The organism is Paracoccus maritimus, from assembly GCF_025195095.1.
Classification (GTDB): Bacteria; Pseudomonadota; Alphaproteobacteria; order Rhodobacterales; family Rhodobacteraceae; genus Paracoccus; species Paracoccus maritimus.
In genome coordinates, this window is sequence record NZ_JANAVZ010000005.1 from 112,002 (window position 1) to 320,506 (window position 208,505).

The 208,505-nt window shown below is 63.1% G+C and carries 209 protein-coding genes, 4 tRNA genes, 1 other RNA gene and 3 pseudogenes (1 of these 217 only partly in view); 134 read left to right on the forward strand and 83 right to left on the reverse strand.

Annotated elements, in window-relative coordinates; genetic code table 11:
- Window positions 1–56, reverse strand: partial view of a FlgB family protein gene (locus MU516_RS10240; protein WP_260277129.1) — the 5' end (the start) only. The gene continues 337 nt to the left of window position 1, outside the view; only the first 56 of its 393 coding nucleotides appear in the window; it begins with the start codon at window positions 54–56; its stop codon lies off the left edge, out of view.
- Window positions 57–153: 97 nt separating this feature from the next.
- On the opposite strand from MU516_RS10240, the gene MU516_RS10245 reads away from it, so the two are divergent.
- On the forward strand, window positions 154–1,491 hold the full coding sequence (locus MU516_RS10245; RefSeq protein ID WP_260277130.1) for a FliI/YscN family ATPase: 1,338 nt from the start codon (window positions 154–156) through the stop codon (window positions 1,489–1,491).
- Between the two features lie 113 nt (window positions 1,492–1,604).
- Window positions 1,605–2,336: a Crp/Fnr family transcriptional regulator gene (locus MU516_RS10250; protein WP_260277131.1), complete on the forward strand. Its 732-nt coding sequence runs from the start codon at window positions 1,605–1,607 to the stop codon at window positions 2,334–2,336.
- A gap of 2 nt (window positions 2,337–2,338) precedes the next feature.
- On the opposite strand, the gene MU516_RS10255 is transcribed toward MU516_RS10250, so the two are convergent.
- Entirely contained in the window at window positions 2,339–3,181 is an 843-nt protein-coding gene (locus tag MU516_RS10255) for an extensin-like domain-containing protein (protein WP_260277132.1), read from the reverse strand.
- Window positions 3,178–4,512, reverse strand: coding sequence for a L,D-transpeptidase family protein (locus tag MU516_RS10260; RefSeq protein WP_260277133.1), 1,335 nt, complete (start codon window positions 4,510–4,512; stop codon window positions 3,178–3,180). The genes MU516_RS10255 and MU516_RS10260 overlap by 4 nt, the downstream gene beginning before the upstream one ends.
- Before the next feature lie 180 nt (window positions 4,513–4,692).
- Here MU516_RS10260 and MU516_RS10265 point away from each other — a divergent pair, with 180 nt between their 5' ends.
- The 4 genes from MU516_RS10265 to MU516_RS10280 are packed head-to-tail and all read left to right on the forward strand — an operon-like array spanning window position 4,693 to window position 10,122.
- Window positions 4,693–6,018 (forward strand): TRAP transporter large permease, encoded by a 1,326-nt coding sequence (locus tag MU516_RS10265; RefSeq protein WP_260277134.1) that lies wholly within the window; start codon window positions 4,693–4,695, stop codon window positions 6,016–6,018.
- A 2-nt stretch (window positions 6,019–6,020) separates the two neighbouring features.
- Window positions 6,021–6,863 carry an IclR family transcriptional regulator gene (locus tag MU516_RS10270; protein ID WP_260277135.1) on the forward strand — a complete coding sequence of 281 codons (843 nt, stop codon included), beginning with the start codon at window positions 6,021–6,023 and terminating at the stop codon, window positions 6,861–6,863.
- The gene (locus tag MU516_RS10275; protein WP_260277136.1) at window positions 6,860–8,950 is read left to right on the forward strand and encodes a 3-hydroxyacyl-CoA dehydrogenase NAD-binding domain-containing protein; all 2,091 of its coding nucleotides are present in this window, start codon (window positions 6,860–6,862) and stop codon (window positions 8,948–8,950) included. The genes MU516_RS10270 and MU516_RS10275 overlap by 4 nt, the downstream gene beginning before the upstream one ends.
- Window positions 8,947–10,122, forward strand: a complete 1,176-nt coding sequence (locus MU516_RS10280) for an acetyl-CoA C-acyltransferase (protein ID WP_260277137.1) — start codon at window positions 8,947–8,949, stop codon at window positions 10,120–10,122. The genes MU516_RS10275 and MU516_RS10280 overlap by 4 nt, the downstream gene beginning before the upstream one ends.
- Window positions 10,123–10,182: 60 nt before the next feature.
- On the opposite strand, the gene hutC is transcribed toward MU516_RS10280, so the two are convergent.
- The gene (gene hutC / locus MU516_RS10285; RefSeq protein ID WP_260277138.1) at window positions 10,183–10,869 is read right to left on the reverse strand and encodes a histidine utilization transcriptional repressor HutC; all 687 of its coding nucleotides are present in this window, start codon (window positions 10,867–10,869) and stop codon (window positions 10,183–10,185) included.
- Between the two features lie 284 nt (window positions 10,870–11,153).
- Between hutC and MU516_RS10290 the strand changes: the two genes are divergently transcribed.
- From MU516_RS10290 to MU516_RS10320, 7 genes are all read left to right on the forward strand, one after another.
- Window positions 11,154–12,383, forward strand: coding sequence for an MFS transporter (locus MU516_RS10290; RefSeq protein WP_260277139.1), 1,230 nt, complete (start codon window positions 11,154–11,156; stop codon window positions 12,381–12,383).
- Window positions 12,380–14,116, forward strand: a complete 1,737-nt coding sequence (locus MU516_RS10295) for a glycosyl transferase family 90 (RefSeq protein WP_260277140.1) — start codon at window positions 12,380–12,382, stop codon at window positions 14,114–14,116. The genes MU516_RS10290 and MU516_RS10295 overlap by 4 nt, the downstream gene beginning before the upstream one ends.
- Before the next feature lie 24 nt (window positions 14,117–14,140).
- Entirely contained in the window at window positions 14,141–14,620 is a 480-nt protein-coding gene (locus MU516_RS10300) for an ureidoglycolate lyase (RefSeq protein ID WP_260277141.1), read from the forward strand.
- Entirely contained in the window at window positions 14,617–15,249 is a 633-nt protein-coding gene (locus MU516_RS10305) for a ribonuclease HII (RefSeq protein ID WP_260277142.1), read from the forward strand. Before MU516_RS10300 ends, MU516_RS10305 begins: the two co-directional genes overlap by 4 nt.
- Before the next feature lie 89 nt (window positions 15,250–15,338).
- Complete coding sequence (locus MU516_RS10310) at window positions 15,339–16,469, forward strand: site-specific DNA-methyltransferase (protein ID WP_260277143.1); 1,131 nt, start codon at window positions 15,339–15,341, stop codon at window positions 16,467–16,469.
- 103 nt (window positions 16,470–16,572) lie between these two features.
- Window positions 16,573–17,625, forward strand: a complete 1,053-nt coding sequence (locus MU516_RS10315; RefSeq protein ID WP_260277144.1) for a GSCFA domain-containing protein — start codon at window positions 16,573–16,575, stop codon at window positions 17,623–17,625.
- Window positions 17,622–18,479, forward strand: a complete 858-nt coding sequence (locus MU516_RS10320) for a hypothetical protein (RefSeq protein ID WP_260277145.1) — start codon at window positions 17,622–17,624, stop codon at window positions 18,477–18,479. The genes MU516_RS10315 and MU516_RS10320 overlap by 4 nt, the downstream gene beginning before the upstream one ends.
- Here MU516_RS10320 and MU516_RS10325 read toward each other — a convergent pair whose 3' ends face one another.
- Window positions 18,480–19,619 carry an alkane 1-monooxygenase gene (locus tag MU516_RS10325; RefSeq protein WP_260277146.1) on the reverse strand — a complete coding sequence of 380 codons (1,140 nt, stop codon included), beginning with the start codon at window positions 19,617–19,619 and terminating at the stop codon, window positions 18,480–18,482.
- 9 nt (window positions 19,620–19,628) lie between these two features.
- Window positions 19,629–20,654, reverse strand: a complete 1,026-nt coding sequence (locus MU516_RS10330; protein ID WP_260277147.1) for an A/G-specific adenine glycosylase — start codon at window positions 20,652–20,654, stop codon at window positions 19,629–19,631.
- Window positions 20,655–20,739: 85 nt separating this feature from the next.
- Here MU516_RS10330 and MU516_RS10335 point away from each other — a divergent pair, with 85 nt between their 5' ends.
- The 3 genes from MU516_RS10335 to mscL all read left to right on the forward strand — a co-directional run bounded on the left by MU516_RS10335 (window position 20,740) and on the right by mscL (window position 22,562).
- Window positions 20,740–21,282 carry a DUF721 domain-containing protein gene (locus MU516_RS10335; RefSeq protein ID WP_425606843.1) on the forward strand — a complete coding sequence of 181 codons (543 nt, stop codon included), beginning with the start codon at window positions 20,740–20,742 and terminating at the stop codon, window positions 21,280–21,282.
- On the forward strand, window positions 21,276–21,929 hold the full coding sequence (locus tag MU516_RS10340; protein WP_260277149.1) for a DsbA family protein: 654 nt from the start codon (window positions 21,276–21,278) through the stop codon (window positions 21,927–21,929). Before MU516_RS10335 ends, MU516_RS10340 begins: the two co-directional genes overlap by 7 nt.
- A gap of 195 nt (window positions 21,930–22,124) precedes the next feature.
- Window positions 22,125–22,562, forward strand: a complete 438-nt coding sequence (mscL, locus tag MU516_RS10345; RefSeq protein ID WP_260277150.1) for a large conductance mechanosensitive channel protein MscL — start codon at window positions 22,125–22,127, stop codon at window positions 22,560–22,562.
- Window positions 22,563–22,646: 84 nt separating this feature from the next.
- Here mscL and ald read toward each other — a convergent pair whose 3' ends face one another.
- A complete protein-coding gene (gene ald, locus MU516_RS10350) occupies window positions 22,647–23,765 on the reverse strand; it encodes an alanine dehydrogenase (RefSeq protein WP_260277151.1) in 1,119 nt (372 codons plus the stop codon).
- Window positions 23,766–23,914: 149 nt separating this feature from the next.
- Here ald and MU516_RS10355 point away from each other — a divergent pair, with 149 nt between their 5' ends.
- Window positions 23,915–24,376 carry an Lrp/AsnC family transcriptional regulator gene (locus MU516_RS10355; protein WP_260277152.1) on the forward strand — a complete coding sequence of 154 codons (462 nt, stop codon included), beginning with the start codon at window positions 23,915–23,917 and terminating at the stop codon, window positions 24,374–24,376.
- A gap of 70 nt (window positions 24,377–24,446) precedes the next feature.
- Window positions 24,447–25,211 carry a hypothetical protein gene (locus tag MU516_RS10360; protein WP_260277153.1) on the forward strand — a complete coding sequence of 255 codons (765 nt, stop codon included), beginning with the start codon at window positions 24,447–24,449 and terminating at the stop codon, window positions 25,209–25,211.
- A gap of 88 nt (window positions 25,212–25,299) precedes the next feature.
- On the opposite strand, the gene rpsU is transcribed toward MU516_RS10360, so the two are convergent.
- Window positions 25,300–25,506, reverse strand: coding sequence for a 30S ribosomal protein S21 (rpsU, locus tag MU516_RS10365; RefSeq protein ID WP_022705914.1), 207 nt, complete (start codon window positions 25,504–25,506; stop codon window positions 25,300–25,302).
- A 93-nt stretch (window positions 25,507–25,599) separates the two neighbouring features.
- Here rpsU and MU516_RS10370 point away from each other — a divergent pair, with 93 nt between their 5' ends.
- The 3 genes from MU516_RS10370 to MU516_RS10380 all read left to right on the forward strand — a co-directional run bounded on the left by MU516_RS10370 (window position 25,600) and on the right by MU516_RS10380 (window position 29,641).
- The gene (locus tag MU516_RS10370) at window positions 25,600–26,256 is read left to right on the forward strand and encodes a COQ9 family protein (RefSeq protein WP_260277154.1); all 657 of its coding nucleotides are present in this window, start codon (window positions 25,600–25,602) and stop codon (window positions 26,254–26,256) included.
- A 13-nt stretch (window positions 26,257–26,269) separates the two neighbouring features.
- Complete coding sequence (locus tag MU516_RS10375; RefSeq protein WP_260277155.1) at window positions 26,270–27,259, forward strand: NAD(P)H-quinone oxidoreductase; 990 nt, start codon at window positions 26,270–26,272, stop codon at window positions 27,257–27,259.
- Between the two features lie 102 nt (window positions 27,260–27,361).
- A complete protein-coding gene (locus MU516_RS10380; protein ID WP_260277156.1) occupies window positions 27,362–29,641 on the forward strand; it encodes an NADP-dependent malic enzyme in 2,280 nt (759 codons plus the stop codon).
- 11 nt (window positions 29,642–29,652) lie between these two features.
- On the opposite strand, the gene MU516_RS10385 is transcribed toward MU516_RS10380, so the two are convergent.
- Window positions 29,653–30,495, reverse strand: a complete 843-nt coding sequence (locus MU516_RS10385) for a glycosyltransferase family 32 protein (protein WP_260277157.1) — start codon at window positions 30,493–30,495, stop codon at window positions 29,653–29,655.
- Between the two features lie 176 nt (window positions 30,496–30,671).
- Between MU516_RS10385 and MU516_RS10390 the strand changes: the two genes are divergently transcribed.
- A complete protein-coding gene (locus MU516_RS10390) occupies window positions 30,672–30,980 on the forward strand; it encodes a DUF2218 domain-containing protein (RefSeq protein ID WP_260277158.1) in 309 nt (102 codons plus the stop codon).
- A gap of 7 nt (window positions 30,981–30,987) precedes the next feature.
- Here the strand turns inward: MU516_RS10390 and MU516_RS10395 are convergent, their stop codons facing one another.
- Window positions 30,988–32,328, reverse strand: coding sequence for a condensation domain-containing protein (locus tag MU516_RS10395; protein ID WP_260277159.1), 1,341 nt, complete (start codon window positions 32,326–32,328; stop codon window positions 30,988–30,990).
- 138 nt (window positions 32,329–32,466) lie between these two features.
- On the opposite strand from MU516_RS10395, the gene MU516_RS10400 reads away from it, so the two are divergent.
- Both MU516_RS10400 and MU516_RS10405 read left to right on the forward strand, forming a co-directional pair.
- Window positions 32,467–34,092, forward strand: a complete 1,626-nt coding sequence (locus MU516_RS10400) for a (2,3-dihydroxybenzoyl)adenylate synthase (RefSeq protein WP_260277160.1) — start codon at window positions 32,467–32,469, stop codon at window positions 34,090–34,092.
- On the forward strand, window positions 34,089–34,337 hold the full coding sequence (locus MU516_RS10405; protein ID WP_260277161.1) for a phosphopantetheine-binding protein: 249 nt from the start codon (window positions 34,089–34,091) through the stop codon (window positions 34,335–34,337). The genes MU516_RS10400 and MU516_RS10405 overlap by 4 nt, the downstream gene beginning before the upstream one ends.
- Before the next feature lie 9 nt (window positions 34,338–34,346).
- Here the strand turns inward: MU516_RS10405 and MU516_RS10410 are convergent, their stop codons facing one another.
- From MU516_RS10410 to MU516_RS10420, 3 genes are read right to left on the reverse strand one after another with little or no spacing between them, the layout of a single operon-like run.
- Entirely contained in the window at window positions 34,347–35,117 is a 771-nt protein-coding gene (locus MU516_RS10410) for an SDR family oxidoreductase (RefSeq protein WP_260277162.1), read from the reverse strand.
- Window positions 35,117–35,755 carry an isochorismatase family protein gene (locus tag MU516_RS10415; protein WP_260277163.1) on the reverse strand — a complete coding sequence of 213 codons (639 nt, stop codon included), beginning with the start codon at window positions 35,753–35,755 and terminating at the stop codon, window positions 35,117–35,119. The genes MU516_RS10410 and MU516_RS10415 overlap by 1 nt, the downstream gene beginning before the upstream one ends.
- Before the next feature lie 25 nt (window positions 35,756–35,780).
- A complete protein-coding gene (locus MU516_RS10420; RefSeq protein WP_260277164.1) occupies window positions 35,781–36,965 on the reverse strand; it encodes an isochorismate synthase in 1,185 nt (394 codons plus the stop codon).
- A gap of 470 nt (window positions 36,966–37,435) precedes the next feature.
- On the opposite strand from MU516_RS10420, the gene MU516_RS19460 reads away from it, so the two are divergent.
- From MU516_RS19460 to MU516_RS10435, 4 genes are all read left to right on the forward strand, one after another.
- Window positions 37,436–37,948 carry a 4'-phosphopantetheinyl transferase family protein gene (locus MU516_RS19460; protein ID WP_425606848.1) on the forward strand — a complete coding sequence of 171 codons (513 nt, stop codon included), beginning with the start codon at window positions 37,436–37,438 and terminating at the stop codon, window positions 37,946–37,948.
- A 126-nt stretch (window positions 37,949–38,074) separates the two neighbouring features.
- Window positions 38,075–40,051 (forward strand): TonB-dependent receptor domain-containing protein, encoded by a 1,977-nt coding sequence (locus tag MU516_RS10425; protein WP_260277165.1) that lies wholly within the window; start codon window positions 38,075–38,077, stop codon window positions 40,049–40,051.
- Window positions 40,052–40,464: 413 nt separating this feature from the next.
- Window positions 40,465–40,541 (forward strand) — tRNA-Pro (locus MU516_RS10430).
- A 174-nt stretch (window positions 40,542–40,715) separates the two neighbouring features.
- Window positions 40,716–40,898 (forward strand): hypothetical protein, encoded by a 183-nt coding sequence (locus MU516_RS10435; protein WP_260277166.1) that lies wholly within the window; start codon window positions 40,716–40,718, stop codon window positions 40,896–40,898.
- Window positions 40,899–41,125: 227 nt separating this feature from the next.
- Here the strand turns inward: MU516_RS10435 and MU516_RS10440 are convergent, their stop codons facing one another.
- Together MU516_RS10440 and MU516_RS19465 are read right to left on the reverse strand one after the other, a co-directional pair.
- Window positions 41,126–41,938, reverse strand: a complete 813-nt coding sequence (locus MU516_RS10440) for a hypothetical protein (RefSeq protein ID WP_260277167.1) — start codon at window positions 41,936–41,938, stop codon at window positions 41,126–41,128.
- A gap of 81 nt (window positions 41,939–42,019) precedes the next feature.
- Entirely contained in the window at window positions 42,020–42,262 is a 243-nt protein-coding gene (locus MU516_RS19465; RefSeq protein WP_425606844.1) for an AbiTii domain-containing protein, read from the reverse strand.
- A 343-nt stretch (window positions 42,263–42,605) separates the two neighbouring features.
- Here MU516_RS19465 and MU516_RS10445 point away from each other — a divergent pair, with 343 nt between their 5' ends.
- A complete protein-coding gene (locus MU516_RS10445) occupies window positions 42,606–43,169 on the forward strand; it encodes a DUF429 domain-containing protein (RefSeq protein ID WP_260277168.1) in 564 nt (187 codons plus the stop codon).
- A gap of 228 nt (window positions 43,170–43,397) precedes the next feature.
- Here the strand turns inward: MU516_RS10445 and MU516_RS10450 are convergent, their stop codons facing one another.
- Complete coding sequence (locus tag MU516_RS10450) at window positions 43,398–43,859, reverse strand: hypothetical protein (RefSeq protein WP_260277169.1); 462 nt, start codon at window positions 43,857–43,859, stop codon at window positions 43,398–43,400.
- 78 nt (window positions 43,860–43,937) lie between these two features.
- Between MU516_RS10450 and MU516_RS10455 the strand changes: the two genes are divergently transcribed.
- Window positions 43,938–44,387 carry a MarR family winged helix-turn-helix transcriptional regulator gene (locus MU516_RS10455; RefSeq protein WP_260277170.1) on the forward strand — a complete coding sequence of 150 codons (450 nt, stop codon included), beginning with the start codon at window positions 43,938–43,940 and terminating at the stop codon, window positions 44,385–44,387.
- A gap of 360 nt (window positions 44,388–44,747) precedes the next feature.
- Here MU516_RS10455 and MU516_RS10460 read toward each other — a convergent pair whose 3' ends face one another.
- Entirely contained in the window at window positions 44,748–45,659 is a 912-nt protein-coding gene (locus tag MU516_RS10460) for a LysR family transcriptional regulator (RefSeq protein WP_260277171.1), read from the reverse strand.
- 111 nt (window positions 45,660–45,770) lie between these two features.
- Between MU516_RS10460 and MU516_RS10465 the strand changes: the two genes are divergently transcribed.
- The 5 genes and pseudogenes from MU516_RS10465 to MU516_RS10485 all read left to right on the forward strand — a co-directional run.
- Window positions 45,771–45,908, forward strand: a complete 138-nt coding sequence (locus tag MU516_RS10465) for a hypothetical protein (RefSeq protein WP_260277172.1) — start codon at window positions 45,771–45,773, stop codon at window positions 45,906–45,908.
- Between the two features lie 22 nt (window positions 45,909–45,930).
- A protein-coding gene (locus MU516_RS10470) for an IS3 family transposase (protein WP_260277173.1) occupies window positions 45,931–47,060 on the forward strand; the annotation gives its coding sequence in 2 pieces (ribosomal slippage) (window positions 45,931–46,174 and window positions 46,174–47,060; 1,131 coding nt in all).
- Between the two features lie 69 nt (window positions 47,061–47,129).
- The gene (locus tag MU516_RS10475) at window positions 47,130–47,555 is read left to right on the forward strand and encodes a hypothetical protein (RefSeq protein ID WP_260277174.1); all 426 of its coding nucleotides are present in this window, start codon (window positions 47,130–47,132) and stop codon (window positions 47,553–47,555) included.
- 18 nt (window positions 47,556–47,573) lie between these two features.
- Window positions 47,574–47,891: pseudogene (locus tag MU516_RS10480) on the forward strand (protein NO VEIN domain-containing protein); the annotation flags it as partial.
- 507 nt (window positions 47,892–48,398) lie between these two features.
- Window positions 48,399–48,704: pseudogene (locus MU516_RS10485) on the forward strand (transposase); the annotation flags it as partial.
- Here the strand turns inward: MU516_RS10485 and MU516_RS10490 are convergent.
- The 4 genes and pseudogenes from MU516_RS10490 to MU516_RS10505 form a co-directional block, all read right to left on the reverse strand.
- Window positions 48,674–48,757: pseudogene (locus tag MU516_RS10490) on the reverse strand (IS5/IS1182 family transposase); the annotation flags it as partial. The pseudogenes MU516_RS10485 and MU516_RS10490 overlap by 31 nt on opposite strands.
- Before the next feature lie 60 nt (window positions 48,758–48,817).
- Window positions 48,818–49,534 (reverse strand): site-specific integrase, encoded by a 717-nt coding sequence (locus MU516_RS10495; RefSeq protein WP_260277175.1) that lies wholly within the window; start codon window positions 49,532–49,534, stop codon window positions 48,818–48,820.
- A 337-nt stretch (window positions 49,535–49,871) separates the two neighbouring features.
- Window positions 49,872–50,252, reverse strand: a complete 381-nt coding sequence (locus MU516_RS10500; RefSeq protein ID WP_260277176.1) for a hypothetical protein — start codon at window positions 50,250–50,252, stop codon at window positions 49,872–49,874.
- Between the two features lie 227 nt (window positions 50,253–50,479).
- Window positions 50,480–50,554, reverse strand: a tRNA-Thr gene (locus MU516_RS10505).
- Window positions 50,555–50,685: 131 nt separating this feature from the next.
- Here MU516_RS10505 and MU516_RS10510 point away from each other — a divergent pair.
- From MU516_RS10510 to MU516_RS10535, 6 genes are all read left to right on the forward strand, one after another.
- Window positions 50,686–50,856 (forward strand): hypothetical protein, encoded by a 171-nt coding sequence (locus MU516_RS10510; protein WP_260277177.1) that lies wholly within the window; start codon window positions 50,686–50,688, stop codon window positions 50,854–50,856.
- A complete protein-coding gene (gene murA, locus MU516_RS10515) occupies window positions 50,857–52,134 on the forward strand; it encodes a UDP-N-acetylglucosamine 1-carboxyvinyltransferase (protein WP_260277178.1) in 1,278 nt (425 codons plus the stop codon).
- Complete coding sequence (locus MU516_RS10520; RefSeq protein WP_260277179.1) at window positions 52,131–52,607, forward strand: DUF2948 family protein; 477 nt, start codon at window positions 52,131–52,133, stop codon at window positions 52,605–52,607. The genes murA and MU516_RS10520 overlap by 4 nt, the downstream gene beginning before the upstream one ends.
- Window positions 52,608–52,765: 158 nt before the next feature.
- Window positions 52,766–54,079, forward strand: coding sequence for a histidinol dehydrogenase (gene hisD, locus MU516_RS10525; RefSeq protein ID WP_260277180.1), 1,314 nt, complete (start codon window positions 52,766–52,768; stop codon window positions 54,077–54,079).
- Entirely contained in the window at window positions 54,076–54,558 is a 483-nt protein-coding gene (locus MU516_RS10530; protein ID WP_209056645.1) for a UPF0262 family protein, read from the forward strand. The genes hisD and MU516_RS10530 overlap by 4 nt, the downstream gene beginning before the upstream one ends.
- Before the next feature lie 4 nt (window positions 54,559–54,562).
- Window positions 54,563–55,027 carry an arsenate-mycothiol transferase ArsC gene (locus tag MU516_RS10535; protein WP_260277181.1) on the forward strand — a complete coding sequence of 155 codons (465 nt, stop codon included), beginning with the start codon at window positions 54,563–54,565 and terminating at the stop codon, window positions 55,025–55,027.
- 44 nt (window positions 55,028–55,071) lie between these two features.
- Here MU516_RS10535 and MU516_RS10540 read toward each other — a convergent pair whose 3' ends face one another.
- Window positions 55,072–55,302, reverse strand: coding sequence for a DUF1127 domain-containing protein (locus tag MU516_RS10540; RefSeq protein ID WP_260277182.1), 231 nt, complete (start codon window positions 55,300–55,302; stop codon window positions 55,072–55,074).
- A gap of 137 nt (window positions 55,303–55,439) precedes the next feature.
- Between MU516_RS10540 and MU516_RS10545 the strand changes: the two genes are divergently transcribed.
- Together MU516_RS10545 and MU516_RS10550 are read left to right on the forward strand one after the other, a co-directional pair.
- On the forward strand, window positions 55,440–56,303 hold the full coding sequence (locus MU516_RS10545) for a LysR family transcriptional regulator (RefSeq protein ID WP_260277183.1): 864 nt from the start codon (window positions 55,440–55,442) through the stop codon (window positions 56,301–56,303).
- Between the two features lie 321 nt (window positions 56,304–56,624).
- Window positions 56,625–57,965 (forward strand): tetratricopeptide repeat protein, encoded by a 1,341-nt coding sequence (locus MU516_RS10550; RefSeq protein WP_260277184.1) that lies wholly within the window; start codon window positions 56,625–56,627, stop codon window positions 57,963–57,965.
- On the opposite strand, the gene edd is transcribed toward MU516_RS10550, so the two are convergent.
- Complete coding sequence (gene edd / locus MU516_RS10555; protein ID WP_260277185.1) at window positions 57,962–59,764, reverse strand: phosphogluconate dehydratase; 1,803 nt, start codon at window positions 59,762–59,764, stop codon at window positions 57,962–57,964. The two genes, MU516_RS10550 and edd, sit on opposite strands and share 4 nt — an antisense overlap.
- 163 nt (window positions 59,765–59,927) lie before the next feature.
- Here edd and MU516_RS10560 point away from each other — a divergent pair, with 163 nt between their 5' ends.
- The 6 genes from MU516_RS10560 (at window position 59,928) to ftsY (ending at window position 66,659) form a co-directional block, all read left to right on the forward strand.
- On the forward strand, window positions 59,928–61,124 hold the full coding sequence (locus tag MU516_RS10560; RefSeq protein WP_260277186.1) for an RSP_2647 family RNA methyltransferase: 1,197 nt from the start codon (window positions 59,928–59,930) through the stop codon (window positions 61,122–61,124).
- The gene (locus tag MU516_RS10565) at window positions 61,121–61,660 is read left to right on the forward strand and encodes an RSP_2648 family PIN domain-containing protein (protein WP_260277187.1); all 540 of its coding nucleotides are present in this window, start codon (window positions 61,121–61,123) and stop codon (window positions 61,658–61,660) included. Before MU516_RS10560 ends, MU516_RS10565 begins: the two co-directional genes overlap by 4 nt.
- 60 nt (window positions 61,661–61,720) lie before the next feature.
- Complete coding sequence (gene zwf, locus MU516_RS10570; RefSeq protein ID WP_260277188.1) at window positions 61,721–63,172, forward strand: glucose-6-phosphate dehydrogenase; 1,452 nt, start codon at window positions 61,721–61,723, stop codon at window positions 63,170–63,172.
- A 2-nt stretch (window positions 63,173–63,174) separates the two neighbouring features.
- Entirely contained in the window at window positions 63,175–63,846 is a 672-nt protein-coding gene (gene pgl, locus MU516_RS10575) for a 6-phosphogluconolactonase (protein ID WP_260277316.1), read from the forward strand.
- Window positions 63,847–63,856: 10 nt separating this feature from the next.
- Window positions 63,857–65,467 carry a glucose-6-phosphate isomerase gene (pgi, locus tag MU516_RS10580; RefSeq protein ID WP_260277189.1) on the forward strand — a complete coding sequence of 537 codons (1,611 nt, stop codon included), beginning with the start codon at window positions 63,857–63,859 and terminating at the stop codon, window positions 65,465–65,467.
- A 115-nt stretch (window positions 65,468–65,582) separates the two neighbouring features.
- Window positions 65,583–66,659, forward strand: a complete 1,077-nt coding sequence (gene ftsY / locus MU516_RS10585) for a signal recognition particle-docking protein FtsY (RefSeq protein ID WP_260277190.1) — start codon at window positions 65,583–65,585, stop codon at window positions 66,657–66,659.
- Window positions 66,660–66,772: 113 nt separating this feature from the next.
- On the opposite strand, the gene MU516_RS10590 is transcribed toward ftsY, so the two are convergent.
- Window positions 66,773–66,847: transfer RNA gene (locus MU516_RS10590), tRNA-Glu, on the reverse strand.
- Between the two features lie 124 nt (window positions 66,848–66,971).
- Window positions 66,972–67,919: an AEC family transporter gene (locus tag MU516_RS10595; RefSeq protein ID WP_260277191.1), complete on the reverse strand. Its 948-nt coding sequence runs from the start codon at window positions 67,917–67,919 to the stop codon at window positions 66,972–66,974.
- Window positions 67,920–67,998: 79 nt separating this feature from the next.
- On the opposite strand from MU516_RS10595, the gene gatC reads away from it, so the two are divergent.
- The 11 genes from gatC to MU516_RS10650 all read left to right on the forward strand — a co-directional run bounded on the left by gatC (window position 67,999) and on the right by MU516_RS10650 (window position 76,611).
- Complete coding sequence (gatC, locus tag MU516_RS10600) at window positions 67,999–68,286, forward strand: Asp-tRNA(Asn)/Glu-tRNA(Gln) amidotransferase subunit GatC (RefSeq protein ID WP_209056635.1); 288 nt, start codon at window positions 67,999–68,001, stop codon at window positions 68,284–68,286.
- Window positions 68,283–69,767, forward strand: coding sequence for an Asp-tRNA(Asn)/Glu-tRNA(Gln) amidotransferase subunit GatA (gene gatA, locus MU516_RS10605; protein WP_260277192.1), 1,485 nt, complete (start codon window positions 68,283–68,285; stop codon window positions 69,765–69,767). Before gatC ends, gatA begins: the two co-directional genes overlap by 4 nt.
- A 34-nt stretch (window positions 69,768–69,801) precedes the next feature.
- The gene (locus MU516_RS10610; RefSeq protein WP_260277193.1) at window positions 69,802–70,377 is read left to right on the forward strand and encodes a hypothetical protein; all 576 of its coding nucleotides are present in this window, start codon (window positions 69,802–69,804) and stop codon (window positions 70,375–70,377) included.
- The gene (locus MU516_RS10615; RefSeq protein WP_345780856.1) at window positions 70,374–71,012 is read left to right on the forward strand and encodes an N-acetylmuramoyl-L-alanine amidase; all 639 of its coding nucleotides are present in this window, start codon (window positions 70,374–70,376) and stop codon (window positions 71,010–71,012) included. Before MU516_RS10610 ends, MU516_RS10615 begins: the two co-directional genes overlap by 4 nt.
- 101 nt (window positions 71,013–71,113) lie before the next feature.
- Window positions 71,114–71,494: RNase P RNA component class A (gene rnpB, locus MU516_RS10620), an RNA gene on the forward strand.
- Between the two features lie 149 nt (window positions 71,495–71,643).
- Complete coding sequence (gene rpmG / locus MU516_RS10625) at window positions 71,644–71,811, forward strand: 50S ribosomal protein L33 (protein WP_022707377.1); 168 nt, start codon at window positions 71,644–71,646, stop codon at window positions 71,809–71,811.
- 121 nt (window positions 71,812–71,932) lie between these two features.
- Window positions 71,933–72,391, forward strand: a complete 459-nt coding sequence (locus MU516_RS10630; RefSeq protein ID WP_260277195.1) for a (2Fe-2S)-binding protein — start codon at window positions 71,933–71,935, stop codon at window positions 72,389–72,391.
- Window positions 72,391–74,628, forward strand: a complete 2,238-nt coding sequence (locus MU516_RS10635) for a xanthine dehydrogenase family protein molybdopterin-binding subunit (protein ID WP_260277196.1) — start codon at window positions 72,391–72,393, stop codon at window positions 74,626–74,628. The genes MU516_RS10630 and MU516_RS10635 overlap by 1 nt, the downstream gene beginning before the upstream one ends.
- Window positions 74,625–75,239: a hypothetical protein gene (locus MU516_RS10640; RefSeq protein WP_260277197.1), complete on the forward strand. Its 615-nt coding sequence runs from the start codon at window positions 74,625–74,627 to the stop codon at window positions 75,237–75,239. The genes MU516_RS10635 and MU516_RS10640 overlap by 4 nt, the downstream gene beginning before the upstream one ends.
- Window positions 75,227–76,060: an XdhC family protein gene (locus MU516_RS10645; protein WP_260277198.1), complete on the forward strand. Its 834-nt coding sequence runs from the start codon at window positions 75,227–75,229 to the stop codon at window positions 76,058–76,060. The genes MU516_RS10640 and MU516_RS10645 overlap by 13 nt, the downstream gene beginning before the upstream one ends.
- The gene (locus MU516_RS10650) at window positions 76,057–76,611 is read left to right on the forward strand and encodes a nucleotidyltransferase family protein (RefSeq protein ID WP_260277199.1); all 555 of its coding nucleotides are present in this window, start codon (window positions 76,057–76,059) and stop codon (window positions 76,609–76,611) included. Before MU516_RS10645 ends, MU516_RS10650 begins: the two co-directional genes overlap by 4 nt.
- Before the next feature lie 54 nt (window positions 76,612–76,665).
- Here MU516_RS10650 and MU516_RS10655 read toward each other — a convergent pair whose 3' ends face one another.
- The 3 genes from MU516_RS10655 to MU516_RS10665 all read right to left on the reverse strand — a co-directional run bounded on the left by MU516_RS10655 (window position 76,666) and on the right by MU516_RS10665 (window position 80,139).
- Window positions 76,666–78,036: an aspartate aminotransferase family protein gene (locus tag MU516_RS10655; RefSeq protein WP_260277200.1), complete on the reverse strand. Its 1,371-nt coding sequence runs from the start codon at window positions 78,034–78,036 to the stop codon at window positions 76,666–76,668.
- Between the two features lie 11 nt (window positions 78,037–78,047).
- Window positions 78,048–79,508, reverse strand: a complete 1,461-nt coding sequence (locus MU516_RS10660; RefSeq protein WP_260277201.1) for an NAD-dependent succinate-semialdehyde dehydrogenase — start codon at window positions 79,506–79,508, stop codon at window positions 78,048–78,050.
- A 151-nt stretch (window positions 79,509–79,659) separates the two neighbouring features.
- A complete protein-coding gene (locus MU516_RS10665; RefSeq protein WP_260277202.1) occupies window positions 79,660–80,139 on the reverse strand; it encodes an Lrp/AsnC family transcriptional regulator in 480 nt (159 codons plus the stop codon).
- A 72-nt stretch (window positions 80,140–80,211) separates the two neighbouring features.
- Here MU516_RS10665 and ehuR point away from each other — a divergent pair, with 72 nt between their 5' ends.
- The 12 genes from ehuR (at window position 80,212) to MU516_RS10725 (ending at window position 93,316) form a co-directional block, all read left to right on the forward strand.
- Window positions 80,212–81,612, forward strand: coding sequence for a MocR-like ectoine utilization transcription factor EhuR (gene ehuR / locus MU516_RS10670; RefSeq protein ID WP_260277203.1), 1,401 nt, complete (start codon window positions 80,212–80,214; stop codon window positions 81,610–81,612).
- A gap of 159 nt (window positions 81,613–81,771) precedes the next feature.
- On the forward strand, window positions 81,772–82,791 hold the full coding sequence (locus MU516_RS10675; protein WP_260277204.1) for a TRAP transporter substrate-binding protein: 1,020 nt from the start codon (window positions 81,772–81,774) through the stop codon (window positions 82,789–82,791).
- A 140-nt stretch (window positions 82,792–82,931) separates the two neighbouring features.
- Entirely contained in the window at window positions 82,932–83,585 is a 654-nt protein-coding gene (locus tag MU516_RS10680; RefSeq protein ID WP_260277205.1) for a TRAP transporter small permease, read from the forward strand.
- 6 nt (window positions 83,586–83,591) lie between these two features.
- Window positions 83,592–84,878 carry a TRAP transporter large permease gene (locus MU516_RS10685; protein ID WP_260277317.1) on the forward strand — a complete coding sequence of 429 codons (1,287 nt, stop codon included), beginning with the start codon at window positions 83,592–83,594 and terminating at the stop codon, window positions 84,876–84,878.
- A 9-nt stretch (window positions 84,879–84,887) separates the two neighbouring features.
- The gene (locus MU516_RS10690) at window positions 84,888–85,331 is read left to right on the forward strand and encodes a universal stress protein (protein WP_209056621.1); all 444 of its coding nucleotides are present in this window, start codon (window positions 84,888–84,890) and stop codon (window positions 85,329–85,331) included.
- Between the two features lie 18 nt (window positions 85,332–85,349).
- Window positions 85,350–86,054, forward strand: a complete 705-nt coding sequence (locus MU516_RS10695) for a maleate cis-trans isomerase family protein (protein WP_260277206.1) — start codon at window positions 85,350–85,352, stop codon at window positions 86,052–86,054.
- Complete coding sequence (gene eutB / locus MU516_RS10700) at window positions 86,048–87,004, forward strand: hydroxyectoine utilization dehydratase EutB (protein ID WP_260277207.1); 957 nt, start codon at window positions 86,048–86,050, stop codon at window positions 87,002–87,004. Before MU516_RS10695 ends, eutB begins: the two co-directional genes overlap by 7 nt.
- Window positions 87,001–87,972 carry an ectoine utilization protein EutC gene (gene eutC / locus MU516_RS10705; protein ID WP_260277208.1) on the forward strand — a complete coding sequence of 324 codons (972 nt, stop codon included), beginning with the start codon at window positions 87,001–87,003 and terminating at the stop codon, window positions 87,970–87,972. The genes eutB and eutC overlap by 4 nt, the downstream gene beginning before the upstream one ends.
- Complete coding sequence (doeA, locus tag MU516_RS10710; protein WP_260277209.1) at window positions 87,973–89,169, forward strand: ectoine hydrolase DoeA; 1,197 nt, start codon at window positions 87,973–87,975, stop codon at window positions 89,167–89,169.
- Window positions 89,166–90,155, forward strand: coding sequence for a N(2)-acetyl-L-2,4-diaminobutanoate deacetylase DoeB (gene doeB / locus MU516_RS10715; protein WP_260277210.1), 990 nt, complete (start codon window positions 89,166–89,168; stop codon window positions 90,153–90,155). The genes doeA and doeB overlap by 4 nt, the downstream gene beginning before the upstream one ends.
- 191 nt (window positions 90,156–90,346) lie before the next feature.
- Window positions 90,347–92,305 (forward strand): protein meaA, encoded by a 1,959-nt coding sequence (locus MU516_RS10720; protein ID WP_260277211.1) that lies wholly within the window; start codon window positions 90,347–90,349, stop codon window positions 92,303–92,305.
- 87 nt (window positions 92,306–92,392) lie between these two features.
- On the forward strand, window positions 92,393–93,316 hold the full coding sequence (locus MU516_RS10725) for an acyltransferase (RefSeq protein ID WP_260277212.1): 924 nt from the start codon (window positions 92,393–92,395) through the stop codon (window positions 93,314–93,316).
- Window positions 93,317–93,380: 64 nt separating this feature from the next.
- Here MU516_RS10725 and rpmE read toward each other — a convergent pair whose 3' ends face one another.
- The 10 genes from rpmE to MU516_RS10775 all read right to left on the reverse strand — a co-directional run bounded on the left by rpmE (window position 93,381) and on the right by MU516_RS10775 (window position 99,607).
- A complete protein-coding gene (gene rpmE / locus MU516_RS10730) occupies window positions 93,381–93,602 on the reverse strand; it encodes a 50S ribosomal protein L31 (RefSeq protein WP_209056613.1) in 222 nt (73 codons plus the stop codon).
- 11 nt (window positions 93,603–93,613) lie between these two features.
- Window positions 93,614–93,991: a 50S ribosomal protein L19 gene (rplS, locus tag MU516_RS10735; protein ID WP_209056612.1), complete on the reverse strand. Its 378-nt coding sequence runs from the start codon at window positions 93,989–93,991 to the stop codon at window positions 93,614–93,616.
- 2 nt (window positions 93,992–93,993) lie between these two features.
- Window positions 93,994–94,863 carry a tRNA (guanosine(37)-N1)-methyltransferase TrmD gene (trmD, locus tag MU516_RS10740; protein ID WP_260277213.1) on the reverse strand — a complete coding sequence of 290 codons (870 nt, stop codon included), beginning with the start codon at window positions 94,861–94,863 and terminating at the stop codon, window positions 93,994–93,996.
- Entirely contained in the window at window positions 94,860–95,360 is a 501-nt protein-coding gene (gene rimM / locus MU516_RS10745; RefSeq protein WP_260277214.1) for a ribosome maturation factor RimM, read from the reverse strand. The genes trmD and rimM overlap by 4 nt, the downstream gene beginning before the upstream one ends.
- Before the next feature lie 69 nt (window positions 95,361–95,429).
- Window positions 95,430–95,795 (reverse strand): 30S ribosomal protein S16, encoded by a 366-nt coding sequence (gene rpsP, locus MU516_RS10750; RefSeq protein WP_260277215.1) that lies wholly within the window; start codon window positions 95,793–95,795, stop codon window positions 95,430–95,432.
- A gap of 38 nt (window positions 95,796–95,833) precedes the next feature.
- The gene (locus tag MU516_RS10755) at window positions 95,834–96,142 is read right to left on the reverse strand and encodes a chorismate mutase (RefSeq protein ID WP_260277216.1); all 309 of its coding nucleotides are present in this window, start codon (window positions 96,140–96,142) and stop codon (window positions 95,834–95,836) included.
- Window positions 96,139–96,687, reverse strand: coding sequence for a GNAT family N-acetyltransferase (locus MU516_RS10760; RefSeq protein ID WP_260277217.1), 549 nt, complete (start codon window positions 96,685–96,687; stop codon window positions 96,139–96,141). Before MU516_RS10760 ends, MU516_RS10755 begins: the two co-directional genes overlap by 4 nt.
- Window positions 96,684–97,220 carry a GNAT family N-acetyltransferase gene (locus tag MU516_RS10765; RefSeq protein WP_260277218.1) on the reverse strand — a complete coding sequence of 179 codons (537 nt, stop codon included), beginning with the start codon at window positions 97,218–97,220 and terminating at the stop codon, window positions 96,684–96,686. The genes MU516_RS10760 and MU516_RS10765 overlap by 4 nt, the downstream gene beginning before the upstream one ends.
- A 3-nt stretch (window positions 97,221–97,223) precedes the next feature.
- Window positions 97,224–98,720, reverse strand: a complete 1,497-nt coding sequence (ffh, locus tag MU516_RS10770; RefSeq protein WP_260277219.1) for a signal recognition particle protein — start codon at window positions 98,718–98,720, stop codon at window positions 97,224–97,226.
- 299 nt (window positions 98,721–99,019) lie between these two features.
- Window positions 99,020–99,607 (reverse strand): FMN-dependent NADH-azoreductase, encoded by a 588-nt coding sequence (locus MU516_RS10775; protein ID WP_260277220.1) that lies wholly within the window; start codon window positions 99,605–99,607, stop codon window positions 99,020–99,022.
- 104 nt (window positions 99,608–99,711) lie between these two features.
- Here MU516_RS10775 and MU516_RS10780 point away from each other — a divergent pair, with 104 nt between their 5' ends.
- The 8 genes from MU516_RS10780 to MU516_RS10815 all read left to right on the forward strand — a co-directional run bounded on the left by MU516_RS10780 (window position 99,712) and on the right by MU516_RS10815 (window position 109,016).
- A complete protein-coding gene (locus MU516_RS10780; RefSeq protein ID WP_260277221.1) occupies window positions 99,712–100,572 on the forward strand; it encodes a LysR family transcriptional regulator in 861 nt (286 codons plus the stop codon).
- Window positions 100,573–100,701: 129 nt separating this feature from the next.
- Window positions 100,702–101,277 (forward strand): peroxidase-related enzyme, encoded by a 576-nt coding sequence (locus MU516_RS10785; RefSeq protein WP_260277222.1) that lies wholly within the window; start codon window positions 100,702–100,704, stop codon window positions 101,275–101,277.
- Window positions 101,274–102,203: a DMT family transporter gene (locus MU516_RS10790; protein ID WP_260277223.1), complete on the forward strand. Its 930-nt coding sequence runs from the start codon at window positions 101,274–101,276 to the stop codon at window positions 102,201–102,203. The genes MU516_RS10785 and MU516_RS10790 overlap by 4 nt, the downstream gene beginning before the upstream one ends.
- Window positions 102,200–103,099: a DMT family transporter gene (locus MU516_RS10795; protein WP_260277224.1), complete on the forward strand. Its 900-nt coding sequence runs from the start codon at window positions 102,200–102,202 to the stop codon at window positions 103,097–103,099. Before MU516_RS10790 ends, MU516_RS10795 begins: the two co-directional genes overlap by 4 nt.
- Before the next feature lie 97 nt (window positions 103,100–103,196).
- Window positions 103,197–103,967 carry a division plane positioning ATPase MipZ gene (locus tag MU516_RS10800; protein WP_260277225.1) on the forward strand — a complete coding sequence of 257 codons (771 nt, stop codon included), beginning with the start codon at window positions 103,197–103,199 and terminating at the stop codon, window positions 103,965–103,967.
- 182 nt (window positions 103,968–104,149) lie between these two features.
- Entirely contained in the window at window positions 104,150–105,379 is a 1,230-nt protein-coding gene (locus MU516_RS10805; RefSeq protein WP_260277226.1) for an efflux RND transporter periplasmic adaptor subunit, read from the forward strand.
- A complete protein-coding gene (locus tag MU516_RS10810) occupies window positions 105,376–108,432 on the forward strand; it encodes an efflux RND transporter permease subunit (protein WP_260277227.1) in 3,057 nt (1,018 codons plus the stop codon). The genes MU516_RS10805 and MU516_RS10810 overlap by 4 nt, the downstream gene beginning before the upstream one ends.
- Before the next feature lie 65 nt (window positions 108,433–108,497).
- The gene (locus tag MU516_RS10815) at window positions 108,498–109,016 is read left to right on the forward strand and encodes a type 1 glutamine amidotransferase domain-containing protein (protein WP_260277228.1); all 519 of its coding nucleotides are present in this window, start codon (window positions 108,498–108,500) and stop codon (window positions 109,014–109,016) included.
- A gap of 83 nt (window positions 109,017–109,099) precedes the next feature.
- Here the strand turns inward: MU516_RS10815 and MU516_RS10820 are convergent, their stop codons facing one another.
- The 6 genes from MU516_RS10820 to MU516_RS10845 all read right to left on the reverse strand — a co-directional run bounded on the left by MU516_RS10820 (window position 109,100) and on the right by MU516_RS10845 (window position 114,870).
- Complete coding sequence (locus MU516_RS10820; RefSeq protein ID WP_260277229.1) at window positions 109,100–110,404, reverse strand: pyruvate dehydrogenase complex dihydrolipoamide acetyltransferase; 1,305 nt, start codon at window positions 110,402–110,404, stop codon at window positions 109,100–109,102.
- Window positions 110,405–110,417: 13 nt separating this feature from the next.
- Window positions 110,418–111,800 carry a pyruvate dehydrogenase complex E1 component subunit beta gene (locus MU516_RS10825; protein ID WP_260277230.1) on the reverse strand — a complete coding sequence of 461 codons (1,383 nt, stop codon included), beginning with the start codon at window positions 111,798–111,800 and terminating at the stop codon, window positions 110,418–110,420.
- A 14-nt stretch (window positions 111,801–111,814) separates the two neighbouring features.
- A complete protein-coding gene (gene pdhA, locus MU516_RS10830) occupies window positions 111,815–112,849 on the reverse strand; it encodes a pyruvate dehydrogenase (acetyl-transferring) E1 component subunit alpha (protein WP_209056594.1) in 1,035 nt (344 codons plus the stop codon).
- Window positions 112,850–112,957: 108 nt separating this feature from the next.
- Complete coding sequence (locus MU516_RS10835; RefSeq protein ID WP_260277231.1) at window positions 112,958–113,251, reverse strand: FtsB family cell division protein; 294 nt, start codon at window positions 113,249–113,251, stop codon at window positions 112,958–112,960.
- Window positions 113,252–113,320: 69 nt separating this feature from the next.
- Complete coding sequence (gene rlmJ, locus MU516_RS10840; RefSeq protein ID WP_260277232.1) at window positions 113,321–114,100, reverse strand: 23S rRNA (adenine(2030)-N(6))-methyltransferase RlmJ; 780 nt, start codon at window positions 114,098–114,100, stop codon at window positions 113,321–113,323.
- Window positions 114,101–114,645: 545 nt separating this feature from the next.
- Entirely contained in the window at window positions 114,646–114,870 is a 225-nt protein-coding gene (locus MU516_RS10845) for a DUF1127 domain-containing protein (protein ID WP_247740323.1), read from the reverse strand.
- Between the two features lie 340 nt (window positions 114,871–115,210).
- Here MU516_RS10845 and MU516_RS10850 point away from each other — a divergent pair, with 340 nt between their 5' ends.
- The 10 genes from MU516_RS10850 (at window position 115,211) to murD (ending at window position 126,284) form a co-directional block, all read left to right on the forward strand.
- Window positions 115,211–116,302: an Mrp/NBP35 family ATP-binding protein gene (locus tag MU516_RS10850; protein WP_260277233.1), complete on the forward strand. Its 1,092-nt coding sequence runs from the start codon at window positions 115,211–115,213 to the stop codon at window positions 116,300–116,302.
- 630 nt (window positions 116,303–116,932) lie between these two features.
- Window positions 116,933–117,451: a division/cell wall cluster transcriptional repressor MraZ gene (locus MU516_RS10855; protein ID WP_260277234.1), complete on the forward strand. Its 519-nt coding sequence runs from the start codon at window positions 116,933–116,935 to the stop codon at window positions 117,449–117,451.
- 3 nt (window positions 117,452–117,454) lie between these two features.
- Entirely contained in the window at window positions 117,455–118,423 is a 969-nt protein-coding gene (rsmH, locus tag MU516_RS10860; RefSeq protein WP_260277235.1) for a 16S rRNA (cytosine(1402)-N(4))-methyltransferase RsmH, read from the forward strand.
- Window positions 118,423–118,764, forward strand: a complete 342-nt coding sequence (gene ftsL, locus MU516_RS10865) for a cell division protein FtsL (protein WP_260277236.1) — start codon at window positions 118,423–118,425, stop codon at window positions 118,762–118,764. Before rsmH ends, ftsL begins: the two co-directional genes overlap by 1 nt.
- Complete coding sequence (locus tag MU516_RS10870) at window positions 118,761–120,593, forward strand: peptidoglycan D,D-transpeptidase FtsI family protein (RefSeq protein ID WP_260277237.1); 1,833 nt, start codon at window positions 118,761–118,763, stop codon at window positions 120,591–120,593. The genes ftsL and MU516_RS10870 overlap by 4 nt, the downstream gene beginning before the upstream one ends.
- The gene (locus tag MU516_RS10875; protein ID WP_260277238.1) at window positions 120,590–122,089 is read left to right on the forward strand and encodes a UDP-N-acetylmuramoyl-L-alanyl-D-glutamate--2,6-diaminopimelate ligase; all 1,500 of its coding nucleotides are present in this window, start codon (window positions 120,590–120,592) and stop codon (window positions 122,087–122,089) included. Before MU516_RS10870 ends, MU516_RS10875 begins: the two co-directional genes overlap by 4 nt.
- Complete coding sequence (locus MU516_RS10880; RefSeq protein WP_260277239.1) at window positions 122,086–123,471, forward strand: UDP-N-acetylmuramoyl-tripeptide--D-alanyl-D-alanine ligase; 1,386 nt, start codon at window positions 122,086–122,088, stop codon at window positions 123,469–123,471. The genes MU516_RS10875 and MU516_RS10880 overlap by 4 nt, the downstream gene beginning before the upstream one ends.
- Window positions 123,456–124,538 carry a phospho-N-acetylmuramoyl-pentapeptide-transferase gene (gene mraY / locus MU516_RS10885; protein WP_260277240.1) on the forward strand — a complete coding sequence of 361 codons (1,083 nt, stop codon included), beginning with the start codon at window positions 123,456–123,458 and terminating at the stop codon, window positions 124,536–124,538. The genes MU516_RS10880 and mraY overlap by 16 nt, the downstream gene beginning before the upstream one ends.
- A gap of 25 nt (window positions 124,539–124,563) precedes the next feature.
- Entirely contained in the window at window positions 124,564–124,884 is a 321-nt protein-coding gene (locus MU516_RS10890; RefSeq protein ID WP_260277241.1) for a hypothetical protein, read from the forward strand.
- Window positions 124,881–126,284, forward strand: a complete 1,404-nt coding sequence (gene murD / locus MU516_RS10895) for a UDP-N-acetylmuramoyl-L-alanine--D-glutamate ligase (protein WP_260277242.1) — start codon at window positions 124,881–124,883, stop codon at window positions 126,282–126,284. The genes MU516_RS10890 and murD overlap by 4 nt, the downstream gene beginning before the upstream one ends.
- 6 nt (window positions 126,285–126,290) lie before the next feature.
- Here the strand turns inward: murD and MU516_RS10900 are convergent, their stop codons facing one another.
- The 3 genes from MU516_RS10900 to MU516_RS10910 form a co-directional block, all read right to left on the reverse strand.
- Window positions 126,291–127,382 carry an FAD-binding oxidoreductase gene (locus MU516_RS10900; protein ID WP_260277243.1) on the reverse strand — a complete coding sequence of 364 codons (1,092 nt, stop codon included), beginning with the start codon at window positions 127,380–127,382 and terminating at the stop codon, window positions 126,291–126,293.
- A gap of 7 nt (window positions 127,383–127,389) precedes the next feature.
- Window positions 127,390–128,622 (reverse strand): aromatic ring-hydroxylating oxygenase subunit alpha, encoded by a 1,233-nt coding sequence (locus tag MU516_RS10905; RefSeq protein WP_260277244.1) that lies wholly within the window; start codon window positions 128,620–128,622, stop codon window positions 127,390–127,392.
- Window positions 128,623–128,800: 178 nt separating this feature from the next.
- A complete protein-coding gene (locus tag MU516_RS10910; RefSeq protein WP_260277245.1) occupies window positions 128,801–129,493 on the reverse strand; it encodes a DUF1045 domain-containing protein in 693 nt (230 codons plus the stop codon).
- Window positions 129,494–129,534: 41 nt separating this feature from the next.
- Here MU516_RS10910 and MU516_RS10915 point away from each other — a divergent pair, with 41 nt between their 5' ends.
- Window positions 129,535–130,662 carry an alpha-D-ribose 1-methylphosphonate 5-triphosphate diphosphatase gene (locus tag MU516_RS10915; RefSeq protein WP_260277246.1) on the forward strand — a complete coding sequence of 376 codons (1,128 nt, stop codon included), beginning with the start codon at window positions 129,535–129,537 and terminating at the stop codon, window positions 130,660–130,662.
- A 51-nt stretch (window positions 130,663–130,713) separates the two neighbouring features.
- Here MU516_RS10915 and MU516_RS10920 read toward each other — a convergent pair whose 3' ends face one another.
- The 10 genes from MU516_RS10920 to MU516_RS10965 all read right to left on the reverse strand — a co-directional run bounded on the left by MU516_RS10920 (window position 130,714) and on the right by MU516_RS10965 (window position 139,673).
- A complete protein-coding gene (locus MU516_RS10920; protein WP_260277247.1) occupies window positions 130,714–131,001 on the reverse strand; it encodes a protealysin inhibitor emfourin in 288 nt (95 codons plus the stop codon).
- Window positions 131,002–131,127: 126 nt separating this feature from the next.
- Entirely contained in the window at window positions 131,128–132,228 is a 1,101-nt protein-coding gene (locus MU516_RS10925) for a M4 family metallopeptidase (RefSeq protein WP_260277248.1), read from the reverse strand.
- Window positions 132,229–132,317: 89 nt separating this feature from the next.
- Window positions 132,318–133,325 (reverse strand): sn-glycerol-3-phosphate import ATP-binding protein UgpC, encoded by a 1,008-nt coding sequence (locus tag MU516_RS10930; RefSeq protein ID WP_260277249.1) that lies wholly within the window; start codon window positions 133,323–133,325, stop codon window positions 132,318–132,320.
- Window position 133,326: 1 nt separating this feature from the next.
- Window positions 133,327–134,175 carry a sn-glycerol-3-phosphate ABC transporter permease UgpE gene (ugpE, locus tag MU516_RS10935; protein ID WP_260277250.1) on the reverse strand — a complete coding sequence of 283 codons (849 nt, stop codon included), beginning with the start codon at window positions 134,173–134,175 and terminating at the stop codon, window positions 133,327–133,329.
- On the reverse strand, window positions 134,175–135,053 hold the full coding sequence (gene ugpA, locus MU516_RS10940; RefSeq protein ID WP_209056575.1) for a sn-glycerol-3-phosphate ABC transporter permease UgpA: 879 nt from the start codon (window positions 135,051–135,053) through the stop codon (window positions 134,175–134,177). The genes ugpE and ugpA overlap by 1 nt, the downstream gene beginning before the upstream one ends.
- Window positions 135,054–135,112: 59 nt before the next feature.
- Window positions 135,113–136,426 carry a sn-glycerol-3-phosphate ABC transporter substrate-binding protein UgpB gene (gene ugpB / locus MU516_RS10945; RefSeq protein WP_260277251.1) on the reverse strand — a complete coding sequence of 438 codons (1,314 nt, stop codon included), beginning with the start codon at window positions 136,424–136,426 and terminating at the stop codon, window positions 135,113–135,115.
- A gap of 186 nt (window positions 136,427–136,612) precedes the next feature.
- Window positions 136,613–137,593 (reverse strand): DUF808 domain-containing protein, encoded by a 981-nt coding sequence (locus MU516_RS10950; RefSeq protein ID WP_260277252.1) that lies wholly within the window; start codon window positions 137,591–137,593, stop codon window positions 136,613–136,615.
- A 155-nt stretch (window positions 137,594–137,748) separates the two neighbouring features.
- The gene (locus MU516_RS10955; protein WP_209056665.1) at window positions 137,749–138,300 is read right to left on the reverse strand and encodes a fasciclin domain-containing protein; all 552 of its coding nucleotides are present in this window, start codon (window positions 138,298–138,300) and stop codon (window positions 137,749–137,751) included.
- Between the two features lie 108 nt (window positions 138,301–138,408).
- Window positions 138,409–139,122: an anti-sigma factor gene (locus MU516_RS10960; protein ID WP_260277253.1), complete on the reverse strand. Its 714-nt coding sequence runs from the start codon at window positions 139,120–139,122 to the stop codon at window positions 138,409–138,411.
- Window positions 139,119–139,673, reverse strand: a complete 555-nt coding sequence (locus MU516_RS10965; RefSeq protein WP_311319106.1) for a sigma-70 family RNA polymerase sigma factor — start codon at window positions 139,671–139,673, stop codon at window positions 139,119–139,121. Before MU516_RS10965 ends, MU516_RS10960 begins: the two co-directional genes overlap by 4 nt.
- Before the next feature lie 130 nt (window positions 139,674–139,803).
- Between MU516_RS10965 and cobS the strand changes: the two genes are divergently transcribed.
- On the forward strand, window positions 139,804–140,775 hold the full coding sequence (cobS, locus tag MU516_RS10970; RefSeq protein WP_260277254.1) for a cobaltochelatase subunit CobS: 972 nt from the start codon (window positions 139,804–139,806) through the stop codon (window positions 140,773–140,775).
- A 162-nt stretch (window positions 140,776–140,937) separates the two neighbouring features.
- On the opposite strand, the gene MU516_RS10975 is transcribed toward cobS, so the two are convergent.
- Complete coding sequence (locus tag MU516_RS10975; RefSeq protein WP_260277255.1) at window positions 140,938–141,519, reverse strand: NADPH-dependent FMN reductase; 582 nt, start codon at window positions 141,517–141,519, stop codon at window positions 140,938–140,940.
- A gap of 145 nt (window positions 141,520–141,664) precedes the next feature.
- On the opposite strand from MU516_RS10975, the gene cobT reads away from it, so the two are divergent.
- Window positions 141,665–143,533 carry a cobaltochelatase subunit CobT gene (gene cobT, locus MU516_RS10980; RefSeq protein WP_260277256.1) on the forward strand — a complete coding sequence of 623 codons (1,869 nt, stop codon included), beginning with the start codon at window positions 141,665–141,667 and terminating at the stop codon, window positions 143,531–143,533.
- Window positions 143,534–143,563: 30 nt separating this feature from the next.
- On the opposite strand, the gene MU516_RS10985 is transcribed toward cobT, so the two are convergent.
- A complete protein-coding gene (locus tag MU516_RS10985) occupies window positions 143,564–145,345 on the reverse strand; it encodes a chloride channel protein (RefSeq protein WP_260277257.1) in 1,782 nt (593 codons plus the stop codon).
- 162 nt (window positions 145,346–145,507) lie between these two features.
- Between MU516_RS10985 and MU516_RS10990 the strand changes: the two genes are divergently transcribed.
- A complete protein-coding gene (locus MU516_RS10990) occupies window positions 145,508–146,068 on the forward strand; it encodes a hypothetical protein (protein ID WP_260277258.1) in 561 nt (186 codons plus the stop codon).
- A gap of 10 nt (window positions 146,069–146,078) precedes the next feature.
- Here MU516_RS10990 and MU516_RS10995 read toward each other — a convergent pair whose 3' ends face one another.
- Together MU516_RS10995 and MU516_RS11000 are read right to left on the reverse strand one after the other, a co-directional pair.
- The gene (locus MU516_RS10995) at window positions 146,079–146,900 is read right to left on the reverse strand and encodes an NAD-dependent epimerase/dehydratase family protein (protein ID WP_260277259.1); all 822 of its coding nucleotides are present in this window, start codon (window positions 146,898–146,900) and stop codon (window positions 146,079–146,081) included.
- Complete coding sequence (locus tag MU516_RS11000) at window positions 146,900–147,793, reverse strand: glycosyltransferase (RefSeq protein ID WP_260277260.1); 894 nt, start codon at window positions 147,791–147,793, stop codon at window positions 146,900–146,902. Before MU516_RS11000 ends, MU516_RS10995 begins: the two co-directional genes overlap by 1 nt.
- A 159-nt stretch (window positions 147,794–147,952) precedes the next feature.
- Between MU516_RS11000 and MU516_RS11005 the strand changes: the two genes are divergently transcribed.
- The 8 genes from MU516_RS11005 (at window position 147,953) to MU516_RS11040 (ending at window position 156,464) form a co-directional block, all read left to right on the forward strand.
- Window positions 147,953–149,332 carry an FAD-binding oxidoreductase gene (locus MU516_RS11005; RefSeq protein ID WP_260277261.1) on the forward strand — a complete coding sequence of 460 codons (1,380 nt, stop codon included), beginning with the start codon at window positions 147,953–147,955 and terminating at the stop codon, window positions 149,330–149,332.
- A 49-nt stretch (window positions 149,333–149,381) separates the two neighbouring features.
- Window positions 149,382–149,660 carry a hypothetical protein gene (locus MU516_RS11010; protein WP_260277262.1) on the forward strand — a complete coding sequence of 93 codons (279 nt, stop codon included), beginning with the start codon at window positions 149,382–149,384 and terminating at the stop codon, window positions 149,658–149,660.
- Window positions 149,661–149,797: 137 nt separating this feature from the next.
- Complete coding sequence (locus tag MU516_RS11015) at window positions 149,798–150,592, forward strand: glycoside hydrolase family 25 protein (RefSeq protein WP_260277263.1); 795 nt, start codon at window positions 149,798–149,800, stop codon at window positions 150,590–150,592.
- On the forward strand, window positions 150,565–151,224 hold the full coding sequence (locus MU516_RS11020; RefSeq protein WP_260277264.1) for a CPBP family glutamic-type intramembrane protease: 660 nt from the start codon (window positions 150,565–150,567) through the stop codon (window positions 151,222–151,224). The genes MU516_RS11015 and MU516_RS11020 overlap by 28 nt, the downstream gene beginning before the upstream one ends.
- A 60-nt stretch (window positions 151,225–151,284) precedes the next feature.
- Entirely contained in the window at window positions 151,285–153,060 is a 1,776-nt protein-coding gene (gene aspS, locus MU516_RS11025) for an aspartate--tRNA ligase (RefSeq protein WP_260277265.1), read from the forward strand.
- Between the two features lie 75 nt (window positions 153,061–153,135).
- Complete coding sequence (locus MU516_RS11030) at window positions 153,136–154,506, forward strand: DUF1800 domain-containing protein (protein ID WP_260277266.1); 1,371 nt, start codon at window positions 153,136–153,138, stop codon at window positions 154,504–154,506.
- A gap of 4 nt (window positions 154,507–154,510) precedes the next feature.
- On the forward strand, window positions 154,511–155,689 hold the full coding sequence (locus tag MU516_RS11035; protein ID WP_260277267.1) for a DUF1501 domain-containing protein: 1,179 nt from the start codon (window positions 154,511–154,513) through the stop codon (window positions 155,687–155,689).
- A gap of 25 nt (window positions 155,690–155,714) precedes the next feature.
- Window positions 155,715–156,464 carry a GNAT family N-acetyltransferase gene (locus MU516_RS11040; protein WP_260277268.1) on the forward strand — a complete coding sequence of 250 codons (750 nt, stop codon included), beginning with the start codon at window positions 155,715–155,717 and terminating at the stop codon, window positions 156,462–156,464.
- A gap of 2 nt (window positions 156,465–156,466) precedes the next feature.
- Here the strand turns inward: MU516_RS11040 and MU516_RS11045 are convergent, their stop codons facing one another.
- Window positions 156,467–157,201: a response regulator gene (locus MU516_RS11045; RefSeq protein ID WP_425606845.1), complete on the reverse strand. Its 735-nt coding sequence runs from the start codon at window positions 157,199–157,201 to the stop codon at window positions 156,467–156,469.
- 131 nt (window positions 157,202–157,332) lie between these two features.
- Here MU516_RS11045 and mce point away from each other — a divergent pair, with 131 nt between their 5' ends.
- Window positions 157,333–157,740 carry a methylmalonyl-CoA epimerase gene (gene mce / locus MU516_RS11050; protein WP_260277269.1) on the forward strand — a complete coding sequence of 136 codons (408 nt, stop codon included), beginning with the start codon at window positions 157,333–157,335 and terminating at the stop codon, window positions 157,738–157,740.
- Entirely contained in the window at window positions 157,737–158,006 is a 270-nt protein-coding gene (locus MU516_RS11055; RefSeq protein WP_260277270.1) for a DUF1467 family protein, read from the forward strand. The genes mce and MU516_RS11055 overlap by 4 nt, the downstream gene beginning before the upstream one ends.
- Here the strand turns inward: MU516_RS11055 and MU516_RS11060 are convergent.
- The 3 genes from MU516_RS11060 to MU516_RS11070 all read right to left on the reverse strand — a co-directional run bounded on the left by MU516_RS11060 (window position 157,963) and on the right by MU516_RS11070 (window position 159,562).
- On the reverse strand, window positions 157,963–158,679 hold the full coding sequence (locus tag MU516_RS11060; RefSeq protein ID WP_260277271.1) for an EI24 domain-containing protein: 717 nt from the start codon (window positions 158,677–158,679) through the stop codon (window positions 157,963–157,965). The two genes, MU516_RS11055 and MU516_RS11060, sit on opposite strands and share 44 nt — an antisense overlap.
- Window positions 158,676–159,248 carry a nitroreductase family protein gene (locus MU516_RS11065; protein WP_260277272.1) on the reverse strand — a complete coding sequence of 191 codons (573 nt, stop codon included), beginning with the start codon at window positions 159,246–159,248 and terminating at the stop codon, window positions 158,676–158,678. Before MU516_RS11065 ends, MU516_RS11060 begins: the two co-directional genes overlap by 4 nt.
- 65 nt (window positions 159,249–159,313) lie before the next feature.
- Window positions 159,314–159,562 (reverse strand): hypothetical protein, encoded by a 249-nt coding sequence (locus MU516_RS11070; protein ID WP_260277273.1) that lies wholly within the window; start codon window positions 159,560–159,562, stop codon window positions 159,314–159,316.
- A 140-nt stretch (window positions 159,563–159,702) separates the two neighbouring features.
- Here MU516_RS11070 and MU516_RS11075 point away from each other — a divergent pair, with 140 nt between their 5' ends.
- The 3 genes from MU516_RS11075 to MU516_RS11085 all read left to right on the forward strand — a co-directional run bounded on the left by MU516_RS11075 (window position 159,703) and on the right by MU516_RS11085 (window position 162,275).
- Window positions 159,703–160,464 carry a M48 family metalloprotease gene (locus MU516_RS11075; RefSeq protein WP_260277274.1) on the forward strand — a complete coding sequence of 254 codons (762 nt, stop codon included), beginning with the start codon at window positions 159,703–159,705 and terminating at the stop codon, window positions 160,462–160,464.
- A gap of 4 nt (window positions 160,465–160,468) precedes the next feature.
- Window positions 160,469–161,761, forward strand: a complete 1,293-nt coding sequence (locus tag MU516_RS11080) for a DUF2254 domain-containing protein (RefSeq protein WP_260277275.1) — start codon at window positions 160,469–160,471, stop codon at window positions 161,759–161,761.
- A 160-nt stretch (window positions 161,762–161,921) separates the two neighbouring features.
- The gene (locus tag MU516_RS11085; protein WP_260277276.1) at window positions 161,922–162,275 is read left to right on the forward strand and encodes a hypothetical protein; all 354 of its coding nucleotides are present in this window, start codon (window positions 161,922–161,924) and stop codon (window positions 162,273–162,275) included.
- A 43-nt stretch (window positions 162,276–162,318) separates the two neighbouring features.
- Here the strand turns inward: MU516_RS11085 and ilvN are convergent, their stop codons facing one another.
- The 3 genes from ilvN to MU516_RS11100 all read right to left on the reverse strand — a co-directional run bounded on the left by ilvN (window position 162,319) and on the right by MU516_RS11100 (window position 165,697).
- Window positions 162,319–162,879 (reverse strand): acetolactate synthase small subunit, encoded by a 561-nt coding sequence (gene ilvN, locus MU516_RS11090; RefSeq protein WP_209056549.1) that lies wholly within the window; start codon window positions 162,877–162,879, stop codon window positions 162,319–162,321.
- 65 nt (window positions 162,880–162,944) lie between these two features.
- The gene (locus tag MU516_RS11095; RefSeq protein WP_260277277.1) at window positions 162,945–164,699 is read right to left on the reverse strand and encodes an acetolactate synthase 3 large subunit; all 1,755 of its coding nucleotides are present in this window, start codon (window positions 164,697–164,699) and stop codon (window positions 162,945–162,947) included.
- A gap of 158 nt (window positions 164,700–164,857) precedes the next feature.
- Window positions 164,858–165,697, reverse strand: coding sequence for an arginyltransferase (locus MU516_RS11100; protein ID WP_260277278.1), 840 nt, complete (start codon window positions 165,695–165,697; stop codon window positions 164,858–164,860).
- Between the two features lie 212 nt (window positions 165,698–165,909).
- Here MU516_RS11100 and MU516_RS11105 point away from each other — a divergent pair, with 212 nt between their 5' ends.
- Window positions 165,910–168,705 carry a [protein-PII] uridylyltransferase family protein gene (locus MU516_RS11105; RefSeq protein ID WP_260277279.1) on the forward strand — a complete coding sequence of 932 codons (2,796 nt, stop codon included), beginning with the start codon at window positions 165,910–165,912 and terminating at the stop codon, window positions 168,703–168,705.
- On the opposite strand, the gene MU516_RS11110 is transcribed toward MU516_RS11105, so the two are convergent.
- Together MU516_RS11110 and carA are read right to left on the reverse strand one after the other, a co-directional pair.
- Window positions 168,702–170,855, reverse strand: coding sequence for a glycosyltransferase (locus MU516_RS11110; protein ID WP_260277280.1), 2,154 nt, complete (start codon window positions 170,853–170,855; stop codon window positions 168,702–168,704). The genes MU516_RS11105 and MU516_RS11110 overlap by 4 nt on opposite strands.
- Window positions 170,856–170,926: 71 nt before the next feature.
- Entirely contained in the window at window positions 170,927–172,075 is a 1,149-nt protein-coding gene (gene carA, locus MU516_RS11115; RefSeq protein WP_260277281.1) for a glutamine-hydrolyzing carbamoyl-phosphate synthase small subunit, read from the reverse strand.
- 182 nt (window positions 172,076–172,257) lie between these two features.
- On the opposite strand from carA, the gene MU516_RS11120 reads away from it, so the two are divergent.
- The 4 genes from MU516_RS11120 (at window position 172,258) to MU516_RS11135 (ending at window position 176,453) form a co-directional block, all read left to right on the forward strand.
- Window positions 172,258–172,722, forward strand: a complete 465-nt coding sequence (locus MU516_RS11120; RefSeq protein WP_260277282.1) for a GatB/YqeY domain-containing protein — start codon at window positions 172,258–172,260, stop codon at window positions 172,720–172,722.
- 51 nt (window positions 172,723–172,773) lie between these two features.
- A complete protein-coding gene (locus tag MU516_RS11125) occupies window positions 172,774–172,965 on the forward strand; it encodes a DUF3008 family protein (protein WP_260277283.1) in 192 nt (63 codons plus the stop codon).
- 151 nt (window positions 172,966–173,116) lie between these two features.
- Window positions 173,117–174,271 (forward strand): RsmB/NOP family class I SAM-dependent RNA methyltransferase, encoded by a 1,155-nt coding sequence (locus tag MU516_RS11130; RefSeq protein ID WP_260277284.1) that lies wholly within the window; start codon window positions 173,117–173,119, stop codon window positions 174,269–174,271.
- An 82-nt stretch (window positions 174,272–174,353) separates the two neighbouring features.
- Complete coding sequence (locus tag MU516_RS11135; protein WP_260277285.1) at window positions 174,354–176,453, forward strand: hybrid sensor histidine kinase/response regulator; 2,100 nt, start codon at window positions 174,354–174,356, stop codon at window positions 176,451–176,453.
- Here MU516_RS11135 and MU516_RS11140 read toward each other — a convergent pair.
- Window positions 176,450–177,211 carry a sulfotransferase family protein gene (locus MU516_RS11140; protein ID WP_260277286.1) on the reverse strand — a complete coding sequence of 254 codons (762 nt, stop codon included), beginning with the start codon at window positions 177,209–177,211 and terminating at the stop codon, window positions 176,450–176,452. The genes MU516_RS11135 and MU516_RS11140 overlap by 4 nt on opposite strands.
- Window positions 177,212–177,314: 103 nt before the next feature.
- Here MU516_RS11140 and recA point away from each other — a divergent pair, with 103 nt between their 5' ends.
- From recA to MU516_RS11160, 4 genes are all read left to right on the forward strand, one after another.
- Window positions 177,315–178,385, forward strand: a complete 1,071-nt coding sequence (gene recA, locus MU516_RS11145; RefSeq protein WP_260277287.1) for a recombinase RecA — start codon at window positions 177,315–177,317, stop codon at window positions 178,383–178,385.
- Between the two features lie 206 nt (window positions 178,386–178,591).
- On the forward strand, window positions 178,592–181,249 hold the full coding sequence (gene alaS, locus MU516_RS11150) for an alanine--tRNA ligase (protein WP_260277288.1): 2,658 nt from the start codon (window positions 178,592–178,594) through the stop codon (window positions 181,247–181,249).
- Window positions 181,246–181,545 (forward strand): DUF1330 domain-containing protein, encoded by a 300-nt coding sequence (locus MU516_RS11155; RefSeq protein ID WP_260277289.1) that lies wholly within the window; start codon window positions 181,246–181,248, stop codon window positions 181,543–181,545. Before alaS ends, MU516_RS11155 begins: the two co-directional genes overlap by 4 nt.
- A 65-nt stretch (window positions 181,546–181,610) precedes the next feature.
- A complete protein-coding gene (locus MU516_RS11160) occupies window positions 181,611–182,405 on the forward strand; it encodes a class II glutamine amidotransferase (protein WP_260277290.1) in 795 nt (264 codons plus the stop codon).
- Between the two features lie 2 nt (window positions 182,406–182,407).
- Here MU516_RS11160 and MU516_RS11165 read toward each other — a convergent pair whose 3' ends face one another.
- Window positions 182,408–182,845 carry a DUF4177 domain-containing protein gene (locus MU516_RS11165; RefSeq protein WP_260277291.1) on the reverse strand — a complete coding sequence of 146 codons (438 nt, stop codon included), beginning with the start codon at window positions 182,843–182,845 and terminating at the stop codon, window positions 182,408–182,410.
- A gap of 257 nt (window positions 182,846–183,102) precedes the next feature.
- Between MU516_RS11165 and rplO the strand changes: the two genes are divergently transcribed.
- From rplO to MU516_RS11240, 15 genes are all read left to right on the forward strand, one after another.
- The gene (rplO, locus tag MU516_RS11170; RefSeq protein WP_209056534.1) at window positions 183,103–183,579 is read left to right on the forward strand and encodes a 50S ribosomal protein L15; all 477 of its coding nucleotides are present in this window, start codon (window positions 183,103–183,105) and stop codon (window positions 183,577–183,579) included.
- 109 nt (window positions 183,580–183,688) lie between these two features.
- Window positions 183,689–185,059 (forward strand): preprotein translocase subunit SecY, encoded by a 1,371-nt coding sequence (secY, locus tag MU516_RS11175; protein ID WP_209056533.1) that lies wholly within the window; start codon window positions 183,689–183,691, stop codon window positions 185,057–185,059.
- A 46-nt stretch (window positions 185,060–185,105) separates the two neighbouring features.
- Window positions 185,106–185,681, forward strand: coding sequence for an adenylate kinase (locus MU516_RS11180; protein ID WP_425606849.1), 576 nt, complete (start codon window positions 185,106–185,108; stop codon window positions 185,679–185,681).
- A gap of 213 nt (window positions 185,682–185,894) precedes the next feature.
- Entirely contained in the window at window positions 185,895–186,263 is a 369-nt protein-coding gene (gene rpsM, locus MU516_RS11185) for a 30S ribosomal protein S13 (protein WP_209056531.1), read from the forward strand.
- Between the two features lie 12 nt (window positions 186,264–186,275).
- Entirely contained in the window at window positions 186,276–186,665 is a 390-nt protein-coding gene (rpsK, locus tag MU516_RS11190) for a 30S ribosomal protein S11 (RefSeq protein WP_089344978.1), read from the forward strand.
- A gap of 115 nt (window positions 186,666–186,780) precedes the next feature.
- Window positions 186,781–187,797 (forward strand): DNA-directed RNA polymerase subunit alpha, encoded by a 1,017-nt coding sequence (locus tag MU516_RS11195; RefSeq protein WP_209056530.1) that lies wholly within the window; start codon window positions 186,781–186,783, stop codon window positions 187,795–187,797.
- 107 nt (window positions 187,798–187,904) lie between these two features.
- Window positions 187,905–188,321 (forward strand): 50S ribosomal protein L17, encoded by a 417-nt coding sequence (gene rplQ, locus MU516_RS11200; RefSeq protein ID WP_209056529.1) that lies wholly within the window; start codon window positions 187,905–187,907, stop codon window positions 188,319–188,321.
- Between the two features lie 341 nt (window positions 188,322–188,662).
- A complete protein-coding gene (locus MU516_RS11205; protein ID WP_260277293.1) occupies window positions 188,663–189,274 on the forward strand; it encodes a helix-turn-helix transcriptional regulator in 612 nt (203 codons plus the stop codon).
- A 63-nt stretch (window positions 189,275–189,337) separates the two neighbouring features.
- A complete protein-coding gene (locus MU516_RS11210; RefSeq protein WP_209056526.1) occupies window positions 189,338–189,928 on the forward strand; it encodes an acyl-homoserine-lactone synthase in 591 nt (196 codons plus the stop codon).
- 62 nt (window positions 189,929–189,990) lie between these two features.
- Window positions 189,991–191,307, forward strand: coding sequence for a replication-associated recombination protein A (locus tag MU516_RS11215; protein WP_260277294.1), 1,317 nt, complete (start codon window positions 189,991–189,993; stop codon window positions 191,305–191,307).
- A 32-nt stretch (window positions 191,308–191,339) separates the two neighbouring features.
- On the forward strand, window positions 191,340–191,714 hold the full coding sequence (crcB, locus tag MU516_RS11220; RefSeq protein WP_260277295.1) for a fluoride efflux transporter CrcB: 375 nt from the start codon (window positions 191,340–191,342) through the stop codon (window positions 191,712–191,714).
- Complete coding sequence (locus MU516_RS11225) at window positions 191,711–192,757, forward strand: RluA family pseudouridine synthase (RefSeq protein WP_260277296.1); 1,047 nt, start codon at window positions 191,711–191,713, stop codon at window positions 192,755–192,757. The genes crcB and MU516_RS11225 overlap by 4 nt, the downstream gene beginning before the upstream one ends.
- Window positions 192,754–193,410, forward strand: coding sequence for an HAD-IA family hydrolase (locus MU516_RS11230; protein WP_260277297.1), 657 nt, complete (start codon window positions 192,754–192,756; stop codon window positions 193,408–193,410). Before MU516_RS11225 ends, MU516_RS11230 begins: the two co-directional genes overlap by 4 nt.
- Window positions 193,407–194,123: an ATP12 family chaperone protein gene (locus MU516_RS11235; RefSeq protein ID WP_260277298.1), complete on the forward strand. Its 717-nt coding sequence runs from the start codon at window positions 193,407–193,409 to the stop codon at window positions 194,121–194,123. Before MU516_RS11230 ends, MU516_RS11235 begins: the two co-directional genes overlap by 4 nt.
- A 158-nt stretch (window positions 194,124–194,281) precedes the next feature.
- A complete protein-coding gene (locus MU516_RS11240; protein ID WP_260277299.1) occupies window positions 194,282–195,298 on the forward strand; it encodes an amino acid ABC transporter substrate-binding protein in 1,017 nt (338 codons plus the stop codon).
- A gap of 71 nt (window positions 195,299–195,369) precedes the next feature.
- Here the strand turns inward: MU516_RS11240 and MU516_RS11245 are convergent, their stop codons facing one another.
- From MU516_RS11245 to rpmH, 10 genes are all read right to left on the reverse strand, one after another.
- A complete protein-coding gene (locus MU516_RS11245) occupies window positions 195,370–195,888 on the reverse strand; it encodes a SixA phosphatase family protein (RefSeq protein ID WP_260277300.1) in 519 nt (172 codons plus the stop codon).
- A 183-nt stretch (window positions 195,889–196,071) separates the two neighbouring features.
- Window positions 196,072–196,971, reverse strand: coding sequence for an acetylglutamate kinase (gene argB / locus MU516_RS11250; protein WP_209056659.1), 900 nt, complete (start codon window positions 196,969–196,971; stop codon window positions 196,072–196,074).
- A gap of 64 nt (window positions 196,972–197,035) precedes the next feature.
- Window positions 197,036–197,686: a ribosome biogenesis GTP-binding protein YihA/YsxC gene (gene yihA, locus MU516_RS11255; protein WP_260277301.1), complete on the reverse strand. Its 651-nt coding sequence runs from the start codon at window positions 197,684–197,686 to the stop codon at window positions 197,036–197,038.
- Entirely contained in the window at window positions 197,683–198,444 is a 762-nt protein-coding gene (locus tag MU516_RS11260; RefSeq protein ID WP_260277302.1) for an MOSC domain-containing protein, read from the reverse strand. Before MU516_RS11260 ends, yihA begins: the two co-directional genes overlap by 4 nt.
- Entirely contained in the window at window positions 198,441–200,339 is a 1,899-nt protein-coding gene (gene yidC / locus MU516_RS11265; protein WP_260277303.1) for a membrane protein insertase YidC, read from the reverse strand. The genes MU516_RS11260 and yidC overlap by 4 nt, the downstream gene beginning before the upstream one ends.
- 184 nt (window positions 200,340–200,523) lie before the next feature.
- On the reverse strand, window positions 200,524–201,831 hold the full coding sequence (locus MU516_RS11270; RefSeq protein ID WP_260277304.1) for a GGDEF domain-containing phosphodiesterase: 1,308 nt from the start codon (window positions 201,829–201,831) through the stop codon (window positions 200,524–200,526).
- Window positions 201,832–201,917: 86 nt separating this feature from the next.
- A complete protein-coding gene (ttcA, locus tag MU516_RS11275) occupies window positions 201,918–202,763 on the reverse strand; it encodes a tRNA 2-thiocytidine(32) synthetase TtcA (RefSeq protein ID WP_260277305.1) in 846 nt (281 codons plus the stop codon).
- The gene (gene yidD, locus MU516_RS11280) at window positions 202,753–203,010 is read right to left on the reverse strand and encodes a membrane protein insertion efficiency factor YidD (protein ID WP_209056513.1); all 258 of its coding nucleotides are present in this window, start codon (window positions 203,008–203,010) and stop codon (window positions 202,753–202,755) included. Before yidD ends, ttcA begins: the two co-directional genes overlap by 11 nt.
- The gene (gene rnpA / locus MU516_RS11285) at window positions 203,007–203,372 is read right to left on the reverse strand and encodes a ribonuclease P protein component (protein WP_260277306.1); all 366 of its coding nucleotides are present in this window, start codon (window positions 203,370–203,372) and stop codon (window positions 203,007–203,009) included. The genes yidD and rnpA overlap by 4 nt, the downstream gene beginning before the upstream one ends.
- Before the next feature lie 92 nt (window positions 203,373–203,464).
- Window positions 203,465–203,599 carry a 50S ribosomal protein L34 gene (rpmH, locus tag MU516_RS11290; RefSeq protein WP_028725980.1) on the reverse strand — a complete coding sequence of 45 codons (135 nt, stop codon included), beginning with the start codon at window positions 203,597–203,599 and terminating at the stop codon, window positions 203,465–203,467.
- A 263-nt stretch (window positions 203,600–203,862) separates the two neighbouring features.
- On the opposite strand from rpmH, the gene MU516_RS11295 reads away from it, so the two are divergent.
- The 3 genes from MU516_RS11295 to MU516_RS11305 all read left to right on the forward strand — a co-directional run bounded on the left by MU516_RS11295 (window position 203,863) and on the right by MU516_RS11305 (window position 207,104).
- A complete protein-coding gene (locus MU516_RS11295) occupies window positions 203,863–205,293 on the forward strand; it encodes a sensor histidine kinase (protein ID WP_260277307.1) in 1,431 nt (476 codons plus the stop codon).
- 83 nt (window positions 205,294–205,376) lie between these two features.
- A tRNA-Arg gene (locus tag MU516_RS11300) sits at window positions 205,377–205,453 on the forward strand.
- A 631-nt stretch (window positions 205,454–206,084) separates the two neighbouring features.
- Entirely contained in the window at window positions 206,085–207,104 is a 1,020-nt protein-coding gene (locus MU516_RS11305; RefSeq protein ID WP_260277308.1) for a restriction endonuclease, read from the forward strand.
- A gap of 419 nt (window positions 207,105–207,523) precedes the next feature.
- Here MU516_RS11305 and MU516_RS11310 read toward each other — a convergent pair whose 3' ends face one another.
- Window positions 207,524–208,126, reverse strand: coding sequence for a hypothetical protein (locus MU516_RS11310; protein WP_260277309.1), 603 nt, complete (start codon window positions 208,124–208,126; stop codon window positions 207,524–207,526).
- Window positions 208,127–208,505: the final 379 nt, after the last annotated feature.

The window sequence follows — 208,505 nt, forward strand, 5'->3', positions numbered from 1 at the left end:
GTCACATGCTGACCCATTGCGCGGGCCATTCGCATCATCTCGATCTTCTCAAACATGAGGCTTCTCCTCATTGGCGATAACCGGGTCTTAACTCCGAATGGTTTAGAAACCGTTTCGGAAGCACGAGTTCGGCTCAGGCAGGAGAAGCGCGAAATGGATAAACTTGAATCGATCGCCCACCGCATAAGGCATTTGCGGCTGGCGCAGCATTTCGGCCGCGTGCAGTCCATTCGCGGCGGCCTGATCCGCGTCGAGGGCTTGAACGGTCGCGCGTCGATCGGCGACAGGGTGATGATTTCATTGCAGGAAAGCGGTGTGGCAGGCGAGATCGTGGGCCTTGCGCCGCGTCATGCCGAGGTGCTGCCCGAAGGCCATCTCGAAGGGTTGTCCGTGGGCGCCGAGGTCGAATTGCTGTTCGCGCCGACGATTTCGCCCTGCGACGCGTGGATCGGCCGAATCATCGATCCGTTGGGGCAGCCGCTGGACGGCCGGGCGTTGCCGCAAGGAATCGAGCCGCGTCCGTTCAGGTGCGAGGCACCGCCAGCCGTTGGGCGCAAGCGGCTTGGCGCGCGGCTGCCGACCGGGTTCGCGGTGTTCGACACACTGCTGCCGCTGGTCGCGGGGCAACGGATCGGCCTGTTCGCGGGATCCGGCGTGGGCAAATCGACGCTTCTGTCGGGCCTGGCGCGTGGGGTGCAGGCCGATGTGGTGGTCATCGCGATGATCGGAGAGCGGGGGCGCGAACTGCGCGAATTCGTTGACAAGACACTGGGCCCCGAGGGAATGGCGCGCGCGGTCATCGTCACCGCGACATCCGATCGCTCGCCCCTGATCCGGCGGCGCTGTGCCTGGGCGGCGATGGCCGTTGCCGAACATTTCCGCGATCAGGGCAAGCATGTGCTGCTGCTGGCCGATTCGATCACCCGCTTTGCCGAAGCGCACCGCGAGATCGCGCTGGCCGCGGGCGAGCCGCCCAGTTATCGCGGGTTTCCCCCGTCGGTCTCGAACCTTGTCATGGCGCTGGCCGAGCGTGCCGGTCCCGGTCTTGAGGGGGGCGGAGACATTACGGGGATCTTCAGCGTGCTTGTGGCAGGCTCTGACATGGAAGAACCCGTGGCCGACATTCTGCGGGGCACGCTGGATGGGCATGTCGTCTTGGAACGCAGCATCGCCGAACGCGGGCGCTTTCCCGCCATCGATGTCGTTCGATCGGTGTCGCGCTCGCTGCCCGATGCGGCAAGCGCGGACGAGAACGGTCTGCTCGCTCGCGCCCGCGCCGCCTTGGGGTCGTATGCCGAGTCGGAACTGATGATCCGCGCCGGCCTGTATGCGCCCGGATCCGATCCGCGCCTGGACGAGGCCGTGAAGCTGTATCCGCAACTGGACGATTTCGTGACGCGTCGCAGTGAATCTGTCCAGCAGAGCTTTATGGAACTGTCGGATGCCTTGCGTGTTCCGGCACGGACAAGGGCCGGCGTGCGCAGCGCGTGAAACTCATCAGCGCGAAGCCGTCGGGCTTAATGAATGTTAGAAGGGAGTTTCGGGCCATTGCGTCCGATTCGACGATTTGCAACTGTCTCGCAGCCAATGGAAAGGAGGGCGGGATGGCGATTACGGACTATTTTATCCGCTATCTTCAACGGCGTGATACGCTGTCCGAGGCTGACTTGTCCCGTCTTCGCAGCCTGCGCACCGAGCATGTTTCCTTCGCACCGGGCGAGGTGATCGTGCCGGTGGAACGCATCGCCGCAAGAAGCTGCATGATGTTGCGGGGATTGTCGGCCCGGTCCCATGAGCTTGTCGGTCGCCCCGAGGAACGGGTCATCACGGCGCTGCATGTGCCCGGCGATTTCGTGGATCTGCATGGTTTCGTGCTGGCCGGGCTTGAACATTCCGTCATTGCCGTCGGCCCCGCTGAGGTCGAGTTCGTCAGCCATGACCAACTGACCGAGATTACGGAAAATTTTCCTCATCTCACGCGCCTGATGTGGATGGCGACGTTGATTGATGCGGCCGTGCATCGGCAATGGCTGGTGGCGGCGGCATCCTTGCGATCCAGCGCGCATCTGGCGCATCTTCTGTGCGAGATCTACACCCGGCTGAACGCAGTCGGCGCGGCCGCCGACAATCGCTTTTCATTGCCGCTGCTGCAGCGCGAACTGGCGGATATCCTCGGCTACTCCCCGATACACGTGAACCGCGCGGTGCGTGATTTGCGTGACCGCGGCCTGATCCGATGGTCGGGTGCGGATGTGACCATTCTTGACTGGAAAGGGCTGGCAACGCTGTCGCGGTTCGATCCGACCTATCTGGACATGGAAAAGATGCGCCGCTGATCCTACTGGCACAGTCGCCAGCCGCTGCGCCGGGCCGCCAGATCAAGATGAAGATGGTTGGCATGTGCGGCATTCGCGCCCGGCCCAAGGACGGTGGTGAAGAACAGACAGGCAGCCCCCCGAACTGCACGCTGAAAGGCTTCTTCTGTGCCGCCACTGTCGCCGCGGGGCTCGACGTCCAGTGGATCGCGGTCGGCGAAGGTGAAACCCATGATGTCGATCGCGTTACCCAAGGCGTGTTCGGACAGTTTGGGGCGGTCCTTTCCGGTTCCGATCCGCGTGCGGCATGCATAGGTCGTGCCAAGCCGAAGGCCAGTGACGCGCGGCGCGCCCGGCAACGCGGCTGCGGCAGGGCGCAGGAAATCGCGCGCCCAGAACCCTAGGGCGCGTGCCGTGTCGCAGCGCATTTCGGCGTCGCCCTCCAGTTCCAAGTCAGGCAGGATGTGGGTCACCCGGATCGGGCGCGCGATGCCGCAATCGCGATCCTGCGGGTCAGTGATGGCCGGGCGGTCTTCGTATCGCGTTCCAAGCATCGCCAGTGCCAGCCGACAGGCCGCCTCTTCCCCGTCGCTTTCGCGCAGCATGAACCATCTTGGCGGAGGCGGTGGCCCGAAGACCTGCTCAGCTTTCGGACTGTCGGGTTCATCGCCGTCGTTTTCACCATCGCTTCTCGCGATTTCGTCAGGCCGCCCGCTACTGGCAGGTTTTTCGGGCGGACGCGTGTCGTCGGCCTTGTCGAGCGGAGATTCCGCATGGGGTTCGGGGGCTTCGGGCGGGCGGTCCTGCGCGATGGCCGCCGTGGAGATCAGGCAATAGGCGGCGATGGTCAGCAGGTATGTTCTCACTGCTGTTCATCCAGCGGCGGCACCACGAAACCGTCGGGCAGCGCACCCGACAATGCATCGCTTAGCGGGTCGGCAACGGATGGTTCGGCCAAGGCGTCGGCTTCCGCTTCCGAGGTGTTTTCGATGACGCGACCGTTGAGCGATTCCGCGGCGGGATCTGGAAAATCCAGAACCTCTGTCGCGGCTGCGTTGGCGGGGGTCGGGCTGGCGGACTGGGCCTCGCTGATGGGGGCGGATGCCGCCTGATCCAGCGGTTCAGAGGTGGTGACGGGCGCGGCGGGTCGCAACCCGGTCGCCTCGGCGATGGTCATGCCCGTCGGAAGAAATTCGACCGTCGTCACCCCGGCCTTCACCATTCCCGCCAGTTCGCGCGCATCCCAGTTGGTCAGCCGCACGCAGCCATGCGACTGGTTGTGGAACAGCCTTGACGGTGTCGCCGTGCCATGGATCCCGTAGCTGGGCTTGGACAGATCGATCCACACAGAACCCACCGGCCCGTTCGGACCGGGGGGCACGATCAACGCCTTGTCATTGTCGCCCTGCTTGAAATTGCGGGCGGGATTGTAGGTGTAGTTCGGGTTCAACGCGACTGTCACGACATGGTGGCTTCCAGATGGCGAGGGGGTCGCATCAGATCCGATCGTCGCCGGATAATCCACGATCATCCTGCCCTTGGCGTCATAGGCCGCCACGCGCCGCGTGGCCTTGTCCACGATGATGCGCGTCACCTGTCCCCGGGCGTCACTGGCCGGGTTGGTGACCTTGATCGTCGCGCCGGGTTCCAGCACGACCCCCGGGTTGAGAACGGCGATGAATTTCTCGTCCATGTGGAACCGTTCACCCAGTTTCTCGGCGATGCTGGTATAGCCCTGCGAAGACATCTTCGCCTTCTCGGCATAGTCGGACGGGATCGACGCGACCAGATCCTGTGCGTCCTCAGGGGTGATCGTGTAATCCATGGTGATCGGCTGATGCGCAAAGCTTTGCAGCAGGTTCCACACATGCGGGTCCATAATCCCGTCCATGGGCAGCCCGGAACGTCGTTCGAAGGCCATGATGGCGCTTTGGCTCATGCCGCCCTTGAAACCGTCGATCACCCCCGGTGACGTGCCGGACCGATCCAGAAGAACCTGGACCTTCGCCGTCAGGGCCGAGCGGCCGGATGGAAGATCGCCGCCGTCATAGCCCGCCGATTCCAGTTGTGCGGCGGTGATGATGGATGGCGACATCCCCGTCTGGCTTTGCGACAGCGCGATCTGCGCTGTCATCGGCAACGCAACCGCCCCCGCAAGGGAAAGAACAAGAAACAGGCGGGTCAGGCGGCGCGGCATCGGGTTCTCCGTCTTGGGTCGGGGCAGCATCGTGTGATCGAAGGGAAACCGCCAGATATCCTGCCGGTCACGATAGGGTCAATTCCCAGTTGAATTCCGCATAGCGGAATTTTAGCCTGCTGTGTGAAACAATAACGTGGAATGCCGCTGATCAGATGTGCATGCAGGAGGCGATCTGACATGGATCCAGCAAACATCGGCGTTGCCTTGCTGATCCTGACCCTTTCTCTGTTGGCGCTGCGCGTGCCTGTGGCGTTCGTCGTGGGGGGCGTCGGGGCGGTCGGTACGTTTCTGATACATGCGACAAGCGGTGATGGCGGAATCTTCGACCTGGCCATGAACCTGACTGGGCCGATCCTGCTGTCCACGGCGCTGGACCTGCCTCGCGCGGTTGATCTTGCGATCGTGCCGCTGATGATCCTGCTGGGAAATGTCGCCTTCTACGCCGGTATCGCCACGCGTATCTATGACGCCGCCGCGATCTGGCTGCGACCCCTGCGTGGCGGTTTGGCAATGGCGGCGGTCGTGGGATGCGGGGGATTTTCGGCGATCTCGGGGTCCTCGATCGCCTGCGCCTCGACGATGGGTCGCATCTGCGTACCCGAGATGTTGCGCCTGGGCTACGATCCAAGACTTGCAACCGCATCCGTCGCCGTGGGTGGTACGCTGGGATCGCTGATCCCGCCGTCAGTCCTGTTCATCCTGTTCGGCATCTTTACCGAAACGTCGATCGCCCGGCTGTTTCTGGCGGGCGTCCTGCCTGGCTTGCTGTCTTTGGCGGGGATGGTGGCGGTGGTCGCCTGGTGGGTCGGACAGAATCCCAAGGACGCGCCGGCCGGCACCGTGGACAAGGCCAGCCGGATCGACGCTGCTTTGGCAATCTGGCCGGCGCTGCTGCTGTTTGCAATGATTGTCGGTGGAATCCTTCTGGGATTTTCGGCGACGGCTGCCGTGACGGCCTGTGTCATGCTGACGCTGGTGATCGGGTTCATCCAAAGTCGCCTGACCGCCGACGTGCTGTGGCAGGCGATCCGGGAAAGCCTATTACAGAGCGCCGTGATCCTGCTGATCGTCGTCGCGGCAAAGGTGTTTTTCGGTTTCGTGATCCTGACGGGCCTGCCGGATGCCGCACTGGGCTGGGCCCAGGATGCCGCCCTGTCCTATTTCGTGATGATCGCCGTCGTGATCATCACCTATCTGATCCTGGGGATGTTTCTTGAACCGATCGCGATCCTGATCCTGACATTGCCGTTCCTGCTGCCGCTGGTCGAAGCGTATGGCATGGATCCGATCTGGTTCGGGGTGATCGTGGTCAAGCTTCTTGAGATCGGTCTGATCACCCCGCCGGTCGGCCTGAACGTGTTCGTCATCGGAAACGTGACGCGCGACGTGGGCATTGACCGGATATTCGCCGGTGTCTCGCGGTTCCTGGCCATCGATGTTCTTGTTCTGCTGATCCTGATCCTGTTTCCGATCATCTCGACCATTCTGGCGGGCGCGATGTGACCATGGCCAGCATGCATGGACCTGACGATGAACATGACCGGAACTTCGCCACCACGCTGGCGCGGGGTCTGTCGGTTCTGCGCGCATTCCGCGCCGGCGACGACGGCCTGACCAATGCCCAGATTGCCGAAAGGACCGGACTGCCGAAATCCACCGTGTCGCGCCTGACCTTCACACTTGGGCGCCTTGGTTATCTGACGCGGCCACAGCGGAACGAACGCTATCGCCCCGGTCCCACATTGCTGGCTTTGGGGCATGTCGCCGCGTCATCCCTGTCGTTTCTGGATGTGGCGCAGCCGATAATGCAGGCGTTGGCGGACGAGATCGGAACCCTGGTTCTGTTCGCCGTGCGTGATCGCGACAAGGTCGCGTTGGTCCGAACATGGCGGCCACGGCACGCGGCGTCGATCTGGCTGGAGGTGGGGCACAGGTTGCCGGTCGGAGGCTCGTCTTCGGGTCTTGCGATCTTGGCGGCGACGACGGGCGCGGAATTCGCGGCTTTGTTGCAGGATCGCCCGCCCGAGGTCGCGGATGGCACTGCGCTGGCGGATCTGCGGCGCGAGGGGCATCGGCAGTTGATGGCGAACGGCTATGCGGTCGTTCGCAGGGAATTGCGGCATACCTCGAATGTTTCGGCGGTATCGGTGCCGTTCAGATCATCGCGCCTTGCGGGGCCGGTGGCGTTTTCCTGCGGTGCGCTGGATGATGTTCTGCCGGAGGCAAGGATTCACGACCATGTGGGCCGCAGGCTGCGAGAAACCGTCCAGCAGTTGCAGGGCCTGATCGGGCAGAACGGTTCGCCCGCGTGGACCGGAACGCTGGACGACGAAGGAGGACTGGCATGATCGTCGACTATCAACGCGAGGGCGTCATCGGTGTCATCACCATCGACAACCCGCCGGTAAACGCGATATCGCAAGGGGTGCGTGCCGGATTGATGGACGCGCTTGCAGCACTGAATGCAGACGCCGGGGCGCAAGCGGCCGTGATCCTGTGCGCGGGGCGGACATGGGTCGCAGGGGCGGATATCGCCGAATTCGGCAAGCCGCCCATGATGCCGCATCTGCCCGATGTCATCGACCGGATAGAGGCCTCTGCAAAACCCGTTGTCGCCGCGATCCACGGCACCGCACTGGGCGGCGGGCTGGAAATCGCGCTGGGTGCGCATGCGCGCATCGCCGCGCATGACGCCAGGCTTGGCCTGCCCGAGGTGACGCTGGGTCTGATGCCGGGCGCGGGTGGCACGCAGCGGCTGCCGCGCCTGGTCGGCCTTGCTGCATCGCTGGACATGATTACTTCGGCACGGCAAGTCGGCGCTGCCGAGGCGTTGAAGATCGGACTGGTCGATCGGATCGTAACCGGGGATCTGACGCGGGCCGCGATGCAGTTCGCGCGTGAACTGGCCGGACAACAGCCGCGGCGCACAAGCGAGATTGCCGCCCCCACGGTCGATGCGGCGCTGGCGGACAGCATCAAGGCAAGTCTGACCGCAACAGCACCGGGGCAGGTGGCGCGGCCGCGCGCGGTTGATGCGGTGATCGAAGGTTTATCGCTTCCATTCGATCAGGGCATGGCGCAAGAGCGCGCAAAATTCATGGAACTGATGGACACACCGCAGCGCGCTGCGTTGATACATGCCTTCTTCGCCGAACGCGCCGTGACGAATCTGCCCGATCTGAAGGGTGTCCCTGCGCGCACCGTGGATCGGATCGGGGTGATTGGTGGCGGCACGATGGGTGCGGGCATCGCCGTGTCCGCGCTGCTGGCGGATCTGGATGTGACGCTGGTCGAACGCGATGCCGAGGCCGCAGAACGGGCTGCGGCCGGTATCGGCAGGATGCTGGAAGCTTCGGTCGGGCGCGGCAAGCTGACCCCCGACCGGCGCGATGCGATCCTGTCGGAAAGTTTCCGGGCCGTCGGCGACTATGAGGCATTGTCCGACGCGGATCTGATCGTCGAGGCGGTCTTCGAGAAGATGGAGGTCAAGGAACAGGTCTTCGCCCGCCTCGATGCCGTGGCCAGGCCGGGGGCGGTGCTGGCCACGAACACATCCTATCTGGACGTGAACCGCATCGCGCAGGCGACGGGTCGGCCGCAGGATGTGATCGGCCTGCATTTCTTTTCGCCCGCCCATGTCATGCGGTTGCTTGAGGTCGTGGTGGCCGACAGGACGGCACCCGATGTGGTGGCGACAGGGTTCGCGCTGGCCAGAAAGCTGAAGAAGATCGCCGTCCGCGCGGGTGTCTGCGACGGGTTCATCGGCAACCGAATGCTGGCCCACTATCGCGCGGCTGCCGACGCCATGGTGCTGGACGGGGCGTCACCTTATCAGATCGACCGGGCGCTGACCGAATTCGGATTCGCGATGGGCCCCTATGCGGTGTCGGATCTTGCCGGCCTGGATATCGGCTACCTTACCCGTCAGCGAATGGCCGCGGACCGGCATCCGCGCGACCGTGTGCCGGTCTTCGCGGACCGTCTCTACGAGTTGGGGCGTCTGGGCCGCAAGACCGGGCGCGGCTATTATATTTACGACGACAAAGACCCGAAGGGCCGCGAGGATCCTGAGCTTGCGGGCTTGCTGGATCAGGTTCGCGCGGATCTGGGGATCGCGCCGCGCGATTTCGACGACGCCGAGATCGTTGCCCGGTACATGGCGGCGATGGTGAACGAGGGCGCGCGCGTCGTTGGCGACGGGATTGCTGCCCGCCCTCTGGATGTCGATGTGGTGCTGCTGAACGGCTATGGATTTCCTCGATGGCGGGGCGGGCCGATGCACTGGGCGGATGCACAGGGACTGCCCGGCATCGCCGACGATATCGAGCGCTTTTCCAGACAGGACGACCATTTTTGGCGCATCGCGCCCTTGCTGCGCGATCTGGCCGCCAAGGGCGGCCGTTTCGGTGACCTGAACCAGCGGAGTGTCGCATGAAACAGCCGGTGATCATCTCGACCGCCCGCACTGCGATCGGCAAGGCCGGGCGCGGCGCCTTCAACATGACCCATGGCGCGGTGATGGCCGGGCATGTCGCGCGGGCGGTGGTGGATCGTGCGGGCATAGATCCGGCGCTGATCGAGGATAGCATTTGGGGATGTGGCTACCCGGAATATGTCACAGGCGGCAACATCGCCCGGCAAGCCGTGATCCGCGCGGGTCTTCCGGACAGTGTCGCGGCCACGACGGTCAACCGTTTTTGTGCCTCTGGGCTGCAGGCTTTGGCGATGGGCGCGCATATGGTTGCGTCTGAAGGTGCGGGCGCCGTGCTGGTCGGCGGTGTCGAAAGTATCTCGATGGTCCAGCCGCCGGTGCGCAATTCGCGCGAAGCCTGGATCGAGGAACATCGCCCCGATCTGTATATGCCGATGATTGAGACGGCGGACATCGTGGCCCATCGCTATGGCATCAGTCGGGCGGCGCAGGACGATTATGCCGTGCAGTCGCAGGCCCGGACCGCAGCTGCGCAGGCGGCAGGTTATTTCGATGACGAGATCGTGCCGATCACCGTGACGAAGATGGTAACAGACAAGCATTCGGGGACGACGCACCGGGAAGCTGTGACAGTCTGCGAAGATGAGGGCAACCGCCCCGGTACCACGTTGCAGGCGCTGTCGCGGTTGGAACCGGCGCGCGGCGAAGGCCAGTATGTCACAGCAGGCAATGCCTCGCAGCTTTCCGACGGCGCAGCCGCGCTGCTGGTCATGGATCAGGATCTGGCGGCGGCGCAGGGGCTGACACCCCTTGGTGCGTTTCGCGGCTTCGCCGTTGCCGGATGTGCGCCCGATGAAATGGGGATCGGCCCGGTCCTCGCGGTGCCGCGCCTGCTGAGGCGCGCCGGACTGCGGATCGACGATATCGACCTGTGGGAATTGAACGAGGCGTTCGCCAGCCAGTGCCTGTATTGCCGCGACAGTCTGGGAATCGATCCGGCAAGATGCAACGTCAATGGCGGGGCGATTTCGATCGGTCATCCCTTCGGCATGACCGGCGCACGGACCGCCGGCCACATCCTGCGGGAAGGTCGAAGACGGGCCGCGAGATGGGGCGTCGTGACGATGTGCGTGGGCGGCGGGCAGGGCGCCGCCGGGTTGCTGGAAATATTCTGACCGGCCGGGCGCTTGGTCGTCCCGGCCGGATCAGTGTCTGGCTCGGCGCCTGACAGTTGTTCAGTCTTCTGAGACCAGCCTGTGCCGCGGCGGATAGAACTGCCGCGAAAACGAAACCGGGGCCACATCGCTCCAGTTGATACGCTCGACCGCCAGAACGGGTGTGCCGTTCTCGACCCTCAGGTTGTGGGCGCAATCGCCCGAGGCCCCTTCGGCAAGGATCGAGAACCGTCCACGCGTCAGCGGAACGTTGCGGGCCAGCCATTCGTGAGCAGGCTGGTTCCTGACATCCTCGATCGTTATCGTCGGCAATGATCGCGGATTCAGCCAGATGGCCTCGCAGCAATGCGGGTGACCGTCAGCAAGATACTGGGCCTTGATCAGGATCAGATCTTCGCTTGCCGCAACCTGCAGGGCACGCATGGCGGCCTCGGTCGGCTTCGACTGGCCATAGCTGGTCATGCGATAATCGTATTCAGCGCCAAGGGCTTCGATCTCGTCTCGGACAACCGGCATTTCAAGCGTAGTTCGACGCGACGGGGTCGATGTGACGCGGGTGCCAACCTTCCGGCGCCGTTCGACGATGCCGCTGTCGGCAAGCTCGCGCAGCGCCCGATTGACGGTCGCGCGCGCGCAGCCAAGCTGAACGGCAAGCTGCTGTTCGGTGGGGATCAATTCGCCAGGCGCCCATTCCCGTGTCCGGATACGCTCCAGAACCTCGGAACGGACCGATTGCCAGGTATTCATGCGCTGTGATCCACGCTCGATGCCGGCGGGTCGCAGGGAACGAGCGACCGTACTGGGTATCTTTGTCATGATGGGTGCAAACTCGGAATCGTTATGTTCTTTATTAATCTTATTAAACTGCAGCAAGGAAACCTGTCGAAATAGGCATATTATGCCTAAAGGGCGAAAAATCTGCTCTTAAAGATATGAATTTAGCGTCATGGTTGTGAAGAGTGAATATTTTCAATCCTTTTTTGATCTGCTAATTGCATGATGTGCAAGGGCGTGGATCGAAGGGCGCTACAATGAAACAGGAACACCGGCTGACGCCGGATCGGCCGGCCCTCGTGACCCAGCCGCAGGGGGCAGTCGCCGGGCCGGTCTGGCCGATCCTTCTGGCGATCAGTCTTTGCCACATGGTCAACGATGTCATGCAATCGATGCTTGCAGCAATCTATCCCCTGCTTCGGGCCGAATTTTCGTTGAGCTATGCCCAGATTGGGGTAATGACCTTCGCCTTTCAGGCGACCGCATCGCTGTTGCAGCCGCTGATCGGGGCGGTCACCGACCGCCATCCGCAGCCGCGGTCTCTGCCCTTCGGCATGGCCTCGACCTTCTGCGGTGTGCTGCTATTGGCGTTCGCGCCGCAATATGGCTGGCTTCTGGCCGGAGCGATGCTGATCGGCATCGGGTCCGCGGTGTTCCATCCCGAAAGCTCTCGCGTTGCGCGGCTGGCCTCGGGCGGTCGATACGGCACCGCGCAATCGCTGTTCCAGCTTGGCGGCAATTTCGGGCAATCCATGGGTCCGTTGCTGGCGGCCTTCGTGGTTGTGCCGCTGGGACGTCCGGCCGTGGCCTGGTTCGCCGTCGCGGCGGCACTGGGGTCGGCGCTGCTGTGGCATGTCGGAGGCTGGGCCGAAGGGCGGCGGCGCGCGCACGCGGCGCGGCCCGATACGACGCTGAGGCTGCCGCGAGGGATCGTGAAGCGGTCGATCACGGTGTTGGCAGTCCTGACCTTCACCAAGAATATCTATGGCGCCGCCATGACCAGCTATTTCACGTTTTTCACCATCGAGAAGTTCGGTCTGGGTCCGCAGGGCGCGCAGATCATGCTGTTCCTGTTCCTGGGCGGGATGGCGGCCGGGGTGATGCTGGGCGGGCTGGTCGGGGACCGGATCGGACCCTTGCGGGTCATCTGGTTCTCGATCCTCGGCGTGCTGCCCTTCACGCTGGCGCTGCCGCATGTCGGATTGATTCCGACGGGGATCCTTTCGGTTGTCATCGGGCTGATCCTGGCGTCGGCGTTTCCGGCCATCGTGGTTTTCGCACAAGAATTGGTGCCAGGCCGCACCGGCACCATTGCCGGGCTGTTCTTCGGTTTTTCTTTCGGGATGGGGGGGATTGCGGCTGCGGCGCTGGGGGTTCTGGCTGATGCGCGCGGGATCGAGTCCGTGTTTATTCTTTGCTCGGTATTGCCCGCGCTTGGCGTGCTGACGGTATTCCTTCCGCGCATGGATCGCCGGTGGCCGGGATGACGCAAGCGCCACTGTTCTTTCACATCAGTCCCGACTGGTGCGGCGAGGTGCGGTTGGCGCAAATGTTCCAGTTGAACGGTCATGAGGCATTGGACGGAGAACGGGGCGCGCTGGCCAGCGAGATCCTGTTCTGCGAGGCGCGCGATCAGACCCCGCTGGCGCGTTGGCCGCAGGTGCGGCTGTTCACAGGTTTGTATCGCACCGCTCCGTTCTGGCGCCCGCCGCTGGAGGCATGGCGCAGCTTCGATTTCCTGCGGTCGCGGTTTCCGCAAGCCTATTTCATCCTGACGACACGCGAAATCGACGGCTGGCTGGTCGATCGGCTGACGCGCGCCAACCGGGCCGCCGCGCGCTGCTATGCCCATCACCGGGATGTGCCGGAAGGCGATCTGCCACAGATCTGGGAAGCTGATTGGCACGCGCATCTGCGCGCGGTCGAGGCAGTTTTCGGTGCCGATCCCCGACTGATCCGCATCGACCTGGAGACAGAAGATCCGCAATCGGTCTGCCGTAGCCTGTCGGCGCTGTTGCCGATGGATGTCGCGCCGCCGGACCGCGATTGGTTCCCCCCAGCCGATCCGTGGTCAGGAAAAGCCGTGATGGCGGCGTTCGAGACCGACGCGTCGGCCGCCGTGCCGGATCCCGACTATGTCGAGGATGTGGCGAGTTTCTGTCTGCGTGGGCTTTCGCCCGATGACGGTGGCCGCAATGGCGTGTCACGGCATTACTGCGAATGGGACGGAGAGGGGACGATTCTGGATCATCTGGACCAGCCCCGCCAGATCGCGATCCGATCTCTGCCGGGCGATCCCGGGCGGCGCAGTGCCGCGGTTTCGCGCCCCGATCAGCACTTCAAGCTGCTGCGCGCTGAAGGTGTGGTCAACGATGCTCTGCGACTTGGGCGTGCCACGCGGCTGCGGATCGACATGGAGGATTCGCGCTGGATGGGCTCGCCCCAGGGGCAGGCATTGGGGGTTCCGGTGCTGGGCCATTGCCGTCGCGAGGGGGCGCGCAACGTTGTGCTGTGGCCGCTGCCGGATCAGCACCAGATCGGCATGCCGGGGTTTGACCCTTCCGCTGCGCCCGACCGCCTTCCATTCGACGACAAGCTGGATCGGGTGGTGTGGCGCGGCATGATTTCCGGCAGCGAGATGCGTGACGGGGTCCGTCCGGGTGCCGGCTCGCATGTGCACCTTGCGCGACTGGCCCAAGCAGGACAGGATCCTGCGGCGCGCGACGCCGCCTGGCAGGATCTGTGCCGCACATCGCGCCTGAACTTCGTGCGGCGCTGGTTCGGCCATCCGGACTTCAATTTGGGTATTGTCATGGCCTGGAGCATGCGCGACATGGCCGAGGATCCGCTTCTTGCGCCTTATTGCGACACGCGGCGCGGTCCGGGATTTTTCCGGCAGTTCCGCTATCAGCTTTGCCTGACGGGTTTCGATCACGGGTCGAACTTCATTCCGATGATCGACAGCCAGTCGGTGCTTCTGGCCGAGCAGGATGGCTGGGAAGTGTTCTATTCCGGTCGCTTCAAACCGTGGAAACACTTTATTCCTGTAGCGCGGTATTGCGGCGATATCCTGGAGAAACTGGCATGGGCGCGCGAAAATCCCAACAAATGCAAAGAGATGTCGGCCGCTGCACGCGCCGAGGTCGCGATGCTGCGCGACGCGCCCACGCGCCGCGCGATCCTGTCACGCATTCTCGACGGACTGGCGGCGTCGCGCTAGGTTTCGTCAAGGGAGGATCCGTCCATGACAACCATTCGCGCGGTGCCGATCACGGCCGATGACTTCGCCCCGTTCGGCGAACTGCTGACGGTCCGGCCGATGCCTGACAAGATGATCAACGAGGGTCGCTGCGAACGGCATCATGCACTTGCCACGGTTCAGCGTGGCGGGGGCGAGGCGATCATCTCGATCTTCCGGTCGCAGCCGGTCAGCCTGCCTTATGAATGCGGGCTGCTGGAACGCCATCCGCTGGGATCGCAGGCATTCATGCCGCTGGGACCAGATGCCTGGCTGTCCGTGGTGGCACGGGACGACGCAGGCCGCCCCGGCCATCCCGTTGCCTTTCTTGTGCCGTCCGGGATGGGCATCAACCTTCATGCGGGCGTCTGGCATGGGGTTCTGACCCCGCTGGATCGCGCGGCGGATTTCCTTGTGGTGGATCGAGAGGGTGATGGCGTGAACCTTGAAGAGATCCGCATCCGGCCCATCACGATTACCGCATGAACCTTCCCGATGACAGTTTCGAAAGACTGGCCTGGGCACGCGGCGCGCGGATCGTGGCCGGCGTGGACGAGGTTGGCCGGGGTCCGCTTGCGGGTCCGGTGACCGCGGCGGCGGTGGTGCTGGACCCCGGTAATGTTCCCGAGGGGCTGAACGATTCCAAACAGCTGACCGGCAAGCGGCGCGAAGCCCTGGCTGCACGGATCATGGCGCAAAGTCATTGGTCCGTGGCCCATGTCGAAGTGGCCGATATCGACCGGCTCAATATCTATCATGCCAGTCATCTGGCGATGTGCCGCGCGGTCGCCGGGCTGCTCCATGTGCCTTGTCACGTCCTGGTGGACGGCAACCGGGTGCCCAAAGATCTGGGCCGCCCGGCCGAGGCCATCATCAAGGGCGACGCGCGCAGCATCAGCATCGCGGCGGCGTCTATCCTGGCCAAGGTGTTGCGCGATCGCATCATGGTGGATTTGGCGCAACAGCATCCCGGCTATGGCTGGGATGTGAATGCGGGCTATCCGACACCAGCCCACAAGCAGGCGCTGCTAGATCTGGGGGTGACCCCTCATCATAGGCGTTCGTTCCGGCCCATCCACAATATCTTGTGTAAAGATGGATCTGCAAGTGTTTGATTCAAAAAAGAAATTGACGCCGAATCGGGTCTGAATCATCTTTGTCCTCATACCAGACCGGCCAAAGTCGGCTTCCCCACGAGGCAGAGATGACGAAGATCAAAGAACAACGCGCGGCCACCGCGCGGCCCTTGCCGCTGAACCAGATTCTGGCGGGTGATTGCATCAAGATCATGAATTCGCTTCCCGAAGGAAGCGTGGACCTGATCTTCGCCGATCCTCCTTACAACCTGCAATTGCGGGGCGATCTGCTTCGCCCGGACAATTCGAAGGTTGATGCCTGCGACGACGAATGGGACCAGTTCGCGGGCTTCGCCGCTTATGACAGCTTTACCCGTGACTGGCTGGCCGCCGCGCGCCGTATCCTGAAGCCGCATGGCGCGATCTGGGTGATCGGCAGCTATCACAACATCTTCCGCGTCGGCGCGGAACTGCAGAACCAGGGTTACTGGATCATGAACGACGTGATCTGGCGCAAATCGAACCCGATGCCGAATTTCCGCGGCAAGCGCCTGACCAACGCTCATGAGACGATGATCTGGGCCGCGAAATCGGACGCCTCGAAATACACGTTCAACTACGAGGCGCTGAAATCCCTGAATGAAGGAGTTCAGATGCGGTCCGACTGGGTCATCCCGATCTGCAACGGCGGCGAACGGCTGAAGGACGGAAAAGGCGAAAAGGCCCATCCGACCCAGAAACCCGAGGCATTGTTGCACCGGGTTATCGTCGGCACCACCAATCCGGGCGATGTGATCCTTGATCCGTTCTTCGGCACTGGCACAACGGGCGCTGTCGCCAAGATGCTGGGCCGCGATTTCATCGGCATCGAACGCGAGGCCGCCTATCGTGAGGTGGCCGAGCAGCGTCTTGCGCGGATTCGCCGTTTCGATGCCGAGGCGATCGCCACCACCAAGGCAAAGCGCGCCGAGCCACGCGTTCCGTTCGGTCAGGTGATCGAACGCGGAATGCTGCGCCCGGGCGAGGAACTGTATTCCATCGGCAGCCGGCACAAGGCGAAGGTGCGCGCCGATGGCAGCCTGATCGGCAACGACGTCAAGGGCAGCATCCATCAGGTCGGTGCCGCGCTGGAAGGTGCGCCGTCCTGCAACGGCTGGACTTACTGGCATTTCCGGCGCGAGGGCAAGATGATCCCGATAGACATCCTGCGCCAGCAGATCCGCGCCGAGATGGAGGGCGAGGTCTCGCGCCCGAACTGATCCCGTTTCACGGTTTCGCCGCAGTCCCGCCGCCAACCGCGCGGCCGGGATCGCCTTGCCCCGCCATCGTCGTATGGCGGGGTCTTTTCATCCGCGATACCGCATGCATATCTCTGTTATCATGTTGCACCCGTATTCAGACCTGCCATCGAATGCCTTCTGGCGCCGTGCAGTGGCCGAAACCTCGGCCAGCGCCCCCGAGGCCATCAGCCGGCCCAAGTTCCCGCTGACCCGCAAGGACCGGATTGCGACCGCGGGCAGTTGTTTCGCGCAGCATATGGGCAGGGCGCTGCGCGCAGCCGGGCTGAAGGTGCTGGATGCCGAACCGTCGCCGCGCGGCATCGGTCAGGCGGTGCTTCAGCAGCATGGCTTCGGTCTGTATTCCGGGCGGTATGGCAACATCTACACGGCGCGACAGCTGATTCAGCTGCTGCAAGAGGTCGCAGATGGCCGACCCGATCCCGCGCAGATCTGGCGGCGCGGCGACCGATTTCATGACGCCCTGAGACCGGGGCTTGATCCCGAAGGGCTGGACAGCCCGGAAGAGGTGCTTGCAATCCGTCGCCAACACCTGTCGCGGCTGGCGCCGATGCTGGCTGGGGCCGATGTGTTCATCTTCACCCTTGGCTTGACCGAGGCGTGGCGTTGCCGGGAAACCGGACGTGTCTATCCGACGTGCCCGGGTGTCATCGCTGGCAGTTTCGACGCCGCTCGGCATGAGTTCGTGAACTTCACATATCCCGACGTCGTCGAGGATCTTCAGAAGTTGCGCGACGGGCTGCATGCGTTCAAGCCGGGGATGAAGCTGCTGCTGACCGTGTCGCCGGTGCCGCTGACCGCGACCGCATCGGGCAATCACGTGCTGCCCGCGACGCAATACTCCAAGGCCACGCTGCGCGCGGCGGCGGGCGATTTCGCCGCGCTGCATGATGACGTAGACTATTTTCCGTCCTACGAGATCGTCATCAATCCCGCCGCGCGCGGTCGGTTCTTCTCGGATGGCCTGCGCCAGGTCTCGCCCGAAGGCGTTGCCGCCGTGATGCAGACATTTCTGGCGACGCACGGACTGTCCGAGAACATGCCGCCTCTGTCGGCCGACCCGGATATGGACGATCCGATCTGTGAAGAGGCGATGCTGGAGGCGTATTCCCCATGATCGGCGACCTGCCTCGTGTCCTTTTCGTCGGCAACTCGCACAGCGGTTCCCTGCGGCTTGCCTACGCGGCCGAGGCCGATCGCTGGCCGGGCTGGGACGTATACTTTCTTGGGGTCTTGTCGGATCGTCTGGGCGAACTGGACCTGCGGGATGACAGGCTGGTGCCGATGACCGGGGCGGCGTCCCGTCAGATGCAGTATTATAATCACGTCAATTCGGTCGATGTCGGCGGGTTCGATGCGTTCGTGATCGTCGGCGGAGTGTCCTGGTTTCGCACGGCCGCAATTTGCGCCGAGCACCGCAGTCTGGATTTTCCCAGCGTGGTCGCGGGTGACGAGACGGCGCAGCTTGTCGGCGGGCGCGTGCTGGGCGCAATGCTGCGCGGGCGCATCGCCGGATCGGCGGTCGGGCAATTGCTGCCAAGGATCGAGCGGCTGCAAAAGCCTGTCGTTGTCGTGCCTGAGCCCGCGCTGTCCGAAGATGGCCGGGCGGACGACGCCCGCTATGGCGCCTATCACGCCCTTGTGCAGCGTGGGGACGCCACGCACTGGCTGGATATGTATCGCGCTGCGCGCATGCAGGTGCTGGGCGACAGCGCAACGATCCTTGACTGGCCCGAGGCTGCGTTGGTTGACGGTCCCTATACCGCGTCATCCTTGATGCGCGGCTCAAGAAGGCTTGGCCGGATCGACGCAGCCGCAATAGTGGCAGGCACCTCCGCCGCGAGGGCGCAGCGGGAAGTTGCGGAAGATGGCGAGGGCCCGACCCACCCAGATGATGACTATGAACACGCCAATGCGACCTACGGCGCAATGGTCATGGATCAGGTCATGTCGGTGCTTTCGACGCGCTGATTACAGCGCGTTGCGTGGCATCGGCAGGTCGCCGTTATCGTAGGGCGCCCAATCGCGGATCTGCGGGTAGAACTTCTGCCGCCAAGCCCGAACGCGCGGGTTCATCCGCTTTCGCCACCATGGCGGCACCATCGCCACGAAGGTCATGGCCGGATATCCAAGCGGCAGCTGTGGCGCGTCGTCGTCGCCATAGGTCTGCAGCAGCGGAAAGCGCCGGTCCGGCTTGTAATGGTGGTCGGAATGTCTTTGCAGGTTGATCAGCAACCAGTTCGACGCCGTGTGACTGGCGTTCCAGCTGTGGCGCGGCCTGATATGTTCATATCGTCCTTCGCCAAGATGTTCTCGGGTCAGGCCGTAATGTTCGACATAGTTGGTCAGCTCTAGCTGCCAGACTGCGATGAAGGCCTGAAAGACGAACAATGCGACACCAATCCACCCACCAAGGATCAGCGCCAGCACGATCATCGCCAGTTGCAGCGCGCCGTATCGCCAGAAAGGGTTGCGCGGGTCCAGCGGCCCGCGACCGGCCCGCGCCAGCCGTCGTTTCTCGGCCCGCCATGCGCTGGCCGGGCTTTCGCGCAGCACGCGCGCGAAAAAGCGATAGAATCCCTCGCCGTATCGCGCCGATACCGCGTCGCGCGGCGTGGCGACCCATGAATGGTGGACCAGCAGGTGTTCGGTGCGGAAATGCGAATACAGCACGCTGGCCAGCAGCAGATCGCCCATCCAGCGTTCCAGCGGCGATTTCTGGTGCAGCAGTTCATGGGCATAGACGATGCCGATCGTGCCGGACAAGACGCCGATGCCGAAGAAAAGCCCCAACTTTTCCAGCCCCGACAAGTGACCGCCATGCTGCGCATACCAGATCGACCCGAAGATCGCCGCGAGTTGCAGCGGGAACCAGATGATGGTGACCGCGCGATGCCAGAACAGCCGGTCGGCGGACGTGTCCGGGTCGGGGTTATCCGTGTTCAGGCCCAGCACGCCGTCGATCGCGGTGGTCAGATACCAGGCATAGCCCGGCAGAAGCAGCCACCACAGCCCACCCTTGATGGCCGCAAGGGCGACCAGGGGCAGCATGACCACCGACATCCAGAACGGTGCGGCGGCGGGCAGGCCGGTGGGGGAAGAGTCGCTCATGCGCGCAGTCTAGGCCGCGATTTCGGATCGTGCCATATCCCATACCTTTCGCATCAGGCCCGGCAGCGCATTTCGGTCGAATTGCCGCAGCGGGACCAGACGCCCGCGGTCTGCAGGACCGTCCAGATCGCCCAGCATCACGGTCAGCGTCAGGTTGAAATGCGTGAACACGTGCCGCACTTCGCCGATATCGCTCCATGCGGCGCGGCCCGGTGGTGGCAGATCACGTCCGTCCCAACCGGTCGAGGGGAACGCCAGTGTGCCTCCCAGAAGTCCCTTGGGCGGGCGTTCCTCCAGCAGCAGCGCATCGCCGCTGAGGGCGACCCAGGCGATGCCCGTCCGGGTGGGCTTGGCGGCCTTCGCGGCCTTGCGGGGCAGTTCGGCGGCGATGCCCTGTGCCCGCGCGTCGCAATCGTCGATCAGCGGGCATATCCCGCATGCCGGGCTGCGCGGGGTGCAGATCGTCGCGCCCAGATCCATCATGGCCTGCGCAAAGTCGCCCGGTCGTGACTGCGGGGTCAGTCCAGCAGCCAGTGCAGTCAGTTCCGGTTTCGCGGCGGGCAACGGGGTCGGCACGGCGAACAGGCGTGACACGACGCGTTCGACATTGCCATCGACCACCGTTTCGGGGGCATCATAGGCGATCGCCGCGATCGCAGCCGAAGTGTAGGGTCCGATACCCGGCAAGGCGCGCAGGCCGTCGCGGCTGGTCGGAAAGCCGCCCATCTGGCTGACCGCGCGGGCGCAGGCCAGCAGGTTACGGGCACGCGCATAATAGCCAAGCCCCGCCCATTCCGCCATCACCTGCGCATCGTCGGCCGCGGCCAGATCTTCCACCGTGGGCCACAGAGAGATGAATCGGATGAAATAGTTTTTCACGGCGGCGACGGTGGTCTGCTGCAACATCACCTCGGACAGCCACACGCGATAGGGATCGGCGCGTCCGCCCCGCGGCGGAATACGCCATGGCAGCACGCGGGCATGGCGGTCGTACCAGACCAGAAGCCGGGGGGCGATCACCTTGTCGTCACGCAATTTTCAGACCCTTCGCTGCGCAGCGCGCTTTCATCCCTGTGCCCTGCTGATTAAGGATGTGGGGGTGATAACCGATCAGGCGAAGATGGCACAGAGGCCCGCAAAGACGAACATGCCGCAGCGGCGCCGCAGGCGCGGCTTCGAGGCGGCGGCGTCGCTGCTGGCGGACCGGGTGCAGAAGGCGGCCGAGGGGCGCGGCTTTGCGGTCAGTCGTCTGCTGACCCATTGGCCCGAGATCGCGGGCGACAGGCTGGCCGCGATGACCCGCCCCGTTCGTATCAGCCACAGCCGGGGCGCGTTTGGCGCCACGTTGACCCTGCTGACGACCGGCCCGGTCGCGCCGATGGTCGAGATGCAATTGCCGCAGCTGCGCGACCGGGTGAATGCCTGTTATGGCTATAACGCCATCCAGAAGATCGTGCTGACGCAAACCTCTGCCAGCGGCTTCGCGGAAGGTCAGGCGCAGTTCGCGCCAGCGCCGCGCCGCGAGGTTCCGCCCGATTCCAAGGCGACGGCCCGCGCGAATGACGTGGCCGCGCAGTTCGACGATCCGACGCTGGCCGAGGCGATGGCCCGGCTGGCGTTGAACCTCTCATCCCGAAAGAACCGAAAGGATAATTCATGTTGATCCGCTCTGTCGCCACCGCGCTTGCCGTGGCGCTGGCCGTGCCCGCGCTGGCGCAGGATGCGCCCGCCGACGAGACCGCGACCGAGGCCGCCGATGTCCAGACGCTGCCCGACATCGCCCTTGGTGCCGATGATGCGCCTTTGACGGTCATCGAGTACGCAAGCTTTACCTGCGGACACTGCGCGAATTTCCATGATCAAAGCTGGCCAAAGCTGAAGTCGGAGTATGTCGATACCGGCAAGGTCAAGTTCATCCAGCGTGACGTGTATTTCGATCAGGTCGGATTGTGGGCCGGCATCCTTGCCCGCTGCGGCGGCGACGACAAGTATTATGCCGTCTCGGACATGCTGTTTGACGAACAGCAAAAATGGCTGTCGGGCGGCAATGGCGAGGAAATCGCCAACAATCTGCGCAAGATCGGCCTGAAGGCGGGAATGACCGAGGATCAGATGACCGCTTGCTGGGACGATAGCGCCAAGGCCGAGCAGTTGATCGCGACGTTCCAGCAGAATGCCACCGCCGACGAGATCGAGGCGACGCCGACCTTCATCATCGGTGGCGAGAAGGTGATGAACCAGCCTTGGGACGATTTGAAGGCGACCATCGATTCGAAACTGGCGGACGGCAATACGTCCGATCAGGAATAAGCAGCGCCGGTCGGGTGGGCGCGGTGCGCTTGCCCGCCCGGCCTCTTGCAGTCGGATTTCGTTGTCCGGTGCCGACTTGGCCGATTTCCCGGACACATCTTGCCGCCAGCGGGTGACGCTTGGCGTGCGAACAGAAGCGGGCTAGCATATGGCGCAACGCGCAACACGCGCCTTTGCAGAGGGACCGCAAGTTTCATGATCAAGGAATTCCGGGAATTTATTGCCCGCGGCAATGTCATGGACATGGCCGTTGGCATCATCATCGGTGCCGCCTTCACCGCCATCGTCAGTTCGATGGTTGATGATCTGATCAATCCGATCATCGGGCTGTTCACCGGAGGCATCGACTTTTCGAACATGTATCTGGTGATGTCGGGCAACGTGCCGGACGGCGCAAGCCTGCAGGCCGCGCGCGATTCCGGCGCTGCGGTTTTTGCGTATGGGTCATTCCTGATGGCGGTGCTGAATTTTCTGATCGTCGCCTGGGTGGTGTTCCTGTTGGTCAAGGCGGTGAATCGCGCCCGCGACATGGCCATCGCGAAGAAGGAAGAAGAAGCCCCTGCGCCGACCGGCCCATCGCAAGAGGAACTGTTGGCCCAGATTCGCGATTTGCTGGCCGCGCGCGCGGCCTGATCGCCCGACAACTGTCAGGACAAGCAAGAAGCGGCGCGACCCGGATGGGTCGCGCCGCAATCATTTGCGGGGGTGTGGTCGCTTCTAGCTGGCCAGAAGCTGATCGGGGGTCATCGCCTCGATCCCCAGCGCCTCGCCCACGGGCAGCGATGTCAGCTTGCCCTGATGGGTGGAAAGGCCGGCGCGCAGATGCGGGTCGTCCGTGATGGCCTGCCGCCAGCCCTTGCCGGCCAGCGCCAGCATGAAGGGCAGGGTGGCATTGCCAAGCGCCTGCGTCGATGTGCGCGCGACCGCGCCAGGCATGTTCGCCACGCAATAATGCACGACGCCATCGACCTCGTAGATCGGATCCTGATGCGTCGTGGCCTTCGATGTTTCGAAGCAGCCGCCCTGATCAATCGCAACATCGACCAGCACCGACCCCTGCGGCATGGTCGAAAGCTGTTCGCGGGTGACCAGCTTGGGTGCCGCGGCGCCGGGGATCAGGACCGCGCCGATCACCATGTCGGCGGTCTGGATCAGTTCGGCCGTTGCTGCGGCACTGGCATATTGCGTCGTCAGCTTGCCCATGAACACATCGTCAAGATAGCTGAGGCGCGGCACCGAACGGTCCATGACGGTCACGTTCGCGCCCATGCCGACCGCGACGCGCGCCGCCGCCGCACCGACCACGCCACCGCCGATGACCAGCACATTCGCGGGCCGCACGCCCGGAACGCCGCCCATCAGAACGCCGCGACCACCATTGGCTTTCTGCAGCGCCCAAGATCCGACCTGCGGCGCCAGCCGTCCCGCAACCTCGGACATGGGGGCCAGCAGCGGCAGGCCGCCGCGTGCGTCCGTGACCGTCTCGTAGGCGATCGAGGTGACGCCGGAATTCAGAAGATCCTCGGTCTGGGCACGGTCGGGGGCAAGGTGCAGATAGGTGAACAGCAGCTGCCCTTCGCGCAGCATCTTGCGTTCGGGGGCCTGCGGTTCCTTGACCTTGACGATCATTTCGGCCTGGTCGAAGACGCTTTTCGCATCCGGCGCGATCTCGGCGCCGATGGACATGTAATCTTCGTCGGTAAAGCCCGAACCCAGCCCGGCACCGGTTTCGACCAGTACGTTGTGGCCGCGCAGGATCGCCTCGGCGGCCGCCTCGGGTGTCAGGCCGACGCGAAACTCCTGCGGTTTGATTTCCTTTGGGCATCCGATCTTCATCGCGTTTTCCTCCCAGAATTTCTGCGATTCATTATGAAGTGCATTCTGTCACGCATGGCGTGAAAGGTGCTGCGAAGCTGTGCGCGGTTGCCTTCAGTTCTTCGAAGAAAGTTCTGGATTTTGCTAACTGAATCGAAGATTATTCGCAAATGACTAATCTTGACGCAATAGACCGCCGAATTCTGGGGCTACTTCAGAAGAAGGGGCGAATCAGCAACGCCGACCTGGCGCAGCAAGTGCATCTTTCACCATCGGCCTGTCATCGCCGCGTGCAGCGACTGGAAGAAGCCGGGGTCATCTCGGGCTATGTCGCGCTGCTGGATGCGCGGGCCCTGCGCCGCCAGACCACCGTCTTCGTCGAGATCACATTGTCGGGTCAGGCCGATGAATTGCTTGATGGATTCGAACGCGCGGTCAGCGCCATCCCAGATGTGCTGGAATGTCACCTGATGGCGGGAACTGCAGATTACCTGCTGAAGATCGTGGTCGAGGATACCGACGATTTCGCCCGCATCCATCGTCAGCATCTGGCCCGCCTGCCGGGCGTCGCGCAGATGCACTCCAGCTTTGCGTTGCGGACCGTGTTCAGGACTACCGCTATTCCGGTCTGAATCAACGGCGCGGAACCCGATGGTGCGGCAGCAGCGTTGTCACTGCCAGACAGACAGCAGGAGACGTGCGATGTTGAATACACCGTTCAAGGCCCTGGTCGTGGGAACGCAGTTGGCTGCGGCCAGCCTGATGGCGACGACAGCCATGGCCCAGACTTCGGATATCGAAACGCCGCAGGGCAATACCGTCGTGGTCCCCGAGGAGGCTTTGCAAGAGTCCCCTTCCGAGGGGTTCGTGAGTGAAAGCGACTATCCGCGCCTGGAAAACCTTGAGAACTATGACCGGATCGCCGAGACCCTCACCGCACAGGGGTATTCCGATATCTTCATTCAGCGTGAAGGCCCGATCCTGACCATCACGGCGCAACGTGCAGGCGTCCCGACCGAACTGGTCTACAGCACCGCCAATGGCCGTCTGGTGTCGGTCGATGGCGTCGAGACACGCGAAGCACCAGAGGGGTCCTCGGCGGGAGACGCGGCAGGCCTGACCGCGACACCCCAGTCCGGCGACGGCTCTGATTCGAGGGGCGGTGACGATGCTGACGGCGGCAGTGGTGATGGTGCCACTGATGGTGGCAGCGACACAGGCGGCGAAGCTGACGGCATGGGCGGCGATGCGGGTGCCGGAGACGACGGGGCAGACGCCGGCACGGATAGCGGCGACGGCGGAGAGTCCGGCAGCGAATCCGACAGCGGTTCTGATGGCGGCGGCGACGGCGGTTCCGGCGGCGATGGCGGCGGAGACTCGGACGGCGGTTCCGATGGCGGTTCCGATGGTGGTTCCGATGGTGGATCGGACGGTGGGTCGGACGGCGGGTCTGACAGCAATGGCTGATACTTTCCGCTTCCCGGCATGACCAAAAGAAAACCCCCGCGGCATGGTGCCACGGGGGTTTTCAAATGAATTAAAGGATCGCGTCGCCTTACAGCGCGCCTTCGCGCTGTGCCTTTTTACGGGCCAGCTTGCGGGCGCGGCGGACGGCCTCGGCCTTTTCACGGGCTTTCTTGACCGACGGCTTCTCGAAATGCTGCCGAAGCTTCATTTCGCGGAAGACCCCCTCGCGCTGAAGTTTCTTCTTCAGGGCGCGAAGTGCTTGTTCGACGTTGTTGTCGCGAACATTGACCTGCATGTGGTTGTCACCACCTTCCTAGGTTAGAGTTGCAAAGATTGCAGGAGGCGTCCCAATAACAAAGCCGGACGCCTTTGTCCAGAAGAGGCTATGATGACCCAGACCGAACGCGATGCGCTGCTGGATGCCGCGCTGATCCATGTGCCGTTTGACGGCATGAACGATCGCGCCCTGCTGGCGGGGGCGCGTGATCTTGGCATGTCCGACGCGCTTGCGCGGGTGTATTTCCCGCAAGGCGGTGCGGGGCTGGCTGCGGCTTATCATCGTCGTGCGGATGCGGAACTGCGCGACTGGCTGGCGGGCACGCCGCCGCAGGGCAGGTTTCGTGATCGGGTTGCTGCGGCGGTCTGGCATCGGCTGGAACTGTCGGATGTGGAACTGGTGCGCGCCGGTGCCGCGACGCTGACCCTGCCGCAGAATGCCGCCTTGGCCGCGCGTCTGGTCTGGGAAACCGCGGATGTGATCTGGACCGGGCTTGGCGACCGGTCCGATGATGTGAACTGGTATTCCAAGCGTGCGACGCTGTCGGCCGTGATCAGCTCGACCGTGCTGTTCTGGTTGGGCGACGATTCGGACTGTCGCGCCGACAGTCGGGACTTTCTTGATCGCCGGATCGACGGCGTGATGCGCTTTGAAGGCGTCAAGGCGCGTCTTGGCCGCCTGCCGGGCGCCGAGATGCTGGGCCGCGCGGCGTTCGGATGGATCCGTTCGCCAAAGCCGCGTGATCTTCCCGGCAAGACCCATTCCTGACGAAGGAGAGACGATGTTTCCCGATGCGATGAACGCGGTCGAGATTGCCGCCCCCGGCGATGCCGACCAGCTGCAGATGACCCGCCGCCCGGTGCCGGTTCCGCGCCACGACGAAATCCTGATCCGGGTGGCCTATGCCGGCGTGAACCGGCCGGATGTTCTGCAACGTCAGGGGTCATACGCGCCGCCTCCGGATGCTTCGGATCTGCCCGGCCTCGAGGCGTCGGGCGAGATCGTGGGGATGGGCGCGGGCGTGACCCGCTGGAAGAAGGGCGAGACGGTGTGCGCGCTGCTGCCCGGCGGCGGGTATGCCGAATATGTCGCCTGCCACGCAGATCACGCGCTGCGGGTTCCCGCGGGCCTGTCATTGCGCGAAGCGGCGTGCCTGCCCGAAACCGCATTCACCGTCTGGTCGAACGTCGTGACGCGCGGTGGCCTGCGCGGTGGCGAGCGGTTTCTGGTTCATGGCGGTACCTCGGGGATTGGCATGATGGCGATCCAGATCGCGCGGGCGCTGGGGGCGCGGGTTTTTGCCACCGCAGGCAGCGATCGGAAATGCGCGGCGATCGAGTCGCTTGGCGCGACCGCGATCAATTACCGCAACGAGGATTTCACCAAGCGGCTGGCCCCCGAGGGTGGCGCGGACCTGATCCTGGACATGGTCGGCGGCAGCTATATCCCGCGCAACATCAAGGCGCTGGCAAATGATGGCCGTCTGGTGATGATCGCCTTCCTCGAAGGCCCCAAGGTCGAGCTGAATTTCGCCCAGGTCATGGTCAAGCGTCTGACCGTGACCGGGTCGACGCTGCGGCCGCAATCGGACGTGGCCAAGGCCGAGATCGCCGAGGCGCTGCGCAAGCAACTATGGCCGCTGATCGTCGGCGGCGCCGTCAAGGTCAGCATCGATAGCGAGTTCGCGTTGGACGCCGCCGCCGAGGCGCATCGCCGGATGGAAAGCAGCGATCATATCGGCAAGATCGTTCTGAAGGTCGCGGGCGGCTGAGCTGCCAATTCAGACATCGAAAATCAGGAAATGCGATGGGGCGTTGAGCCCCGGATGGCGGCGCGGTAATCAGGCCGGACGCATGGGGAGGGACGACGACAGATGACCGACAAGACACGCCGCGGTGCCCGCATCACGCCCGAAGAGGCGCTGGCCTATCATATGGAGCCGCGGCCGGGAAAATACGACATCGTCGCCTCGACCCCGATGACGACGCAGCGCGACCTGTCACTGGCATACAGTCCCGGCGTGGCCGTGCCGGTGCAGGCGATCGCCGATCAGCCCGAGACGGCATATGACTATACCACCAAGGGCAACATGGTTGCAGTGATCTCGAACGGCACGGCGATCCTTGGGATGGGCAATCTGGGCGCACTGGCCTCGAAGCCGGTGATGGAGGGCAAGGCTGTCCTGTTCAAGCGATTCGCCGATGTGAACGCCATCGACATCGAACTGGACACCGAGGATGCCGACGAATTCGTCAACGCGGTCAGGCTGATGGGGCCGACCTTCGGTGGGATCAACCTGGAAGATATCAAGGCGCCCGAATGCTTCATCATCGAGCAGCGCCTGAAAGAGCTTATGGATATCCCCGTCTTCCATGACGATCAGCATGGCACGGCGGTGATCTGCGCGGCTGGCCTGATCAATGCGCTGGAACTGTCGGGAAAGAAGATCGAGGACGTGAGGATCGTCCTGAACGGCGCCGGTGCCGCCGGGATCGCCTGTCTGGAACTGCTGAAATCCATGGGCGCGCGCCACGACAACTGCATCATGTGCGACACCAAGGGCGTGATCTATCAAGGTCGCACCGAGGGCATGAACCAGTGGAAATCCGCCCATGCCGTCGTGACCGAGGCCCGCAGCCTGGAAGACGCGATGAAGGGCGCCGATGTGTTCCTGGGTGTGTCTGCCAAGGGCGCGGTGACGCAGGACATGGTGCAATCGATGGCCGACAATCCTGTCATCTTCGCCATGGCGAACCCCGATCCGGAAATCACCCCCGAAGATGCCCATGCCGTCCGCCCCGACGCCATCGTGGCCACCGGGCGCAGCGATTACCCGAACCAGGTGAACAACGTCCTTGGCTTTCCCTATCTGTTCCGCGGCGCGCTGGATATCCACGCCCGGGCGATCAATGACGACATGAAGATCGCCTGCGCCCAGGCCCTTGCACGTCTGGCGCGCGAGGATGTGCCAGACGAGGTTGCGGCTGCCTATGGCCGCAAGCTGCAGTTCGGGCGCGATTACATCATTCCGACGCCCTTCGATCCGCGCCTGATCCATGTCGTGCCGCCTGCCGTCGCGCGGGCCGGCATGGATACGGGCGTCGCCCGCCGCCCGATCATCGACATGGATGGGTATGTGCAATCGCTGAAGGCGCGGATGGACCCGACCGCAGCGATCTTGCGCGGCATTCACGTCCGTGCGCGGCAGAAACAGGCCCGGATGATCTTTGCGGAAGGCGACGATCCCCGCGTGCTGCGCGCGGCTGTCGCATGGCAACGGACCGGGATGGGACAGGCGCTTGTCGTCGGACGCGAAAATGACGTTCGCGAAAAGCTGGAGGCGGCGGGGCTTGCCGATGCCGCACGTGAGATCACCGTCGTGAATGCCGCCAATTCCCGGCATCTCGATGCCTATCACGAATTTCTCTATGCTCGCCTTCAGCGCAAGGGGGTTGACCGAGAGGACGCGCACAAGCTTGCCAATCGCGACCGCCATGTCTTTGCGGCGCTGATGCTGGCCCATGGCCATGGCGACGGGTTGGTGACAGGGGCCACGCGCAAGAATGCCCATGTTCTGGCGCAGATCGGGCAGGTTTTCGATCTGCGACCGCAGGACAGGGCGGTGGGCGTCACGGCGGTGCTGCACAAGGGGCGGATCGTCCTGATCGGCGATACGCTGGTTCATGAATGGCCCGAGGCCGAAGATCTGGCGGACATCGCGACCCGCGGTGCCGCGGTCGCCCGCGGCCTTGGGCTGGAGCCGCGCGTTGCCTTCCTGTCCTTCTCGAATTTCGGGTATCCGGTCAGCGAAAGGGCCACGAAGATGGCCGAGGCGCCCAAGGTGCTGGATGCGCGCGGCGTCGATTTCGAATACGAGGGCGAGATGACCGTGGATGTCGCCCTGAACGCCGATTCAGCTGCGCGCTATCCGTTCAGTCGGCTGACCGGCCCGGCGAATGTGCTGGTCGTGCCGGCACGGCATTCGGCGTCGATCTCGGTCAAGCTGATGCAGGAAATGGCGGGCGCGACGGTGATCGGCCCGATCCTGACCGGGGTGCCGCGGCCGATCCAGATCTGTTCGACGACCTCGACGGTCAGCGATATCCTGCATATGGCGGCGATTTCGGCCGGGGGGCTTGGCGCGGTCCGCTAGGTCCGGCCGCATCAGCCCTTGCTGGGCAGCGGCTCTGCCTTGGCGGGCGCGGCGACAGGATCTATTCCGTGCCGCCGTGCGGTTCGCGCAAGCCAGCTTTCGGGCGGCGGCACCCCCTGCCACCAGGTCCACAAGGCGCGCTTGGTGAAGCCGAAGATATGGACCGACGTGGTCCCGTCGCGCTGGATCAGCCTGTCCGGCGCCCCAGGCGTCCAAAGCAGCGGCAGAGAGTCGCGAAACAGCGGATAATAGATGTGCCGTGGGGCGGCGCGCCAGAACTGGCCTGTCTGCTGCAGCGCGTGCGTCAGAAGTCGCGGCCCGGTATCACCCCACGGCAGGTCGGCCGGTCCCAGCCGGTCCTGACCGCGGCGCCGATCAATCCAGCCGGGGTCTGCCCAGGGTGGTTCAAGCTGACGACGCTCGAGAAACCTTGCCATCAGCTGCAGTGCCGGGCAGCCCGGTGGCAGCGCCAGCACTCCGGACAGGACGCCGCCCCTGTCGTCCAGGCCAGCCGCATAGCCGTCATTCAGCGCGAACGGTCGCAGACAATAGGCGTCCAGATCTGCCCAGATCACCTGATGCCGTTGCAGCAGTTCGACCCGGAACAGATCCGACCAGACCGCCATTTCCTTGCGCGTGGGCGGATCGGACAGGAAGTCGGGCGGCGGCATGATGTCGACGGCGTTTGCTGTTCGCACGCCATCGGGAATACCGGCGACAGGATGCGCCAGATACAGCGTGAAGTCGCAGCCTTGTTCCTGATAGGAACGAATCACCATCTGTTCGATGAAGGAAAGCGGCTCGCCCGCCCAGAACGAGGCGACGGGTAGCGGCCAAGCGGTGTCTTTTGGCAAACCGGTCTCCGTTTCATGTTTGCGTAGAAGATGCGCCGCCTGCGGTTGTGGCGCAACCGGCTGGGGCCGCGATCCCTTCGCCGCGATGTGATTGTTTGACAGCAGGCCGGGCATTGACACACAGGGGTGGATCGGCGCATTTGACGTAAAGTTGACAAAACAAGTTGGAATTAACGATGACGGCGAGATTTCAGACGGTCGGGCAGTTTGCCACGCAGAACGCGCGGAAATACATGACGCAGCTTTGCAAGCATTTCGCCCACAAGGTGCCGGCCGAGGTCGAGGGCGTTCAGGGTCATGTCACCTTCGCCATGGGGACGGCAAAACTACACGCAGGCGATTCCGGTCTGACCGTGCAGCTATGTGCGGACAGCGAAACCGCGTTGGCGCGGATGCGTCCGATCATCGACGATCATCTGAAGCGCTTTGCCTTCCGCGAGGATTTTCAGACCATGGACTGGTCTGCGCCCGCAGTCGCCGACTGAGGCGTATTCAGGCCGGCGACAAGCGCAACAGTTCCTGCAGCGACGCGGCCCCGTCATCATCGCAAAGGCATTGCTGCAAGAAGCGCGGCAAGCCATCGGCGTGATGCCGGAACAGCGCGTCCGGGGTCAGCCGGGGGTCCGCCTCCAGATACAGCGTCAGCCCGTCGCCACAGCTGTCTGCCGCGAAGCCGATATTGAAACCATCGCCCGGTCCCGCCGCAAGCACCTCTTGCCCGATATCCGCGCCTGGCAGGCGGGGCGGGTCGAAGGGCATGACATTGATCAGCGGAGAAAAGAAATATCGCCGTCCCGCCGGGATGCCCTGGTCAAGCGTGATCTGTTCGATGCGATAGCGTCCGTGCCGCCTATGCTTGCGCAGATCGCGCGCCATGTTGCGCAGGGTTTCGGTCAAATCGTGCGTCGGATCTGCGGCGACGCGGAACGGCAGGATGTTGACGGCCATCGCCGGAATGCGCGAACCAACACTGCCCATGCGGCTTTGGAAGGGCAGCCAGACCACGCGGTCGGTGCAGGCTCGGCCCTGATCGCTTTCGGGATGGCCCCAAAGCCACAGCCCTGTCAGCAAGGTCAGCGCGTCGGGCCAGCCCATCCCGAAACGCTCGCCGGCGGTTCGCAGAGGGGCTGACAGATGGTGCAGGTCTGTCGCGGCGCAGCGCTGCGTCTGGGGATAATCCTCGGATCCCTTGTCCAGCACGGCAAGCCTGGGCGCGGCGGCGATCCGGTCCTGCCAGAACGCACCGTTGGATGCGTGGCGGTCACTGGCGCGATATTCGCTTTCTTCACGAAGATAGTCCGGGAAGGGCAGGAACGGGTCGCCGGGGTCGTCGCCCGTTGCGTGGTGCGCATACAGGCGCGCCACGCGCCGTTCGATCAGTGCCATGGAATATCCGTCAAGAAAGATGTGATGGCCGCGGCAATACCACATCCAGTCGTTGTCGTCCGTCCTGACCAGCCATTGCGCGGCCAGCGGACCCGTCAGAAGGTCAAGCGGGCGATCCAGGTCTTCCTGCATCATGCTGCGCGCCCGACTGTCAGGATCGGTTTCGCCGCGCAGATCCATCTCGCGCAGAACAGGGGCCAGCGCGGGATCGATCATCTGTTCCGGGATGCCGTCGCGTTCCCGGAACCGCAGGCACATGACATCAGATTCCGCGATGCAGTCGCGGATCGCGGCGGACAAAGCGGCGTGGTCCAGATCGCCGTGCAGGCGGGTCAGATGCGCGACGGTGGACACCGCCTTGCCCCGATGGGCGCGATATTCCTGCCAAAAATCAAGCTGACCCAGTGTCAGCGGAAGCCATTCAGTGCGCTGCCGGGGCCAAGCCATCTGGGCATCCTTTCACGTGTCGAGGCGCGGGGGAAATGGTCGGATTGCTATTTCCGACAAAAATACTTATGTATCCGGTGGCGTCAACCAGCCGTCCATGGCGCATCCAGATTTACCTGCCACAAGGGCCCGTCTGTCATGATCGAATTCGCACCCTGGCCAAAGGAACTAGGCCAGATCTATCGCCAGCGCGGATATTGGATCGGCCGTCCGCTTTGTGCGGGAATCGAGGCGCAGGCCAGCGCTAGGCCTGAAGCGGCCGCGATCATCTGCAAGGGACGGCATGTCAGCTATGCTGAACTTGATCGGGCTGCGACCAATCTTGCCGCGTATCTTTCCGGGCGCGGTTTGGGGCGCGGGGATACCGCGCTGGTACAATTGCCCAATGTCGCCGAATTCTACATCGTATTCCTTGCGCTGATGAAGCTGGGCGTTGCGCCCGTCAACGCGCTGTACAGCCATCGTCAGATCGAGCTGTCGTCCTATGCGGACCAGATTCAGCCCCGGCTTCTGATCGCGGACCGTGCCCACAGTCTTTTCGGGGATGACGCGTTTCTTGCGCAGTTGCAGGCTCTGATCCCGAACCTGTCCGAGGCGCTGTTCCTGGGTGATGAGCAGGCTTCGCGCAGCCTGACGCACTGGCTAAGCCGTGACGCAAGCCCACCGCCGGGCATGGCTCCGACGCCTGCGCACAGTGTTGCGTTCTTCCAATTGTCGGGCGGCAGCACCGGCACACCGAAGCTGATCCCGCGAACCCATGACGATTACGACTACAGCGTGCGCGAAAGCGTCCGTATCTGTGGCGTGACGCAGCAGACCAGGTTTCTGTGCGCGTTGCCCGCGCCGCACAATTTCCTGCTCAGCTCGCCGGGCGCGTTGGGGGTGTTTCATGCCGGCGGCACCGTGGTAATGGCCGACAGCCCAGACCCGCTGTCGTGCTTCGATCTGATCGCGCGACATTCGGTGACGATGGCAGCCCTTGTGCCATCGGCCGTAGGGCTGTGGATACAGGCGGCGGAAACGCGCGGTGCGCCCCCCGCGCCGCTGGACCATCTGCTGGTCGGCGGGGCCAGTTTCGCCGAAGCGCAGGCGCGGCAGGTGCCGGACAAGCTGGGATGCAGGCTGCAGCAGGTCTTCGGCATGGCCGAAGGGCTGGTGAACTACACGCGGCTGGACGACCCCGAGGATGTCGTTTTTACAACGCAGGGGCGGCCAATCAGTCCCGACGACGAAATCCGGATCCTGTCCGAAGACGGCAGCCCGGTTCCCGACGGCGAGACGGGTCAGCTTGCGGTGCGCGGCCCTTATACGTTTCGCGGCTACTACCTTGCGCCGGACCAGAACGCCCGCGCCTTCGATGCCGATGGCTTCTATTTCAGCGGTGATCTGGTCCGCCGGACGGCGGGTGGCAACCTGCGCGTCGTCGGTCGGGTCAAGGATCAGATCAATCGCGGCGGTGAAAAGATTGCCTCGGAAGAGGTCGAACATCTGCTGCTGCGGCACGCCGAGATACGACAGGTGGCGTTGGTGCCGATGCCCGACGCGGGTCTGGGCGAGAAAAGCTGCGCTTTCGTGGTCGCGCGCACCAACCTGCGCGGCGTCGATCTGCGACGCCACCTGACCGGGCTCGGGATTGCCGACTACAAGCTGCCGGACCGTTTCCGGTTCGTGGATGACCTGCCGCTGACGGCGGTCGGAAAGCCCGACAAGAGACAGCTTCGCGCGCAGCTGGAGCTTGCAGAAAAACCAGGAGCGACAGGATGACCCCGAACGATATGCCGACGCCGGATCGCGGCTGGCTGATGAACCGTGTTTCCGGCATGGTCGATGACGAGGGGCCGATTGATCCGGCCGAGGACCTGACCCTTTATGGTCTGGATTCGGTCGCGGTCATGCAGATGGTCGCGGAACTGGAGCGACGCGGGGTGCCGGTCACCTTCGAGGATCTGGCCCGCGAGGCGACGGTCGATGCATGGTGGGCCCTGATCGACCGGCGCGCGAGGGCATAGCCTGTGGGGTCATGCGCGCAGCGTGGCGCCGCCATCGACATACAGATCGGCCATGGTTACATGGCCCGCCTGATCCGACAGCAGGAACATCGCGGCCTGCGCGATATCCTGCGGGGTGGCCAGCTTGGCCAGGGGAATTCCGGTGCGGAAGCTGGCCGGGTCGCCCGCGATCACCAGTGCGGCACCCTGATCATCGGCCCACATGCCGGTCTGCATGGGTGTCAGGGTCGATCCGGGGGCGACGATGTTGCAGCGCACGCGATGCTGTGCAAGTTCCAGCCCGGCACAGCGAACCAGCAGGGCCGCCGCCGCCTTCGAGGCGGCATAGCTTGCCATGTTCTGCCGTGGCACACCGGCGGCATTCGATCCGATGACCACGATCGAGCCCGGTCGGTTCTGCGTGACCATATGCCTGCCGATCGCACGGGTGACGTGGAATGTACCGCCCGCATTTGTCGCCAGCACCCGCTGCCATTCCTGATCGGATGTGCCCAGGACCGACAGATTCGACAGGATCGCGGCGGCATGCACGGCCAGCGTGATCGGGCCCATCGCCTCTGCCGCAAGGGCGATTGCGGCTTCTACGGCGGGGCCGTCGGCGACATCCAGCCTGTGCCAGATCAGCCCGTCATTCGCAGGCAGATCGGGCGGGGCTGGCGCCAGATCGGTCGCGAAGACGCGTGCGCCCGCGTCGCGCAGCAGGGCGACCACCGCCTGTCCGATGCCCCCGGCGGCGCCGGTGACGAAAGCCGCGCGGTCCTGAAATCCGGTCAGTCGCATCACGCAGCCTCCGCCATCGCGGCCAGCGCCGCCTTGGTGTCGATCACGCCGCCGCAGCACGCGGCCACCCATCCCATCGCCATTTCGTGACGCGGCAGGTCGAAGTCGGCCTGCGCGTCGGTGATCGCAAAGGGTTGGATATCGCGCTGGAACGCCTCGGCTGCGGTGCACAGACAGCCGATATGCGCGTAGATCCCCGTCACCAGCAACTGATCGCGGCCGCGCGCGCGCATCAGCTCGGCCATGTTTGATCGCTGGAATGCGCTGTAGCGATGTTTGACCAGCACGAGGTCGCCGGATCGGGGCGCGATTCCGGGCAGGATCTCTTCGTGTTCAGGGGTCGCGCGCATGCCCGGGCCCCAAAGATCCGACTGCAACCCGCGATCCGCGCGAAGCTGGTCGCCGCGCTGCGCGGTGTAGAACACCGGAATGCCGGCTTGGCGCGCCGACGCCAGAAGTCGTGCGATATTTCCTGTGACGGATTCCAGCGGCTGTTGGTCAGGGCTGAATGCGGCGCAGAAATACCGCTGCATGTCATGGACCAGCAGGGCCGTCCGGTCGCGTTCGGGGCGCCAGTCCGCGCGCGGGCGTGGCAGGTCGGTCGGGGCCGCGTAGGGCATGATGCGGGGCAGGGCCATCGTCGGTCTTTCGATTCGGTTCGGGTCAGTTCGTGGCGGCCATGGCGGCCTCTGCGGGCAAACCCAGGGCGCGCAGCAGCGCGGCAAACTTGTTGCCGGTCTCGGCGGCCTCGGACGCGGGCTCCGAGCCTGGCACGATCCCGGCACCGGCATAAAGCCGGGCCTGATTGCCGGCGATCCGGGCGCAGCGGATCGCGACATGCCAGGCGCCATCACCCGTGGTGTCGCACCAGCCCACGGCGCCTGCATAGAAGTCGCGTGCGACCGGTTCGAGACGCTCGATCAATGCGGCGGCGCGATCGCAGGGCAGGCCGCACACCGCCGGGGTTGGGTGCAGCATCGTGGCCAGCAGGATTGACGGGGTGCTGTCGTCTTTCAGTTCGCCGGTAATGCGGGTTCCCAGATGCCACATGCTGCGCGTGCAGGTCAGGCCCGTGCCATCCGGGCAGCCAAGCTGGCGGCACCAGGGGGCAAGCGTGTCGAGGATATATTCCACAACCATCGCGTGTTCGCGACGATCCTTGGCAGATCCGGCCAATCCGGCGCAAGCCTCGGCATCCGCGATGGGGTCCGCGTGTCGCGGTGCAGACCCCGCGAGCGGGTTCGACATGATCCGACCCGCGCGCTTTTCCACCAGTATCTCGGGCGAGGCGCCGACCAGAACTGCGGGGCCGTCCCCGAAGGATGCATCGCGCAGCGTTACGCGAAAGGTTGTCACCATCGGGTCCTCGGACAATCTGGATTGCAGCATGTCGGGACTGATCGGGCGGCTGGCGTGCACGGTCAGGCTGCGTGCCAGCACGATCTTGCGCAGACGGTCCGGGCCGTCTGGGTCGGACGCCATGATGCGCAGCGCTTCGGCAACGGTTTCGGCGTATTTCGCCGCGGCGGGCTCCGCGCGCAGAGTGGGATCTGGCGCGCAGGCTTGCGCGGTTGTCACATGCAGCGGCTGGCGGTCGATGCCGGAGGCAAGCCACAGGCAGTCAACCCCGTCGCGCCGGAACGGCAGCGCACCTGCCAGAACCGAACCGGTGCCACCTCCCGCAAGGGCCTGCGACACCCGTGCCTGTCGCGTCGTGCCGATTCCGGAGGGGACCGGCGATGGCGTCCCTTTGGCGCGCAGGGTGCCGTTCGGTCCGCGGAAGACGAAATGCCCCACCGCGGCGTTGGTCCGCGCGCATCTGGCAGGATCGAGAAATGACATGTTCATGCTGTGCATCACTGGCTGCCCACTGGCGGTTGCCGGGGCGTTTCGGGACAGGGCCTGACCGGCCAAGGATGATGCCTGCCGGACGCGAAGCAGGGTTGGCTATGCGTCGGTGGGGTTTTCAAGGGTCGGGCCGCGCCATGACCGGGGCGGGACGCGATCCGAGGAGCGACAAGAGGGTTTATGTCGGATCCCGGCGCGAACCTGTCCAATCGCCGGGCTATAGTCAACTAAAAAAGTAAGGATTATGGAGGCGCGGCGAAACCCTGCCTTGGCGCGGTCTCGTGGTGCATATGAAAGGCAGAATGATGCAGGTTGCAAAAATTTCAGAGAAGCCGTTTTTTGCTGTGCCCGGCCTGTCTTGGGCACAGTTTGACCCGGCAGGGATCATGGACGATGCAGACCCCGACACCTTGTGCTGCGACGCCGGGAATCATGAAATTCTGCGGGTGGCCCTGCATCGTGATCTTCGCATGGCGCGACCGCGCAGACGGCGCGAGTGGCTTTCGGGGCGATTGTGCGCTGCGCTTGCGTTGCGCCGTCTGGGGGCTTCGGAATTCGTCGGAATGCAAGGGCGCGCACCTTGCTGGCCGGATCGATGTGCAGGGTCCATCAGCCATAGCCCTGCGCGCGTCGTTGCGGTTGCGGGTCGTGGGTTTTCAGGGCTGGGCGTGGATTGTGAGTTACGGCTTGACGCCGCCGCCGCGTCCCTGCTGGCACCCGCTGTTCTGTCGTCGGGCGATCTTCGTGCGCGCCCAGTTTGGCTGGGGGAAGCCGACGCCGTCTCGGTGATCTTTTCGGCCAAGGAGGCGCTGTTCAAGGCGTTGTCCCCGCGAGGCACTGGCTTGCCCGATTGCCGCGCGGTCAACGTGACCTGCTGGGATGCCTCCATGCTTGACCTGTGCATAGAGGGGCGTGCCTGGCCCGTTTTCTGGCGCTGCATGGGCCGTGAGGTGCACACACTGGCAGCTACGCATGAATCCTGACTATTTAACTATGTTATTTTTACAACACACCTGTCGCGTTCCCGATCCAATCCTTAGTAAAACAGTTGTGAATCCCGACGCGGCCGGACTAGGCGGACCGCATCGTCAATTCATCGAGGTTCCGTCATGAAGCTGCGCCGCGTCTTCCCGCTTGCGGGTGTTTCCATTCTTGCACTTGCGACGGCGTCCGCCGCGCAGGACGCAACGATCTCGCAAACGCCGGGAACCATCGTTCTAAGCCCGATCACTCTGGTTGCTGACGGGCAGGAAAGTGTCGAGGCGACGGGCGGTGTCGTCGTGACCAAACAGGATATCGAGGCGCTGCATCCGGCGGACGTGTCGGAACTGTTCGCGCGGGATTCCGCGGTCACAGTCGCTGCGGGGTCTGGCCAGTCGAAGCGCATCCATGTCTTTGGGCTTGAGCAGTCGAACCTTGCCGTGTCGGTGGACGGCGTGCCGCAATTCAAGGATGGCTGGCATCACAGCGGCTCGAACGTGATCGATCCGGCCTTCCTGAAGCGGGTCGAGGTGAATGCGGGCGCGGCGCCCGCCGACGCCGGTTTCGCTGCGGCAGCCGGTGCCGTGCGCTATGAAACGCTTGGCGCGCGCGACCTGCTGACCGCCGGCCGCACGCAGGGCGGACGCGTTGGCCTGTCCTATGGCACCAATGGGCGCGGCGTTTCGGCCAATCTTGCGGGCTATGGCGTTCACGAGGGCTTTGACTGGTTCGCGATGATCCATGCCGCACGCGGCGATAACTATGACGCTGGCAATGGCGACGAAATTCCAGGCAGCGAATCCGCTGTCACCGGCGGGCTTGTCAAACTGGGCTACGAGTTCGAAACCCACCGGATCGAATTGTCCTACGAGCACAGCAGGGACGATGCAGACCGTGTGGCGCGGATGAACATGGATCTGAGCGACGAGGTCTTCCCGCTGAAGATCACGCGCGACACGCTGAGCCTGCGATACAGCTCGACCGCGCCCACCGCGATGTGGGATCCCGAGATGCGGTTCTATATCAGCCGCAACAAATACACGCGCCCCGACTTCATTCCTGATAGGACCAGCGGTGACTTCGCCTTCGAGGCGCAGGCCGTGGGCGGCGTGATGCAGAACCGCTTTGCCATGGGGCCGGGCACCATCACCACCGGGATCGACTGGGCCTACAACGACTACAAGATCGACAATTTTGGCGACACGGATGTTCGCTTCCATACCACCGAGACGATGCAGGTCGGGGCGTTCGTGCAAGGGCGGTTCGAATTCCAGAACGGTATCGATCTGTCCACCGGCGCGCGCGTGGATCACCACCGCTATACCGATTGGAACGGCCTGCGAAAGGCGGATAGCGGCGTCAGCGTGAACGGCACCGTGGCCTATGAAGTCTCACCGGGATACGAGGTCTTCGCGGGGGCGTCGCGTACCTGGCTGGGATACGACATCGGCGAATACGGCTATCTGCACGCCCGCGACAGCAGCACCTTTACCTCGCCCGACTATGAACCGGCCACCGCCACCAACTACAAGCTTGGCGTGAATGCGAATCGGGGCAACTGGACAGGCAACCTGACCCTGTTCGACACCCGGCTGGACGGTCTGGCCAACGCGTATTTCCCGATCCTCGAGAACAGCGAGGAATATCGCAGCCGGGGCGTCACGCTGTCGGGCAACTACAGCTGGGGCAGCGGCCGGTTCGGCGCCAGCATCACCACAGCCAAGCTGACCTTCGACGGCGATGAACTGCCGCCCGCCGGCGGCGAAGCCACTCCGATTGGCACCGTCGCCTCGCTGTTCGTCGATCAGGAGATTCCGCAATACAACCTGACCGTGGGCGCGACGCTGGACATGGCGGACCGACTGTCCGGGGACTATATCGACGATAACGGGTTCGAGGATCACCCCGGTTATGGCGTTCTGAATGCCTATGCCGAATGGCGTCCGGCCAGCTATGAGAATGTCGTGGTCCGTCTTGGCGTCGATAACCTGCTGGACAAGGCCTACTATGAACGCTCGAGCTATGGCCGCAACACGGAGCGTGACGTGACCCCGCTCTACGCGCCGGGCCGGACTGTGACGCTGGGTCTGACGATGGATTTCTGATCGCCAGCAGCAGATCTTGATCAGCGGCGCCACCCGATTGGCGCCGCTTTTTGGTGCGCCGGGGCCACGTAGCGGATTTGCTGATCAGTGTTGTGCTGAGCGTCTGATCGTCAGAATTTGGCAAGATATTCATTCCTGAATTTGCAAATCCATGTCCGGCTCTCCTCATTTGGACTGTTCGACGGCACGCGGCGTGGTTTCGATACGAGGTTGCCGAATTTCGCGCCTCGCCGCCGTTCTGTGCATTGCGTTCGCGAACATGCCGATGGTTGGGGCCGGGCTTTGACAGCGTCACAATCGCGACTGGGAAGCAATTCGCATCGCCCGATCTGCCCACAGTCAAAGATTGTGTTCGTCCGAACTGATGGGACTTGCATTCACCGACATTGCGCGCTACCTGCCCGTCCTACGGTCGGAGCGTAGCGCAGCCTGGTAGCGCACCTGCTTCGGGAGCAGGGGGTCGGAGGTTCGAATCCTCTCGCTCCGACCAATTTTTGATTGATGTTGATTGCCACTGAAGTCTTCCTCAAGTGGCCAAAATTTTTCCGTTGCGGCAGCAAGGCTGACGTAAGGCTTGATGAGTTTTCGCTCACGCCTCCAACCAAAGTTTCTATCTGGGACAGCCGTCTGCTAATTTCGCCGCACCAATCGTGGGGCCAGTAGCATGGGAAGAAACGATCAGAAGCCTGAATACACGAACGCAGAGAACGAACAGCCGCTGGCAAAGCGCATCGCTTCCTTGCAGGAAAGGGCCAAACCGCGAAGCAGCGAGCAAACGCTCACATCGGCCGAGCTGAAGGCGTTCATGGATGATCAATGGGGCGAAGGTAAGGACGAGGAACGCTAACCCAAATCGCCTATCAGGTCATCAGCTTACAATTTCGGCCCTGAGCCGACCTTGGCCGGGATCACCGTTGCCGCAGCGCAGCTTCCCCATACCGGACCTTCATGCACCGCACAGCATCGCCCAGCACCACGAGGCCGGCAGTGCGGGACGAAGCGGCCAGTCGCCGCTGCATGTTTCCAGATTCATGGGAAATTGGGCGCCGTGCATTGGTATCACCGCCACATCTGTTACGCGCAAGGATTGCGTCGTTCACCATAACCCGCCGCGGGGGCCGCCTCGACCGCATCAGCGACCGGCGTTGGACTGTCGTCAGGCAGTTCAAGGTTGAGTTGGCCTGAAGCCTCGCAATGAAGTTCGAGAATATCTCCGACCACCAAGTAAGTGTGGATTACAAAGCGTTTGGCTTCGGATAGGTCGATATCCGAGTGAGATCCTTTTTGGGCGGCGTTAAAAACACTGTCCAACCGTTCGCCGATATATTTGAGGTCTGAACTGATTACCTTGGATGAGACCCCGGAGGCCATCGTGTTCTCGCAATACAGGACGAGCCGGTTGATGTAGTTATCTGGGCCGACCTTGATAGGCTTGCCGTTGCCCCCCACCGCCAGATCTTCGGTTGGAGGGTATAATACGTCCGCGACGGCCTGTAAAAGCCTACGGCAACTGTGACCTGCATTGGCCCAATCCTCAGGGTTTTCTGATTCCAGATTGGCGCGGATGGAATCGAGGCGACGCAATTCGTCTGGGATGAGGTTTCCGAGGCGGTCATCTACCCGCGACCTGTACTCGTCAAAGACATCTTCGGCGGCCGAAGACACCCGCATTTCGAAATGCTTGGCGAGGACGTAGTTGTATACAAACGAGCGCCTACCGGCCAGGGCGGCGACCTCGTCACGGTAGTTGGATGCTATTTGGGCTTCGGTCGCAATGTCGCGGAACGGAGGGTGCACGTATTGATTTGGGTTTGCCGACGAGATGTTGATTGGCTGAGGCTGGAAGAAGCTCAGTCGCTTTTTCAAGGTCGAGGCGTTTTCTTCCATGGTGGCGATGGACCTTGTATTCGCGCCCTCCACCAGATCCCCGGTCTCCTTGCCTTTTTCGTCGGTTTTTTTTGGTGAGCTTCACTCGCTCTGCGATTCTGCAAAGGCGGAACGCCTCAGCAGGCACCCCCCCGCTGGGCTGGACGGGTACCCAGATAACTCATACCTGAAGATCATGAGGTGGTCGTCGTCTCCCACAAGCCGAGCCAGCCGGGCGGCTTTCGTGACGCAACTCGACAACGCCAGCTGTCCGAGTTCGAGGTCCGCCAGAAGCTGGTTCGAGAGCTCATACGCCTCAGTTGCACTCGACTTCGAAACGGCCATAGACCATGTACCTCCCTAACATTGCTGACTGATTGATACTGTCGCTGTGTAGCTTGGCTAGTCAACTCGAGTGAAGCTCGTGAAAGATGCGGCGCATCAATGGTCGGTCTACCGAATCACGGCTTAGGGCTCAAACCGGACTTGTGGCGGCACGGCAGGGGTAAGCATCTGGTCGCCCCTCGCTCGTCGTCACTCCCCGGCCCAGAGCCGACCTTGGTCCTGAGAATGGCCGCCGCGTCGCAGCTTTCCCGAACCGGACGTTCAAGTCTTGCGCAACAACTCGGCCGACGCAAAGCTCTCTGGTAAGCAGGATGTTTCACCAAAAAATACGAAGGCTTAGAGCATGACGCTGTTTCTCGGATACGATCCAGGCGGAAAAGGAAAAAATGGTGTCGCGGTGATTCAAGTGGTTTCTGACATGCCAAAGATTGTGGACAAAGCGACTGTTCGCGATGCGGCTGAGGCGCTGACTTGGCTTCAGTCTCATGCAAAAACAGCGGTTGCACTCGGCATAGACACCCTCCTGGCCTGGTCCCCAAAGGGTGGGAGGGCCTGCGATGATGCTCTACGACGCAGATATGGCGGCAACTCGATTGTCGCTCAAAACTCCCTGTACAGCTCCATGACCCTAAATGGCGCGAATGTCGCCAAGCGACTTGGATTGCCGGTTTACGAAAGCCACCCCAAGCTGTTGCTCCGCGTATCCGGCGAGAATGCAATCAGCGAGCTCTATCAAGACGCACTGGCAAGCTCAGGAGCAGACCACGAGGGTGATGCCATCGTTGCAGCTTGGTGTGCAGCCATGGGGCACAATCGAAAATGGATTGTGGATCTCTTCTCGGACCTTGAAGATGACATAGAACTTGTGGTGCCCGGAGCTCGCTACCCTTGGTTTGAGGGTTTGTAAGATATCTCAGATTGGATCAACAGCGGGCCAACGTTGGAGATAGACGCTGAACGGCCCTTAGCGGGACGGTCGCCAGGTTGGTCATCGCTGCCTCGCAGCTTCCTTGAATCGGTCATTCGACCATCGCGCAGCATTTTCGGAGTATGAAGGTCGGCAGGGCGGACGAAGCGCCCACTCGCATCTACTCGGCCGACCACGACCCATCAAGATGCTGCCGTTCGGCATGTTCTATGAGGTGGCCTTGCCGACCCGCCTTGCGCGCATCGCCATGCCGGCCTTCATGTTGAGCGCAAGCAGGACGATGTTGACTGCACCCGCGGCCAGTTCGACGATCTGCACGATCCCAAACGTCGCGTCGAAAAGGCCAGCCTGGGCCCGCCACCAGAGGAATATGACGGAAGGCACGAGGACGAGGACTCCGTTGCCCGCCACGAGCGCCATGCGGCGACGCTTGGCCCTGATGACGGGAGCCTTGGAGCGCCCCGCGAGACGCGCGCCGGTGGCCCCGGTGGCGATCATGGCGATCACGAGAACCGGCAGGGCATAAAGGATCGCCGTGCGGACGACGACGACTCCGGTGCTGGACAGGACGAGCTCGGCGGTAAGCGCCGAAACCCAGAAGGTTACGATGGTGAGAAGGGCCGCGGCGCCGGCGGCACCATGCAGCGCGATGAGTGGGGTTCGAGACATGCCGATCTCCTTTTCAATAGCAGGCTATGCAATTAGGTAGATGTAGACAGCATGCTATGCAAGAACTATTCTCCGGCCATGAGCACCGACACTTTCGATCGCGCCCGTTCGGCGGGCTACCTCGCCAACCACATGGCGCGGCTCTTCGCGCAGCGCCTGCATGAGCGCATCCGACCGCTTGGCCTCGCGCCGGCGCAGTTCATGACGTTGCTGGCGCTGTGGGAGGAGGACGGACTGACACAGCGCGACCTGTTCGAGCGTCTCGATGTCGAACAGGCGACCATGGCCAACACCCTCGCCAGGATGGAGCGGGACGGGCTGATCGAGCGCCGGGCACATGCAACGGATGCACGAGCCAAGACCATTCATCTTACGAAGCAGGCCCGCGAACTGCGCGGCCCGGCTCAGGCCGCCGCTCGCGACGTGAACGCGATGGCCCTCGGGCACCTGAACGGCGACGACCTCGATCTTTTCGTCTCCACCATGCGGAGTGCCGTGGAGAGGCTGAAGGCGGGAGAGGCCAGTTAACGCATGGGCGCGAGCAAGGACGACGAGGCCAGCCAACGGTACCGTCGCGAGCATTGATCCCGGGTTGTGAGACTGTCTGATCGCCGGCGCCAAGCGGGAGCTGAGGTGTACGTCGCCGATGGTGCGCTGCTTGTTGGCTATTCAGCCATCTCACCATATCGGTCAGAATGGGCTCGCGGCGGTCATGCGGCGGCGTGGCAGACCCCTCGTCCTGGCGCGCCAGGTCTGCGGGCGCTCCCGGCCCTCTCCCGACATTCGCTTGCAAAGCCATCGCTACGGCGCAGGTTCCCCAAACCGGCCGTTGGTGGCATCGTGCAGCAGGGTCTGGCGCGCCAACGTCAGTTCCGCAGGACGGAGTAGTCATCCGGTGGGGCGTTCGGTCAATTCTTCTCGGAGCCACGAAAGCAGGGCATCGGTCTGCGCGTGGTTGCCGCGCCTCGCGCCGCGGAAGACCGAAATCTCGGTCGGGCGGAATACAGCCTCGTCGCAGAGCCTCAAGAGCTTGCCGTCCGCGATGAGCCCGCTGACAGTTTTGCGCCAGCCGAGCGCAATCCCCTGACCTGAGATCGCCGCCTGTAGCACCAAGGGAAAGCTGTCGAAGCCGGTGATCCGCGCGCTTTTCGGTACTGGATGTCCGACGGCCTCGAACCAGTCAGGCCAATCCATCCAGTCTTGCGGCAGGACCCGATGCGACAGCAGCGGGTATCGGACCAGCCCCGCGGCAGGGAGCGGCAGCGCCCCGGACGGCACGAGGCCTGGGGCGGCCACGGGAAAGATTTCGTCCGAGGCGGTGAAGGCCAGACGCGCCGAGCCCGCGGCCCGGCCGGTCGTCTGGATCGCCACGTCGAAGGGCTCGGGCGCCGCTGTCAGCGGCGCCAGGGCGCTGACAACCCGCACCTCCAGCCCGGGATGGCGTTCGTGGAAGCCCGCAAGGCGCGGCATGAGCCAGTAGAAGGCCTCGCAAAGCTGGCAATGCAGGACCAGTCCCTCGCCGGAGGGGCCGCCGCGCAGGCGCGTCGTCTCGGCTGCTATATCGGCGAGGGCCGCGCCGACAACCTGCCCGTAGGCGCGCCCGGCCTCGGTCAGGAAGACGGCCCTGTTGCGACGCTCGAAGAGCCGCAAGCCGAGATCCGCCTCCAGGGCGGCGATCTGCTTGGTCACCGCGGTCTGCGTCAGGCCAAGCTCCTCGGCGGCAGCGGTGAAGCTTTCATGCCGGGCGGCCGCTTCGAATGCGGGGAGGCGAGACAACGGCGGCAACGAACGGCGATCCATTCCAAATCCTCATGCAATGGCGATCCATTCTCATTTTATGAACAAGGCAGCCCGTGTTCTCCATAGCGAATGGCATGGAAAATCGATCACACTCTACCTCTTGGCGGGACGATGCACGGCATCATCGCGATCCTCGCGGCGGTTTCGCTTCTGTCCTTCTCCGACGCATTGGTCAAGATGAGTGGAGACAGCTTCGGGCTGGCACAGCTGGTCCTGTCGCGGTTTGGTGCCGCCCCTTTGATCACGTAATGTGCAGCAAAGGAGATGAAGCATGGGCACAGGCAGGACAGATGAATTTCGCAAGGATGCGGTGCGGATCGCGCTGACGAGTGGGCTTTCGCGGCGTCAGGTCGCGGATGATTTGGGCGTCGGCCTGTCGACCTTGAACAAGTGGGTGAACGCGCACCGGGACACGGATGTCGTCTCGGCTGAGGATCGCGAGCTGGCACGAGAGAACGAACGGCTGCGGCGCGAGATCCGCATCCTCAAGGAGGAGAGGGACATCCTAAAAAAGGCCACCCAGTTCTTCGCGAGCCAAAAGCCGTGAGGTTTCGGTTCGTCGAAGAACAGCGTGGGGCCTTCCCGATCGACCGGCTATGTCAGGTGATGAACGTCAGCCCGCGTGCATTGCGGGCGTTTCGGAGCCGTCCAGCCAGCCGCAGGCAGCACGTGGATATGGTGGTTCTGGCGCACATCAAGGAGCAGTCGCGGCTGAGCCTGTGCAGCTATGGCCGCCCCAGGATGACCAAAGAACTGAAGGAAGTCGGCGTCGATGTCGGTCACCGGCGCGTCAGTCGCCTGATGCGTGAGAACGGAATTGTCGTTGAAAGGACGAGGAAATTCAAAGCGACAACGGACAGCGACCACACGTTCAACATCGCGCCAAACCTTCTGGACCGTGACTTCACAGCGGATCGGCCCAACCAGAAATGGGCGGGCGATATCAGCTACATCTGGACCCGCGAGGGGTGGCTGTATCTGGCGGTCATCCTCGATCTGCATTCGAGGCGGGTCATCGGGTGGGCCGTCAGCAACCGCATGAAACGCGATCTGGCGATCCGGGCTTTGAAGATGGCTATCGCGCTACGGTCACCGTCCAGGGGCTGCATCTTCCACAGCGATCGCGGCAGCCAATATTGTTCACACGACTACCAGAAGGCTCTGCGCGAGCACGGCCTGAAGCCGTCGATGAGCGGTAAAGGCAACTGCTATGACAACGCCGCCTTTGAGACCTTCTTCAAGACGATCAAGGCCGAACTGATCTGGCGCCGCACGTGCGAGACCCGACGCCAGGCCGAAACCGCCATCTTCCAATACATCAACGGCTTCTATAACCCGCGCCGTCGGCACTCAGCATTGGGAGGTAAAAACCCCTTGGCCTTCGAACGCCAAGTGGCCTAAACGAGCACTGGGGGCGGCACAAATACGTGACAGGTCCAGACAGAGACGGACGACTGGCTGGTATTCGCTGTGTCGCGGCGGCCGGGGCGTCCTGGGCTTTATCTGACGGGTTGGTATGAAGGCGCTGATTTCGCGCGGGGCTATGTAGACCGGCCCGATGCGGTGGCGCTAGGAGAGGACTCCGACGGCGGGCGCTTCACCTACACGCTAGATGCCGATCGCGCCTATCTGATACCGCTGGATCTCCGCGATCGCAGCATCAGCGGCGACCATATCAAACGGTCCTACGCCTATCTACGTGGCAACTGCGCAAACGACGCTTGGCGGGCAAAAGTCGCCAGGCAGCTGCTCGACTACCGCACCGAATATCTCGAGCGCTTGACCAACGCACCGGTTGAAGAAACGCCCAAGCTAGGCTTCTGCGGCAGCGCAAAGCGCCGCAAGGAAATCGAGGAGAAGGCGGTGGCGGCGGTGAAGGCTGCTCTGCCGGACTAGCACTGGGAGACCAAGGAAGCGGAAAAATGCGGTTACGACCTACTCTTAACGCACAAGACCAGCGGCGACATCTGGCACGTCGAGGTCAAGGGGACGTCATACGATAAGCCGCACTTCTTCATGACGATCAACGAGCGCAATTATGCTCAGGAGATTGGTCTCAACGACCGCAATAGCAGGACTAACCGCAAGGGCCAGGTGCGCCCGTTATGGCAGTTGGCGGTGGTTCACGACATCGACGAGGCCGCGTCGGTTACGTTTTATACGCAAGGCGAAATGATGGCGGCCTTCGATCTCTACCCCTACGCCTTTCACGCGACGCTCAAGCCAGGTTGATCTGGTCCGCCGCCTCGCGCCTGGCCGAGAGCCATCGGAATCCCTCGCTGGCTCCGTTCGATCGAGAGTGGGGCCTGTGATTTTGAGCAACAGCCTGTTGTTGTCGCGTAGCGGATATGACGTATGCCTCCGAGCACGTATTGCTGTCCGCCCGCGAACTACGGCAGAGACGGCCCGTTCCGGACATCGCTCGCAGCAAAATTCGCTGCGATGCAGCTTGCGGCTAGCGGTCATTCAATCAAGCAGTGCATTCTGCTTGCTGGATGAAGACGTTCACGCCAACATCGTTAGGCATACCATTCAGAACCCACCCCTGGTGATGTTCTCGTCGAAAATTTGAAGAGATGATTTTTCTTACCTCAAAGGAATTACACAGTGAACGATGAAAACGATAAATTAAAGGCATTGATGAGCGCAAAACGCTTCGATGTTGAACATGCTCTAGGGTCAGGATGCATTGATTTCCGTTGCGCTGCGTGATTCACGGTCCGGAAACGGAGCGGTGACATGAGTGACCTTTTCTGGCTAACTGACGCGCAGATGGCACGCCTTGCCCCCTTTTTCCCGAAGTCCCACGGCAAGCCACGCGTTGATGACAAGCGCGTTCTCAGCGGGATCATCTTCATTGTCCGCAATGTCTTACGCTGGCGTGATGCACCCACCGCCTATGGGCCTCACAAGACGCTTTACAGCCGTTGGAGACGTTGGAGCGCGAAGGGTATTTTCGCTCGGATGATGGCTGGTCTCGCTGCCGAACATGGTGAAGAGAATACCGTGATGATCGGGGCGCGGACGGCGAGAATGAACCGCTCGTAGAACGCCCATTCCTCGTCCGACATCAAGTCTCGTGCCAAGCTGATCTCCATCGCAGATACCAGCTTGAATCACGATCAACACCCAATCGGAATCTCTTTTGTCAACACGGCCTAGCTCAGGTCATAGTCGGGCAAGGAATCGATCACGCGGACCTTTGCGATTAGGCTAACATCGCCGTAGTCGTCGCTGGCCGTCTTGCCCGTGTGACCCTGTATTGCGTCCGCGATCCTGTCGGACAGCCCAAGTTCACGCGCCTGCGTCTTGAAGCGGTGCCGCCAGCCATGCGACGGCTGGATGCCATCAGGGACAAGCTCAGGCTCTTGCAGCCATTGCGACACGCGCCCCGCCGTGACCCGCGCAGATGCAAGGTAACGCTCTTGCGTATTGCCGCCGTGAAAGAGCGGGCGGGGTTTCGCGGCCTTGACGAATTCCGCGAAGCCTTGTGCAACCACCTGCCGGTGTAGCGGCACGTCGCGATATTCGCCTGTCTTCACCGATCCTGCATCGGGTGAGATGCGGATCACCCAGAGGTCGCCGTCCTGTCGCACATCTTCTTTCCGAAGCTGCGCCGTTACGGCGATGCGCGCGCCGGTGAAGGCGCATAAGGTCGGCAGCCATCGTTTCGCAGCCGCAATATGGGCGCTTTCGCGATGGGCCGGGTTATCAGTTTCTTTCGGCGTGTAGTTGGTCGAGAATTTCAGAACCGCGATGGGCTCTGGCGCCGTGTATCCGCGTTCACGGGTGCGCTTGGTCTTGGTGACGGCCTGCCTTGCACCCTCGGCCTCATTGGTCGGCAGGCCGACATTCTCGAACGCCCACCGCAGCACTGCGCGGACACTGGCGAGATACTTGTTCGCGATGGTCTTCGTCGACTTACCTCGGCCAGCAGCATGTCGCGCCAGTCCAGCAGGTTGCGCTTGGTGATCCGCTGGGCGTCAAAGTGCCCTAGGAATTTCGTCAAATCCAGCATGGCCGCCTCCCAACCCCTCGCACCGTCTTTGTGCTTTCCGAGAGCGTGCCGGGAAAGAATGTAGTCCTTGAACAACGGCTTGATCGGCACCGGCTTGGGCTGGTCCTCTGGCGGCGCTGCGTTCGCGATGATGGGATGATCAGGCCGCCCGGCGAAGTTGCCGTTGTCGCGCTCGACTGCCCGCGCCAGTGCCTCTAGTTCACCGACCGCGATTGCGCGGGCGATGGTGCGCCATTCATCGCTGCCCGGCTCTGCCGTATGATTGTCGAATTGCCGGAACCGTTCGGCCTGATCGCCAACAGGGCAGCAAGGCGCTGGTCGTCCATCGTCCCAGCGATGGCCGCGCGCAGGTCGGCGACGTGCCGGTGATCAAGCGACAGGCTCGGCCAGCGCGGATCGTTCCGCAGGGTGTCGTCGTAAGCGAGGCGTTGCGAGTAGTGACTGGCGGCGATCTGGTCTGGCGACAGAGGGTAGCGGCCCGACTGAACCGCCACAGCGCCCCTAGAGACGGCCTTACGCTCGGCTTGCGCCAGTTCATGCTGTAGAATCGCGACAGCGCTCGGCAGGTGCTTCATAGCCGTGCGACGATCAGGGCCAAGCGGTCGGCGCAGTTATGACTTGCCGACGATCTGGCGAAGGTCGTTCGGGACCATCAGCCGGGCGAAGAATCGACAGTCGCGGTTCAGAAGGTATCGGGTTGCGCCTGCCATGATACAGAGTCCGTTTGTAACGAGATTTGGAACGACAGAATGTCCAAAGCCACTGCAAAACAAGGCCTTTATTTCAATTCAATGGGATAACATGGTGCTGCGAGAGAGGATTGAACTCTCGACCTCTCCCTTACCAAGGGAGTGCTCTACCACTGAGCTACCGCAGCGCCGGGTGATGGGGCGTTTAGACAATGGCAGGGCAGCGCGCAAGGGGGACCGGGCGATTTTTCGCGGATCAGCGCGCGGGTTGGCGCGGGCTTTGCTGGACTGTGGTCGCGACCGGCGCTAACAGGGCGGAATGAGCGGTGGCAATAACGACAATTCCGACGGCAAGACGCGTGAACAGCGGCTGCGGGCGGCGCTGCGTGCGAACCTGCAGCGGCGCAAGGCGCAGGCACGCGCGCGCGCCGAACAGGCGACGGCGGAAGAACAGCCCCCGCGCGAGGATACAGGCAAGGACGACAGCTAGATGGATCAGATCATCGTTCACGGGAACGGCCCCTTGAAGGGCGAGATCCCAATTGCGGGCGCCAAGAACGCGTGCCTTGCCCTGATGCCGGCGACCCTGCTGACCGACCAGCCGCTGACGCTGACCAATGCGCCCCGGCTGTCTGATATCCGGACAATGACCGAATTGCTGCAAAGCCTTGGAGCCGAGGTCGCCAGCCTGCAGGACGGTCAGGTGCTGGCGCTGTCCAGCCACGATCTGGCCAGTCATCGCGCGGACTATGATATCGTGCGCAAGATGCGGGCCTCGATCCTGGTTCTGGGTCCGATGCTTGCGCGCGATGGCAGGGCCGAGGTGTCGCTGCCCGGCGGTTGCGCCATCGGCGCGCGTCCGGTGGATTTGCATCTGAGGGCGCTGGAGGCGATGGGTGCCGAACTGGACCTGCGCGACGGCTATGTTCACGCCAAGGCGCCGTCGGGCGGTTTGCGCGGGGCCGTGTTCGAGTTTCCGCTGGTTTCGGTCGGCGCGACCGAGAATGCGCTGATGGCCGCCACCTTGGCACGGGGCACAACGGTTCTCAAGAATGCGGCCCGCGAACCTGAGATCGTCGATCTTGCGCAATGTCTGCGGGCAATGGGGGCGCAGATCGAGGGTGAGGGCACGGGCACGATCACCATCGAGGGCGTTCAGGCGCTGCGCGGCGCGACCCATCCCGTCGTTACCGACCGGATCGAGCTGGGCACCTATATGTTGGCACCGGCGATGTGTGGCGGCGAGGTCGAGTGTCTGGGCGGGCGCATTGATCTGCTGGCGGCATTCTGTGAAAAGCTGGACGAAGCCGGAATCAGTGTCGAAGAAACCTCGCGCGGTCTGAAGGTCGCGCGACGCAACGGCAGGGTGCGCAGCGTGGATGTCACCACCGCGCCGTTTCCGGGGTTTCCGACCGATCTGCAGGCACAGTTCATGGCATTGATGTGCCTTGCCGAGGGCAAGAGCGTGCTGGAGGAGACGATCTTCGAGAATCGCTTCATGCATGCGCCCGAGCTGATGCGGATGGGGGCGCGGATCGATGTGCATGGCGGCCAGGCAGTCGTCACCGGGGTGGACAAGCTGCGCGGGGCACCGGTCATGGCGACCGATCTGCGCGCCTCGGTCAGTCTGATCCTGGCCGGGATGGCCGCCGAGGGGCAGACCACCGTCAGCCGGGTCTATCATCTTGACCGCGGATACGAGCATGTCGTGCGCAAGCTGCGCGGCGTGGGTGCGCATGTCGAGCGGCTGAAGGAGGAACAGACATGACCGAGGATGCCCGGTTTCGTGATGCCGATCCCCGCCCGCTGGCCCTGCTGGCGGTTGACGAAGATGATCTGAAGATCATGTCCACGTTGGTGCAGGACGCGATCCTGCCGGCCAGCGAGATCAGCTATGACCCCAAGGCGCGCCGGCTGGCCCTGCTGGTCAATCGGTTCCGCTGGGAAGACGCCGATCAGGCGCGCGCCGAGGGGCGCCCCTTCGAGCGTGTGCGGGCGTTGTTGATCGTGAACGATGTCCAGCGGCTGCAAAGCGATGGCATCGACCGTGATGCCGACACGGTGCTGGCGCTTCTGGCGCTGACTTGGCGGCCGGGACAGGACGGCACCGGACGGTTGCTGCTGGATTTCGCGGGCGATGGCACGCTGGCGGCCGATGCGGAATGTATCAATGTCGAGCTGCGCGACGTGACGCGCCCGTATTTTGCGCCGTCCGGCAAGGCGCCTGTGCATCCCGACTAAGCAGGTCTTGGCCGCGTGGCTTCGTAATCCACGGCACCGCGAACAGTCTGACGGCGGGGCCCGGATTTCGGTTCCGCGACTCTGATTTCCGGGTTCTGCTTGCGCCTTGAGGCGGACGGGCGGAGCCGTTAACAAGATCGGGTTGCAAGGAAATCCAGATGCCGGTCACGCTGAACACCACCGATCCCGATTTCGAAACCCGCTTTTTGGCCATGCTGTCGGCCAAGCGCGAGGATTCGTCCGATGTGAACGACGTCGTGGCCGCCATTATCGCGGATGTCCGCGCGCGCGGCGACGCGGTGCTGTGTGAACTGACCGCTCGTTTCGACCGGCTTGATCTGACGCCCGATCGGTTGCGCTTCTCTGCCGAAGAAATTGACGATACTATCGCCCGCGTGTCGGCCGAGGATCGCGCCGCCCTGTCGCTGGCGGCCGAACGCATCCGTGCCTATCACGCGCGGCAGATGCCGGAAGATGCAAGCTGGACCGATCCCGAGGGCGCGACGCTTGGCTGGCGGTGGTCCCCGGTGGGCGCGGCGGGCCTGTATGTTCCCGGTGGGCAGGCGGCGTATCCTTCGTCGGTGCTGATGAACGCGATCCCCGCGCGGGTGGCCGGGGTCAAGCGGTTGGTGATCTGCGTGCCGACGCCCGATGGCGTGGTCAATCCGCTTGTGCTGCTGGCCGCGCGGCTGGCAGGGGTCGATGAGATCTATCGTGTCGGCGGCGCACAGGCGGTCGCGGCAATGGCCTATGGCACGGCGACGATCGCCCCGGTGGACAAGATCACAGGTCCTGGCAATGCCTATGTGGCGGCGGCCAAGCGACAGGTTTTCGGTCGCGTGGGCATCGACATGATCGCCGGGCCTTCCGAGGTGCTGGTCATCGCCGAGGGCGCGCAGAACCCTGACTGGCTGGCACTGGATCTGTTGGCACAGGCCGAACATGATGCCGATGCCCAATCCATCCTCGTTACCACAGACGCAGGCCTGGCGGACGAGGTCGCGAAGGCGGTGGATCGGATCCTGCCGGACCTGCCACGCTCAGCCATCGCCGCAGCAAGCTGGCGCGACTATGGCACGATCATTGTCGCGCGAGATCTGGCGGAAGCAGCGGCCTTGTCGAACCGCGTGGCGCCAGAGCATCTGGAACTGTGCGTCGACGATCCCGAGGCGCTGGCCCGCGACTGCGTCCATGCCGGCGCGATCTTTCTGGGGGCCTATACGCCCGAGGCTGTCGGTGACTATGTCAGCGGTCCCAATCATGTCCTGCCGACGGCGCGATCCGCGCGATTTTCGTCCGGGTTGTCGGTTCTGGATTTCCTGAAGCGAACAACGATGGCGCATCTGACGCCCGGCGCGCTTGCCGCGATCGGACCCGCGGCGATGCGACTTGCGGCATCCGAAGGTTTGCAGGCCCATGGAGCGTCCGTCGAGGCGCGATTGGCCCGTCTGAATGAAGGGGGAACGGAATGAGCCGCCTGATCCGCGTCGAGATCGACGATTCCGCAATCCCACCCGCCACGCCCGAGATGGAGCAGGAACGCCGTGTCGCGGTCTTCGACCTGATCGAGGACAACAGCTTCCGGATACCGGGACGCGATGGCCAGCCGGTTCCCGAAGGGCCGTTTGTTCTGGACCTGGGGATCCGCGAGGGGCGCCTGGTCTTTGACGTCTCAACCGAAGCGGCCGAGAAGGTGGCGGAATTTCACCTGTCACTTGGGCCTTTCCGGCAGGTGGTGAAGGACTATTTCCAGATCTGCCAAAGCTATTTCGATGCGGTGAAAAAGCTTCCCCCCGCCCAGATTGAGGCGATCGACATGGCCCGGCGCGGGATCCACAACGAAGGTGCCCGTACCCTGCAGGAGCGTCTTGAGGGCAAGGCCGAGCTGGATATAGACACGGCGCGACGCCTGTTTACGCTGATTTGTGCGTTGATACCGCAGCAGGCCTGACCCGATGCCGCAGGACAAGATTCCCCACTCGATTCTGTTCTGCTGCGATCACAACGCCATCCGCTCGCCCATGGCCGAGGGGATGATGAAGAAGTTCTATGGACGCGCTGCCTATGTGCAATCGGCAGGCGTCAAGAACGACATGGAGATAGATGGATTCGCGGTAGCGGTCTGCGACGAGATCGGGGTGCAGCTGGAAAACCACCGCAGTCGCAGTTTCGAAGAGATGCAGGACTGGGGCGACGATCTGGGCGGTTTCGACCTGATCGTCGCCCTTTCACCCGCCAGCCAGCGCCTTGCGCTGGAGATGACGCGACTGTTTCATCTGGACGTGGAGTACTGGCCGATCATGGATCCGACCGGGCTTGCCGAGGGGCGCGAGGCGAAGCTGGCCGCGTATCGGCAGACACGCGACCAGATCCGGTCCAAGATGATCGAAAGATTCGGTGCGCCAGCCACAGCAGCCTAGGGTCGCACGAAGACGGCGATCGGGCAGCGATGGCGGGATCAGAGTCAGGCCCGGCGCCAATGCAGCGGCGCGTCCCACGCGGGGCGTCGCATCTCGGCTTCCACTTCGGCGCGCGTAACGCCGATATCGTCCAGCATCTGATCGCTGAGGCTGCTCAGTTCGATATCGACCGGACGCTTGTCGAATGCCGTCAACAGCCGTTCCAGCCAGGTCGGGCGGGGGATGATGCCGCGTCCTGTCAAGACACGCAGCATTGCATGGGATTTCTGTGCCATTGTTCAACTCCGGTGATCTGAACCATCACGAAAAGTGATGGTGTCCGCATGATTGCTGCGGATAGTTGATATATAGATCATTCTCGTGTATTTTTGAAACGAATGGTTTTGATCTGATGCATCAGGGGAATTGAACTATGCGAAATCTGGACATCGCGACGCTGCGGTCACTTCAGGCCGTCGCAGAATACGGGGCGGTCACTCGCGCGGCCGAGGCGTTGAACATGACGCAAAGCGCGCTGTCGATGCAGATGAAGCGCCTAGAGGACGTGTTCGATCAGGCGATGCTGGTCAAGCAGGGGCGTGGCGTGGTGCTGTCGGACTTCGCCACCGAGTTGCTGTTGGAAGCGCGCAAGCTGGTCGCGCTGAACGACGCGATCATGGCGCGCTTTACCGGACGGCGCCCCGAGGGGCGTCTGCGCGTGGGCCTGACCAGCGACTGGCTGTTCAACCGGGTGGCGCAGGCCGTGCGCGCCTTTCGTCAGGATAACGCGGGAATCGACCTGATCATAAATGATGGACGCAGCAAGGATTTGCGGGTCGAGATGAAGCGCGGCGATCATGATGTGATCCTGACCACCGAATTCGAGGCGCCTCCGGGTGCGATCCATCTTGCCAAGCTGGATCTGGCCTGGGTAGGCGCGGTGGGCGGAAAGGTCTGGATGCAACGTCCCCTGCCGATCGCGAATTCGCCGCAATGCGCCTATACCCCGGTCGGGCTGGCGGCGCTGGACAAGGCGGGGATCGAATGGCTGCAGACTGTCAGCGACGGCGGCAAGGATACCTGGCGGGTGCTGGCCGCCGCTGATCTGGGCATTACGATCCTGCCGCGCGGCATTGCGCATCCGGGCCTCGAGGCGATCGATCACGGCGGCGCTTTGCCCCCGCTGCCGCCGACCTGGTTGAATGTCTATGTCGCGGACGGTCCGGCGCGATGCCTGGCTGCCGATTTCGCAGGCTACCTGCGCCGCGCCGTGTGCGAGGTTGCCGCCGCAGCCTGACGGGCAAGCGGCGGCGACAATTCCCCGTCTTTCATCTGGCGGAAGCTGAGGGCATGCTGGTGAAGAGAATGATCTGGAGTGCTTATGATAGATCCGCTTTCGCGCCTTGCGATCCTCTATGGGACCGACAAGTTCGGCTATCACGACTATACGCCTAATTAGCACGACCTTCTGTCTGCGCGGCGGGGCCAGCGCCTCAGCATGCTCGAGATCGGGGTCGGAGGCTATGGTGACGAGAACCGCGGCGGCTAGTCGCTCGAGGTATGGCGGGACTATTTTCCCGAAGCGCAGATTACCGGGATCGATATCCAGAAGAAGACAATGGATCTGGGCCCGCGGGTCAGCATCATGCAAGGCAGCCAGATCGATTCCGCGTTTCTCGAAACGGTGGTGAGGGAAAGGGGCCCCTTCGATATCATTCTGGACGACGGCAGTCATCGCAACGAACATGTCGTCGAAACCTTCGGAATGCTGTATCCCCGGCTTAAGCAGCAAGGCGTTTATATCGTCGAGGATGTCCAGACCGCGTTCATTCCCCGGCTCGGAGGCTCGCTGCAACTGCGCCAGCCGAACAGTGTCGGGTTCTTCGCGGAATGGCTGCAACGTCTTGCCTCCGGCTCGGCAGGCGATGTCGTGTCGCTAGAGCGATTTCACAATATCGTCGTGGTGCACAAGGGAGGTGCGGACGGCGCCGGGCCAACCGCCTGTACGCATCGTGCAATCCTTGCGCGGTCCGCCGCGGACGCGGCCGTGCCGCGGCTGCGCGGTGCCGACATCCACTCGGCCGCGGATCTGTCCAAGGCCATCAGTGCGGCCTACGACACCGGTGTCCTGTTTGTCGAAGGATGGCCGGACGATCTTGGGCTGATACACGACCTGTTCGTGCAGATCGATCATCGCGAGATCGCGGTCCGTTATCCCGACGCGCCGATCCACGAATTTGCCAGACAAGTTCTGGGAATGGCCGCCTTCGGAGATGGCCTGATCCTTGAGCTGGGCGACAATGATTATCCGCCCAACTTCGCCTTCGAGCCTGATCACCGCCGCGCCGTTCTGGCCATGCGGCAGATGGAGGAGGTGCTGGCTGACCCCGCGGCGCGTGAGGGTGGTCTGCTGAATTTTGCACGCATGGTGATGCAGTTTCGCGATGAAGAGGAACTGGATCCGATCATCGCCCGTCTCGCCGGTGTGGGCTGCACAGACCGGCGATACTTCGAATTCGCCGTTCGTCGATTGCGCGCGCAGGGTGACATGGAACGATTGTGCCAAACTTATCAGGAAGCGGTCGCCCACTATCCCGACAACGATCACTTGCTGGTGGGTTTGGCGCGGACCCACAAGACGCTTGGCGATATTGCGACTTCGGAACGCATGCTTCAAGACCGGCTTACCGAGAAGAACGGGCGTAGCCGCGTGGTCGCCAATGCATTGTCGCATTTCCTGCAGTCTCAGGGGCGGATCGAAGAGGCGATCTCGGTTGCCGAAGGCGCGGTCAAGCTTTTTCCGGTCACCGACCGTCCGCGCCAGTTGAAGCGGATCGTCGAGCTTTGTCGCCGGGCCGAGCTGAATGATCGCGCGCTGCATGCCTGCGAACAGCTTGTGGCGCTGGACCCGTCCGATGGCGAGGCATCCCTTGCCCTGGCGGATCTGCGCGCCGGCTAGACGACCACCCCAGCGCCTTCGGTTGCCGGCCCTGCCACTGCGCGGAATGCCGCGAACATTTCGCGGCCCATGCCTTCGCTGCTGGATGCCGGGTCGAAGGCGACGGGCTTGCGGGTGTCGAAATCCTCGGCCAGGCAATCGATCGTGCCCATCGTGGCGTCCAGCCTGATGAGATCGCCGTCACGGACGCGGGCCAGCGGGCCACCGGTCGATGCCTCGGGCGAGATATGGATGGCGGCAGGCACCTTGCCCGACGCGCCCGACATGCGACCATCCGTAACCAGCGCGACCTTCAGGCCGCGATCCTGCAGGACCGCCAGCGTGGGCGTCAGCGAATGCAGTTCAGGCATCCCATTGGCGCGCGGCCCCTGAAAACGGACCACGACGATCGTGTCTTCGGTGAACTCTCCGGCCCGGAAGGCGGTCTTGACCTGCTCCTGATCGCTGAAAATGCGAGCCTTGGCCTCGATCACATGGCGCTCTTCGGCAACCGCACTGATCTTGATGACGCCCCGGCCAAGATTTCCGTCAAGCTGCTTCAGTCCGCCGGTGCGGGCGAACGGGTCGCTGACAGGACGCAGGATCCTGTCGTTCAGCGTATCGGTCGAGCCGGCTTCCCAGCGGATGCGTTCGCCGTCCAGCCTAGGCTCGGCGGTATATCCGTCCATGCCGGTGCCGTTGATCGTCTTCACATCCTGGTGCATCAGCCCGGCTTCCAGAAGCTGCCCGATCATGTAGCCCAGACCGCCGGCGGCGTGGAAATGGTTCACATCGGCAAGCCCGTTCGGATAGACCCGCGCCATCAGCGGCACGGATTCAGAAATATCGTGGAAATCCTCGATATCCAGCAGCACGCCCGCGGCGCGGGCCATCGCGGGCAGATGCATGACCAGATTGGTCGAACCGCCGGTTGCCATCAGTCCGACGATCCCGTTGACGAAGGCCTTTTCATCCAGAACGTCGCCAGCGGGAAGATAATCGTTGCCAAGCCGGGTGATCGCGGCTGCACGTTCGACGCCCGCCACGGTCAGGGCCTCGCGCAGGGGGGTGTTGGGATTCACGAAGCTGGACCCCGGAAGATGCAGCCCCATGAACTCCATCAACATCTGGTTGCTGTTCGCGGTGCCGTAGAAGGTGCAGGTGCCTGGCGAATGATAGGATGCCATCTCTGCCGCCATCAGCGCGTCGCGCCCCACCTCGCCGGCGGCAAACTGTTGGCGTACCTTGCTTTTCTCGTCATTGGGCAGGCCCGAAGGCATCGGTCCGGCCGGAATGAAAACCGCCGGGACATGACCGAAGGTCGCGGCGGCGATGACCAGCCCCGGAACGATCTTGTCACAGACGCCAAGGTAAAGCGCCGAATCGAAGCAGTCATGCGACAGCGCCACGCCAGCGGCCAGCGCGATCACGTCGCGCGAGAACAGCGACAACTCCATACCCGGACGTCCCTGCGTCACGCCGTCGCACATCGCGGGCACGCCGCCCGCGACCTGAACCGTCGCGCCTGCCGCGTGTCCCGCACGACGGATCAGGTCGGGGAATCGCTCATAGGGCTGATGCGCCGACAGCATGTCGTTATAGGCGGTGACGATCCCGATATTCGGCTTACGGGTCGTCGCCATGTCATCCTTGTCGTCCATCGCCGCATAGGCGTGAGCCTGGTTGCCACAGGACAGATGCGCGCGGCGCGGCCCGTCTTCGGCGGCGCGGGCGATTTTTTTCAGATAGCTGTCACGCGTGTTGCGCGAACGCTCTCTGATACGGTCGGTCACGCGGTCGATGCTGGAATGAAGGGTCATCTGGCGGCCTCCTCTGGCTTTGTGGTCACTATAGGCCGTTAGCGATAACAGTTCAACCGTTGCGTCTTGCCGTTTCGTGTAGCCAGCCGATCGACATGGGTGCGTCTGGCGCTTGTGCAGGCAGGGGCAGCATGTCAGATCAGGACGCGAAAGGACCCATGCCATGCACGAGCTTCCCGTCATTCGTCTGCGCCCGAAATCAAGGCCGCAGGCAATCCGTCACGGATTTCCATGGGTCTTCGCCGACGAGGTGGTGCTTGACCGACGCACGCGCGCGCTGGATCCGGGTGGATTCGCCGTGCTTGAGGACGCCGAGCGCAGGGCGCTTGCCTTGGTCACGGTCAATCCGGAATCGAAAATCGTCGCGCGGGTCATGGATGGCGATCCGGCGGCCTGCATCGATGAGGCGTGGATCGCCGGTCGCCTGTCGCGTGCGCTGGCGTTGCGCGAACGTCTATATGATGTGCCGTTCTATCGGTTGATCCATGCCGAGGCCGACGGTCTGCCGGGGCTGGTCATTGACCGTTTCGGCGATACTGCGGTGATCCAGCCCAACGCGGCATGGACCGATGCAATGGCAGACCGTATCGCCGAGGCCCTGATTGCGGTCACGAAAGTCGAAACTGTCATTCTGAACGGGCAAGGCAGGGCGCGCGGACTGGAAGGCCTGGCCGAGCGGATGGAAGTGCTGCGGGGCACCGCCCCCGAGGCGCCGATTTCTGTCACGATGAATGGCGCGACCTATCTGGCCGATCTGATGGGCGGGCAGAAAACCGGGCTGTTCTTCGATCAGCGGCCCAACCACGCCTTCGCGCAGCGCCTGGCAACGGGCGTCGAGATGCTGGATGTATTCAGCCATGTCGGTGGGTTCGGCCTTGCCGCGCTGGCCGCTGGCGCAGACCGCGCGACCTGTGTCGATGGCAGTGCCCCGGCCTTGCAGCTTGCGGTCGGGGGCGCGCGGGCGATGGGCGCCGCAGACCGGCTGGAGACGGTACAGGCGGACGCGTTCAAGGCCATGGAGCAGATGGCCGCGGACGGTCGCAAATTCGGTCTTGTGGTGTGCGACCCGCCGGCCTTCGCACCGTCGAAACAGGCGTTGGATGCCGGGCTGCGGGCCTATGAAAGGGTCGCAAAGCTGGCCGCGCCGCTGGTTGCGCCTGGTGGATATCTGGTGCTGTGCAGTTGTTCGCATGCGGCCGATCTGACGCAGTTCCGCAATGTCAGTGCGCGCGGGATTGGCCGGGGCGGGCGGCGCGGTGTGCTGATCCACACCGGACAGGCTGGTCCGGATCATCCGACGCTGCCGCAATTGGCGGAAACCGGTTATCTTAAATCGCTGTTCTTCCGGCTGGATGGATGAAAGCGGTTCTGGACGCCAACGTGCTGTTCCCGACGATCCTGCGCGAGATCCTGATCGCCCTCGCCGCGGCAGGGCTGTTCGTGCCGCTGTGGTCGCCGCGGATACTGGCCGAATGGCGTCACGCGGCGGCACGGCTTGGCGCCGATCAGGCGGCCATCGCAGGGGCCGAGATCGCGCTGCTGCGCGACCGCTTTCCCAACGCCGAGATGCCCGATGACGGCAACCGTGTGATCGACCTGAACCTTCCCGATCCCGCCGATAGGCATGTGATCGAAGCGACACTTGCCGGTGGCGCGGACCAAATCGTGACCGCCAATCTGCGGGATTTTCCGCGCGGGATCATGGGGTCGCTGGGACTTCGCGCGATCCATCCCGATGCATTTCTTCTGTCGCTTCATGCGGATAATCCGCAGGCAGTCGCCACCACGGTGCGGCAGGCGCATGAGAAGGCAGAAAGGATGGGCGGGCAGATGAATGTCGCGGGGATGCTGAAACGCAGCCGCCTGCCAAGGCTTGCCCGCGCACTGAAAGGTTGAAGCAGATTGCTGTTAACGCTAACAAGAGATATGGCTCAAGCCAACCGTAAGGAGGACAGCATGGTCTCTCGCGTCATTCCGGTCGATGATTTCGATCTTGTGATCTTCGGTGCCACGGGCGATCTGGCCCACCGCAAGATCCTGCCGGGCCTGTTCCGGCGATTCGTGGCAGGGCAGATTCCCGAAACATCTCGGATCATCGGCGCTGCCCGCACGCAGCAGGACGACGACCAGTTCCGCGACGAGGCGGGCAAGGCCATTGTCGAGTTCGCGGGCGTCAAGAAGAACGATCCGCGGCTTGTGCAATTCTTGCAATTGCTGGGCTATGTCGCCATCGACGCAAAGGGTGACGGAGGCTGGCAAGAGTTGAAATCCCGGATGCGCGACGGTGCGGTGCACGCATTCTATTTCTCGGTCGCGCCATCGCTGTTCGGCGATCTGGCCGAACGTCTGGCCAGCCACGGCATCGCCGACGATGAAAGCCGCGTTGTGGTCGAGAAGCCGTTCGGTCGCGATCTGGCCTCGGCCCGCGCGCTGAACCAGATGCTGGCACAGCATTTCAACGAACAGCAGGTTTATCGGATTGACCATTATCTGGGCAAGGAAACGGTCCAGAACCTGATGGCCGTCCGCTTCGCCAATGTGCTGTTCGAACCGCTGTGGAACGCACAGTATGTCGATCACGTGCAGATCACCGTGGCCGAGACGGTCGGCGTGGCCGGCCGGGGCAGCTATTACGACAAGTCCGGTGCGATCCGGGACATGGTCCAGAACCACATGATGCAGCTTCTCTGCCTGATTGCGATGGAGCCGCCCTATCACTTTGACCCCAATGCCGTGCGCGATGAAAAGCTGAAAGTGATCCGGGCGCTGGAGGCCCTGGAGCCAGGCGATATCGTGCGTGGCCAGTATCAGGCCGACGGCAAATCGACCGGATATCTTGAGGACAGCGAAAACCCCGATTCGCGGACCGAAAGCTATGTCGCGATGAAGGTCCGTATCTCGAACTGGCGCTGGCAGGGCACGCCCTTCTATCTGCGCACCGGCAAGAAGCTGCGCGCGCGCACCAGCGAGATCGCGATCACCTTCAAGGAGCCGCCGCATTCGATCTTCGACGACACCGGGGCACCAAAGGCCAATGAACTTGTCATCCGCCTGCAACCCAATGAGGGTATGAACCTGAAGGTGATGATCAAAGAGCCGGGTCCGGGGGGGATGCGGTTGGTGCAGGTGCCGCTGGACATGTCCTTCGCGGACGCGCTGGGGGCCGAGGGGGCCGACATGCCGGATGCCTATGAACGGCTGATCATGGATGTCATCCGCGGCAATCAGACGCTGTTCATGCGCGGCGACGAGGTCGAGGCCGCTTGGGCCTGGACAGACCCGATCATCGAGGCGTGGGAAGACAGCAAGCGCCTTCCCGAGCCCTACGATGCGGGTTCGTCCGGCCCTGAAGAGGCGCTGCGCCTGATGCATCGCGACAACCGGCGCTGGAGGGAGATCAGGTCATGAGCATGGATTTTGTTGAGTATCCCGATAGGGACATGCTGGCGCTGTCACTGGCAGACCGGATGGCATCGCAGCTTGCGCAGCATCTGCGCAGCAATGAGCGGGCAAGCCTGTGCGTGCCGGGCGGCACCTCGCCTACGCAGGTCTTCGAAACGCTCAGCGGCACCGATATCGACTGGGGCCGCGTGACGGTGTTTCTGGGCGACGAACGCTGGGTAGATGGTGATCACAAGCGCTCGAACAGTCGGTTGTTGCGCAGGCATCTGCTGAAGGATCGTGCGCAGGACGCGAACTACATTGACCTTTATACCGGCGACGGACAGCCTGATGACGCGACCGACATGCTGTCGGGGATGCTGAGCCCCTATCTGCCGATCACGGTCATTTTGCTGGGGATGGGCAATGACATGCACACCGCCAGCCTGTTTCCTGGCGCCGACCATTTGGCCGAGGCTTTGTCGGCCACCGCGCCGCCGGTGATGGCGATCCGCGCCGAAGGCGCTGACGAACCGCGCATCACCCTGACCCGACCGGTACTGTCGAATGCGATCCACACGCATCTGTTGATCATGGGCCCCGAAAAGCGCGAGGCGCTGGAACGGGCGCAGAAAATGGAACCGATCGACGCGCCGATCCGGGCGTTTCTGGATCAGGCGACCGTCCACTGGGCGGAATGAGAGGATTGAGATGAACGATATCTGGACCCGCCTCAAGGCTCACCGCGCTGCGCAGGACACAGCACGGATCGACGATCTGTTCGATGCCGATCCCGCCCGCCCGCGCGATTTCTGCGTGGAAGCTGATGAACTGGTCTTTGATTATTCGAAGACGATGATCGATGCGGATGCGCGCGGCCTGCTGCTGGAACTGGCCCAAGATGCGCGGATCGAGGAACGTCGCGAGGCGATGTTCACCGGCGAAAGGATCAATGAAACCGAGGGTCGCGCGGTCCTGCACACGGCCCTGCGCAACCTGTCGGGCAGCGTCGTCGTTGACGGTCAGGATGTGATGCCCGGCGTGCGCGCGACCCATAAGCGGATGTCGGCGTTTGCGCGCGATGTGCGTTCGGGCGCGTATCGGGGGCAGGGCGGCAAGATCACCGATATCGTGAATATCGGCATCGGTGGTTCGGATCTGGGTCCGTTCATGGCGACGCTTGCGCTGGCGCCCTATCACGACGGGCCCCGGGCGCATTTCGTCAGCAACGTGGACGGAGCCGACATCGCCGACACTTTGACCGGGCTGAACCCCGAAACGACATTGGTGATCGTCGCGTCCAAGACCTTCACGACCATCGAGACGATGACCAACGCCCGAACCGCCCGCGAGTGGATGGCGAAGACGGTGTCCGCGCCGGCGGCGCAGTTCGCGGCGCTGTCTTCCGCCATCGACAAGACTGCCGCTTTCGGCATCGACGAATCTCGCGTCTTCGGTTTCGAGGACTGGGTGGGCGGACGCTATTCGATGTGGGGGCCGATCGGCCTGTCACTGATGATTGCTGTTGGTCCCGAAGATTTCGACCGTTTTCTTGCCGGTGGCGCTGCGATGGACGCGCATTTCCGCGGCGCGCCGCTGGCCGAAAACCTGCCGGTGCTGCTGGCGCTGGTCGGCATCTGGCACCATCAGGTCTGCGGCTATCCGACCCGTGCGGTCCTGCCTTACGACAATCGCCTGATTCGGCTGCCCGCCTATCTGCAGCAGCTAGAGATGGAATCGAACGGCAAGCGCGTGGCGATGGACGGCAGCGATCTGTCCACCGTTTCCGGCCCCGTCGTGTGGGGCGAGCCGGGGACCAACGGACAGCATGCTTTCTATCAGCTGATCCATCAGGGCACGATGCCGGTGCCGTGCGAGTTCATTCTGGCCGCGCGCGGACACGAGGACGAATTGGCCCATCACCACATCCTGCTGGCCGCCAACTGTCTCGCCCAGTCCGAGGCGCTGATGCGCGGTCGAACGCTGGACGAGGCGCGGGCCTTGATGCAGGCAAAGGGGTTGGAGGGCGCTGAGCTGGATCGGCAGGCGCGGCACCGGGTGTTCCCCGGCAACCGTCCCTCGACAACCCTTCTGATCCCGCAGCTTACGCCCTTTGCGCTGGGACAGATCGTTGCGCTTTATGAACATCGGGTCTTCGTCGAAGGTGTGATCCTGGGGATCAACAGTTTCGACCAGTGGGGTGTCGAGCTGGGCAAGGAACTGGCGCTGAAGGTCGAGCCTTTGTTGAAGGGCGAGGCTGCGCCCGGCCACGATCCATCGACCCAGCATCTTGCAGGACTGTTCAGGTCGATGCGCGGCTAGGCCGCGGCCGATGCGCGATGTGCGACAGGGGCCCTTCGGCGGTCCGGATAGCCGCTGGCGGCTTTTCCTTGGCGGCAAGACCGACTAGGTTCGCGCGCAGGAAAAGGATGCGGACATGTCGTTCTTCACGAAACTGCGCGAGCGGCTGACCCGCTCATCCTCGAAAATCGGCGAGGGGCTGGACGATATCGTCGGCGACGGCGCACCTGCGGATGATCGGGCAGTTGTGCCCGCCGACAATAAGGCGCCGGCACCAGCCGAGCCTTCCCCACCTCCTGCGCCCGACCAACCTGCGCCGCAGCAATCGTCCGGTCTGGTCGGACGGCTGTTCGGACGCGGCGACGCGGCAGCGGCCGAACAGCCGCGCCGGGCGCTGGACGACGAGATGCTGGAAGAGTTGGAGGATATGCTGGTCCAGACCGATCTGGGCGTCGAGACTGCGTTGCGGGTGACGGCCAACATCGCCGAAGGCCGGATGGGCCGGCGGGTTTCCTCGACCGAGCTGAAGCAGCTGCTGGCAGCCGAGATTGCGCGAATTATGACGCCGGTGGCCAAGCCTTTGCCTCTGTATCCCAGAAAGCCGCAGGTAGTGCTGGTTGTCGGTGTGAACGGGTCCGGCAAGACCACCACGATCGGCAAGCTGGCAAGCCAGTTCAAGGCGGCTGGCAAGAATGTTGTGATCGCGGCGGGCGATACGTTCCGTGCGGCCGCGGTCGAGCAGCTGCAGGTCTGGGGTCAGCGCGCGGGCGTGCCGGTCATGGTGGCCGCGCAGGGATCCGATCCTGCCAGCCTCGCCTTCGACGCGATGACGAGGGCCGAGGCCGAAGGCGCGGATCTTCTGATGATCGACACGGCAGGGCGACTGCAGAACCGTCAGGATCTGATGGAAGAACTGGCTAAGATCGTCCGCGTGATCCGCAAGAAAGACCCCTCGGCGCCGCACAACACGCTTCTGGTGCTGGACGCGACGACGGGGCAGAACGCGCTGAGCCAGGTCGAGACATTCCGCAAGCTGGCCGATGTCTCGGGGCTTGTGATGACCAAGTTGGACGGCACGGCGCGCGGTGGCGTGCTGGTCGCTCTGGCCGACAGGTTCGGCCTGCCGATCCATGCGATCGGCGTGGGCGAACAGATCGACGACCTGGATGCATTCGACGCGGAAGAGTTCGCGCGCGCGCTTGTCGGCCTGTAGCCGATAATTCGCGGCGGCCGGATGCGCGTCCGGAAACGCGCGTTCGCCATCACATGCAGATGCCACGCACGCATTCCGCGCAAGCACGCCAATTATCTGATCTGCAAGGGAAGTGGCAGCCCGTAGGGGAATCGAACCCCTCTTTCCAGGTTGAAAACCTGGCGTCCTAACCGATAGACGAACGGGCCACTTTCTGAGCGCTTCCGGGCGACCCGGCGGCGTGGAGCGGTGTTTAGGCAAAGCGGCCGATAGGCGCAAGGGGAATTTTGGACGCCCCGGCGAATTTTTTCGGGCCTGCTGGCCGTGGTGTTTCTAACCGCTCAGCGGACCTGCAAGAACAAGCCACAAGGGCAGGGTCAGCGCCGAAAGAACCGTCTGCCAGGTGAACATGTCGGCATAGAATTCCGCGTCGCCGCCCATCTGCCGCGCAAGGATATAGCCAACCGGGGCGCCGGGCGCCGCCGTTGCCAGAAGGCCCGAGGCAAGCTGGTCGCCGGGCAGCTCCATCAGACTCGCGATCCCCAGGAACAGAGCCGGACACAGCAGCAGCCGCATCGCGACGCCGATCCACATGGCCGGGTCGCTTTGCCACAGGCGCCGGATCTGGATCCCCGCACCCACCGTCAGCAGGCCCACGGCCAGCGCCCCCTGACCCAGCCAGTCCAGAGGCGCGATGATCCATGGCGCAAGCTGGATGCCGCTGAGATTCAGCGCCAGCCCTGCGACGCAGGACAGCACCAGCGGGTTGCGCAGAACCTCGGCACCGATGCGACCCACGACCTGCGGGCCGGTCGTGCGCGGGCGAGAGGCGTCCTCGGGCGGAAACAGCGTCAGCGAGACGATCGCCGCAATATTGAAAGCAGGGATCAGGAACGCAAAGGCCACCGCCAGATCGCTGAGGGCACGCGGTCCCAGACCCTGTGCCGCGACCGCAAGGATCAGCAGCGAATTGAAGCGCATCGCGCCCTGGAACATCGAACTGGTGCGCGGATTGTTCAATCGTAAAGGTCGCCGCAGGGCCAATGCCAGCGCGCCGGTGGTGCCGAAGGCGATCACCAGCGTCAGCAGGTACTGACCCAACGCACCGATGGTCAGTTCCGACCGGTAGATCGAAGTCAGCAGGATTGCCGGGAACAGGATGCGGAACCCAAGCTGTTCGATGCCGGGCCAGTTCTGCAGGGCGATCAGGTTCCAGCGCCGCGCGGCATGTCCCAAGGCGACCAGCGCAATCACGGGAAGGATCGATAGGGCAGCTTGCATGATGTTCCTTGCGGATCAGCGGGCTTCTTGCAGCCTTTGTCGCTGGCTTGTAAACCGCCGCTGAACGAAAGGGAAAGCCATGTCGATCACCGAGGACGAGGCCCGCAAGGTCGCGCATCTGGCGCGCATCGCGGTCGAGGATGAGGCGCTGCCGGCGCTGGCGCGCGAACTGAGCGGAATCCTGCAATTCATGGAGCAGCTGAACGAGGTCGATGTCGAGGGCGTCGAGCCGATGACGGGAGTGATTCCGATGCGGTTGAAACGGCGCGAAGACGTGGTGACGACGGGCGGGATGCCTGACAAGATCCTGGCGAACGCGCCCGACGCCCGAGAGGGGTTCTTTGCCGTGCCGAAGGTGGTGGAATGAGCGACCTGAACACACTGACCATTGCCGACGCGCGGGACGCCCTTTCCGGCGGCGAGGTGACATCGGTCGAACTGACCGAGGCCTGTCTTGGGGCGATCGGGGCATCGGGGCCGCTGAACGCATTTGTTCACGGCACGCCCGAAAAGGCCATGGAGATGGCCCGCGCGGCGGATGCGCGGATCAGGGCGGGCGATGCGGTCGCGATGACCGGCATCCCAGTCGGCATCAAGGATGTATTCTGTGTCAAGGGCGTACCAAGCCAGGCGGCAAGCCGGATTCTGGAGGGCTTCACCCCCGAATACGAATCCACCGTCACCCAGAATCTGTGGAATGCCGGCGCGGTGATGCTGGGCAAGCTGAACATGGACGAATTCGCCATGGGGTCGACCAACGAGGCCAGCTGCTATGGCCGCGCGGTGAACCCGTGGAAAGCGGCCGATGGACAGGAATTGACGCCGGGCGGATCGTCGGGCGGATCGGCCGCCGCCGTGGCTGCGGATCTGTGCCTTGGTGCGACCGGTACCGATACCGGCGGATCGATCCGTCAGCCTGCGGCGTTCACCGGCACGGTCGGCCTGCGCCCGACCTATGGCCGTGTCAGTCGCTGGGGCGTGATCGCCTATGCCAGTTCGCTGGATCAGGCAGGACCGATGACCAAGACGGTGCGCGACGCGGCGATCATGCTGGGCGCCATGGCATCTGTCGATCCCCAGGATTCGACCAGCGCTGACCTGCCGGTGCCGGACTACGAATCGTTGCTGACCGGCGACATCCGCGGCAAGAAGATCGGCATTCCGCGGGAATACCGCATCGACGGCATGCCCGACGATATCGCCGCGCTGTGGGACAAGGGTGCCGACATGCTGCGCAATGCCGGGGCCGAGATCGTCGATATCAGCCTGCCGCACACGAAATACGCGCTGCCTGCCTATTATGTGATCGCGCCTGCCGAGGCTTCCTCGAACCTCGCGCGCTATGACGGCGTGCGCTATGGCCGCCGCGCCCGGCTGGGGCATGGCGACGGTATCGTCGAGATGTATGAAAAGACCCGCGCCGAGGGTTTCGGCCCCGAAGTGCAGCGCCGCATCATGATCGGCACCTATGTGCTGTCGGCAGGCTTCTATGACGCCTATTACAACCGCGCCCGCAAGGTTCGTGCGCTGATCAAGCGCGATTTCGACACGGCCTATGCGGACGGCATCGACGCGATCCTGGCGCCGACAACGCCATCGGCTGCTTTCGCCTTGGGGGCGATGGACAATTCGGACCCGGTCGCGATGTATCTTCAGGACGTGTTCACCGTCACGTTGAACCTTGCCGGTCTGCCGGGCATCTCGGTCCCGGTCGGGCAGGACAAGCAGGGCCTGCCGCTGGGGCTGCAACTGATCGGCAGACCCTTCGAAGAGGGCGAGCTGCTGAATCAGGCGCTGGTTCTGGAACGCTCTGCGGGATTTGTGGCCAAGCCGCAGCGCTGGTGGTAGCTTCCCAGAAAATGGAACGGTTGGCGGAGGCAATATGCGCGGCTGGGTGGTGATTTCGGTGCTGGCGCTGGCCGGCTGTGGCGAGCATTTGGGCTGGAATCCGAACTATCAGTTCGGCGCCTCCCGCTATGGTGAATACCGGGTCGCGCGCGAGGTTGCCCTGACCACCGATCAAAGCGCGCCGCAGACCATCCCGATCACGTTGCCGGCCAAGGCGCCGACCCCCGAGGATATCGCCGGGCAATCGCCTGTGCCGGTGCCCGCCACGATGGGCGTTGGCGCGCGACGCAGCGCGGCGGCGCCGACGCAGATCGCCCCCAAGGCGATGCTGCCGACCACATCCAGCGGACCTTATCCCGGCACGACGCCGGTTCTGGTCCGCTACGCCTTTGCGGCTGACCATGCTCCGGGAACGGCGATCTACGGTCGATCGGGCGCGTCCGCCGCTCAGGCCGCGCGCGCCTGCGCGGGGTTTGCCAGCAAGGACGATGCACAGACGGCATTCCTTGCCGCGGGCGGTCCGCGTCAGGATCCGCGCGGCATGGACCCGGACGGTGACGGCTTCGTGTGCGGCTGGGATCCTGCACCCTTCCGCCAATCGCAGCTTTGACATCGACAGGTCTCAGTCCGAATCACGGCGATCGCAGGGGTCAGCGCCCTGAGATGGTCGTGCTGCACTATACCGGCATGGCGGATGCGGCATCCGCGCGTGACCGCCTGTGTGATCCTTCGTCCGAGGTCAGCGCGCACTGGCTGATCGACGAGGACGGCACCGTCGAATCGCTGGTCCCCGAGGACAGACGCGCCTGGCATGCCGGCGCTGGAACCTGGCAGGGCCGCGACGACGTCAATTCCCGCAGCATCGGCATCGAGATCGTCAATCCCGGCGACCGGCCCTTTACGGCGGCACAGATGGACGCGCTGGTTGATCTGCTGGACGCGATCCGGTCGCGCTGGCAGATCGATGCGGATGCGGTCATCGGGCATTCGGACATGGCACCCGGTCGAAAATCCGATCCCGGCCCGCGGTTCGACTGGGAACGGCTGGCCCTTCAGGGGCATGCGACTTGGCCGGGGCCGGATGCGGCGGCACGGCCTCTGTCTGACAGCCTCGACAGGATCGGCTATCCTCGCTGCGATCCAGAAATTCGCCTTGCGGCGTTCCGCCTGCGGTTTCGGCCATGGGCGCGCGGGCCCGAGACCGCCGAAGACCGGCGCTGCGCCGCCGCGATTGTCACGGTCTGACCTTTCTTCTTTCGAAAACACCCCATGGCAAGCGGTGCATCTTGCGTGACGGGGCCACGCCCCATTGACCGCGGCTGCCGCGCGCGCCATATCGGCCTCGCGCGGAGGGCCGGATGGCCGCGGCGGTGAAAGCCGTCGAGGAAAGTCCGGACTCCATGAGGCGACGGTGCCGGGTAACGCCCGGCGGGGGCAACCCCAGGGAAAGCGCCACAGAGAACAGACCGCCGCTGTCCGCAGCGGCAAGGGTGAAACGGTGGGGTAAGAGCCCACCGGGGGGCTGGCAACAGTGCCCGCATGGCAAGCCCCACCGGGAGCAATGCCGAATAGGGACCGCGCGCGGGGGCAACCCCGCAGGGCCGCCTTGCCCCAGCAGGTCCGGGTAGGCAGCTTGATCCGGTCGGTAACGGCCGGGCCAGAGGAATGGTCATCGCCCCGGCAGAATGCCGGGGACACAGAATCCGGCTTACAGGTCCTCCGCGCGACAACTGCATGGCAGCCATGCAGACCGTGAATCGCCGATATTTTCAGCGATTCACGGTTGACTCTATAGGCCTCGCGGATAGAAGGCGGGTTCCAACGAATTCCACGGGGTCTCGCATGCTGCGACTTCCCCGAAGCAGGAGCGAAGACCATGGCGAAGCCGACGACCATCAAGATCCGGCTGAACTCGACGGCCGGCACGGGTCACTTCTATGTGACCAAGAAGAACGCACGGACGATGACCGAAAAGATGACGGTTCGCAAATACGATCCCGTCGTGCGTCAGCATGTCGAATACAAGGAAGGCAAGATCAAGTAAGATCTGCCTGTCTTGACGGATTGCAGGGCCGCGCCATCTGGCAGCGGCCTTTTCGTCGTTTTCGGGTCCGGCGCATCGCAGCCGTCTTGCGATGGCCCTGCGGGTTGCCTAGCTTGCGATCATGGAACTGACCGTCAACGGGCAACGCCACCAGATCGACGCCGAAGCCGGGATGCCGCTGCTTTGGGTGCTGCGCGATATCTTGGGGCTGACCGGCACGAAATATGGCTGCGGCATTGCCCAATGCGGGGCGTGCACGGTCCATATCGATGGCATGGCGGTCAGGTCGTGCCAGATTGCGCTGGCGGATGTTGGCGGCGAGGTCACGACCATCGAAGGTCTCGGCACGCCCGACGCACCGCACCCGGTCCAGCAGGCGTGGATAGATCATCAGGTCGCGCAATGCGGTTACTGCCAATCGGGCCAGATCATGTCCGCCGCCGCGATGCTGGCCCTGCAGGGCGAACCCGATGATCAGCAGATTGACCGCATCATGTCGGCCAATCTTTGCCGCTGTGCCACCTATCCCCGCATTCGCGCTGCGATCCACGATGCCGCGCGCCGTCTGGCGACAGGCTGATGTCGCGGGCGGGACGCATCGCGCGACGCGGCTTTCTGGTCGGATCGGTCGCGATCGCGGGCGGTGTGGCATTCGGTGCGTGGCGCTATACCCGCCCGCTGCCCGATCCGTTCGCGAAGGGCCTGCCGCCCGGCACCGAGGCGTTGAACCCTTATGTCCTGATCGACGGTTCGGGCATCACGCTCATCGCGCCACGCGCGGACAAGGGGCAGGGCGCGCGCTGGATTCAGGCAGCGCTGATCGCCGATGAACTGGATATCGACCCGGCCGGCGCGCGCATCGAGCCCGGCCCTGTCAGCAAGACCTATTACAACACCGCGCTGCTGCAGGAAAATCTGCCCGTCGATCCGACCGATACCGGCTGGCTTGCGCAGACGCTGCGGGCCGGGTCGGACGTGCCGGCACGCCTGCTGGGGCTGCAGATCACCGGCGGCTCATCATCGGTGCCGGACGGGTTCGAGAAACTGCGGCGTGCCGGGGCAGTCGCGCGCGAGACACTGAAACAGGCCGCGGCGATGCGCGAGGGTCTGTCCCGCGCCGATCTTCGCAGCGGCGACGGAAACGTCATCCTGCCCGATGGCCAGCGCATTCCCTATACCGAACTGGCCGCCGAAGCGGCGTCCATCGCGCCGGTGCAGGATGTCGTGCTGCGCGCACCCTCGCAATGGCGGATACTGGGCAAGCCCGTCCAGCGGGCCGATATCGTGGCGAAATCCACCGGCACCCAGCGATACGGCATCGATCTTGCTTTCGACGGGATGCTTTATGCATCGGTCAGAGCCGCGCCGAGGGGCGCGAGCGTCGCGAAGGTCGAGGCGGCGGCTGCCAAGGGGATGCGCGGCGTTCATTCGGTCGTCCCGATCAGGGATGGAATCGCCGTGGTCGCCGACAATACGTGGCGTGCCATGCAGGCACTGCAGGAGATCACCATCGACTGGGCGTTTTCGGATCTTCCCGGCGATCAGCAGGCGGTCTGGGACAGTCTGACAGCGGCGCTGGACGCGGCGCAGATCGACAGCCGACCCCGTGACACGGGTGACGTCGAGAACGCCTTGGCGGCGGGAGCCGTGATTGAGGCCGAGTATCGTGTTCCGTTCCTTGCCCACGCGCCCCTGGAGCCGATGAATGCCACCGTCCGCATCTCCGACAGCCAGTGCGAGATCTGGACCGGCACGCAGATCCCCGATTTCGTCGTCGCGAAGGTGGCCGCGCTGACCGGGCTTGGCGAAGACGGTATTAAGGTTCACAACCAGATGATCGGCGGCAGTTTCGGCCGGCGGCTGGAACTGGATTTCATCCTGCAAGCGGTCCAGATCGCGCAATCGGTGCCTGGCCGTCCGGTAAAGATGATCTGGTCGCGCGAGGAGGATTTCGCCCATGACCAGCCGCGCCCGGCGCAGATCGCGCGTGGCCTGGGCCGGGTCGCGAATGGGCGGATCGAGGCACTTGATCTGGCCATCGCCACGCCGTCCGTCACGACATCGTGGTTCGGTCGCGTCTGGCGCGCCCTGCCGGGACCTGACGCAACGATCACGGCAGGTGCAGGCGATCAGCCCTTGGCGATCCCGAATTATCGCGTCACCGGCTATCGTGCGAATGAGGTTTTTCCGGTCAGCAGCTGGCGCTCGGTCGGGGCATCCGGCAACGGGTTTCTGCATGGGAGCTTTCTGGACGAGCTTTTCGCGGCTGCCGAGCTTGATCCGCTGCAGGGCCTGATCGACTTGTGTAATCACGATGTGTCACGCCGTGTGCTGAACGAGTTGCGCGAAATCTCGGCGTGGACTGGCCGCGCGGCAGGGCAGGGACGCGGCAGAGGGGTCGCGTTCTGCCTGTCCTTCGGCGTGCCATGCGCCCAGGTCGTCGATGTCGCGGATACACCGAAGGGGCTGCGGATAACGCGCGCTTTCGCGGTCGCCGATATCGGAACGGTGCTTGATCCGGTGAACGCCGAGGCACAGCTGTCCGGCGGGATGCTGTTCGGTCTGGGTCACGCGATGAACTGCGAACTGACCTACCGCGATCATGTGCCCGAACAAACGAACTTTCATGCCTATCAGGCGATGCGCCTGCACCAGGCACCCGAAATCACAGTCCGTCTGCTGGAAAACGGACCCCTGCGTGGGCTGGGCGAACCCGGTGTGCCGCCTGCCGCGCCGGCCTTGGCCAATGCGATTTTCGCGGCGACCGGCCAGCGCATTCGGGAACTGCCATTGTCGCGGAAAGTTCGTTTCGCATGATCCGCGCCGCGCTTGTCATGTTATCGCTTGTCTTGCCCGCCGGGGCCGAGGTCACGACATCAGTCGTGGCACCGCCGCAGGAAGGGTCGGTCAGCCGCGAGGACGGGCTGGCCGCGTGGGATCGTGTTCATGCCGTGGTCTCGCATCCACGATGCGCGAATTGCCATGTCGGCGCGGACAATATCCCGATGTGGTCCGGCCCCGAATATCCTCAGACCGGGCCGCACGGCATGAATATCGACGCGGGTGACAGCCGGATCGGGGCCGAGACACTGCCCTGCGCCACCTGCCACGTCACCTCGTCTGCGCCGGCAAACGGGCCGAACGACGCGCCCGCCGCAATGATCGACTGGCAGTTGGCGCCGGTCGATATGATCTGGTTCGGCCAAAGCAGTGCCCAGATCTGCGCGCAGATGTCGGATCCCGCCCGCAATGGAGGTCGCGACTGGATCCAGCTGGCCGAACATCTTCGCGATGATGCTGCCCATGGTGGTTTTGTTGCGTGGGGGTTCGCGCCGGGCGGCGCGCGTCAGCCCGCGCCCGGTGATCTGCAATCCCATATTGACGACGTCCTGAAATGGGGCGCAGCGGGGCAACCATGTCCGGAATGATCACCGACCCATTCGTTGCGCTTGCGGTGCGGCCGGGTGGCGCGCTGGCCCTGCTGATCCGGGCTGAAGGCGGGTTTCCGCGTCGCCCCGGCGCCGCCATGGCGCTGTGGCCGGACGGCAGCCGCATCGGTCGTCTGGGGGCAGGGTGTATTGATGCAGACATTGCCGCCCATCTGGAGGGGGCCGATCCGGTCAAGCGGCTGATCTATGGGGTCGGCGGCCCGGTCGACCTGCCCTTGCCCTGTGGCGGCACCGTCGAGATCGCTTTGATCCGCAATCCCGACCCCGACTGGTTGAATTATGTCATGAATGACCGACGCGCCCGCGCGCCCGGTCAATGGACCATGGATCTGACCACCGGGCGTGCAGCCCGCGAGACCTCAGGCCGGCACGGGCTGCGGGGGTCGGGCTTTCATCTTACCCTTCCGCCCCCTTGTGCCGTGCATATCCACGGCAATGGCGACGAGGCCGAGGCATTGGCAGGAATGCTGCGCGGCCTTGGGCTGGACTGTCAGCTTGGCGCGCAGGCGATGCCCATCGATCAGCATACCGCCGTTGTCACCCTGTTTCACGATCATGACCGTGAACTGGCCCCCTTGAAGGCGGCACTGCAATCACCTGCGTTCTATGTTGGTGCGCTGGGATCGCGCCGCGCCCAGCTTGCCCGTCTGGCGGCATTGCGAGAGGCGGGGCTGACCGAGGCGCAACTGGTCCGGCTGCGTGGGCCGATCGGGGTCGTCGCACCCGTGCGCGAACCGAAACTGCTGGCCGCCTCGGTCCTGACCGAAATCCTTGCCGCCTATGAACAGGAATTCGGATGATCCGCGCCGGGCTGTTGCTGGCCGCCGGGGCTTCGCACCGCTTCGGTGCCGACGACAAGCTGCTGGCATCGCTGCGGGACAAACCCCTGATCGCATATGCCGCCCAGGCGATGCGAGACACGGCGCTGGACCAGCGTCTGGCCGTGATCGCCAACCCCGCCTTGGTGCCGCATCTTGAGGGGTTCAAGGTCCTGCGGATCGTGCCCGGCACGCAATCCGACAGTCTTCGCGCCGGTCTGGCGGCATTGCGGCGCCCCGATCGGCTGCTGATCGCGTTGGCCGACATGCCTTTCATCGACAGTCGTCATCTGGACCGTATCCTTGATGCGACCACGGATGACTGTCCCGCCGCAAGCCGCGACGGCGGCCGGCCGATGCCGCCCGCGTGTTTTCCGTCAAGCTGGCTTGACCGGCTGGGCAGGCTGACCGGCGATCGCGGTGCCGGACAGCTGATCCGTGACCTTCCGGCCGGTGCGCTTGTGTCGGTGCCCGGATGTCTTGTCGATATCGACACGCCCGATGATCTGGCCAATCAAGAAGGGGCAGCCTGAACAGGCTACCCCTTGCGTTGATCGGGTTGTCGGGATGCGATGATCCGCGACGAACTAGCCCAGAACCTCGGCGATCGAATCCTTCGTGACCGCCACGATCTGATCCGCCTCGGCCCTTGTCAGGCACAGCGGCGGAGCAAAGCCCAGAATGTCGCCCTGCGGCATGGCACGTGCGATGACGCCGCGCTTCAGCATCGCCGCCACGACCTTGGCGCCCTTGCCTTCGGAGGCGTCGAAGAACTGACGCTTGTCCTTGTCGGCGACCAATTCGACCGCGCACAGCATGCCTTCGCCGCGAACCTCGCCGACATTGGCGTGCCCGCCGACCTGATCGCGCATGGTCTGCCAGAAATAGTTTCCGGTCTCGCCGGCGTTCTGTACCAGACCCAGATCGTCGATCAGCTTCAGGTTTGCGATTCCCGCCGCCGCGCCGATCGGATGGGCCGAATAGGTCCAGCCATGGCCCAGGACACCGTATTCGTCCGAACCCTTGACCAGCACATCCCACATGCGCTGACCGACGATGCTGGCCGACAGCGGCGCATAGGCGCTGGTCAGGCCCTTGGCGCTGGTGATCAGGTCAGGCTTGATGCCGTAGTGATCGCTGCCGAACATGCTGCCCAGACGGCCAAAGCCGGTCACGACCTCATCCGCGATCAGCAGGATGTCATGCTTGTCCAGCACCTTCTGGATCGCCGGCCAGTAACCTGCGGGGGGCGGCACGATGCCACCGGTACCCAAGACCGGCTCGCCGATGAAGGCTGCGATGGTGTCGGCGCCCTCGGCGGCGATCAGGTCTTCCAGCTTCTGAACGCAATTGGCGACGAAATCGGACTCGGACATGTTCAGGTCCGGACGACGGTAGTAATAGGGCGCCTCGGTATGGATCACCTGGCTCAGCGGCAGGTCGAACTTCTTGTGGAACAGCTCCAGCCCGGTCAGCGATCCGGTCATCAGCCCCGATCCGTGATAGCCGCGCCAGCGGCTGATGATCTTCTTCTTTTCAGGACGGCCAAGGATGTTGTTGTAATACCAGACCAGCTTGACATTCGTTTCGTTCGCGTCCGATCCGCCAAGGCCGAAATAGACCCGCGCCATGCCTTCGGGTGCGCGGTCCATGACCATCTTGGACAGGGTGATGTTGGCTTCCGAACCGTGTCCCGCATAGGCGTGATAATAGGACAGTTCGCGCGCCTGATCGGCAATCGCTTCGGCGATTTCCTTCCGGCCATAACCCACGTTGACACAGTAGAGCCCTGCGAACCCGTCCAGCAGCCTGTTGCCGTCGCGGTCGGTGATGAAGACGCCCTCACCGCCGGTCACGATCCGCTGCGGGGCATCGCCCCGCGCGAACTGACCCAGATTGGTCGAGGGGTGGAAAAAGTTCTCGCGATCCCATTTCGCCAGTTCGTCATTCGTCAGCATATCTTTTCCTTTCATCCCCAATCGCGGCAGACATATTTGATTTCGGTAAAGGCCTCGAGGCCTTGCCGGGCGCCCTCGCGGCCGATCCCGGATTGTTTCATGCCCCCGAAGGGGATCGGCGCGCCGGTGACCTTGGTGCGGTTCACGGCCACCATGCCATATTGCAGCGCCCGCGTCGCGCGGTAGATCCGGCGCGGATCAAGGCTGTGGACATAGGCCACAAGCCCGTATTCAGTCGCATTCGCGCGGGCGAAGACCTCTTCCTCGTCGTCGAACACGCTTAGCGCGGCAACGGGGCCAAAGGTTTCCTCGGACATGATCGCAGCCTCGTCGGTGACATCGGCCAGAACGGTAGGCTTGAAGAACAGCGGCCCCTTTTCCTCGTCCACGCCGCCGCCGCACAGCAGCTTTGCGCCCTTGGACAGCGCATCCTGCACATGGGCATTCTGCTTGTCGATCTGCCGGTCATGGATCAGCGGCCCGATATCGGGATCCTGCATGCCGTTGCCCAGGGTCAGTTTTTCGACCGCTGCGGTGAACTTGGCGCAGAATTCGTCGTAGATCGGGCGATGGATGTAGAAGCGGTTCGCGCCAAGGCAATCCTGGCCCGAGGTCGCGAATTTCGCCTTGACCGCTTCGATGACGGCGCGATCGATATCGGCACCCTTGAAGACGATGAAGGGGGCATGACCGCCCAGTTCCATCACCAGTCGCTTCACGGTGTCGGCGGACTGGCGATACAGAAGGCGCCCCACCTCGGTCGAGCCGGTGAAGGACAGCGCCCGCACGCGGGCATCGCGCGTCCATTCGCCGACGATCGTCGCGGCGTCCCCGATCACCGTGTTGACGACGCCGTCGGGAAAGCCCGCGCGGCGCGCCAGTTCCGACAGCGCCAGCGCCGACAGCGGCGTTTCCGCCGAGGGGTGGATGACAACCGTGCAGCCCGCGCCAAGCGCGGCGGCGGCCTTGCGGGTGATCATCGCGCAGGGAAAGTTCCACGGCGTGACCAGTGCGGCCACCCCGACAGGCTCGCGCCACAACTCCATCTCGGCATCGGGCAGATGGCTGGTGACACCTTCGATATTCGGGCGCAGCGCCTCTTCGGCATAAAAGGTCACGAAACTGGCGGCATAGTCGATCTCGCCGCGTGCCTCGCTGATCGGCTTGCCCTGCTCGGCGACCATGATCCGGGCCAGATCTTCCTTGGCCTCAAGGATCATCGCGTGCCAACGATGCAGGATCTGGGCACGGTGTTGGGGCAGCATCGCGGACCACTGCCAGAACGCCTGCTGCGCGGCATCTACGGCATCGCGTGCGCCTGTCGCGTCGCTGATGGCAACCTGGGCCACCAGTTCGCCGGTCGCCGGGTCGCGCACCGCCAGCCGACCTTCGCCTGCGAAATCGCCACGGCCGGGCAGCAGTCCGGGATCGGTAATCTTGTCGGTCAGTTGGGAAGACAGATCGTCTAGCATCGCGCACCTCCTTGTTGCGACCTAGATGCATCCTGCCCGGCAGAGGATTTCACCAAACCACGCGCGACCGGCAGAGAAATCCGCTGGATACCCACGAATTTTCTGGAACTCTCTCTGCCCGGCAACCGCGCGAACCGGGCAAAACGAAGGGTCAGGCACCAAGAACGGCAAGGGCAGGCGGCAGGTTCTTCACAGGCTTGGTGACGATATAGCTGAAATAGCGGCGAACCCCGGCGCGGCTTTCCAGCAATCCGTCCATCAGCGTCTGGAATGCCCCGACATCGGCCGCAACGACCTGCATCAGATAGTCGTAGCCGCCGCCGATCGCCCAGCAACCGGTGATCTCGTCCATTCGTGCGACGGTGCGTTCAAAGATCTGAAAGCTCTCGGCACGGTGGCTGTCGAGTTCGACCGTCACGAAGACCAGGACATGCGGGCCCAGGCCCGAAAGGTCGATCTCGGCCCGGTAGCCGACGATCAGCCCGGCCTTTTCCAGCCGCTTCATCCGTTCCCAGCAAGGTGTCGGCGACAGGTTCACGCGGGCGGCAAGTTCGGTCTTGGAAATGCGCCCTTCGCGCGACAGCGTCGCGAGGATGGCGATGTCACGATCGTCAAGGCGCAAAGGGTTCATGATTCGCTTCTTTCCGCAGCGCCGTGAATTGTCAATCTGGACAAGCGCCTGTTGCTTGGCGAATCTGGGCGTATGTCGCATTGGCCGCTGAGACGAGAGGATATCACCCGGCCTGCCTATCGCAGTCTGGCGCAAGGAATTGCCGCCGCCATCGACGCGGGCAGCCTGCGTCCGGGCGACCGGCTGCCGCCGCATCGCGATCTGGCGTGGCGACTGGGTGTGTCCGTCCAGACCGTTAGCCGCGCATATGAGGAACTGATTCGCGCCGATCTCATCTCGGGCGAGGTGGGGCGCGGCAGCTTCGTCAAATCCGGACCCCGAGAAACACTTGAGGTGCCTTGGTTCAGGGCAGCGGTGGATGCGCGGCCCGTCGATCTGTCGATGATGACGCCCGTGCGGCTGCCGATGATCGTCCGCGCCTGGCAGGATTCGATGCGGCGTTTTGCCGAACGGCCCCCCGAACACGCGATCTGGTCGTTTCGGCCCCGTCAGGGGCTGTCCACGTATTCTGGCATCGCCGCTGCGTGGCTTGCCAGATGTGGCGTCGTGGTGCCGGCGCAGCGCATCCTGCTGACCAACGGCTGCACGCCGGCGCTGGTCATCGCGCTGATGAGCGCGGCACAGCCGGGCGACGAGATCGCGACGGAAAGTGTTACCTGCCACACCCTGAAGCCCGCGATCCGCCACCTGAATCTGCGTCTTCGCGGCATCGCCTGTGATGCGCGCGGGATGCTGCCCGATGCGCTGATCGCTGCCGCGCGAATGCCGGGTCGCAAGCTGCGTGCGGTGTTCCTTCTACCCTCGGGCGGGGGCCCCGAGGCACGCATCGTCGATCGTGAACGCCGCGAGGAACTGGCCGCAGCGGCCGCCGAATGCGGACTGATCATCATCGAAAGCGACGTGCTGGGTCCGGTCGCGCCGCGACGACCGCCGCCGGTCGCAAGCTTTGCCCCCGAGCGCAGCTTCTATTTCACCGGGCTGACGAAATGTCTGTCGCCGGGACTGCGGCTAGGTTTTCTCGCACTGCCCGAATCGTTGGCAGAGCGGGCATTGAATCGTCACCTTTCGGTCGCATGGATGGCGACGCCGATGGTCGCCGAAATCGCTGCCGACTGGATCGAAAGCGGTGTCGCGGGCCAGATTTTGATTGCCCAACGGACCGAGCTGCTGGCCCGCAACAGGCTTGCGCAGCGCATTCTGGGCAGTGCCAGTCTTGGCTTCAACCATGGCTTGCATCGCTGGATGCCGCTGCCCGAAGGAACAGACGAACAGGCTGTGCTGCATGCGGCACTGGCGCGGGGGATTGCGCTGGCCCCCGGTTCGGGCTTTGCGGTCATCGACCGGCGACCCGCGCTGCGGTTGTGTCTGGGGGGCGTCAGCCAGCGTGAATTGGAGGATGCGCTGCATATTCTGGCGACAATTCTGCCGGGTGAATCCAGCGCGTTGCGGGCCTTTGGACGGGGGGCTGTTTGACACCCTCGGGCAAAATTGTCATGATTTAATATATGAATTGACTTGCAACGCGGTTGCTCAGAACTGTGCGAGTCAGACAGGTCGGGACAACCGCCCGAATCCTGAAACCCGGAGGCCGAGGACGTGCCGCGTCACAAGGCCCCACAAGCAGGAGGTATCATGACCTACAAGACAATCACCGCCGCCAGCCTTGCCGCCCTCATTCTGGGTGCGGGTGGCGCGATGGCCGACACCTGGCGCTACGCCTTTGAAGAGGCGATGGAAGAGGTGCAGGGCAAGTTCGCCCAAAAGTTCAAGGAAGAGGTCGAGGCCAATTCCGATCACGAAATCCAGCTGTTCCCGTTCGGGACCCTTGGCGAATCCGCGGATATCATGGAACAGGCCCAGTCGGGCATCCTGCAGTTCGTGGACCAGTCGCCCGGCTTTACCGGCGCGCTGATCCCCGAGGCGCAGGTGTTCTTCGTGCCCTACCTGCTGCCCGAGGATCAGGACACGCTGGTGGAGTTCTTCCGCACCTCGAAGGCGATCAACGAGCTGTTCCCGCCGCTGTACGCGGAGCAGGGCCTGGAGTTGCTGACGATGTTCCCCGAGGGCGAGGTCATGATGACCACGACCAACGAGGTGACCAGCCCCGAAGACCTGAACGAGGTGAAGTTCCGGGTCATGACCAACCCGTTGCTGGTGGGAAGCTATCAGGCATTCGGCGCCACGCCGACGCCGCTGCCTTGGGGCGAGGTCTATGGGGCGCTGCAGACCGGCATCATTCAAGGTCAGGAAAACCCCGCCTTCTTCATCGAATCGACGAAGATGTACGAGGTGACCGACTACATCACGCGCGCGGGCCACAACAACTTCACGACCGCGGTCATGGCCAACAAGGAATTCTTTGACGGTCTGTCCGACGAGGACAAGGAAGTCGTCCAGAACGCCATCGACGCCGCGTTCGATTATATCGTCGATTATCAGGATGGGCTGACCGAAACTTCTCTGGAAAAGATCATGGAGGCCAAGCCTTCCATGACCATCACCACGCTGACCGAGGAACAGCGCGCGCCCTTCAAGGCGACTGCCGAGGAAGTCGAGGCCGAGTATCTGGAGATCGGTGGGGATCAGGCGCAGGAGATCCTGGACCAGATGAAGGCCGACCTCGAAGCCGCAGCGGGCGGTTCCGAAGGGTAAGCCAAGCCGGACCCTGATTGGGTCAGCGATCGTGCCTGGTCACGGCCGCCTGACGATGTGACGCGATGGGGTCCGGCCGCCAGACGGTCGGTCGGATCCCGACAGCAGCCCTTTATCGCCCAGCACAAGGGACAGCGGCTATGACTCTTGACGACAAGCATGCCCCGAAACCTGATCCGGACGTGATCGCGGCGGCCGAAACAGCCGCCGTGGACGAAGACGACATCGACGATTCCAAATATGTTTCCGGTCTTCCGGGGCTGTTGGGGGTAATCGATGTCGGGATCGCCCGGATCGAGGCCGTCCTGTTGGCGATTGGCGTTCTGCTGATGGCGCTGAATACCATGGCCAATGTCGTCGGACGCTATGTCTTCGGCGAAAGCCTGTTCTTTTCCGAAGAACTGAATCGCGCCCTGATCATCCTGATCACCTTCGCCGGCATTTCCTACGCGGCACGCCATGGCCGGCATATCCGCATGTCGGCTTTTTTCGACGCGATGCCGTTCAGGATGCGCAAGATGATGATGATCGTCATCGCCGTCGTGACATCGGCTGCAATGTTTCTGCTGACTTGGTATTCTGTTGATTATCTGCTCTCCCAGGCGTCGCGCGGGCGGTTGTTGCCGGCGCTGCAGATCCCGCAATGGTGGATCATCGTCTGGGCGCCGCTTGGGTTTTTCCTGACCGGGCTGCAATACGGGCTGACCGCCATCAAGAACCTGATCGACAAGGATATCTGGCTGTCGACCAGTACTCTTGAAGGCTATGACGACAGCGCGGAAGAGGAGGTCTGAGCCATGATGACGTGGATGATTTTCGGCACCATGATCGTCCTTCTGATGTTGGGATTTCCGATGATGATCCCGCTGATCGCGGGGTCGCTGATCGGGTTCGTGGGTCTGTTCGGCGGCTTCGGCCAACTGGATACGATGGTGCAGCAGATCCTTGGCGGCATCCGTCCCGCCAGCCTGATCGCCGTGCCGATGTTCATTTTCGCCGCCGACATCATGACGCGCGGGCAGTCCGCGACGCGACTGATCGATCTGGTCATGTCGTTCGTCGGTCATTTTAAGGGCGGGCTTGCGATTGCAACGGCCGGGGCTTGCACCATGTTTGGTGCGGTGTCCGGTTCCACGCAGGCGACGGTTGTCGCGGTCGGCGGTCCATTGCGGCCTCGCATGCTGAAGGCCGGATACAACGACAGCTTCATCCTTGCGCTGATCGTGAACTCGTCCGACATCGCCTTCCTGATCCCGCCGTCGATCGGCATGATCATCTATGGCGTGGTGTCAGGCACCTCGATTTCCGAACTGTTCATCGCGGGGATCGGGCCGGGGCTTCTGATCCTGGTGATGTTCTCGATCTACAGTTACTTCTACGCCTTGCGGAACAATGTTCCCACGCTGCCCAAATCGACCTGGGCCGAGCGCAGGCAGGCGGTCTTGCGGGCGCTGTGGCCGCTGGGTTTCCCGGCGATCATCATCGGCGGCATCTATGGCGGGATCTTCTCGCCGACCGAGGCGGCAGCGGCCTGTGTGCTGTATGCGCTGTTCCTCGAGATGGTCATCTTCCGCGAAATGGGGCTGAAGCAGCTTTATTCTACCGCGAAATCGACGGGCCTGATCACCGCCGTGGTGTTCATCCTGGTCGGTGCGGGTGCCGCCTTCAGCTATGTGATCAGCTTCGCGCAGATCCCGCAGCATATCCTGGGCAGCATCGGCATCGACGAGATGGGCCAGTATGGCGTCCTGTTCACCATCTCGATCGCGTTCTTCGTCGGCTGCATGTTCGTGGACCCGATCGTCGTGATCCTGATCTTTGTTCCGATCTTTGCGCCGGTGGTGCAATCGGTCGGTCTGGACCCGGTTCTGGTCGGCACCATCATTACCCTGCAGGTTGCCATTGGCAGCGCGACGCCACCGTTCGGCTGTGACATTTTCACTGCCATCGCGGTCTTCAAGCGGCCCTATGTCGAAGTGGTCAAGGGCACACCGCCCTTCATCATCATGCTTCTGACAACGGCGGTGCTGCTGATCTTCTTCCCGCAGATCGCGCTGTTCCTGCGTGACCTTGCCTTCAACAAGTAAGAGGCCGTTATGTTCGAGAGGATCCTTGTCCCCTATGACGGGTCCAGCGGGGCCGAACGGGCGCTGACGAAGGCGACCGAACTGGCGAAGCTGTGCGACGCGCATGTGATCATTCTGACCGTCTATCGCCATCACTCGATGCTCGAGGCTTCGCTGTCGATGGTGCGCGGCAGCATGGACCCCGGTGGCAACCTGGACGAGACCATGCGCCAGACCGCGCGAGACGCGGCCGATTATGCGAAAAGCCATGCGAAGGATGCGGGGGTTGCCAAGGTCAGCGCCTTCATCAAGGCGGGTCAGCCGGCGCGGACCATCGTCGCGATGGCGCATGACAAGGAATGCGATCTGATCGTGCTTGGCTCTCGCGGGCTTGGATCAACCGAAGGATATCTGCTGGGATCGGTCAGCCACAAGGTCACGGGCCTTGCGGAATGTCCGGTTCTGGTCGTGTAAGGAGAGGCGGCATCCTGCATGTGGCGCGACAATCTGAATCGTTTTGGGCTGATTGCCCTTGCCACCGATCTGACGATCGAGGGTGACGCCCTGCGGCTGCTGCCGCAGGACTGCCGCCTGCACGTGACACGTATCGCGTTCGACAATCCCACCACCGCCGAAAATCTGAAGAAGACCGGGCCGCATCTGAAGGCGGCATCCGATCTGCTGGTGCCCGGCGTCGAACTGAAGGGGATCGGCTTCGGCTGCACCTCGGCCTCGGCGGTGCTGGGCGACGGGGTGCAGGCCGCAATCGGCAATCGCGCCCCGATCAGCACGCCTGTCGCCGCCGCCTTGCGCGGCTTCAAGGCGCTGGGGGTCGACCGGATCGCCCTGATGACCCCCTATCTGCGCGAAACCACCGATCTGGTCGGTGATCATTTCGAGGCGAACGGGCTGGGTGTCGTGTCGCGGCAATCGATGGGCCATGCCGACGACCGTGACATGGCGTTGCTGTCAGGCGATGAGATTGTCGATTTCGCACTGGAATCCGATCACCCGGATGCTCAGGCGCTGTTCATGTCCTGCACTGCACTGCCTGCGGTGTCTGTTATCGAGCGGATCGAGAAGGCGCTTGGCAAGCCGGTGGTCAGTTCCAACCTCGCGCTGTTCTGGTCGATGCTGGATCTTGCGCGCATCCCCGGTGCCGGACCGGGCAAACTGTTTCAGGTGCGCACATGGTAACGCTGGAAGATGTCGGCACGGCGGCCGAACGCATCCGCGACATGATCCGCATCACGCCGGTCAAGGCGTCGGCCAGCCTGTCCCGCTTGGCCGGGGGGCCGGTCTGGCTGAAATGCGAACATCGGCAGGAAACCGGCGCGTTCAAGCTGCGCGGTGCCTCGAATGCGGCGGCGCGGCTGGGGCGTGTGGCGGGTGTCACGACCGCATCAACGGGCAATCATGGTCGCGCGCTGGCGCATGCGGCGCGACAGCTGGGGCTGCCTGCTGTCATCTGCGTGTCGCGGCTGGTGCCCAGGAACAAGTTGCAGGCGATCGAGGCGCTGGGGGCCGAGGCCCGCGTGATCGGCGCCAGCCAGGACGAGGCATTTGAAGAGGCGCGGCGGCTTCGCCGGGACGAGGGGTTTGCACTGATCCCGCCATTCGACCATCCTGATGTGATCGCCGGGCAGGGAACGCTGGGACTGGAGATCCTTGATCAGATCCCCGACGCCGCGACCATCGCGGTCCCCCTGTCGGGCGGTGGTCTGCTGGCCGGTGTGGCGCTGGCGGTCAAGGGTCTGCGTCCCGATATTCGCATCATCGGTATCAGCATGGAACGCGGTGCGGCGATGGCGGCCAGTCTGAAGGCCGGTCATCCGGTCGAGGTCGAAGAGCTTGAGACCCTGGCAGACAGTCTTGGCGGCGGGGTCGGTCTGAAAAATCGCCTGACCTTTGCGATGTGCCGCGATCTGATGGACGAGGTCATCCTGCTGACCGAGGCCGAGATTGCCGCAGGCATCCGTCATCTGGCGGTGGAGGATGGCGAAACCGTGGAAGGCGCGGCGGCGGTCGGTGCCGGCGCCATCATCGCGGGCAAGCTGCGCGCCGAAGACGGCCCGTTGGTGCTGATTCTCTCGGGCCAGAATATCGATCCCGACCGCCACGCGGCCATCGTCAGGGGAGAAGCATGAGCGATATCCGCATTCTCACCGAGGACCAGCTGCGCCAGCGCGTCCATCTGGACGCGACCGCGATCGATGTGATCGAGAACGCATTCGCGACCCTGTCAAAGGGTGGCGTCGTCATGCCGCCGATCCTGTCGATGCACATGCCCGACGTGAACGGCGAACTGGACGTGAAGACCGCCTATGTGCCTGGTCTGCCGGGCTTTGCGGTCAAGCTTTCACCCGGCTTTTTCGACAATCCCGGCAAGGGGCTGCCCTCGACATCGGGGCTGATGGTTGTGTTGTCCACGGAAACGGGGCGCGTGCAGGCCGTCTTGCTGGACAACGGCTATTTGACCGATGTGCGAACCGCAGCGGCCGGCGGTGTGGCCGCAAGGCACCTGTCGCGCGCCGATGCCAGCCGAGCCGCGATCTTCGGCGCCGGTTTGCAGGCTCGGATGCAGTTGCAGGCGCTGGCCTTGGTGCGTCCGATCCAGGAGGCTGTGATCTGGGCGCGCGATCCGCAAAAGGCCGAGGCGCTGGCCTCTGACATGACGCGCGATCATGGTATGGTGGTTCGGGCCGAGGCCGATCCCGAAAAGGCCGCGTCGTTCGCCGACGTCATCGTGACCACGACCCCCGCCAGCCAGCCGATCCTGCGCGCCGAATGGCTGCGCCCCGGCCAGCACATCACCGCCATGGGCAGCGACCAATCCGGCAAGAACGAACTGGATCCGCACTGCCTTGACCGCGCGTCCCTGTATGTCGCCGACCGTGTCAGCCAGACCAAACTGATGGGAGAGCTGCGCGCGGCGCTGAATGCCGGGCTGCTGAGCGACAGCGATCCGATCCCCGAACTGGGCGACATCATCACCGGCCGCCATTCCGGCCGTACCTCACCCGACCAGATCACGATTGCCGATCTGACGGGCACCGGCGTGCAGGACACCGCCATTGCCACCCACGCGCTTGCCGCGTTTTCACACGAGATATGAATGCCTGAACTGCAAAGGACCCCCGAGCGTTTCTCGACTGAAGAATACGAGGAACGCCTGCGCAAGACGCGCGCCAGCATGGCCAAGCTTGGTCTGGACCTGCTGATCGTCTCCGACCCGTCGAACATGGCCTGGCTGACCGGCTATGACGGCTGGTCCTTCTATGTCCACCAATGCGTGATCGTCGGCCCGGATGGTCCTCCGATCTGGTTCGGGCGTGGCCAGGACGCGCAGGGCGCGCTGCGCACCGTCTGGATGGCGGACGACAATATCATCGGCTATCCCGATTATTACGTGCAGTCGGTCGAGCGGCATCCGATGGATTACCTGTGGGCCCAGCTTGCCGACCGCAACTGGCATCGCGGTTTCATCGGCGTCGAGATGGACAATTACTGGTATTCCGCCAAGGCGCATGAGCGGCTGGTCCATGGCCTGCCCGAGGCCCAGATTCTGGATGCCACAGGGCTGGTCAACTGGCAGCGCGCGGTCAAGACGCCCAAGGAACTGCAATACATGCGCAAGGCGGCGCGGATCGTGGAACGGATGCATCGCCGTATCGCCGACCGGATCGAGGTCGGCATGCGCAAGTGCGACCTTGTGGCCGAGATCTATGATGCGGGGCTGCGCTTTGACGAATGGTCGCAGCATGGCGGCGATTATCCGGCCATTGTGCCGCTGCTGCCCTCGGGTCCCGATGCGGCGGCGCCGCACCTGACCTGGGATGATCAGCCGATGAAGGTGGACGAAGGCACCTTCTTCGAGATCGCGGGATGTTATCAGCGCTATCACGTCCCGCTGTCGCGCACGATCTTCCTTGGCACGCCGCCGCAAGAGATGCTGGAGGCCGAAAAGGCCGTTCTGGAAGGGATGGAGGCCGGCCTGACCGCCGCGCGCGCGGGCAATACCTGCGAGGATATCGCGAACGCCTTCTTCACGGTTCTGGACCGCTACGGCATCGTCAAGGACAACCGGACCGGATATCCGATCGGCCTGTCCTATCCGCCCGACTGGGGCGAACGCACCATGTCCCTTCGCCGCGGCGACCAGACCGAACTGAAACCCGGCATGACGTTCCATTTCATGACCGGTTTGTGGATGGAGGGCTGGGGCTACGAGACGACCGAGTCGATCGTCATCACCGAGCGTGAGCCGGAACTGCTGTGCAACATTCCCCGTCGCATGCTGGTCAAAAAATGAGCGTGAATCCGATCAGTCCGACCTTGGATCTTGATGCCAGGGGCAAGCATCACGGCTTTCTGCGTTTGCCCTATTCGCGCAACGACAGCGCATGGGGCAGCGTGATGATCCCGATCACCGTGATTGCCAATGGCGAGGGGCCGACCGCCCTTCTGACCGGTGGCAATCACGGTGATGAATACGAAGGTCCGATCGCGCTGCAGGCGCTGTCATGGGAAATCCAGCCCGAGGATGTCAGCGGCCGCGTCATCATCGTTCCCTACATGAACTATCCGGCGTTTCGCACGGGAACGCGGGTCAGCCCGATCGATCAGGTCAACCTGAACCGCGCCTTCCCGGGGCGACCGGACGGCACCGTCAGCCAGAAGATCGCGCATTACTTTGCCGATGTGCTGGTTCCGATGGCGGACATCGTCCTGGACTATCATTCCGGCGGCAAGACGCTGGATTTCCTGCCCTATGCGGCCGCGCACTATCTGGACGACAAGGACCAGCAGGCGAAATGCGTCGAGGCGGTTCGGGCGTTCGGCGCACCCTACACGATGATGATGCTGGAAATCGACAGTGTCGGCATGTTTGACACCACGGTCGAGGGGCAGGGAAAGGTCTTCGTCACGACCGAGCTGGGCGGCGGTGGCACCGCGACGGCGCGTTCGGCCGAGATCGCGATGCGGGGCGCAAGAAACGTGCTTCGTCACGCCGGGATTCTGTCCGGTCAGATCGACTGCCCGGAAGACAGTGTGATGCTGGACATGCCGGATGGCGACTGCTTCCATTTCGCCACGCGCGATGGGCTGATGCACCCTCTGGCCGATCTGGGCGATCAGGTGAAGGCGGGTCAGCCCATCGCGCAGATCTGGCCGCCCGACCGGACCGGCGTCGCTCCGGTCGAGGTCATGGCCAATCGTGACGGCGTCATCGCCGCGCGCCATTTTCCGGGGCTGATCCAGTCCGGCGACTGCGTTGCGGTCATCGCGACGCTTTAATTGGTAACTCGGGCTTTCGGTGTTCGGCGGGCGATGTCAGTCGCCCGCCGAACGATTCGTGCGTCCTGCATCGTCGATAATGACGCGGCTGCAGCATTTTCCCGCGATATCGCCGCGATGCGGCGAATTGACGGCGCATCATTGTTTCTGTATCCGGGTAGCAACTGAAATATTATTGCCAAGGAATTGCGATGGCCGAGAAGGACAAACCCTGGCTGTTCCGCACCTATGCGGGCCATTCGACCGCCGAGAAATCGAACGCGCTGTATCGCGGCAATCTTGCCAAGGGTCAGACCGGATTGTCGGTGGCCTTCGATCTGCCCACCCAGACCGGCTATGACAGCGACCATATCCTTGCCCGGGGCGAGGTCGGCAAGGTCGGTGTGCCGGTCTGCCACCTGGGGGACATGCGTGCATTGTTCGATCAGATCCCGCTGGAACAGATGAACACCTCGATGACGATCAACGCGACGGCGCCATGGCTTCTGTCGCTGTATATCGCTGTCGCCGAGGAGCAGGGCGCCGACATCGCCCGGCTGCAGGGCACGGTGCAGAACGATCTGATCAAGGAATACCTGTCGCGCGGCACCTATATCTGCCCGCCCAAGCCCAGCCTTGCCATGATCACGGATGTCGCGGCCTATACCCGTGAACATCTGCCGAAATGGAACCCGATGAATGTCTGTTCCTATCACTTGCAAGAGGCCGGGGCGACGCCGCAGCAGGAACTGGCCTATGCGCTGGCCACCGCCATCGCCGTGCTTGACGACCTGAAGACCAAGGTGCCCGAGGCCGACTTCCCGGCCATGGTGGGCAGGATCAGCTTTTTCGTGAACGCAGGCATCCGCTTCGTGACCGAGTTGTGCAAGATGCGCGCCTTCACCGAATTGTGGGACGAAATCACGGCCAAGCGGTACGGGATCGAAGACCCGAAATTCCGCCGCTTTCGCTATGGTGTGCAGGTCAACAGCCTTGGCCTGACCGAACAGCAGCCCGAAAACAACGTCTATCGCATCCTGCTGGAGATGCTGGCCGTCACATTGTCCAAGAACGCACGAGCCCGGGCCGTGCAGTTGCCTGCCTGGAACGAGGCGTTGGGGCTGCCGCGCCCATGGGATCAGCAATGGTCGCTGCGGATGCAACAGATCCTGGCCTATGAGACGGATCTGCTGGAATATGCCGACCTGTTCGATGGCAACCCGGCGATCGAGGCCAAGGTTGGCGAACTGAAACAGGGCGCGCGCGATGAATTGCGGCTACTGGACGAGATGGGCGGCGCGATCGCTGCCATCGACTACATGAAATCACGGCTGGTCGAGGCGAATGCCGAACGGTTGAACCGGGTGGAGGCTGGCGAAACCGTCGTGGTTGGGGTGAACCGCTGGCAGCAGGGCGAGCCCTCGCCACTGACAGCAGGCGATGGTGGCATCATGGTCGTCGATCCAGAGGTCGAGCAGGACCAGATCGACCGGCTGAACGCCTGGAAGGCGGATCGCGACGATCAGGCCGTCCGCGCGGCCCTGCAGGCTTTGCGCACGGCCGCGCAGCAGGGGCGCAACGTCATGCCTGCATCCATTGATGCGGCGAAGGCGGGGGTGACGACCGGCGAGTGGGCAGGCGTGATGCGCGCGGTGCATGGCGAGTATCGCGGGCCTACCGGCGTTGCGGCCAGCCCGTCGAACCGGACCGAGGGATTGGAAGAGATCCGCGAGGCGGTCGATGCGGTCAGTGCCCGGCTGGGGCGTCGTCTGAAATTCGTGGTCGGCAAGCCGGGGCTTGATGGCCATTCAAACGGAGCCGAGCAGATCGCCTTTCGGGCCCGCGATTGCGGCATGGACATCACCTACGAGGGGATCCGCCTGACCCCTGAACAGATCGTCGCCCGCGCGCAGGAGCAAGAGGCGCATGTGGTTGGGCTATCGATCCTGTCGGGCAGCCACCTTCCGCTGATCGAGGATCTGATGGCGAGAATGCGCGAGGCCGGGCTGGGCAAGACCCCGGTTGTCGTCGGCGGTATCATCCCCGACGAAGATGCACGACGCTTGCTGGCGATGGGGGTCACGCGGGTCTATACGCCAAAGGATTTCCAGCTGAACACGATCATGATGGACATCGTGGCGCTGGTCGAGCCAGGGGCCGCTGCGGCCTGATGGGCGGAATTTGACCGACATCTTTTGACGTGATGAACCCTGGCCTGCCTTGGCTGTTTATCCGGTTGGATAGACAGCGGAGGTCGGATGACCCAGACGACGAACCGAAACAGCGCGATTGACCCTTTGCGGCTTGCACTGGCGCTTTGCGTGATCGCGCTGCACACGGGTTTCCCGGACGGGATCGGCGCGGTGGCGCAACAGGTGCTGGTGAACGGGATCTATCGCCTTGCCGTACCGGTCTTCGCCCTGATCGCCGGTTTCTTCTTCCTCGGCGCGCTTCGGACGGGGCGTGCTCGTGCCTATGCCCTGAGGATCCTTTCGGTCTATGCACTGTGGATGGTCATCTACCTGCCGATCTATGGGCCGGACTTTACCTCTGTCGGGCATGTCCTGCAGACGGTTCTGTTCGGCTATTTTCACCTTTGGTTTCTGCCGGGACTGCTGATCGGAGCGTTGCTGGTGGCCGCGCTGCATCGTGCGGGTGCGGTGCCGCTGGCGCTGGTCGCCGCAAGCTGCGCCTTGACCGGGCTAATACTGCAATGGCTGGTTCTGTCGGGCCGTGTCACGATGCCGCTGGATTATTACCGCAACGGGCTGTTCGTGATCTTTCCCTTTTTTGCGACGGGGTATCTTCTGGCGCTTGCCGAATCCCTGCCCAGGATACGCTGGCAATGGACCGGATTGGCGCTGATCCTGGTCGCTGTCGAAAGCATGGTCTGGTTCCGGATCGCGGGTGGTGGTTTCGGGGTCGATACCCTGTTCAGCCTTTATCTGGCGGCGCCTTTGCTTTTTCTTGGCGCGCGCCAGGCCAGTGGGGGCTGGGACGGCAAACGCATCGCATCGATGGCGGCGTTCGTCTATTTCAGCCATATCCTGATCATGATCTCGGCCAGCCGATTTGGTCTGTCCGGAAACATCAAGGCGCTGGTCGTCGCGGCTGCCGCCCTTGGGGTCGCATGGTGGCTGGGGTCCGAACGGCGCCGCCCGGTGCTGGCGTTGCTGACCTGACGCCAGAATGCAAAACGCCGCCCCTGGGGGGCGGCGTTTCGGTCTGGATCGTCCGTGCGTCGAATCAGAAGCCGAGGCCAGCGTACTTGTTCTTGAACTTCGACACGCGACCGCCGGTGTCCATCAGGCGCGAAGAGCCGCCGGTCCAGGCAGGGTGCGTGGTCGGATCGATGTCCAGCGACAGCGTGTCGCCTTCGGCGCCCCAGCTGGAGCGCGTCTGATAAACCGTTCCGTCGGTCATCTTGACGTCGATCATGTGATATTCGGGGTGAATGCCTTTTTTCATCGGGGGACCTCTCAGGCGCCGGCTTTGGGCTTGTAGTTGGTTTTCTCGGCGATACGGGCCGACTTGCCGCGACGATCGCGCAGATAGTACAGCTTGGCGCGGCGAACCTTGCCGCGGCGCACTACCTCGATCGCATCGATGTTGGTCGAATACAGCGGGAAGACCCGCTCGACGCCCTCACCAAAGCTGATCTTGCGCACGGTAAAGCTGGCTGCGATGCCGTTGCCGCCCTTGCGCGAGATGCAGACGCCTTCATAGGCCTGCACGCGGGTCCGGGTGCCTTCGGTCACCTTGTAGCCGACGCGAACGGTGTCGCCGGCCTTGAAATCGGGGATGGTCTTGCCAAGCTCGGCGATCTGCTCGGCTTCAAGTTCTGCGATCAGATTCATCGCTAGGGTTCCTTGTCATGCTCGCGGTGAGTCCGCGATTGGTCTGATGCGCCCGAGAGCTGTCGGTCCTTTGCCGGGTCCATCCGCGTTTCCGCAAATGCCCGCCACAGGTCGGGGCGGCGTTCCTTGGTCAGCCTTTCGGCCTCGGTTTCCCGCCAAGCATAAATGGCCGCGTGATTGCCCGACAGAAGAACATCCGGGATCTCGCGGCCTTCCCACAGGGCGGGCTTCGTGTACTGAGGAGCTTCGAGCAGGCCCCGATTGCCGATGGAAAAGGATTCCTCGGCCAGAGAGTCCTGATTCCCCAGCACGCGCGGTATAAGGCGAACCGTCGCGTCGATCAAGACCTGAGCGGCGATCTCGCCCCCGGTCAGGACATAGTCGCCGATGCTGATTTCCTCGACCTCGTGGGCGTCCAGAACGCGCTGATCCACGCCTTCGAAACGGCCGCAGATCAGGGTCACGCCCGGGCCGTCGGCCAGTGCGCGGGCGCGGGCCTGGGTCAGGGGTTTGCCGCGCGGGGACATGTAAAGGACGGGTCCGGCGGCGTGCTGCCGGGCGTCGCGCAGGGCGGCGTCCATCACATCCGCGCGGATCACCATGCCCGCCCCGCCGCCGGCGGGGGTGTCGTCGACATTCCGGTGCCTGCCGACGCCGAATTCACGCAAGGGTACAGTGCGCAGGTTCCACAGCCCCTGAGACAATGCCCGGCCTGTCAGCGACAGGCCGAGAATGCCGGGAAACGCCTCGGGGAACAGGGTGATGACGCTGGCGGTCCAGACGCCTGCGACCTGCGGCTCGGCCATCAGGTCGCGCGGCCACAGGTTGGGCCGGATGGAAAGGCGGCCGTGGGACTTCGCAGCGTCCGTCATTCGTCGCTTTCCGGGGGATCGGCGACGATGCGTCGGGCGGTCAGATCCACGGTCGGCACGACCGCACGGGTGAAGGGCAGCAGCAACGTGTCACGGCCGCCCACAACCTCAAGGATGTCGCCCGCGCCGTGATCGAAGATCGCGCGAACCCGACCCAGAACCTGCCCGCCGGTATCGACGACGTCCAGACCGATCAGGTCGGCATGGTAGAATTCATCATCGGGCAGCGAGGGCAGGGCGGCGCGCGGGGCCCACAGCGTGGTGCCCTTCAGCGCTTCGGCATCCTCGCGCGAGGCCACGCCGGACAGGCGCGCGCCCAGCCCGCCGGTGACCGGGCGGGTCAGCTTCACGGTAAAGCTGCGCTTGCCATCCTCGGTCGTCAGCGGGCCGTAACCGGCGATGTCCGCGGGTTCGGCACAGAAGCTTTTCAGGCGCACCTCGCCCTTGACCCCGAAGGCCCCGGCAATGGCGCCGACGCAGATGCGATCACCCGACATGCGTTTTCCCGTTCGTTCCGCAGTGACGGAAGCGGCCGAAGGGGTGTCCCGACGGCCGTTTCAGGTCGATCACTCGGCCGCGGCTTCTTCGGCCGGGGCGGCGGCTTTCGCGGCCTTTTCCTCGGCCCGCTTCTTGGCCTTGTCGCCCGGTTCGGCCTTTTTCATGTTCTTGCGCTCGGCCTTGTCGCGCACGCCAGCGGCTTCCAGAAACCGCGCGATGCGGTCGGTGGGCTGGGCGCCCTGCGCCAGCCAGTGCTGCACGCGTTCTACATCCATCTTGATGCGGTCTTCGCTGTCTTTGGGCAGCAGCGGGTTGTAGGTGCCCAGCTTTTCCAGGAAGCGGCCGTCGCGCGGCATGCGCGTGTCGGCGGCGACGATGGCATAGTGGGGGCGCTTCTTGGAACCACCACGGGCGAGACGGATCTTGACGGCCATTCTATTTTCTCCTTTGAAATGGCTGAGTTGGCGGGGCTTCAGGCCCCGGCCTGCGATTGATGTTGCTCGTGATGCCGGATCACTTCGGCAATCACGAAATTCAGGAATTTGCGCGCGAATTCCGGGTCCAGATCGGCCTCGCGCGCGAGGCGTTCCAGCCGCTCGATCTGTTGCGCTTCGCGCGTCGGATCGGACGGAGGAAGGTCGTGGTCGGCCTTGAGGCGGCCGACGGATTGGGTGTGCTTGAACCTTTCGGCCAAGGTATAGACAAGGATCGCGTCCAGCCGGTCGATGCTGGCGCGGTGTTCCTTCAGCAGGTTTGCCGCACGGGTCGCGGGATCGGTCATGCTGCGCTTCCTTGGCTTGGGGCTGGGGAAGGATGGCGATAGACAAGGCAGGGTTCGTCCGGGTGCGGTACGGGCGCGGCATCGTCGCGGGTCGCGCCAAGGCGTTCGGCAAGCGCGATGGAACGGCGATTGTCGGGCGCGATATAGCTGACGGCCCCATCCCATCCCAGTGCGCCATGGGCGTGCGCCCGCGCGGCTTTGGCGGCCTCGAACGCATAGCCCTTGCCCTCAGCGACGGGCGACCAGACGGTCCAGCCGATCTCGCGTTCGGGCCACCCCTCGGGAAACCAAGGTCCGGCCATGCCAAGCGGCGTGTCATCGCCCTGCAGGCAGAAGACGAACATGCCCCAGCCGCGCATCGCCCAATGGCCGATCACGTGCCCGAACGCGCGCCACGCCGTGGCATCGTTGCTGTCCTTGGGGCGGATAAAGCGCGACCTGTCGCTGGCCGCGAAATCGCGCCATGCGGGCCAGTCGCTGCCCATGGGCGCACGCAGCGTCAGGCGCTGGGTGGTCAGGATGGGTGTCGGTGACAGCAGGATCATCGCGCGGCCCCCAAGGTCGGGATGCCATAGACATCGCGTGCGGCACCATCGGGAAACTCTGCGCGGCGCAGCTTGAGGCCGCCCAGCTTATCCGTCAGGCGACGCGCGGCGATGTTGTCGTCGCGAAAATGCGTCTCGACCTGGGGCAGGCCAAGGCTGTCGCGTGCCCAGGACAGGACCGCCGCCGACGCATCTTGCGCAATTCCGGTGCCGCGTGCTTCGGGCAGCAGCCACCAGGTCAGTTCATGGCTTGGCCAGCCGTCGGGATGAACGATGCCGCAACCGCCCAAGGTCTTGCCGTCAAGGGTGATCGCGAACTTGCCGAAGCCGCGCAGATGCCAGTGGCCGATATCGCGGCACAGCACGCCATAGGCCTGATCCCGCCGCATCGGCCCACCGTAGAAGCGTGATGCATCGGCGTCGGCCAGGAAGGCCGCATATGCCGCCAGATCCCCCGCCTCTGGCACGCGCAGGATCAGGCGCTGAGTCGTCAGCACCGGCGCGTCAGCCGAAAAGGGGGTGGTCGTCGTCATGGATTATTTCTTGCCGAACATGCCTGAAAGGCCACCAGGCAGCCCGGCCTTGGACAGATCGCCGCCCAGCCCCTTGGGGTCCTGCAGCATCTTTGTCGCCTCGGCCATCTTCGACGGGTCCATGTTGTCCATGTCAGGCAGGCCGCCGCCCTTGCCGGTCATGGCGCGCATGGCCTGCTTCAGCATGCCGCCCTTGCCCATCTTGCCCAGCTTCTTCATCGTGTCGGCCATCTGCCGCTGCATCTTCAGCAGTCGGTTCAGTTCGGCCACATCCATGCCGGCACCGGCTGCGATGCGTTTCTTGCGGCTGGCCTGCAGGATCGCGGGATTGGCGCGTTCCTTCTTGGTCATGGAATTGATCAGCGCGACCTGACGACGGATTGCGCTGTCATCCATGCCCGCGGCCTCGGCCTGTTTAGCCATTTTCTGCATGCCCGGCATCATGCCCATGATGGACTGCATCCCGCCCATCTTCTGCATCTGTTCCAGCTGGCCCTTCAGGTCGTTCATGTTGAACAGACCCTTCTGGAACCGCTTCATCATGCGTTCGGCCTGTTCGACCTCCAGCACTTCCTGGGCCTTTTCGACCAGCGCGACGATATCGCCCATGCCAAGGATGCGACCGGCGATTCGCTGCGCGTCAAAGCCTTCCAGCGCGTCCATCTTTTCGCCAAGACCGACGAAGCGGATCGGCTTGCCGGTCACGGCGCGCATCGACAGGGCGGCACCACCGCGCCCGTCGCCGTCCATCCGGGTCAGCACGACACCCGAAACGCCGACCTTGCCGTCGAATTCGGTCGCGACATTCACCGCGTCCTGACCCGTCAGGCCATCGACGACCAGCAAAGTCTCGCGCGGGTTGGCGATGTCGCGGACCGCCTGAACCTCGTCCATCAGGACCTGGTCGATATGCAGACGGCCGGCGGTGTCCAGCATATAGACGTCATAGCCGCCAAGGCTGGCCTGCTGCTTGGCGCGCTGCGCGATCTGGGTCGCGGTCTGGCCCGGCACGATCGGCAGGGTGTCGACGCCGATCTGCTGGCCCAGGATGGCCAACTGTTCCATGGCCGCCGGACGGTTCGTGTCCAGCGAGGCCATCAGGACGCGCTTCTTTTCGCGGTCCTTCAGGCGCTTGGCCAACTTTGCCGTTGTGGTGGTCTTGCCCGAACCCTGCAGGCCGACCATCAGGATCGGCGCGGGCGGGTTATCGATGCGCAGAGCCTCGGGCTCTTCGTCGCCCTGCAGAACCTTGATCAGTTCGTCATGGACGATCTTGACGACCTGCTGGCCCGGCGTGACCGATTTCGTGACCGCCGCGCCGGTTGCCTTGGACGTCACCGATTTGACGAAGCTGCGTGCCACCGGCAATGAGACGTCGGCCTCCAGCAGGGCGACGCGCACCTCGCGCATGGCGGCGGTGACATCATCCTCGGACAGCGCACCCTGCTTGGTCAGCCGGTCGAAGACGCCGCCAAGCCGGTCGGACAGATTCTCGAACATCGCGGGCCTCCTGAAGGTCCAAAGCAGTTTCGCCCCCGTGGGCGCAACGCGCTGACGGGGGGCGATCCCCGCAGCATACGGGGACCGGAAGGGGCGTCCTTCCGGGAATTCCGGGTTCTGATAGGGAAAAACGGGCGGCGAGTCAACGCGCGTCGGCATGGATCATGGATTCAAGTGTCATGACCGGCATCCAACCGGAAGAAGCGCCTCCAATGAATGGCGGCGCGGCAAGCCTGGCCGCGCCTGCCGGATGTGTCGTCACGATCCGCTTGGTGCCGTGACCGGCATTCCCGCGATGATCACGCGGCGATCCGGTCCAAGGCCTCTTGCGCGCGCGCCAGCCCGGCATCGTGATCCATCGCAAGCCGGTCGGCGGCGATGAATTCGACATCGGTGATCCCCAGGAAACCCAGGATATGACGAAGATAACCCGAGGCGAAGTCAATCTCGGACCCGATAGGCGTGCCTGCCGACGTATAGGCGATGATGGCGCGTTTTCCGGTCAGCAGACCTTCGGGACCGGCTTCGGTATAGCGGAAGGACAGCCCGGCGCGGGCGATCTGGTCAAGCCAGTTCTTCAGCTGCGCCGTGATCGCGAAGTTGTAGATCGGCGACCCGATCACCAGCACGTCCGCGTCCTGCACGTCCGCCAGATAGGCGTTCGAGGTTTCGATCAGCTGCTTCTGATCTTCTGTCGGTGCCTCAGGCGCCAAGCGCACGGCGTGGAACCAGTCGGTGTCGATTGCCGGAACGCCTTTGTTCAGGTCGCGATAGGTCACGCTGGCGTCCGGATTTGCGTCCTTCAGCCGGGCCACGATGTCGGCGGTCAGCTTGCGCGAAACGGATGCCTCGCCCGTGATGGCGCTGTCGATATGAAGAATGTTCATGTCGGTCGTCCTTTGCGGAGGGGATATTCTTGTAAGGCAGACTTAGGGCGTTGCGTTTTCGAACGAAACCGCAATAGTCGCGCAGGATCTGTGCAGAGGCGCACATGACGATGGAAAACTGGGACGATATCAGGGTCGCGCTTGCGGTGGCCCGTGCCGGGACTGTCAGCGGCGCGGCCGAGGCATTGGGCGTGCATCATGCGACGGTGATCAGACGCATCGACGCGCTGGAATCGCAGCTTGGCGCGCGGCTGTTTCAGCGCCACCCGCGCGGCTATGCGTTGACCGAGGCCGGGCAGGCGCTGCTGGTTGCAGGCGGCGCGGCGGATGAACGATTCGCGCAGATGGCCGCGCAGATCGCCGGGTCCGGCGACCGGATCGAGGGCGAACTTGTCGTCACGTCGCTGCCGGAACTGGCCGGGTTCGTCATGCCCCGCCTGAACGCGCTTTTACGTCGCCATGACGGATTGCGGCTGCGTTATGTGACCGATGCCCGGCTGTTCCGGCTGGACGCGGGCGAAGCTCATGTCGCGATCCGCGCCGGCGCGCAGCCGACCGAGCCGGACTATGTGATCCGGCCGATGCAACCGGTCTTCCACCGGCTTTACGCGGCACCGGCCTATCTGGACGCCAATGGTCCGGTCGCTGACGTCGCACGGCACAGGTTCTGCCTGCCGGGTCCGGAAAGCCATGGCGCCCCTGTAATGCGCTGGCTTTCCGATCGTGTGCCGCCCGCCCATGTCGTGATGATCAGCAATGACGCCGAGGCACGCGAGGCCGTCATCCGCGCCGGGCTTGCCATCGGCATCCTGGCGGACAGCCGCGCCGACGGGTTGACCGAGGTGATGTGCCTGCCGGAATGGAAATCGTCCCTGTGGCTGGTCACCCATGTCGATCTGCACCGCACATCGAAGGTGCAGGCGGCGGTGGCGGCGCTTCAAGGAAATGATATGGCCGAGGCCTGATCATGCGGACGAATGCCACGCCTGTTTCCTGCGCCCGCCGCAGACCTGATCCTGCCATGCACAGACTTGGGCCGGGCGGGTTCCATCTTGTCGCGGTCTGACGCAGATTTCCGCCCCGAGGAGAAACCGATGACCGACGCCCATCCCATCAGCCGATTTACCGTTCCCGATCCGATGACCCTGCCCGAGGACATCCGGCAGGCAATTGCCAAAGTGTCCGAGAAGTCCGGTTTCGTGCCGAACATCTTTCTGGCCTTGGCGCACCGCCCGGCCGAATTCCGCGCCTTCTTTGCCTATCACGATGCATTGATGGACAAGGATGAGGGGCTAACCAAGGCCGAGCGCGAATTGATCGTGGTCGCCACAAGCGGCCTGAACCAGTGTCAATATTGTGTCGTCGCGCATGGTGCGATCCTGCGGATCCGCGCGCGGAACCCGCGTATCGCGGACCAGATCGCGGTCAACTGGCGCAAGGCCGATATCAGCGCACGCGAACGCGCGATGCTGCAATATGCCGAAAAGGTCGCGCTGAACGCGCAGCAGATCGATGATACCGATCATCTGGCGCTGCGCGAGGCAGGCTTCGATGCAGACGAGATCTGGGACATCGCCGCGATCGCGGCGTTCTTCGCAATGTCGAACCGGCTGGTGAATGCCGCAGATATCCGCCCGAACGACCAATTCTACATGATGGGGCGGGAATGAGGCCGCCACAGGCGACCGTTCCGGCGGGGATCTCGGCCCGGATGGTCGCGGCGGACTGGCTGCAACTGGGTTTGCTGTCGCTGGTTTGGGGCGGATCGTTTTTTCTTGTCGCCATCGCGGTGACCGGATTGCCGGTACTGACCATCGTGGCGGGGCGCGTATCTGTTGCTGCGCTGGTGCTGTGGGTGATCGTGGTTGCCACTGGCCGCCGCGCGCCGCGCGATCCGCGCATCTGGGCTGCGTTCCTGATCATGGGCGTGCTGAACAATGCCGTGCCGTTTTCGCTGATCGTCTTCGGGCAGACGCAGATCCCATCGGGTCTTGCCTCGATCCTGAACGCCACAACGCCGCTGTGGACGGTGATCGTCTCGGGGCTTGTTCTTGCCGATGAACGCGCCAGCATCCGCAAGCTGGCCGGGGTCGTCCTGGGCTTGGGCGGCGTTGCGGTGATGATCGGGCTGGACAGCCTGGCCGGGGTCGGACATGCGGTCTGGCCGCAGCTGGCGGTGCTGGGCGCTGCGATCTCGTATGCGTTCGCCAGCGTCTTCGGGCGGCGATTCCGGACCATGGGCGTCGATCCCGTGGTGACAGCCGCCGGCATGGTGACCGGATCCAGCTTGATCCTGCTGCCCTGCGCGCTGGTGTTCGACGGCTGGCCCGCGGCCGCGCCGGGGCAGGCATGGCTGGCTGTGGGGGTGCTGGGGGTGATCTGCACGGGATTGGCCTATGTGCTGTATTTCCGGGTGCTGGCGCGCGCCGGGGCCACCAACATTTCGCTGGTCACGTTCCTGGTCCCGGTCTCGGCGATCCTTCTGGGTTGGCTGTTTCTTCGCGAAACCCTGGGGCTGGCGCATGTGATCGGAATCGGGCTGATCGGCGCCGGCCTTGCCCTGATCGACGGGCGTTTGCTGGGCGGGCGCGCATGACGTTGGCCGCACGCCGCGAAGGATTGCGCGGCCACGCCGCGATGCTGTTGTTCTCGGGGCTTGTGGCGGGCTCGTTCTCGCTGGGATCGCGGGCGGCGAACCTGATAGATCCGGCCGCGATTAACGCCGCGCGCTTCGTGATCGCGGCGGGGGTGATCGGTGGTGTCGTGCTGGCCGGGCGCGGCGTGCCGCGTCGCGCGTGTCGCGCGCCGTGGCGCTATCTTCTTCTGGGCGCCGTGTTCGCCAGCTATTTCGTGCTGATGTTCCAAGGGCTGAAGACGGCGCTGCCTGTCAGCGCCGCTGCCGTCTTCACCCTGACCCCGCTGATGGCCGCGGGCTTCGGTTGGCTGCTGATGCGGCAACGTCTGACACTGCGCATCGCCGGGGCACTGATCCTGGGCGGGCTGGGGGCGTTATGGGTCATCTTTCGCGGCGATATGGCGGCGATGGCCCGCCTGCAATTCGGACGCGGCGAGGCGATCTATCTGGTCGGCTGTGCGGCGCATGCGTTCTACACGCCGCTTGTGCGCAAGCTGAATCGCGGGGAAACGCCGCTGGTCTTTTCGCTGGGGACGCTGGTCGCGGGGGCGATCCTGCTGCTGATCTGGGGGGCTCCGGCGATCCTCGGCACGGACTGGGGCAATCTGCCCCCGATCGTCTGGATCACTCTGATCTATGTTTCGGTCTTTGCCAGTTCAGTGACTTTCGTGCTGGTGCAGTTCGCGACCTTGCGGCTGCCGGCGGCGAAGGTGATGGCCTATACCTATCTGACCCCGGTATGGGTCATCGTTCTGGAAGCCGCGTTCGGCACGGGCCTGCCCGGCCCGGTCATTCTTCCCGGTATCGCCATGACGCTTTTCGCGCTGGCGTTGCTTCTGAAGGGAGAGGAAGGCTGAACGCCAGCCTGCGCGCAGGTCTGAAAACAGCCGCTTTTCATCACCTCACGCACTCGTTAGGGTCCGCCCGATATCTGGGGCAGGAACGAGGCGGGCGGTGGCGCATATCATCGTTGTGGGCAACGAAAAGGGTGGTTCGGGCAAGTCCACGACCTCGATGCACGTCGCCACGGCGCTGGCACGGATGGGCCATCGCGTGGGCGGGCTGGATCTGGATGTGCGTCAGCGCAGTTTCGGCCGTTACCTTGAGAATCGCGCCGCCTTCGTCAAGCGAGAAGGACTGGACCTGCCGATTCCGGTAATTGGGCAGTTGGGTCAGGGCAACGATCCCCTGACCCCGGCACTGACCGAACTTGATGCATCATGCGATTTCATCCTGCTGGATTGTCCGGGCTCGCACACCCAGCTCAGCCAGATGGCGCATACGGTCGCCGATACGCTGCTGACGCCGATGAACGACAGTTTCGTGGATTTCGACCTGTTGGCGCGACTGACGCCCGAGGGCAGGGTTCTGGGTCCGTCGATCTATGCCGAGATGGTCTGGGCGGCACGGCAGATGCGCGCCGAGGCGGGGGCCGGACCGATCGACTGGCTGGTGCTGCGCAACCGTCTGGGAACACAGGCGATGCACAACAAGCGCAAGGTCGGCGGTGCGCTGGCCACGCTGTCGAAGCGGATCGGTTTTCGCGTCGCGCCGGGGTTTTCCGAACGGGTGATCTTTCGCGAATTGTTCCCGCGCGGGCTGACCCTGCTGGATCTGAAGGATATCGGGACGGAACAGCTGTCGATGTCGAATATCGCCGCGCGTCAGGAACTGCGCGATCTGATAAACGAACTGAAGCTGCCGGGTGTCGAGGTCAGTTTCTGATCCTGTCGCACGATAGCACCCAGCATCGCGCCCGGCACTGGTTACAAAGCTGTCGGTGCACGTGGATGCGCCCGAAACGGTAACGGTCGGGTGAAGACGATGCCCGTGCCGCCGTGTCGCAGATTGACGCGGGGCGCGGCGTCTGAATGATCGGTCAGGAACCGCAGGCAGGGAAAGCTCCGATGCGAAACATCTTGTTCACGCTTCTTGCCGTGGCCGCCATGGCCGGTTCCGCCTTGTCGCAGGAAAGCGACGAGGCGGTTCAGCGCAGCATTCCGACGGTTACGGTCGCATCTGCCGTCACGACCGAGATGCAGGCCCGCGTGCCGGTTTCGGGCACACTGGTCGCCCGTCAGCAGGTGCAGGTCTATCCGCGCGTCAGCGGCTACGAGATCACCGAGATCCTCGCCGAGGCCGGGGACACGGTCGAAAAGGGGCAGGTGCTGGCGCGACTGGCCACCGACACGCTGTCAGCGCAGTTGGCGCAGGCCGAGGCCGAATATCAGCGCGCCGAGGCCGGTGTCAGCCAGGCCCGCAGCAATATCGACAGTGCGGAGGCGTCGCTGACGCAGGCTAGAACCTCGTTAGAGCGGGCGCAGCGGCTGCGTCAGGGCGGCAATGCGTCGCAGGCCGCTTTGGATCAGGCGGTCGCCGCCGAAGCCAATGCGCGGGCAAGCGCCGCGTCGGCAGGCGATGGTCTGGCGTTGGCGCAGGCCGCGCTGGCCCAGGCCGAGGCCGCACGCCGGATTGCCCGGCTGAACCTTGATCGGGCGGAAATCGCGGCCCCGGTCGCGGGTCTGGTCGTTGGGCGCAACGCCGAACTTGGCGCGCTGTCGGGCGGCTCGGCCGAGCCGTTGTTCATGATGATCGCCAACGGATCCGTCGAAATGGAGGCCGAGGTGATCGAGACCGCCTTGCGCAGCCTGTCGATCGGCGACCCTGCCGAGATAAATGTTGCGGGGCTGGGGGATATCGGCGGTTCGGTACGACTGATCCCGGCATCGGTTGATCCGGTCACGCGGCTTGGCCTGATGCGTGTTTCGCTTGAACCGCATCCGGGTCTGAGGACCGGGCTGTTCGCCAGCGGCTGGATCATCACCGCACGCCGCGACGCCGTCGCGGTTCCGGCGACGGCGGTGCTGTCGGATGCGGGAGGGCAGCGGGTTCAGGTGGTCAGGGACGGTGTCGTCGAGACGCGTCAGGTCCGTGCCGGGCTGCTGTGGGACGGCAAGCGCGAAATCCTGTCGGGTCTTCGCGACGGCGAACAGGTGATTGCGCGATCCGGGGCCTTCTTCCGCAATGGCGATCAGGTCAGCGCCGTGCCCGCGGAATCGTCCGACGGACAGCCTGAACCTGCAAGTGAATCCGCCAGCCTGGCCGACCCGGCTGCCGAGGGGGGACGCCAGCCATGAACATGTCCACCTGGTCGATCCGGCACCCGGTTCCGCCCATCGCGCTGTTCCTGGTTCTGGTCGTGGTGGGGCTTTTCAGCTTCAGCCGGCTGCCGGTGACCGCCATGCCGAACATCGACCTGCCGATCGTCAGTGTCAGTATCGAACAACCCGGTGCCGCGCCGGCCGAACTGACAAGCCAGGTGATCCAGCCGGTCGAGGACAGCATCGCGTCGGTCACGGGGGTCCGCCATATCACCTCGACCGCGACGGACAGCAGTGCCAGCATCACCGTCGAGTTCGAACTTGAAACCGACAGCGACCGGGCCGTGAACGATGTCAAGGACGCGGTCTCGAACGTGCGGGCCGAATTGCCCGACAGTATCAGCGAACCGATCGTTCAGCGGGTCGATGTGACCGGGTTTCCGATCCTGACCTATGCGGTCAGCGACCCGACGCAGTCGATCGAGGCGCTGTCGAAGTTCGTCGATGACGTGATCGGCCGGGAATTGTCCAACGTGGATGGCGTCGCCCGGACGACCCGGATCGGCGGGGCCGAGCGGCAGATCAAGGTCGAACTGAACCCTGACCGCCTGCTGGCGCATGGTCTGACCGCTGCCGATGTCTCGGACCAGCTGCGCGCCAAGAATATCGACCTGGGCGGCGGCCGCGGTGACCTGGCCGGCACCGAGTATTCGATCCGCACCCTGGGATCGGCCGACACCGTCGCCCAGCTTGCTGCCAGTCCCATCTCCATTGCCGAAGGACGCACGATCCGTCTGGACCAGCTGGGTGACGTCATAGACGGCGCCAGCGACGAACGCAGCTTTGCATTGCTGGACGGCCAGCCGGTGGTCGCGTTCGGCGTCTATCGCGGGAGCGGCGAATCCGATCTGGCGGCGGGCGACGCCACCAAGGCCAAGCTGGAGGAGATCCGCCAGCGTCATCCCAATACCCGGATCACGCTGATCGACGATTCTACGACCTATACCGCCGCAAGCTATCACAGCGCGATGGAAACCCTGTACGAGGGCGCGGCGCTGGCGGTGATCGTGGTGTTCCTGTTCCTGCGCAACTGGCGCGCCACGCTGATCGCCGCCGTCGCACTGCCTCTGTCGATCATTCCGACCTTTTTCGTGATGCAGTGGCTGGGCTTCACGCTGAACGGCATCAGTCTGCTGGGGATCACCCTGGTGACCGGCATTCTTGTCGATGATGCCATCGTCGAGATCGAGAACATCGTCCGGCATATCGGCATGGGTGCGCCGCCCTATGAAGCCAGCGAGGAAGCTGCCAACGAGATCGGTCTGACGGTCATCGCGATCAGCTTTTCGATCGTCGCGGTGTTCGCGCCGGTCAGTTTCATGGGCGGTATTCCCGGGCAGTATTTCAAGCAGTTCGGCCTGACGGTCGCGGTTTCGGTGCTGTTCTCGCTGCTGGTGGCGCGGATCGTCACGCCGATGATGTCAGCCTATTTCATGCGCGGCGTGGTGCATGACGAGGGGCGCGCGGACGGAATTGTCATGCGCGGCCTGATGGCGGTTTGCCGCTGGACGATGCGTCATCGCGGGCTGACCCTGCTGGGCGGTGTGGGGATCTTTGCGGTCTCGATCTATTCTGCGACGCTGCTGCCGACAGAGTTCATTCCGGCGCAGGACGTGGGTCGCAGCCAGATCGAGCTGGAGATGCCTCCGGGAACGACCATCCTTGAGACCGAGGACGCCGCCCGCCGCGTGACCCGCCGGATCGAAGACACCCCCGAGGTGAAATCGGTCTTCGCCTACAGCGACGGATCGGACGTGACCCGTTCGCGGGTCATGATCAACTATGGCAGCAAGGAGACACGGGAACGGTCGCAGTTCACGCTGGAGGCGGAACTGAAACAGCGCCTGGCCGATCTGCCGGACATGCGGATCAATTTCCAGAACGAGAATGGCGAGAACGACTTCACGATCAACGTGCTGGGCGATACCGAAGACGGCGCGGCCCTTGCCGCCGAACGTCTGGCCGCGGCCATGGGGCAACTGCCCACGCTGGAGGGCGTGACATCGTCGGCCAGCCTGCAGCGACCCGAGATCCAGATCCTGCCCAAGTCCGACATCGCGGCGCAGCTTGGGGTGACGGCCAGCGCGATGGCCACAACGCTGCGGGTCGCGACGCTTGGCGATATCGAAGCCAATCTTGCCAAGTTCAACACTGGAGACGAACAGCTTCCGATCGTCGTGCGCCTGAACGAAGCCGCCCGCAACGACCTGATGCAGGTCCAGAATTTGCGGGTGCCAAGCTCTGCCGGGCAGATTCCCTTGGCAACCGTCGCGGATGTCACTCTGTCGGCCGGTGCGACCCAGATCGGTCGCTATGATCGCCAGTATCAGACGACGGTCAGCGCGAACCTGGCCGATGGCGCGCTGCTTGGCCCGGTGAATGCGCAGGTGACCGAATTGCAGGACCGGATCCAGATGCCGCCCGGCACCAGTATCCAGTCCGCAGGCGATGCCGAGATCATGGGAGAGGTTTTCGCGGCGTTCGGGCTGGCCATGGGGTCGGGGGTGATGCTGGTCTATGTCGTTCTGGTGCTGCTGTTTCATAACTTCGTGACGCCGGTCACCATCCTGCTGTCGCTGCCGCTGGCGATCGGCGGCGCGATCCTGGCGCTGTTCATTACCGGCAATTCGATCAGCATGGCGGTGGTGATCGGATTCCTGATGCTGATGGGGATCGTCACCAAGAATTCCATCATGCTGGTCGAATTCGCCCTGACATCGATGGCGGCGGGAACACCCAAGCGCGAGGCGATCCTTGACGCGGTGCACAAGCGCGCCCGGCCAATCGTGATGACCACGATCGCCATGAGTGCGGGCATGGTGCCGTCGGCCATGGCCACCGGCGAGGGGGGCGAATTCCGGGCGCCGATGGCGATCGCCGTGATCGGCGGGCTGGTCCTGTCCACCGTCCTGTCGCTGCTGTTCGTGCCCTCGCTGTTCTCGGTCATCCATGGCGGCCAGCACCGGATCTTCGGCTGGATCGCAAGGCGGATCGGCCTGAACAAGGCGCGCGAGATACCGGCCGAGTAAGCTTTGGAACCTGCCTGCCGCGGGACGCATTGGGTGGGCAGATACCAATCCGAAAGGAGGCCGAGATGGCCAATATCCTCATCATGGCATCCGATGGGTTCGAGCAGTCCGAACTGTTTGTCCCGTTGGAGCGTTTGAAGGCCGCTGGACACAACGTCCACGTCGCCGCGCCCGAGACGGCAGAGATCCGGGCATGGGGGAAGGAAGGCTGGGGCAAATCCGTTCAGGCCGACATGACGATCGCGGATGCATCCGCGGCGGATTACGATGCGCTGGTCTTGCCGGGCGGCGTCATCAATCCCGACACTTTGCGACAGGACAAGAAGGCGATCGGGGTGATTCAGGCTTTTTCAAAGGCCGACAAGCCCGTCGCCGCCATCTGCCACGCGCCATGGCTGCTGATTGAGGCGGGGCTGGCCAGTGGCCGGAAAATGACCGGCTATGGCTCGATCCGGACCGATATCAGCAATGCCGGGGCGGATGTCCTCGATGACAGCGTGGTCGTTGACCGCGGGATCATCACAAGCCGCAGTCCGGACGATCTGGATGACTTCGTCGCCGAGATCGAAAAGGCCGTTGCCTGATCGGGCCATCCGGACAGAGTTCGATCAACGCAAAAGAAAAGGGGCCCAAAGGCCCCTTTTTGCTTGCTGGTCCAAAAGACCTGTCAGGCCAGCATGCCCATCGGGTTTTCCAGATGGTTGACGATGGCTTCCAGAAGCTGGGCGCCAAGCGCACCGTCGATCACCCGGTGATCGACCGACAGAGTCATCGACATCACGTTGCGGATCACCACCTCGTCGCCTTCGACGACCGGTGTCTTGATGCCCGCGCCGACGGCAAGGATCGCGCCATGTGGCGGGTTGATCACGGCGTCGAAATTCTCGATTCCGAACATGCCCAGATTGCTGATCGCGAAGCTGCCACCCTGGTATTCATGCGGTGCCAGCTTCTTCGTCTTGGCGCGCGTCGCCAGATCCTTCATTTCAGTCGATAGCCGCGACAGCGTCTTGATCTCGGCGTCCTTCAGGACCGGGGTGAACAGCCCCCCCTCGATCGCCACGGCTACCGCGACATCCGAGGGTTTCAGCTTGATGATCCGGTCGCCCGCCCAGACCGCGTTGGCGTCAGGGACCTGCTGCAGGGCCAGTGCACAGGCCTTGATGATGAAGTCGTTCACCGACAGCTTCACGCCGCGTCCTTCAAGCTGCTTGTTCAGCGTGCCGCGGAACTTCATCAACTCGTCCAGCTTGGCCGAACGGCGCAGATAGAAATGCGGTATGGTCTGCTTGGCTTCGGACAGCCGGGCGGCGATGGTGCGGCGCATGCCGTCCAACGTCACCTCTTCCGTTTCGCGGTCGGCATAGATCTTGGCGACAGCGTCGGCCGATGGGCCCTTGGGGGCTTCGGCGGCGGCGGCAGGCGCGGCTTTCGGCGCATCAGCCTTGGCCGGCGCGGCACCGGGCTTGGCGTCCTCGACATCGGCCTTGACGATCCGACCGCGCGGGCCCGATCCCTTGATCGAGCCAAGATCCAGGCCCTTTTCCGCCGCGATCCTGCGCGCAAGCGGTGACGCGAAGATCCGGTCACCCTTGTCGGAATTGGGCGCGGGCGGGGCCTTGGCGGGGGCTGCCTGAGCTTCGGCCTCTTTCGGGGCTTCTGCGGGGGCGTCGGTTTTCGGTGCGTCGGCCTTGGGGCTCGATACGTCACCGATATCATCGGCGCTTTCACCTTCTTCCAGAAGAACGGCGATGGGGGTGTTGACCTTCACCCCGGCACTGCCTTCCTCGACAAGGATCTTGCCCACCGTGCCCTCGTCGACGGCCTCGAATTCCATCGTGGCCTTGTCGGTCTCGATCTCGGCAAGGATATCGCCGGATTTGACCTCGTCGCCCTCTTTCACCAGCCATTTGGCCAGCGTGCCTTCCTCCATGGTCGGAGACAGCGCGGGCATCAGGATTTCTGTCGGCATCTCGGCTGCTCCCTTACTTGTAGGTAACTTTCTTCACCGCCTCGACGACCTCGGGGGCCGTGATCAGCGCGTGTTTTTCAAGATTGGCGGCATACGGCATAGGCACGTCCTTGCCGGTGCAGTTGATCACCGGGGCATCCAGCCAGTCGAAGGCGTTCTCCATCACGTAGGCCGAGATGTGGTTGCCGATCGCGCCGACCGGGAAACCTTCCTCGACGGTGACAAGGCGATTGGTCTTCTTCACCGACTCGATCACCGTGCCATAGTCGATCGGACGCAGCGTGCGCAGGTCGATCACCTCGGCCTCGATGCCCTCTTCGGCAAGCTTTTCGGCCGCCTCGAGGGAATGCGCCATGCCGATGCCGAAGCTGACGATGGTCACGTCCTTGCCGGACCGCGCGATCCGCGCCTTGCCGAAGGGAATGGTGAAATCCTCAAGATCCGGAACCTCGAAGCTGCGACCATAAAGGATCTCGTTCTCAAGGAAGATCACCGGGTTCGGATCGCGGATCGCCTGTTTCAACAGACCCTTCGCGTCGGCGGCGGTATAGGGCATCACCACCTTCAGACCGGGGATCGCCGCATACCAAGCCGCGTAATCCTGGCTGTGCTGGGCGCCCACGCGTGCAGCGGCGCCGTTGGGACCGCGGAAGACAATGGGGCACCCCATCTGACCGCCCGACATATACAGCGTTTTGGCAGCCGAGTTGATGATATGGTCCATCGCCTGCATGGCGAAGTTGAAGGTCATGAACTCGACAATGGGACGCAGCCCTGCCAGTGCGGCGCCGGTGCCGATGCCCGCGAAGCCGTATTCGCTGATCGGCGTGTCGACCACGCGGCGGGGGCCGAACTTGTCCAGCAGGCCTTGGCTGATCTTGTAGGCGCCCTGATATTCGCCGACCTCTTCGCCCATCAGGAAGACGGTTTCGTCGCGGCTCATTTCTTCTTCCATGGCTTCGCGCAATGCTTCGCGCACGGTCATGGATTTCATCTTGGTGTCTTCCGGCCAATCCGGGCTTGCATTCGCCGACGGCGTCTGCGGGGCTTCGTCGGCGGATGCGGCGGGCGTGGCCTCTGCCTTCGTCTCGGCCGGGGCTGCGTCGCCGGAGGATGCGGGGGACGACGACGCCTCGATGTCATCGGCGCTTTCGCCTTCCTCGATCATCACGGCGATCGGCGTATTCACCTTCACGCCCTCAGAGCCTTCCTGGATCAGGATCTTGCCAAGGATGCCTTCATCGACCGCCTCGAATTCCATCGTGGCCTTGTCGGTCTCGATCTCGGCCAGGATGTCGCCGGACTTGACCTCGTCGCCTTCCTTTTTCAGCCATTTCGCCAGCGTGCCTTCCTCCATGGTCGGCGACAGGGCGGGCATCAGGATTTCGGTTGCCATTCTTCGTCCCTCCCTCAGGCGTTTTCTTCGGCACTGCCCTGGGGCAGGTCTGCGGCATAGATGTCGGTCCACAGCTCATCGAGGGCCGGTTCCGGGCTTTCCTTGGCGAATTCGGCGGACTCGTTCACGATCTCCTTGATCTCCTTGTCGATGGCCTTCAACTCGTCCTCGCTTGCGTGGCTGCCTTGCAGCAGCAGGTCGCGCACATGTTCGATGGCGTCGCGTTCGTCGCGCATCTTCTGGACCTCTTCACGAGTCCGGTACTTGGCCGGGTCGGACATCGAATGGCCGCGGTACCGGTAGGTCATCACTTCGAGGATATAGGGGCCCTTGCCCGCGCGGCAGTGCGCGACAGCCTTTTCACCCGCCGCCTTCACCGCCAAGACGTCCATGCCATCGACCTGCTCGCCCTCGATCCCGAAGGCGGCGCCGCGTCCGAAAAGGCTGGTCGATTTGGTCGAACGCTTGACCGACGTGCCCATCGCGTACTGGTTGTTCTCGATCACGAAGACGACCGGCAGGTCCCACAGCTCGGCCATGTTGTAGGTTTCGTAGACCTGACCCTGGTTGGCAGCGCCGTCACCGAAATAGGTGAACGTGACGTTGTCGTTGCCCAGATACTTGTCGGCGAACGCCAGTCCGGCACCCAGCGGCACCTGTGCGGCGACGATGCCGTGGCCGCCATAGAAGTGCTTTTCGCGGCTGAACATGTGCATGCTGCCGCCCTTGCCCTTGGAATAGCCACCCTCGCGGCCGGTCAGTTCTGCCATGACGCCCTTTGGGTCCATGCCGCAGGCCAGCATGTGTCCGTGGTCGCGATAGCTGGTGACGCGCTTGTCACCTTCCTTCGCCGCGGCTTCCAGCCCGACGACGACTGCCTCTTGCCCGATATAGAGGTGGCAGAAACCACCGATCAGGCCCATGCCGTAAAGCTGGCCGGCCTTTTCCTCGAAACGCCGGATCAGCAGCATGTCGCGGTAATACTGCAGCAGATCGTCCTTGGATATGTTCGCGGGCGCATCCTTGGCGGCTGCGGGTTTCCTGGCCATGCTTGGTGTCCTCCTGGATGCCTGGTCGGAATAGTTCAGCGTTAAACTATCCGTAGCGCATCGTATCGGGGGGTGCAATGCGCTAAGCGGGGCTTGCGCGGGCACGCGCTAGCGCAGGATGATCTCGTCGGCGCGGGCGTATCCCAGAACCTCGCGCGCGCGTTCGTCCAGCAGGTCCAGATCCAGATATTCATCCGAGAGCCGGCGGGTCAGGTTCTGCATGCGTGCGACTTCGGTGCGCAGTCGATCGCGCTCGACCGCAAGCTCGGCCGTTTCGGATTCGATCTGGATGCGGCGCAGGATGCCTGACGGTCCCTGAACCGCAGCGAATGCAAAATACAGTCCAAGGGCCAGCGCCAGAACGAAGAATATGGTGGCGCTGATGGAGAGGCGTTGTGACATGCTTGGGCCGATTACCTGAATTTCTGACGATCATGCCACACTGCGGGGGGCAGGGGAATCCCCGCAGGCTCAGGCACGTTGTCGAAACAGCGATTCAAGCCGGGCGGCCTCGTCAGCCAATCCGTAGGGCGCGTTCAGCACCCACATTCCCGATCCGACCATGGAATGGCCCGCGCGCGCGGGCGGGAAACGAACTTCGCTGCGCAGGGCATGCGGATAGGTCTGTGTCAGTTCCGTCAGCATCCCGGTGTGCCGGCTGTCTGTCAGCAGCGGATACCACAGCGCGATGACACCGATGTTCCATTTGCGCGCGATTTGGCCGATCTGGCGCGGGACCGCCGCATAGTCGGCCTTCACCTCGTAGCTGGGGTCGATCAGCAGCATGCCCCGGCGGGGGCTCGGCGGGCAGATCGCCAGGGCCATCTGGAACCCGTCCTGGCGATGGACCGTTGCGAATCCTGCCGTCTCGGCCAGCGCTGCGTGTTCGGCCGGGTGCAGTTCTGCCAGATGGGCGCGATCCTGTGGGCGCAGGAAATGCGCGGCGATCAACGGGGATCCGGGATAGGCGGACGGGCCGTGCGTCGCGCGGATCGCGCTGATTGCCTTGCCAAGGGGGTGGTCGCGGTGAAGCCAGTCTTCGGTTTCGGCACGCAGGATGCCCATCTGCGCCTCGCCCGTCTTGCGAGCCTCGTCGCCGTCAAGGCGATACAGGCCTCGTCCGGCATGGGTTTCCAGATAGGACATCGGCTTGTCCTTCCGGGTCATGTAGTCCAGCGCGACAGCAAGCAGGGAATGCTTGTGCAGATCGGCCATGTTCCCGGCGTGATAGGCGTGCTGATAACTGAGCATCGGTCAGCCATAGCGCCGTTCGAACGTTGCCGGAAGGGGGCGTTTTCGCGCCGATGTCGATCTGTCTTGGGAAAGGATTGCGGCGGCGCCCAGGGAGGAGGAGGGGCGCCGCCGCTCAACGCTGGCCCAGGGAGGAGGGAGGGCCGCGTATGAGGTGCGGTGCATGGCCCGGGAGGAGGATGGGCAAGCACCGCGTGCGAAGCGAACCCGGGAGGAGGGGGTTCGCCGCATCCGGCTGCCGCGAACAGGGCGGCTATGGGGTGCGGCGTAGGCCCGGGAGGAGGTGGGCGTTCGCCGCGAACGACAGGCTCGGGAGGGAGGAGGAGAGAGCCGTCGTATCGGTGTGCCGCAGATCGGGGCGGCTATGTTTTTTGCGGCGACCCCTCGGGAGGAGGAGAGAGGGGCCGCCGCCCGCACGAGAAGCCCTGAGGGAGGAGGAGCGGGCTTCGTCGCGATCTTCGGGCGGCATCCTCCGGGGGAGGAGGAGAGGAGGATGCCGCCAATCCCTGCCCCAGGGAGGAGGAGAGGGGCGGGAAAGCGAATTCTTATTTCGATCCCCAGGCGGCTTCATGCGCCAGGCGGGTGATCATCGAACGGCTGATGCCCAGATCGTCAAGATCACGGGTCGTCAGGGCGTTCAGTTCGCGGACAGTCTGCCGATACACCGCCCGGCGGGCACGGTTTTCCTGCATCTGCTGGATCGCTGCCAGCAGGCGGCCACGCAGGCCGGATGCAGCGGCGGGGCTGTGAGAATGTGCGATAACGGCCATTGCCAGTTTCCTTTCGCGTCTCATCGTCTTGCGCTTGGCCCGGATGGCCCGGCGCTTTCGTTGAGACAAAGATGGGGCAAATGCTGCATCTGCACAATGGCCGGTTTCTGAATGCTGCCATGCAGCAACCGCATGGCTGGCCGTCGAGTAACAGCCGCGTTAACAATGAATTCTTGGCATAATCTCTGAAGGGTTGGTTTGTTAGCGATCACGCCGCAGCCGCAAAGCACGTGAATTCCAAAGCGCTTATCAGTGCGGGCGACAGGTTGTCGCAGGGGTGGTTGTGGTCTGTCTGGCCATGGCTCATGCTGGCCGCGACACTCAGGAACAGGTTCATGACATGACTGTGACGCGCGAAGTTGCCCTAGGGGAAATCTCTGACATCCTCTTGCCGAACGGAAAAACCCTTGGAGAGACCGATATCGTGCGCGCCATGACCGTCGAGGCTGGCACGGTGCGATTCGTGCTTGAGGTGGCCGACGCTGACGCCGCGCGTGCGTTGGCCCCGGTCGAGGCCGAGGCGCGGCGGCGGCTGCAGGCATTGGAAGGTGTCGAGACCGTGCGAATCGTCATGACCGCGCCCGCGGGGCGGCCCGAGCCGGCGAAAACCTCGGGCGAGGGCGCGGCGCCATCCCTGAAGGTCGGGCGGCACCCCACGGCGCAGGCCGGTCCGCAGCCCGTTCCCGGCGTGCGCCACATCATCGCCATCGGTTCGGGAAAGGGCGGGGTCGGGAAATCGACCGTGACATCCAATCTTGCAGTGGCGCTGGCCAAGGCCGGGCGCCGCGTCGGGGTCCTGGATGCAGATATATATGGCCCGTCGCAGCCACGGATGCTGGGTGTGTCCGGCCGTCCCGCCAGCCCGGATGGTCAGCGGATAGAGCCGATGCATGCCCATGGCGTCACGATGATGTCCATCGGCCTGATGCTGAAGGAAGGCGAGGCGGTGGTCTGGCGCGGCCCCATGCTGATGGGCGCGCTTCAGCAGTTGTTGCAACAGGTCAACTGGGGCGAACTGGATGTCCTGCTCATCGACCTGCCTCCGGGAACTGGCGATGTGCAGTTGTCGCTGTGCCAGAAAGCGGCGGTCAGCGGCGCATTGATCGTATCGACCCCGCAGGATGTCGCGCTGCTGGACGCGCGGCGCGCCATCGACATGTTCAACAAGCTGAAGACCCCGGTTCTGGGCCTGATCGAGAATATGTCCACCTATGTCTGCCCAAGCTGCGGTCACGAGGCGCATCTGTTCGGCCATGGTGGCGTCGCGGCCGAGGCGCAGGCGCTTGGCCTGCCGTTCCTGGGTGAGCTGCCGCTGCAACTTGATGTGCGGCTGGCAGGCGATTCGGGTCGGCCTGTGGCGTTGGGCGATGGTCCGGCCGCACAGGCATATGCAAGGCTGGCCGAGCGCATGGTGCAAGGCGGCGTCGCCTGAGATTCAGGCGCGTGCCGCCAGCGGCCGTGTTCTTGGTCACCGTTGGGAATTTGCTCCACTTGTCAGGGAAACCCCTCCCACGTCCGTGATTCGGCGTGATCGCGGCTGTTTTTTCTGTGATTCACGCTTATCATGAGCGAAGTCCGTGTATGTTCTGGCCGAGGTGAGCACTTTTTGGGAAAGCGCGCCACTTTTCTGCCACGCACCGGCACTCTCTATATCTAGCGATTTCTGGCTCATATTTCTCCATCAGTGGTGTCAGTAGTCTTTGCGCGGTATGTGTCGCTGCCGATTTTGTGCGTGCGCAGCAGATGTGTGGCTCAGGTGTGGCGAAGAAATCCATTGCTTCCCATGAAATCCCATGTCACAACTTACTCACGAGAACGGGCAGCAAGGGGCGCTCAAGACCCCACGAGGCGAAGCAGGTTTCATACAGGCACCCGTTTTCCAAAAAGGCACCGCCCCCGCGTGCGAGCAGCACCTCCCCCAGGTGGCGCGCGACAGGGCGGGCACCCCTAAACGGGGCCCAGTCAATGGGAACGAGGGCGGCGGATCGGGCAGTGGCAGCGGCCCGATCCGCCTTTCTCTTTCGGGCGGGCGGAAGAGGCGGGACAGTGAGGGCAGGCCAAGGTGGCGCGCAAGTTCAGGGGCACCGAGACCGTCAAGGTCGACAGCAAGGGCCGCATGTCGGTTCCCGCCCGGATGCGCAAGCATTTCGAACAATGCGATCCAGCCTTTGCCACCTCGAATACCGGGCGCGCGCAGTTGGTTGCCGTTCACGGGCCCGATTGGTGGAACTGGCTAGAACTGTACACCATAGATGCCATCGAAGAAATTGATCAGCAGATCGACAAGATGCAGCGCGGCAGTGTCGAACGGCGCTGGCTGGAACAACTGATGAATGCCCAATCGGTCGATCTTGAAATCGACCGCGAAGGCCGGCTGATGCTTCCTCAGAAACTGCGCGAGAAGTTGGGCTTCGACAATGGCGCCGAGATCACCTTCGCGGCCAGCGGCGACTATCTGAAGATGTATCTGCCCGATTCGCCGCCCAAGGATATCATCGAGGTCGAGGAGTTTGCCGCGTCCAAGGGTCCCGGCTTCGATCCGCGAAGCCTTGCCGCGCAATCGGCCGGGGACGAGGGCTGAACCATGGCCGATCCGCATATCCCGGTCCTGCTGAAGCCGCTTCTCAGGGCGGTCGAGCCCGTTTCGGGCATCTGGCTGGACGGCACCTTCGGTGCCGGCGGCTATGCGCGTGGGCTGTTGCAGGCCGGGGCGGACCGGGTGATCGGCGTTGACCGCGATTCGACGGTCTTCGCCATGGCGAAGGCCTGGTCGGGCGACTACGGCGACCGGTTGCGGCTGGTCGAAGGGACGTTTTCGAACCTGGACGAGCTGGCCGGCGAGGCGCTGGACGGCGTGGTTCTGGATCTGGGGGTCAGTTCGATGCAGCTGGACCAGTCCGAGCGCGGTTTCTCGTTCCTGCGCGACGGCCCGCTGGACATGCGGATGGGCGGGGACGGACCGTCGGCGGCCGACCTGCTGAACGAATCGGACGAGGCGGTGATCGCTGATGTGCTTTTCCACTATGGCGAGGAACGCGCCTCACGGCGGATCGCCCGCGCCATCGTCGCCGCCCGGCCGTTGACCCGGACCGAACAGTTGGCCGAGATCGTGGCGTCGTGCCTGCCGCGCCCCAAACCGGGGCAAAGCCATCCCGCGACTCGCAGTTTTCAGGCCATCCGGATCTGGGTGAATGACGAATTCCGGCAGTTGGTCGAAGGGTTGTCCGCCGCCGAACGCGCGCTGAGACCCGGCGGCAAGCTGGCCGTGGTCAGCTTCCATTCGCTGGAAGACCGGATCGTCAAGCGTTTCATGCAGGCGCGGTCGAACAGCGCAGGCGGCGGCAGCCGCCATGCGCCGGTCGCGTACACCGAACCGGCGGCCTTCACGCTGCCGTTTCGTCGCGCTATCGGCGCGGACCCCGAAGAGACCCAGGTCAATCCGCGGGCTCGGTCCGCCCTGCTGCGGGTCGCGGTTCGCACCGATGCGCCCGCGGGCGAGATCGACGAGGGTGCATTGGCGATGCCGCGACTGCGCGTGAAGGGGGCAGGCTGATGCGTCCCTTGACCTATCTTGCGGTCACGCTTCTGGTCATGGGTCTTGCCTTCTGGGCCTATCGCGAGAACTACCGGACCCAGGCCGCCATCAGCCAGATGAGCCAGATCCAGCGCGAGATCGCCGGGCTGCGTGAAGATCTGGGCGTGCTGCGCGCAGAATGGTCCTATTTGAACCGACCGGAACGGCTGAGCGAACTGGTCGATCTGAATTTCGAACGTCTGCGGCTGGTGCCCGTCGAATCGGGTCAGTTCGTTGATCTGGACAATATTGATTACCCCAAACCCCCCGCGCCGCCCGAAAGCGCGGAGGGCACCGCGCCCGAGGAGGAAAAGCCATGATCCGCACACCCTTGCGCCCGCTGGCCCGCATCCTTCGAGCCCGCGACCGTGGTGAAAACCCCGACGAGATCGAGGCCGAGAACCGCCGAATCCGGCACGAGGCGATCCAGGACAAAGCACGCCGCCGTGCCGAGGGCCGGCTGGTGCTGATGTCGGCATGTTTCGTTCTGGCGTTTGGAACGGTCGGGGTGCGAATGGGCGCGCTGGCCTCGAGCGAACCCAGCGAGCCGCGCAGCCAGGTTCTGTCCGCGCAGATCATGTCGCAGCGCGCCGACATCACCGATCGGCGCGGTCGCGTTCTTGCGACCAACCTGCTGACGCATTCTTTGTATGCGCATCCGCATCAGATGGTCGACCCGGTCCGCGCCGCCAAGGCGCTGGCCAAGGTGTTTCCGGACCTGGACCAGGCGCGGCTGACCAAGGACTTTACCGGCAGCCGCAAGTTCATGTGGATCAAGCGCAAGATCAGTCCCGAGCAGATGCAGGCTGTGCACGATATCGGTGAACCTGGCCTGCTGTTCGGCCCGCGCGAGATGCGCGTTTATCCCAACGGACACGTTGCCAGCCATATTCTGGGTGGTTCAGGCTTCGGCGCCGAAGGCGTCAGCAGCGCCGAGGTGCTGGGCGTCGCCGGGGTCGAGAAGGCATTCGACAACTGGCTGCGCGATCCATCGCATGACGGTGCGCCATTGGCACTGTCGATCGACCTGACCGTTCAGTCGGCGATGGAAGAGGTGCTGAATTCCGGCATGAAGCTGATGAGCGCCAAGGGCGCCGCCGGTATCCTGATGGAGGTCAAGACCGGCGAGATCGTGGCCATGGCCAGCCTGCCGGACTTCAACCCCAACGAAAGGCCGCGACCGCTGTTGAAGGGCGATCCGTCAGACAGCCCGCTTTTCAATCGCGCCGTGCAGGGCCAATACGAGCTGGGTTCGACGTTCAAGATCTTCCCGGTCGCCCAGGCAATGGATCTGAAGCTGATCAACCCGAACTCGGGCATCAACTCGTCCAGTCCGATGAAGATCGGCAAGTATCTGATCCATGACTTTCACAACTACGGCAAGCAGCTCAGCGCGACGGATGTCATCGTTAAATCGTCCAACGTCGGAACGGTGCGCATCGCGCAGATGCTGGGCGTCGAACGGCAGAAGGATTTCCTGGTAAAGCTGGGCCTGTTCGAACCGACCGCGATCGAGATGGTCGAGGCGCCGACCGGCCAACCGCTGGTGCCCCGGCGCTGGCCTGCGGTCACCTCGGCCACCGTGTCGTTCGGCCATGGTCTTGCAGCCAGCCCGCTGCATCTCGCCGCCGCCTATGCGACCATCGCAAATGACGGGCGCCGGGTGACGCCTACACTGGTTCATGGCCGGCAGCGGCCGGAAGGCGAGCAGGTTCTGTCGCCCCGTGCCGCCGAACTGGCCGTCGGCATGTTGCGGCAGGTCGTCACGCGCGGGACCGCCAGACAGGCCGAGGTCGAGGGATACGAGATCGCGGGCAAGACAGGCACCGCCGACAAGCCGCGCCCATCGGGCGGGTATTACAAGAACAAGGTGGTCGCGACCTTTGCCTCGGTGTTTCCGGCCAGCGATCCGGAATACGTAATGATCGTGACGCTGGACGAGCCATCGGTCGCGACCGCAGGCGGTGGCGAAAGCCGCACCGCCGGCATGACCGCGGTGCCGGTCGCTGCCGAACTTGTGCGGCGTCTTGCACCGTTGGTTGGGCTGAAGGCCAGAACCGACGAAAAGCTGCCTATCGTCGCAGCGCGGTTCCAGCCGCGTGTTGAACCTTCGCCGGGCGATGGGATAAAGCTCGTCTCGAACAAATGACGGGTGACAGGGTGAGGCACGCCACGAAGACGCTGTCGCAGCTGGGGCTGCGGGCAAGGGACGGGCGCGACCCGACGATCACCGGGATCTCGACCGACAGCCGCACCGTCAAGCCGGGCCATCTGTTCGCCGCCATGCCGGGTTCTGCGATCCACGGAGCCGAGTTCGTGTCCTATGCCCTGCGCATGGACGCTGCCGCGGTCCTGACCGATCGCGCCGGTGCCCGGATGGCCGCCGATGCGTTGTCGGGTTGGGATGGCGCCCTTGTCGTGGCCGAGGATCCACGCGCCGCCTTGGCAGGTGCGGCGGCGCTGTGGTTCGAGGCGCAACCCGATCACGTGGTCGCGGTCACCGGCACATCGGGCAAGACCTCGGTTGCCAGCTTTACCCGGCAGATCTGGCAATCCATCGGCCACCGGTCGATCAGCCTTGGCACCATGGGGGTGCAAGGCGATTACGAGGCCAAACTGGCGCACACGACGCCCGAACCCGTCACCCTGCATCGCGTTCTCGCCGAAGCCGCCGAGGCTGGCGTGACCCACGCCGCGATGGAGGCGTCCAGCCACGGTCTGGATCAGCGTCGTCTTGACGGTGTGCGGGTCGAAGCGGGCGCGTTCACAAATTTCAGCCAGGATCATCTGGATTATCACGCGGGCTTCGACGAATATTTTGCGGCCAAGGCACTGCTGTTCAATCACATTCTCGAAGAAGGTGACGCGGCTGTCATCAATGTCGATGACGCCCGTGGCCGCCAGATGGCCGATATCGCCGCCGATCGGCGGCTTGCTGTGACCTCGGTCGGTCGGGCCGAAAATGCGATCCTGCGGATCCTTGGCCAACGCTATGATGCGACTGGACAGGATCTGCGGTTTTCCGTGATGGGGCAGCCGCATATGGTGCGCCTGCCCTTGATCGGTGGCTTCCAGGCCGAGAATGTTCTGGCAGCCATGGGGCTGGTCCTGGCATGCGGTGATCCTGCCGATGGGGTTCTGCGATCGCTTCCCGAACTGCAGACCGTGCGTGGCCGAATGCAGCTGGTCGCGCAACGCGATAACGGCGCGGCCGTTTTCGTCGATTACGCCCACAAGCCTGGCGCGGTGATCGCGGCGCTGCAATCGCTGCGGCCTCATGTGATGGGACGGATCGTCTGCGTCATCGGCGCGGGCGGCGACCGCGACAGGGGCAAGCGTCCTTTGATGGGGCAGGCGGCGCGGGACCACGCTGATGTGGTCATCGTGACCGACGACAACCCGCGCACCGAGGATCCTGCCACTATCCGTGCCGCCGTCATGGCCGGAGCCGGATCCGAGGCCACCGAAATCGGCGACCGGGCCGAGGCGATCCTGCGCGGCGTCGATGCCTTGCAGCCCGGTGACGCCCTGCTGATCTGTGGCAAGGGTCACGAGACCGGACAGATCGTCGGCCATGACGTCTATCCATTCGACGATGCCGAACAGGCCTCGGTCGCTGTCGCGGCGCTGGATGGCCGGATATGAGCTTGTGGACCGCAGAAGACGCCGCCATTGCCACCGGCGGAAAGGCCCAGGGCGACTGGACCGCTTCTGGCGTATCGATCGATACACGGACCATTCAGACGGGGGACATGTTCGTCGCCCTGAAGGATGTGCGCGACGGCCATGACTTTGTCGCGCAGGCGCTGTCCAAAGGGGCTGCGGCTGCGCTGGTCAGTCGCATCCCTGATGACGTACCCGCAGATGCGCCGCTGCTGGTGGTTCCGGATGTGCTGTCCGCCCTGCAGGATCTGGGCCGCGCGGGGCGGGCGCGGATGACAGGGCGGGTCATCGCGATCACCGGGTCGGTCGGAAAGACATCGACCAAGGACATGGGCCGCGTCGCGCTGTCCGGGCAGGGGCGCATTCACGCGGCCGAGGCCAGCTACAACAACCACTGGGGCGTGCCGCTGACGCTTGCGCGGATGCCCGAAGACACGGATTTCGCTATCATCGAGATCGGGATGAGCCATCCGGGCGAGATTGCGCCGCTGTCGCGCATGGCACGCCCGCATGTTGCGCTGATCACGACCGTCGCTGCCGCGCATCTCGAGGCGTTCGGCGCCATCGAGGGGATCGCCCGTGAAAAAGGCGCGATCTTCCAGGGGCTTGAGCCGCCGGGAACGGCGATTCTGCCCGAGGATCTGCCCGTCACGCCGATCCTGCGTGATTGCGCCGACGCGGCCGGCGCGATCGTCATCGGCTTCGGGCGCGACGGCATGGCCCGTCTGCTGCAGGCAAAGCCGCATGAAGGCACGCTGTCATGCCGCGCAAGGATCGCCGGTGAGACGGTGGATTTCGTGCTGCAGACCAGCGGAACGCATTTTGTCCTGAATGCGGTCGGCATGCTGGCGGCGCTGTCGGCGGCCGGTGCCGATCTGCGGCGATGCGGCAAGAGCCTTGGCGACTGGTTGCCTCCGCGCGGTCGCGGCGCGGTCGAGGAACTGGCCGGCATTCGCCTGATCGACGACGCGTTCAACGCGAACCCTGCCTCGCTGTCGGCGGGCCTGGCGACGCTGGCTGGCCTTGATGGCGGACGTCGCGTCGCCATTCTGGGTGACATGCTGGAGCTGGGCGAGGATGAGATGTCCCTGCATCGCGCCGTCGCCGACGACGCGTCGATCGCGTCCGTCGATTTGATCCACACCGCCGGTCCCCGGATGAGACATCTTCATGACGCGCTGCCCGACGCCAAGCGCGGCCTGTGGGCGGAAACCGCCTCTCAGCTTGCCAAGGATGCGGCCACCCTGGTCGCCCCGGGCGACATCGTTCTGGTCAAGGGCTCGAAATCCTCGAAAATCTCTGTCGTGGTCGATGCGCTGCGCAAAACCCTCAAGCAAGAGGATGACGAATGCTCTATTGGCTGAGCAGTTTTTCCGAAGGGGGCGACCTCTTCAACCTGTTTCGATACATCACCTTTCGCGCGGGCGCGGCGTTCTTCACGGCGCTGATCTTCGGGTTCATCTTCGGGCGACCACTGATCAACTATCTGCGGAGAACGCAGAAGAAGGGGCAGCCCATTCGCGATGACGGCCCCGAGGGCCATCTGATCAAGGCCGGCACGCCGACGATGGGTGGGCTTTTGATCCTGTCGGCGCTGTTCGTCTCGACCCTGCTCTGGGCGCGTCTGGATAACGGCTATGTCTGGGTCGTGCTGACGGTGACGGCGGGTTACGCCGCGATCGGTTTTGCAGACGATTACGCCAAGGTCAGCAAGATGAACACCAAGGGCGTGCCGGGGCGGGTCCGCATGGCGCTGGGGCTTGCGCTGGCATTTGTCGCCTCTGCCTGGGCGATGTGGCTGCATCCGGGCGATCTGACCGGACAGCTGGCATTGCCTGTCTTCAAGGACGCGCTGATCAATCTGGGCCTGTTCTTCATTCCCTTCGGCATGCTGGTGATCGTCGGCGCCGCCAACGCGGTGAACCTGACCGATGGCCTTGACGGGCTGGCGATTATGCCGGTGATGATCGCGGCCGCGACGCTTGGGGTTATCGCCTATACCGTCGGTCGCGTCGATTTCACTGAATATCTTGGCGTCCACCATGTGCCCGGAACCGGCGAGATCCTGATTTTCGTCGCCGCGCTGATCGGCGGCGGGCTTGGCTTCTTGTGGTACAACGCCCCACCTGCGGCGGTCTTCATGGGCGATACAGGCAGCCTTGCCCTGGGTGGTGCACTGGGTGCCATCGCCGTGGTCACCAAACACGAAATCGTGCTGGCGATCGTCGGCGGCCTGTTCGTGGTCGAGGCGCTCAGCGTCATCATCCAGGTGCTGTACTTCAAGCGGACCGGCAAGCGTGTGTTCCTGATGGCGCCGATCCATCATCACTTCGAAAAGCTGGGCTGGAAGGAACCGCAGATCGTCATCCGGTTCTGGATCATCTCGCTGATCCTTGCGCTGATCGGGCTTGCCACGCTGAAGCTGAGATAAAGTAATGCCAAATGCCGTAAGGTTCGTGACTCATCTAGTTAGAGCACTGGCGCGCTTCTTGTCGGCCTACGCAGCCGTGATTTTCTTTATCTATCTGTCAGAGCTAGTCGTTGTGATACCGTCGTTTGTGCTGATGTCCATAGATGGATCAAATCTGGCGTGGGTGTTCAGGTGCGCTGCGGTTGTTATTTTCATGGGTATGATACTGGACGCCCATTCCGACGCAGGTATGAAGCCAGAACGCGAATCCATCTATGACGTGCTCGTGGTGTATTTTTTCGGTTTTATTGGCCCGCTCATGTGGATGGGTATCCACAAGATCGCCAGACTGCAGGTAAGCCCATGATCCCTGTCGAAGGCGTCGAGGACCAGACCATCGCCGTGCTCGGCCTTGGCCGATCGGGCAAGGCCACCGCGGCCGCTCTGGCGGCGGGCGGCGCACATGTGATCGCCTGGGATGATGGCAACGACACGCGCGAGGCGGCACAGGCCGACGGGTTGCGGATCGTTGATCTCACCCGCGACGAATCGTGGCACGGCGTCACCGCGCTGATCGCCTCGCCCGGCATTCCGCATCTGTATCCCAAACCGCATCCCGTCATCGCCAAGGCATATGCGCTGGGGGTGCCGGTCGACAACGATATCGGGCTGTTCTTTCGCAGCTACGCGACGCCCGATTGGGATGGGTTCGACCGTGCACCGCGCGTGATCGCCGTGACCGGATCGAATGGCAAGTCCACCACCACGGCGCTGATCCATCACGTCCTCAGCGAAGCGGGTCGTCCGACACAGATGGGCGGCAATATCGGCACCGGCGTCCTGTCGCTGGAGCCTGCCATCGACGGCGAGGTGGTGGTGCTGGAACTGTCCAGCTATCAGACGGATCTGGCGCGTGCGCTGACGCCGGATGTCGCGGTCTTCACAAACCTTTCGCCCGACCATCTGGACCGCCACGCGGGACTTGGCGGCTATTTCGCCGCCAAGCGCAGGCTGTTCGCCGAGGGTGGCCCCGACCGCGCCGTGATCGGCGTCGATGAAGCGGAGGGATTGTATCTGGCAGGTCAGATGCAGATGGGTCCGGCCGACGACCGGGTGATCCGCATCTCGGCAGGGCAAAAGCTGGACCGCGCTGCGTGGTCGGTCTTTGCACGCAAGGGGTTTCTGGCCGAGTATCGCAAGGGGCGGCAGGCCGGATCGATCGATTTGCGCCAGATCAAGGGACTGCCCGGCGCACATAACCACCAGAACGCCTGTGCCGCTTATGCCGCCTGCCGTGCGGTGGGGCTGGCGCCCCGCCAGATCGAGGCGGCGTTTCACAGCTTTGCCGGACTGCCGCATCGCAGCCAGCTTGTCGCCGAAATCGCGGGTGTCCGCTATGTCAACGACTCCAAGGCCACCAATGTCGATGCCGCGGCCAAGGCGCTGCAAGCCTTCGACGGCATCCGCTGGATCGCGGGAGGCCTGGGAAAGGACGGTGGCATCGCGGCGCTGCAACCCCATCTGGGCCACGTTGCCAAGGCCTATCTGATCGGACATTCGGCGCGCGACTTTGCACTGGAGATCGGTCAGACGCCGCATGAAATCGTCGAGACGATGGAACAGGCTGTTGCGCTGGCGGCAGCCGAGGCGCAGCCCGGCGAGACCGTATTGCTGGCGCCCGCCGCGGCCAGCTTCGACCAGTATCCCAATTTCGAAAAGCGCGGCGAACATTTCACCGCGCTTGTCGAGGCATTGAGGGCGGACTGACGCCGGTCAGATGTCGATTTCGACCTTGCCCATCGGGTTCGAGCAGCAGGCAAGGATATAGCCTTCGGCGATGTCGTCGTCGCTGATGCCGCCATTGTGCACCATGTGAACTTCACCGGACAGTTTCCTGACCTTGCAGGTGCCACACAGACCGAAGGTGCAGCCGGACGGAATGTTGAGCCCGGCCCGCTTGGCGACCGCCAGCACCGTATCGGTTTCCGCGCAGCGGGCGCTGACGCCGGAGGATGCGAACAGAAGCTCTGCCCCGGCATCCTCGTCGGGCACGACATCGTCCAGCACAGGCGCCTGGGCTTCGGTCTCGACCGCCGCGCCAAAGCTCTCCTGATGATAGTGATCCATGTCGTAGCCAAGCGAGATCAGCATCTCGCGGACCGCCTGCATGAACGGTTCGGGACCGCAGCAGAACACCTCTCGTTCCAGATAGTCCGGGGCCATCAGGCCCAGCATCAGCTGGTTCAGGCGCCCGCGATAGCCGTTCCAGGACCGGAATTCGTCGTTCTCCTCGACCGTCAGGTGCAGCTGCAACCCCGATGACCGGCTTGCCATATGTTCCAGCCGATCGTGGCAGATCACGTCTGATGGGCGGCGTGCGGCATGAATGAAGACAACGTCAGGCTTGATGCCGCTGTCCCACAGCCAGGTGGACATCGACAGCATCGGGGTGATCCCCGAGCCGGCCGAGATGAAAAGATACTTCTTCGCCGGATGGCGGTTAAGGCTGAAGATCCCGGCAGGGCCGTAGGCACGGATCTTCATGCCGGGTTTCAGGTTGGCCATCATCCATCGCGTCGCCACCGAATTCGGACCGGCCTTGGCCGTGACCGAGATCGACATGGGACGCGATGGCGAGGATGACATCGTATAGGTCCGCTGGATATTGCCGGCCGGACCCTTGGCGGGATCGACTGGCAGATCCAGCGTGATGAACTGTCCCGGTTCATAGTCGAACCACGCCCCTGTCGGCGACCGGAAGGTAAAGGTCCATGTATCGGCGGTCTCGGGCACGATCTGGGTGCATTCCAGCAGTTCGGAATCTTCCCATGGCTCGACGGCCCAGTTGAGGCGCGGCTTTTTCATCTAGGTCTCACTCGGCAGCGGTTTTCAGTCCCAGGCGGCTGGACATGATGCCACAATACCAGTCGACCAGATGGATCACTCCGGCTTCCTGAGTTGCCGAATAGGGGCCAGGTTCATAGGCGGGCGACAGAATTCCGGCCTGGTTCTCCTCGACAACCTGACGATCTTCGTCGTTGGTGTTGATCCAGACCTCGGTCAGCTTCTGAAGATCGTAATCCCTGCCCTCGACCGCATCCTTGTGGACCAGCCACTTGGTCGTGACCTCGGTTTCCATGGGGCTGATCGGAACGATGCGGAAGACGATCGCGTGATCCGGCAGGAAGTGATTCCAGCTGGACGGGAAGTGATAGAACATCATGCTGCCCGCATCGTTCCACGGGATCGTGCCCATGCGCTGAGCGACCGCGGCCTTCGTGGACATGGTAAAGCTTTCGGCGTTGTCCATCAGCGGTACACGGGCCATCCGCCATTGCATGTCCGGCGCGTTGACAAAGCGTGCGGGCAGGTTGGCGGCATCGCAGCGGTCCCAGTGCTGCAGGATCTCGCTGCTGGCCGAGTTCGGTCCCTCCATCACCGTCATCAGCGGATCGTCGGAATAGGTCCGGCACAGGGACGGATGAGAGCCGCCGCAGTGATAGCACTCGCGGTTATTCTCCATCACCAGCTTCCAGTTGCCCTTCTCGATGATGGTCTGGCTGAAGGCGACCTTGGCGTCTTCCAGCCCGCTGGGTGCGACATAACGCATCAGGTTCTGGGCCAGCTCGTTGATCGCAGGCGGCACCTTGGCAACGCACACGAAAACCATGCCCTTGATGTCGATGCAGTGGACCGGCTTCAGGCCGTATTTCGACGCATCGAAGCCTTCGCCCATGTCGCGCGCATACAGCAGCTTGCCGTCAAGATCATAGGTCCACTGATGATAGGGACAGACCAGCTTGGGGCTGCTTCCCCCGGCTTTGGCGCAAAGCCGCTGGCCGCGATGCCGGCAGACATTGTGGAAGGCCCGGATGCGCCCATCGGCGCCGCGCACGATGATGACCGGATACTGGCCCAGTTGCAGTGTCGCGAAATTGCCGGTCTTCGGAATTTCGCAAGACGGGATCGCAAAGATCCACTCACGGTACCAGATCTGTTCCAGATCGTCGGAAAGGGCCTGCTGGCCGCAATACAGATCGCGGGGCAGCGAGAAGCCGGGCTGACGCATTGCGATCAGATCGGCGGTAGAGCTGGGCTGTGTCATGACGCACCTGCCTTGGATGGCGCTGGTTTCGAATTCCATCCAAACTAAACCTGTGATGCGCGCGCAACGGCTGATTTGCGACATGACGGAATCGGATTCAGACATGGGCGATCCGGCGCCGCCGAAAATCCGGCGGCGCGTATTTCCCGCAACAGCCATATGGCAGGTGAATTCCGGATCAGACGCGCAAGGCGATGCGGGCGATCTGGTGAAAATGGCCGTCCGCGTCTTCGCCCGCCAGCGTTAGCGCGTCGATCGGGTGGGGATCCGGCAGAAGCGGTTCAAGATGCGGCGTCAGCGCGTCGATCACGGCCCGGACCTCATCGTCCGGCAGGCGGCAGCCGAGCGTCATGTGAAACCTGAATTGATCCAGCACCCAAGGATAGCCCCAGCGATCCAGCAGATCACGCTGCGCCTGGGTCAGCCGTTCTGGGACGCGGCGCGCGCGCTCTTCTGGCGACAGGGGCGCGCGGTGGCGGTCCAGGACCTGAACCACCCGCGCAGCCAGATCCTGAACAGCCTGACTGGGTCCGCCGGGAATCAGCGCCGGAAAGCCGTCCAGCGATGCGATGCGCAGGCCGCCGGCAAGCAGGATTACAGGTTGGCTTGCCGCGAAGTCGCGCAGATCATCCAGAAGCCGGTCCTCGCTGCTGTCATCATGCAGCCGGAAGGGTGGCTTCAGCGTGGCGTGAAACCCATAGCGCCGCGGCGTCCGGGTCAGTGCGTCGATGCGCGGCGGCAGTTTGCGGTGCTGACCGAGTCTTGCGGCGACACTGCCGGCTTCGATATCCCATCCCAGCCATGCCGCCCCGAATTCGCCCAAAGGACCGGGGGCAGTATAGTAGATCGCGTAACGGCGCCAATTGTTCATGCGTGCTTGACCTTCACCTCGTTTCGTCTCAGCCATGTGTCATGACGGAAACGGTCCTGACGAATGCGCGGCTGATCCTGCCTGATCGGGTGGTGAATGGCCATATCGTGATGCGCGACGGGCGCATTGCGGAAATCGGCGACGGCGCCGCAACCGGACAGGACATGCAGGGCGATTTCGTCTCGGCGGGTCTGGTCGAGTTGCACACCGACAATCTCGAGCAGCATCTGCGCCCACGCCCCCAGGTGGACTGGCCGCATCCGCAGGCGATCCTTGCCCATGACGCGGAACTGGCGGCCACCGGAATCACCACGGTCTTCGACGCGATGCGCGTGGGTTCGATCCGATGGCGGCCGAACTATGGCTCCTATGCAAGGGCGCTGAGCCGCGAAGTCGAGGCGATCCGGACGGCAGGTCTGCTTCGGATCAGCCATCATCTGCATCTGCGTGCCGAAATCTGCAGTGAGACCCTGGTCGAAGAACTGGCCGAATTCGGCCCCGGTGACCGTGTGCGGCTGGTCAGCGTGATGGATCACACACCGGGCCAGCGGCAGTTGCGCGATGTGGCGATGGCCCGGAAGTTCATCGCGGCACGTTCGGGGATGACCGCGGAAGAAGTTCATGACTATGACCGCCGCCTGACCGCGTTGCGGGCGCAGTTTGGCGACAGGAACGAGGCCGCCGCCTTCGAATTCGCGGAAGCCGTCGGGGCGGTGATCGCCAGCCATGACGACACCACACTTGATCATGTCGCCCAGTCCGCTGCCCGCGGTGTTCGGCTGGCCGAGTTTCCAACCACACCCGAGGCTGCGCGCGCCTGTCGTGACAACGGCATCCGCATCATTATGGGTGGCCCGAACCTGGTCCGGGGCGGCTCGCATTCCGGCAATGTCAACGCCGCCGCATTGGCCAAGGCCGATCTTCTGGATATTGTCAGTTCCGACTATGTGCCCGCAGCGCTGCTTGCGTCGGGGCTGTTCCTTGCACAGCTATGGGATGATCTGCCGCGTGGCATGGCGACCATCACCTCGACCCCTGCGGAGGCCGCAGGTCTGGCGGATAGGGGGCGGCTGGCCCCCGGACTGCGGGCCGATCTGATCCGATTCAGACAGCATCAGGGTGCTGCGATCTTGCGCGAAACATGGGTCGAGGGCGCTCGGGTCGCGTGATCCTGCGTCCACGAACGGCACCGGCAAGGCTCGCGGCCCGTCCAACGCGGACTACATCTGGTCGATGAGGTCGAGAATTTCGGCGGGCAACTGGTCTTCGCGGATATCGTAAACATGCGGACCGTCCTGGCGGTCGGTCACCGTGATCCGGTACACCATCCGATCGGCGCCACGCGAATTTCCCGACCGCGCGGCAAGCTGGCGCAGATCGCGCGGTTCGAACGCGTCACATATCTCTTGGCGCAGCGATGGTGCCTGCTGGTCCACATCGATACGCTTGTGCATGGCAGCGGCAGGGATTCCGCCGAATCCGCCGCTGGACGAGATTTCAATGATCATGGCAAAGCATCCGGCCGCCAAGGTTGCGCTACTCATTGCACAAAAGATAGGGCCGAACCTGCCATCGGGCAAGATCGCTGAAAGGACAGGGTGGTTTGCGCCCCGCCGTAGGGCCGGGCGTTGCCGTCAGGTCGGCAGGCCGACCAATTTCCAGGCTCGTCGCAGCAACAGCGCTTCGGGGCTGCCGGTGCCGTAAAGTTCGATCGCGGCGGCCACGGTCTGGTCCGACCATTCGGCGAAACTGGCCATCGGATTGTTCAGTTCCTGCAAGGCCCGATACCAGATCTGACCCGGCTTTTCCCAGGAATTGCCGCCGAGCAACATGCAGAACAGATAGAAGGCATGGTTCGGGATCCCAGAATTGATATGCACGCCGCCGTTGTCATCGCTGGTGGACAGGAAGTTATCCATGTGGAACGGTTGCGGATCCTGCCCAAGAAGATCGTCGCTGTAGGCAGTGCCGGGCGCCTTCATGCTGCGCAATCCGACACCCTTGATCGCTGGGCCCAGCAATTCGCTGCCGATGATCCAGTCCGCTTCATGCGCCGCCTGCCCGAGCTGGCGTTGCTGGGTGATCGCGGCAAAGACATCGGCGATGCTTTCGTTCAGGGCCCCGGACTGGTCCTGATATACCAGCCCGCCGGAATACTGGATCACGCCGTGGGTCATCTCGTGGGCGATGACGGACAGATCCATGAATGTCCGGAACAACTGGCCGTCGCCATTTCCGAATGCCATCTGATCGCCGTTCCAGAAGGCGTTGTTGTAGTTGCGCCGGTGATTGACCGTCGCGATCAGGGCAAGCCCGCTACCATCCAGAGAGTTCCGATCGAACTGATCGGCATAAAGGGAAAACACCTCGCCCATCGCGTCGTACATCAGGTCCACGTCGGCGTTGTCGCTGGGAGAATCGCCTTCCCCGCGCAGCAGCTTGCCGGGCAGGGCTGCTTTCTGCTGTCCGTCATGAACGCGCCGGTCCGGTGTGAATGTGGAACCGGCCCTGGTGTTCCCGCCCCCTGCAATGGCCGCCGGCGCCTCATCGCCCTGATTGCAGGGATGGGGGTGATCCTCGCGCTCTTGGCGCAGCTTCTGGTTCTGTTTCAGCAGGCTGCGCGCCATTTCGGCAGTGCGCTCATCGCCGCGCAGGGCGATCACGCGCAGCATATGTGGCGGCACGATGCACTGGATCGGATGATGCGTGCCGCCGGGGCAGACCGAAATACACATGCCTCGAATCCTTTTGTCTCAGGGACTCGAGGTTAACATGATTCACGTTCGGAACAAATGGGGAACATATGCGTTGATGTGCGCTGTGTTCACGCTAGCCGTTTTCCAGTCTTCTCGTCGAAGCGGTGCAACGCCTCGGGCTGCGCGGACAGGCGCAACGTGTCATGCAGATCGGCGTGCGAGCCTAGTGTGATCGTCAGGTCGGCGCCGTTGGTATGGCCGTGGACCAGCCGCTGCGCGCCCAGCTCCTCGACCGCGCGGACCTGCATTTCGATCGGCCCATCAGGGTCAACGGCAAGATCCTCGGGGCGGATGCCGATGATCCCGGCATGGGCGCTGCCGGGCAGGTGCGGCACGGCGCGCGACGGGATCAGGTTCATCGCGGGGCTGCCGATGAACCCGGCCACGAAGGTCGATGCCGGGTTGCGATAGACCTCCAATGGCGTGCCGATTTGTTCGACCTGTCCACCATTCAGCACCACCAGCCGGTCAGCCAGGGTCATCGCCTCAAGCTGGTCATGCGTCACATACAGCGACGTCGTGCGCAGGCGTCGTTGCAGTTCCTTGATTTCCAGCCGCATCGCCACCCGCAGCTTGGCGTCGAGATTCGACAGAGGTTCGTCGAACAGGAACGCAGCAGGCTCTCGGACGATGGCGCGGCCCATCGCGACGCGCTGGCGCTGCCCGCCCGACAGGGCGCGGGGCTTGCGGTCAAGGAACTGCCCTATCTGCAGGATCTCGGCGGCCTCATCGACCCGGCGGGTTATCTCTGCCTTTGATGTGCCGCGATTTTTCAGGCCATAGGCCAGGTTCTGACGCACCGACATATGCGGATAAAGCGCATAGTTCTGAAATACCATCGCGATGTCGCGGTCGGCCGGTTCAACAGTGTTGACGACGCGGTCACCGATGCGGACCTCGCCCTCTGTAATGCTTTCCAGCCCGGCGACCATCCGCAGCAGGGTCGACTTGCCGCAGCCCGAAGGGCCGACCAACACGATGAACTCGCCATCAGCGATCTGCATGTTCACGTCGCCCACGGCGCGGGTGCCGCCGGGGTAGACCTTGCCGAGATTGTCCAGGGTGATCGATGCCACGTTATTTCTCCGTCTCGACAAGACCTTTGACGAACAGCTTCTGCATGAAGATGACCACCGCCACGGGCGGCAACATCGCCAGCACGGCCGTCGCCATGACCAGGTGCCATTGGGGCAGGCCGTCCACGACATCCGCCAGCCGCTTGATACCCGCGACGATGGTGTAATAGTCGCTGCTGGTCGTGACCAGCAGAGGCCACAGATACTGGTTCCAGCCATAGATGAACAGGATGACGAACAGGGCCGCCATATTGGTTCGCGACAGGGGCAGCAGGATGTCGCGGAAGAATTTCATCGGTCCCGCACCGTCGATGCGCGCGGCCTCGACCAGTTCATCTGGCATGGTCAGGAAGACCTGCCGGAACAGGAAGGTCGCTGTGGCCGATGCGATCAGCGGGATCGACAGGCCGGCATAGCTGTTCAGCAATCCCAGCCCGGCCACGACCTGAAAGGTCGGCACGATCCGCACCTCGACCGGCAGCATCAGCGTCACGAAGATGCACCAGAACGCCAGCCCGCGCAGCGGAAAGCGGAAATAGACGATCGCGAATGCCGACAGGATCGAGATCGCAATCTTTCCCAGGGCGATCGACAGCGCCATCACGAGGCTGTTGAACATCATCCAGCCGACCGGCGGCGTGCCGCTGGTGGAAAGGCCGGTGTCCAGCATCTTCGCATAGTTTTCGACCAGATGCGGGCCGGGCCACATCGGCACCGTGCCCGACATGAAATCGGTCGGGCCGTGGGTCGAGGCGACAAAGGCCACCCAGACGGGCAGCGCGACGACGACGACGCCAAGGATCAGCACCAGATGCGCCAGTGCGTTCAGGCCGGGGCGGTTCTCGATCATCAGTATTCCACCTTCTTCTCGACCCAGCGGAACTGAATCACGGTCAGGCTGATGACGATCAGCATCAGGATTACCGATTGGGCTGCCGAACTGCCCAGATTCTGGCCGATGAAGCCGTCGAAATAGACCTTGTAGACCATGATGTTAGTGGCCTGTGCGGGTCCACCCTCGGTCGTCGCGTCGATCACGGCAAAGGTCTCGAACATCGAATAGACGATATTGACGACCAGCAGGAAGAAGGTGGTTGGCGACAGCAGCGGGAAGGTGATGTCGAAGAAGCGTCGGACCGGACCCGCGCCGTCGATGGCCGCCGCCTCGCGCATTGATGCGGGGATCGCCTGCAGTCCCGCGACGAAGAACAGAAAATTATAGCTGATCTGCTTCCAGGCGCTGGCGATCACGACAAGGATCATCGCGTCGGTCTTGGAACTGATATGGTTCCAGTCATAGCCGATCACCTCCAGCACATAGGGCATCACGCCCACTGTCGGGTTGAAGATGAACCACCAAAGGATGCCGGCCACGGCGGGTGCGACGGCATATGGCCAGACCAGTAGCGTGGTATAGGTCCGCGAAGATTTCAGCATCCGGTCCACGGCGACCGCCAGCAGCAATGCGACGCCCATCGACACGACCGTGACCGAAATCGCGAAGACGGCCGTAACCTTCAATGAGTTCAGGTATTCGGGGCTGTCCAGCAATGCCGTGAAATTCGCCAGGCCCACGAAGCTTGAATTGATGCCGAATGCATCCTCGCGCAGGAAGCTTTGCTTGATGGCCTGACCGGCGGGCCACAGAAAGAAGATGAAGGTGATGGCAAGCTGCGGGGCCAGCAGAAGCCAGGGCAGCAACTGATTGCTGAAAATCGTTCGCTTCATCGAAAATCCGGTCCGAACAGGGGAAGGGGGCCGCCTTGGATGGCGACCCCGGTTCGCGTTTACTGGCTTTGTGCCTGGAAATCTTCCAGCAGCTTGTTGCCACGCTCGACCACGCCGTCCAGCGCCCCCTGCGCGTCCTTGTCGCCCGACAGCATCTGTTCGAATTCCTCATCGATGATGCCGCGGATCTGGACATAGTTGCCAAAGCGCAGACCCTTGGAGTTCTCGGTGGGCTCGTTCAGGGTGATCTGGCGCAGTCCGGTGTCCGCACCCGGATTTTCCTCGAAGAAACCGGCCATCTCTTCGCCAGCGGCCTCGGTGATCGGCAGATAACCCGAGAAGGACGCCCAGTCAGCCTGAACTTCGGGCGAAGACAGGTATTCGAAGAACTTCGCGGCACCGGCATATTCTTCGTCGGGACGTCCCGACAGGACCCACAGCGTCGCGCCACCAATGATAGAGTTCTGCGGTGCGCCTTCGATATCGTCATAATAGGGCAGCATGCCGAAGCCCAGGTCGAAGTCCTTGGCGTTCGCGATTACACCCGCCCGGCTGGCCGAACTGTTCATGATCATCGCGCATTCCTGCGAGTAGAACATCGGGGGTGCGTTGTCGCCGCCCACCGGGCCGCCATACTTGAAAATACCCTCGTCGGCCCATTTTTTCAGGTTGCCCCAGTGCTTGACCTGAGCGGGACCGTTCATGGTCAACCGCGCCTCGGGTCCGCCGAAGCCGTTCTGTTCGGTGCCGATCGGTTGGTTGTGCCAGGCGCTGAAATTCTCGGTCTGGATCCAGCTGACCCAGCCGGTGGTGAAGCCACAGCTTGCGGCGTCCGATTCCATGATCTTCTTCGAGAATTCTTCCATCTCGGCCCAGGTCTTGGGCGGCTGCTCGGGATCAAGGCCGGCCTTCTCGAAGACCGACTTGTTGTAATACAGGATCGGGGTCGAGCTGTTGAACGGCATCGACAGCATGTTGCCGTCGGTGTCGGTGTAATAGCCGACCACGGCCGGAAGGAAGGCGTTCGGATCGAAATTCGCACCCTGATCCTGCATCAGCTGATAGACCGGGATGATCGCACCTTCGGCCGCCATCATGGTGCCGGTGCCGACCTCGAAGACCTGAACGATCGCAGGCTGTTCCTTGGCGCGGAAGGCGGCGATCGCGGCCGTCATCGTTTCGGGATAGGTGCCTTTGTAGGACGGAACGACGTTGTATTCGTCCTGGCTTTCGTTGAAGCCCTTGACGATTTCTTCCAGCTTGGCACCAAGTTCGCCACCCATGGCGTGCCACCACTGGACATCGGTCTTGGCCTGCGCGGCGGACAGCGACGCGATCAGCGCCACCGCCGACACGGTGAATAGTTTGGACATGATCTTCCTCCCATTGGAGTTGCGTTTCCCGGTCGGCCTAGCGGGCGTGCGTGACGGAAGCGCAACGTTATTGTGAAGGAAATGTGACGATTCCTGATCGTCCGGTCAATACGCGAATCTTTTCGTGTTTTTTCTCGGATGTTCCAGTGCGGTGCGCAGCGCGCAACGGAAGCGTCGGACCAGTTCTCAGCCCTGATCCGGTCGCGCGACGACCCGACGGATCGCGTTGATGACCGGATTGATGATCCGCGTCGCCACCGGGATCAGCACCAGCCCCAGAAGCAGGCCCAGAATCCCGTCGAAGAAGGCTGTGGTCAGCCATGCGACAGCGCCGCCGAAACGGGGCACCGCATGGGCCGCAAGCTCGGCCATGTGGTGGATCCAGTCGTAGGGCGCGTGCCAGCCAAGGTCCGCAAGTCCGTGAACGACGATGTTCCCGCCGACCCACAGCATTGCCGCGGTGCCGACGATCGTCAGCGTCTTCATCAGGCCGGGCATGACCTTGACGATGCCGCGTCCCAGCGCGGCCAAGGCGCCGTTCCGTCCGGTCGCCAGATGCACCCCGACATCATCCGCCTTCACGATCAGCGCGACCGCACCATAGACCGCGACAGTAATGCCGATAGCCACCACGAACAGGATCAACGCCTTCATCCACAGCGTATCGGTGGCCGGGATGGTGGACAGGGCTATGGTCATGATCTCGGCCGACAGGATGAAGTCGGTCTTGATGGCGCCGGCCACGCGCTTTTCCTCAAGCGCCGCACCTTCACCTTCGGGGTGAGTGTGTTTCTTGCTGTCATGTGCGTCGGAATGGGTAAATGTGTGTGCCACCTTTTCTGCACCCTCAAAGCACAGATAGCCGCCGCCGATCATCAGCAAAGGTGTGATCAACCACGGCGCAAAGGCCGACAGCAGCAAGGCCACCGGCAGCAGGATCACCAGCTTGTTGAAGATCGAGCCCTTGGCGATCTTCCAGACGATCGGCAATTCGCGGCTGGCGTGGAAGCCCTGGACATATTTCGGCGTGACCGCCGCATCGTCGATCAACGCACCGGCGGCCTTGGCGCCAGCCTTCGCCGCCTGACCCGCCACATCGTCGATAGAAGCCGCAGCGACCTTGGAAATCGCCGCCACGTCGTCCAGAAGCGCAATCAGCCCGCTCATCTTCGTCCTGTCCCTTGAGATCCGGTGGTTCCTGCGAACCTGACGGGGCAACGCGCGGGGCGCAAGTCGGTTGCGACATGAAAAAAGGCCCGCGCAGAGGGGATCGCGCGGGCCAATCTGCCCTGTTCAAAGAAGGGCAGGGTGATCGTGCTGGATTACATCTTCGGCATCAGCACGGTGTCGATGACGTGGATTACGCCGTTCGACTGATCGACGTCCGGGATGGTCACGGTCGCGACGTTTCCGTTTTCGTCGGTCAGCTGCAGTGCGTTGTTGTCGGGGTTGATGGAAGCGGTCAGGACGCAGCCGCCGACCGTTTCCACCGGATGCGCGCCGCCGTCATCCATGATCATCTTGCCGATAGCCGGCGACATCGCGTCGGCTGCGACGACATGACAGGTCAGCACCTTGGTCAACTGATCCTTGTTTTCGGGCTTCAGAAGATCGGCCACCGCTGCCTCGGGCAGTTTCGCGAATGCCGCGTTCGTGGGCGCGAACACGGTGAAGGGGCCGGGGCCTGACAGCGTCTCGGCCAGACCGGCGGCCTGCACGGCGGAAACCAGCGTGGTGTGATCGGCCGAGTTCACGGCGTTCTCGACGATGTTTCTGTCAGGGAACATCTCGGCACCGCCTACCATCGTGTTCTGGGCGAATGCGCCGGTGGCCAGCGTTGCGGAAACGGCGGTGGCAGCAAGTGCAGTCATCATGCGTTTCATGGAACTTCCTCCGTGTGATCAGGGCGTTTCGACTTGCCCTATGCGACCAGACACGGAGGAATTTCAGATGAGTTGCGTTCCGTGGTCAGAATCGGCGATTCACAAACTCGTGAGGTCCGCGATTGCCACGACCGGACCTGTAGCGATCCCCTGTGGCGACCCGCCGGCAGGCTCATCTGTCAGCGCGATCCTGATACCTTCAGACGGATCCAGATCCGACGGCAAGGTCATGCGCGCATTGCCGGAATGCGGCATCAGCCCCAGCGATATCGGGGCGCTGCCGTCCGGCCTGATCCACCAGATTTCGTAATCGCGACCTTCGGCGGGGCTGCCCTGCTCGACCGCGATCTCCATCTCGTCGCCCATCAGCCTGGCCGCCACCCGCAGCGCCTCGTCTTCCGAGACGAGCTGCGCCTGATAGTCCGGGCCCAGGGGCGGAGAATCTGTCGTCTGGCCGGGCATCCACAGGAAGACGGCAACGGCGGCGACTGCGGCCAGACCGGCAAGCGCGGCACCTGTTCGTCGCCACCAGGGCGTCCGCGCGGCGGGATCTTCGGCCAGCGGCGCAAGCCCATGGCCAAGCCGTTCGCGGATCCCTTGACGGGCGCGTGCCGGAGCCATCACAGGGGTCAGCCCCTCGGCCAGACCGGCCAGCCGTTCCTGCCAGTCGCGGACCAACTGTGCGAAGGCAGGATCATCCGACAGACGGGCCACCGCAGCCTGAGCCTCGTCGCCCTCCAGCAGGCCAAGCGCCAGTTCCGCCGCAAGGGCATCGTCCTGCTGTTCGGGAGTGAGGGGCGCGTCTTCGGTCATTGGCTTACACAGTCCTTCAGGCGCAACAGGCTGCGGCGCAACCAACTGCGGACGGTGTTGATCGGCTTGCCCTCGCGTTCTGCCAGGTCGGCATAGGTCACACCTTCAAGATACACGGCCCGCACGGCACCCGCCTGCTGTTCCGCAAGCTGGGCCAGGCATTCGTCCAGAAGCCGCCTTTCCTGCGCGCGTATGGTCGCGGATTCAGGCCCTGGTTCGGTCGAGGCGACGGTTGCTGCGGCTTCGGTCGGAGCGGTCGCAGGGCGCGAACTGCGGGCGCGCAGGCGATCAATGGCGCGGTTACGGGCGATTGTGATCAGCCACGTCATCGGCGACAATCCGTTCGACGCATAGCGCGCAGCGCTTTGCCAGACCTTGATATAGACTTCCTGCAGCGTTTCTTCTGCCTCCGGCCGGTCCTTCAGCACCGACAGGCAAACCGCATGCAGCTTGGCCGAGGTCGCGTCATACAACGACTCGAACGCCTGGCGGTCACCCATCGCGGTGCGCGCGATCATGTTTTCCAGTTGCAGTCTGCGGGCGTCCTGCACGCGCGGCCCTCGCCTTGATGGTGTTGCTGCGAGACTTTATGAAGCCCGGCCCTGATCGTCAACGCGCCCTGTCTTGCACCCGGCAGACGAATGCGCGATCAAGGCGCGGATGGGAAGAAAGGGCCGAGTGATGCTGGACATGAACGCGAAACCCACCGAAGAGATCGACCTGCGCGAGGTATTCGGGCTGGACAGCGACATGAAGGTCAAGGGCTTCGCCGAACGCACCGATCGCGTCCCCGAGATCGACAGCACCTACAAGTTCGATCCTGATACCACGATGGCGATTCTGGCGGGCTTTGCCTATAATCGTCGGGTGATGGTCCAAGGCTATCACGGTACGGGCAAATCGACCCATATCGAACAGATTGCGGCGCGGCTGAATTGGCCCTGCGTGCGCGTCAACCTTGACAGTCATGTGTCGCGCATCGACCTGATCGGCAAGGACGCGATCAAGCTGGTCGACGGCAAGCAAGTCACGGTGTTCCACGAAGGGATTCTGCCCTGGGCGCTGCGCAATCCGACGGCGATCGTGTTCGACGAATACGATGCGGGCCGCGCGGATGTGATGTTCGTGATCCAGCGCGTGCTGGAGGCGGACGGCAAGTTGACCCTGCTGGACCAGAACGAGGTGATCACCCCAAACCCGTTCTTCCGTCTGTTCGCGACCTCGAACACGGTCGGGCTGGGCGACACGACGGGGCTGTATCATGGCACCCAGCAGATCAACCAGGGGCAGATGGACCGCTGGTCGCTGGTCTCGACCCTGAACTATCTGTCGCATGACGCCGAGGCGGCGATCGTGCTGTCGAAGAACCCCAACTACAACAACGAGAAGGGCCGCAAGATCATCAGCCAGATGGTCACACTGGCCGACCTGACGCGCACGGCCTTCATGCAGGGCGATCTTTCCACGGTCATGTCGCCGCGCACGGTCATCACCTGGGCCCAGAACGCCCGCATCTTCGACAATATCGGCTATGCCTTCCGCCTGACTTTCCTGAACAAATGCGACGAGTTGGAGCGTCAGACCGTGGCTGAGTTCTATCAGCGGCTGTTCGACGAGGAACTGCCTGAAAGCGCCGCGTCAAAGGCAAGGTGATGAAACGCGGCGCTGGTCAGCGCGGCAAGTCGAGCTGTTCAGGTCTGGGTCATCCGCCCGACCGCAAGACCTGACAGGGATGGGCGGCCGAGATCATCCCGTCCGCGGGTCGGGACAGGCAGGGCTTGGACAGCCCTACCCGCAAACAAGGCCTTTGCCTGATCAGTCGCGCGCAGCCTTCGTGGCCTTGGTCCACCAGACCAATTCTTCCAGCAGCCCGTCCAGAGATCCTTCCAGATGGTCCTCGATCTCGGACATCGGGGCGTTCTCGCCCATCGGCGAAACCTTGATGAAATCGCTGCCGCCGATATGTACAGCGTTGCGCAGCGGCACCATCTGAAGCTCGATCCCGATCAGGCGCAGATGTTCGACCGCGCGGGCGCCGCCCACACCGCCATAGGCCACCGCCGCTAGCGGTTTGCGGTTCCATTCCTTGTAGGCCTGATCCAGCGCGTTTTTCAGCGCGCCGGTGATCGAATGGTTGTATTCCGCGACGACGAACACGAAGCCGTCGTAACCTGACAGCTTCTCCTGCCATGCGACGGCGCGCGGATCTTCGGACGGGGCCCAAAGGTTGGACGCCTTCTCGTTGAAGAAGGGCAGGTCCTGGTCGCGCAGATCGACAAGGTCGAAGTCCAGCTCGGGATGATTCCCAACCTTGGCCATGAACCATTCGGCGGGCTTGTCCGCGAAACGGGCGTCGCGGGTCGAACTGATGATGACGGCGATCTTCGGATTGGCCATGTCGCATTCCCTTGGTTTTGGTATCGATGTGTCCAACGTCAGGATGGCCGCAAGGTTTCAGGATTGAAAGGCGCATCGTCGCACAGCGTGCCTGCAGCCGCGCAGACCCCTTGCCCCGCGTCGCGCGTGGTGGTCTATGGAATCCATGAACAAGTCCGACAATCCCGCCGATCCGTTCAAGAAAGCCCTGACCGAGGCAACACGCGCGTTGGCCGACGAACACGAGCTGAATGTGACCTTCAGCGCCGATCCTTCGGGCGTCGCGGGCGACACCATGCGCCTGCCGCAGATCAGCCGCCGGATGGGCCGGGACGAGATCCTGATGGCGCGCGGCACGGCCGACGCGCTGGCCATGCGTGTGCGCCACCACGATGCCACGACGCATACCAAATTCGCGCCCTCCGGGCCGATGGCACGCGAACTGTACGAAGCCTTCGAAACTGCCCGCTGCGAGGCGCTGGGTGCGCGCGACATGCCCGGCGCATTGTCGAATATCGACGCCAGAATCGGCGCGGACGCCGAGAAAAAGGGCTATTCGCAGATCAAGCAGCCATCCGACGCGCCTCTGTCTGTCGCGGCGGGCTATCTGCTGCGCCAGGCCGCGACCGGCCGCGACTTGCCTGGCGGGGCGCAGCATGTGGCGGATCTGTGGCGACCCTTCGTCGAACAGCAGGCCGGAGAGGCTTTGGAAAACGTCAACGACGTCTTGCACGATCAGGCGGCCTTTGCGCGCATGGCACGCAAGCTGATCAGTGATCTGGGCTATGGCGATCAGTTGGGCGAGGACCCGGACGAACCGGAAGACGACGACGCCGAGGACAACGCCGAACAGGACGAAGAAGCGGGCGACAACCAGTCGCGCGATCAGGACGACAGCGAAGACGCCGACAGCTCGCCCGAGCGCAGTCAGGAACAGCAGCAGGACGAACGGCAGGCTCAGGTCAGCATGGACGACCAGTCCGACGAGGAGCTGACCGACGACGCCGAGATGCCCGAGTCCGAAACTCCGCCCGACATTCCCCCGCCGGTCAGCGAAGCCTCGGCCGACTACAAGGTGTTTTCGCAGACATGGGACGAGGAAATCCGCGCCGAGGATCTGGCCGACCCTGCCGAGCTGGAGCGTCTGCGCGCCTATCTGGACAAACAGCTAGAGCCGTTGCGCGGTGCCGTCAGCCGCCTTGCGAACAAGCTGCAGCGGCGTTTGCAGGCGCAGCAGAACCGCAGCTGGGAATTCGACAAGGAAGAAGGTGTGCTGGATGCCGGCCGTCTCGCGCGCGTGGTCGCCAACCCGACCACGCCGCTGAGCTTCAAGGTCGAAAAGGACATGGAGTTCCGCGACACCGCCGTGACGCTGCTGATCGACAATTCCGGGTCGATGCGCGGCCGTCCGATCAGCATCGCGGCAATTTGCGCGGACGTTCTGGCCCGAACGCTGGAACGCTGTTCGGTCAAGGTCGAGATCCTGGGCTTCACTACCCGTGCCTGGAAGGGCGGGCAGGCGCGCGAGGCCTGGTTGCAGGCGGGACGTCCGGCCCAGCCCGGCCGGCTGAACGATCTGCGCCACATCATCTACAAGGCCGCCGATGCGCCATGGCGCCGCGTGCGCCCCAATCTTGGCCTGATGATGAAGGAAGGCCTTCTGAAGGAAAACATCGACGGCGAGGCGCTGGAATGGGCGCACAAGCGGTTGGCGAAGCGCCCCGAGGCGCGCAAGATCCTGATGGTGATTTCCGACGGTGCGCCGGTGGACGATTCCACACTGTCGGTGAACCCGGCCAACTATCTTGAAAAGCACCTGCGCGACGTGATCGCCATGGTCGAACGCAAGCGTGCCGTCGAACTGCTGGCCATCGGCATCGGGCATGATGTGACGCGGTACTACGAACGGGCGGTGACGATCACCGATGCCGAACAACTGGCCGGGGCGATCACCGAACAGCTGGCCGCGCTGTTTGACAGCGATCCGCGCAAGCGTGCGCGTGTGTTGGGCATGTCAGCGGTGCGACGCGGCTAATCCGCGGCAGGCGTGTCTGCCCGCGATGCGTCAGCTGCGATAATCGCGCAGCACCGCGGCGGCGATTGAATCGCGGGTCAGGACGCCGATCACATTTTCGGGACGCGGCAGCGTGTTTTCCGGCAGGATCAACAGCGCCTCGTGGTTGCGGTCGGCCATGCTGGTCATCGCGTTCTGCAGGAAGCTGCCTTCGCGAGCATATCCGACAGGGCCGATCAGCGGGCCGTGGCGGCGGCTGGGATCTTCGGGATGGACGCGAACGATGCCGACGATGTTGCGACCCTCCAGCACCACCGCGTATTGTCTTTCCGACCCAAGCTGTGTGTCCACCGTGCCGTGTTCGCCCAACTCGTCGCGTTGAAGCACTGCGACCGCGGGCGACATCAGCTCCTTGATCTGACGGATCGAGAACATGTGCGCACGCGTCTCGCGCGGGATGCGATGGCCGCGGCGGGTCAGTTTCAGCGTGTAGATGTCATCCGGTGACAGGCGCTGCCGCACCCCCAGCGCGACCACAACCGCGATGATCGCCGCGACCGTGATGGTATAGTCTCCGGTCATTTCGAACAGCATGATGATCGCGGTCAGGGCGCCGCCGGTCGAGGCGCCGACGATGCATGCCATGCCGATCAGCGCGAAGGTGACCGAGTGAAAGCCCAGATGCGGAAACATCAGGTCCAGCGTTGCGCCAAACGCACCGCCCAGTGCCGCGCCAAGGAACAGCGACGGCGAAAAGATCCCGCCCGACGCGCCGGCCCCAAGGCTGACCGATGTGGCAAGGAATTTCAGCACGAACAGCAGCAGCAAGAATGCGGGGGCGGCCAGTTGACCGGTCAGGATCGCCTCGATCGTGGCGTAGCCGACGCCCGCCGTATGATATGCCCCGGTGGTTTGCAGCAAGACATACATCAGGACGCCAAGCGACAGCATCCCCGCGGCGTTCTTCAGGTAGGGATTGGCTTTCCAGTCCTCGAACAGATCCTCGATCCGGTACAGTCCGCGCACGAATCCCGCCGCCGCGACGCCCGTGACCAGCCCGAACAGGATATAAAGCGGCAGCATGTCCACCGACAGCGGCACGAAGACATCGGGTCGTTCATGCGAGGCGACCAGAAACGCGGGCGCCAGGCCAAAGGCCAGTCGCCCGACATAGGTGGCGGTGCCGGTGGCGATGACGACCGGGATCAAGGTCCGCGCGCTGACCTCGGGCAGCATCAGTTCGACCGCGAACAGCACCGCGCCAAGCGGAGTGTTGAAAGTCGCGGCGATCCCCGCACCCGCGCCGGCGGCGACCAGTGTGATCACCTGCCAGCTGCGCAGGTTGAACCATCCCCCCAGGACCGACCCGATCCCGGACCCGATCTGGATGATCGGCCCTTCGCGGCCGACGGAGGCGCCCGAACCGATCGAAAGCGCCGAGGCCAGCGACTTGACGATGACGACCTGCGGGCGGATGCGGCCATTGCGGTAATAGATCGCGTCCATCACCTCGGGAACCCCATGTCCCTTGGCCTCGGGGGCATAGCGCCGCACCAGCCACAGCACGATCGCGCCGCCGATCACCGGCGCAAGGATGACCAATGGTCCGAAAGGCGCCGGCTCGGTCGCGATATTCGCGTCGTATTCGAACGAGAATTCGCCCAGAAAGAACAGGTTATGAATAAGCGATATCAGATAGCGCAACAGGATCGCGCCGAACCCCGTGACGATGCCAATGCCGATCGCCAGAAATGAAAGCTGGATCAGCGAGACCCGGCGATTGTCTGGTTCGGCTTCGATTCTGGCCTGATCTTGGGTCGAGATATCAGTCATTGGCTCTTGCGCGGCGGTTGTGGCCGATGAAGGCGGCCTCTAATCAAGACTGCCGGGACGTGACTGGCCGGCGTGTCGTATTCCGTGCTAAGCCTTTGTTCGCCCGGATGCAAACCGGTAAGCCCGTGTCAACGCCAGCCGGAAATCTTGAAGGACAGAAGAATGGCCGCAATCAGAATCAGGCGAATTCAAGGTCTCAGCCGTGGTGAACGGATTGCGGTCGGGATCGCACTGATAGCGATTGCCGCCTATTTTCTTTTGCTGCGGCATCTGGACGGCAGGGCCGAAATCTATTTCAGGGATCTGCGCGAAAACGACCCCGCGACCTACCTGACCAATCTGCGCGAGGCGCAGGGATTTGAGACATATCTGGCAGAGTATGCGGTATTGGAGGGCTTCGATGAATTCCGGCCGCAGACGCCGGGATTCCTTGTCGGACGCTGGACGATGCGAGAATCGCCGCTGCGCCTGACACCGGGGCAGGGGCCGGACGTCTGCAGCGATCCGGCCGTGTTCGAATACGGGCTTTACATGAGCCCCGAGGCGGCACAGACCTCGACCCCCGTCCAATACCGGCTGCAAGGTACGGACGTTCTGATGCGCGATTATTCGGATCGGATCTATCCGATCAGCCTGATCGCCTACGGGGCGCAGCTGGATCACCTGGAATTCACTCCGCCAGGGCGCGAGGCACCTGTTTACGCCTATCTCTGCGGTCGCTGAGCGGCAGCGCTCAGGTTAGGGCTGGCCGCAACATCACCGGCAGGTCGGTGTGCAGACGCGCCATGCCACCGGGGCGCCATCCCATTCCGATCAGCGCGTCGCAAAGCAGTGGCCGCACCTGCTGCGCCTCGGCGCGGCAAGGTGGCGAATGGTGACTGCCCGACAGGCGGCGCACCGCGTCCAGAAGGTCGTGCCTGTCAAGGATCAGGTCGGATGCGTTCACGGTAGTCGGTGGTGCGTCATGTTCCAATAACAGCAGCAACGCCTGGGCCAGATCATCGCCATGCAGTTCGGTGCCCACCCTCGGGGCAACGCGTTGTCCTGACAGGTAGTCGCGGAACAGGCCCAGCCACTTGTGATGTGGGCCGGGGCCGTAGATCCCGGTCGCACGGATCGAGGTGCCGGAAAGTCCAAGCGCGGCAAGATGTTCTTCGGCCCGCGCCTTGATTTCCCCGTAGAGATTGGCGGGGCTGGCGGGCAGGTCGTCGGTCAGCGCTGTTCCGGCCGGGTGCCCGTCATGGACGGCACGCGAGGACAGGAACAGGATGCGGGCCACGCCCGCCTCTGCTGCGGCGTCGAAGAGCCTGATCGTGCCATGAAGGTTGTCGCGCTGAAATTCCACCGGGTCGTCGCCCTCGCCCCCGCGATAGCGCCCCGGACGGTGGGCGAACGCACAATGGATCAGCGCGTCGTGACCGGCCAGGTCTGGCGCATCGCCAAGCACGAAACCGGTCCGCCGGTCCAATGTGGTGACGTGATGCCCGGCGCCGCGCATCGCATCAAGAATGAAGCCGCCGACAATTCCGTTGGCCCCTGTCAATGCGATCCGCATCAGGCGGCAGGGCGAACCTGAGCGGCAAGGTCCGGCATCTGATGACCGGCCGCAATCGCACGCCAGAGATCGATCAGCGGCTTCAGCAACGGCACTTTGTCATGATCCTGCCATGGTTTTTCGTATTGAAAATGCAGGATTCGGATGTCTTCCCAACTCCACAATTCTGGCATGTTGAACCACACATATTGCAGCATGTTGTGATGGATCGACAGGCCCTGCCAATCCTGGAAATAGTCCTGCAGGAAACTTTGATCGGTGCGCCGCCAGAACACGCCGGGCCGATCCAGCCGCGCCAACATCTCGTCATAGGTCCGCGGGTCCGGCCGCGCCGTGAAGACACCGGAATTCATCCGGTGAAAGCCGTCCAGACCGTCATAGACATTGGGCGCGGCGCAGAATTCGGGCATCTCGAACAACTTGTCCACCGGGCGCAGCACCACCGCGTCCGCGTCAATGAATACGCAGCGGTCATAGTCCAGCTGCCACAGCCGCAGCTTCACGAAATTGTCCAGAGGAGTATGAAAATCGGGTTTCCCGCCCCGCGTGAATGCAGCGCGCTTGTGCAGTGCATCACGCGCATGCGTCCGGTCGAACGCCTCTGACGTCGGCAAGAGATCGGCGGCGATCAGCCTTGCACCAAGTGCGCGCAGCCGGGAAAGATGCGCGGCATTCAGCCCCCGATGCATCACGACCAGATCGGCTTTGCTGCCGGTCAGCCGAAGTGAGCGCAGCAGAGCCTCGGCGCCGGGCAAATAGTCAGGATTGCTGACCAGCGTGACATAGGCATGATCGGCCAAGGCCGAAGTTTCGGCGCTCAGCCCTTCCGAAGGCGATACGCGCCTGAGTGTCGAAGCCTTTTGGTGCGGCGGCGAGATCCAGGTCGTGTTCATAACTTTCAGCGTCCTGCCTTCTGAACTGCGGAACGGGGTCAGCGGTCGGTTCAGCCGCCACGCTATGGCGATTTCGTGAACCGTTCATGACAGAACGCGCAAGGGTTTGCCAAGGTTCAATTCGGCGCTAACGTGCTGAACACAAGCGGAGGATTGCCGATGACACTGCCCGATGAAGCTGCCATGCGGCTTGAAGCCTTGCTGGGCTCGCGCCTGTCGCGCGGCGCCGCAGACCGTGATCACCATGCCCTGTCGGAAAGCTTCCATCGCGCGCCGCCGCCCGACGCGGTCGCGTGGCCCGAGTCCGCAGAAGATGTGGCCGAGATCGTTCGGATCTGTGCTGCGGCGCGGGTGCCGGTGATCCCGTGGGGCACCGGCACGTCTCTTGAAGGACATGCATTGGCGACGCAGGGTGGTGTCACGGTTGATCTGTCCCGGATGGACAAGGTGGTGGATATTCGCGCCGAGGACATGCAGGCCAGCGTTCAGCCAGGTGTCACGCGCGAAGCGCTGAATACGGAACTGCGCGCGACCGGGCTGTTCTTCCCCGTCGATCCCGGCGCCAATGCCAGCCTGGGTGGCATGGCCTCGACACGGGCCAGCGGTACCACCGCTGTCCGCTATGGGACCATGCGCGATAACGTGCTGGGCTTGCAGGTCGTGCTGGCGGATGGGCGCATCATCCGCACCGGCAGCCGCGCCGCGAAATCCAGCGCGGGCTATGATCTGACGGGGCTTTTCGTCGGCGCGGAAGGGACGCTGGGAATCGTCACCGAACTGACCCTGCGCCTTCATGGTCAACCCGAACAGGTCGCCGCTGCCGTCTGTTCATTCGACAGTCTGGAACACGCGGTCGAATGCGTCAGCGCGACGATCCAGTCGGGCATCCCGATGGCACGGATCGAATTCGTCGATGCGCTGACCGCGCGGGCCTTCAATCTGCACTCGGGCAGCAACATGCCCGAAACCCCGCATTTGATGGTGGAATTCAACGGCTCTCCCGGCGCGGTGCGCGAGGATGCGCAGATGTTCGGAGAGATCGCGGCAGAGTTCGGTGCACAAGGGTTCGACTGGGCCACCACGGCCGAAGATCGCGCGCGGTTGTGGCGGATGCGGCACGGGGCCTATCATGCCTGTCTTGCGCTGCGTCCAGGGGCGACCGGGGTCGTGACCGATGTGTGCGTGCCGATGTCGCATTTGCCCGCAGCGGTCGCGGCGGCGGCCAAGGATATCCGCGATTCGGGCCTGATCGGGCCCATCGTGGGGCATGTCGGCGATGGAAACTTCCATTCGCAGATTCTGGTCGATCCCGGAAGCGAGGCCGAGATCGCTACAGCCAAGGCAATCGCCGTGCGGATGGCAGAACGTGCCTTGCAGGTCGGCGGCACGATCACCGGCGAACACGGTGTGGGCATCGGCAAGCGCGGCATGATGGCAGCTGAACATGGCGATGCCTGGCAGGTGATGGGCACGATCAAGGCGGCGCTTGATCCGCAGAACATCATGAACCCCGGCAAGCTTGTGCCGGACCGGAACTGACGCGCGTCCCGCAGGTTGGGTGTCGGACCTGACCGAAAAGGAGACGCGAATGTCTTTCAACGACAACGACCCCGAACGTTCCGCCCGCAACCATCGCCCCGCGATCATCGGTATCGTCGTGGCCTTGGTAGTGGCGGCAATCGCGTATTTCGCCTTCATGCCTGGGACGGACGAGCAGAATGAGGGCATTGCGACCACCCCGCCCCCGGCCGAGACGACAACGACGGACGCCGAGGGTAACGAAGGCGGTTCCACCCCGGACATCGCGCCAGACAGCGCCGCGCCCGTCACGCCCGATGGCGAGGCCGCCGAGACCAGCGAGAACTGAGATCTTCCCTGCAACTGCCCGGCGGTTGACATGAAGTTGACCATCACCGGGCGGTGACTTTCTGTCACGGCTTTGCGATAAGCAACAAAAAGCGGTGACCGGAATGGCACCTATACCGGGCAGAAAAGAGGGCAGGGATGCGCCACCTAACGAAGATTGTTCTGGGGCTGATGCTGGTGTTTGCGGTCGCCTGTTCCAGAACACCGCCCGGCGGTGGCCGGGGCAACGCCGTCTATGTCGGCGGAACCGTGCCGCAGTTGGGCGACAGCCGACCGCATGAATGGCGCAACGGGCACCCCTATAATCACCACGTCCACGGGATCGACATATCGCGCTGGCAGGGCGAAATCGACTGGGGCCGCGTGCGCGGCGCGGGCATCAGCTTTGCCTTCATTAAGGCGACGGAGGGTGGCGACCACAGCGATCCGTCGTTCCAGCGCTACTGGCGCGAGGCTGCGGCGGCGCGGGTCCCGCGCGGAGCTTATCATTACTACTATTTCTGCCGCACCGGCGCCGAACAGGCGCGCTGGTTCATCCGCAATGTCCCGCGCGAACGTGGATCGCTGCCGCCGGTGCTGGATCTGGAATGGACCGACTCGAAGACCTGCCCACGCCGTCCCGGTCCGGCAGAGGTCAAGCGCGAGGCGAATGCGTTTCTTGATATCGTGGGCCGTCACTATGGACAGCGCCCGATCATCTATACGACAGTCGATTTCTACCGCGAGAATCGCCTGGGCGACATGCGCGCGGAATTCTGGCTGCGTTCGGTCGCGGACCATCCGCGCATGACTTACCCGGGACAGCGTTGGGCGTTCTGGCAATATACCGGCACCGGCACCGTTCCGGGCATTCAGGGCGATGTCGATCTGAACGCGTTTGCCGGCAGTTCTTCGGATTGGGCAAGATGGCTGTCGACGCGCCTGACGAGGTAAGATCACGCTCGTGGCTGGCGATCGAGTTTGCGGCGCTTTATCTTGGGGCGCCGCTTGCGATCGCATTGCTACTGCCGCCCGACAGGCTGTTCACGGCACTGTTCATGTTCAGCGTCGTCGGTCTGATCCTGCTGTGGCGCACTGGCGGTTTCGATTGGCGCAGCCTGATCCGTGGCCACCGCATACCTTGGCTAGAGGTGCTGGGGATTGCGGTGGCGACACTGGCTTCGGGATCGCTGATCCTGTGGTTCTCGCGCCCGGATGCGCTGTTCGCGATGGCGCGCGCCCGACCCGATTTCATGCTTCTGATCTGGTGCTTTTATCCGTTCCTGTCGGCATTGCCGCAGGAACTGATCTTCAGGCCGCTGTTCTTTCATCGTTATGGCGGGCTTCTGCCGGCGGGCAAGGCAGCGATCGCCGCAAATGCTGCGATCTTTTCCTTTGCGCATCTGATGTACTGGTCCTGGGTCGTCGCCGTCCTGACCTTCGCGGGGGGCTGGATTTTTGCGCGCGCGTATCTGCGTCACGGGTTTCCGGCTGCATGGCTGCTGCATGCCGTCGCCGGCAACATCCTGTTTGCCGTGGGCATGGGGTACTATTTCTACAGCGGCAACGTGGTGCGGCCGTTCTGACCGGTTGACTTCCCGCCTGTCGCGCTGTTGATGCGGGGGCTGAACAAGTGGGGACCGATCATGCACGCCTATCGCAGCCATACCTGCGCCGATCTGACCGCCAAAGATGCCGGGGAAACCGTCCGTCTGTCGGGCTGGGTTCACCGCGTCAGGGATCATGGGGGCGTGCTGTTCGTCGATCTGCGTGACCATTACGGCATGACGCAGGTGCTGGCCGACAGTGACAGCCCGGCCTTCGCCGCGATGGAACGTCTGCGCGCCGAAACCGTGATCCGCGTCGATGGCCGTGTGAAGCTGCGCGATGCGTCGTTGATCAACCCCAAGCTGCCCACCGGCGAGATCGAGGTCTATGCGACCGATATCGAGGTTCTGGGTGCGGCCGACGACCTGCCGCTGCCGGTCTTCGGCGAACTGGATTATCCCGAGGAAACTCGGCTGGCCTATCGCTTTCTGGATCTGCGGCGTGAAACGCTGCACAACAACATCATGCTGCGCAGCCATGTCGTGCGCTCGCTGCGCAATCGTATGTGGGATCAGGGCTTTACCGAATTCCAGACCCCGATCATCACCGCGTCCAGCCCCGAAGGTGCGCGCGATTTTCTGGTGCCCTCGCGCCTGCATCCGGGCAAGTTCTATGCACTGCCGCAGGCGCCGCAGCAGTTCAAGCAGCTGATCATGGTCGCTGGTTTCGACAAGTATTTCCAGATCGCGCCCTGCTTTCGTGACGAAGACCCGCGCGCCGACCGCAGCCCGACGGATTTCTACCAGCTGGACCTCGAAATGTCCTTCGTGGACCAGGAAGACGTCTTTGCCGCGATCCAGCCGGTCGTGCAGGGGCTGTTCGAGGAATTCGGCGGTGGCCGCGCCGTCGATGCCGATTGGCCGCGCATTCCCTATGCCGAGGCGATGCTGAAATACGGCAGCGACAAGCCGGATCTGCGCAACCCGATCGAGATGCAGGTCGTCAGCGATCATTTCCGCGGTTCGGGCTTCGCGATCTTCGCCAAACTGCTGGAACAGGACGGCACCGAAGTTCGCGCGATCCCCGCACCGACCGGCGGCAGCCGCAAGTTCGCCGATCGCATGAACGCCTTTGCCCAACAGCAGGGCCTGCCGGGCATGGGCTACATCTTCTGGCGCAAGGGAGAGAATGGCGAGACCGAGGCCGCAGGCCCGATCGCCAAGAATATCGGCCCCGAACGCACCGAGGCGATCCGCCAGCAACTTGGTCTGGGCGAAGGCGATGCGGCCTTCTTCCTGGGCGGCAAGCCCGAAAGTTTCGAGGGCGTCGCGGGCCGCGCGCGGAACGAGATCGGCCGCGAACTGGGCCTCACGGATGAAAACCAGTTCAAGTTCGCCTGGATTGTCGATTTCCCGATGTACGAGAAGGACGACGAGGGCAAGATCGACTTTAGCCACAACCCGTTCTCGATGCCGCAGGGCGGGATGGACGCGCTGAATGGCGATCCGCTGAAGGTGCTGGGCTATCAGTACGATCTGGCCTGCAACGGCTATGAACTGATCAGCGGGGCGATCAGGAACCACAAGCCCGAGATCATGTTCAAGGCGTTCGAGCTGGCGGGCTATCCCGCGTCGGAAGTCGAGAAGCGATTTGGCGGAATGGTCAAGGCGTTCAAGTACGGTGCGCCCCCGCACGGCGGTTGTGCCGCGGGGATCGACCGGATCGTGATGCTGCTGGCCGATGAACAGAACATCCGCGAAGTCATCATGTTCCCGATGAACCAGCGGGCCGAGGATCTGATGATGGGCGCCCCGTCCGAACCCAGCAACGAGCAACTGCGCGAGTTGCGGCTGCGGGTCTTGCCAAAAGAGTGATCTGACATCCGATCTCGGATCATGCGATAGACGTGGTACGGATATTCCTGCCACGTCATCGGTGCGGCCCGGCTCATGGATTTCAACCCCGACATCGCTGCCATACGACTTGGCTACGGTCTTTCCGCACGCGTGCCGCCGCCCCAGACAGCAGATGCGTTTCTGCGATCCGTCGCCTTGTCGGTGCCTGACGACCATGCCGTCGGCATGGATCATGTGCGCGCCGCGCAGACCATGCTTTCCGATCTGAACAGCCTGCGCAAGAAGGACCCGGAAGCCGCTTCCGTCAAGGAAATCCGCCAGCAGCAGCGGCAGATGCGCATTCAAAGCGCAGAAGCGATCCGGCACCGCTTTGCCCGTGCGGCCGGTGATCCGGGCGGTTTCGGCGAAAGGCTGGTGCAGTTCTGGGCGGATCATTTCACCGTAAGTGGTGGCTCACCCTATCAGGATCTCATGGCGGCGGCTTTTGTGGACGAAGCAATCCGCCCGCATCTGCAAGGCAGTTTTGCGCAGTTGATGTTCGCCGCGGAAACGCACCCCCGGATGGTGACCTATCTTGATCAGGACAGGTCATTCGGCCCTCATTCATGGATCGCGCGACGCAGGAAGGGACGCGATCTTGGCTTGAACGAGAACCTTGCCCGCGAGATGATCGAACTTCACAGCCTTGGCGCTGGTGCACCCTATACGCAAAAGGATGTGCGCCAACTGGCCAAACTGCTGACCGGCCTCAGCTTTCATCTACGGCGGGACGGCAATTTCCGTCCGGTCATGGCGGAACCCGGGGCCGAAACCGTGCTGGGCCAACGGTATGGCGGCGATCGGCCGGCCAGCCTCGACGACATCCGAGAGGTGATCGTGGATCTGGCCGCGCATCCGTCGACGTCCCGACATCTGGCGCGCAAGCTGGCGGTTCATTTTGTCGCGGATGATCCGCCACAGTCTCTGGTGGATCGGCTGGACGCCACCTATCGCGAGACCGGCGGCGATCTGCCATCGCTTTATGCGGCACTTATGGACGGGCCGGAGCTTTGGAGCCATTTCCGCCAGAAAGTCCGTCAGCCCTTCGACTTTCTTGTCGCTGCGCTGCGCGCCCTGGGCCTGGATCAGCAGCGCGTGCTGGACTTGCCGATGCGGCAGGTCAACGCGCGCCTGATCCGCCCGTTGACGAATATGGGACAGGAATGGGCGATGCCGCGCGGCCCTGATGGCTGGCCGGAAGCGGCGGAAAGCTGGGCGACGCCACAGGGAATCGCACTTCGCATCGACTGGGCCATGCGTCAGCCGCGCGTCCTTGTGCCCAAGCTTCCAGATCCGCGCGATTTCCTGCAGGCGGCATTGGGTGAAACGGCGTCCGAGGCGTTGAAATGGGCCGTTCCACGCGCTGAGTCCGCGCGCGAGGGGCTGATGATCGTGCTGGCTTCGGCTGATTTCAACAGAAGGTGATGCCATGCTGTCACGACGCCTGTTTCTGAAGTCCACGGGGCTGATCGGCTGCTCGGCGGCGGCGCATCCGATCCTGTCCAGCATTGCCTTTGCGTCTGCGCCGGGTGAAAACAGATTGGTCGTCATCATCCTGCGCGGCGCGATGGACGGGTTGGACGTGTTTCAACCATATGGCGATCCCCGGTTAAGGAAGCTGCGCAAGACCTTGTCGGCGGGGCCAAAGAATGGCGCGCTGGATCTGGACGGGTTTTTCGCAATGCATCCGCGCCTTGAACCTCTGATGCCGCTTTGGCAGGCGGGCGAGTTGGCTTTCGTGCCGGCCGTCTCGACGCCCTATCGCGACAAGCGCAGCCATTTCGATGGCCAGGACATGCTGGAGGCCGGAACCGGGACGGATATCGACTTGCGAAATCAGCGCGATGGTTGGCTGAACCGGCTGTTGCAGCAGATGCCCGGATTGCGTTCCGAGACCGCATATTCCGTGGGATTGTCCGACATGCGGATTCTGGACGGGCCAGCCCCTGCGAAAAGCTGGGCACCCGAGGCAGAGTTCGATCTTGGCCCTCAGGCGCAGCGCTTGCTTGAGCGGGTCTATCATGATGACCCGCTGTTTCGCGCGGCGGGCGGGCAGGCGATGGAAATCGCCGCCGAAGGCATCGGCCGCACGGTGGCTGACGCCGGTCCATCGCGCGATGTGCGTGCATTGGCAAAGTTTGCCGCCGACCGTCTGAACGACCAGACGCGCATCGCGACGTTCTCGATCTCGGGATGGGACAGCCATGCACGGCAGCCGCAGGTTCTGGGCCGTGCACTGGATCGCCTGGCGGATGCCGTGCTGACGCTGAAGCAGGGGCTGGGTGCGAACTGGTCGCAAACGACTGTTCTGGCAATGACCGAGTTCGGGCGTACCGTCGCCGAGAACGGCAGCGGCGGAACCGATCACGGAACCGGCGGCGCCATGCTGATGGCTGGTGGCGCGGTGCGGGGCGGGCGCGTGGTCGGGCGCTGGCCAGGGTTGGCCGAAGGCGATCTTTATGCGGGGCGCGACCTGATGCCGATGCGCGACATCCGCGCCTATGCGGCGTGGGCGCTGCGCGATCTTTACGGTCTGTCGCGCGATGCATTGGAACAGGCGGTCTTTCCCGGTCTCGACATGCAGGACAATCCGCGCATTCTGGCCTGAACAGGTTTTGATGGGGGTGGGGCTGATGCATCACGGCGAGTGCGGGCCTGAAGAACTGACCGAGCGCGACGATCACAAGGAATTAAGGCCGATAGGCGCACCGGTTCACGGATTCGCACCGCCCCCTTTGCCGGGCGCTGCGCCGATCCTGACGCGCTGGGTGCGGCTGAAACGAATGTCTGCCGAACGTGACGCCGCTGCAATCCATGCTGCAGTCGTGGGGCAGGACTGGCTGTGGGACTATATGCCGAATGGCCCGTATTCCACCGCGGAAGATCTGCTGACCTGGATGCGGGGTGTCGAGGGCGGCGAGGATCCGTGCTTCTATAGCATATTCGATCCGGACGCGGCATCGGCGGCGTTGGGTTATGCCGCGTTCATGCGCATGGATCGCAGCGCGGGCGTGATCGAGATCGGCAATATCATGCTGTCGCCGGCCATTCAGGGCGCGCGCATCGGCAGTGCCGCGCTGATGGCGATGATCGGATGGGCCTTCATGTCTGGCTATCGCCGTGTCGAATGGAAATGCAACGCGCTGAACGCCCCCTCAAGACGCGCGGCGTTGCGGTTTGGTTTTCGCTTCGAGGGCGTGTTCCGGCAGCACATGATCGTCAAGGGCAGAAATCGTGACACGGCGTGGTTTGCCATCACCGACCGTGACTGGGGTACGTTGTCCCACGCCTATGACGACTGGCTGTCGCCCGACAATTTCGATCGCCGCGGCCAGCAACTGCGCAGCCTGTCGGAACTGACCCGGACTGGCCATCAGAGCTGACGTCACATTTCGGCAACGCTGGCCAGCCTGTCCTGGACCATGCTGCTGATCCGTGCCAGATCGCTGGCCAATGCATGACCGGCCTGGTGATCCCGCGCCAAGGCAGTTGCGGCATCCTCCAGCGCGGCGTCATGGGCCGATCGCGCGACTCCTGCCAGGAACCTGGCGATATAGTCGATCGCGGCGGTGTCATGGGCGTTGGACAGGATCTCGGCCACATGCGCCAGATCGTCGCGCAAGCCCGAGGTGTCGGGTTGAATGACATCGTCGGGAAGCAGGCGCGGGCCGGCGGACCGCGCTTCGGGCGGAAGCGCCGAAAGGATCGCCTGCTGGAAAGTCGCAAGGCTTTCGACCGGTTTGGTCAGGAAGCCGTCGGCGCCTGCCGACATGGCGGCATCGCGGCCATCAGGGTCGCCTGAAAGTCCAAGGACCACCGGCACGCGCGGTTCAGCAGATGCGATCTGTCGGATCAGCCCGGCACCGTCGCCGTCTGGAAGGCCAAGATCGACGATGACCACCGCCGGGCGATAGGTCCGCAGATGCCGTTCCGCCGATCTCAGGCAGTCGGCCCGTCGGATCCGGGCCCCCGAACGCAGGCAAAGCAGACGCACGGCTTCGCTGGCGAACCGCGAATCCTCGACCACCAGCACGGTCAGCCCGGTCAGGGGGCGGCCAGGCAGCGCCATGCGCCACATCGGCAACGTGTCCTTCGGTCCGGCTGTCAGATCGGTCAGCATGTCTGTCCCCATTTATTTGCCGCTGGTGGAACCAGATAAGCGCCGATTCCCTAAGAAGCCGTTAATGTGATCCTGTTTTCCTTTCGTCCGGGCGCTGAAGCCCTTATGACAGCCCGTAAACGGAGGCTTGCATGATCGGACGTCTGAACCATGTCGCCATCGCCGTGCCGGACCTGTCGGCTGCGGCGGCGCAATACAGGAACACCCTTGGCGCGACGGTGCATCCGCCCCAGGATGAACCCGATCACGGCGTGACGGTCGTGTTCATAGACCTGCCCAACACCAAGATCGAACTGCTTTACCCTCTTGGCGAAGATAGCCCGATCCAGGGCTTCCTGGACAAGAACCCGTCGGGCGGCATCCACCACATGTGCTTCGAGGTTGATGACATCATCGCCGCGCGAGATCGTCTGAAATCCGAAGGCGCGCGGGTTTTGGGCAATGGCGAGCCAAAGATCGGCGCGCATGGCAAGCCGGTGCTGTTCCTGCATCCCAAGGACTTCAATGGCTGCCTGATCGAACTGGAGCAGGCATCATGAATCTGACAGGTGGCATCGTCCTGTATGCGATCCTGTGGTTTCTGACGCTGTTCGTCGTGGTGCCGATCGGTCAGCGCAGCCAGCAGGACGCAGGTGAGATCGTGCCCGGAACGCCGGCCGGCGCGCCCGAGGGCACACCGTGGAAGCGCAAGCTGACCCAGACGACGCTGATCTCGGCCGCTCTCTGGGCGGTGATCGCGGGGGTCATCCTTGGCGGGTTCGTCAGCCGCGCGGATATCGCCGGGTTTGACCGTTTGCTGCGCTGATCAGGTGAAACAGATGGGTGAACGCGGCCGCGGCCAGCAGCGGCACCGCGATATTCACCAAAGGCACCGTCAGCGCCACCGCGACCAGCGCACCGGCAGCGGCAATACGGAAACCGTTGCGGCGGCGCAGGTCGCCAGCCCGCGCGGCATTCAGGTGACGCCGCGCCGCCATCTGGAAGAATTCGCGTCCCAGCAGCCAGCCGTTCGCACCGTAGAACAAAACGGGCGCGAAGGGACCAAGGAAGGGCGTCAGGATCAGCGATAGAAGCGCGATGCCAACGATCGCGGCCATCACGGCCAGCGATTCAAGAAAACCATCCAGAAAATCCAGCGGTTGGCCGCGGCGCGCGGGATAGTGGATCGATTCCACGGCATCAGCGACTCTTTCGGCGAAAAGTCCTGCGAAACCGGCTGCGACGGGGGCCATCAGAAAGAAGCCCATCAAGGGAAAGAGCGCCAGCGATCCCCATGACAAGGTGTTTCCGACATCGATGACGCCGATCCAGGGCAACGTCAGGCTGCCGGGCGCGAACAGCCGGATCAGCCAGAACGTCGCCGCCTGCAAGATCACGAACAGCACCAGCGTCAGGGCGATGCCGGTCAGCACCAGCGAGAGGATGCGCGGACGCAGCAGATCGCCCCATCCCAGCAGCAGGGCACGCAGCGCGATCATTCCAGAAAGACCGACTTGGCTTCGATATCGGGGCGGGGGCGCTCCGGCGGGACGGCTGCGCGGCTGCCGATATGGATAAGACCGGCGATTCGTTCGCCGTCCTTCAGGCCCAGATGCGCGCGGCCGAACCCCGGGTTCGTTGCTGCAAAGCCAGTCAGCCACGCCGCCCCCCAGCCTGACGCCAGTGCTGCATTGACCAGCCCAAGACAGACCGCCCCCGCCGACAGGATCTGTTCCCATTCGGGGATCTTGTCGCTGACCACGGGAGCCGAAATCACCGCGACAATGACCGGCGAGGCAAAGGCTGACGCGGCTTTTTCAGCGGCCGCGCTGTCTTGACCCGACGCCAGAACCTCTTGCCGCAGAATCGGCGCAAGCCTGTCCAGTGTCTGTCGCCCCAGCACCACGAATCGCCATGGTTCCAGCTTGCCATGGTCGGGCGCGCGCGCGGCCAGCGTCAGCAGCCGCATCATTTCGGCATGATCAGGTGGCGGTCCGGCAAGCAGCTTGGGCGGGTGAGATCGACGGCTGGCCAGAAAATCCAGCGCGCCCTGATTGCGGTGTTCCATCTAGGTCTCCTGTCTGACGCCGTTTTGATCCGAGGCGCCACCTCGCGCGACAAGCTGTTTCTCGACTAGCTCTCTGGCTTTTCCAGCCGGTAGTTTCCTTCTGGCAGGTTCAGCGCCAGCCGCAATTCGGTCAGCTGCTGCATGGTCAGGGTGATTCGTGCCACCTCGTCGCCTTCGGGGTTCATCTGCTCGATCACGACGCGGTCGTCGAATGTCAGGATGACGACATCCTCGTTCAGGGGGCGGGTATTGGCCTCGGTTTCGTCGATCAGGGTGATCACGGTGGCGTCGAAATCGTGCTCGATAGTGAACATCGGTGTCTCCTTGCAGAGCCATGACAATCGCGCGAAGCGTGACTGGCAGCAACCCGCTGGGTTTGCACCCTTTCAAGCGCCGCTATAAGCTGCAACCAAAGCCGCGCAGGATTTGGCGGACCAGATAACAAGAGGCATGAATGAGCAGGGCAGGCGGCACGTTTCGGATGGTGGCGGCGATGCTGGCGGGGCTTTTGGCGCTGTCCGGCTGTGCACCCATGCCCGCGCAGCAGACGGCCGAGCAAGCAGCCGAGCGCACCCAATCGCAATCTCCCTACAGCGCCGGCTCGCCGCAAGATGCCGCCCGGACCTTTGTTGCGGTCATGCGCCGAATGGAGCCGGCCGTGGAACGTGAATGCCTTCAGCGCCGCACACAGCCGATCAATTGCGACTTCCAGTTCGTCGTTGATGATCGGCCGGACCTCGAGCCGAATGCCTTCCAAACCGTCGATGACAACGGCCGACCGATCATCGGATTCACGTTGTCGCTGATCGCCGCGACCCGAAACGGCGATGAGATCGCATTTGTGGTCGGGCACGAGGCGAGCCATCACATCCTGAACCACCTGGAGCGCAAGACTGGTGCCGCCACGGCGGGCGCGGTCATTCTGGGCAGCATCGCGTCGGTCTATGGCGGGGACCAGTCGGCCATTGAAACCGCGCAGCGCATCGGCGCATCGGTCGGGTCGCGGTACTATTCCAAGGAATGGGAATTGCAGGCCGACTATCTTGGGGCGATCATCGCGGTGAACGCCGGCTTCGATCCCGTCCTGGGATCGCAGTTCTTCCTTCGCATTCCCGATCCCGGCGATCATATCCTTGGAACGCATCCATCCCGCGCATCAAGGCTGGCGCAGGTCAATCGCGCTGTAGCCGATGTCGCCAGCGGTCGGGTGCGATAAGCGAATGGCACCGCGCGGCGGCACAATCGGCAAGCTGCGTTTTCGGATCCGGGAACTGTCCCGCGAGGTATGGGTGCGGGTCACGGCGTTCGCCGTGCTTGGGGCGTTGACCGCGATCATCGGCTATCTGGTAAAGGATTTCATCCCGTCCGACCTGCCTGCCAAGATCGGTGCCGAGGCCATCGAATCGATCCTGCAGATCCTGGCCTCGTCGATGTTGACCGTCACGACCTTTTCGTTGTCGATCCTGACGGCTGCATATGCGGCCGCCGGTTCGACCGCGACGCCGCGTGCGGTGCGGCTGCTTGTATCCGATCCGGTCAGCCAGACGGTGCTGGCAACCTTCATCGGCGCGTTCCTGTTCAGCCTGGTCAGCATCATTCTTCTCAAGACCCAGATTTATGGCCAGGCCGGGAGGCTTGTTCTGTTCGGTGCCACCTTGCTGGTGGTCCTTGTCGTGGTCGTGTCGCTGTTGCGATGGATCGACCATCTGGGTCAACTTGGCCGCGTCGGCGATACGGTCGGCCGGGTCGCCAGGGCTGCATCCGATGCGTTGGAGGCCAGGCTCGAGGCGCCGTGGCTGGGTGCGAACCCTCTGCGCGGCGCGCCTCCGTCGGGAACGGTTCCGGTCTGCCCCGAAACCGTCGGATATCTGCAGCACTGTGACATGGCTGGCCTGTCCAAGGTGGCGGAAAACAATGATGTGCTGATTTATCTGACCACGACGCCGGGCGACTTTGTCAGCCCGGCGACCGTCGTCTTGAATGTAAGTGCCGTGCCGCACGACCCTGACGAAGAGGCAGCGTTGCGCAAGCGGCTGCTGGCCTGTCTGACGATCGGCGAGGAGCGGAATTTCGATCAGGACCCGCGGTTCGGAATCCAGGTGCTTTCCGAAACGGGTCAGCGGGCGCTGTCGCCGGGGATCAATGATCCGGGCAGTGCGGTTCTGGCTGTGGGCCACATGGTAGGCGTATTGTGCAAGTGGCGAGAACAGGTCGCGCCTGCAGTCGAATATCCGCGCATCTACATGGCGTCGATTACCGCCATCGAGCTTCTGAAAGAAGGCTTTCTGCCGCTTGCCCGCGATGGCGCGGCAAACTTTCAGGTGCAGCGTGCCTTGTTGGAAGCGATGAAGTCTCTCGGCGGGATTTCGCCGTCCATCTATGGGGATGGCGTCGTCGAATTGTCGCGGGAAATCATGCATTTCAACCGCGATTCTGTTGCATTGAAGTCGCAGCGCGCTGATCTGGTTTCAATATTTGAAGAAATTCTAAATATTTCTCAGCCTCTTGAGTGATTTTTCTGTGTTCTCGCGTATGGGCTGAAAAAAATTGCGGGATACGCAAAAGAAAAAACTGGAATATCGGCGGATTTCTGCTTTAGTCGCGTTAACCATGCACATTTAGACTGTCGAACTGGGGTTGCATGGTGGTGGCGTGACGGAAGGAAGAAAGCTGATGATCGGGGTGGTGGTCTGGAGCAGCGATGCACGAGAGAAAGCAGTCATCTGGTGCGAGGACCAAGGTGCGCTGGCTTATCTGCAAGGCCGAGACAACCTGATCTGTGACAGGCGTTGGCCGGAACCAGGTGACCTGTTGGAGCTTGATTGCGAACTGATCGGTGATCTGCGCCACGCGCGAGATGTTTCGATCCTCTCGGAACAGGTATGCCCTCATTTGCCGGGAATGCTGCGCAAAGTGCACTGCGATAAATCCCCCGCGAGACAACTTCGTCTTGTCGCGTCGCGCGAACCGGATGAGATTCTTGAGTCATGTCCCGCGCCCACCCTGCGGGTCGGCGCGGTCCGCTAGCCCGGACTTGATCGACGCGACCGGGCGCGCGCGCAGGATTGGCTTAGGCGCCGCGAGCCAACGCGGCCACACCCGTGCGCGCCAGATCCGCGAGTCCCAATGGGCGCATCAGATCCGCAAACGCATCCAGCTTCGATGGGGTGCCCACCAGTTCGAAGACGAAGCTTTCCAAGGTCGAATCCACGACATTCGCCCGGAATATCTCGGCGATACGCAGTGCCTCGACGCGCTTGTCGCCCTGACCGCGCACCTTGAACAGGCCCAGTTCGCGTTCGACCGACGGGCCTTCGACCGTCAGGTCGTGGACTTCGTGCACCGGCACGATTCGACCAAGCTGCGCCTTGATCTGTTCGATCACCGCGGGCGTGCCGCTTGTGACCACGGTAATTCGGGACTGGTGGCCGGTATGATCGACCTCGGCGACGGTGAGGCTGTCGATGTTGTAGCCGCGACCTGAAAACAGCCCGATCACCCGCGCCAGCACGCCCGGTTCGTTCTCGACCAGCACGGCAAGCGTGTGGCTTTCGACGATTTCTGCATTCGGGTCACGCAGGTCATAGGCCGAATGGCTCGACATACCCTTCTGGATGTTCAACGCGTTCATGGTCCGCCCTCTTCTTCTTCGCGGATATTTCCCGGGATGCGGGGGCGCGCCCCCGCAACGACATTTCAGACCAGAACCGCGCCCTGCGATTCGATGACACCCTGCGTCTCGGCCTCGCCCAACAACATCTCGTTGTGCGGCTTGCCCGAGGGGATCATCGGGAAGCAGTTCTCATGCTTCTCGACCAGTACATCCAGGATGAACGGTCCATCATAGTCGATCATCTGCTGAATCGCCGCGTCCAGATCGCCGGGATCGCGCACCTGAGCACCCTTGCAGCCAAAGGCTTCTGCCAGCTTGACGAAATCGGGAAGGCTGTCCGACCACGACTGGCTATATCGTTCGCCATGCAGCAATTGCTGCCACTGGCGGACCATGCCCAGGCGTTCGTTGTTCAGGATGAATTGCTTGACCGGAAGGCGGAACTGGACCGCCGTGCCCATTTCTTGCATGTTCATCAGCCAGCTTGCGTCGCCGGCCACGTTGATGACCAACGCCTCGGGATGCGCCATCTGTACGCCGATCGATGCCGGCAGGCCGTAGCCCATGGTCCCAAGCCCGCCCGATGTCATCCAGCGGTTCGGCTCATCAAAGCCCAGATACTGCGCGGCCCACATCTGGTGCTGGCCGACCTCGGTCGTGATATAGCGGTCATGACCCTTGGTCAGCGCCTCAAGCCGTTGCATTGCGTGCTGCGGCTTGATGATCTTGTCGCTGTTGCGGAAGAACAGGCAGTTCTTCGACTTCCAGCCCTCGATCTTCTCCCACCATTTGCCAAGCGCAGGCGTGTTGACCTTTCGCCCCCGCGACTTCCAGACCTTCAGCAGATCCTCCAGCACATGGCCGACATCGCCAAGGATGGGAATATCGACACGGATCACCTTGTTGATCGACGAGGGATCGATATCGACATGTGCCTTGACCGAACCGGGGCTGAAATCTGCGATGCGCCCGGTGATCCGGTCGTCGAAACGCGCCCCCAGATTGATCATAAGGTCGCAGTCATGCATGGCCAGATTGGCCTCGTAGAGGCCGTGCATCCCCAACATCCCGATCCAGTTCTTGCCGGATGCCGGGTAGGCGCCCAGACCCATCAGGGTCGAAGTGACCGGGATCCCCGTTGCATCCGCCAGTTCGCGCAGCAACTGGCTGGCAGCGGGGCCTGAATTGATGACGCCGCCGCCGGTGTAAAGGATCGGGCGTTCGGCCTGTTCGATCAGTTCCACCAGCCGGGTGATCGCCGCGATGTCGCCCTTGCGCGCAGGCTGATACTTGGCGGGTTCGATCTGTTTGGGGCCGACATAATCGGCGGTCGCAAACTGGACGTCCTTGGGAATGTCGATCAGGACGGGGCCGGGACGGCCCGAGGTCGCGACATGGAACCCCTTGTGGATCGTCTCGGCCAGCTTGGCGGGATCCTTCACCAGCCAGTTGTGCTTGGTGCAGGGGCGAGTGATGCCGACGGTATCGGCCTCTTGAAATCCGTCGGTGCCGATCAGGAAGGTCGGAACCTGTCCCGACAGAACGACCAGCGGGATCGAATCCAGCAGCGCGTCGGTCAGTCCGGTAACGGCATTGGTTGCGCCGGGTCCCGATGTGACCAGCACCACGCCCGGCTTGCCGGTCGATCGGGCATATCCCTCGGCCATGTGCACGGCACCCTGTTCGTGGCGGACCAGGACATGCGTGATGTCGTTCTGCTGAAAGATCTCATCATAAATGGGTAGCACGGCCCCGCCCGGATAGCCGAATACGGTATCGACGCCCTGATCGCGCAGCGCTTCGACAACCATTCTCGCACCCGTCATGCTTCGGGACATTTTCTCTACTCCATCAAGTCAATGCTCGGCTCTTGACGCACCCGGTCAGAGCGTCGGCGCAAACTATGGAGGAGGCAAGTCAGGGTCAATGGGGGTTGGTGGAGAAAGTGACGCAGGGGGGCGGCAAATTGTAATTTTCTTTCCCGGCTTGCCGTGCGTTAGCGGTCGAATTGCGGCAGGGCGATGCGCGCCACCTGTTCGACGATCGGATCGACGGACAAGGGATGGGCCTCGTTCGAATGATCCTCGGGGTCGCCGATATCCTGCCAGACCCCGCCCTTGTATATTTCCAGCGCCGAGAAGCGCGCCTTGTAGTCCATCTTGCGGCTGCCGGGCACCCAATAGCCCAGATAGACATAGGGCAACTTGGCGGCGCGCGCGATCTCGATGTGATCCAGAATGACATGAGTGCCAAGGCTGGCCGAGGCAAGCGCCGGATCGTAGAAGCTGTAAACAAGGCTCAGCCCGTCATCCAGCACGTCGGTCAGACAGACCGCCGCCAGATGATCGTCCCCCGGGGCGATCTTGCCAGGCTCGGCTCCGTCGCAGCGGTATTCGATCACACGGGTCTTGACCGGCGTTTCCTCGATCATCGCCGCGAATTCGAAGATATCCATATCGGCCATGCCGCCATCGGCGTGGCGGTGGTCCAGATAGCTGCGGAACAGATCGAACTGTTCTTCGGTGGCCCATGCGCTTGTCGCAAGTCGCCGCAGTGCCCCGTTCCTGCGCATCAGGCGCCGCTGTGTCCGCGAGGCGTGAAAATCTGCAACCCGGATGCGCGCCGACATGCAGGCCACGCAGCTTTCGCAGCTGGGGCGGTACAGGACGTTCTGTGATCTGCGAAAGCCCTGCCGCGACAGCGCGTTGTTCAGCTCGGCCGCGTTTTCGCCATGCAATGCCGTGAACAGCTTACGCTCGGCCCGGCCGTGAAGATACGGACAGGGTTGCGGTGCCGTCACATAGAATTGCGGCGCGTGCGGGACGGTATGGCGCATCAGATGCGATCCGTGTGGCGGATGGACGAGTCGGAACTGGTCATGCGTGTGCTGCGAGTCCGTGTGCGCCCGATTGTTGATCTGGCCGAAAGCCTAGCAACGAAAATCCGATGCGCCAAGCCGGGAAAGAGTTAACGCAGACCTGCGGCGCGGGATGATTGCAGACAAGTCTTCGCGTTGACGGGACAAAGGCTTCGGCTAGTCTGGCGCGCATGGAATTCGATGCCGCCATCACTCGTCTGCCGCTGCCCGCCGATCAGGACCGTGCCCACGACATCCGCGAACGGTTCGGCGACCTGCCTGACCGCCTGACAGATCTTCTGGCAGCAACCGCGGGATGCAGCCCGTATCTTGCGGGGCTGATCGAGAAAGAAGCCGACTGGTTGCGCTCGGGGGCGCTGGATCACCCTGACGTCGTCATGCGCGAGACCAAAGGATTCGATGATCTTGACGCCCCCGAACTGGGCGCTGCGCTGCGTCGTGCAAAACGGCGCGTCGCGCTGCAGACGGCATTGGCCGATCTGGGCGGGGTCTGGTCGCTGGAGCAGGTGACCGGCGCGTTGTCCGATCTTGCGGACCGTGCGGTGGACCTGGCGTTGCGCATTCACGTTGCTGCCGAGGCGCGGCGTGGCAAGTTGCCGCAAACCGATGCTGATGCGGGCGGCATCTTCGCGCTGGCAATGGGCAAGGGCGGCGCGCGCGAGCTGAACTACAGCTCTGACATCGATCTGATCGTGTTGTTCGACGAAACCGCCTATGCCGAGCAGGATCAGCACGAGGCGCGGTCGGCGCTGATCCGCGCGACGCGCAAGATGGCGGCCACGCTATCGGACGTGACCGAGCACGGCTATGTCTTTCGCACCGACCTTAGGCTGCGTCCCGATGCCTCGGTCACCCCGGTCTGCATCTCGACGGCGGCGGCGTTGGCCTATTACGAGGCCGAAGGCCGCACATGGGAACGCGCGGCCTTCATCAAGGCCCGCGCGGCCGCGGGCGACATTGCCGCGGGCCAGCGTTTCCTGACCGAGTTGCGCCCCTTCGTATGGCGCAAGCATCTGGACTTCGCGGCCATCCAAGATGCCCATGACATGCGGCTTAGGATCCGTGATCACAAGGGGCTTGGCGGCCGGCTGGAGGTGCCGGGCCATAACATGAAGCTGGGCCGAGGGGGCATTCGTGAGATTGAGTTCTTCACCCAGACCCGGCAGTTGATCGCGGGCGGCCGTGACGCCGATCTGCGCTGTCGCGATACGGTCGGCGGGTTGACGGCACTGGCTGAAAAGGGGTGGATTCCGACCGACGTTGCGGACGAGTTGACGGAACATTATCGCCGCCACCGCGACATCGAACATCGCATTCAGATGGTGAACGACGCGCAGACCCACAGCCTGCCCAAGGATCGCGACGGGCTTTCGGTGATCGCCGCCATGATGGGCGAGGGCGATGTGGATGACTGGTGTGCACGGCTGAAATCACGGCTTGAACGGGTTCACGACCTGACGGAATCGTTCTTCGCGCCGGGCGAGACGTCAGAACGCCCCGAGTTGTCGGACGAGGCGCATGCCATCATCGACCGCTGGCAGGGCTATCCGGCGCTGCGATCGACCCGCGCGCAGCAGATTTTCAAGCGGGTCGAGCCGGAATTGCTGGCAAGGATGGCGCGAACTGGACATCCCGACGAGGCGCTGGCACGTTTCGACGGTTTCCTGTCCGGGCTGCCGGCCGGGGTGCAGCTGTTTTCGCTGTTCGAGGCCAATCCGCAACTGATCGAACTGATCGTCGATATTTGCGGGACCGCGCCGGGCCTTGCGGCCTATCTTGCGCGTCATTCGGCGGTTCTGGACGCGGTTCTGGGCGGCAGCTTCTTCGCGCCGTGGCCGGGCGTGCCGGGGCTGGACGAGAATCTGGGACGTATCCTGCGATCCGCGCTGGACGCGCCGGATGGCGGTTATGAACGTGCGCTGGATGCCGCGCGGCGGTGGGCGCATGAATGGCATTTCCGCATCGGCGTGCATCACCTGCGCGGTCTGATCGATGCCGACGAGGCGGGAATGCAATATGCCGATCTGGCGGATGCCTGCGTGCGGGCGCTGTTTCCCGTTGTGACAGACGAATTCGCGCGCCGTCATGGCCCGCCGCCCGGAAACGGGGCCGCGGTGATGGGGATGGGCTCGCTTGGCGCGCGGATGTTGAATGCGGGGTCGGATCTTGATCTGATCGTGATCTACGACGCGGACGGGGTGGACAGTTCCGATGGCCCCAAGCCCCTTGCGACCCGGGCCTATTATTCGCGGCTGACACAGGCGATGATCACGGCCCTGTCCGCGCCGACCGCCGAAGGAAGGTTATACGAGGTGGACATGCGGCTGCGGCCGTCGGGTCGGCAGGGCCCCGTCGCCACCTCGGTGCAAAGCTTCGAGAACTACCAGATGACCGAGGCCTGGACGTGGGAGCATCTGGCCCTGACACGGGCCCGGATCGTTGCCACTGCAGGGGCCGCCGGCACCGATCTTGCGGAGAGGGTAGAGGCGCTGCGCCTGAAGGTGCTGCGCGACAGGGGCAAGGACGCGCGTGTCATGCCCGACCTCGCCCAGATGCGTGCACGGATCTTTGCGGCGAAGACCCCCGATGGCCGGTGGGAGGCCAAGACAGGCCCCGGCAGATTGCAGGATATCGAACTTCTTGGACAGTCCTGCGCGTTGCGTGCCGGCGATCCGGCGCGTGCCACCCTGGCCCAGTTGCGGTCGGGCAGGCGGGCTGGACTGCTGGATCGGGATCAGGTGGACAGCTTGGCGTCGATCTGGCGCCTTCTGTGGCGGCTGCACGCGTCGGGGCGGCTTTTGACCGAACGGCCCCTGGACATGACGGAGTTGGGTCGAGGCGGACAGGAACTGCTGCTGCGTGAAACGGGACAGGACGATCTGGATACATTGGCGGAAAGGCTTGACGCGGGGCTGTCGGCGGCCGCTTCGATCATCGGTTCCTGCGTCTCTGGTCCAGCGACTTAGCCAGTCGCCTGTCGCAGTCCGGTCTTTGGTTGATCAGCAGTTGCTGTGATCGGGCGCAGAGCGCCGCCGCCCACAACCTCGGCAAGCGGCAGACTTGCGCCCGGCGTAGGTGCGTTGTTTCCCGTTTTTGCCGCCAATTCGGTCAGCGTCCGTCCGCCGATCTGGCCCAACGGTGGCAGTTGAACCGTCCCGTCACCCAATTGCGGAGACGTGTCGTCGGTCTCGGTCGCCTCGAAAATGCCGTGCGCGGTCTTGTCCCAATAGAACGGTTTGACGACGACCTCGTAGATCGCCTTCCAGCCGGCAAGGCAGCCAAGCGGGAAATAGACATGCAGGGTCGGCACCCATGTCATCAGGTGACGATGCTTGGCGCCCCGGACAGCCCACATGTTGATCCCGATGCTGATCAGTTCCGAGGTCACGAAGATCGCGAACAACGCAGTGATCGCCTGCCCGCCCCAGATGCCCGACAACGGCGCACGCAGCGGATGCGGCAATCCAAGGCTCAGCAACCAGAAGCTCCACAGCACCGGGGCCAGCAGATACTGAGAGAGGGTGCCGAAGAACTGGATCTGGAATCCCCAGAACCGCCACGCGCCCAGATCGCGCCACAACGCGACGGGATTGCGCATGTGGACGCCCCAGGTCATCGCATAGCCCTTGAGCCAGCGTGATCGCTGCTTGACCCATGGCAGGGCGCGGCAGTTCGCCTCTTCGTCGGTGGTGGTATCAAGGATCTCGGTTCGCCAGCCGCGCCGGGCCAGCCGGACGCCCAGATCCGCGTCTTCGGTGACGTTCCATGCATCCCATGCATCGACCGCCTCCAACGCGTCGCGTCGGAAGAACAGGGTGGTGCCGCCCAGGGGAACCACCAGCCCAAGTCTGGCCACGCCAGGCAGCAGGACCCGGAACCACGCCGCGTATTCGACCGTGAAGCAGCGCGCCAGCCAGTTGGTTCGCGGATTGTAATAGTCCAGCGCGCCCTGCAGGCAGGCGACATCGTCCGCCGCGAAATGAAATCCACGCGCCACCTTGTGCAACTGATCGGGGTCGGGCCGATCCTCGGCGTCCCAGACGCCCACGATCTCGCCCCGGCAGAAATTCAGAGCATAATTCAGCGCACGCGGCTTGGTCTGGATCGGCCCTTCTGGCACCTCGACGACGCGCAGCCAGCCGGGCAGCCGAGCACCTTCCAGCGCCTTGCGCGTCACTTCGTCGTCGGCCTCGATGACCAGCAGGATGTCGGTCAGCTCGCGCGGATAGTCCAGACGCGCCAGCCGTGCCACCAGCTTGCCCGCGACATCGCTTTCCCGAAACAACGGCACCATGACCGAAATGACCGGCAGCGCGCCGTCCATCTGCGGCAAGGCGATTTGTCCGGCACGTGCCGCCCGCCGAAGATCGCGCTGCTCGGCGCGGATACGAAGTGCGGCGAAGAACGCGCCAAGCTTCAGCGCGGTTTGGGTCAGCAATGTCAGCGCCGCCCAGGCGGTCAAGGCGGTCAGCACCCAGACGGGCACCATCCACAGACCCAGCGCGATTGCAGCCATGACCGCCAGTGCCAACTGACCGGTGCGGCGTTCGTTGCGAGTCCGACAGCTTTCGCCGGCGGGAACGCGCAACTCGGCGGCACGGACCATGGAGCTTCGGCGTAGAGACAGGATCGCGTCCTGCACTTGTGCCTCTGAGCACAGCAACATGCGGATCTGTCCGAATTCGGCGGGCAGCGACGGGCTGAGCGCCTGAAACAGTTCCGGGCGCGCGGTGGCGATCCAGGTGACGCCGCCGATGCGCCGCCAGGGCAGAATGCCGTGGGTTAGGCAATATCCGGCACCGACGGCATCGATCAGACGCGGATCGGCGGGCGTCGCCGTCGGATCGACCAAGGTGGTGCGCCATTGCCGCGACAGCGCACGGGTCAGCGCCTCGGGCGTCACCCAGCCCTGCGACAGCAGGATCTGTCCAAGCCGCGCCTTCTGACGCTGCCGCATCACGACCGCCTTCAGCAGGTTCCCCGGCTCGATCGCACCGTCTTCGAGAAGAATCTGGCCCAGAGGCAACCGACGTCGCGGGGCGAATGTCGGCGTCGCACGCTGCGGATCTGCATGGTCCAGCGGGGTGGACGGGGTCAGCTCGGCAAGTTCGGCCATAGACGATTCCTTTCTGGAACGTCCAGTCGTGCCACGAAAGCCGTTAAGAAGAGGTTAAGTGTAAGGTCTGCTCAGCCGCGCCGGGAACGCATCGAATCGGCAAAGCGGCGGAACAGATAAAGGCTGTCCTGCGGTCCTGGTGAAGCCTCGGGATGGTGCTGCACGGAAAAGACCGGCTTCTCGCTGACCCTGATTCCGCAATTGCTGCCATCGAACAGGCTGACATGGGTTTCGACCACGCCCTTCGGCAAGGTCTGACTGTCCACCGCGAAGCCGTGATTCATCGACGTGATCTCGACCTTGCCGGTTTCATTGTCGCGCACAGGATGGTTCGCGCCGTGATGGCCATGGCTCATCTTGACGGTCTTTGCACCAAGTGCCAGCGCCAGCATCTGGTGACCCAGGCAAATCCCGAAGATCGGCATGTCGCGTGCCAGAAGGTCGCGGATCATCGGCACCGCGTATTCACCCGTGGCAGCCGGATCGCCCGGGCCATTCGACAGGAACACGCCTTCGGGTTCGTGTGCCATCACCTCTTCTGCGGTGGCGGTCGCCGGCAGCACGGTGACGTCGGCGCCATGAGAGACCAATGACCTGAGAATGTTGCGCTTTGCGCCATAATCCAGCGCGACGACCTTGAAGGGTTTTTCCTCGGGGGACGTGCCGAAGCCCTGGCCCCATTCCCAACCACCTTCCTGCCAGCGATAACCTTGCGCGCAGCTGACCTCTCGCGCCAGGTCCAGGCCGACCAGCCCGTGCCAGTCGCGCGCCTTGGCAATCATCGCTTCCAGATCGAAGCTGCCGTCCGGATCGTGCGCAAGAACGACATGCGGGGCGCCTTGTTGCCGGATCGCGCGTGTCAGCCTGCGCGTATCCACGCCGCCGATCCCGATGCGACCACGCCGCTCCATCCACTCGGGCAGCTGGCCCGCAGCGCGCCAGTTCGAGGGCTGGGTCGGGTCCCAGCGCACGACAATGCCGCTGGCCACAGGGTCGGCCGCCTCGTCATCTTCGTCGGTGACGCCGGTGTTGCCGATATGAGGAAAGGTGAAGGTAACGATCTGGCTGGCGTAAGAGGGATCGGTCATGATCTCCTGATAGCCGGTCATCGCGGTGTTGAAGACCAACTCGGCCACCACCTCTCCGGTGGCACCGAAGCCATGGCCGTAGAAGACGGTCCCGTCGGCAAGCGCAAGGCAGGCGGTCGGTTTTGCGGCCATGTCGGCACCTCTGGTCTGAAATCAGCCGGTGAATATGTTCGACGCGCAGGAAGGTCAAGCCGCGCCGGACCGCCGCGCACGGCATGGCGGCTTGATTCCCGCGCGCCTTGCGCCTACATCGCCTGCTTTGCGGCGTGTGCCAGAAGTGCGCGCCCCAAGGGATATTCCCGGGAGACTGTCTGATGGATCTGCGAGCAAGACTGCAAGCCGCCACCAAGGATGCAATGAAGTCACGAGACAGCACAAGGCTGTCCACGCTGCGGCTGATCGGCGCGGCGGTCAAGGATCGCGAGATCGCCCTGCGCGGCGGGGATGGCGAGGGCGGCGAGATGACCGAAGCCGAGCTTGTCGCGATCATGTCCAGGATGGTCAAGCAGCGTCAGGAATCGGTGCGCGCCTACGAAGAGGGCGGCCGGTTGGAGCTTGCGGCGCAAGAGCAGGAAGAAATCGAGATCATTCAGGAGTTTCTGCCAAGACAGCTAAGCGAGGCAGAAACCGTGTCCGCGATCGACAGCGTCATCAGCGATCTGGGTGCTTCCAGCATCCGCGACATGGGGCGTGTCATGGCCGATCTGCGGCAGCGCCATGCAGGTCAGATGGATTTCGGCACGGTCGGTCCGATGGTCAAGGACAGGTTGCTGAACTGATCTGTGGAAACCTCCGGCAGGATGATGACGTTCACGTGTCGGAGGTGTTTCATGCCAGCAAGATCCAAGGCACAGCAACGCGCCGCCGGCGCAGCGTTATCGGCAAAGCGCGGCGAGACCAAGGTCGCCGAACTTCAGGGCGCGTCCCGCGAGATGTATGACAGCATGACCGAGGACGAGTTGGAGGATTTTGCCTCTACCGATCTGGACGGCTTGCCGGACCATGTCGAGGATGATCGCTGACCACAACAAGTCTTCGAGGCGGACCTTCGCCTGCAGGGTTTGGCGAACTGCCCGTCACAGGGGGCGAGGATATTTCATTTCGGCTCTGCTAGTCACATCGGAACAGATGTGTCAGCAACGGCGACGTGACGAGCTCAGGACATGATACCGAATGACACCAGCCGCCAGGGTCGCCGCTGCGATCGATATTCTGGACCATGTTCTTGACGGCGAGCCCGCCGAACGTGCGCTCTTGCGCTGGTCGCGCAACAGTCGTTTCGCAGGATCCGGTGACCGGGCCGCAGTTCGGGACCTTGTCTTCGATTCGCTGCGGCGACGCGATAGCCTGGCCCGGTTGGGTGGCAGTGCGACTGGCGGCAGGGGGCTGATGCTGGGTCATGTGCGTGCGTCTGGTCGCGATCCCGATGAGGTATTTACAGGTGTCGGGCATGCGCCTTCGACCCTGACATCCGACGAACGTCGTCATGTGCCTGACGTTGAACAAGGGTCGGACCTTCCTGACTGGCTGTGGCCGCAATGGAAAGCCTCGCTTGGGGCCGATGCGACAGCGGTGGCAGAGGCGATGCGTCACCGCGCACCCGTATGGCTGCGGGTCAATCCGCGTCGTGCAAGCGTCGAGGAAGCGATCGGATCGCTGCGCGCAGCGGACGTGCATGTGGAGCGGCATGGTGTCCTGCATACCGCTCTGCGGGTCTTGGAGGGTGAGCGCCGGATCGCAAGAAGCGAGGCCTATCTGAAAGGGCTGGTCGAGTTGCAGGACCTGTCGCCGCAACTTGCCTGTGCCGCGGTTCCGTTACGGTCCGGCGATCATGTCTTGGATTATTGCGCTGGCGGCGGCGGCAAGACCCTGGCGCTGGGTGGGCGGCAGGACAAGATGCGCCTTGTTGCCCACGACGCCTCTGCCGAACGGATGAAGGATCTGCCTGATCGCGCGGCACGTGCGGATCTGCGGGTCGAGATTTCCGGCACGCCACAGGGACCGTTCGATCTGGTCGTCGCCGATGTGCCATGTTCCGGGTCTGGCACGTGGCGCCGCAGCCCTGACATGAAGTGGCGGCTGACTCCCGATTCACTTTCTGCGCTGGTCAGAACCCAGTCGGAAATTCTGGATCGGGTCGCCACGCTTGTGCGCCCCGGCGGGCACTTGGCCTATATGACATGCTCGGTGCTCGATGCGGAAAATGATGACCAGATCGCCGGGCTTCTGGATCGCGACACCGGGTATCAGCGGGTCCATCGGCAATCATGGACTCCGCTGGATGCCGGGGACGGCTTCTACCTTGCCTTACTGTGCAGAAAGTTCTGATAGGCCGGGGCACCCGAATTAACGCGCTGTTAAGCGAAGTTGCGCTAAATCTGACGGGAAAGACCGCAGGAAAGCGATTCGGATGGCGCATTGGGACGATCAGTCGGGTATTCCTCGCAGCGCATTGGCGGCATTGCCACTGCTGATGCTGCCATTGCTTGTCGGGGCGCTGTTGCTTGTGATCCTGCCGGGAAGTGACGCGGGTCGCGCGGCGATCATTTTTTCGACCATCTCTGTTGCCTGGTACGTCCTCGGGGGCGCGATCGCGCTGTCACATGGTTGGCGAAAACTGTCCGGCAGGCGCGCCCTCTCGGCGATCAGGGGCGAGGTTGCTGCAGCGCCAGAGCCGGTGTGGATCTGCGATTCGGACGGTTTGGTGTTGTTTCAGAACGCGGCTGCGTGCCGGGATTTCGACGATATTACCGGACAGAATGTGCTGACCCTCGTGTCCCGGTTGCGCGCGGACGCGGAAAGCGATCTCGCGGATCTGTCGGCGCGCGCGTTGCGGCACGGCTCGGCCGAGATAGACTTGTCCGAAGGTGAGGTTCTGGCGCTTAGCAGGGCTGCTGACGCACCTCTGCAGGTGTGGTCCTATCACCGGCCAGGCGATGGCCTGGAAGATGAGGCACTTGCAATGGACCTGGAGGACAGCGAAGCGCAGGATGAATTCGAGGCGTTGCCGGTCGCGCTGTTGCGCCTTGCACCGGAGGGGCATATTCGCGGCGCGAATGCGGCCGCGCGCGCGCTGCTTTCGCTGGATCAGGCTTCCCTGCAAGGCGCTCTCCATCTGGGAAGCGTCCTGGAGGGTCCGGGTCGCCCGGTCGGGGACTGGATTTTGGATGCGAGTGCGAGGCGCATCGATGGGCGCCCGGAAATGTTGCGTTTGCGCGGCAATGACGGGGATGAAGACGTGCATCTTCAGGTGACCCTGGCCCCAGATCCGACGGTTCGGGCCGGGGTGATCGCGGTGCTGAATGATGCCAGTGCGCTGAAGACGCTGGAGGCGCAGTTCGTCCAAAGTCAGAAGATGCAGGCGATCGGTCAACTGGCGGGCGGTGTTGCACATGATTTCAACAACTTGCTGACAGCCATCAGCGGACATTGTGATCTGCTGATGCTGCGCCATGACAAGGGGCATCCCGACTACTCTGATCTCGACCAGATCAGCCAGAACGCCAACCGTGCCGCTGCTCTTGTCGGGCAGTTGCTGGCCTTCTCACGCAAGCAGACGCTGAAGCTGGAGACGTTGGACCTTCGCGACACGCTGGCCGACCTGACCCATCTTCTGAACAGGCTGGTCGGTGAGCGCGTCGCTCTGACCATCAACCATGACCCCGCCTTGCGCCCGATCCGGGCCGACAAGCGTCAATTGGAGCAGGTTATCATGAATCTTGTCGTCAATGCCCGCGACGCAATGCCCGAGGGTGGCGAAATCAGGATCGATACAGAGAATGTGCATCTTTCCGACGCCTTGCGTCGCGACCGGGTCGCGCTGCCCGCCGGTGACTATGTTCGTGTCCGCGTGATCGATGAGGGTTGCGGCATATCGCCAGATCACCAAGCAAAGATGTTCGAACCCTTCTTTACGACGAAGCGTGTCGGAGAGGGGACGGGGCTTGGGCTGTCGACCGCATATGGGATCGTAAAGCAGACCGGCGGCTATATCTTCTGCGATAGCGTGACCGGGCAGGGAACCTGTTTTTCGCTGTATTTCCCGGCGCATGCTGATGCTGCGATCAAGATGTCCCCTGTGGCTGCCACACCTGCCGAGGCTACAGCACCGTTGCCGACGCGACAGGCTACGATCCTTCTGGTTGAGGATGAGGCGCCTGTCCGCGCATTCGCGGCGCGCGCCCTGAAGCTCAAGGGCTACGACGTTCTTGAGGCCACGAACGCCGAGCATGCGCTGGATCTGCTGTCGGACAGCCGGCTGACAATCGATGTTTTTGTGACAGACGTCGTGATGCCCGGCATGGACGGGCCCAGTTGGGTCCGAACGGCGCTTAGGGATAGACCGGGAACTCGCGTCATCTTCATGTCAGGCTATACCGAGGACATTTTCGGAGAGGGGCATGCCCCGGTCCCGAACTCGCTATTTCTTGCGAAGCCGTTCACGCTTGCGGAGCTGACCCATCTCGTTGAGGCGCAGCTTGCAGGGACCGGAGCGCCGACACTGCATTAAACATCGCCAGCCGCCGCCTTGCCTGTGCCGTTGTCCTGTCCGATCTTCGCGTAGAGCGATATGTCATCACGAAGGCATTCGCGCAGCAGGGTTTCCTCGTCTTGGTCAAGACGCACATCTACCGAAGGGGGCACGTTGATACGCGGAAGTTCGATCGCACAATTCAGGCGATCTTCAAGAAACTCCACGAATCCAGCCATGTCTTCGTATCGGAAGATCTGGTCGACATGTCCATGGTCATCGGTCAGGAACTCGGATTGCGTCCCGATCATCAGGCTGGCACGGCCTTCTGGCGAGATGTAGTCGCGCACGAAGCGGCTGAAACCTACGCCTTCCATGCGGTGCAGAGGATCGTCAAGGTCGTCCCTCAACTTGAAGCGATACCAGCTGCGAAGCCAGTCCACCGGCTCTCGCATCAGCGCGACGGTCGTGAAGCGATCGCCCGTTTGTGCGTCAAGCCATGGGGCCAGATGGCTGCGGTAGCTGGAAATATTCGTGTGCTTGAGGACGGCCGGGCGTTGGATCGCTGCGGAGGAAAGGGATTCAAGTGCCGTCTCGACCGCGGTGGAGCCTGCCTTTGGGGTCGCAAGAAAGACCAGCCGTTCTTCCCAGAAGATCAACATGTCCGAACTGTCCTGTGGCTGTCGCGTCGGGCGCCATAACGACAGAGATGCCAGTTGTAAACGCTTTGTTAAGCGTTGGGCGGGATAATCGCAGCAAGATAATGCGACACGGCAGTGTTCGGCCTTGAAAAGCAAAGCTGGATCGCGCAAAGGTTAGTGTAAGAACAAGAAGTGAACATTCTCCACGGCTCGACAGATTGCCCCGCTTCGAGGGCTGTGAAATAACGGTGAGGACAACATGGCACAGGCGAGCATTTTCGACATGAATGACAAACGCGGCGCGGACAAGCAAAAGGCGCTGGACAGTGCACTGGCACAGATCGAGCGTCAGTTCGGCAAGGGTTCGATCATGAAGCTGGGCAAGGACAACCCGGTGACCGAGATCGAGGCAACCTCGACCGGCTCGCTGGGGCTGGACATCGCCCTTGGCATCGGCGGTTTGCCCAAGGGACGCATCATCGAGGTCTATGGCCCTGAAAGCAGTGGCAAGACGACGCTGACTCTGCATGCGGTGGCCGAAGAACAGAAGAAAGGCGGCGTTTGTGCCTTCGTCGATGCGGAACATGCGCTGGACCCGCAATATGCGCGCAAGCTGGGCGTCAATCTTGACGAATTGCTGATCAGTCAGCCCGACACCGGTGAACAGGCTCTGGAAATCGTCGATACGCTTGTTCGTTCCGGTGCGGTCAACATGGTGGTTGTCGATTCGGTTGCGGCACTGACCCCAAAGGCCGAGATCGAAGGCGATATGGGCGATCATCAGGTGGGTGCGCAGGCGCGCCTGATGAGCCAGGCAATGCGCAAGCTGACCGCCAGCATCGGCCGGTCGAACTGCATGGTGATCTTCATCAACCAGATCCGCATGAAGATCGGCGTGATGTTCGGTAACCCCGAAACCACTTCCGGTGGGAACGCGCTGAAATTCTATGCCTCGGTCCGTTTGGATATCCGCCGCACCGGATCGATCAAGGACCGCGATGAGGTTGTCGGCAACTCGACCCGCGTCAAGGTGGTCAAGAACAAGGTCGCGCCGCCGTTCCGGCAAGTCGAATTCGACATCATGTATGGCGAAGGCATCAGCAAGATGGGCGAATTGATCGATCTGGGCGTCAAGGCTGGTGTGGTTGAAAAGTCGGGCGCCTGGTATTCCTATGGCGATCAGCGGATCGGGCAGGGCCGCGAGAACGCCAAGCAGTTTTTGCGCGAGAACCCCGACGCCGCCACCGAGATCGAAGACAAGATCCGCGCCAGCCACGGCCTGGATTTCGACACCGCTGGCGGCGAGGAAGAGGCGCTGACCGAAGACTGACCAGGCTTTACGATTTGTGCCGCGGCGGGGCATCGCCCCGGCGGGGTGTTCCTTCGCGGATTCCACATCTTCGACGATCTGCTGGCTTCTGTCATTGCGATCAGCCTGCGGGGCACCTTGGATCGCTGGACAGTGAACCCCACGGGGGCTAGACCGGGCGACAGCCCGGCAGTGGCCGGAAAGCATGCTTGCGATGAAGGCCCCTCATGCCCAGTCTGAACGATATCCGATCCACCTTTCTAGGTTTCTTCGAGAAGAACGGTCACCGCGTGGTCGACAGCAGCCCGCTGGTGCCGCGAAACGATCCCACGCTGATGTTCACCAATTCCGGGATGGTTCAATTCAAGAACCTGTTCACCGGTGTCGAGACGCGCGACTATAACCGCGCGACGACCGCACAGAAATGCGTCCGCGCGGGCGGCAAGCACAACGATCTGGACAATGTAGGCTACACCGCCCGTCACCATACGTTCTTCGAGATGCTGGGCAACTTCAGCTTCGGCGATTATTTCAAGTCCGAGGCGATCCCCTATGCGTGGGAATTGCTGACAAAGGATTTCGGCATTCCGAAAGACAAGCTGCTGGTCACGGTCTATCACACCGATGACGAGGCCGCTGATATATGGAAGAAGGTCGCGGGTCTGTCGGATGACCGCATCATTCGCATCCCGACCAGCGATAATTTCTGGCAGATGGGCCCTACCGGCCCCTGCGGTCCCTGCACCGAGATTTTCTTTGATCACGGCGACCATATCTGGGGTGGCCCTCCGGGTTCTGCCGACGAGGACGGCGACCGCTTTATCGAGATCTGGAACCTGGTCTTCATGCAGAACGAGCAGTTCGAAGACGGCTCGATGCGCGCTTTGGACATGCAGTCGATCGACACCGGAATGGGGCTGGAACGGATCGGAGCGCTGCTGCAGGGCAAGCACGACAACTATGACACCGACCTGATGCGCAGCCTGATCGAGGCCAGCGCGCATGCGACCAGCGCCGATCCAGATGGACCCGGCAAGGTGCATCATCGCGTGATCGCCGACCACCTGCGCTCGACCAGTTTCCTGATCGCGGATGGCGTGATGCCCAGTAACGAAGGTCGCGGATATGTGCTGCGCCGCATCATGCGCCGCGCGATGCGCCATGCTCATATGCTGGGTGCGCAGGATCCCGTCATGCACAGGCTGGTTCCCGCGCTGGTTCATCAGATGGGTGCGGCCTATCCCGAACTGAATCGTGCGCAGGCCCTGATCGAGGAAACCCTGCGATCCGAGGAATCCCGTTTCCGGCAGACACTGGATCGTGGTTTGCGCCTGCTGGATGACGAGTTGGGCAAACTGCCAGAAGGCGCGAACCTGCCCGGCGAAGCTGCCTTCAAGCTGTATGACACCTATGGTTTCCCCCTGGACCTGACGCAGGACGCGTTGCGCGAGCAGGGCAGGGCGGTGGATATTGCGGGTTTCGACACTGCCATGGCCGAACAGAAGGCGAAGGCACGCGCGGCCTGGGCCGGCAGCGGCGAGACGAAGGACGCCGCGATCTGGTATGATCTGGCCGATCAGCATGGCGCGACCGAATTCCTGGGCTATGACACCGAAGAGGCCGAGGGGCAGGTCATGGCCCTGGTTAAGGACGGTGCCGAGATTGCCGAGGCCAGGGGAGGCGACACGATCCAGATCGTGGTGAACCAGTCTCCGTTCTACGCTGAATCGGGCGGTCAGGTCGGCGATAGCGGTCTGATCAAGACCGAGACCGGCGCCGCGCGCGTGACCGACACCAAGAAGGTCGCGGGCGTGTTCGTACATGTGGCCGAGGTGACGATGGGAACGCTGGCCCGCGGTCAGGCTGCGCAGCTGTCGGTGGACCATGATCGTCGCGGCATGATCCGGGCAAACCATTCGGCCACGCACCTGCTGCACGAGGCTTTGCGGCGCACGCTTGGCGAACATGTCGCACAGCGCGGCAGCTTGAACGCGCCGGATCGGCTGCGCTTTGACTTCAGCCACAACCATGCGGTTGGCGCTGAGGAAATGGCGAAGATCGAAGGCGAGGTGAACGACTATATCCGCCAGAACAGCCCCGTCGAAACCCGCATAATGACACCCGACGATGCCCGCGCCATCGGCGCGCAGGCGCTGTTTGGCGAGAAATACGGCGATGAGGTGCGGGTCGTCTCGATGGGCCGGCAGGCCAATTCGGGCAAGGGCGGCGACGGTCAGACCTATTCGCTGGAGCTTTGCGGCGGCACCCATGTCGCGCGCACCGGCGATATCGGGGCATTTGCCCTGCTGAGCGACGGCGCCTCGAGTGCGGGGGTGCGCCGGATCGAGGCGTTGACCGGCCAGGCGGCGCTGGAATATCTGCGCGGCGCCGACCGTCAGCTGAGTGAGATTGCAGGCATCCTTAAGGCCCAGGCTGGCGATGTCGTGAACCGCGTGCGCGCGCTGTCGGATGAACGCAAGGCGCTGGCCAACGAGGTCGCACAGCTGAAGCGTCAGTTGGCGATGGGCGGTGGCGGAGCGGCCGAGGCGAAAGAAATCGGCGGCGTCAAGTTCATCGGCCGCAGGGTCGAGGGGGTCGGCGGCAAAGAGCTTGGCCCTCTGGTTGATGAGATGAAGGCGCAACTGGGCAGCGGTGCCGTGCTGGTCCTGGCTGAAGCCGACGGGAAGGCAACCGTCGCGGCGGGCGTGACCCCGGATCTGGTGGAACGTCTCAGCGCGGTGACGCTGGTTCAGGCGGCAACGGTTGCGCTTGGCGGCAAGGGTGGCGGTGGCCGCCCCGACCGCGCACAGGGCGGTGCGCCCAGCCTTGATGCCGCCGATGCCGCGTTTGCCGAGGTTGAGAAGCTGATCGGAGAGATCGCATGACCGCGCTTTGGATCGCCCATGTCCATGTGATCGATGCCGAGGCCTATGGTCGCTATGCGAAAGCGGCCGGCCCGGCAATCGCGGCCCATGGTGGCGTCTTTCTGGCCCGCGGTGGGCGCTACAGGCAAATGGAAGGCGGCGATCGTTCACGCAATGTCGTGGCCCGCTTTCCCAGCCTTGAGGCCGCAGTTGCCTGTTACGAGAGCAGGGAATACCAGGCTGCCCTTGAACATGCCAAGGGCGCGGCCGAGCGCGACCTTGTGATCGTCGAGGAAACCCCGCCTGCATCTGAATAGGTGAACGCCTCAGACTTTCGTGCTAGGGCTGGCGCAAAGACGTCAAGACACGAAGGGGCAGGATCATGTGCCGTTGGGCGGCCTATGTGGGCCAACCCATTTTCCTTGAAGATATCGTCAGCCGCCCGGCGCATTCGTTGATCCGGCAAAGCCAAGGCGCGACCCGCTGCACCACGCCGGTCAATGCCGACGGCTTCGGACTGGCCTGGTACGGCGAACGCGGCGCACCGGGGCTGTATCGCGATGTGATGCCCGCTTGGTCGGACCCGAACCTGCGCAGTCTGGTCGCCCAGGTGCGCTCCGGCCTGTTCATGGCACATGTCCGCGCCTCGACCGGCACCGCGACCAGCCGCAACAATTGCCATCCTTTCGTCGTCGGAAACTGGTCCTTCATGCATAATGGCCAGTTCGGCGGCTACGATGCTTTCCGTCGCGATGCCGATTTTCTGATACCCGATGCGCTGTATGGACACCGCAAGGGCGCGACCGACAGTGAGGCGTTGTTCCTGATCGCACTGGGTGAGGGTCTGGCCGACGACCCGATCGGCGCGATGAGTCGCGCAATCGGGCGCCTGTCGGCCCTGTCGCGCCGCCGAGGCATGGCACCGCATGTTCGCGTCACCTGCGCCTTTTCGGATGGCATCCGTCTGTTCGCACTGCGCTGCGCGAGCGACGACCATGCACCGACGTTGTTCCATCGCTGGTCCGACAGTCGCAATGGGCGGGCGGTGGTGTCAGAACCTCTGGAGACGGATGAGGATGATTGGCAAGAAGTGCCGTCGGGCAGCTTCTGCATCTTCGAGGGGCAGGAAGTGAAGATCAGCGATTTCCGGATCGAGGAAACGGCGCAGGTTGCCTGACCTCAGCCCTGCGAATCTGCCTTGTGGTCGGATCCACTTTCGGCCCTGTTCGACAGCTGGGGGTCGGCGGGATCGGATGAAACCGCGCGGCCAGGTGATGCAGCTTCGGGCAGATGCGGGGTGGGGCGCGGCTGCGGCGCAGGCGACGCCGCGGCGGGATATTCCGGCTGCGGCCTGCGTTCCATATCTGCGACGCTGCCGGCCGATGCGGTCTGTGGACGGCGGAAAATCAGCAGATTGTGATAGACGGTGGCACGGCCCGTCAGTCCGCTGCGCTCTTCCGAGGGAAGAACATCGGCCCGGATATACTCCCAGCCCTCAGATGCCATCCGGTTCAGCTCGGCCGCGACCGCCAGGGCGTACCGGTCTGTCGGGGTCTTCGCGTCTTTCGCCTTTTCGCCGCGGGTCGGGGCCGGAATGGCGGTATATTCGAAGCGCATCGTGCTGTCCTGCCTGAGATCCGAGATGACAGATAAAGCAGTCGCCGCCACAAGGAAAGTGCGCGCGGGTCGCACGATCCGGCAAATCCGCGTCGGTTCTGTGGCCCGGCAGTCGGCATCTGATGGGATGCTTGACCGGACCGCCACGCTTCGGTATCAGCGCGCGGTGCCTGAAACGGGCATCGACTGATGAAACCAAGAAATGCCGTGGCCATCCTGTCTCGCTTCGAGGATGTGTCCGGCCAAGGAGAAGCGACATGAAACTGCATGAAATTCACGATAACGAAGGCGCAAACCGCAAGAAAAAGCGTGTTGCGCGCGGCCCCGGCTCGGGCAAGGGCAAGACCGCTGGCCGCGGTATCAAGGGTCAGAAATCGCGTTCCGGCGTCGCGCTGGGTGGTTACGAAGGCGGCCAGATGCCGCTGTATCGTCGCCTGCCCAAGCGTGGCTTCACCAAGCCGAACGCAAAAAGCTTCGCGGTGATCAACCTGGGTCAACTGCAGTCCTTCGTGGATGCAGGCAAGCTGGACCCGAAAGCCGAAGTGACCGAGGATTCGCTGGTCGAAGCCGGTATCGTCCGCCGCAAGCTGGACGGTGTGCGTCTGCTGGCGAAAGGCGAACTGAAGGCGGGGCTGACCATCGTCGTCACCGGCGCATCCAAGGCTGCTGTCGAAGCGGTCGAGAAGGCGGGCGGCAAGGTGACGCTGCCGGCTGCTGCGGCGGCCGCGGAATAAGCTGTTGATTGGGGCGCACGCGCCCCATAGATAGCGAAGCAGGTTTTCCAGGCGCCGCCGGTCCCCGGAAACGGGTCGGCGGCGCTGTCATGACACGGGACGGATTCACATGGCGTCAGCCGCAGAACAGATGGCCGCTAACCTCTCTTGGGGGGCATTGGGCAAGGCCACGGAACTTCGCCAGCGCATCTGGTTCACGATCGGACTGCTGATCATCTATCGCCTAGGGACCTATATCCCGGTGCCAGGGATCGATGGCGCCGCGCTTCGGAACTTCATGGAGCAGGCGCAGTCGGGCATCGGCGGCATCCTGTCGATGTTCACCGGTGGCGCGCTGGGACGGATGGGCGTCTTCGCGCTGGGGATCATGCCTTATATTTCGGCCTCGATCATCGTGCAGTTGCTGGCATCCATGGTGCCGTCGCTGGAGCAGTTGAAGAAAGAGGGCGAGCAGGGCCGCAAGAAGATCAACCAGTATACGCGCTACGGCACCGTGCTGCTGGCGCTGTTCCAGGCTTACGGCTTGGCACGCAGCCTTGAGGCTGGCGGACTGGCGCACACGCCGGGCCTGTTCTTCCAGGCCTCGGTCGTGATTACGCTGGTCGGCGGGACGATGTTCCTGATGTGGCTGGGTGAACAGATTACCGCGCGCGGGATCGGCAACGGCATTTCGTTGATCATCTTCGTCGGCATCGTCGCCGAGATTCCCGCCGCGCTTGCCAATTTCTTTGCGCAGGGACGGTCGGGCGCGATTTCCACTCCGGTGATTCTTGGCGTGATCGTCATGGTCGTCGCGGTGATCGCCTTCGTTGTCTTCATGGAGCGCGCGCTGCGCAAGCTGCGCATCCAGTACCCGCGCCGTCAGGTCGGCATGAAGATCTATGATGGCCAGTCGTCGCATCTGCCTATCAAGGTTAACCCGGCTGGCGTCATTCCGGCGATCTTCGCCAGCTCGCTGCTGCTGCTGCCGGTCACCATCTCGACCTTCTCGGGCAACCAGGCGGGCCCGATCATGTCCACGATCCTGGCATATTTCGGACCCGGGCAGCCGCTTTACCTGCTGTTCTTCGCGGCGATGATCGTGTTCTTCGCCTATTTCTATACCCAGAACGTGTCGTTCAAATCCGACGATGTGGCCGACAACCTGAAAAATCAGGGCGGTTTCATTCCCGGCATCCGTCCGGGCAAGCGTACCGAAGAATATCTGGATTACGTCGTGAACCGGGTGCTGGTCATCGGTTCGGCCTATCTGGCAGGGGTCTGCCTGCTGCCCGAAATCATCCGTCACCAGTGGTCGGTGCCGTTCTATTTTGGCGGCACATCGGTCCTGATCGTGGTTTCGGTGACGATGGATACGATCAACCAGGTGCAAAGCCATCTGCTTGCACATCAGTACGAAGGCCTGATTGAGAAATCCCAGCTGCGTGGTAAACGGAAGCCGGGAACCGCGAAGCCGCGCCGCGCACCGTCGCGTCGCTGAGACTGACTGAAGAACAGCCAGCCGAGGGGGACAGGCTTTCATGACGATCAACATTATTCTTCTGGGGCCTCCGGGTGCCGGCAAAGGAACGCAGGCCAAGAAACTGGTCGAAGATCGGGGCGTGGTGCAGTTGTCGACGGGCGACATGCTGCGCGCGGCCCGCAGTTCGGGCACGGAAATGGGCAATCGCGTTGCAGCGGTCATGGACCGCGGCGAACTGGTTACCGATGAGATCGTCATCGGTCTGATCCGCGAGAAACTGGAAGAGGGCGGCAAGGGCTTCATCTTTGACGGCTTCCCGCGCACTCTGGCTCAGGCTGACGCGTTGGGCGATCTGCTGACCGAGATGGGCATGAAACTGGATGCCGCGATTGAACTGAAGGTCGATGACGAGGCGCTGGTTGCACGCATCGTCAAGCGCGCCGAGGAATCGCGCGCTGCCGGTGAGCCTGTGCGCAAGGACGACACGCCCGAGGTCTTTTCCGACCGCCTGCGCGAGTACTACAAGAAGACCGCGCCGCTTCTTGGTTACTATTATGCCAAGGGCGATCTTCGGCAGGTGGACGGCATGGCGCCGATGGACCAGGTGGCCGCCCAGATCGCGGACGTTCTGGGGGACTGAAACCTTCGCCTTGATCCGCTTTGCGGCTTGTCAAGATGAATTCGACGCCTGCCCTTGACGGGGCAGGCGTCTGCCTTTAGATCACGGCATCTCGTAAGAGAATCATCCGCATGTCGGGTGGACGATAGACTGGCCCGAAGGCACGGCCCTCGGGCCTTGTGTTGTGAAAAAAGGTTCCGGTGCTACGGAACCGCAACTGGAAAAGGATAACGCGTGGCTCGTATTGCTGGCGTCAACATTCCGACGGGGAAACGTGTCCCCATCGCACTGACCTATATCCATGGCATCGGCTCCATGTATGCCGAACAGATCTGCGAGGCCGTCGGCATCGACCGCGCGCGCCGCATCAACGAGCTGTCGGATGCCGAAGTTCTGCAGATCCGTGAGTATATCGACGCCAATCTGACCGTCGAAGGCGATCTGCGCCGCGAGAACCAGATGAACATCAAGCGGATGATGGATCTGGGGTCGTATCGTGGTCTGCGTCATCGTCGTGGCCTGCCGGTCCGCGGTCAGCGCACCCACACCAATGCCCGCACCCGCAAGGGCCCGGCGAAGCCGATCGCCGGCAAGAAGAAGTAAGGGGGACGGACAATGGCTCGCGACAAGACTCGTATGAAGCGCAAGGAACGCAAAAACATCGCCACCGGTGTGGCGCATGTTAATTCCAGCTTCAACAATACCAAGATCCTGATTTCTGACGTTCAGGGCAACGCGATCTCGTGGTCGTCCGCCGGAACGATGGGCTTCAAGGGCAGCCGTAAGTCGACGCCCTACGCCGCACAGATGGCCGCCGAAGACGCCGGCCGCAAGGCGCAGGAACATGGCGTGAAGACGCTGGAAGTCGAAGTTCAGGGCCCCGGCTCGGGCCGCGAATCGGCCTTGCGCGCATTGGCTGCGGTCGGCTTCAACATCACGGCAATCCGCGATGTGACCCCGATTGCACATAACGGCTGCCGCCCGCCCAAGCGTCGCCGCGTCTGATCCTGGATTATCAATACCCTGCCCGTGCCAAGAGGCGCGGGCAGGACTTTTCGCATTTCACCTCGGGCGTTTCCGACCTTGGTCATGGGCCGGGAACAAGTATGGAGGCAAATCCATGATCCACAAGAATTGGGCCGAGCTCATCAAGCCGACACAGCTGGTCGTCAAGCCGGGCGCAGACGCGACCCGGACCGCGACGCTGGTCGCCGAGCCGCTGGAGCGGGGCTTTGGCCTGACGCTTGGCAACGCGCTGCGCCGGGTGCTTCTGTCGTCGCTGCAGGGCGGCGCGATCACCTCGGTCCAGATCGATAACGTCCTGCACGAATTCAGCAGCGTTGCCGGGGTCCGCGAGGACGTCACCGACATCGTGCTGAACCTAAAGGGCGTCACGCTGAAGATGGATGTCGAAGGCCCCAAGAGGCTGACGCTTGCGGCGAAGGGTCCGGGCGAGGTCAAGGCCAGCGCCATTCAGGAAACCGCCGGTATCACGGTTCTGAACCGCGATCATGTCATCTGCCATCTGGATGACGGCGCCGATCTGAACATGGAACTGACCGTCGCGACCGGCAAGGGTTATGTCGCCGCGGACAAGAACCGTCCCGAAGATGCCCCGATCGGTCTGATCCCGATCGATGCGATCTTCTCGCCGGTGAAGCGTGTCAGCTATGAAGTCACGCCGACCCGCGAAGGGCAGGTGCTGGACTATGACAAGCTGACGATGAAGATCGAGACGGACGGCTCGCTGACGCCGGAAGACGCCGTGGCCTACGCCGCGCGGATCGTTCAGGACCAGCTTTCGGTGTTCGTGAACTTCGACGAGCCGGAATCGGCCAGCCGCCAAGACAGCGATGACGGGCTGGAATTCGATCCGCGCCTGTTGAAGAAGGTTGATGAGCTGGAGCTGTCTGTCCGTTCGGCGAACTGCCTGAAGAACGACAACATCGTCTATATCGGCGACCTGATCCAGAAGACCGAAGCCGAGATGCTGCGGACCCCGAACTTCGGCCGCAAATCCTTGAACGAGATCAAGGAAGTGCTGTCGGGCATGGGCCTGCACCTGGGCATGGACGTGGTCGATTGGCCGCCGGAGAACATCGAGGATCTGGCCAAGCGTTTCGACGACCAGTTCTGAGAAATGGACGGGGGGTGACCCCCGTCCCATTCGGGCGCAAGCCCCAAGGAGAGTGGCCCGCACGCATGGGCTGCCGGACAAAGCAAAACACGCACTAGGAGATCATCATGCGTCACGCCCGCGGCTATCGCCGCCTCAACCGTACCCACGAGCACCGCAAGGCGCTGTTTGCCAACATGGCCGGCTCGCTGATCGAGCACGAGCAGATCAAGACGACGCTGCCCAAGGCCAAGGAACTGCGTCCGATCGTGGAAAAGCTGATCACGCTTGCCAAGCGCGGCGATCTGCACGCCCGCCGTCAGGCCGCGTCGCAGTTGAAGCAGGACCAGCACGTCGCCAAGCTGTTCGACGAGCTGGGCGCCCGCTACAAGGACCGCCAGGGTGGATATGTCCGCGTCCTGAAGGCCGGCTTCCGTTATGGTGACATGGCCCCCATGGCGATCATCGAACTGGTGGACCGCGATCCGTCGGCCAAGGGCGCTGCTGATCGGGCGCGCACCGAAGCTGAAGTTGCCGAGGATTGATAATGGCCTGGCGCCCGTGATGGGCGCTACTCATACGAATCAGACGCCCTGCCGCTGTTGAAGTGGCGGGGCGTTTTCGTTGGATGCGCCAGAATTCCTGGGGCGGCCGGGTCGATCTATAAGGTGCTTCAGTGCCACAGCGACGTCACGACACTCGGCAAGATCCAGCGCCCCGCAATGTTGCAGATCAAGCAATTGCTGGCGCAAATCGTCCGGTAAGGCTATCATCGGGTCTGTCCGCGCCAAGATATAATCCTGCGATCATTAACGGACTAGCAACTATATTGCTCCAACACTACTTTGTACGTTGACGGTAACGAACTCAATTTGTCTAAAAAGTCATGTCCTCACGCGCTGACATAAACGCCGGATTGCGGAAACTGGGCAAATTTGCCCCGTCAGGCTATTTTGTTGGCCTGCACATCCGCTTTGCTGCGCCATTGATGCAATTTCAAACCTACCCACAGGAATGGGCGGATTTCTATTCCCAGAACGGCTACGCGCTTCGTGACCCCACGATCGCATGGGGGTTTTCGACGACGGGCGCCTGCCGCTGGTCGAATCTGCCGATTCCCGATCCGTTCAACATCCTCAAGGATGCCGCCGATCACGGCCTGATTTTCGGGCTGACGGTCTCTCACGGACCGATCAGCTCTCGCACCATCGCAAGCTTTGCGCGCGACGACCGCGAGTTCAAGGATGACGAGATCGCAGATATCTCGACAACGGTACGACGGCTTCACGAAATCACGGAGCCGCCGGCGAGCCTGACAAAGGCTCAGAAAGAAGCCCTTCGTTGCATCGCGGAGGGCGATCGTCACGCAGCAGCGGCTGCCAAACTTGGCATTACCGAAAGCGCGTTCAAGGCTCGGCTGATCTCGGTTCGTGAAAGACTGAAGGCCAGAACGACTGCCGAGGCGCTGCAGAGGGCCAAGGAATACCGTCTGTTGTAGGCGTTCGCCCAGGGGAACCGTGAGGCGGTGAGGGGTCCCCTCACACCCCAGGAGTACGTAATAATGCAGACGACCACCCTTTCATTCTCGAACCTCCACAACCACGGAGAACTGTTCGCAAACCTGTTCCGTGCGCGCAAGCAAAGCTTCATCGTCCAGAAGAACTGGGACCTTCCCGAAGCGGACGACATGGAATTCGACCAGTATGACACGCCGCAAAGTCGCTGGATCGCGATCCATGACAAGGGCGCCGTCATGGCCGGCATCCGGTTGACGCCCACCACGGCGCGCTGTGGCATTTACAGCTACATGATTCGCGACGCACAGAAAGGCATCCTTGGCGGGTCGATCCCACAGGATCTGCTGTATGGCGATGCCCCTGTCGAGGAGCAGACTTGGGAATGTTCGCGCGTGTTCGTCAGCCATTCGATTCCGCAGATGTATCGCCGCAAGGTCCATTTCAAGATGGTCGAGGCGATGACGGGCTCTGCCCGCGAACTGGGCGCGACCAAGCTGATCGCGCTGACCGGTGCGAACTGGCCGCGCTGGTATGGGCGTTGCGGTCTGGATGCACATGCGATCGGCCGCGAGATGTGGATCGACGACGGCAGTTTCCAGTGCGTGTCGATCGATTTGTCGGGCAAGATGCACTGATCTTTCCGGGTGCTGGAAGGGGGCTGGTTCGCCCCCTTCGCCAGGCCTAGTATCGCCGCGTCATGGCAGATCTATTCGAAACAAGCCCAAACCCCGAGCCTCGTGCCGCAGCGTCGCCGAGGCCATTGGCAGATCGCATTCGTCCGATGCGCATGACGGATGTGATAGGTCAGGAAAATATCCTTGGGTCCGAAGGCCCGTTGGGGTCGATGCTGGCGGCGGGCAGCCTGTCCTCTCTGATCCTCTGGGGTCCGCCTGGCGTCGGCAAGACCACCATCGCCCGTCTGCTGGCCGACGAGACCGATCTTGCCTTCGTCCAGATCAGCGCGATCTTTACGGGCGTCCCCGAGCTGCGAAAGGTGTTCGATGCCGCGAAGCTGCGCCGTCAGCAAGGTCGCGGCACATTGCTGTTCGTCGATGAAATCCATCGTTTCAACAAGGCGCAGCAGGACAGCTTCCTGCCGCACATGGAAGACGGAACGATCCTTCTGGTCGGCGCCACGACCGAGAACCCGTCATTCGAACTGAACGCCGCGCTGATGTCGCGGGCGCAGGTGATCGTTCTGCAAAGGCTGAGCCTTGCGGATCTGGAACGCCTCGCGCAGCGCGCCGAGAAAGAGCTTGGGCGTAAGCTGCCGCTGACCGCATCCGCACGCGAAGCGCTGCTAGAGATGGCGGATGGCGATGGCCGCGCGGCGCTGAACCTGATCGAACAGGTTGCGGCGTGGAAGACGGAAGCACCCGTCGATCAACAGGCAATGGCACAGCGGTTGATGCGGCGGGCCGCGAAATACGACAAGTCCGGCGATGAACATTACAACCTCATTTCTGCCCTGCACAAATCGGTGCGGGGCAGCGATCCCGACGCCGCCTTGTACTGGTTCGGCAGAATGCTGGAGGGCGGCGAAGATCCGCGCTATCTGGCGCGCCGCATCACACGGATGGCCGTAGAGGATATCGGCCTGGCCGATCCGGCCGCCGCCCGGCACTGTCTTGATGCTTGGTCCCTGTATGAACGGCTTGGCAGTCCCGAGGGTGAACTGGCGCTGGCACAGGCGCTGATCTATCTCGCGCTGGCGCCGAAATCGAACGCGGGCTATGTCGCATATAAAGGGGCGCGGGCCGAGGCCCGTCGCACCGGCAGCCTGATGCCCCCCGCCCATATCCTGAACGCGCCGACGCGGATGATGAAAGACCAGGGCTACGGTTCGGGCTATGCCTATGATCACGACGCCGAAGACGGGTTCAGCGGCCAAAACTATTTTCCCGACGGTATGAAACGGCCCGTTCTCTATACTCCGGTCGAACGGGGCTTCGAGAGAGAGCTTAAGAAGCGGCTGGACTGGTTCGTGGGACTGCGAAAAAAGCGCGGCGGTTGACTTTCGCCACCGTTCCGGCGCAGGAGCATGCCATGATGAATCCGTTCTTTCAGGTCGCGATCGGCGGCGCGATGGGCGCCACTGCGCGCTATGCTGTCTATCGCGCGATTGCGTGGCACGGGCCCGGTTTTCCTGTCGCCACCGGCGTGGTCAACGTTGTGGGCAGCTTTGCCATGGGCGTGCTTGCGGCGTTCATGGCCTATCGCTGGAACAATCATTTCGCGCCGTTGCTGCTGACCGGCTTGTTGGGCGGGTTCACGACGTTTTCGGCCTTTTCGCTGGATGCGCTGACCCTGTGGGAGCGCGGCCAGCATGTCGGTGCCGCGGTCTATATCATCGCTTCGGTGCTGCTTTCGATTGCCGCCGTGGTGGCGGGCATGGCGCTTGGTCGCGGGCTATGGGCATGAGCGGAGTTCAATCCCTGATCGTTGGTGCGGACGAGGGCGATCAGCGGCTGGATCGCTGGCTGAAGAAGCGGTTTCCTCAGCTGACCCAGGGCGCTGTCGAAAAGATGTGCCGCACCGGCCAGTTACGTGTCGATGGCGGGCGCGTGAAGGCGAGTGTGCGGATCGAGGCCGGACAAGAGGTGCGCGTTCCGCCGGTGCCTTCTGCCGCGGCAACGCCCAGACCCGCGGCGGAACGGATACCCGACGCAGATCGCGATATGATCCAGCAGGCGGTGCTGTGGAAGGATCAGCATATCATCGCCCTGAACAAACCGGCGGGACTGCCAAGCCAAGGTGGCAGCGGCCAGGGTAACCGTCATGTCGACGGGCTGACCGGTGCCCTGATGTTCGGCTATAAGGATCGCCCGAAACTGGTGCATCGCCTGGACAAGGATACCTCGGGCCTGCTGTTGCTGGCACGCACAGACCGCATCGCCCGCGCCCTGTCCGAGGCCTTCCGGTCGCGCACGACCCGAAAGATCTACTGGGCGGCTGTCGCCGGTGTCCCGTCGCCGCGCATGGGCACGATCCGCTATGGTTTGGTGAAGGCGCCCGGCCATGGGAGGTCCGGAGAGGGCGAGAAGATGATCGCCGTTCACCCTCGCGACATCACCGGGACCGAGGGCGCGAAGCGCGCGACGACCGATTACGCAGTTCTTGATGCGCTTGGAACGCGTGTCAGCTGGTGCGCGCTGGTGCCGATCACCGGTCGCACCCATCAGCTGCGCGCCCACATGGCGGAACTGGGCCACCCGATCGTCGGGGACGGAAAATACGGCGGTTCGGGTCAGGAAAACCTGGGCGACGGATGGGGCGCGCAGCTGGGTGGAGAGATCAGCCGCAAGCTGCATCTTCACGCCCGCAGCCTGAGCTTCGATCATCCGATCAGCGGCAAGCGCATGACGCTGACGGCGCCGCTGCCCGACCATATGATGCGCACCTGGAAGACGCTCGGCTGGCACGAAAACGACGTGCCTGATGATCCCTTCGACGAGGACGCATGAAGCTGGTCGTCTTCGACGTCGATGGGACGCTGGTGGACAGTCAGCACCTGATCTGCGCCTCGATGGGTCGCGGCTTCGATCTTGTCGGACTTGAAACACCCGACCGGCCGCGAATCCTGTCCTGCGTCGGGCTGTCGCTGGATCGTGCGGTGGCAGAGCTTGCGCCGGACGTGGACGATGCCGTGCAGCGTCGCATCGTTGCTGGGTATCGCTCGGCCTTCAGCTTCGGACGGATCGTCGAGCAGCCGCCCCTGTATCCCGGCGCGCGTGACTGCCTGGACCAGCTGTCCGCTCGGGACGATCTGTTGCTGGCGGTCGCGACTGGAAAGTCACGGCGCGGCGTGAACAGCATGATCGAGGCTCATGGGTTGGCAGGGATCTTCGTCAATCTGCAGACGGCCGACGACCATCCGTCGAAGCCCGATCCCGCGATGCTGCGGGCCGCGATCTTCGAAACCGGCGGCGATGCGTCGTCTTCGGTCATGATCGGCGACACCGGATACGACATGCAGATGGCGGGCGCGGCCGGTGTCGTGGGGTTTGGGGTCGCGTGGGGTTATCACGATGCTGCGACGCTGCGCGAGGCCGGTGCGGCGCTGGTTGCGCCTGATTTTCCGACACTGACCCGCGAAATCGAAAGGTGGGCAGGATGAGCGAATGGAAGGCAAGACGATTCTGGACGGGCGCCACGGTGCGGCAGGTTGCGGATCGCGGATGGGAGGTGACGCTGGACGAACGACCGGTCCGCACCCCCGGCAAGCTGGCTTTGGCTTTGCCGACAATGCGGCTGGCGCAGGCGATCGCCGCGGAATGGGACGCGCAAAGCGAGGTGATCGATCCTACCACGATGCCGCTGACCCGAGCGGCGAATTCCGCCATCGAAAAGGTCGCGGTTCAGTTCGATGGCGTGGTGTCGATGCTGGCGGATTACGGAGCGACCGACCTGCTATCCTATCGCGCGGATCAGCCCGAGACGCTGATCCGGATGCAGGCCGAAGCCTGGGATCCGCTGATCGACTGGTCGGCGACCCACCTGCATGCCCCGCTGCGGATTACGCATGGCGTGATCCCCGTGCCGCAGGATACCGACGCGCTGGCCCGCTTGCGGTCCCAGTTGAGCGGGCTGGACCCTTTCGGTCTGATGGCGATGCATGATCTCGTGACAGTGCCGGGATCGCTGATAATCGGGCTGGCAGTGGCGCATGGCCGGATCAATGGCGAGGAAGCGCACCGGCTGTCGCGCATAGACGAGGCATTTCAGGCCAGCCACTGGGGCGAAGACGAAGAAGCGATGCAGGCCGCCGAATCTCGCCGTCAGGCCATCCTGTCGGCTGAAAGGTTCTGGCACCTGTCGCGTGCGGATTGAGGCGATCACGAAAGCAAGGGTCGGCTTGACCTGACAGGCGGTATCGGCACAATACTGCCTATCGAAGTTCGGCGGCGGCAGGCGGATTTCATCAACGAGAACGGCGTGTCAGCGGGTAGCGGCGAAAAGGGTTTGTCGGCTCGGAAGAAGGGGCAGTGATGATTGGAAGGGCAACACTCGGCGCGCTTGCGGCTACCGGGATGCTGGTGGCGCAGGCCTCTGCCGAAGTGCTGGCGGATATCAGGCAGCGCGGCGAACTGCATTGCGGCGTGAATGCCGGCCTGGCGGGCTTTGCCGCGCCTGACGCCAATGGCAACTGGACGGGATTCGATGTGGCGTTCTGCCGCGCCGTCGCCGCCGCAGTTCTCAGGGATCCGTCCAAGGTCAAGTTTGTTCCGACCGATCTGGAAACCCGCTTCAAATTGCTGATGGACGGCGAGGTGGATCTGCTGGTTCGCAATTCCACCTGGACCTTCTCGCGGGATGCCGCACTGAAGCTGGAATTCGCGGGCGTCAATTACTATGACGGCCAGGGCTTCATGGTGCGAAAGGAATTGGGCGTCACCTCGGTCAAGGAACTCGGCGAGGCGCCGATCTGCGTGCAGCGTGGTTCGACCAGCGCGCAGAATCTGGCCGATTATTTCGGCGCCAACGGCATGACGCTGAATACGGTCGAGGTCGAAAGCGATGCCGAGGGTGAACGGCGCTATACCGCTGGCGACTGCGACGCCTATACGACGGACGCCTCGGGTCTGGCCGCGACGCGCGCCGCCTTCGCCGATCCCGAGAATCATATCGTTCTGCCCGAGATCATTTCGAAGGAGCCGCTTGGCCCGGTTGTCCGACAACAGGACGGGCAATGGGGCGATGTGGTGCGGTGGACATTGTTCGCGCTGATTGCGGCGGAAGAATACGGCGTCACCTCGAAGAATATCGAGGAACTGGTCAAGTCGTCGGCAACTCCCGAGATCCAGCGGCTTCTGGGCGTCAGGGATGATCTGGGCGCGATGATCGGGCTGGATGCGGAATGGGCCAAACGCGCCATTCAGGCCAGCGGGAATTATGGCGAGATCTTCGCGGCCAACATCGGGGAGCAGACTCCGATCGGTCTCGCGCGCGGTCTGAATGCACAATGGACGCAGGGCGGGCTTATGTATGCGCCGCCTTTCCGTTGAAAGCCGGTCCCGTGAAGCCGGCGGCTGACAAGGAATAATGAGGGCGCCCCATGGCCGGGGCGCCGCTCGGATCAGTTCCGTCCATCAAGGCGCACGAAATCCATGACACTGCCTTCGCCGGGCTGCATCTCGGACCAGCTGTCGATCTGGAAATCCACGACCAATGTTGCCGCAGTCGGATAACGGCGGAAATCCGGATCCAGGGGCGGGCGCGCCGGCAGCAGCGCGGCAAATTCCGAAATGCCCGGATTATGTCCGATCATCATCACGGTCGGGTGGCTGGCGGTGCGCAGGATCGTCAGCATCTTGTCGGGACTGGCGTGATACAATCCCGGTTCGATCCGCAGCAGTGGCCTGACCTCGACCGGGGCGGCCGCCACCATAGCCCAGGTTTCCTGCGTCCGGCGCGCGGACGAGCACAGGACTTCCTCGGGCTCGTATCCACGGCTTGCCAGCCAATCCCCCAGCGCAAGTGCGGATCTGCGACCTCTGGCGTTCAAGGGCCGGTCATGATCTGCAAGCGTCGGATCGTCCCATGCCGATTTGGCGTGGCGGGTCAGGATCAGCCGTCGATGTCCAAGCGGTGTCATGGGGTAAACTGCCTCATATGCCATGCCAATTGTTCAGGCAGCCTGCCACAGGCGCTGCGGCGCGGGCAAGCGCCACCGACATCGCGCGAAGACACATGCGCTCGCGAAGTCGTACCCAAATCCGCTGCGTCTCGGCCGCTGGTGCGTGGCAGGCCGGTTTCCGGTAACAATCGTCGGTTTGAGCTATAGGCCGCCTTCGCCTTGCCGAAGGCCGCGCGGTGTCACACGCGGTTCGGTCGAACGGATCAGGCTGCCCGCACCGTGTTCGGTGAAAAGTTCCAGAAGACAGGCATTGGGAACCCGGCCATCAAGGATCACGACGGCACGCACGCCGTCCTCGATCGCCTTCAGGGCGGTTTCGGTCTTCGGAATCATGCCGCCGCCGATCCGGCCGTCGGCGATCATCTCGCGGACCTGATCGGGGTGCAGTTGCGTCACCACCTCGCCGGTCTCGTCCTTGACGCCCGCGACATCGGTCAGCAGCAACAGCCGGTCGGCCTTCAAGGCACCGGCGATCGCGCCGGCAGCGGTGTCGCCATTGACGTTGAAGGTCTCGTTGTCCTCCATGCCAGTGGCCACAGGTGCACAAACCGGGATCATGCCTGCGGTATACAGATCGCGGATGATCTGGATGTTCATTTCCACGGGCCGGCCCACGAAGCCCAACTCGGGGTCATCGGCCTCGCAGACCATCATGTCGTCATCCTTGCCGCTGATACCAACGGCGCGCCCGCCCGCGTCGTTGATCGCCTGCACGATGCGTTTGTTCACCAGACCGGACAGCACCATTTCGACCACTTCGACGGTTTCCTTGGTGGTCACGCGCTTGCCCCGCACAAAGCGGCTTTCGATTCCCAGCTTGGCCAGCAGGTCGTTGATCATGGGGCCACCGCCATGACAGACGATCGGATTCATGCCAACCTGCTTCATCAGGACGATATCGCGGGCGAATTCGGCCATTGCCTCGTCGTCGCCCATCGCATTGCCGCCGAACTTGACCACGACGACTGCGTTGGAATAGCGCTGCAGATAGGGCAGGGCCTCTGACAATGTGCGCGCGGTGGCGATCCAGTCCCGGTTCATCTTCTGTTTTTTCATCCCTAAAGGCCCCTGTGCGACAGGGCGGACCCTAGGACGGCGCGCCCTGTCAGTCCAGACCGGCGATGATCGCCCGCAGTGTCGCGATGCCTTCGCCCTTTTCCGACGATGTGGCGACCAGTTGCGGAAAGGCGGCGGGGTGCTTCTGCAACTCGGCCTCGACCTGTGCCAGAACCGACTTGATCGCGTTCGGACCCAGCTTGTCGGCCTTGGTCAGAACGACCTGAAACGGCACGGCGGATCTGTCCAGAAGGGTCATGATCTCGTGGTCGACCGGTTTCACGCCATGTCTGGCGTCGATCAGGCAAAAGGCCCGGCGCAGCGTCGGGCGGCCCGCCAGGTAGGATTTCAGCAGCGCCTGCCATTTCGCAACGACGGCGATCGGTGCCTTGGCGAAGCCATAGCCCGGAAGATCGACCAGATAGCCGTGATCGCCAAGCGTGAAATAGTTGATCTCTTGCGTTCGGCCCGGTGTGTTCGAGGCACGGGCCAAGCCCTTGCGACCGGTCAGCGCATTGATAAGGCTGGACTTGCCGACATTGCTACGGCCGGCAAAGCAGACCTCTGGCCGATCCGCGGCCGGCAAACCGTCCATCGCAACCACGCCCTTGACGAAATCAACCGGGCCCGCGAACAGCAGGCGGGCGGCCTCGGCCTGATCGGCATCGGGTTCGGGGGCACAGGGGAAGGCGACTTTCATGCGGCAATCCTATCCCCGATGGCGATGTTCCCGCCGGTGACAACTTCGGCGAAAATGCCGAACTCGGTGTGCCCATAAAGACGTTCCAGCGTTGCGACCATATCCAGATCGCGCTGACCGGTGTCGGTGTCAGAGCTGGTCGCATCGCACCGGCCGATATGATCCGTCACGCGAAGCTCGACATCGCCGATAGTCAGAATCTGTCCGATCATGTCGCGTTCCGCAAAGGGCTGCCACCCGTCGATCCACAGATTGCCACGCCAGCGATGGATCCCCAGCGTGTGACCAATTTCCTGTTCCAGCTGCGCGAGGCTGGTCATCGACAGGATCGAGATCCAAGGCCATTTGTTGTCGGTCCAGATCGCCGCGCCCCTGACCAGCCGCGATGCAGCCCCGGAATCGGCAGGCCATATTGGCCGCAGCCAGTCCAGCAGTCTTTCCTGCTCGGTCTCGGGATCGAAGGTCAGGCCGGGCAGCGCGGGATGCGTCAGCGCGATGCGTTTGTCCTGCCAGCCGCCACTGATCGCCTGCACCAGCGGTGAGGCGATGCCCCGCACGAAGCAGGACTTGGGCAGCCAGCGATCAGGCTGGCCTGCCGTTTCGCTGGCGCGCGCATTGCGTTCACCCCGTTCGGTGACGACCGCGAATTCGCGGTCGCCGGGCAGGCGGCGTGCGGCGATCAACGTGACCCTGTCCAGCCCCTCGCCGCCGATCGACTTGATCGGATGTCGGCGGATATGGGCCAGGTGGCCTGTCACTTGCCTTTGCCCTTGCTGTTGACCTTGTCATCCGGCTGGCCGTTCTTCGCCGCGTTCACCCGCGGTCGCTTCGGCATCGCGGCCTTGATATTTCCGAACAGGTCGGGGCGGTGGCCGTGCATCGACATGATCGAATACTGCTGGATGATGGTGATTGTGTTGTTGGTGATCCAGTACAGCACCAGCCCCGAGGCGAAGCCGCCCAGCATGAACATGAACACCCACGGCATCCACGCAAAGATCATTTTCTGTGCGGGGTCGGTCGGGGTTGGGTTCAGCCGTTGCTGCATCCACATGCTGATCCCCAGCGCGATCGCCAGAGCCGGCAGCGACAACGAGTGCAGCAGCGTTCCCTGGGCGGGCGGCGAGAAGGGTAGCAACCCGAACAGGTTCAGCAGGCTTGAGGGGTCGGGCGCGGCGAGGTCGCGAATCCAGCCGATCCACGGCGCGTGCCGCAGTTCGATCGTGACGAAGATCACCTTGTAGAGCGCAAAGAAGATCGGGATCTGCAGCAGCACCGGAAGGCAGCCCGCGGCCGGGTTCACCTTCTGGGTCTTGTACAGCTCCATGACCTCTTTCTGATACTTCATCCGGTCGTCGCCGGTGCGTTCCTTGATGGCCTCCATCTCGGGCTGCAGTTCCTTCATCTTCGCCATCGAGATGTAGGATTTGCGCGCCAGCGGGAAGACCAGCAGCTTCAGGATGAAGGTCAGCGCGATGATCGACCAACCCATGTTGCCGATATGCGTGTTCAGCCAGTGCAGCAGGCTGAAGATCGGTTTCGTCAGGAAATAGAACCAGCCCCAGTCGATCGAGTCGACGAAACGCTGGATGCCGGGATCTTCCTCGTAGCCGCGAATGATCTCGGTCACCTTTGCGCCGGCAAAAAGATAGCCGGTCGTGCTGGCCTGCGCGCCGGGCTGAACCGTCTGCAGCGGATAGCGGGCTTCGGTCTGATAGATATCCGCGTTCTCGGCGTACTTGACGACGGCGGTAAATGCTTGGCCCGGTGCCGGTGCCAGCGTGGTCATCCAGTACTTGTCGGTAAAGCCGATCCAGCCGTTTTCATTCACGTCGATCACCTCGGCGCGGCCTTCGCGGGCCACCGGATCAAGATCGACGATGTTCTTGTATTTCAGCTCTATCAGCTCGCCGTCATGCATGCCGACCGCGCCCTCGAACAGAACGAAGAAGTTCTGGGTGTCGGGCCGTCCGTGACGGGCTATGATGCCATAGGGCGCAGCGCTGAAGCTGCTTTCGCCGTTGTTCTGAACGCTCTGGTTCACCGTGAAGAGATAGTCTTCGTCCAGTTCGAAGATCCGGCGGAAAACCTGGCCCGCGCCGTTGTCCCAGGCCAGCGTGACGGGCTGGCCGGGTGCCAGAGTATCGCCGGATTCCACGCGCCAGATTGTTGCCGGACCGGGCACCAAAGCGGGATCCACGCCGGGGCCTGGTGTCCAGCCATAGACTGCGTAATAGGGCTTGGCGCCAGCGGCGTCGATTGAGGGATCTGCTGTCGCAGATGACGGGGCAAGCAGCCGGACATCCGGGGAATCCTCGGCCAGCGTCTCCTGATATTTCGTCAGTTGCAGGTCGTCGATCCGACCACCCGCCAAAGAGATCGAACCACGCAGCGAGGGGGTCTCGATCTCGATGCGTCCGGCGCTCGCCTCTGCCTCGGTGGCGTTGGCGCCACCCAGATCGGCGGTGGTCGTCGCGTCTGGCGCGTTCGCGGAAGGCGGCAGCGCGGCGCCGTCATTGACACCCTGTTCTGACACGGCAGGTTCGGGCTGCTGTTCTGTTGGTGGTTCCGGTGCGAAGACGGTGTACCAGATCAGGATCACCAGAAACGACAATACCGTCGCCAGGATCAGATTGCGGTTGTTGTCTTGCATCGGGTCACCACTGTCATCGCGTCAGTCGCGCCGGTTCAACAGAAGGGGGGCTGAAAGGTCAAGCGCATTTGCCCGCTTGCGACGGTGCAGGGTAAGAAATTCACCCGATTGGCAGGCTGCGCGTGTGGTTTGCAGGCGAGAAGGGATGGCCGAGGTGGTGGTGCGCAGCTTGACGCCCGCGATTTTAGCCGGCGTCGCGCCGCGGAAGCCCCGGCATGTTCCTGGAATTGACGGCGTGCTGCGACAGGAATTCGAACGTGTCTTCCAATGACATCGGGCGCGCGATCGCATAGCCCTGCACCTCATCGCATCCCATCTGCGCCAGAAACCCATGTTCGTCGCGGGTTTCCACACCCTCGGCCAAGGCCGCGATGCCCAGCCTTTCTGCCAGTGCCAGGATCGCCAGGATCATGCGCTGCTGACCGGCATCGATGTCGCATCCCATCACGAAGCTGCGGTCGATCTTGATCCGATGGATGCCGAATTGCCGGATCGCATCAAGGCTGGCATATCCGGTCCCGAAATCGTCCAGATCCAACCGGCAACCCGCGCGCGTCAACAGGGACAGGTTTTCCCGGGCTTCGGTGCTGCTGGTGACGGGGGCGACGTTTTCCAGCACTTCCAGAACCAGCCTGTCGGCACCGATGTCCTGCCGGTCCAGTTCCCACAGCAGTGCCGTCGCAAATCCGGGGTCCGACAATTCACTGTTGGATATGTTGATCGAGACGGTCGGCACATGCCAGCCCTGCTGGTCCCAGTGCTTCAGGGCCAAGATCGCCTGGCGCATTATGCACAGGGTCAGGGCTCGATGATCCTCATCGCTCATCCGCGGCATGAAGGCCGAAGGCGGCAGAAGGCCGCGGGCAGGGTGGTTCCAGCGTGCCAGTGCCTCGAACCCGGTTACGCGGCCGGAATTGCAGCATAGCTGGGGCTGGAAATGTGCCACGATCTGTCCGTCAGCCGCGGCTTCGGCGACCGTCGCGGGCAGGTCGCCGCCGTCAAGGTCGGGGTCATGCGCAAAGAGCGTGATCCGCCCCAGGCGTGATGGATCGCCGTCGTCCAGACGGCAGCGGGCGTTGCGAACCAGATCTTCCAAATCGGGTTGGCCGGCGCCTTCCGCGTGGACCAGCACGCCGGTGAGGACGGGCAGAACCGATATCCCCGAAATCGGAAGGTGTTTCTGGGCCTGCGCCTGAAGCCGCAGGGCGATGCGCTTTGCCTCATCTTCGTGACGGTTGGTCAACACCACGGCAAACATGCCGCGTTCTGGCATCTGCACAGGATCATCAGGGCGGATGGCGCGGCTGAGGCGCACAGTCAGGCCGACCAGCAGATGGTTGAATCCGGCCTTGCCAAGATGAGCCGAAAGCAGGTCGCGATTTTCCAGCCGCAGCAAAAGCAGGCTGCGCGCATGGGGTGTGGACCGTCCATTCAGGCGTTGCCGCAGCCCACGCAGGAACCGGTATCCGGAAGTGATTGCCCTTGCCAACATCGTGGCCCTTTCACGGAAGCGTCGCGACCATGACTAGCCCAGAATGCTTTTTGTTCCGTTAATGTTCCCGGCGTCCGAGTTGATAATCAGCCAGAGCCTGAGGAATCCGGGAACAACGAGGCGAAATCGAACAGTTTCGGGTCCAGCAGGTGCGACGGACGGGTATTCATCAGCGCGCGGAACATCACCTGCCGGCGCCCCGGGCTGCGGGCCTCCCATTCATCCAGCAGTTTCTTGACCTGGACACGTTGCAGCCCTTCCTGGCTGCCGCATAGATCGCAGGGAATGATGGGATAGTTCATCGCCCGTGCGAACCGATCGCAGTCGTCTTCGGCGACATAGGCCAATGGACGCAACACATTCAGATCGCCTTCCTCGTTCAACAGCTTCGGCGGCATCGCAGCCAGCCTGCCACCGTGGAACAGGTTCATGAAAAACGTTTCCAGAATGTCGTCGCGATGATGGCCCAGCACCACGGCCGAGCAGCCTTCCTCTCGGGCGATTCGATACAGGTTGCCGCGCCTTAGTCGCGAGCATAGCGCGCAATAGGTACGACCCTGTGGGATCTTGTCGGTGACGATGGAATAGGTGTCCTGATACTCGATCCGGTGGTCCACGCCACGCGTGGTCAGGAACTCCGGCAGAACCGTCGCGGGAAACCCCGGCTGGCCCTGATCCAGGTTGCAGGCAAGAAGATCGACGGGCAGCAGACCGCGCCATTTCAGCTCGTGAAGCACCGCCAGAAGGGTATAGCTGTCCTTGCCGCCCGACATGCAGACCAGCCAGCGATCGCCGGGCCGGAGCATGCCGAAATCCTCGATTGCGGCGCGGGTCTCGCGGACCAACCGCTTGCGCAGTTTGCGAAATTCGGTCGATGACGGGGCGCCTGCGAACAGGGCATGAATGTCGGTGTCGTCGCTGTCATCCAGCATCGGAATGCCTTTCGTGATCGGGGTCGGCGCCGGGCACCGGATCATAGCCCTGACCGCCCCAGGGGTGGCAGCGGAAGATGCGCCGCAGCGCAAGCCAACCGCCACGAATCGCGCCGTGGCGTTGCAGCGCCTCCAGCGCATAGGCCGAACAGGTCGGCTGGAACCGGCAGCCATGTCCGACCCAGGGCGAGGCGACCAGACGGTAGGCGCGCACCGGCAGTGCAAGCATCCGCGCCAGCGGGCTCATGCGTGAATCTTGCGCAGTGCGCGCGACAGATCGTCGCGCATCGCGGTGAAGTCGCGGCTGACGGTGACCCCGGGCCGCCCGATCAGCACATAATCCCAACCACGCATTCCCGCGTCTGGCAGGCAAAGCCTTGCTATTTCCCGCAAGCGACGCTTGGCGCGGTTGCGAAGAACAGCGTTGCCTACCTTCTTTGAACAGGTAAAGCCGACCCGCGCCGGACCGTCATCAGCGCGTCGCCGCGCCTGCAACAGAAAGCCGGGCGTCCCCTGCCGCCGTGCCTTGGCCGCAGCCAGAAACTCGGCACGCTTCCTTAGCACAGGGGGCATTCCATTCGGTCTGCCGGACATGCGAAATGCCGCCATGCCGTCATCCCGTGGCTGAGCTTCAGCGCTTGGATGGGGCATGGGCGGCATGATCACAGCCTTTCGACGGCGGAAGATACCGCCGGTCGTACTTAGGCCGACAGACGCTTGCGGCCCTTGGCGCGACGGGCGTTCAGCACGCGACGGCCGCCCTTGGTGGCCATGCGGGCACGAAAGCCGTGACGGCGCGCACGAACGAGGTTCGAGGGTTGGAAAGTGCGCTTCATGGTCAGGTCTCCGGGTCGATGCTTGCGGGTGGCGGCCGGTGCGGCAGGACAAAACGTCACAGGCCCGCACGCGAACGCGCCGGTTGTTCGAAGCCCGCTGGATAGTGCAAGCTGGGGGTGGCGTCAACCGGCATCACCTGTCTTTATGGCGTCGGAATATATCGGTCGCGCTGGTGGAACCCGGCAGCGATCACATTCGTTTGATGTGCAATTGCCGCCTTGCCCGGCAAAAGCGGGTGTTAGAAGGCCACGACCCGGACAAGATGCGACTGAACACGATCTCTGGCCGATTCGCAGCACTGACGATGATTTTCGTGGTGCTTGCAGAAGTCTTCATCCTGCTGCCCGCGCTGGCCAGCTTTCGGCTGGACTATCTCGAATCGCGACTGGAGCGCGCCCAGATCGCCAGCCTCGCGCTGCTGGCGACAACAGATGAGTCGCTGGCCGCCGACCTGGAATCCGAGCTTTTGCAGAATGCCGGCGTCTTCAACGTCGTCTTGCGGCGTAACGACGTGCGACAGCTTGTCTTGGCCTCGATCATCCCCGGTCCTGTCAGTGACACCTATGATCTGCGTGACGAGACCGTCTTGCAGACCGTGGACGATGCGCTTGCGACGCTTCGCGACAATACCGACAGGGTCATCCGCGTGATCGGCGCCCCCGTCAATCAGGCGGGCCAGCTGATCGAGATCACCATGCCGACCGCGCCGCTGCGTACGGCGATGGTCGAATATGGCGTGCGGCTTCTGGCGCTGTCCGCGGCATTCTCGATCCTGACTGCGGTGCTGCTGAACCTTGCGGCGCAACGGCTGATTCTGGTCCCTATTCGAAGGGTGATCAGCAACCTGTCCGCCTATGCCGGTGCCCCCGAGGATCCGCGCCACATCATCCGTCCCGATGCGCGCTTGGCCGAGCTGCGCGAGGCAGAGACCGCGCTTGAGGCGATGCAGAAGACCGTGACATCTTCGCTGAAGCAGAAGGAACGCATGGCGCTGTTGGGGCAAGCCGTCGCGAAGATCAGCCACGATCTGCGCAATATCCTGACCACCGCGCAGATTTTCGCCGACAGGCTGGAAGACAGCGCCGATCCCAAGGTCAAGCGGGCCGCGCCGAAGTTGCTGAAATCCATCTCTCGGGCCGTGACCCTGTGCGAGACGACTTTGGCGTTCGGCAAGGCCGAAGAGCCCGCACCAACACTGTCGCGGTTCAACCTGTCGCAGCTTGTGTCTGAACTGGTCGAGGCCGAGACGCTGGCAGGGCAGTCGGCCGGTCAGCCGCAGGTCGAATTTCTGACCGACATCCCGCCCAGCCTGATGATCCGTGCCGACAGGGATCAACTGTATCGCGTCCTGACCAATCTGGGCCGCAATGCGCGCCAGGCCATCGAGGGGACCGGCCAGCCCGGCACGGTCGAGATCGGGGCAGGCGAGACCGACACCGACTGGTGGATCCGTGTGGGTGATACCGGGCCGGGCCTGCCAGATAAGGCGCGAGAGTTCCTGTTCAAGCCCTTCACCGGCAGCGCGCGGAAGGGGGGTACTGGACTTGGCCTGACGATCGCGGCAGACCTGATCCGCGGTCATGGAGGAAAGCTTGAACTGATGCGAAGCGATGCCGAAGGGACCGAGTTCATGATACACCTGCCTCGGGACATGGCCTCGCCCTCCGTGACGCCCGACCCGGGCGCAGTTTGATCAGCAAGCGACCGAAAGACGAACTTTTTGACCGATACCCCTTGCATCCCCCAGACGGCGGCGATAGATCACCGCCCTACGACGGACCCGTAGCTCAGCTGGATAGAGCACCAGACTACGAATCTGGGGGTCGGGCGTTCGAATCGCTCCGGGTCCGCCATTCATCTCATTATCGTCTGTCAGAGATATTTGGCTTTCCGTCAGATTTCTGACCCAACCGGACGTCTGGCGTCGTCGCCGACGTCTGGCATTTTGCGTCCTGGGCATCCCTTTTCCTTCCATCATTGGCGTAACCTGCAAGAACCGGCCCTTGGGCCGCGCTCTTGCAGGTCTGCCACGTGGCGAACGCAGAAGGGGGCGAGGCAAGTCTATTCGACCGGGGTGGTGCGGCCCGCAGGCGCAGCCGAGGACACGGCCCGGTCTAATCGGCTTGCCCGAGGGGGAAGGCAGCGTCTTCCCCCTGTCGACCAAGGGCGTTTGGCTTGCCCAAATCCCCTTGGACCCGGAAAAGGCGCGGCAGGGCAATCTCCCTGCCCCCCAATGAATGATCTGGGATCGTTTTGCCGCAGGGCGAGACGTTCATGAAGCGAGCAGCGAATGCCGGCTTTGAGCCCATCAGCGACATTCAGGCATGGCGCAGCTCACCCAGCCCTGCCATTCGCCGCCCTGCTCAGCATTGACGGACAGGCGAGGTCAGCGGGGCACTCGCATCGGGTTTCAGCAAATTGCGGTAGCTTGACGTCAGCGAACATATGGCAAAGGTGACTTTGTGATCCTTATGGAGGTTGGAGGTGGGCCATATCTGGATGCCGAGCGAAGCGTTTGTTCGATCATTATCGGAAGATGCGGGCTGTCGCTCGGGCTTCGCTCTAGGGGAAATTGACATTCTTGAGTGCTTGGGAAGTGATCATCGCTTTGTCGAAGAAATCACTGCTCGTGAAATCGTTCGGCTCGCATCAAGCGATTATGCCGATGCTGTCGGTGATCTGTTGTTCGCGTTGGGCGCTGCCCGGACTCCAGGAATGCCTCCTCTTAGCCGCCGGTTTCTCTGGAATATTGGGCAAGAGCCAGGCGAAGGCCTCGACCTATCCGAATTGATGAAGGTCGAGGCGGTCGGAAGAGAGTTTGCGAGGCGCAAACTCGCTCGTGACGACAGTCAAGCTGAAGTCCTACAAGAGCTAAAGCTGCTCTTGGGTGCCAATGAAGCCGCTTGGCTCCCGGGTCTTCTCGCTGCAATCGATGAAGAGATAGGGGTTAATCCGTTCTATGTCAGGCAAGTAGTGAAATCCGACCCGATACTATTGCGAGATCTGTTCCAGTCGGAATCCTTGCCTTCCGATGATGGTCGTTTCTTCGATCAGAGGTTCATCGACTTTTTAAATCGAAATCCAGAAAAAATGTTTGAAATGAACTGGAGGCAATTTGAAGGATTGACGGCCGAGTGGTTTCAGCGCAATGGTTACACGGTTGAGTTAGGACCCGGTAGAAATGATGGCGGCGTCGACCTTCGGATATGGAAAGATGATATTAGTCAATCTGGGCCGCCGACGGTAATAGTCCAGTGTAAGCGATATAAAGAGAAGATAGACCGTGTCACGGTGAAAGCTCTTTATTCTGACCTCATTTTCGAAAAGGCCACAGGAGCGATGGTTGTGACTACAAGTGACATTAGCCGTGGGGCTAAGAAAGATATTGAGGTAAGAGAATATCCTATCACGACCGCAAATCTTGAAACAGTGACAACTTGGCTCTCCAAAATGCGAACACCAGGAAACGGGTTTCTGAATTTCGATGATCCTACTCAGAAATAGAAAACCGATACGATAAGATAGCCGGGATTACCCTGGCGGCGGCTCTACGACGGGGGCGCCTGATCACCCGCGACGAACGTTGACCGCGGCCCCTCTTGGTCGTTCATGCTGCAACCGCGAAGGCTAGTGGTTGGAAAGCGGGAACGACGGCACGGTCCGTATTGTGCGACTTCGGCCGTGTATGAGTTTCGCGGTCGCGGCGAATGGCTCGTCCGACGGGCTGCACCACAGCATCTGCACCTCCGTCAGATGGCCGGAAAGGGCCGTGTTTGCCGGGCAGACCGTCTCACCACTGCAAGTCGGCCGCCGCACCGCCGCATGCCGGCTTGGAGCCCTTCAGTGACGGATTTTGCGGCATAGGCGAATAGCTGCTTGAGCCGAAACTCGCAATAGCGCGTGAGACTTCGGGAGTTGTGTGGTTAGTTTCTACGTTTGCGCTGATCATTGTGAAAGGCTCGATATAAATCCCACGCTGCCTCACAATCACCGAGAGCGACTTGCTCCAAGATCTGCAACAGAAGCGTGGTTCCTGGTGTAACATTTTGAGGCTCTATTTCTTTGCCCGCCCACTGATCGTCCACAGCCATTTCCACATTGATGACCCACCAGCGATCAATCTTAGTTACCAAGTAAACAATCTTGGGAAATAGCGTCTCGAATTCTGGCATCTCACCAGTCGAGATTACGTTTCTCAGTTCATGTGCAAAGATGTTCCGCACAGAGGTTAGCTCTTCGATCAACTTGAGGTCATCTACGTCGATGACTTCCATTTTCTCCAGCCACCGAATAGAGCCGCGTAGAGCATCCTCCTTCCCTTTCGGATCCAAGGCCAAAACTTCGCGGCGATATGCATTGCTGAAATGCCAACCCTTCTTTTCACTCCACTCTCCGGAGAAAAACTCTAAGATAGGCTCCTTGATAGAGGCTACAAGCATTTCGTGCGCGACGAGATAGAGCCCGGCCGTCGCAAAGCGCCTCCGCATAACATCAGGATTGAGGAGGTATTTCCACTGGCTATTCATCGAGAATGAATAGCGCTGGCTGGCTACCGAAGTCTACATTTTTGTGGGGTGGCAAGTCGATACGGGGCAGCGAGAGTTCAGATCTATTCGAGATAGCAGTGTCTCAGCTCTTCTTAGGGCGTCCCTGAGCGAAACAGACGCCCGTTCACCCTCTTCGAAGGTCGGCTCATTTAGACACGTAAAATTCTGCGGCCTGCATGAATGGCCGGTTCGGGGTAGCCGCACCGCAGCGTTAGAACTCCTGACGAATGTCCGGTGTGGGCCTAGGCTGTGTGGAAACGTCAGCGCATGTCGGCATCCAAAGGCATTAAGCGCGAGGATTTAGGTCGCGTTTGCTGAATTGCAGACAGATCACAAGGAGCGGCGCCTTTCAGGCCTC

Bases quoted from the DNA above. Each gene is read 5' to 3' on its own strand.
- MU516_RS10500 (WP_260277176.1), bottom strand. From the start codon at position 50,252: ATGAAGCACCTGCCGAGCGCTGTCGCGATTCTACAGCATGAACTGGCG.
- hutC (WP_260277138.1), bottom strand. From the start codon at position 10,869: ATGAATACCTGGCAATCGGTCCGTTCCGAGGTTCTGGAGCGTATCCGG.
- cobS (WP_260277254.1), top strand. From the start codon at position 139,804: ATGCTGGACATGAACGCGAAACCCACCGAAGAGATCGACCTGCGCGAG.
- zwf (WP_260277188.1), top strand. From the start codon at position 61,721: ATGGTCTCTCGCGTCATTCCGGTCGATGATTTCGATCTTGTGATCTTC.
- MU516_RS11075 (WP_260277274.1), top strand. From the start codon at position 159,703: ATGAGCAGGGCAGGCGGCACGTTTCGGATGGTGGCGGCGATGCTGGCG.
- MU516_RS10460 (WP_260277171.1), bottom strand. From the start codon at position 45,659: ATGGATCGCCGTTCGTTGCCGCCGTTGTCTCGCCTCCCCGCATTCGAA.
- MU516_RS10420 (WP_260277164.1), bottom strand. From the start codon at position 36,965: ATGAACATGTCATTTCTCGATCCTGCCAGATGCGCGCGGACCAACGCC.
- MU516_RS10645 (WP_260277198.1), top strand. From the start codon at position 75,227: ATGTCCGGAATGATCACCGACCCATTCGTTGCGCTTGCGGTGCGGCCG.
- MU516_RS10955 (WP_209056665.1), bottom strand. From the start codon at position 138,300: ATGATGACTGCACTTGCTGCCACCGCCGTTTCCGCAACGCTGGCCACC.
- MU516_RS10410 (WP_260277162.1), bottom strand. From the start codon at position 35,117: ATGCGACTGACCGGATTTCAGGACCGCGCGGCTTTCGTCACCGGCGCC.
- MU516_RS10315 (WP_260277144.1), top strand. From the start codon at position 16,573: ATGCATATCTCTGTTATCATGTTGCACCCGTATTCAGACCTGCCATCG.
- MU516_RS11245 (WP_260277300.1), bottom strand. From the start codon at position 195,888: ATGACACCGCTTGGACATCGACGGCTGATCCTGACCCGCCACGCCAAA.
- MU516_RS10400 (WP_260277160.1), top strand. From the start codon at position 32,467: ATGATCGAATTCGCACCCTGGCCAAAGGAACTAGGCCAGATCTATCGC.
- MU516_RS10920 (WP_260277247.1), bottom strand. From the start codon at position 131,001: ATGATCATTGAAATCTCGTCCAGCGGCGGATTCGGCGGAATCCCTGCC.
- MU516_RS10310 (WP_260277143.1), top strand. From the start codon at position 15,339: ATGACGAAGATCAAAGAACAACGCGCGGCCACCGCGCGGCCCTTGCCG.
- doeA (WP_260277209.1), top strand. From the start codon at position 87,973: ATGCCTGAACTGCAAAGGACCCCCGAGCGTTTCTCGACTGAAGAATAC.
- MU516_RS10290 (WP_260277139.1), top strand. From the start codon at position 11,154: ATGAAACAGGAACACCGGCTGACGCCGGATCGGCCGGCCCTCGTGACC.
- MU516_RS11035 (WP_260277267.1), top strand. From the start codon at position 154,511: ATGCTGTCACGACGCCTGTTTCTGAAGTCCACGGGGCTGATCGGCTGC.
- MU516_RS10900 (WP_260277243.1), bottom strand. From the start codon at position 127,382: ATGAAAAAGCCGCGCCTCAACTGGGCCGTCGAGCCATGGGAAGATTCC.
- MU516_RS10535 (WP_260277181.1), top strand. From the start codon at position 54,563: ATGCCGCAGGACAAGATTCCCCACTCGATTCTGTTCTGCTGCGATCAC.
- MU516_RS10925 (WP_260277248.1), bottom strand. From the start codon at position 132,228: ATGTGTATTTCGGTCTGCCCCGGCGGCACGCATCATCCGATCCAGTGC.
- rimM (WP_260277214.1), bottom strand. From the start codon at position 95,360: ATGTCGGGTGATCGCATCTGCGTCGGCGCCATTGCCGGGGCCTTCGGG.
- MU516_RS11120 (WP_260277282.1), top strand. From the start codon at position 172,258: ATGGATCTGCGAGCAAGACTGCAAGCCGCCACCAAGGATGCAATGAAG.
- rpmG (WP_022707377.1), top strand. From the start codon at position 71,644: ATGGCGAAGCCGACGACCATCAAGATCCGGCTGAACTCGACGGCCGGC.
- MU516_RS11100 (WP_260277278.1), bottom strand. From the start codon at position 165,697: ATGCGCCATACCGTCCCGCACGCGCCGCAATTCTATGTGACGGCACCG.
- MU516_RS10435 (WP_260277166.1), top strand. From the start codon at position 40,716: ATGGGAAGAAACGATCAGAAGCCTGAATACACGAACGCAGAGAACGAA.
- MU516_RS10545 (WP_260277183.1), top strand. From the start codon at position 55,440: ATGCGAAATCTGGACATCGCGACGCTGCGGTCACTTCAGGCCGTCGCA.
- hisD (WP_260277180.1), top strand. From the start codon at position 52,766: ATGCCGGTCACGCTGAACACCACCGATCCCGATTTCGAAACCCGCTTT.
- MU516_RS10995 (WP_260277259.1), bottom strand. From the start codon at position 146,900: ATGCGGATCGCATTGACAGGGGCCAACGGAATTGTCGGCGGCTTCATT.
- MU516_RS10910 (WP_260277245.1), bottom strand. From the start codon at position 129,493: ATGAACAATTGGCGCCGTTACGCGATCTACTATACTGCCCCCGGTCCT.
- MU516_RS11230 (WP_260277297.1), top strand. From the start codon at position 192,754: ATGAAGCTGGTCGTCTTCGACGTCGATGGGACGCTGGTGGACAGTCAG.
- yidD (WP_209056513.1), bottom strand. From the start codon at position 203,010: ATGAGCCCGCTGGCGCGGATGCTTGCACTGCCGGTGCGCGCCTACCGT.
- MU516_RS10340 (WP_260277149.1), top strand. From the start codon at position 21,276: ATGTTGATCCGCTCTGTCGCCACCGCGCTTGCCGTGGCGCTGGCCGTG.
- MU516_RS10675 (WP_260277204.1), top strand. From the start codon at position 81,772: ATGACCTACAAGACAATCACCGCCGCCAGCCTTGCCGCCCTCATTCTG.
- MU516_RS11065 (WP_260277272.1), bottom strand. From the start codon at position 159,248: ATGGAACACCGCAATCAGGGCGCGCTGGATTTTCTGGCCAGCCGTCGA.
- eutB (WP_260277207.1), top strand. From the start codon at position 86,048: ATGGTAACGCTGGAAGATGTCGGCACGGCGGCCGAACGCATCCGCGAC.
- MU516_RS11010 (WP_260277262.1), top strand. From the start codon at position 149,382: ATGTCTTTCAACGACAACGACCCCGAACGTTCCGCCCGCAACCATCGC.
- MU516_RS11000 (WP_260277260.1), bottom strand. From the start codon at position 147,793: ATGAACACGACCTGGATCTCGCCGCCGCACCAAAAGGCTTCGACACTC.
- MU516_RS11130 (WP_260277284.1), top strand. From the start codon at position 173,117: ATGACACCAGCCGCCAGGGTCGCCGCTGCGATCGATATTCTGGACCAT.
- rpmE (WP_209056613.1), bottom strand. From the start codon at position 93,602: ATGAAAAAAGGCATTCACCCCGAATATCACATGATCGACGTCAAGATG.
- cobT (WP_260277256.1), top strand. From the start codon at position 141,665: ATGAACAAGTCCGACAATCCCGCCGATCCGTTCAAGAAAGCCCTGACC.
- MU516_RS11045 (WP_425606845.1), bottom strand. From the start codon at position 157,201: ATGCTGACCGATCTGACAGCCGGACCGAAGGACACGTTGCCGATGTGG.
- MU516_RS10245 (WP_260277130.1), top strand. From the start codon at position 154: ATGGATAAACTTGAATCGATCGCCCACCGCATAAGGCATTTGCGGCTG.
- edd (WP_260277185.1), bottom strand. From the start codon at position 59,764: ATGACCCTTCATTCCAGCATCGACCGCGTGACCGACCGTATCAGAGAG.
- MU516_RS11240 (WP_260277299.1), top strand. From the start codon at position 194,282: ATGATTGGAAGGGCAACACTCGGCGCGCTTGCGGCTACCGGGATGCTG.
- MU516_RS10785 (WP_260277222.1), top strand. From the start codon at position 100,702: ATGACCGACGCCCATCCCATCAGCCGATTTACCGTTCCCGATCCGATG.
- MU516_RS19460 (WP_425606848.1), top strand. From the start codon at position 37,436: ATGGCGCGACCGCGCAGACGGCGCGAGTGGCTTTCGGGGCGATTGTGC.
- MU516_RS10260 (WP_260277133.1), bottom strand. From the start codon at position 4,512: ATGCCGCGCCGCCTGACCCGCCTGTTTCTTGTTCTTTCCCTTGCGGGG.
- rplO (WP_209056534.1), top strand. From the start codon at position 183,103: ATGAAACTGCATGAAATTCACGATAACGAAGGCGCAAACCGCAAGAAA.
- MU516_RS10360 (WP_260277153.1), top strand. From the start codon at position 24,447: ATGTTGAATACACCGTTCAAGGCCCTGGTCGTGGGAACGCAGTTGGCT.
- MU516_RS11270 (WP_260277304.1), bottom strand. From the start codon at position 201,831: ATGTTGGCAAGGGCAATCACTTCCGGATACCGGTTCCTGCGTGGGCTG.
- MU516_RS10680 (WP_260277205.1), top strand. From the start codon at position 82,932: ATGACTCTTGACGACAAGCATGCCCCGAAACCTGATCCGGACGTGATC.
- MU516_RS10665 (WP_260277202.1), bottom strand. From the start codon at position 80,139: ATGAACCCTTTGCGCCTTGACGATCGTGACATCGCCATCCTCGCGACG.
- MU516_RS10270 (WP_260277135.1), top strand. From the start codon at position 6,021: ATGGCCAGCATGCATGGACCTGACGATGAACATGACCGGAACTTCGCC.
- MU516_RS10405 (WP_260277161.1), top strand. From the start codon at position 34,089: ATGACCCCGAACGATATGCCGACGCCGGATCGCGGCTGGCTGATGAAC.
- MU516_RS10530 (WP_209056645.1), top strand. From the start codon at position 54,076: ATGAGCCGCCTGATCCGCGTCGAGATCGACGATTCCGCAATCCCACCC.
- MU516_RS10650 (WP_260277199.1), top strand. From the start codon at position 76,057: ATGATCCGCGCCGGGCTGTTGCTGGCCGCCGGGGCTTCGCACCGCTTC.
- gatA (WP_260277192.1), top strand. From the start codon at position 68,283: ATGAGCGACCTGAACACACTGACCATTGCCGACGCGCGGGACGCCCTT.
- crcB (WP_260277295.1), top strand. From the start codon at position 191,340: ATGATGAATCCGTTCTTTCAGGTCGCGATCGGCGGCGCGATGGGCGCC.
- MU516_RS10510 (WP_260277177.1), top strand. From the start codon at position 50,686: ATGAGCGGTGGCAATAACGACAATTCCGACGGCAAGACGCGTGAACAG.
- mce (WP_260277269.1), top strand. From the start codon at position 157,333: ATGATCGGACGTCTGAACCATGTCGCCATCGCCGTGCCGGACCTGTCG.
- MU516_RS10765 (WP_260277218.1), bottom strand. From the start codon at position 97,220: ATGACGACGACCACCCCCTTTTCGGCTGACGCGCCGGTGCTGACGACT.
- pgi (WP_260277189.1), top strand. From the start codon at position 63,857: ATGAACGATATCTGGACCCGCCTCAAGGCTCACCGCGCTGCGCAGGAC.
- MU516_RS11015 (WP_260277263.1), top strand. From the start codon at position 149,798: ATGCGCCACCTAACGAAGATTGTTCTGGGGCTGATGCTGGTGTTTGCG.
- MU516_RS11080 (WP_260277275.1), top strand. From the start codon at position 160,469: ATGGCACCGCGCGGCGGCACAATCGGCAAGCTGCGTTTTCGGATCCGG.
- MU516_RS10825 (WP_260277230.1), bottom strand. From the start codon at position 111,800: ATGGCAACCGAAATCCTGATGCCCGCCCTGTCGCCGACCATGGAGGAA.
- MU516_RS10465 (WP_260277172.1), top strand. From the start codon at position 45,771: ATGCACGGCATCATCGCGATCCTCGCGGCGGTTTCGCTTCTGTCCTTC.
- MU516_RS11005 (WP_260277261.1), top strand. From the start codon at position 147,953: ATGACACTGCCCGATGAAGCTGCCATGCGGCTTGAAGCCTTGCTGGGC.
- yihA (WP_260277301.1), bottom strand. From the start codon at position 197,686: ATGAAAGTCGCCTTCCCCTGTGCCCCCGAACCCGATGCCGATCAGGCC.
- MU516_RS10335 (WP_425606843.1), top strand. From the start codon at position 20,740: ATGGCACAGAGGCCCGCAAAGACGAACATGCCGCAGCGGCGCCGCAGG.
- trmD (WP_260277213.1), bottom strand. From the start codon at position 94,863: ATGACGGACGCTGCGAAGTCCCACGGCCGCCTTTCCATCCGGCCCAAC.
- ftsY (WP_260277190.1), top strand. From the start codon at position 65,583: ATGTCGTTCTTCACGAAACTGCGCGAGCGGCTGACCCGCTCATCCTCG.
- MU516_RS10685 (WP_260277317.1), top strand. From the start codon at position 83,592: ATGACGTGGATGATTTTCGGCACCATGATCGTCCTTCTGATGTTGGGA.
- MU516_RS10320 (WP_260277145.1), top strand. From the start codon at position 17,622: ATGATCGGCGACCTGCCTCGTGTCCTTTTCGTCGGCAACTCGCACAGC.
- MU516_RS11055 (WP_260277270.1), top strand. From the start codon at position 157,737: ATGAATCTGACAGGTGGCATCGTCCTGTATGCGATCCTGTGGTTTCTG.
- MU516_RS10780 (WP_260277221.1), top strand. From the start codon at position 99,712: ATGACGATGGAAAACTGGGACGATATCAGGGTCGCGCTTGCGGTGGCC.
- MU516_RS11165 (WP_260277291.1), bottom strand. From the start codon at position 182,845: ATGCGCTTCGAATATACCGCCATTCCGGCCCCGACCCGCGGCGAAAAG.
- MU516_RS10450 (WP_260277169.1), bottom strand. From the start codon at position 43,859: ATGTCTCGAACCCCACTCATCGCGCTGCATGGTGCCGCCGGCGCCGCG.
- MU516_RS10795 (WP_260277224.1), top strand. From the start codon at position 102,200: ATGACGTTGGCCGCACGCCGCGAAGGATTGCGCGGCCACGCCGCGATG.
- MU516_RS10985 (WP_260277257.1), bottom strand. From the start codon at position 145,345: ATGACTGATATCTCGACCCAAGATCAGGCCAGAATCGAAGCCGAACCA.
- MU516_RS11070 (WP_260277273.1), bottom strand. From the start codon at position 159,562: ATGTTCACTATCGAGCACGATTTCGACGCCACCGTGATCACCCTGATC.
- eutC (WP_260277208.1), top strand. From the start codon at position 87,001: ATGAGCGATATCCGCATTCTCACCGAGGACCAGCTGCGCCAGCGCGTC.
- MU516_RS10390 (WP_260277158.1), top strand. From the start codon at position 30,672: ATGACGGCGAGATTTCAGACGGTCGGGCAGTTTGCCACGCAGAACGCG.
- MU516_RS11215 (WP_260277294.1), top strand. From the start codon at position 189,991: ATGGCAGATCTATTCGAAACAAGCCCAAACCCCGAGCCTCGTGCCGCA.
- MU516_RS10520 (WP_260277179.1), top strand. From the start codon at position 52,131: ATGACCGAGGATGCCCGGTTTCGTGATGCCGATCCCCGCCCGCTGGCC.
- ugpE (WP_260277250.1), bottom strand. From the start codon at position 134,175: ATGATCGAGAACCGCCCCGGCCTGAACGCACTGGCGCATCTGGTGCTG.
- MU516_RS10875 (WP_260277238.1), top strand. From the start codon at position 120,590: ATGACGGGTGACAGGGTGAGGCACGCCACGAAGACGCTGTCGCAGCTG.
- rnpA (WP_260277306.1), bottom strand. From the start codon at position 203,372: ATGGCGGCATTTCGCATGTCCGGCAGACCGAATGGAATGCCCCCTGTG.
- MU516_RS10305 (WP_260277142.1), top strand. From the start codon at position 14,617: ATGAACCTTCCCGATGACAGTTTCGAAAGACTGGCCTGGGCACGCGGC.
- MU516_RS10815 (WP_260277228.1), top strand. From the start codon at position 108,498: ATGGCCAATATCCTCATCATGGCATCCGATGGGTTCGAGCAGTCCGAA.
- MU516_RS10375 (WP_260277155.1), top strand. From the start codon at position 26,270: ATGTTTCCCGATGCGATGAACGCGGTCGAGATTGCCGCCCCCGGCGAT.
- MU516_RS10550 (WP_260277184.1), top strand. From the start codon at position 56,625: ATGGATCTGGGCCCGCGGGTCAGCATCATGCAAGGCAGCCAGATCGAT.
- MU516_RS10805 (WP_260277226.1), top strand. From the start codon at position 104,150: ATGCGAAACATCTTGTTCACGCTTCTTGCCGTGGCCGCCATGGCCGGT.
- MU516_RS10790 (WP_260277223.1), top strand. From the start codon at position 101,274: ATGAGGCCGCCACAGGCGACCGTTCCGGCGGGGATCTCGGCCCGGATG.
- murD (WP_260277242.1), top strand. From the start codon at position 124,881: ATGATCCCTGTCGAAGGCGTCGAGGACCAGACCATCGCCGTGCTCGGC.
- MU516_RS10850 (WP_260277233.1), top strand. From the start codon at position 115,211: ATGACTGTGACGCGCGAAGTTGCCCTAGGGGAAATCTCTGACATCCTC.
- MU516_RS10415 (WP_260277163.1), bottom strand. From the start codon at position 35,755: ATGGCCCTGCCCCGCATCATGCCCTACGCGGCCCCGACCGACCTGCCA.
- MU516_RS11085 (WP_260277276.1), top strand. From the start codon at position 161,922: ATGATCGGGGTGGTGGTCTGGAGCAGCGATGCACGAGAGAAAGCAGTC.
- MU516_RS10720 (WP_260277211.1), top strand. From the start codon at position 90,347: ATGGCCGAGAAGGACAAACCCTGGCTGTTCCGCACCTATGCGGGCCAT.
- MU516_RS10295 (WP_260277140.1), top strand. From the start codon at position 12,380: ATGACGCAAGCGCCACTGTTCTTTCACATCAGTCCCGACTGGTGCGGC.
- MU516_RS10325 (WP_260277146.1), bottom strand. From the start codon at position 19,619: ATGAGCGACTCTTCCCCCACCGGCCTGCCCGCCGCCGCACCGTTCTGG.
- MU516_RS10440 (WP_260277167.1), bottom strand. From the start codon at position 41,938: ATGGAAGAAAACGCCTCGACCTTGAAAAAGCGACTGAGCTTCTTCCAG.
- MU516_RS10455 (WP_260277170.1), top strand. From the start codon at position 43,938: ATGAGCACCGACACTTTCGATCGCGCCCGTTCGGCGGGCTACCTCGCC.
- MU516_RS10810 (WP_260277227.1), top strand. From the start codon at position 105,376: ATGAACATGTCCACCTGGTCGATCCGGCACCCGGTTCCGCCCATCGCG.
- MU516_RS10870 (WP_260277237.1), top strand. From the start codon at position 118,761: ATGATCCGCACACCCTTGCGCCCGCTGGCCCGCATCCTTCGAGCCCGC.
- MU516_RS10880 (WP_260277239.1), top strand. From the start codon at position 122,086: ATGAGCTTGTGGACCGCAGAAGACGCCGCCATTGCCACCGGCGGAAAG.
- rpsK (WP_089344978.1), top strand. From the start codon at position 186,276: ATGGCTCGCGACAAGACTCGTATGAAGCGCAAGGAACGCAAAAACATC.
- rplQ (WP_209056529.1), top strand. From the start codon at position 187,905: ATGCGTCACGCCCGCGGCTATCGCCGCCTCAACCGTACCCACGAGCAC.
- MU516_RS11205 (WP_260277293.1), top strand. From the start codon at position 188,663: ATGTCCTCACGCGCTGACATAAACGCCGGATTGCGGAAACTGGGCAAA.
- MU516_RS11135 (WP_260277285.1), top strand. From the start codon at position 174,354: ATGGCGCATTGGGACGATCAGTCGGGTATTCCTCGCAGCGCATTGGCG.
- mscL (WP_260277150.1), top strand. From the start codon at position 22,125: ATGATCAAGGAATTCCGGGAATTTATTGCCCGCGGCAATGTCATGGAC.
- mraY (WP_260277240.1), top strand. From the start codon at position 123,456: ATGCTCTATTGGCTGAGCAGTTTTTCCGAAGGGGGCGACCTCTTCAAC.
- MU516_RS10595 (WP_260277191.1), bottom strand. From the start codon at position 67,919: ATGCAAGCTGCCCTATCGATCCTTCCCGTGATTGCGCTGGTCGCCTTG.
- MU516_RS10640 (WP_260277197.1), top strand. From the start codon at position 74,625: ATGATCCGCGCCGCGCTTGTCATGTTATCGCTTGTCTTGCCCGCCGGG.
- ttcA (WP_260277305.1), bottom strand. From the start codon at position 202,763: ATGCTGGATGACAGCGACGACACCGACATTCATGCCCTGTTCGCAGGC.
- argB (WP_209056659.1), bottom strand. From the start codon at position 196,971: ATGAACCGGGACTGGATCGCCACCGCGCGCACATTGTCAGAGGCCCTG.
- MU516_RS10725 (WP_260277212.1), top strand. From the start codon at position 92,393: ATGACCCAGACGACGAACCGAAACAGCGCGATTGACCCTTTGCGGCTT.
- MU516_RS10265 (WP_260277134.1), top strand. From the start codon at position 4,693: ATGGATCCAGCAAACATCGGCGTTGCCTTGCTGATCCTGACCCTTTCT.
- rpmH (WP_028725980.1), bottom strand. From the start codon at position 203,599: ATGAAGCGCACTTTCCAACCCTCGAACCTCGTTCGTGCGCGCCGTCAC.
- MU516_RS10690 (WP_209056621.1), top strand. From the start codon at position 84,888: ATGTTCGAGAGGATCCTTGTCCCCTATGACGGGTCCAGCGGGGCCGAA.
- MU516_RS10845 (WP_247740323.1), bottom strand. From the start codon at position 114,870: ATGGCCGTTATCGCACATTCTCACAGCCCCGCCGCTGCATCCGGCCTG.
- MU516_RS10280 (WP_260277137.1), top strand. From the start codon at position 8,947: ATGAAACAGCCGGTGATCATCTCGACCGCCCGCACTGCGATCGGCAAG.
- MU516_RS10565 (WP_260277187.1), top strand. From the start codon at position 61,121: ATGAAAGCGGTTCTGGACGCCAACGTGCTGTTCCCGACGATCCTGCGC.
- yidC (WP_260277303.1), bottom strand. From the start codon at position 200,339: ATGCAAGACAACAACCGCAATCTGATCCTGGCGACGGTATTGTCGTTT.
- MU516_RS10300 (WP_260277141.1), top strand. From the start codon at position 14,141: ATGACAACCATTCGCGCGGTGCCGATCACGGCCGATGACTTCGCCCCG.
- ugpB (WP_260277251.1), bottom strand. From the start codon at position 136,426: ATGTCCAAACTATTCACCGTGTCGGCGGTGGCGCTGATCGCGTCGCTG.
- MU516_RS10540 (WP_260277182.1), bottom strand. From the start codon at position 55,302: ATGGCACAGAAATCCCATGCAATGCTGCGTGTCTTGACAGGACGCGGC.
- MU516_RS11105 (WP_260277279.1), top strand. From the start codon at position 165,910: ATGGAATTCGATGCCGCCATCACTCGTCTGCCGCTGCCCGCCGATCAG.
- gatC (WP_209056635.1), top strand. From the start codon at position 67,999: ATGTCGATCACCGAGGACGAGGCCCGCAAGGTCGCGCATCTGGCGCGC.
- MU516_RS11095 (WP_260277277.1), bottom strand. From the start codon at position 164,699: ATGTCCCGAAGCATGACGGGTGCGAGAATGGTTGTCGAAGCGCTGCGC.
- MU516_RS11040 (WP_260277268.1), top strand. From the start codon at position 155,715: ATGCATCACGGCGAGTGCGGGCCTGAAGAACTGACCGAGCGCGACGAT.
- murA (WP_260277178.1), top strand. From the start codon at position 50,857: ATGGATCAGATCATCGTTCACGGGAACGGCCCCTTGAAGGGCGAGATC.
- MU516_RS10370 (WP_260277154.1), top strand. From the start codon at position 25,600: ATGACCCAGACCGAACGCGATGCGCTGCTGGATGCCGCGCTGATCCAT.
- pdhA (WP_209056594.1), bottom strand. From the start codon at position 112,849: ATGGCCAGGAAACCCGCAGCCGCCAAGGATGCGCCCGCGAACATATCC.
- aspS (WP_260277265.1), top strand. From the start codon at position 151,285: ATGCACGCCTATCGCAGCCATACCTGCGCCGATCTGACCGCCAAAGAT.
- ftsL (WP_260277236.1), top strand. From the start codon at position 118,423: ATGCGTCCCTTGACCTATCTTGCGGTCACGCTTCTGGTCATGGGTCTT.
- MU516_RS11235 (WP_260277298.1), top strand. From the start codon at position 193,407: ATGAGCGAATGGAAGGCAAGACGATTCTGGACGGGCGCCACGGTGCGG.
- MU516_RS10915 (WP_260277246.1), top strand. From the start codon at position 129,535: ATGACGGAAACGGTCCTGACGAATGCGCGGCTGATCCTGCCTGATCGG.
- ffh (WP_260277219.1), bottom strand. From the start codon at position 98,720: ATGTTCGAGAATCTGTCCGACCGGCTTGGCGGCGTCTTCGACCGGCTG.
- recA (WP_260277287.1), top strand. From the start codon at position 177,315: ATGGCACAGGCGAGCATTTTCGACATGAATGACAAACGCGGCGCGGAC.
- ilvN (WP_209056549.1), bottom strand. From the start codon at position 162,879: ATGAACGCGTTGAACATCCAGAAGGGTATGTCGAGCCATTCGGCCTAT.
- MU516_RS10975 (WP_260277255.1), bottom strand. From the start codon at position 141,519: ATGGCCAATCCGAAGATCGCCGTCATCATCAGTTCGACCCGCGACGCC.
- MU516_RS10445 (WP_260277168.1), top strand. From the start codon at position 42,606: ATGACGCTGTTTCTCGGATACGATCCAGGCGGAAAAGGAAAAAATGGT.
- MU516_RS10755 (WP_260277216.1), bottom strand. From the start codon at position 96,142: ATGACCGATCCCGCGACCCGTGCGGCAAACCTGCTGAAGGAACACCGC.
- MU516_RS10275 (WP_260277136.1), top strand. From the start codon at position 6,860: ATGATCGTCGACTATCAACGCGAGGGCGTCATCGGTGTCATCACCATC.
- rlmJ (WP_260277232.1), bottom strand. From the start codon at position 114,100: ATGCTCAGTTATCAGCACGCCTATCACGCCGGGAACATGGCCGATCTG.
- MU516_RS11155 (WP_260277289.1), top strand. From the start codon at position 181,246: ATGACCGCGCTTTGGATCGCCCATGTCCATGTGATCGATGCCGAGGCC.
- MU516_RS10950 (WP_260277252.1), bottom strand. From the start codon at position 137,593: ATGAGCGGGCTGATTGCGCTTCTGGACGACGTGGCGGCGATTTCCAAG.
- ugpA (WP_209056575.1), bottom strand. From the start codon at position 135,053: ATGAAGCGAACGATTTTCAGCAATCAGTTGCTGCCCTGGCTTCTGCTG.
- MU516_RS10760 (WP_260277217.1), bottom strand. From the start codon at position 96,687: ATGATCCTGCTGTCACCGACACCCATCCTGACCACCCAGCGCCTGACG.
- rpsP (WP_260277215.1), bottom strand. From the start codon at position 95,795: ATGGCCGTCAAGATCCGTCTCGCCCGTGGTGGTTCCAAGAAGCGCCCC.
- MU516_RS10250 (WP_260277131.1), top strand. From the start codon at position 1,605: ATGGCGATTACGGACTATTTTATCCGCTATCTTCAACGGCGTGATACG.
- MU516_RS10560 (WP_260277186.1), top strand. From the start codon at position 59,928: ATGCACGAGCTTCCCGTCATTCGTCTGCGCCCGAAATCAAGGCCGCAG.
- MU516_RS10990 (WP_260277258.1), top strand. From the start codon at position 145,508: ATGGCCGCAATCAGAATCAGGCGAATTCAAGGTCTCAGCCGTGGTGAA.
- MU516_RS11030 (WP_260277266.1), top strand. From the start codon at position 153,136: ATGGATTTCAACCCCGACATCGCTGCCATACGACTTGGCTACGGTCTT.
- MU516_RS11310 (WP_260277309.1), bottom strand. From the start codon at position 208,126: ATGAATAGCCAGTGGAAATACCTCCTCAATCCTGATGTTATGCGGAGG.
- MU516_RS10960 (WP_260277253.1), bottom strand. From the start codon at position 139,122: ATGACCGAAGACGCGCCCCTCACTCCCGAACAGCAGGACGATGCCCTT.
- MU516_RS11295 (WP_260277307.1), top strand. From the start codon at position 203,863: ATGCGACTGAACACGATCTCTGGCCGATTCGCAGCACTGACGATGATT.
- pgl (WP_260277316.1), top strand. From the start codon at position 63,175: ATGGATTTTGTTGAGTATCCCGATAGGGACATGCTGGCGCTGTCACTG.
- ald (WP_260277151.1), bottom strand. From the start codon at position 23,765: ATGAAGATCGGATGCCCAAAGGAAATCAAACCGCAGGAGTTTCGCGTC.
- MU516_RS10905 (WP_260277244.1), bottom strand. From the start codon at position 128,622: ATGACACAGCCCAGCTCTACCGCCGATCTGATCGCAATGCGTCAGCCC.
- alaS (WP_260277288.1), top strand. From the start codon at position 178,592: ATGCCCAGTCTGAACGATATCCGATCCACCTTTCTAGGTTTCTTCGAG.
- MU516_RS11195 (WP_209056530.1), top strand. From the start codon at position 186,781: ATGATCCACAAGAATTGGGCCGAGCTCATCAAGCCGACACAGCTGGTC.
- MU516_RS10820 (WP_260277229.1), bottom strand. From the start codon at position 110,404: ATGCCGACAGAAATCCTGATGCCCGCGCTGTCTCCGACCATGGAGGAA.
- rsmH (WP_260277235.1), top strand. From the start codon at position 117,455: ATGGCCGATCCGCATATCCCGGTCCTGCTGAAGCCGCTTCTCAGGGCG.
- MU516_RS10655 (WP_260277200.1), bottom strand. From the start codon at position 78,036: ATGCTGACGAATGACGAACTGGCGAAATGGGATCGCGAGAACTTTTTC.
- MU516_RS19465 (WP_425606844.1), bottom strand. From the start codon at position 42,262: ATGGCCGTTTCGAAGTCGAGTGCAACTGAGGCGTATGAGCTCTCGAAC.
- MU516_RS10835 (WP_260277231.1), bottom strand. From the start codon at position 113,251: ATGTCACAACGCCTCTCCATCAGCGCCACCATATTCTTCGTTCTGGCG.
- carA (WP_260277281.1), bottom strand. From the start codon at position 172,075: ATGGCCGCAAAACCGACCGCCTGCCTTGCGCTTGCCGACGGGACCGTC.
- MU516_RS10635 (WP_260277196.1), top strand. From the start codon at position 72,391: ATGTCGCGGGCGGGACGCATCGCGCGACGCGGCTTTCTGGTCGGATCG.
- secY (WP_209056533.1), top strand. From the start codon at position 183,689: ATGGCGTCAGCCGCAGAACAGATGGCCGCTAACCTCTCTTGGGGGGCA.
- MU516_RS10660 (WP_260277201.1), bottom strand. From the start codon at position 79,508: ATGCTAGACGATCTGTCTTCCCAACTGACCGACAAGATTACCGATCCC.
- MU516_RS10695 (WP_260277206.1), top strand. From the start codon at position 85,350: ATGTGGCGCGACAATCTGAATCGTTTTGGGCTGATTGCCCTTGCCACC.
- MU516_RS11020 (WP_260277264.1), top strand. From the start codon at position 150,565: ATGGCTGTCGACGCGCCTGACGAGGTAAGATCACGCTCGTGGCTGGCG.
- MU516_RS11060 (WP_260277271.1), bottom strand. From the start codon at position 158,679: ATGATCGCGCTGCGTGCCCTGCTGCTGGGATGGGGCGATCTGCTGCGT.
- MU516_RS11225 (WP_260277296.1), top strand. From the start codon at position 191,711: ATGAGCGGAGTTCAATCCCTGATCGTTGGTGCGGACGAGGGCGATCAG.
- MU516_RS10355 (WP_260277152.1), top strand. From the start codon at position 23,915: ATGACTAATCTTGACGCAATAGACCGCCGAATTCTGGGGCTACTTCAG.
- MU516_RS11160 (WP_260277290.1), top strand. From the start codon at position 181,611: ATGTGCCGTTGGGCGGCCTATGTGGGCCAACCCATTTTCCTTGAAGAT.
- MU516_RS10380 (WP_260277156.1), top strand. From the start codon at position 27,362: ATGACCGACAAGACACGCCGCGGTGCCCGCATCACGCCCGAAGAGGCG.
- MU516_RS10425 (WP_260277165.1), top strand. From the start codon at position 38,075: ATGAAGCTGCGCCGCGTCTTCCCGCTTGCGGGTGTTTCCATTCTTGCA.
- doeB (WP_260277210.1), top strand. From the start codon at position 89,166: ATGAGCGTGAATCCGATCAGTCCGACCTTGGATCTTGATGCCAGGGGC.
- MU516_RS11125 (WP_260277283.1), top strand. From the start codon at position 172,774: ATGCCAGCAAGATCCAAGGCACAGCAACGCGCCGCCGGCGCAGCGTTA.
- MU516_RS11110 (WP_260277280.1), bottom strand. From the start codon at position 170,855: ATGGCCGAACTTGCCGAGCTGACCCCGTCCACCCCGCTGGACCATGCA.
- rplS (WP_209056612.1), bottom strand. From the start codon at position 93,991: ATGAATCTGATCGCAGAACTTGAAGCCGAGCAGATCGCCGAGCTTGGC.
- MU516_RS10610 (WP_260277193.1), top strand. From the start codon at position 69,802: ATGCGCGGCTGGGTGGTGATTTCGGTGCTGGCGCTGGCCGGCTGTGGC.
- MU516_RS11210 (WP_209056526.1), top strand. From the start codon at position 189,338: ATGCAGACGACCACCCTTTCATTCTCGAACCTCCACAACCACGGAGAA.
- rpsU (WP_022705914.1), bottom strand. From the start codon at position 25,506: ATGCAGGTCAATGTTCGCGACAACAACGTCGAACAAGCACTTCGCGCC.
- MU516_RS10775 (WP_260277220.1), bottom strand. From the start codon at position 99,607: ATGAACATTCTTCATATCGACAGCGCCATCACGGGCGAGGCATCCGTT.
- MU516_RS10395 (WP_260277159.1), bottom strand. From the start codon at position 32,328: ATGGCTTGGCCCCGGCAGCGCACTGAATGGCTTCCGCTGACACTGGGT.
- MU516_RS10630 (WP_260277195.1), top strand. From the start codon at position 71,933: ATGGAACTGACCGTCAACGGGCAACGCCACCAGATCGACGCCGAAGCC.
- ehuR (WP_260277203.1), top strand. From the start codon at position 80,212: ATGTCGCATTGGCCGCTGAGACGAGAGGATATCACCCGGCCTGCCTAT.